At 68.4% G+C, this 228300-nt stretch carries 221 protein-coding genes, 1 tRNA gene and 1 other RNA gene (2 of these 223 only partly in view); 85 read left to right on the forward strand and 138 right to left on the reverse strand.

Annotation, left to right across the window (positions count from 1 at the left end; all coding sequences use genetic code 11):
- The 6 genes from EV138_RS08405 to EV138_RS08430 all read left to right on the forward strand — a co-directional run.
- Positions 1–961, forward strand: partial view of an ABC transporter substrate-binding protein gene (locus EV138_RS08405; protein ID WP_133977836.1) — the 3' portion only. It extends 830 nt beyond the left edge of the window; only the last 961 of its 1791 coding nucleotides appear in the window; its start codon lies off the left edge, out of view; its stop codon occupies positions 959–961.
- A 3-nt stretch (positions 962–964) separates the two neighbouring features.
- Positions 965–1957 carry an ABC transporter ATP-binding protein gene (locus EV138_RS08410; RefSeq protein ID WP_133977837.1) on the forward strand — a complete coding sequence of 331 codons (993 nt, stop codon included), beginning with the start codon at positions 965–967 and terminating at the stop codon, positions 1955–1957.
- Positions 1954–2967, forward strand: coding sequence for an ABC transporter ATP-binding protein (locus EV138_RS08415; RefSeq protein ID WP_133977838.1), 1014 nt, complete (start codon positions 1954–1956; stop codon positions 2965–2967). The genes EV138_RS08410 and EV138_RS08415 overlap by 4 nt, the downstream gene beginning before the upstream one ends.
- The gene (locus tag EV138_RS08420; protein ID WP_133977839.1) at positions 2964–3890 is read left to right on the forward strand and encodes an ABC transporter permease; all 927 of its coding nucleotides are present in this window, start codon (positions 2964–2966) and stop codon (positions 3888–3890) included. Before EV138_RS08415 ends, EV138_RS08420 begins: the two co-directional genes overlap by 4 nt.
- A gap of 12 nt (positions 3891–3902) precedes the next feature.
- On the forward strand, positions 3903–4862 hold the full coding sequence (locus tag EV138_RS08425; RefSeq protein WP_133977840.1) for an ABC transporter permease: 960 nt from the start codon (positions 3903–3905) through the stop codon (positions 4860–4862).
- Positions 4863–5011: 149 nt separating this feature from the next.
- A complete protein-coding gene (locus EV138_RS08430; RefSeq protein WP_202866674.1) occupies positions 5012–6013 on the forward strand; it encodes a 2-dehydropantoate 2-reductase in 1002 nt (333 codons plus the stop codon).
- Positions 6014–6015: 2 nt separating this feature from the next.
- Here EV138_RS08430 and EV138_RS08435 read toward each other — a convergent pair whose 3' ends face one another.
- Together EV138_RS08435 and idi are read right to left on the reverse strand one after the other, a co-directional pair.
- Entirely contained in the window at positions 6016–6918 is a 903-nt protein-coding gene (locus tag EV138_RS08435; RefSeq protein ID WP_133977842.1) for a GNAT family N-acetyltransferase, read from the reverse strand.
- 10 nt (positions 6919–6928) lie between these two features.
- The gene (gene idi / locus EV138_RS08440) at positions 6929–7516 is read right to left on the reverse strand and encodes an isopentenyl-diphosphate Delta-isomerase (protein ID WP_133977843.1); all 588 of its coding nucleotides are present in this window, start codon (positions 7514–7516) and stop codon (positions 6929–6931) included.
- Between the two features lie 261 nt (positions 7517–7777).
- On the opposite strand from idi, the gene tyrS reads away from it, so the two are divergent.
- Both tyrS and EV138_RS08450 read left to right on the forward strand, forming a co-directional pair.
- A complete protein-coding gene (gene tyrS, locus EV138_RS08445) occupies positions 7778–8983 on the forward strand; it encodes a tyrosine--tRNA ligase (RefSeq protein WP_133977844.1) in 1206 nt (401 codons plus the stop codon).
- 56 nt (positions 8984–9039) lie between these two features.
- Positions 9040–9867 (forward strand): SDR family oxidoreductase, encoded by an 828-nt coding sequence (locus EV138_RS08450; protein ID WP_133977845.1) that lies wholly within the window; start codon positions 9040–9042, stop codon positions 9865–9867.
- Positions 9868–9873: 6 nt separating this feature from the next.
- Here EV138_RS08450 and EV138_RS08455 read toward each other — a convergent pair whose 3' ends face one another.
- Both EV138_RS08455 and EV138_RS08460 read right to left on the reverse strand, forming a co-directional pair.
- Entirely contained in the window at positions 9874–10407 is a 534-nt protein-coding gene (locus EV138_RS08455; protein WP_238158016.1) for an isochorismatase family protein, read from the reverse strand.
- 10 nt (positions 10408–10417) lie between these two features.
- Positions 10418–15202, reverse strand: a complete 4785-nt coding sequence (locus EV138_RS08460) for a DUF2961 domain-containing protein (protein ID WP_133977846.1) — start codon at positions 15200–15202, stop codon at positions 10418–10420.
- A 190-nt stretch (positions 15203–15392) separates the two neighbouring features.
- Between EV138_RS08460 and gnd the strand changes: the two genes are divergently transcribed.
- The 3 genes from gnd to EV138_RS08475 all read left to right on the forward strand — a co-directional run bounded on the left by gnd (position 15393) and on the right by EV138_RS08475 (position 18394).
- Positions 15393–16835 (forward strand): NADP-dependent phosphogluconate dehydrogenase, encoded by a 1443-nt coding sequence (gene gnd / locus EV138_RS08465; protein WP_133977847.1) that lies wholly within the window; start codon positions 15393–15395, stop codon positions 16833–16835.
- 114 nt (positions 16836–16949) lie between these two features.
- Positions 16950–17450 (forward strand): DUF6319 family protein, encoded by a 501-nt coding sequence (locus EV138_RS08470; protein ID WP_133977848.1) that lies wholly within the window; start codon positions 16950–16952, stop codon positions 17448–17450.
- A gap of 407 nt (positions 17451–17857) precedes the next feature.
- Positions 17858–18394 (forward strand): DUF6817 domain-containing protein, encoded by a 537-nt coding sequence (locus EV138_RS08475; RefSeq protein ID WP_133977849.1) that lies wholly within the window; start codon positions 17858–17860, stop codon positions 18392–18394.
- A 10-nt stretch (positions 18395–18404) separates the two neighbouring features.
- On the opposite strand, the gene EV138_RS08480 is transcribed toward EV138_RS08475, so the two are convergent.
- From EV138_RS08480 to EV138_RS08530, 11 genes are all read right to left on the reverse strand, one after another.
- Positions 18405–18746: a hypothetical protein gene (locus EV138_RS08480; protein ID WP_166678531.1), complete on the reverse strand. Its 342-nt coding sequence runs from the start codon at positions 18744–18746 to the stop codon at positions 18405–18407.
- 254 nt (positions 18747–19000) lie between these two features.
- Positions 19001–19723, reverse strand: coding sequence for a PIG-L deacetylase family protein (locus EV138_RS08485; protein ID WP_133977851.1), 723 nt, complete (start codon positions 19721–19723; stop codon positions 19001–19003).
- 19 nt (positions 19724–19742) lie between these two features.
- Entirely contained in the window at positions 19743–21044 is a 1302-nt protein-coding gene (locus EV138_RS08490) for a D-arabinono-1,4-lactone oxidase (RefSeq protein WP_133977852.1), read from the reverse strand.
- Entirely contained in the window at positions 21041–22195 is a 1155-nt protein-coding gene (locus tag EV138_RS08495; protein WP_133977853.1) for an amino acid deaminase/aldolase, read from the reverse strand. Before EV138_RS08495 ends, EV138_RS08490 begins: the two co-directional genes overlap by 4 nt.
- A gap of 43 nt (positions 22196–22238) precedes the next feature.
- On the reverse strand, positions 22239–22982 hold the full coding sequence (locus tag EV138_RS08500; RefSeq protein WP_133977854.1) for a hypothetical protein: 744 nt from the start codon (positions 22980–22982) through the stop codon (positions 22239–22241).
- 23 nt (positions 22983–23005) lie between these two features.
- Entirely contained in the window at positions 23006–24382 is a 1377-nt protein-coding gene (locus EV138_RS08505; protein ID WP_238158017.1) for a M15 family metallopeptidase, read from the reverse strand.
- A gap of 83 nt (positions 24383–24465) precedes the next feature.
- On the reverse strand, positions 24466–25584 hold the full coding sequence (gene dapC / locus EV138_RS08510; protein ID WP_133977855.1) for a succinyldiaminopimelate transaminase: 1119 nt from the start codon (positions 25582–25584) through the stop codon (positions 24466–24468).
- 22 nt (positions 25585–25606) lie between these two features.
- Positions 25607–26080 carry a MarR family winged helix-turn-helix transcriptional regulator gene (locus EV138_RS08515; RefSeq protein ID WP_238158018.1) on the reverse strand — a complete coding sequence of 158 codons (474 nt, stop codon included), beginning with the start codon at positions 26078–26080 and terminating at the stop codon, positions 25607–25609.
- Positions 26081–26093: 13 nt separating this feature from the next.
- Positions 26094–26432: a GroES family chaperonin gene (locus EV138_RS08520; protein WP_255513653.1), complete on the reverse strand. Its 339-nt coding sequence runs from the start codon at positions 26430–26432 to the stop codon at positions 26094–26096.
- Positions 26429–26692, reverse strand: a complete 264-nt coding sequence (locus EV138_RS08525) for a DUF3618 domain-containing protein (RefSeq protein WP_133977856.1) — start codon at positions 26690–26692, stop codon at positions 26429–26431. The genes EV138_RS08520 and EV138_RS08525 overlap by 4 nt, the downstream gene beginning before the upstream one ends.
- Positions 26693–26779: 87 nt before the next feature.
- The gene (locus EV138_RS08530) at positions 26780–27823 is read right to left on the reverse strand and encodes a glucose 1-dehydrogenase (protein ID WP_133977857.1); all 1044 of its coding nucleotides are present in this window, start codon (positions 27821–27823) and stop codon (positions 26780–26782) included.
- A 161-nt stretch (positions 27824–27984) separates the two neighbouring features.
- Between EV138_RS08530 and bcp the strand changes: the two genes are divergently transcribed.
- The 3 genes from bcp to EV138_RS08545 all read left to right on the forward strand — a co-directional run bounded on the left by bcp (position 27985) and on the right by EV138_RS08545 (position 30601).
- Positions 27985–28452: a thioredoxin-dependent thiol peroxidase gene (gene bcp / locus EV138_RS08535; RefSeq protein WP_112249141.1), complete on the forward strand. Its 468-nt coding sequence runs from the start codon at positions 27985–27987 to the stop codon at positions 28450–28452.
- A 387-nt stretch (positions 28453–28839) separates the two neighbouring features.
- Entirely contained in the window at positions 28840–30468 is a 1629-nt protein-coding gene (locus EV138_RS08540; RefSeq protein ID WP_238158019.1) for a substrate-binding domain-containing protein, read from the forward strand.
- Positions 30469–30519: 51 nt separating this feature from the next.
- Positions 30520–30601: transfer RNA gene (locus EV138_RS08545), tRNA-Leu, on the forward strand.
- Between the two features lie 641 nt (positions 30602–31242).
- Here EV138_RS08545 and EV138_RS08555 read toward each other — a convergent pair.
- Genes EV138_RS08555 through EV138_RS08570 form a run of 4 tightly spaced genes read right to left on the reverse strand, consistent with a single transcriptional unit; the run spans position 31243 to position 33982 of the window.
- A complete protein-coding gene (locus tag EV138_RS08555) occupies positions 31243–31827 on the reverse strand; it encodes a hypothetical protein (protein WP_133977859.1) in 585 nt (194 codons plus the stop codon).
- A 1-nt stretch (position 31828) separates the two neighbouring features.
- Positions 31829–32434: an RdgB/HAM1 family non-canonical purine NTP pyrophosphatase gene (gene rdgB, locus EV138_RS08560; RefSeq protein ID WP_133977860.1), complete on the reverse strand. Its 606-nt coding sequence runs from the start codon at positions 32432–32434 to the stop codon at positions 31829–31831.
- Positions 32431–33147 (reverse strand): ribonuclease PH, encoded by a 717-nt coding sequence (gene rph / locus EV138_RS08565; RefSeq protein ID WP_112249137.1) that lies wholly within the window; start codon positions 33145–33147, stop codon positions 32431–32433. Before rph ends, rdgB begins: the two co-directional genes overlap by 4 nt.
- A gap of 10 nt (positions 33148–33157) precedes the next feature.
- A complete protein-coding gene (locus EV138_RS08570; protein ID WP_133977861.1) occupies positions 33158–33982 on the reverse strand; it encodes an SGNH/GDSL hydrolase family protein in 825 nt (274 codons plus the stop codon).
- Positions 33983–34129: 147 nt separating this feature from the next.
- On the opposite strand from EV138_RS08570, the gene EV138_RS08575 reads away from it, so the two are divergent.
- Positions 34130–35305, forward strand: a complete 1176-nt coding sequence (locus EV138_RS08575; protein ID WP_133977862.1) for a Gfo/Idh/MocA family protein — start codon at positions 34130–34132, stop codon at positions 35303–35305.
- Here the strand turns inward: EV138_RS08575 and EV138_RS08580 are convergent.
- From EV138_RS08580 to murI, 3 genes are all read right to left on the reverse strand, one after another.
- Complete coding sequence (locus tag EV138_RS08580) at positions 35302–36132, reverse strand: alpha/beta fold hydrolase (RefSeq protein ID WP_133977863.1); 831 nt, start codon at positions 36130–36132, stop codon at positions 35302–35304. The two genes, EV138_RS08575 and EV138_RS08580, sit on opposite strands and share 4 nt — an antisense overlap.
- Positions 36132–36878, reverse strand: a complete 747-nt coding sequence (locus tag EV138_RS08585; RefSeq protein WP_133977864.1) for an MBL fold metallo-hydrolase — start codon at positions 36876–36878, stop codon at positions 36132–36134. Before EV138_RS08585 ends, EV138_RS08580 begins: the two co-directional genes overlap by 1 nt.
- Before the next feature lie 118 nt (positions 36879–36996).
- Positions 36997–37800 (reverse strand): glutamate racemase, encoded by an 804-nt coding sequence (gene murI, locus EV138_RS08590; protein WP_133977865.1) that lies wholly within the window; start codon positions 37798–37800, stop codon positions 36997–36999.
- 180 nt (positions 37801–37980) lie between these two features.
- On the opposite strand from murI, the gene EV138_RS08595 reads away from it, so the two are divergent.
- On the forward strand, positions 37981–38352 hold the full coding sequence (locus EV138_RS08595; RefSeq protein ID WP_133977866.1) for a J domain-containing protein: 372 nt from the start codon (positions 37981–37983) through the stop codon (positions 38350–38352).
- Positions 38353–38438: 86 nt separating this feature from the next.
- Complete coding sequence (locus tag EV138_RS08600) at positions 38439–40667, forward strand: ATP-binding cassette domain-containing protein (protein ID WP_133977867.1); 2229 nt, start codon at positions 38439–38441, stop codon at positions 40665–40667.
- A gap of 2 nt (positions 40668–40669) precedes the next feature.
- Here EV138_RS08600 and EV138_RS08605 read toward each other — a convergent pair whose 3' ends face one another.
- The 4 genes from EV138_RS08605 to EV138_RS08620 form a co-directional block, all read right to left on the reverse strand.
- Positions 40670–41617, reverse strand: coding sequence for a PLP-dependent cysteine synthase family protein (locus tag EV138_RS08605; protein WP_133977868.1), 948 nt, complete (start codon positions 41615–41617; stop codon positions 40670–40672).
- Between the two features lie 2 nt (positions 41618–41619).
- On the reverse strand, positions 41620–41898 hold the full coding sequence (locus tag EV138_RS08610; protein ID WP_133977869.1) for a MoaD/ThiS family protein: 279 nt from the start codon (positions 41896–41898) through the stop codon (positions 41620–41622).
- A gap of 1 nt (position 41899) precedes the next feature.
- On the reverse strand, positions 41900–42349 hold the full coding sequence (locus EV138_RS08615) for a M67 family metallopeptidase (RefSeq protein WP_133977870.1): 450 nt from the start codon (positions 42347–42349) through the stop codon (positions 41900–41902).
- Between the two features lie 67 nt (positions 42350–42416).
- Positions 42417–43394 carry an aldo/keto reductase gene (locus tag EV138_RS08620; protein WP_133977871.1) on the reverse strand — a complete coding sequence of 326 codons (978 nt, stop codon included), beginning with the start codon at positions 43392–43394 and terminating at the stop codon, positions 42417–42419.
- A 107-nt stretch (positions 43395–43501) separates the two neighbouring features.
- On the opposite strand from EV138_RS08620, the gene EV138_RS08625 reads away from it, so the two are divergent.
- The gene (locus EV138_RS08625; RefSeq protein ID WP_133977872.1) at positions 43502–44437 is read left to right on the forward strand and encodes a hypothetical protein; all 936 of its coding nucleotides are present in this window, start codon (positions 43502–43504) and stop codon (positions 44435–44437) included.
- Here the strand turns inward: EV138_RS08625 and EV138_RS08630 are convergent, their stop codons facing one another.
- Both EV138_RS08630 and clpS read right to left on the reverse strand, forming a co-directional pair.
- Positions 44438–44989, reverse strand: coding sequence for a DUF2017 domain-containing protein (locus EV138_RS08630; RefSeq protein ID WP_133977873.1), 552 nt, complete (start codon positions 44987–44989; stop codon positions 44438–44440).
- Positions 44986–45273 carry an ATP-dependent Clp protease adapter ClpS gene (gene clpS / locus EV138_RS08635; protein ID WP_133977874.1) on the reverse strand — a complete coding sequence of 96 codons (288 nt, stop codon included), beginning with the start codon at positions 45271–45273 and terminating at the stop codon, positions 44986–44988. The genes EV138_RS08630 and clpS overlap by 4 nt, the downstream gene beginning before the upstream one ends.
- 106 nt (positions 45274–45379) lie before the next feature.
- Between clpS and EV138_RS08640 the strand changes: the two genes are divergently transcribed.
- Complete coding sequence (locus tag EV138_RS08640; RefSeq protein WP_238158409.1) at positions 45380–46669, forward strand: nicotinate phosphoribosyltransferase; 1290 nt, start codon at positions 45380–45382, stop codon at positions 46667–46669.
- Between the two features lie 4 nt (positions 46670–46673).
- On the opposite strand, the gene EV138_RS08645 is transcribed toward EV138_RS08640, so the two are convergent.
- Complete coding sequence (locus tag EV138_RS08645; protein ID WP_133977876.1) at positions 46674–47912, reverse strand: D-arabinono-1,4-lactone oxidase; 1239 nt, start codon at positions 47910–47912, stop codon at positions 46674–46676.
- A 78-nt stretch (positions 47913–47990) separates the two neighbouring features.
- On the opposite strand from EV138_RS08645, the gene EV138_RS08650 reads away from it, so the two are divergent.
- Complete coding sequence (locus EV138_RS08650) at positions 47991–48806, forward strand: inositol monophosphatase family protein (RefSeq protein ID WP_133977877.1); 816 nt, start codon at positions 47991–47993, stop codon at positions 48804–48806.
- Between the two features lie 34 nt (positions 48807–48840).
- Positions 48841–49833, forward strand: coding sequence for a hypothetical protein (locus EV138_RS08655; protein ID WP_133977878.1), 993 nt, complete (start codon positions 48841–48843; stop codon positions 49831–49833).
- Between the two features lie 49 nt (positions 49834–49882).
- On the opposite strand, the gene EV138_RS08660 is transcribed toward EV138_RS08655, so the two are convergent.
- Positions 49883–53452, reverse strand: a complete 3570-nt coding sequence (locus tag EV138_RS08660; protein ID WP_166678532.1) for a glycoside hydrolase domain-containing protein — start codon at positions 53450–53452, stop codon at positions 49883–49885.
- A 156-nt stretch (positions 53453–53608) separates the two neighbouring features.
- Here EV138_RS08660 and EV138_RS08665 point away from each other — a divergent pair, with 156 nt between their 5' ends.
- Complete coding sequence (locus EV138_RS08665; RefSeq protein WP_133977880.1) at positions 53609–54655, forward strand: hypothetical protein; 1047 nt, start codon at positions 53609–53611, stop codon at positions 54653–54655.
- Here EV138_RS08665 and EV138_RS08670 read toward each other — a convergent pair.
- The 3 genes from EV138_RS08670 to EV138_RS08680 form a co-directional block, all read right to left on the reverse strand.
- A complete protein-coding gene (locus EV138_RS08670; RefSeq protein WP_133977881.1) occupies positions 54652–55713 on the reverse strand; it encodes an epoxide hydrolase family protein in 1062 nt (353 codons plus the stop codon). The genes EV138_RS08665 and EV138_RS08670 overlap by 4 nt on opposite strands.
- Before the next feature lie 76 nt (positions 55714–55789).
- Positions 55790–56638 carry an SAM-dependent methyltransferase gene (locus EV138_RS08675; protein ID WP_166678533.1) on the reverse strand — a complete coding sequence of 283 codons (849 nt, stop codon included), beginning with the start codon at positions 56636–56638 and terminating at the stop codon, positions 55790–55792.
- Positions 56639–56766: 128 nt separating this feature from the next.
- Positions 56767–57309, reverse strand: coding sequence for an ester cyclase (locus EV138_RS08680; protein WP_133977883.1), 543 nt, complete (start codon positions 57307–57309; stop codon positions 56767–56769).
- 51 nt (positions 57310–57360) lie between these two features.
- Here EV138_RS08680 and EV138_RS08685 point away from each other — a divergent pair, with 51 nt between their 5' ends.
- Positions 57361–58002: a TetR/AcrR family transcriptional regulator gene (locus EV138_RS08685; RefSeq protein WP_238158020.1), complete on the forward strand. Its 642-nt coding sequence runs from the start codon at positions 57361–57363 to the stop codon at positions 58000–58002.
- Here the strand turns inward: EV138_RS08685 and EV138_RS08690 are convergent, their stop codons facing one another.
- Positions 58003–58764 (reverse strand): sulfite exporter TauE/SafE family protein, encoded by a 762-nt coding sequence (locus tag EV138_RS08690; protein ID WP_238158021.1) that lies wholly within the window; start codon positions 58762–58764, stop codon positions 58003–58005.
- Between the two features lie 65 nt (positions 58765–58829).
- Between EV138_RS08690 and EV138_RS08695 the strand changes: the two genes are divergently transcribed.
- From EV138_RS08695 to EV138_RS08705, 3 genes are all read left to right on the forward strand, one after another.
- A complete protein-coding gene (locus tag EV138_RS08695; protein WP_133977885.1) occupies positions 58830–59408 on the forward strand; it encodes an isochorismatase family protein in 579 nt (192 codons plus the stop codon).
- Positions 59409–59558: 150 nt separating this feature from the next.
- Positions 59559–60431 (forward strand): helix-turn-helix transcriptional regulator, encoded by an 873-nt coding sequence (locus EV138_RS08700; protein WP_133977886.1) that lies wholly within the window; start codon positions 59559–59561, stop codon positions 60429–60431.
- 234 nt (positions 60432–60665) lie between these two features.
- Positions 60666–62132, forward strand: coding sequence for an MFS transporter (locus EV138_RS08705; protein ID WP_133977887.1), 1467 nt, complete (start codon positions 60666–60668; stop codon positions 62130–62132).
- A 22-nt stretch (positions 62133–62154) separates the two neighbouring features.
- Here EV138_RS08705 and EV138_RS08710 read toward each other — a convergent pair whose 3' ends face one another.
- Positions 62155–64017, reverse strand: coding sequence for a bifunctional metallophosphatase/5'-nucleotidase (locus EV138_RS08710; RefSeq protein ID WP_238158022.1), 1863 nt, complete (start codon positions 64015–64017; stop codon positions 62155–62157).
- 81 nt (positions 64018–64098) lie between these two features.
- Between EV138_RS08710 and EV138_RS08715 the strand changes: the two genes are divergently transcribed.
- The gene (locus EV138_RS08715; protein ID WP_133977888.1) at positions 64099–64857 is read left to right on the forward strand and encodes a polysaccharide deacetylase family protein; all 759 of its coding nucleotides are present in this window, start codon (positions 64099–64101) and stop codon (positions 64855–64857) included.
- On the opposite strand, the gene EV138_RS08720 is transcribed toward EV138_RS08715, so the two are convergent.
- The 4 genes from EV138_RS08720 to EV138_RS08735 form a co-directional block, all read right to left on the reverse strand.
- Positions 64846–65466: a hypothetical protein gene (locus EV138_RS08720; RefSeq protein WP_133977889.1), complete on the reverse strand. Its 621-nt coding sequence runs from the start codon at positions 65464–65466 to the stop codon at positions 64846–64848. The two genes, EV138_RS08715 and EV138_RS08720, sit on opposite strands and share 12 nt — an antisense overlap.
- A gap of 33 nt (positions 65467–65499) precedes the next feature.
- Positions 65500–66393, reverse strand: a complete 894-nt coding sequence (locus EV138_RS08725) for a hypothetical protein (protein WP_133977890.1) — start codon at positions 66391–66393, stop codon at positions 65500–65502.
- 29 nt (positions 66394–66422) lie between these two features.
- Positions 66423–67208, reverse strand: a complete 786-nt coding sequence (locus tag EV138_RS08730) for a L,D-transpeptidase (protein ID WP_133977891.1) — start codon at positions 67206–67208, stop codon at positions 66423–66425.
- Positions 67209–67349: 141 nt separating this feature from the next.
- Positions 67350–68546: a homogentisate 1,2-dioxygenase gene (locus EV138_RS08735; RefSeq protein ID WP_133977892.1), complete on the reverse strand. Its 1197-nt coding sequence runs from the start codon at positions 68544–68546 to the stop codon at positions 67350–67352.
- 73 nt (positions 68547–68619) lie between these two features.
- Between EV138_RS08735 and EV138_RS08740 the strand changes: the two genes are divergently transcribed.
- The 3 genes from EV138_RS08740 to EV138_RS08750 all read left to right on the forward strand — a co-directional run bounded on the left by EV138_RS08740 (position 68620) and on the right by EV138_RS08750 (position 74619).
- Entirely contained in the window at positions 68620–69471 is an 852-nt protein-coding gene (locus EV138_RS08740; RefSeq protein ID WP_133977893.1) for a hypothetical protein, read from the forward strand.
- Complete coding sequence (gene fahA / locus EV138_RS08745; RefSeq protein WP_202866676.1) at positions 69468–70667, forward strand: fumarylacetoacetase; 1200 nt, start codon at positions 69468–69470, stop codon at positions 70665–70667. Before EV138_RS08740 ends, fahA begins: the two co-directional genes overlap by 4 nt.
- A gap of 160 nt (positions 70668–70827) precedes the next feature.
- Positions 70828–74619 (forward strand): endo-alpha-N-acetylgalactosaminidase family protein, encoded by a 3792-nt coding sequence (locus EV138_RS08750; RefSeq protein WP_238158023.1) that lies wholly within the window; start codon positions 70828–70830, stop codon positions 74617–74619.
- A 101-nt stretch (positions 74620–74720) separates the two neighbouring features.
- On the opposite strand, the gene EV138_RS08755 is transcribed toward EV138_RS08750, so the two are convergent.
- The 7 genes from EV138_RS08755 to hppD all read right to left on the reverse strand — a co-directional run bounded on the left by EV138_RS08755 (position 74721) and on the right by hppD (position 81185).
- The gene (locus tag EV138_RS08755; protein ID WP_133977896.1) at positions 74721–75146 is read right to left on the reverse strand and encodes a hypothetical protein; all 426 of its coding nucleotides are present in this window, start codon (positions 75144–75146) and stop codon (positions 74721–74723) included.
- A gap of 81 nt (positions 75147–75227) precedes the next feature.
- The gene (locus EV138_RS08760; protein ID WP_133977897.1) at positions 75228–76472 is read right to left on the reverse strand and encodes a HAMP domain-containing sensor histidine kinase; all 1245 of its coding nucleotides are present in this window, start codon (positions 76470–76472) and stop codon (positions 75228–75230) included.
- A gap of 1 nt (position 76473) precedes the next feature.
- The gene (gene cseB, locus EV138_RS08765; RefSeq protein WP_133977898.1) at positions 76474–77172 is read right to left on the reverse strand and encodes a two-component system response regulator CseB; all 699 of its coding nucleotides are present in this window, start codon (positions 77170–77172) and stop codon (positions 76474–76476) included.
- A 6-nt stretch (positions 77173–77178) separates the two neighbouring features.
- Positions 77179–77775: a hypothetical protein gene (locus tag EV138_RS08770; RefSeq protein WP_112247075.1), complete on the reverse strand. Its 597-nt coding sequence runs from the start codon at positions 77773–77775 to the stop codon at positions 77179–77181.
- A 133-nt stretch (positions 77776–77908) separates the two neighbouring features.
- Entirely contained in the window at positions 77909–79294 is a 1386-nt protein-coding gene (locus tag EV138_RS08775; protein ID WP_133977899.1) for an FAD-binding oxidoreductase, read from the reverse strand.
- Positions 79295–79337: 43 nt separating this feature from the next.
- Complete coding sequence (locus EV138_RS08780) at positions 79338–79808, reverse strand: DUF2690 domain-containing protein (RefSeq protein ID WP_112247071.1); 471 nt, start codon at positions 79806–79808, stop codon at positions 79338–79340.
- Between the two features lie 174 nt (positions 79809–79982).
- Complete coding sequence (gene hppD, locus EV138_RS08785) at positions 79983–81185, reverse strand: 4-hydroxyphenylpyruvate dioxygenase (RefSeq protein ID WP_133977900.1); 1203 nt, start codon at positions 81183–81185, stop codon at positions 79983–79985.
- Positions 81186–81333: 148 nt separating this feature from the next.
- Between hppD and EV138_RS08790 the strand changes: the two genes are divergently transcribed.
- Positions 81334–81822 carry an Lrp/AsnC family transcriptional regulator gene (locus EV138_RS08790; protein ID WP_133977901.1) on the forward strand — a complete coding sequence of 163 codons (489 nt, stop codon included), beginning with the start codon at positions 81334–81336 and terminating at the stop codon, positions 81820–81822.
- Positions 81823–81888: 66 nt separating this feature from the next.
- Here EV138_RS08790 and EV138_RS08795 read toward each other — a convergent pair whose 3' ends face one another.
- On the reverse strand, positions 81889–82533 hold the full coding sequence (locus EV138_RS08795) for an IclR family transcriptional regulator (protein WP_133977902.1): 645 nt from the start codon (positions 82531–82533) through the stop codon (positions 81889–81891).
- A gap of 55 nt (positions 82534–82588) precedes the next feature.
- On the opposite strand from EV138_RS08795, the gene EV138_RS08800 reads away from it, so the two are divergent.
- Positions 82589–83329, forward strand: coding sequence for a hypothetical protein (locus EV138_RS08800; protein WP_238158024.1), 741 nt, complete (start codon positions 82589–82591; stop codon positions 83327–83329).
- Between the two features lie 3 nt (positions 83330–83332).
- Here the strand turns inward: EV138_RS08800 and EV138_RS08805 are convergent, their stop codons facing one another.
- Complete coding sequence (locus tag EV138_RS08805; protein WP_202866677.1) at positions 83333–84568, reverse strand: MFS transporter; 1236 nt, start codon at positions 84566–84568, stop codon at positions 83333–83335.
- A gap of 95 nt (positions 84569–84663) precedes the next feature.
- Here EV138_RS08805 and EV138_RS08810 point away from each other — a divergent pair, with 95 nt between their 5' ends.
- The gene (locus EV138_RS08810) at positions 84664–84852 is read left to right on the forward strand and encodes a hypothetical protein (protein ID WP_133977905.1); all 189 of its coding nucleotides are present in this window, start codon (positions 84664–84666) and stop codon (positions 84850–84852) included.
- A gap of 15 nt (positions 84853–84867) precedes the next feature.
- On the opposite strand, the gene EV138_RS08815 is transcribed toward EV138_RS08810, so the two are convergent.
- Positions 84868–85593, reverse strand: a complete 726-nt coding sequence (locus EV138_RS08815) for an SDR family oxidoreductase (protein WP_133977906.1) — start codon at positions 85591–85593, stop codon at positions 84868–84870.
- A 101-nt stretch (positions 85594–85694) separates the two neighbouring features.
- Here EV138_RS08815 and EV138_RS08820 point away from each other — a divergent pair, with 101 nt between their 5' ends.
- Positions 85695–86531 (forward strand): helix-turn-helix transcriptional regulator, encoded by an 837-nt coding sequence (locus EV138_RS08820; RefSeq protein WP_133977907.1) that lies wholly within the window; start codon positions 85695–85697, stop codon positions 86529–86531.
- Between the two features lie 46 nt (positions 86532–86577).
- On the opposite strand, the gene EV138_RS08825 is transcribed toward EV138_RS08820, so the two are convergent.
- A complete protein-coding gene (locus EV138_RS08825) occupies positions 86578–88377 on the reverse strand; it encodes a DEAD/DEAH box helicase (RefSeq protein ID WP_133977908.1) in 1800 nt (599 codons plus the stop codon).
- Between the two features lie 59 nt (positions 88378–88436).
- A complete protein-coding gene (locus tag EV138_RS08830) occupies positions 88437–90266 on the reverse strand; it encodes a right-handed parallel beta-helix repeat-containing protein (protein WP_202866678.1) in 1830 nt (609 codons plus the stop codon).
- 130 nt (positions 90267–90396) lie between these two features.
- Here EV138_RS08830 and EV138_RS08835 point away from each other — a divergent pair, with 130 nt between their 5' ends.
- The 3 genes from EV138_RS08835 (at position 90397) to EV138_RS08845 (ending at position 92521) form a co-directional block, all read left to right on the forward strand.
- Positions 90397–91515 carry a sensor histidine kinase gene (locus tag EV138_RS08835; RefSeq protein ID WP_166678534.1) on the forward strand — a complete coding sequence of 373 codons (1119 nt, stop codon included), beginning with the start codon at positions 90397–90399 and terminating at the stop codon, positions 91513–91515.
- Complete coding sequence (locus EV138_RS08840) at positions 91512–92153, forward strand: response regulator (protein WP_133977910.1); 642 nt, start codon at positions 91512–91514, stop codon at positions 92151–92153. Before EV138_RS08835 ends, EV138_RS08840 begins: the two co-directional genes overlap by 4 nt.
- Positions 92154–92248: 95 nt before the next feature.
- Positions 92249–92521, forward strand: a complete 273-nt coding sequence (locus EV138_RS08845) for a DUF3039 domain-containing protein (protein WP_112247051.1) — start codon at positions 92249–92251, stop codon at positions 92519–92521.
- A gap of 26 nt (positions 92522–92547) precedes the next feature.
- Here the strand turns inward: EV138_RS08845 and EV138_RS08850 are convergent, their stop codons facing one another.
- Genes EV138_RS08850 through EV138_RS08860 form a run of 3 tightly spaced genes read right to left on the reverse strand, consistent with a single transcriptional unit; the run spans position 92548 to position 94912 of the window.
- Positions 92548–93105 (reverse strand): YqgE/AlgH family protein, encoded by a 558-nt coding sequence (locus tag EV138_RS08850; protein ID WP_133977911.1) that lies wholly within the window; start codon positions 93103–93105, stop codon positions 92548–92550.
- Complete coding sequence (locus EV138_RS08855) at positions 93102–93476, reverse strand: VanZ family protein (protein ID WP_238158025.1); 375 nt, start codon at positions 93474–93476, stop codon at positions 93102–93104. The genes EV138_RS08850 and EV138_RS08855 overlap by 4 nt, the downstream gene beginning before the upstream one ends.
- A 5-nt stretch (positions 93477–93481) precedes the next feature.
- On the reverse strand, positions 93482–94912 hold the full coding sequence (locus EV138_RS08860; protein ID WP_133977912.1) for an NAD-dependent malic enzyme: 1431 nt from the start codon (positions 94910–94912) through the stop codon (positions 93482–93484).
- A gap of 119 nt (positions 94913–95031) precedes the next feature.
- On the opposite strand from EV138_RS08860, the gene EV138_RS08865 reads away from it, so the two are divergent.
- On the forward strand, positions 95032–96024 hold the full coding sequence (locus EV138_RS08865; protein WP_133977913.1) for a LacI family DNA-binding transcriptional regulator: 993 nt from the start codon (positions 95032–95034) through the stop codon (positions 96022–96024).
- Between the two features lie 421 nt (positions 96025–96445).
- On the opposite strand, the gene EV138_RS08870 is transcribed toward EV138_RS08865, so the two are convergent.
- The 6 genes from EV138_RS08870 to EV138_RS08895 form a co-directional block, all read right to left on the reverse strand.
- Positions 96446–97453, reverse strand: a complete 1008-nt coding sequence (locus EV138_RS08870) for a substrate-binding domain-containing protein (RefSeq protein ID WP_133977914.1) — start codon at positions 97451–97453, stop codon at positions 96446–96448.
- 10 nt (positions 97454–97463) lie between these two features.
- On the reverse strand, positions 97464–98564 hold the full coding sequence (locus tag EV138_RS08875) for an ABC transporter permease (RefSeq protein WP_238158026.1): 1101 nt from the start codon (positions 98562–98564) through the stop codon (positions 97464–97466).
- The gene (locus tag EV138_RS08880) at positions 98561–100117 is read right to left on the reverse strand and encodes a sugar ABC transporter ATP-binding protein (protein WP_133977915.1); all 1557 of its coding nucleotides are present in this window, start codon (positions 100115–100117) and stop codon (positions 98561–98563) included. The genes EV138_RS08875 and EV138_RS08880 overlap by 4 nt, the downstream gene beginning before the upstream one ends.
- Before the next feature lie 205 nt (positions 100118–100322).
- Complete coding sequence (locus EV138_RS08885; RefSeq protein WP_133977916.1) at positions 100323–101486, reverse strand: CaiB/BaiF CoA transferase family protein; 1164 nt, start codon at positions 101484–101486, stop codon at positions 100323–100325.
- 163 nt (positions 101487–101649) lie between these two features.
- Entirely contained in the window at positions 101650–102777 is a 1128-nt protein-coding gene (locus EV138_RS08890; RefSeq protein WP_166678535.1) for an alpha/beta fold hydrolase, read from the reverse strand.
- Positions 102778–102847: 70 nt separating this feature from the next.
- Positions 102848–104659, reverse strand: coding sequence for a hypothetical protein (locus EV138_RS08895; protein ID WP_133977917.1), 1812 nt, complete (start codon positions 104657–104659; stop codon positions 102848–102850).
- A gap of 103 nt (positions 104660–104762) precedes the next feature.
- Between EV138_RS08895 and EV138_RS08900 the strand changes: the two genes are divergently transcribed.
- Complete coding sequence (locus EV138_RS08900; RefSeq protein ID WP_133977918.1) at positions 104763–105530, forward strand: MerR family transcriptional regulator; 768 nt, start codon at positions 104763–104765, stop codon at positions 105528–105530.
- Here the strand turns inward: EV138_RS08900 and EV138_RS08905 are convergent.
- The 3 genes from EV138_RS08905 to EV138_RS08915 form a co-directional block, all read right to left on the reverse strand.
- Entirely contained in the window at positions 105527–105721 is a 195-nt protein-coding gene (locus EV138_RS08905) for a hypothetical protein (RefSeq protein WP_133977919.1), read from the reverse strand. The genes EV138_RS08900 and EV138_RS08905 overlap by 4 nt on opposite strands.
- Positions 105718–107031: a hypothetical protein gene (locus EV138_RS08910; RefSeq protein WP_133977920.1), complete on the reverse strand. Its 1314-nt coding sequence runs from the start codon at positions 107029–107031 to the stop codon at positions 105718–105720. Before EV138_RS08910 ends, EV138_RS08905 begins: the two co-directional genes overlap by 4 nt.
- A gap of 71 nt (positions 107032–107102) precedes the next feature.
- Complete coding sequence (locus tag EV138_RS08915) at positions 107103–108569, reverse strand: flavin-containing monooxygenase (RefSeq protein ID WP_133977921.1); 1467 nt, start codon at positions 108567–108569, stop codon at positions 107103–107105.
- Between the two features lie 70 nt (positions 108570–108639).
- On the opposite strand from EV138_RS08915, the gene EV138_RS08920 reads away from it, so the two are divergent.
- From EV138_RS08920 to EV138_RS08965, 10 genes are all read left to right on the forward strand, one after another.
- A complete protein-coding gene (locus EV138_RS08920) occupies positions 108640–109287 on the forward strand; it encodes a TetR/AcrR family transcriptional regulator (protein WP_133977922.1) in 648 nt (215 codons plus the stop codon).
- Positions 109288–109490: 203 nt separating this feature from the next.
- Entirely contained in the window at positions 109491–110288 is a 798-nt protein-coding gene (locus EV138_RS08925; protein ID WP_133981796.1) for an inositol monophosphatase family protein, read from the forward strand.
- 69 nt (positions 110289–110357) lie between these two features.
- Positions 110358–111212, forward strand: a complete 855-nt coding sequence (locus tag EV138_RS08930; RefSeq protein ID WP_133977923.1) for an EamA family transporter — start codon at positions 110358–110360, stop codon at positions 111210–111212.
- 177 nt (positions 111213–111389) lie between these two features.
- Positions 111390–112805 carry a glycosyl hydrolase family 18 protein gene (locus EV138_RS08935; RefSeq protein WP_133977924.1) on the forward strand — a complete coding sequence of 472 codons (1416 nt, stop codon included), beginning with the start codon at positions 111390–111392 and terminating at the stop codon, positions 112803–112805.
- A gap of 198 nt (positions 112806–113003) precedes the next feature.
- Complete coding sequence (locus EV138_RS08940; RefSeq protein ID WP_133977925.1) at positions 113004–113906, forward strand: ABC transporter ATP-binding protein; 903 nt, start codon at positions 113004–113006, stop codon at positions 113904–113906.
- On the forward strand, positions 113903–114637 hold the full coding sequence (locus tag EV138_RS08945) for an ABC transporter permease (protein ID WP_133977926.1): 735 nt from the start codon (positions 113903–113905) through the stop codon (positions 114635–114637). The genes EV138_RS08940 and EV138_RS08945 overlap by 4 nt, the downstream gene beginning before the upstream one ends.
- A gap of 30 nt (positions 114638–114667) precedes the next feature.
- Positions 114668–115831: a sensor histidine kinase gene (locus EV138_RS08950; RefSeq protein WP_133977927.1), complete on the forward strand. Its 1164-nt coding sequence runs from the start codon at positions 114668–114670 to the stop codon at positions 115829–115831.
- The gene (locus EV138_RS08955) at positions 115828–116436 is read left to right on the forward strand and encodes a response regulator transcription factor (protein WP_133977928.1); all 609 of its coding nucleotides are present in this window, start codon (positions 115828–115830) and stop codon (positions 116434–116436) included. The genes EV138_RS08950 and EV138_RS08955 overlap by 4 nt, the downstream gene beginning before the upstream one ends.
- A gap of 66 nt (positions 116437–116502) precedes the next feature.
- Positions 116503–117597 (forward strand): sulfite oxidase, encoded by a 1095-nt coding sequence (locus EV138_RS08960; protein WP_133977929.1) that lies wholly within the window; start codon positions 116503–116505, stop codon positions 117595–117597.
- Positions 117598–117692: 95 nt separating this feature from the next.
- A complete protein-coding gene (locus EV138_RS08965; RefSeq protein ID WP_133977930.1) occupies positions 117693–117932 on the forward strand; it encodes a hypothetical protein in 240 nt (79 codons plus the stop codon).
- A 427-nt stretch (positions 117933–118359) separates the two neighbouring features.
- Here the strand turns inward: EV138_RS08965 and EV138_RS08970 are convergent, their stop codons facing one another.
- From EV138_RS08970 to EV138_RS08985, 4 genes are all read right to left on the reverse strand, one after another.
- Entirely contained in the window at positions 118360–119004 is a 645-nt protein-coding gene (locus EV138_RS08970; RefSeq protein ID WP_133977931.1) for a hypothetical protein, read from the reverse strand.
- Positions 119005–119068: 64 nt separating this feature from the next.
- Positions 119069–120505, reverse strand: coding sequence for a multicopper oxidase family protein (locus EV138_RS08975; protein ID WP_238158028.1), 1437 nt, complete (start codon positions 120503–120505; stop codon positions 119069–119071).
- Entirely contained in the window at positions 120498–120908 is a 411-nt protein-coding gene (locus EV138_RS08980) for a hypothetical protein (RefSeq protein WP_133977932.1), read from the reverse strand. Before EV138_RS08980 ends, EV138_RS08975 begins: the two co-directional genes overlap by 8 nt.
- Positions 120905–121483: a DUF1707 SHOCT-like domain-containing protein gene (locus tag EV138_RS08985; RefSeq protein ID WP_133977933.1), complete on the reverse strand. Its 579-nt coding sequence runs from the start codon at positions 121481–121483 to the stop codon at positions 120905–120907. The genes EV138_RS08980 and EV138_RS08985 overlap by 4 nt, the downstream gene beginning before the upstream one ends.
- Before the next feature lie 316 nt (positions 121484–121799).
- On the opposite strand from EV138_RS08985, the gene EV138_RS08990 reads away from it, so the two are divergent.
- Genes EV138_RS08990 through EV138_RS09000 form a run of 3 tightly spaced genes read left to right on the forward strand, consistent with a single transcriptional unit; the run spans position 121800 to position 124185 of the window.
- Positions 121800–122624, forward strand: a complete 825-nt coding sequence (locus EV138_RS08990; protein WP_133977934.1) for an ABC transporter ATP-binding protein — start codon at positions 121800–121802, stop codon at positions 122622–122624.
- Positions 122621–123409 carry an ABC transporter permease gene (locus tag EV138_RS08995; RefSeq protein ID WP_133977935.1) on the forward strand — a complete coding sequence of 263 codons (789 nt, stop codon included), beginning with the start codon at positions 122621–122623 and terminating at the stop codon, positions 123407–123409. The genes EV138_RS08990 and EV138_RS08995 overlap by 4 nt, the downstream gene beginning before the upstream one ends.
- Complete coding sequence (locus tag EV138_RS09000; protein WP_133977936.1) at positions 123406–124185, forward strand: ABC transporter permease; 780 nt, start codon at positions 123406–123408, stop codon at positions 124183–124185. The genes EV138_RS08995 and EV138_RS09000 overlap by 4 nt, the downstream gene beginning before the upstream one ends.
- On the opposite strand, the gene EV138_RS09005 is transcribed toward EV138_RS09000, so the two are convergent.
- The 6 genes from EV138_RS09005 to EV138_RS09030 form a co-directional block, all read right to left on the reverse strand.
- Entirely contained in the window at positions 124182–125537 is a 1356-nt protein-coding gene (locus EV138_RS09005; protein WP_133977937.1) for an ABC transporter substrate-binding protein, read from the reverse strand. The two genes, EV138_RS09000 and EV138_RS09005, sit on opposite strands and share 4 nt — an antisense overlap.
- Positions 125538–125546: 9 nt before the next feature.
- Positions 125547–126428 carry a carbohydrate ABC transporter permease gene (locus tag EV138_RS09010; RefSeq protein WP_133977938.1) on the reverse strand — a complete coding sequence of 294 codons (882 nt, stop codon included), beginning with the start codon at positions 126426–126428 and terminating at the stop codon, positions 125547–125549.
- Positions 126425–127327: a carbohydrate ABC transporter permease gene (locus EV138_RS09015; protein WP_133977939.1), complete on the reverse strand. Its 903-nt coding sequence runs from the start codon at positions 127325–127327 to the stop codon at positions 126425–126427. Before EV138_RS09015 ends, EV138_RS09010 begins: the two co-directional genes overlap by 4 nt.
- A gap of 13 nt (positions 127328–127340) precedes the next feature.
- Positions 127341–129461, reverse strand: a complete 2121-nt coding sequence (locus EV138_RS09020; RefSeq protein ID WP_133977940.1) for an alpha-galactosidase — start codon at positions 129459–129461, stop codon at positions 127341–127343.
- Positions 129462–129595: 134 nt separating this feature from the next.
- Positions 129596–130357 (reverse strand): nucleotidyltransferase domain-containing protein, encoded by a 762-nt coding sequence (locus EV138_RS09025; protein WP_238158029.1) that lies wholly within the window; start codon positions 130355–130357, stop codon positions 129596–129598.
- Positions 130347–131264 carry a nucleotidyltransferase domain-containing protein gene (locus EV138_RS09030; RefSeq protein WP_133977941.1) on the reverse strand — a complete coding sequence of 306 codons (918 nt, stop codon included), beginning with the start codon at positions 131262–131264 and terminating at the stop codon, positions 130347–130349. Before EV138_RS09030 ends, EV138_RS09025 begins: the two co-directional genes overlap by 11 nt.
- Positions 131265–131451: 187 nt before the next feature.
- Here EV138_RS09030 and EV138_RS09035 point away from each other — a divergent pair, with 187 nt between their 5' ends.
- Positions 131452–132651, forward strand: a complete 1200-nt coding sequence (locus EV138_RS09035; RefSeq protein WP_238158030.1) for an SGNH/GDSL hydrolase family protein — start codon at positions 131452–131454, stop codon at positions 132649–132651.
- Between the two features lie 71 nt (positions 132652–132722).
- Here the strand turns inward: EV138_RS09035 and EV138_RS09040 are convergent, their stop codons facing one another.
- Positions 132723–135029: a M4 family metallopeptidase gene (locus EV138_RS09040; RefSeq protein ID WP_133977942.1), complete on the reverse strand. Its 2307-nt coding sequence runs from the start codon at positions 135027–135029 to the stop codon at positions 132723–132725.
- 410 nt (positions 135030–135439) lie between these two features.
- Between EV138_RS09040 and EV138_RS09045 the strand changes: the two genes are divergently transcribed.
- Together EV138_RS09045 and EV138_RS09050 are read left to right on the forward strand one after the other, a co-directional pair.
- Positions 135440–135766: a PadR family transcriptional regulator gene (locus EV138_RS09045; protein WP_133977943.1), complete on the forward strand. Its 327-nt coding sequence runs from the start codon at positions 135440–135442 to the stop codon at positions 135764–135766.
- Positions 135767–136141: 375 nt separating this feature from the next.
- Positions 136142–136846 (forward strand): GAF and ANTAR domain-containing protein, encoded by a 705-nt coding sequence (locus EV138_RS09050; protein ID WP_133977944.1) that lies wholly within the window; start codon positions 136142–136144, stop codon positions 136844–136846.
- 249 nt (positions 136847–137095) lie between these two features.
- Here the strand turns inward: EV138_RS09050 and EV138_RS09055 are convergent, their stop codons facing one another.
- From EV138_RS09055 to EV138_RS09090, 9 genes are all read right to left on the reverse strand, one after another.
- Positions 137096–137488: an ACT domain-containing protein gene (locus EV138_RS09055; RefSeq protein WP_133977945.1), complete on the reverse strand. Its 393-nt coding sequence runs from the start codon at positions 137486–137488 to the stop codon at positions 137096–137098.
- Between the two features lie 127 nt (positions 137489–137615).
- Positions 137616–137992, reverse strand: a transfer-messenger RNA (tmRNA) gene (ssrA, locus tag EV138_RS09060).
- A gap of 86 nt (positions 137993–138078) precedes the next feature.
- On the reverse strand, positions 138079–138639 hold the full coding sequence (locus EV138_RS09065; protein ID WP_112246975.1) for a DUF1707 and DUF4870 domain-containing protein: 561 nt from the start codon (positions 138637–138639) through the stop codon (positions 138079–138081).
- A 203-nt stretch (positions 138640–138842) separates the two neighbouring features.
- Positions 138843–139313, reverse strand: coding sequence for an SsrA-binding protein SmpB (gene smpB / locus EV138_RS09070; RefSeq protein WP_133977946.1), 471 nt, complete (start codon positions 139311–139313; stop codon positions 138843–138845).
- Positions 139314–139334: 21 nt separating this feature from the next.
- Positions 139335–140777, reverse strand: coding sequence for a M23 family metallopeptidase (locus EV138_RS09075; protein ID WP_133977947.1), 1443 nt, complete (start codon positions 140775–140777; stop codon positions 139335–139337).
- 60 nt (positions 140778–140837) lie between these two features.
- Positions 140838–141749 carry a permease-like cell division protein FtsX gene (gene ftsX / locus EV138_RS09080; protein WP_112246969.1) on the reverse strand — a complete coding sequence of 304 codons (912 nt, stop codon included), beginning with the start codon at positions 141747–141749 and terminating at the stop codon, positions 140838–140840.
- A 52-nt stretch (positions 141750–141801) separates the two neighbouring features.
- On the reverse strand, positions 141802–142491 hold the full coding sequence (ftsE, locus tag EV138_RS09085; protein ID WP_112246967.1) for a cell division ATP-binding protein FtsE: 690 nt from the start codon (positions 142489–142491) through the stop codon (positions 141802–141804).
- Positions 142492–142677: 186 nt separating this feature from the next.
- Complete coding sequence (locus EV138_RS37235; RefSeq protein ID WP_157979835.1) at positions 142678–142824, reverse strand: hypothetical protein; 147 nt, start codon at positions 142822–142824, stop codon at positions 142678–142680.
- Positions 142817–143194 carry a hypothetical protein gene (locus EV138_RS09090; protein WP_133977948.1) on the reverse strand — a complete coding sequence of 126 codons (378 nt, stop codon included), beginning with the start codon at positions 143192–143194 and terminating at the stop codon, positions 142817–142819. The genes EV138_RS37235 and EV138_RS09090 overlap by 8 nt, the downstream gene beginning before the upstream one ends.
- A gap of 108 nt (positions 143195–143302) precedes the next feature.
- Between EV138_RS09090 and EV138_RS09095 the strand changes: the two genes are divergently transcribed.
- From EV138_RS09095 to EV138_RS09120, 6 genes are all read left to right on the forward strand, one after another.
- Positions 143303–144352 carry a carbohydrate kinase family protein gene (locus tag EV138_RS09095; RefSeq protein ID WP_238158031.1) on the forward strand — a complete coding sequence of 350 codons (1050 nt, stop codon included), beginning with the start codon at positions 143303–143305 and terminating at the stop codon, positions 144350–144352.
- Between the two features lie 150 nt (positions 144353–144502).
- Positions 144503–144886: an SH3 domain-containing protein gene (locus EV138_RS09100; protein ID WP_133977949.1), complete on the forward strand. Its 384-nt coding sequence runs from the start codon at positions 144503–144505 to the stop codon at positions 144884–144886.
- A gap of 187 nt (positions 144887–145073) precedes the next feature.
- Complete coding sequence (locus EV138_RS09105; protein ID WP_133977950.1) at positions 145074–146360, forward strand: ABC transporter substrate-binding protein; 1287 nt, start codon at positions 145074–145076, stop codon at positions 146358–146360.
- Positions 146360–147301: a carbohydrate ABC transporter permease gene (locus EV138_RS09110; RefSeq protein ID WP_202866679.1), complete on the forward strand. Its 942-nt coding sequence runs from the start codon at positions 146360–146362 to the stop codon at positions 147299–147301. Before EV138_RS09105 ends, EV138_RS09110 begins: the two co-directional genes overlap by 1 nt.
- Position 147302: 1 nt before the next feature.
- On the forward strand, positions 147303–148151 hold the full coding sequence (locus EV138_RS09115) for a carbohydrate ABC transporter permease (protein ID WP_133977951.1): 849 nt from the start codon (positions 147303–147305) through the stop codon (positions 148149–148151).
- A gap of 24 nt (positions 148152–148175) precedes the next feature.
- The gene (locus EV138_RS09120) at positions 148176–149525 is read left to right on the forward strand and encodes an FAD-binding oxidoreductase (protein ID WP_133977952.1); all 1350 of its coding nucleotides are present in this window, start codon (positions 148176–148178) and stop codon (positions 149523–149525) included.
- Here the strand turns inward: EV138_RS09120 and EV138_RS09125 are convergent.
- The 5 genes from EV138_RS09125 to EV138_RS09145 all read right to left on the reverse strand — a co-directional run bounded on the left by EV138_RS09125 (position 149516) and on the right by EV138_RS09145 (position 153771).
- The gene (locus EV138_RS09125) at positions 149516–150514 is read right to left on the reverse strand and encodes a TIGR03842 family LLM class F420-dependent oxidoreductase (RefSeq protein WP_133977953.1); all 999 of its coding nucleotides are present in this window, start codon (positions 150512–150514) and stop codon (positions 149516–149518) included. The genes EV138_RS09120 and EV138_RS09125 overlap by 10 nt on opposite strands.
- A gap of 15 nt (positions 150515–150529) precedes the next feature.
- Positions 150530–151936, reverse strand: a complete 1407-nt coding sequence (gene hydA / locus EV138_RS09130) for a dihydropyrimidinase (protein WP_133977954.1) — start codon at positions 151934–151936, stop codon at positions 150530–150532.
- Positions 151937–151990: 54 nt separating this feature from the next.
- Complete coding sequence (locus tag EV138_RS09135) at positions 151991–152833, reverse strand: nitrilase-related carbon-nitrogen hydrolase (RefSeq protein WP_133977955.1); 843 nt, start codon at positions 152831–152833, stop codon at positions 151991–151993.
- Between the two features lie 65 nt (positions 152834–152898).
- Positions 152899–153576, reverse strand: a complete 678-nt coding sequence (locus tag EV138_RS09140; protein WP_133977956.1) for a PhzF family phenazine biosynthesis protein — start codon at positions 153574–153576, stop codon at positions 152899–152901.
- Positions 153577–153585: 9 nt separating this feature from the next.
- Positions 153586–153771: a hypothetical protein gene (locus EV138_RS09145; protein ID WP_112246956.1), complete on the reverse strand. Its 186-nt coding sequence runs from the start codon at positions 153769–153771 to the stop codon at positions 153586–153588.
- 139 nt (positions 153772–153910) lie between these two features.
- On the opposite strand from EV138_RS09145, the gene EV138_RS09150 reads away from it, so the two are divergent.
- Both EV138_RS09150 and EV138_RS09155 read left to right on the forward strand, forming a co-directional pair.
- Complete coding sequence (locus EV138_RS09150) at positions 153911–154330, forward strand: SRPBCC family protein (RefSeq protein WP_133977957.1); 420 nt, start codon at positions 153911–153913, stop codon at positions 154328–154330.
- Positions 154327–154866 (forward strand): TetR/AcrR family transcriptional regulator, encoded by a 540-nt coding sequence (locus EV138_RS09155; RefSeq protein WP_133977958.1) that lies wholly within the window; start codon positions 154327–154329, stop codon positions 154864–154866. Before EV138_RS09150 ends, EV138_RS09155 begins: the two co-directional genes overlap by 4 nt.
- Here EV138_RS09155 and EV138_RS09160 read toward each other — a convergent pair.
- Positions 154863–156041 carry a serpin family protein gene (locus tag EV138_RS09160; RefSeq protein WP_133977959.1) on the reverse strand — a complete coding sequence of 393 codons (1179 nt, stop codon included), beginning with the start codon at positions 156039–156041 and terminating at the stop codon, positions 154863–154865. The genes EV138_RS09155 and EV138_RS09160 overlap by 4 nt on opposite strands.
- A gap of 82 nt (positions 156042–156123) precedes the next feature.
- Positions 156124–157035, reverse strand: a complete 912-nt coding sequence (locus tag EV138_RS09165) for an EamA family transporter (protein WP_133977960.1) — start codon at positions 157033–157035, stop codon at positions 156124–156126.
- A 75-nt stretch (positions 157036–157110) separates the two neighbouring features.
- Here EV138_RS09165 and EV138_RS09170 point away from each other — a divergent pair, with 75 nt between their 5' ends.
- Positions 157111–158019: a LysR family transcriptional regulator gene (locus EV138_RS09170; RefSeq protein WP_133977961.1), complete on the forward strand. Its 909-nt coding sequence runs from the start codon at positions 157111–157113 to the stop codon at positions 158017–158019.
- 220 nt (positions 158020–158239) lie between these two features.
- Entirely contained in the window at positions 158240–159190 is a 951-nt protein-coding gene (locus EV138_RS09175) for a right-handed parallel beta-helix repeat-containing protein (protein WP_133977962.1), read from the forward strand.
- Between the two features lie 125 nt (positions 159191–159315).
- Here EV138_RS09175 and EV138_RS09180 read toward each other — a convergent pair whose 3' ends face one another.
- A complete protein-coding gene (locus EV138_RS09180) occupies positions 159316–160323 on the reverse strand; it encodes a helix-turn-helix transcriptional regulator (RefSeq protein WP_238158032.1) in 1008 nt (335 codons plus the stop codon).
- Between the two features lie 113 nt (positions 160324–160436).
- Here EV138_RS09180 and EV138_RS09185 point away from each other — a divergent pair, with 113 nt between their 5' ends.
- Positions 160437–161855: an MFS transporter gene (locus EV138_RS09185; RefSeq protein ID WP_133977963.1), complete on the forward strand. Its 1419-nt coding sequence runs from the start codon at positions 160437–160439 to the stop codon at positions 161853–161855.
- Here the strand turns inward: EV138_RS09185 and EV138_RS09190 are convergent.
- The 3 genes from EV138_RS09190 to EV138_RS09200 all read right to left on the reverse strand — a co-directional run bounded on the left by EV138_RS09190 (position 161852) and on the right by EV138_RS09200 (position 164133).
- Entirely contained in the window at positions 161852–162631 is a 780-nt protein-coding gene (locus EV138_RS09190) for a pentapeptide repeat-containing protein (protein WP_238158033.1), read from the reverse strand. The genes EV138_RS09185 and EV138_RS09190 overlap by 4 nt on opposite strands.
- A gap of 5 nt (positions 162632–162636) precedes the next feature.
- A complete protein-coding gene (gene prfB, locus EV138_RS09195) occupies positions 162637–163758 on the reverse strand; it encodes a peptide chain release factor 2 (RefSeq protein ID WP_112246941.1) in 1122 nt (373 codons plus the stop codon).
- 81 nt (positions 163759–163839) lie between these two features.
- Positions 163840–164133, reverse strand: coding sequence for a helix-turn-helix domain-containing protein (locus tag EV138_RS09200; protein ID WP_133977964.1), 294 nt, complete (start codon positions 164131–164133; stop codon positions 163840–163842).
- Between the two features lie 85 nt (positions 164134–164218).
- Between EV138_RS09200 and map the strand changes: the two genes are divergently transcribed.
- On the forward strand, positions 164219–164998 hold the full coding sequence (gene map / locus EV138_RS09205) for a type I methionyl aminopeptidase (RefSeq protein ID WP_133977965.1): 780 nt from the start codon (positions 164219–164221) through the stop codon (positions 164996–164998).
- Positions 164999–165014: 16 nt separating this feature from the next.
- On the opposite strand, the gene EV138_RS09210 is transcribed toward map, so the two are convergent.
- The 7 genes from EV138_RS09210 to EV138_RS09240 form a co-directional block, all read right to left on the reverse strand.
- Positions 165015–165413 carry a pilus assembly protein TadG-related protein gene (locus EV138_RS09210; RefSeq protein ID WP_133977966.1) on the reverse strand — a complete coding sequence of 133 codons (399 nt, stop codon included), beginning with the start codon at positions 165411–165413 and terminating at the stop codon, positions 165015–165017.
- Between the two features lie 98 nt (positions 165414–165511).
- Complete coding sequence (locus EV138_RS09215; protein ID WP_238158034.1) at positions 165512–166033, reverse strand: hypothetical protein; 522 nt, start codon at positions 166031–166033, stop codon at positions 165512–165514.
- Positions 166030–166383 carry a TadE family protein gene (locus tag EV138_RS09220; protein ID WP_238158035.1) on the reverse strand — a complete coding sequence of 118 codons (354 nt, stop codon included), beginning with the start codon at positions 166381–166383 and terminating at the stop codon, positions 166030–166032. The genes EV138_RS09215 and EV138_RS09220 overlap by 4 nt, the downstream gene beginning before the upstream one ends.
- A gap of 74 nt (positions 166384–166457) precedes the next feature.
- Positions 166458–166655: a hypothetical protein gene (locus EV138_RS09225; RefSeq protein ID WP_133977967.1), complete on the reverse strand. Its 198-nt coding sequence runs from the start codon at positions 166653–166655 to the stop codon at positions 166458–166460.
- 14 nt (positions 166656–166669) lie between these two features.
- Positions 166670–167608 (reverse strand): type II secretion system F family protein, encoded by a 939-nt coding sequence (locus EV138_RS09230; RefSeq protein WP_166678536.1) that lies wholly within the window; start codon positions 167606–167608, stop codon positions 166670–166672.
- Positions 167605–168465 (reverse strand): type II secretion system F family protein, encoded by an 861-nt coding sequence (locus EV138_RS09235; RefSeq protein WP_133977968.1) that lies wholly within the window; start codon positions 168463–168465, stop codon positions 167605–167607. Before EV138_RS09235 ends, EV138_RS09230 begins: the two co-directional genes overlap by 4 nt.
- Positions 168465–169742, reverse strand: a complete 1278-nt coding sequence (locus tag EV138_RS09240; RefSeq protein WP_112246929.1) for a TadA family conjugal transfer-associated ATPase — start codon at positions 169740–169742, stop codon at positions 168465–168467. Before EV138_RS09240 ends, EV138_RS09235 begins: the two co-directional genes overlap by 1 nt.
- 338 nt (positions 169743–170080) lie before the next feature.
- Between EV138_RS09240 and EV138_RS09245 the strand changes: the two genes are divergently transcribed.
- Together EV138_RS09245 and EV138_RS09250 are read left to right on the forward strand one after the other, a co-directional pair.
- The gene (locus tag EV138_RS09245; RefSeq protein WP_133977969.1) at positions 170081–170581 is read left to right on the forward strand and encodes a SigE family RNA polymerase sigma factor; all 501 of its coding nucleotides are present in this window, start codon (positions 170081–170083) and stop codon (positions 170579–170581) included.
- 21 nt (positions 170582–170602) lie between these two features.
- Positions 170603–171862 carry a hypothetical protein gene (locus EV138_RS09250; protein ID WP_133977970.1) on the forward strand — a complete coding sequence of 420 codons (1260 nt, stop codon included), beginning with the start codon at positions 170603–170605 and terminating at the stop codon, positions 171860–171862.
- A 39-nt stretch (positions 171863–171901) separates the two neighbouring features.
- Here the strand turns inward: EV138_RS09250 and EV138_RS09255 are convergent, their stop codons facing one another.
- Both EV138_RS09255 and EV138_RS09260 read right to left on the reverse strand, forming a co-directional pair.
- Entirely contained in the window at positions 171902–172645 is a 744-nt protein-coding gene (locus EV138_RS09255; RefSeq protein WP_133977971.1) for a GntR family transcriptional regulator, read from the reverse strand.
- A gap of 117 nt (positions 172646–172762) precedes the next feature.
- Positions 172763–173800, reverse strand: a complete 1038-nt coding sequence (locus EV138_RS09260; protein ID WP_133977972.1) for a Gfo/Idh/MocA family oxidoreductase — start codon at positions 173798–173800, stop codon at positions 172763–172765.
- A gap of 314 nt (positions 173801–174114) precedes the next feature.
- Here EV138_RS09260 and EV138_RS09265 point away from each other — a divergent pair, with 314 nt between their 5' ends.
- Positions 174115–175116 (forward strand): Gfo/Idh/MocA family protein, encoded by a 1002-nt coding sequence (locus EV138_RS09265; RefSeq protein ID WP_133977973.1) that lies wholly within the window; start codon positions 174115–174117, stop codon positions 175114–175116.
- A gap of 332 nt (positions 175117–175448) precedes the next feature.
- Here EV138_RS09265 and EV138_RS09270 read toward each other — a convergent pair whose 3' ends face one another.
- The gene (locus EV138_RS09270; RefSeq protein WP_133977974.1) at positions 175449–176159 is read right to left on the reverse strand and encodes a CTP synthase C-terminal region-related (seleno)protein; all 711 of its coding nucleotides are present in this window, start codon (positions 176157–176159) and stop codon (positions 175449–175451) included.
- 76 nt (positions 176160–176235) lie between these two features.
- Here EV138_RS09270 and EV138_RS09275 point away from each other — a divergent pair, with 76 nt between their 5' ends.
- Positions 176236–177117: a LysR family transcriptional regulator gene (locus EV138_RS09275; RefSeq protein WP_133977975.1), complete on the forward strand. Its 882-nt coding sequence runs from the start codon at positions 176236–176238 to the stop codon at positions 177115–177117.
- A gap of 21 nt (positions 177118–177138) precedes the next feature.
- On the opposite strand, the gene EV138_RS09280 is transcribed toward EV138_RS09275, so the two are convergent.
- From EV138_RS09280 to EV138_RS09335, 12 genes are all read right to left on the reverse strand, one after another.
- A complete protein-coding gene (locus EV138_RS09280) occupies positions 177139–178635 on the reverse strand; it encodes a CoA-acylating methylmalonate-semialdehyde dehydrogenase (protein WP_133977976.1) in 1497 nt (498 codons plus the stop codon).
- A 55-nt stretch (positions 178636–178690) separates the two neighbouring features.
- Positions 178691–179698: a Gfo/Idh/MocA family protein gene (locus EV138_RS09285; RefSeq protein WP_133977977.1), complete on the reverse strand. Its 1008-nt coding sequence runs from the start codon at positions 179696–179698 to the stop codon at positions 178691–178693.
- Entirely contained in the window at positions 179695–180570 is an 876-nt protein-coding gene (locus EV138_RS09290) for an ATP-binding cassette domain-containing protein (protein WP_133977978.1), read from the reverse strand. The genes EV138_RS09285 and EV138_RS09290 overlap by 4 nt, the downstream gene beginning before the upstream one ends.
- Positions 180567–181613 carry an ABC transporter permease gene (locus tag EV138_RS09295; protein WP_133977979.1) on the reverse strand — a complete coding sequence of 349 codons (1047 nt, stop codon included), beginning with the start codon at positions 181611–181613 and terminating at the stop codon, positions 180567–180569. The genes EV138_RS09290 and EV138_RS09295 overlap by 4 nt, the downstream gene beginning before the upstream one ends.
- A gap of 10 nt (positions 181614–181623) precedes the next feature.
- On the reverse strand, positions 181624–182619 hold the full coding sequence (locus EV138_RS09300) for a sugar ABC transporter substrate-binding protein (protein ID WP_112246905.1): 996 nt from the start codon (positions 182617–182619) through the stop codon (positions 181624–181626).
- An 82-nt stretch (positions 182620–182701) separates the two neighbouring features.
- Positions 182702–183595 carry a TIM barrel protein gene (locus EV138_RS09305; protein WP_133977980.1) on the reverse strand — a complete coding sequence of 298 codons (894 nt, stop codon included), beginning with the start codon at positions 183593–183595 and terminating at the stop codon, positions 182702–182704.
- A 25-nt stretch (positions 183596–183620) separates the two neighbouring features.
- Positions 183621–185534 (reverse strand): 3D-(3,5/4)-trihydroxycyclohexane-1,2-dione acylhydrolase (decyclizing), encoded by a 1914-nt coding sequence (iolD, locus tag EV138_RS09310; RefSeq protein WP_133977981.1) that lies wholly within the window; start codon positions 185532–185534, stop codon positions 183621–183623.
- A 109-nt stretch (positions 185535–185643) separates the two neighbouring features.
- Positions 185644–186534, reverse strand: coding sequence for a 5-deoxy-glucuronate isomerase (gene iolB / locus EV138_RS09315; protein ID WP_133977982.1), 891 nt, complete (start codon positions 186532–186534; stop codon positions 185644–185646).
- 43 nt (positions 186535–186577) lie between these two features.
- A complete protein-coding gene (locus EV138_RS09320) occupies positions 186578–187486 on the reverse strand; it encodes a Cgl0159 family (beta/alpha)8-fold protein (protein WP_166678537.1) in 909 nt (302 codons plus the stop codon).
- A 352-nt stretch (positions 187487–187838) separates the two neighbouring features.
- On the reverse strand, positions 187839–188780 hold the full coding sequence (iolC, locus tag EV138_RS09325) for a 5-dehydro-2-deoxygluconokinase (RefSeq protein WP_133977983.1): 942 nt from the start codon (positions 188778–188780) through the stop codon (positions 187839–187841).
- Positions 188780–189661, reverse strand: coding sequence for a sugar phosphate isomerase/epimerase family protein (locus tag EV138_RS09330; RefSeq protein ID WP_133977984.1), 882 nt, complete (start codon positions 189659–189661; stop codon positions 188780–188782). The genes iolC and EV138_RS09330 overlap by 1 nt, the downstream gene beginning before the upstream one ends.
- Positions 189658–190659, reverse strand: coding sequence for a Gfo/Idh/MocA family protein (locus EV138_RS09335; protein ID WP_133977985.1), 1002 nt, complete (start codon positions 190657–190659; stop codon positions 189658–189660). The genes EV138_RS09330 and EV138_RS09335 overlap by 4 nt, the downstream gene beginning before the upstream one ends.
- Positions 190660–190842: 183 nt before the next feature.
- Between EV138_RS09335 and EV138_RS09340 the strand changes: the two genes are divergently transcribed.
- Positions 190843–191580, forward strand: a complete 738-nt coding sequence (locus EV138_RS09340; protein ID WP_133977986.1) for a GntR family transcriptional regulator — start codon at positions 190843–190845, stop codon at positions 191578–191580.
- 4 nt (positions 191581–191584) lie between these two features.
- Here the strand turns inward: EV138_RS09340 and EV138_RS09345 are convergent, their stop codons facing one another.
- The 8 genes from EV138_RS09345 to EV138_RS09380 form a co-directional block, all read right to left on the reverse strand.
- Positions 191585–192268, reverse strand: a complete 684-nt coding sequence (locus EV138_RS09345) for an IMP cyclohydrolase (protein WP_133977987.1) — start codon at positions 192266–192268, stop codon at positions 191585–191587.
- Between the two features lie 110 nt (positions 192269–192378).
- Entirely contained in the window at positions 192379–197244 is a 4866-nt protein-coding gene (locus EV138_RS09350) for an NAD-glutamate dehydrogenase (RefSeq protein ID WP_133977988.1), read from the reverse strand.
- Positions 197245–197382: 138 nt separating this feature from the next.
- Complete coding sequence (locus EV138_RS37610) at positions 197383–197580, reverse strand: ferredoxin (RefSeq protein WP_133977989.1); 198 nt, start codon at positions 197578–197580, stop codon at positions 197383–197385.
- A complete protein-coding gene (locus EV138_RS09360) occupies positions 197577–198803 on the reverse strand; it encodes an NADH-ubiquinone oxidoreductase-F iron-sulfur binding region domain-containing protein (protein ID WP_133977990.1) in 1227 nt (408 codons plus the stop codon). Before EV138_RS09360 ends, EV138_RS37610 begins: the two co-directional genes overlap by 4 nt.
- A complete protein-coding gene (locus EV138_RS09365) occupies positions 198800–199372 on the reverse strand; it encodes a ferric reductase-like transmembrane domain-containing protein (protein WP_133977991.1) in 573 nt (190 codons plus the stop codon). Before EV138_RS09365 ends, EV138_RS09360 begins: the two co-directional genes overlap by 4 nt.
- Positions 199372–200313, reverse strand: a complete 942-nt coding sequence (locus EV138_RS09370) for an FAD:protein FMN transferase (RefSeq protein ID WP_133977992.1) — start codon at positions 200311–200313, stop codon at positions 199372–199374. The genes EV138_RS09365 and EV138_RS09370 overlap by 1 nt, the downstream gene beginning before the upstream one ends.
- The gene (locus EV138_RS09375) at positions 200310–200591 is read right to left on the reverse strand and encodes a hypothetical protein (protein ID WP_133977993.1); all 282 of its coding nucleotides are present in this window, start codon (positions 200589–200591) and stop codon (positions 200310–200312) included. Before EV138_RS09375 ends, EV138_RS09370 begins: the two co-directional genes overlap by 4 nt.
- A gap of 104 nt (positions 200592–200695) precedes the next feature.
- Positions 200696–201184 carry a MarR family winged helix-turn-helix transcriptional regulator gene (locus EV138_RS09380; RefSeq protein ID WP_133977994.1) on the reverse strand — a complete coding sequence of 163 codons (489 nt, stop codon included), beginning with the start codon at positions 201182–201184 and terminating at the stop codon, positions 200696–200698.
- 97 nt (positions 201185–201281) lie between these two features.
- Here EV138_RS09380 and EV138_RS09385 point away from each other — a divergent pair, with 97 nt between their 5' ends.
- Positions 201282–202262 (forward strand): NmrA/HSCARG family protein, encoded by a 981-nt coding sequence (locus EV138_RS09385; protein WP_133977995.1) that lies wholly within the window; start codon positions 201282–201284, stop codon positions 202260–202262.
- A 105-nt stretch (positions 202263–202367) separates the two neighbouring features.
- Here EV138_RS09385 and EV138_RS09395 read toward each other — a convergent pair whose 3' ends face one another.
- The 3 genes from EV138_RS09395 to EV138_RS09405 all read right to left on the reverse strand — a co-directional run bounded on the left by EV138_RS09395 (position 202368) and on the right by EV138_RS09405 (position 205485).
- Entirely contained in the window at positions 202368–203111 is a 744-nt protein-coding gene (locus EV138_RS09395) for a DUF4097 family beta strand repeat-containing protein (protein ID WP_238158036.1), read from the reverse strand.
- 257 nt (positions 203112–203368) lie between these two features.
- Positions 203369–204592, reverse strand: coding sequence for an SGNH/GDSL hydrolase family protein (locus tag EV138_RS09400; RefSeq protein WP_133977996.1), 1224 nt, complete (start codon positions 204590–204592; stop codon positions 203369–203371).
- Positions 204589–205485 (reverse strand): alpha/beta fold hydrolase, encoded by an 897-nt coding sequence (locus EV138_RS09405; protein ID WP_133977997.1) that lies wholly within the window; start codon positions 205483–205485, stop codon positions 204589–204591. Before EV138_RS09405 ends, EV138_RS09400 begins: the two co-directional genes overlap by 4 nt.
- A 66-nt stretch (positions 205486–205551) precedes the next feature.
- On the opposite strand from EV138_RS09405, the gene EV138_RS09410 reads away from it, so the two are divergent.
- Positions 205552–206151 carry a PadR family transcriptional regulator gene (locus EV138_RS09410; RefSeq protein WP_133977998.1) on the forward strand — a complete coding sequence of 200 codons (600 nt, stop codon included), beginning with the start codon at positions 205552–205554 and terminating at the stop codon, positions 206149–206151.
- An 88-nt stretch (positions 206152–206239) separates the two neighbouring features.
- Here the strand turns inward: EV138_RS09410 and EV138_RS09415 are convergent, their stop codons facing one another.
- Together EV138_RS09415 and EV138_RS09420 are read right to left on the reverse strand one after the other, a co-directional pair.
- Positions 206240–206917 (reverse strand): VOC family protein, encoded by a 678-nt coding sequence (locus EV138_RS09415; protein ID WP_133977999.1) that lies wholly within the window; start codon positions 206915–206917, stop codon positions 206240–206242.
- An 82-nt stretch (positions 206918–206999) separates the two neighbouring features.
- On the reverse strand, positions 207000–208364 hold the full coding sequence (locus EV138_RS09420; protein ID WP_133978000.1) for a dihydrolipoyl dehydrogenase family protein: 1365 nt from the start codon (positions 208362–208364) through the stop codon (positions 207000–207002).
- 139 nt (positions 208365–208503) lie between these two features.
- Here EV138_RS09420 and EV138_RS09425 point away from each other — a divergent pair, with 139 nt between their 5' ends.
- Both EV138_RS09425 and EV138_RS09430 read left to right on the forward strand, forming a co-directional pair.
- Complete coding sequence (locus EV138_RS09425; protein ID WP_166678538.1) at positions 208504–210009, forward strand: MFS transporter; 1506 nt, start codon at positions 208504–208506, stop codon at positions 210007–210009.
- Positions 210006–210767: an SDR family oxidoreductase gene (locus tag EV138_RS09430; protein WP_133978002.1), complete on the forward strand. Its 762-nt coding sequence runs from the start codon at positions 210006–210008 to the stop codon at positions 210765–210767. Before EV138_RS09425 ends, EV138_RS09430 begins: the two co-directional genes overlap by 4 nt.
- On the opposite strand, the gene EV138_RS09435 is transcribed toward EV138_RS09430, so the two are convergent.
- Positions 210764–213544: an ATP-binding protein gene (locus EV138_RS09435; RefSeq protein WP_133978003.1), complete on the reverse strand. Its 2781-nt coding sequence runs from the start codon at positions 213542–213544 to the stop codon at positions 210764–210766. The two genes, EV138_RS09430 and EV138_RS09435, sit on opposite strands and share 4 nt — an antisense overlap.
- A 281-nt stretch (positions 213545–213825) precedes the next feature.
- Here EV138_RS09435 and EV138_RS09440 point away from each other — a divergent pair, with 281 nt between their 5' ends.
- Positions 213826–214683 carry a S1 family peptidase gene (locus EV138_RS09440; protein ID WP_166678539.1) on the forward strand — a complete coding sequence of 286 codons (858 nt, stop codon included), beginning with the start codon at positions 213826–213828 and terminating at the stop codon, positions 214681–214683.
- Positions 214684–214744: 61 nt separating this feature from the next.
- On the opposite strand, the gene EV138_RS09445 is transcribed toward EV138_RS09440, so the two are convergent.
- From EV138_RS09445 to EV138_RS09455, 3 genes are read right to left on the reverse strand one after another with little or no spacing between them, the layout of a single operon-like run.
- On the reverse strand, positions 214745–216148 hold the full coding sequence (locus EV138_RS09445) for a serine/threonine-protein kinase (protein WP_133978004.1): 1404 nt from the start codon (positions 216146–216148) through the stop codon (positions 214745–214747).
- A 33-nt stretch (positions 216149–216181) separates the two neighbouring features.
- On the reverse strand, positions 216182–216577 hold the full coding sequence (locus EV138_RS09450) for a (R)-mandelonitrile lyase (RefSeq protein ID WP_133978005.1): 396 nt from the start codon (positions 216575–216577) through the stop codon (positions 216182–216184).
- A 7-nt stretch (positions 216578–216584) separates the two neighbouring features.
- Positions 216585–217460: a helix-turn-helix transcriptional regulator gene (locus EV138_RS09455; RefSeq protein ID WP_133978006.1), complete on the reverse strand. Its 876-nt coding sequence runs from the start codon at positions 217458–217460 to the stop codon at positions 216585–216587.
- Between the two features lie 160 nt (positions 217461–217620).
- Here EV138_RS09455 and EV138_RS09460 point away from each other — a divergent pair, with 160 nt between their 5' ends.
- The 3 genes from EV138_RS09460 (at position 217621) to EV138_RS09470 (ending at position 220625) form a co-directional block, all read left to right on the forward strand.
- Positions 217621–218640, forward strand: coding sequence for a zinc-dependent alcohol dehydrogenase family protein (locus EV138_RS09460; RefSeq protein WP_133978007.1), 1020 nt, complete (start codon positions 217621–217623; stop codon positions 218638–218640).
- Positions 218641–218656: 16 nt separating this feature from the next.
- Positions 218657–219877: a multidrug effflux MFS transporter gene (locus EV138_RS09465; RefSeq protein WP_238158038.1), complete on the forward strand. Its 1221-nt coding sequence runs from the start codon at positions 218657–218659 to the stop codon at positions 219875–219877.
- A 163-nt stretch (positions 219878–220040) separates the two neighbouring features.
- Entirely contained in the window at positions 220041–220625 is a 585-nt protein-coding gene (locus tag EV138_RS09470) for a hypothetical protein (protein ID WP_133978008.1), read from the forward strand.
- A gap of 58 nt (positions 220626–220683) precedes the next feature.
- Here EV138_RS09470 and EV138_RS09475 read toward each other — a convergent pair whose 3' ends face one another.
- Positions 220684–221568 carry a helix-turn-helix domain-containing protein gene (locus EV138_RS09475; RefSeq protein ID WP_133978009.1) on the reverse strand — a complete coding sequence of 295 codons (885 nt, stop codon included), beginning with the start codon at positions 221566–221568 and terminating at the stop codon, positions 220684–220686.
- 64 nt (positions 221569–221632) lie between these two features.
- On the opposite strand from EV138_RS09475, the gene EV138_RS09480 reads away from it, so the two are divergent.
- The 5 genes from EV138_RS09480 to EV138_RS09500 all read left to right on the forward strand — a co-directional run bounded on the left by EV138_RS09480 (position 221633) and on the right by EV138_RS09500 (position 225083).
- On the forward strand, positions 221633–222439 hold the full coding sequence (locus tag EV138_RS09480; protein WP_133978010.1) for an MBL fold metallo-hydrolase: 807 nt from the start codon (positions 221633–221635) through the stop codon (positions 222437–222439).
- The gene (locus EV138_RS09485) at positions 222430–222834 is read left to right on the forward strand and encodes a nuclear transport factor 2 family protein (protein WP_133978011.1); all 405 of its coding nucleotides are present in this window, start codon (positions 222430–222432) and stop codon (positions 222832–222834) included. The genes EV138_RS09480 and EV138_RS09485 overlap by 10 nt, the downstream gene beginning before the upstream one ends.
- A gap of 116 nt (positions 222835–222950) precedes the next feature.
- On the forward strand, positions 222951–223370 hold the full coding sequence (locus tag EV138_RS09490) for a hypothetical protein (protein ID WP_133978012.1): 420 nt from the start codon (positions 222951–222953) through the stop codon (positions 223368–223370).
- A 16-nt stretch (positions 223371–223386) separates the two neighbouring features.
- Positions 223387–224238, forward strand: a complete 852-nt coding sequence (locus EV138_RS09495; protein ID WP_133978013.1) for an NmrA family NAD(P)-binding protein — start codon at positions 223387–223389, stop codon at positions 224236–224238.
- A gap of 146 nt (positions 224239–224384) precedes the next feature.
- On the forward strand, positions 224385–225083 hold the full coding sequence (locus EV138_RS09500; RefSeq protein ID WP_133978014.1) for an HNH endonuclease family protein: 699 nt from the start codon (positions 224385–224387) through the stop codon (positions 225081–225083).
- Positions 225084–225085: 2 nt separating this feature from the next.
- Here EV138_RS09500 and EV138_RS09505 read toward each other — a convergent pair whose 3' ends face one another.
- The 4 genes from EV138_RS09505 to EV138_RS09520 form a co-directional block, all read right to left on the reverse strand.
- The gene (locus tag EV138_RS09505) at positions 225086–226408 is read right to left on the reverse strand and encodes a sensor histidine kinase (RefSeq protein WP_133978015.1); all 1323 of its coding nucleotides are present in this window, start codon (positions 226406–226408) and stop codon (positions 225086–225088) included.
- Positions 226409–226410: 2 nt separating this feature from the next.
- Entirely contained in the window at positions 226411–227091 is a 681-nt protein-coding gene (locus EV138_RS09510) for a response regulator transcription factor (protein ID WP_133978016.1), read from the reverse strand.
- 32 nt (positions 227092–227123) lie between these two features.
- Positions 227124–227753 (reverse strand): hypothetical protein, encoded by a 630-nt coding sequence (locus EV138_RS09515; protein ID WP_133978017.1) that lies wholly within the window; start codon positions 227751–227753, stop codon positions 227124–227126.
- An 81-nt stretch (positions 227754–227834) separates the two neighbouring features.
- Positions 227835–228300: the end of a hypothetical protein gene (locus EV138_RS09520; protein WP_133978018.1), read on the reverse strand. It continues 479 nt past the right edge of the window; 466 of the gene's 945 nt are visible here — the last part of the coding sequence; its start codon lies off the right edge, out of view; the stop codon is at positions 227835–227837.

Genomic DNA, 228300 nt, shown 5'->3' on the forward strand with positions numbered 1-228300 from the left:
CTACGTGGACAAGATCGTGGTGAACGAGACGGTCAGCCAGGACTCCGTCCAGCAGCAACTGCAGACCGGTACGCCGAACGCCGACCTCGGCTGGGACCTGGCGCCGCCGCCCTCGCAGCTGCCCGCGCTGATCGCCAAGAAGGACAAGCTGCTGAACATCGGCGACACCTCGTCGACCAACCCGTACATCATCTACAACACGGTGTCGCCGAACAACAACAAGGCGCTGGAGAACCCACAGGTCCGGCAGGCGCTGAGCTACGCGATCAACCGCGACCACATCATCCAGGTCCTCGGCGGACCGACGATCAACCCGCCGCTGACCCACGTCCTGCCCGATGTCATCACCGGCTCGAAGCAGATCGACCCGTACCCGTACAACCCGGACAAGGCCAAGCAGTTGCTGGCCGCCGCGGGACACCCGAACCTGACCCTGAAGTTCCTCTACCGCAACGCCTCCGAGGGCAGCAGCAAGACCTTCCAGACGGTCCAGCAGGACCTGAGCAAGGTCGGGATCACGGTGGTCGGCGTACCGTCGCCGAACGCGGACTTCTACGTGAAGTACCTGCAGGTGCCGACGGTCGCGAAGCGCGGGGTGTGGGACCTGTCCCTGGCCAGCTGGGGATCGGACTGGTACGGCAACGCCGCGCTGACCTTCTTCAAGCCGCTGTTCTCCGGTGAGTCCTCGTTCCCGCCGATCGGCAGCAACTTCGGGCTGTTCAACGACGCACAGACCAACGCGCTGACCCAGCAGGCGCTCGCCGCGCCGACCACCGACGCCGCCGCGGCGATCTGGGCCAAGGCCGACGCCCGGGTGATGGACCAGGCCGCGTTCTACCCGGTCAGCAACCCCAAGCAGGCGAACTACCACGCCGAGCAGGTGAACAACGCGGTCTACGTCCCGTCGCTGCAGATGTTCGATCCGACGAACGTCTGGCTGGCCAAGGGCAAGCAGGGCTGACGCGTGGCTCAGACACGGGCCCTGCTCGAGGTCCGGGACCTCCGGGTCTCGTTCGACACCCCGGACGGCATCGTCCGCGCCGTCCGGGGGCTGTCGTTCAGCGTCGAACGCGGCCGGACGCTGGCCGTGGTGGGCGAGTCCGGCTCCGGCAAGAGCGTCGCCACCCAGACCATCACCGGGCTGACCCGCGGCGCGACGATCACCGGTTCGGCGTACTTCGAGGGCACGGACCTGATCACCGCGGATGCCGCCACCTTGCGGCGGCTCCGCGGGGCCGAGATCGCGATGATCTTCCAGGATCCGCTGTCCAGCCTGCATCCGCACTACCGGATCGGCTGGCAGATCGTGGAGATGATCCAGGCGCACGACCGGCAGATCTCCAAGCAGGCGGCCCGCCGCCGGGCGGCCGACCTGCTCACGCTGGTCGGGATCCCGCGGGCCGCCGAGCGGCTGGACGACTACCCGCACCAGTTCTCCGGCGGGATGCGGCAACGGGTGATGATCGCGATGGCGATGGCACTCGATCCGGCGCTGCTGATCGCGGACGAGCCGACCACCGCCTTGGACGTGACCGTACAGGCGCAGGTGCTGACGGTGATGCGCCGGCTCCAGGAGGAGTTCGGTACGGCGATCATCCTGATCACCCACGATCTCGGGGTGGTCGCCGAGATGGCCGACGAGGTGATCGTGATGTACGCCGGGGCGGCGATGGAGAAGGCGCCCCGGCGCGACATCTTCTATCGCAACCATCACCCTTACACACAAGGCCTGCTGGCCTCGCTGCCGGCGCAGAACAGCAAGCGGCTGACCCCGATCCCGGGGACGCCGCCGAGTCTGATCAGCCTGGCCGAGGGTTGTCCGTTCGCCGCCCGGTGCCCGCACGTCTTCGACCGCTGCCGGGTCGAGACGCCACCGTTGACCGACGTCTTCGGTGATCCGCGGCACCAGTCGGCCTGCTGGCTGGACCACGACGTGACCGAGGCGGTGGCTTCATGACAGAAACGCTGCTGAAGGTGCAGGACCTCCGCAAGGAGTTCCCGACCCAGCGCAAGGAGGTCCTCCGGGCCGTCGACGGCGTCTCGCTGGAGGTGCGGCGCGGCGAGACGCTCGGCCTGGTCGGCGAAACCGGCTGCGGCAAGTCGACCCTGGCCCGCTGCATGGCACACCTGTACGACGTGACGTCGGGCTCGGTCTGGTTCAACGGGACCGACCTGACCCGGTTGTCCAGGCGCGAGATGCGGCCGTTGCGCCGCGAGGTCCAGATGATCTTCCAGGACCCGTACGGCTCGCTCAACCCGCGCCGCCGGGTCGGCTCGATCATCGGCGACCCGTTCGCGATCCACGGCATCTCGTCGGGGCTCGAGCGGAAACGGAAGGTCCAGGAACTGATGGAGCTGGTCGGGCTGAATCCTGAGCACTACAACAGGTTCCCGGCCGAGTTCTCCGGTGGCCAGCGGCAACGGATCGGCGTCGCCCGGGCGCTGGCGCTGCGGCCGAAGCTGGTGATCTGCGACGAACCGGTCTCCGCGCTGGACGTCTCGATCCAGGCGCAGATCATCAACCTGCTGGCCGATCTGCAGCAGGAGTTCGACCTCACCTACGTGTTCATCTCGCACGACCTGTCCGTCGTCCGGCACGTCAGCGACCGGATCGCGGTGATGTACCTGGGCAAGATCGTCGAGGTCTCGCCGACCGAGGAGCTGTTCGAGCAGACCCGGCATCCCTACACCCGGGCGCTACTGTCGGCGCTGCCGGTGAGCGACCCGGACACCGCGGACAGCCGGGAGCGGATCATCTTGATGGGCGACATCCCGTCCGCGACCAATCCGCCCAGTGGTTGCCGGTTCCACACCCGGTGCCCGAAGGCCAGGACCGAGTGCACGGTCACCGAGCCGCCGCTGGAACCGGTCGCGGCCGAGCATCCCGAGCACGAGACCGCGTGCTTGTTCCCGTTGCGGCTGGGCGAGGACCTGTCCACCGCGGTACCGGATCTGAAGGCGTCATGACCGCCGCGGTGGAGGTTCTCGACGCCGCGCCGGCCAAGGCGATCGAGGGGCGCAGCCCGTTCGTCCTCGCGATCCGGCGGCTGCGGCGGGACACGGTCGCGATGATCTCGCTCGGCGTGATCCTGCTGATCGTCCTGATGGCGATCTTCGCGCCCGTGTTCGCCGCGGTCACCGGGCATCCGCCCAACGAGCAGTTCCGCGACATCGGACTGACCCCGGACGGATTGCCACGCGGGCCGAACGGCACGTTCTGGCTCGGCACCGACGATCTGGGCCGCGACGTCCTGGTCCGGATCGCGTACGGCGCCCGCGTCTCGTTGCTGGTCGGGGTGATCGCGACCGCCATCACCGTGGCCATCGGCGTCGTCCTCGGTCTGGCCGCGGGTTTCCTCGGCGGCATCGTCGACACCGTGCTGGCCCGGCTGATCGACGTCGTGCTGTCCGTACCGTTCCTGCTCGTCGCGATCGCGCTGGTGTCCGTCACCGGGCCGAGCCTGACCGTCACGGTGATGGTGATCGGGTTCTTCAGCTGGGCGTCGGTGGCCCGGATCGTCCGCGGCCAGGTGCTGTCGCTGCGCGAACGCGAGTTCGTCGAGGCGGCCCGGTCGCTGGGCGCGGGCGACACCCGGATCATGTTCGTCGACGTACTGCCGAACGTGCTGGCGCCGGTGATCGTCTACACCACGTTGCTGATCCCGGTCGTGATCGTCACCCAGGCGACGTTGTCGTTCCTCGGGCTCGGACTGCCCCCACCGACGGCCGACTGGGGCGGGATGATCAGTTCCTCGCAGAACTACTACACGACCTCGTGGTGGTTCATCCTCTTCCCCGGCATCGCGCTGCTGATCACCACGCTCGCCTTCAACCTGTTCGGCGACGGCGTCCGGGACGCCTTCGACCCACGGGCCGACCGACTGCGCTGAGGAAGGTGTCCCATGGCTGTGTTCCTGCTCCGCCGCCTCGGCCACGGCATTCTGGTGCTCTGGCTGATCACGCTGGCCGTCTTCGGGCTGTTCTTCGTTGCTCCTAGCAACGTCGCGCAGACCCTGGCCGGCCGGCAGGCGACCCCGGAGACGATCGCGCTGATCAAGCACCGGCTCGGGCTCGACCTGCCGATCTGGAAGCAGTACCTGCACTTCGTCGAGAACGCGGTGCAGGGCAACCTCGGCTACGACTACTACCACCAGGTCGCGGTGACGACGATCATCGGGCAGGCGCTGCCGGTGACGGTGTCGCTCGCGATCGGCGCCTCGGTGCTGTGGTTGCTGCTCGGGGTGTTCAACGGGGTGATCTCCGCGGTCCATCCGCGCTCGCTGGCCGATCGCGGACTCACCCTGTTCGCCTTGTTCTTCTACTCGTTCCCGTCGTTCCTGCTCGGCCTGCTGCTGCTGTACTTCCTGTACTTCCGGCTCACGCTGGCCGGCTACACCTGGTTCCCGGCCGGCGGCTACAGCCCCTTCTCCCAGGGCCCGGTGACGTGGCTGCAGCACATGGTGCTCCCGTGGCTGGCGCTCGCTTTGTTGCTCGCGGCAACATATACCCGGCTGACCCGCGGCTCGATGCTGGACGTGCTCGGCGAGGACTACATCCGGACGGCGAGGTCGAAAGGGATCCGCGAACGCCGGGTGATCGTGCGGCACGGGCTGCGCAGCGCACTGACGCCGGTGGTCACCCAGTTCGGGATCGACCTCGGCCAGCTGATCGGTGGCGTGGTCGTCACCGAGACCGTGTTCAGCCTGCCAGGGCTGGGCAAGACCGCGGTGACCGCGATCAACCAGCAGGACCTGCCGGTGATCATCGGGATCGTCCTGTTCGCGTCGGCGGCCGTGGTGGTCGCGAACATCCTGGTCGACGTCGTGTACGCCGTACTGGATCCGCGGGTCCGGCTGCACTGATGTCCGGCGGACCGGCCGGCGCCACCACGGCGGCCGGTCCGTCGGCGCGGCCGGGAGTCCATCGACGGGAGGGGGACCGATGGGCTCCCGGCATCCGGCCGCCGCTGACGTACTGTCGGACAGACTTTCCGAGCGAGGAGGATGTCCGGGTGAGCATCGCGGTGTACGGCGCCGGTGGGATCGGCTGCTATCTCGGCGGACGGCTGGCTGCCACCGGTACGCCGGTGACGTTGGTCGGGCGGCAGCGGATGGCTGACGAACTCGCCGAGCACGGGTTGCACCTCACCGACTACCTGGGGGCCGATCTCAGGGTCCAGGATGTCCCGTTCGAGACCGAGCCGACCGCGGTGGCGGATGCGGAACTCGTGCTGGTGACGGTCAAGTCGGCGGCCACGGCGACGGCCGCCGACGAACTGGCCGCAGTACTGAAGCCGGGTGCGATCGTGGTGAGCTTCCAGAACGGCATCCGCAACGGTGACGTGCTGCGGGAGCGACTGCGCGAGCAGGTGGTGTTGTCCGGGATGGTCCCGTTCAACGTGCTCAACCGGGGTGGCGGCGCGTTCCATCAGGGCACCTCGGGCGGGCTCGACGTCCAGGCGCATCCAGCGCTCACGCCGTACGCCGAGGCGTTCGCGACCGCCGGCCTGCCGCTCACCCAGCACGTCGACATCCTGCCGGTGCAGTGGGCGAAGCTGTTGCTGAACTTGAACAATCCCATCAATGCGCTGGCCGACGTGCCGCTGAAGGAAGAGCTTTCCCAGCGGTCGTTCCGGCGCTGCCTTGCCGCGGCGCAGGCCGAGACCCTCGGCCTGCTCGACGCCGCGGGGATCAAGCCCGCGCAGTTGATGGCGATCCCACCCCATCGCTTCCCGGCTCTGCTCCGGCTCCCCGACTTCATCTACAAACGCCTGGCCAGTAAGACGCTGGCCATCGATCCCCTCGCGCGCACCTCGATGTGGGAGGACCTGCAAGCGGGCCGCCGCACCGAGATCGACTACATCAACGGCGAGGTCGTCCGGCTGGCCGAGTCCCTCGCTCGGCCGGCGCCGATCAACACCCGCCTGGTCGGACTGATCCGTGCAGCCGAGCAGGGTCCGCGCAAGGCGTGGACCGGACCCGACCTGCTCGCCGAACTGACTTCGGCCCGCTGACTTCAGGCGTTGGCAGTCAGGGGAAGGCGCGCGCGGACGTCGATGCTGGTGATGCCGTAGGTGAAGCCGAGGTGTTCGTTGAGGCGGCGCATGTTCGCGTTGCCCTGTTGGGTCCAGGTGTAGATCTCGGTGATCCCGTGCTCGGCTGCCCAGGCCATGCTCATCCGCTTCAAGGTGGAGGCGACCGACTGGCCGCGCCACTCACGGCGTACGCCGGTGTAGGCGACCTCTGCGCGTTCGGGTTTGTCCGGGTCCAGCAGCAGGCCCGCGACACCGATCACCTCCTCGCCGGCGACGGCGACGAACATCGCTTCCGGGTCTGTCATCCACTCGGTCGCCCAGTCGTGCTCGGAGACGTTCAGGAGGCTGGGGACGTCCATGTCCGGGAAGGTCGGGAGAGCGACCTGGTGATAGGCGAGCGGCCACAGCTCCGGCCGCTCGGCCACGGTGACCACCTCGTACCCGGTGGGCTGTGCCGGCCAGGGCTCGGCCCCGATCCGGCGGACCTGCTCGACCTGGCGGCTCTCTTCGGCGAAACCGAACTTCTCGGCGAAGCGCACCGAGCCGGGATCGTCCACCGTGCAGCCGGCCCGATCGTAGCCCTGGGCAACGGCATGGTCGGCCAGCGCCAGCAGCAACGCCGTACCGACACCTTGCCGGCGTGCGTCCGGGCGGACCCGCGGGATGACGGCCGCGCGGCCGGTCTCGTTCGACTGGTCGGACATCCCGTTGCCGACGACCTTCCCGTCCCGCTCGGCGAGCAGCATCAACCGCCCCGGTTTGTCGAGGCCGCGCAGTTCGGCCACGCTCGGGCACCGCTCGTACGGAAGGACCGCGATCCGGACCTCACGCCATTGCTCGTAGTCCGCATCCGTCACGGCCTCGCGGATCGATAGCTCGCCCATGTCCCCTGCCCTACTGTGCCGAGGGTGGCAGCGAAGCCCGATCGGCCACCGCCCACTCCCCCGGCACCTCGCCCAGTCGCTTCAGTTCCTGCAGTTGCAGCACGCACCACGGCGACAACTCCGCCCCGACCGCTGCTTCGAGCCCAGCTTGTACGTCGTCTCGCGGCCAGTCCACCCATTTGTACGCCGCGACCTCGGCCGGATCGGGTTCGGGATCACCGACGCAGTCGACCCGGAACACCGGACAGAGCTCGTTCTCGACCACTCCGTCCGGCATCTCGGCCCGGTAGCGGAAAGCAGGCAGGACCAGCTCGACGGTTGCCGGAACCAGCCCGAGCTCGTCGGCCAGCCGACGGCGTACGGCGTCTTCCACCGGCTCGCCGGGGAGGGGGTGACCGCAACAACTGTTGGTCCAGACACCCGGCCACGCCTTCTTGGTGACGGCCCGCTGGGTCAGCAGCAGGCGGCCTCGATCGTCGAAGACGTAGCTGGAGAACGCCAGGTGCAGCGGCGTCGCGGCGTGGTGAACCGTCGCCTTGTCCTCGGTCCCGATCGCGCGTCCGGCGTCGTCCACCAGGACCACCTGCTCCGTCGTCATCTGACTGAGCGTAGTCGCAGCAGCCTGCTCGTCGGCCAGGTAACCCGGTGCCCGCCGCGATCGGGTGGTGTTAGCCTGGGCGGGTGATCGAGCGAGCAGTGCAGCTGTATCGACCGGCTCTGGGAGGAGCCGGCGTTTCGTAGTACCCGCTCGTCACTCCACACCCAGAGCCTCCGAGGCAGGAACCAGTCCGGTTCCTGCCTCTTTCCGTTGCCGGAGGCACCTCCTGGGATGCCTCCTTCGATCGAGGAGATCCCTGCCATGACTGACGTTTCCGCCGTGATCGGGCGATTGCGGCGTACCACCGACAGCATCGTCGGCGAGGCCGACCTGCGCGAGCGACTGGCCTCCGGGCGGCCGTTGCGGATCAAGTACGGCGTCGACTGCACCGCGCCGTTCCTGCATCTCGGCCACGCGGTGAACCTGTGGATGATGCGGCAACTCCAGGACCTCGGCCATCAGGTCGTCTTCCTGCTCGGCGACCTGACCACCCGGATCGGCGATCCGACCGGCCGTTCCGAGACCCGCCCGGTGCTCACGCCGGCCGAGATCGAGGCCAACGCGGCCGCCTTCACCGAGCAGGTCGGCCTGGTGCTGCGAACCTCGCCCGATGTCTTCGAGGTCCGCCGCAACTCGGAGTGGTTCGGCGCGATGGACACCGCGGCGCTGCTCGAACTGTTCAGCCAGGTGACGCACGCACAACTGATGGCCCGCGACATGTTCCGCACCCGCGTCGCCGAAGGCCGCGAGATCGCGCTGCACGAGCTGGTCTACCCGGTCCTGCAGGGCTACGACAGCTTCGCGATCGGCAGCGACCTCACCATCGTGGGCACCGATCAGCTGTTCAACGAGCAGATGGGGCGGCATTTCCAGCAGCGCCTGGGCGCGCCGCCGCAGGTGGTGATCACCAGCACGATCACCCCCGGCCTCGACGGCGGCCCCAAACAGTCGAAGTCGCTGAACAACTTCATCGGGCTGACCGACACTCCACGGGACAAGTTCGGCAAGGTGATGAGCCTGCCCGATGCGCTGGTCGAGACCTACGCCCGCGTCTACACCGAGCTCCCGCTGGACACGGTCGCTGCACTGGGTGACGCCGCGGAACTCGGCGGCCCACCGGCCCGGGACGCCAAACTCCGGCTGGCTTCGGCGATCGTCACGCGGTACCACGGTGCCGGCGCGGCGCGGACCGAACAGGACGCCTTCACCAGCACCTTCAGCCAGCGTGAGGAGCCGGCCGACATCCCGTCGGTTCCGATCGACGCGACCCCGGCCACCCTGCTCCACCTCCTGAAGGCAGCCCGGCCGACAGCCAGCAACTCCGAGCTCCGCCGTTTGGTCAACCAGGGCGCGGTCTTGCTCGACGGCACGAAGAGGACGAACCCCGACGAGCTCCTCACCCTCACCGCTCCCACCACCCTCCGTACCGGCCCCCGAACCTGGCATCGCCTGACCCCACCAACCTGACGCGAGGCCGGACCTTTCGTCTGACAGTGTTTGCTGAAACCAGGGAGGAGATCGAGATGACGGTTCTGGTGACGGGTGCGAGTGGGAACGCGGGGAGCGCGGTGGTCGCGTCGCTGGCGGCGGCGGGACTTCCGGGGCGGGCGCTGGTGCGTAAAGCCGTGGAGCTGCCGGACGGTATCGAGCCGGTGTCCGGCGATCTGAATCAACCCGACAGTTTCGCCGACTCGCTGGCCGGCGTCTCGGGGATCTTCCTGCTGAGTGGTTACGACCGGGTGGAAGAGCTCCTGGCCAAGGCGGCCGAGGCCGGCGTACGGCGGGTCGCTCTGTTGTCGAGCAGTTCGGTGGTCGGCAAGTCGACCGACAACGCCGTCGCGGCCTACCACCTCGCCGCCGAGAAGGCGGTGACCGCTTCCGGGCTCGAGTGGACGTTCCTGCGGCCGAACAGTTTCATGTCGAACACCCTGCGCTGGCTGGATCAGCTGCGCGCCGGCGACGAGGTCAGGGTCCAGTTCCCCGACGTGCCGATCTCGACGATCCACCCGCGCGACATCGGGGACGTCGCCGTCCGGGCGCTGACCGACGACGGGCACGCGAGTACGGCGTACCGGCTGACCGGGCCGGTCGCGCTACGGCCTGCCGAGCAGGTGGAGATTCTCGGCCGGGCCCTCGGCCGCAATCTGACGGCGCGCGAGCTGAGCCGGGCCGAGACCCATGCGGAGCTGTTCGCCTCGATGCCGGCGCAGTACGCGAGTGCGATCGAAGGATTCTTTGCCGAGGGCAACGTCGACGAGACCACCGTGACCGACACCGTCGCAACGGTCACCGGCCACGCTCCGCGGACCCTGGAGCAGTGGACGCAGGAGAACGCCGCGCTCTTCCGCTGAGGGCGGTTAGCGCCGGCCCAGAGCGGCCACGTACTCCGTGCCGGTGCAGGTCTCGCCGAAGCGCGGGAAGATGTAGGACACCGCGAAATCGTGGGCATGCGCGTCGAGCCCGGTCATCGCGTCGGTGACGTAGATCGTGCGGTAACCGTGCTCGTCCGCCACCCGGCCGGTGGACTCGACCCCGAAGTTGGTCGCGATCCCGCCGAGAACAACGGTCTCGATCTCGTGCGAGCGCAGGACGTCGTCGAGGCCGGTCCGGTGGAACGCACCGACCGTGTGCTTGATGATCTCGACGTCGCCCGGCTGCGGGTCCAGTTCGGGCGCGAGTTCGCTGCCGGCGGGCTGGACGGTCACGTTCGGGCGTTCGACCCGGACGTGCACGACCAGCCCACCGACGGCCCGCGTCGCCTCGGCCAGCGCGACGCAGCGCTTGAGCACGGCCGGCCCGGACAGCGGAGCCGTGTCCAGCGCGACGATGCGCGGCATCAGATCGATCAGGATCAAGGCGGTACGACGAGGATCCAAGGTCGGAATGGTCACGCTGCCGAGCCTAGTTGAGACCTCCCGACAACTGGCCGGCGAGGGTTGTGTCCTTCTCGGTGGCGGAGAAGCCGACCCGCCAGGTGCCACCGGCGTACGAGCCGGGCGGGAGGGCGCGACCGCCCGGTTGCCACAGGGGTTGCCAGGCGACGGTGCCGGTGGGCGCGTCGTACCAGTGGTTGTCCTCTGCCCAGGCCGAGCCGTGTTTGTAGGCGGTGACGACACTGAGCCCCGGGCCTGTTGCCATCGACCAGTCGGGGAAGCCGGGGATGTCGCCGTTGCGCTCGAAGCCACCGGGATCGCCCTGGTCGGCCAGCGCCGAGTCGACGTTGAACGCGACCTCCCAGACCGGAGCGTTGGTCGGACCCGTGACGTTCCAGCGCAGGCTGGTGTCGAACGTCTTCGCGCCGAAGTCGAACGTCCAGTCGGCGGTCACCGGCTCGTCCCCGAACGGGATGCCCGCCAGCTCCAGCCGGCCGTCTTTGCCTTCGACCCGGGCCGCAGCTCCCGCGACATCGGTGTTGCCGAACGTGCCGACGCCCAGGTACGGCGTGGTTCCGCGGGAGGAGTGATCGAGTGCGGGGCGATAGTTGCCCTGGCCGCTCGGATCCACCTCTAGCGCAGTCAGCACGGTCTTCGGAGCCGTCTGCACAGTGGCCCGGTAGTACTTGTTACTGATCACGTGGCCCTTCGTCACCTGCCGGGCGTCGAAGTCGAGCGGAGCGATGAACAGCCCGCCCTTCCCCCAGCCCGCGCCGGTGACGAACCACTGGTCGCCGTCCTGAACGACCTCGGCCGCGTGCGCCTGGATGGTCCCGACCAGCTGATCGATGCCGAAGTGCAACGGATCCTTGCTCTTGTAGACCTTCGTCGACTCGTAGCCGCCGTCGCAGCAGACGAACAGATACCAGTCCTTGCCCCGCTGCACCACGAACGGCGACTCGGTCGGCCCACCGAAAGTGCCGGTCTCCGGATGCTGGAACGCCGTACGCCGCTCGCTCCAGTGCAGCAGGTCGGTGCTGGTCCGGTAGGCGACGATGTGATTGCCGCCGCTCGGGGTGGAGTTGGCGGTGTAGTACATCACCCATTGCTTGCCGACCTTGTGCACCATCGGGTCGCGCCCGTCGAATCCGTCGGTGAACAAGGGGTTCGCCGTACTGCGGGTCCAGTGCACGAGGTCGGTCGACGTGGCCAACTGCATCCGGTACGCCGTGTGGTCGGGCGTCCCGCCGGCGTAGAACATGTAGTACGTGCCCGCGTCGTATAGCACGTACGGCGCCCAGATGTGGCTCTCCCCCGCGGCCGGATCGGCAACCAGCGCAGGCGGCTGCTTGGTCCACGGGCCGTTCGGTGTAGGCGCAGTGGCGTGCCCGAAGCTCTTCTCGTCGAGCGGGTCGGCCGGCTCGGCGTGCGTGATCGCGAAGACGTGCCAGGTGCCCGTCTTCCGATCCTGGACCATCGTGTGGTCGTTGTAGTACCACGGACCGGACTCGCCGACGCTCGGGTCGTAGACCTTCGTGAACTTGCCGGCAGCAACCACCTTGTCGACCTGCTGGAAGGGGACATCGTGGATCATCGTCAGCTCCAGCTCGAGGACGTCGACTCCGACCAGGTAGCCGGTGGCGGCCGGGTTCTTGCCGGTCAGGGTGATGCTCAACTGGTGCTTGCCCGCCGTCAGCACCTGGCTCCCGAGGTCCACGGTCTGGGTGGTCACCCCGGCTGCGACGTAGCCGTCGAACGACACCGGCGCCTTGCCGTCCACAGCAAGCTCCGCGATGCCGTAGTCCGCCGCTTTGGTGAGCACGGTCGACAACTGGTAGGTGCCGGTGGTCGGCACTGCGAACTCCAGCACGACCTTGTCGCCTGCCTTGGTTCCATGGATCCACAGCTGGCTACCGCCGGACCAACTGACCCCACAGCAGTTCCCCTGCGGGTCGACCGGCACAGTCGCGGAGACGGCCGGCAGGAGCGACTCTGCCTCTACCCGCAGTCTGCTGCCCGAGGTGCCCTCCGCCGTCGGCGATTTGCTGCTCTCACGTCCGGCAAGGTCGACTGCAGAAACCCTGTACTTCCAGGTCTCCTCCAAGCCGAGCCCTTGGTGAACGAAGCCGGGAACAGTGCTGCCGCCGATCAGCTTCTCGGTCGTGCCGGCCTTGGCCGCATAGACGTTGTACCGAGCGATGCCGGTGTCGTCGGCAGAGTCGGACCAGCTCAGTGCGATCGCGTTGTCGGTGCGCCCCTTCGCGGTGAGGTCTGCTGGTGGCGCAGGCGCCTGCCGGTCGGCGTACGGGATGACGAGGGACTGTACGACGTACGCGGAGGCGGTCCAGGCGGGTCCGGTCGGCTGGAGCTCGATGGTGAGCTTCGTCCGGCCGGAGGTGAGCGACGCGGGTAGCTGGTAGTTGTCGTCGAGCCAGCGTTGTTTCGCGTTGCCCAGCGGTTGCAACCAGGTTCCCGCATCCTTGCCGTCGACAACGACCTTGGCGGACTGTCCTGCGACGTTCTGATCGCCTGTACGGCGGAGCGTCACGCCACCGTTGATCGGATCGACCTTCACGGTGAACCGCACCGGCGTACTGGTCGACCGGACCTGGTCGGTGAGGGCCGTGTCGTCGTGGTCGCCTTCGTAGACGCTGGTCAGCTCTGTCTGAGTGGCTGCCGCACCGTCGGCGTACGCGTGCTGCTGGCGGCTCGCGACCGAGCCGGTGTCGATCCGATCGGTCTCGCGTGCACCGAACCGCCCGGCGGAGTACAGGAAAGCGGTGGTGCCGTAGACGGCCGGGTGATCGTTCTGCTGGCCGTGTTCGATCCCGAACGTGAGCTGGTTCTGGAAGTCCACCGCGTCGGTGATGTGCAGGCGGTACGCGCTGTCGCACTCGTTCTTGCACTCGCCCGCGGCGACCTCGTGGCCGGAGTTGCCGTGGAAGGGTGAGGAGTACGTGCCCTGGTTGAAGTACCAGCCGGACTCGAAGTAATCCTCGGTCCCGGTGCCGTGGATCGCCGGAGTGCGCTCGCCATCGACGTACACCCGCTCGTCGCCCTCGAGGTAACCACGGGTGTTCCCGTCCGGTTGCAGCCCCTCCATCGTCTGCGAGACACCGACGAATTTGCCGCGCCCTGTGGTCTCCGCGATCTTCCAGTCGCTGCCGAAGGTCGCTTGACCGCGGGTAGAGAGTGCAGTGAAGTAGCCGGACCTACCTGTCACCAGATCACCAGCAACCTGCGCGCTACGAGCAGCGGTGACCTCTGCCTGCCCGGACAGCTTGTACTGCGTGGTGTTGACCAGAGTGACTGTTGCTCTCGCCAGGTAGGGCATCGGCCACCATGCGGAGTACCAGCCGTTGGGGTCCATCGCGAAGAACAGCGAGCGCACCTCGTTCTCACCGAGCCCGGAACCGAAGAACTCGCCGAGCGGAGCGTCCACCCGCTTCTTCCCGTCGACAGTGACCTGCACCCGTACTCCGGCCAGGAGTGCATCGGACGACTTCACCCGCGCCGCGTCGTCGGCAGTCGCCGCGTACGGCATCGAGTGTGAGCCGCTCCAGTTCTGCTTGGTGATCGAGTAGGCGTGGGCCTGCTCGTCGGCCACGTGGTCCGGCCCGACGTCGAGCGTATCGGTGCGCTTGACCGACCCACCGACGATCGAGTCGGCCCAGTAGGTGAACTCGTTGAAGTCGAGGTCCGAGGAGACGAACTCGTTGCGGATCACCAGGTGCGACTTGCCCGCGGTCACCGAGGCGGGCAACTGGACCACCTGGTCGGCCCATTGCGCGCCCTTCGCCGGCAGCGGCGCCCACTCACCGGCCTGGACGCCGTCGACGAAGATCTTCGCGCGCTGGTTGCCGATCCGCAGGTCCATCCGGCGGATCAGCTTCACCCCGGTGTTGGCCGGGTCGACGGTCATCGTGAACTGGCTGCCGCCCAGGAACGCCCGGCCGTCGTCGGTGAGGCTCTTCAGGTCGAGGCCGACGATCTGCGGCAGCTTCAGGCGCAACGCGCTCAGCTCGCCAGGGCCGGAGCTGTCGGCAAGCGTGACTTGCTTGCCTGGGGCAAGGTTCACCGCCTTCGCGGTGGTCCGCGCGCCAGGCACTGCCGGCTTCGGGTCCTTGGTGCCGAAGCTCTGCAGCAGCGCTACGACGTCTTCCGCTTTGTCGCTCGGGTCGAAGGTGCTCACCCCGGTCGCGTCGGGGAACTCGCGATAGTCGACGTGATAGAAGAGCGGGTTGTTCTGCACGGTGACGCGCATCGACTTCTGGTACGGCATCGGCACGCGGACGTAGACCCCACCCGAGGTCTGCAGCGCGTTCGCGACCAGTGGATAGACGAAGGGCGCGCCGAGCTTGCCGTCCACGAGGTCCTGCAGCTGCGCGTCGACAACCGTCCTGCCGTCGACCTCGACGGTGATCTTGCCGGTCTTGCGGACGTCGCCCTCGTCGCGGGTGAACCAGATCGAGGCGATCTCTCCGGCGCCTTGCGCTTCGGCGATGACGCAGCCGGCGGCCGTCGTCCGCAGGCAGGAGTAGGTGCCGTCGAAACCGTCGTTGTTGGTGCCGTCGCGGCCGAAGCTGGAGAACTGCTTCGTCCGTACTCCGCTCTGCAACTCCGGCAGGCGGTCGAGGTGGCGGTAGACGTCCCAGCCAACCGGTCCGTTGCCCGCACCGTGGGCAACTGCGCCCGCCACCGCGTACGGCGTACCGGTGGCTGAGGCTGGTGTTCGGGCTGTGGCTGCGGACACAGGAAAGGCCAGGAGCGCACCTAGCAGCAGGGCTGTGGCGCGACGCGGGAAGGCGGTCATGGGCGGACCCTCACGTTGCCGGGAAATCGATTTCTCAGATGTCTACCACCGTTGCCGGACGCTGGCAATCCCTCGGCACCGGAAGGGCAAACGTGTTCCAGCACGTGGTCACCCGCTGGAGGGCGGGGTTGCCCGAGGCGACAGACTGGTTCCGCACGCAGCTTCCAGCACTCACTCCGCAGGAGATTCCATGAGTTCAGCTCCAGCCCAGATCGCTGTCACCGGTCTCGCGGTGATGGGCCGCAACCTGGCCCGGAACCTGGCCCGCAACGGCTTCCGGGTCGCCGTCCACAACCGGTCGAAGGCCCGCACGGACGCGCTGATCGAGCAGTTCGGGCACGAAGGCGAGTTCACCGCGGCGGACGACCTGCCCGCGCTCGTCGCGGCGCTGGAGCAGCCGCGCAAGATCATCATCATGGTGAAGGCCGGCGAGCCGACCGACGCCGTGATCGAGGAACTGGTGCCGCTGCTGGACGAGGGCGACATCGTCGTCGACGCCGGCAACGCGCACTTCGCCGACACCCGGCGGCGCGAGGACGCCCTGAAGGCCAAGGGCCTGCACTTCGTCGGCGCGGGCGTCTCCGGTGGCGAGGAAGGCGCGCTGAACGGCCCGAGCATCATGCCCGGCGGTTCCACCTTCGCCTACTCCGCACTGGAGCCGATGCTGACGAAGATCTCCGCGCACGTCGGCGGCGAGCCGTGTTGCGTGCACGTCGGTCCCGATGGCGCCGGGCACTTCGTGAAGATGCTGCACAACGGCATCGAGTACGCCGACATGCAGCTGATCGCCGAGGCGTACGACCTGCTCCGGCACGTACTCGGCCTGAGCGCGCCCGAGATCGCCGACGTGTTCCGCGAGTGGAACTCCGGCGACCTGGAGTCGTTCCTGATCGAGATCACCGCCGAGGTGCTCAGCCAGGTCGACGAGTCCACCGGGCAGCCGTTCGTCGACGTCGTCCTGGACCAGGCGGAGCAGAAGGGCACCGGCCGCTGGACCGTGCAGGTCGCACTCGACCTGGGCATCCCCGTCAGCGGTATGGCAGAGGCCGTGTTCGCTCGCTCGCTGTCCGGCGACGTCGTACGCCGGCAGGCGGCGGCCGGCGTACTAGCCGGGCCGTCGTCGGACGCCAAGCTGGACGTCGACCGGGACGCGTTCATCGAGGACGTCCGGCACGCGCTCTACTCGTCCAAGCTGGTCGCCTACGCGCAGGGCTTCGACGCGATCCGAGCTGCTTCGGACCAGTACGGCTGGGACATCGACCTGGGCGCGATGGCGAAGATCTGGCGCGGCGGCTGCATCATCCGGGCCCGCTTCCTGGACCGGATCAAGGAGGCGTACGACCGCGACGCCAACCTCCCGTCGTTGCTGGTGGACGACTACTTCAAGGACGCGGTCGTGAGCGGTCAGGACGCCTGGCGCCGCGTGGTCGCGGCCGCCGCCACGGCCGGCGTACCGGCTCCTGGCTTCTCCGCGGCACTTTCGTACTACGACGGCCTGCGCGCCGAGCGGCTCCCGGCTGCGCTGATCCAGGGGCTGCGCGATCTCTTCGGGGCGCACACCTATCACCGGATCGACCGTGAGGGCGCGTTCCACCTGGACTGGTCGGGCGATCGCAAGGAGCAGCCCGCCTGACCTTCCCGGTTGCGGCGAGGCGATTGGCGCTGGGGGTCGAACGTGTGTTCTAATACACTCTCAGCGCCAGCCCGCTCCGGCGGGGACATGTTACTCAGGGAGATCGCCGCAACGATGACTGTAGACACCTTCGCAGCAGAAGCTCAGACCGACGTCGTCGACACTCCCGACGCGGTGATCGATACTCCGGCCGAGACGGCGGAAGCTGTCCCGTCAGCTGCTGACACGGCAACGGAAACCGACTCCGCGCCGGCCGCCGACGCTGCCGACGCCGAGGTCGAGCCGGCCGCCCCGGTGGCCGAGAAGCCGAAGCGCGCGCCGGCCAAGAAGGCCGCGCCGAAGAAGACCAAGACCCTCGAGCTCACCCTGACCGTCACCGGCACCGCCGACGGCGAGTGGAAGGCCGAGCTCAAGCAGGGCAACAGCTACATCGCGAAGAACCTGCTGGTCGCCGCCGCGGCCGTCTCGCGCGCGGCCAAGGAGCTGCACGAGGACCTGTCCGGCCCGATCGACGAGGTCATCGACGCAGCCCGCGAGCAGCAGGCCGCGAAGGTCGCCGCCCTCGAAGCCGAGCTAGAAGCAGCCCGCAAGGCCCTCGCCGAACTCGACGACTGAAACCGCCAGCCAGTCGCACGTCGTCCGCGGGGTGCGATTGGTCGACCGCAAAACAGCCGCTCGCCCTTCCCGGGGGGCGGCTCATAGACCCTCACCTGCAGTGCGCCATCTGGTGTCGGCGTTGGCGGACCAGTGCTTCCCTCACTCGTCCGCCGGACGTGCCGCATGGGGTGGTGTGTGCTCGTGGGTTTCCCGAGGTTGGTGTCAGAGGCGTCCGGCATCGAGGGCCTCGGGAGAGGTGAATGAGGAGGTGCCGGATCGGTGACTTGTAGGTGCCCGTTGGGTGACCGCAGTGTGACCGATCCGGCACGCCGCATCACTGGGCGGCGGTGCACAGCAGGCCGTACCTTGGGTGCCTGGGCCGGTCCAGTCAGGGCCCTGACCACTCCGAAGCCAGAAGGGGTCAGATGAGCACCTTCCAAGACCTTGGATCGATGTTGCTGGTCCGCGGTGCGGACGAGCTGGACCACGCGGGCGGCACGCTCTACGTGCATCTGCACCGGGTCGCGAAGCGGCTCACCTCGCTCGGCGCCTCCGACACCTTGGCACTCGCGGGGCTCGCGCACGCGGCGTACGGGACGGACGGGTTCCCGACGCATCTGTTCGACTGGCAGACCGAGCGCTCGGTACTGGAGGCGGTGATCGGCCCCGAGGCGGAGCTGCTCGTCTACCGGTACGGTTCCTGCGACCGGGAGTCGAGCTGGCGTGATCTCGCCGAGCACCGCACGGTCACGGACCGCTTCACCGGTACGGCGGAAGAGCTGACCGACGACGAGCTGCGGGACTTCGTCGACCTGACCATCGTCAACGAGCTCGACGTGCTCGACCACGCGCCGGACCTGGAGACCAAGCTCCGCCCGTATCTGCAGGAACAGGTTCTCCGCTGGCAGTCGCTGGCGTCCCAGGCAGTCCTCGCCGACGCCAAGCGAGCCCTCGAGCTCTGACAGAACCGCTTCAGTGGTGGGCGAAGCCGCGCATCGCGCCCAGCATCAGGCCGAGGAACGCGACACCGAGGCCGGCGGCGCCGCAGACCCACAAGGGGACATCGGTGAGGACGGCCGTGCCCGCGAAAGCCAACGGGCCGAGGTAGGCACCGTCGAGACGGCGATGCCGGCGAACCCACCGCAGTACGGCGGGAATCGGCATCCCGACCGGGGCGAGCAGAACGAAGGCGACGAGACCGACCAGAGGGCTGCGCTGACTGAGAACCAGCGCCGAGAGCAACAGCCAGCACAGCGGGCCGAAGACGAGCAGCCACCAAGGTGGCTGCCAGGTCTCAGCAGCCTCGACTTCCATCGCGGCCGGCTTCCCGGCTTCGCGGTGAGCCCTCCAATGCGCCGTCCGCGACCGGTCGGTTCGGTCGACGCCTCCAGACCACTCGGGCAGGGGTCGGAGCAGCCGCACGGAGGCGCCGGAGTCGTCTGATCTCATCGCCCGTCCGATCCTCGAGAGTCCTGGAAGCTGCGCTGTCACCTACCTCCGAGTCTGCCAGGTTCGCAGCTCGCTCCCGGAGAACACCAGGTGGACAACACATGATCGGTCGGTGCGGATCAGACGGTGAACACCTCGAACGGCGCCGCGTAGGTGGCGCCGAGTCGGGTGCCGGTACTGCGGGAGATGCCTTCGAGGAACTCCGCCGGGTCGAAGTCCGGCCAGTTGAGACCCTCGATGTAGGCCTTGTGCGCCTTCAGCGACTCGACCCCGAGGTCGAAGGTCTCGGTGGTGTCGACCGCGTGCTTGCTGTTCGGTGAGCCGCCCGCCCAGACCTGACGGACGCCGTTCCAGCGCTGGCCGTCGTCGGGGAAGATCCACCGGTTGGCGGCGTCGCGCACCGCGTCCAGGGTGGCGCGGCCGGTGTTCATGTGGTCGGCCTGGTTCAGCAGGGCGTCGCCGTCCCAGGTGTCGCGGAAGTTGTTGGTGATGACGATCTCGGGCTGGTGCCGCCGGATCGCCTGCGTGATCAGCCGGCGCAGCGGTACGCCGTACTCGATCGTGCCGTCGGGCTGGCCGAGGAACTCGACCGTGTCGACGCCGACGATCCGGGCGGACTCGATCTGCTCCGCTTCGCGCAACGGGCCGCATTCGGCCGGCGCGATGCCGTCGATGCCGGCCTCCCCGGAGGTGAGCAGGCAGTAGACGATCTCCTTGCCCTGGGCGGTCCAGCGCGCGATCGCGGCGGCGGCGCCGAATTCCAGGTCGTCGGGATGCGCGACAACGGCGAGGGCCTTGGTCCAGTCCTCGGTCAACGGCTCGAGCGGCTCAGGTGCGGTCATAGCACGAGGCTATGCCCGGCTAGGGGCCGAACACCTGCCGGGTGTAGGGGTTGCTGAACGTACGCCGCGGGTCGAGGCGATCCCGAACGGCGAGGAAGTCGTCGAAGCGCGGATACCGCTCGCGGAACTGGTCCGCGCCGAGCGTGTGCAACTTGCCCCAGTGCGGCCGCCCGCCGAAGGCACCGGCGATCTGCTCGAACGCGTCGAAGTACCTGTCGTGCGCCAGCCGGTGGTACTGGTGGATCGCGACGTACGCCGTGTCGCGGCCGTAGGCGGTCGACAGCCAGATGTCGTCCGCCGCCGCGACCCGGACCTCGATCGGGAAGGGGATCCGCTCCCCCGACCCGTCGATCCAGGCCCGCAACTGCTGGACCACCTCGACGACATGCTCCCGCGGTACGGCGTACTCCGACTCCCGGAACACCACGTTCCGCTCCGAACAGAACACCTTGTACGACGCGTCGACGTACTCGCGGGCGGACAGCGCGCGCGACGCCAACTGGTTGATCCGCGGCACCAACGCGGGCCGGCGGACCGCCAGCCGGTTGGTGAGTTCGAAGACCCGGTTGGACAGCAGTTCGTCGTCGATCCAGCCGCGCAGCCGGCCGACCGGCGCCGGACCGACACCGGCGGCGACCCGGTTGTTGCGTTTGGTCAGCGCCAGGTCGGTGTGCGGGAACCAGTAGAACTCGAAGTGATCGTTGCCGTCGGCAAGTTCATTGAAGCCGTCGAGCACCTCGCCGAGCGGCAGCGGCATCTCCTGGGCGCGGAGCAGGAAGGCCGGAACGCACTGCAGCGTGACGGAGGTGATGACACCGAGCGCGCCGACCGAGACGCGCGCCGCGGCGAAGACGTCGGGGTTCTCCTCCGCCGAGCAGTGCAGGACCGAGCCGTCCGCGGTGACCAGTTCGAGCCCGACGACCTGGGTCGCAAGGCCGCCGAGCTTGGCGCCGGTGCCGTGCGTGCCGGTGGAGATCGCGCCCGAGATGGTCTGCTTGTCGATGTCGCCGAGGTTCGCCATCGCCAGGTCGAAGGACGCCAGCCCGGCGTTGAGTTTGGCCAGCCCGGTGCCCGCGCCGAGAGTGACCCGGCCGCTCGCGCGATCGGCCGTGGTGATCGAGGCGAGTCCGTCCAGCCGGATCATCACCTGCTCCGGCACCGAGCAGCCGGTGAAGGAGTGGCCGGAGCCGACCGCCTTGAGCAACTTGTTCTGCTCGGCGGCCGCCTTCACCACCGCGGCCACCTCGTCGGTGGACGCCGGCCGCAGCACCTCCACGCCGGTCGCCGTCTCGGTGCCGGACCAGTTGCGCCAGGTACTCATCCGAAGTTCTTCCCCTCGCCCCGATACGTCACGAGCTCCGTCAGCTCGGTGCCGTCGATCGCGTACAGCCGGTCGAATCGTTCCAGCAACTCGCCTGCCTTGGCATAGCGCATCCAGACCCGGTCGCCGATCCGCAGGCCTCGCGCCGATTCTCCCTGTACAGGGGTCTGTACCTCCCCCGCCCCCTCGGTGCCGAGCAGGCCGAGCCCGGCCGGCCAGGTCGGGGACGGCTGCCGCGACTTCTTCGCTGGGCCGGACGCGATGTAGCCGCCGCCGAACAGGGTCGCGATCCGCGGGGCCGGCCGGCGGACGACCCCGAGCGCGTAGGCGACCGCGTGCTCGGGCTGGAAGACGTCGTACTTGTCGAACAGCGTGGGGCCGTAGAGCCCCGAGCCCGCGGTCACCTCGGTGACGGCCGGGTCGGCGCTGCTGATCTCGAGGCTGCCGGTGCCGCCACTGTTCACCAGCCGCAGCGGTGCGACCTGCTTCACCGCGTCGACAACCAGCCCACGCCGCTCGGACAGCTCGGCGGCGGACCGGCGCTTGACCCAGCGAACTGCGGGTGACGTGTCCGGCAGGCCGGCGATCTGCGCCTCGTAGAACATCACCCCGACCAACTCGAACGCGTCATCGGCCGCCACGGTGTGCGCCAGCGTGAGCACCTGCTCCGGGGTACGCAATGGCGAGCGCCGTACGCCGAGGTGCTGGCCGAAGATCCGCAGTGAGGCGTCGACGTCGAGGCAGACCTGGATCCGCTCGCCACCGCCGGTGGTCGCCTTGATGAACTCGAGGTGCTGGACGTCGTCGATCATCAGAGTGATCCGCGCGGCCGCTTCGGCATCGGCGGCCAGTTCGCGCAGCGCCGCGCGATGCACGGTCGGGTAGCCCATCAGGATGTCGTCCACGCCGTTGCGGGCCAGCCAGAGCGCCTCGGGCAGCGAGTACGCCATCACGCCGTGGAAACCGGGCCGCTGCAGCGCCTCGGTGATCAGCGCACGGCAGCGCACCGACTTGGAGGCCACCCGGATCGGCGTACCGGCGGCGCGGCGGACCAGATCGTCCGCGTTCCGGCGGAAGGCGGCCAGGTCGACCACCGCGTACGGCGGTTCGAGGTCGGCCGTCAGTCGCCCATAGCTGTCGAAGTCGCCCATGTCAGGAGTTTACGACGGCAAAATACTGAAAGGTAGTGCATCTTTAGCGCAGATCGATCACAGCTTCCAACTCGGGTACCACGGAGTGCGACCAGTCGGCCTGCTCGTCGGGCTTGGCGGTCTGCTGCGCCAGCAGGGCAACCGTCGAGCCCTGCACGAGGGAAACCTCGACGAACGCGTCAGCCCCGACATACCGCCGTACGGCGCCTGCCGCGGTGTCCGTCGACCACAAGGGCTGGACTGTCAGGCCACCGCCGTCACCGCAGCCCTTCATCCGGGCCTGGTAGCCGGTGAAGTACGCCTTGGCCTTGGTCGCGTCCGCGAACCGTAGGACCAAAGCATTGGCCGGCTGGTTCGCGCCGGTTCGATATGAACCCTGCAGGGCGTGCAGAGGGATCGGCAGCGAGCCCTTCGGCGGCGGATTTGCGCACCCGACGGGCAGGGCCTCGTAGGCGGCCTGGTGTCCGTCACGACGCCTGGTCCACGTGTCGTTCCCCAGGAAGCCCTGCTCCGAGCCGCCCGGATCGGTGTAGGTCTTCCAGCCTTGGCCGAGCTTCTCCGGTGCGGGAAGGTTCTTCGCGGACACGGGACCTGCAGAGGCAGGCGGTGGTGCCGTGGCTTGCTCCGGCAACTGCGGTGGCTTGGCAGCATCGGTCGGGTCCGTAGTACCGAGAGTGCTCGTCGGCACCGGCACTGTGCCGCCGACCGTGCTGGGGATCGGTGTGGTCGGTGGTGGCGGCTCTCCCGAGGCCGCGCTGTTGCTGCACCCCACCAACAGTCCCAGCACGGCTACGGAGGCTAGGAGCGGCTTCACTTCGGTTCGAAGTGCTGGTAGTCGGGCTTGCTCCAGTTGGCTCCCCAGAAGTAGCCCTGGCCGATCAGCGACCTGGTGGTCGTGCTGCTGGAGAAGAGCATGCCCGGGCGGACCGCACTGCGATTGCGGTAGCTGAGGCCGTTGGACGGGTACCAGACGTTGTTGGCCGCGAGGTACGGGTTCTCGACGGTGTTGATGTCTATGGCGAAGCCGTACGAGTGCGGCGAGAGCGAATACGGATCGCCGGTCACCTGACGGCAGTTGAAGGCCGAGGTGTTGTCGGCGGCCATCGAGGTGACGTCGTTGCCGCCGAACACGTCGACGCGCTGCATCCGGCGGATCGGGAAGTGCGCGTTGAAGCTGGCGGACCAGACGCTGATCATCTTCTGCACGGCCGCGTCGCGCAGGATCAGCTCACCCTTGTGGACGAGCCCGTCGAAGCCCCAGTAGTTCAGGATCAGCAGCCGCAGCGACGACGGAGCGACCGGGCAGCCGGAGCGATAGGTCTTCGGCACCATGCTGGCGGCGACGGCGAAGACCTTCGGGTTCAGGGCCGCCTTGATGACGAAGCGGGCCGAGGCCGACACCTCGACCGCGGTGGCCGCAACCCCGCGGCTGACCACCCGCACCGTCCGGGTGTGCGGGAAGTTGTCCGGGATCGGCAGGTGGAAGTAGCCGTTGGCATCGACCTTCGTACTGGTCAGCCAGCGCCAGGTGCCGTTCCCGAGCAGGTCCTGGAGGACGACTTCGAGCCCCGGCTCAGCGGGTGTGGTGTGCCCATAGGCGGCGACGCCGGTGAGTGTGATGTACGACGGCGACGGGGCGTTGAGCACGATCTTGCGATCCTGCGCGGTGCCGATGCGGGCCGGCGAGATGGCCGGCGCCCCGTAGAACTTGGGCCCGATCACCGCGCGGAAGGTCGTGTGGATCGGCGTGGTCGGCGTGTAGGTCATCCGGTACGCGCCGCCCGTGGTGGTCTTCGTCGAACTGCGCAGCGTCCAGCCGCTGGGCAGCGCCTGCCAGAGCGAGATGTACCAGCCGACTGCTCCGCTGCTGACCTTGCCGGTGAACGTCATCGGCCGGTCCTCCCAGGAGGTGGCCGGCTGGTCGAGCAAGATCGACAGCGGCTCGGCGGCCGCCGTACGGGGTGGTGTCGACGGAGCCACCGTCGGCGTTGTCGTAGGCATGGTCGGCGGTGTCGAGGTCACCGTGGCCGGAGGTTCTGAGGCCGGCGTGATCGGTGGCGTGGCCGTTTCCGTCGGCGTACTGGCGACCGGTGTCGACGGACTCGGGTCAGCTTGGGCAGCCGCCGGGAACAATCCGGTCAGCAGAGCCGCCGTGACCGCGGCAACCCCCAGCGTGCGCAGGTTCATGGCCGTCCTCCCCCTCAGAAGAAGCCCGGGTAGCTCCCACTACCTACCTAGATGCTTCTACCGGGGAGGACGTCACACTTTCGTCAAAGGTTCGCCTGTTCCTGCAGTCTCTTCACCGCCGCGTCGATCCGCTCGTCGGTCCCGGTCAGCGCCACCCGGATGTGGCGTTCCCCTGCTGTGCCGTAGAAGGCACCCGGCGCCACGAGGATGCCGCGGTCCGCCAACGCGGCGACGGATTCGTACGAGTCGTACTCCGGATGCTCGGCCCACAAGTAGAGGCCGCCCTGCGACAAGCTGATGGTCCAGCCGGCGTCGGTGAGCGCCTGCCGCAGTACGGTCCGGCGACGGAGGTACCGGGCGCGCTGCTCCTCCACGTGAGCGTCGTCGGCCAGTGCCGCCGCCATCGCCGCCTGGATCGGTGCGGGCACCATCAGGCCCGCGTGCTTGCGAACCGCGAGCAGTTCGGCAACGACGGCCTCGTCGCCGGCGACGAAACCGGCGCGGTACCCGGCGAGGTTCGACCGCTTCGACAGCGAGTGCACCGCGAGCAGGTTGTCGAACGAGCCACCGCAGACCTCGGGATGAAGCACCGACACAGGCTGCGCGTCCCAGCCGAGCTCGATGTAGCACTCGTCGCTCACCAGGAGCACGTTGTTCGCACGGGCCCACTCGACCGCAGTACGGAGGTCTGCTGCTGAAGTGATCTCACCTGACGGGTTCCGCGGCGAGTTGAGGTACGCGACCCGCACCGGACCGTCGTACGTCGTGGGGTCGGCGACCGGCACGCTCGTAGCCCGGGCCAGCGCAGCGCCCGCTTCGTACGTCGGGTAGGCGAGGTCGGGGATGAGCACGGTGTCGCCGGAGCCGATGCCGAGCAGCGTCGGCAGCAGCATGATCAGTTCCTTCGTGCCGATCACCGGCAGTACCGCGGTCTGCGGATCCACTCCCGGCACTCCCAGGCGACGGGCCATCCAGTCGACCGCGGCCTGCCGCGCGGACGTAGTACCGAGTGTCGTCGGGTACGCCGGTGCGTCGGCCGCTGCAGCGAGTGCCTGCTTCACCAGGTCGGGCACCGGGTCGACCGGGCTGCCGATCGACAGGTCGACGATGCCGTCGGGGTGCGCCGCCGCCTTCTGCTTGTAGGGGGCGAGCTTGTCCCAAGGGAAGTCGGGCAGGCGGCTGGAAGTGGGTGCGAAGGTCACCCTGGCATTCTCCCCCGCCGGGTCAGCAGCCGCGGCCGGGGTCCACCTTCTGCAGGATCTGATCCCCGATGGTTTTCAACTGGCCGAGCTGCTCCGGGGTCAGTGCGTCGATGACGTACTGACGGACCGTCGCGACGTGACCGGGTGCGGCCGCGACCAGCTGCTCGTAGCCGGTGTCGGTCAGGGTCGCGACCGTGATCCGGCCGTCCGCGGCCGACGGGCAGCGGTGCACGAAGCCCCGCTGCTCGAGTCGCTTCACCACGTGCGAGAGCCGCGACAGCGAGCCGTTCGCGAAGCCGGCCAGGTCGCTCATCGGACGGGACCGCCCTGGCGACTCGGACAGCCCGGCCAGTACCAGGTACTCGAAGTGGCTCAGACCCGAGTCGCGCTGCAACTGGACGTCCAGCGCGGCGGGCAGCTTGAACATCAACCCGGCCAGCGTCATCCAGGCCTGCAACTCGTCCGGCTGCAGCCAGCGCACCTCGTCGTCCCCCACGGGACCATCGTATCTACAGGTACAGCCCGGTCTGGCCGTCCTCGAGGCGGCCGGCCGCGACCGCGTGCAGGTCGCGCTCGCGCAGCAGGACGTAGTCGTCGCCGCGGACCTCGACCTCGGCGCGGTCCTCCGGGTCGAACAGCACCCGGTCGCCGACCTCGACGGTCCTGACGTTGGCGCCGACGGCGACCACCTTCGCCCAGGCGAGCCGGCGGCCCATCTGCGCCGTGGCCGGGATCAGGATGCCGGCCGAGGACTTGCGTTCGCCCTCGGTCTCGAGGGCGACCAGCACCCGGTCGTGCAGCATCCGGATCGGCAGTTTGTCGTCGTCGACCCGCTTGCGAGGAGTCACCGGCGACCCACCAGCCGGCGGATCAGCAGCAGGACGGCGATGACTCCGACGGCCGCGCCACCGACCGCCACCAGCTTCTGGGTGCGCAGCTGACCGCGCTCGTCGAACACCTGCGCCTTGGCCTGCTCGACCTGCCGCCTGGCGACGTTCTTCGGGTGCGCCCGGTCGACCAACTCGTCCACGGTCGAGGCGAGTCGCGCGCGGGTGGCGGCGATGTCCGCCTCGATCTGCTCGGCGGTCCGAGCCTTCGTGTCCGACACCTGTCCGACGCTCCCTTCGACTGTTGCGGCCTTGCGGGCCTTCGCCGGGATGGCCCGGGAAGACCGTTCTGTTCACATCCTTGCAGGTCAGGCCTGCAGGTCCACGACCACCTTGATGTCGTCGGGCTCGCGGATCAGCGCGGACGGCCAGTCCGACAGCGGAACGGTCCGGGTGACCAGGCGTTCGAGCCAGTCCGGATCCGCCGCCCGCAGGACGTCCACCGCGTCGGCACAGTGTCGTTTGGCCGCGTTCACCGATCCGACCAGGACCGCGTTGCGGACCACCAACTGCCGGATCAACGCATCCATCCGTACGTCGATCGACGACGGCCCGGGCGAGATGCCGGTGAGGCACATGACTCCGGCCGGTGGCAGCAGGTTGGCGCAGTCCACCACCAACTGTCCCGCGCCGGTCGCCTCGATCACCACATCGGGAGTGACGTCCAGCTCTGCCAGATCGGTCAGATACTGCCCACCCAGGTCCCGCACCAACTGCGGCTTCGGCCCATCGGTCGCCCGGTCGAGTACATGGACGGTATGGCCGCGCTGGGCAGCGATCAGCGCAGCCAGCAGGCCGATCGGTCCGGCCCCGGTGACGAGCACGTGTTCGGGCCCAAACCACGAGCGGTCGCCGACCTGGTCGATCTGGTCCCATGCCTTGGTCAGGATGCTGGCCGGCTCCACGAGTACGCCGAGCAGGCCTAGCTCCGCGGGCACCGGCACCGCGTAGTACGGGTCGATGCGCCAGCGTTCCGCACCGTACCCGTCCATCTCCTTGATGCCGCGTTCGGTGTAGCGGCCGTTGCGGCAGAAGTCCCACTCGCCGCGTGCACAGGCCGGGCACGGGGCCGGATCGGGGCGGCGGACGATTCCCATCACCAGATCGCCGGCGCTGACGCCGGCACCCGGCGGCGCCTCCAGGACGCGGCCGAGCGACTCGTGGCCGATCACGAGCCGGTCCGCGCCGGGTCGGCCGGTACCGAACTCGCCGGCGACCATCTCGTGGTCGGTGCCGCAGATCCCGGCCAGCACACCCTCGACCAGGATCGAGCCGTCGCTGAGCGGCGGTTCGGAGACCTCTCCGAGAGAAGCAGAGTTCGCCTTGCCCGGTACGACCGTCATTGCCCGCATGCCGTCCACTCCACCCCGCGCGGAATGCTTCACGCAAGTTGCCCCGCCGCCCGCCGGGTTGTGACGCGAGCGGCTGGTGGGGCCGCTGAGACCGCCTGCGGGCGGCGGACCGGCGTACGGCAGAATGTCGGACAATCAACCGCGAGCGATGGGGGAACCCGATGTCCGAGCGTCTGACCGTCGGCGACACCGCACCCGACTTCACCCTCCCCGACGCCGACGGCAACGACGTCTCGCTGGCCGGCCTGCGCGGCAAGAACGTGATCGTCTACTTCTACCCAGCCGCGATGACGCCCGGGTGCACGAAGCAGGCCTGCGACTTCCGCGACTCGCTCGACTCCCTCGCGGCGCACGGGTACACCGTGCTCGGGATCTCCCCGGACAAGCCCGCCAAGCTGGCCAAGTTCCGCGAGCGCGACGGCGTCACCTTCCCGTTGCTGAGCGACCCGGACAAGACCGTGCTGACGGCGTACGGCGCCTTCGGCGAGAAGACCATGTACGGCAAGAAGGTGACCGGCGTGATCCGGTCGACCTTCGTGGTCGACCCGGACGGCAAGATCGCGGTCGCGCAGTACAACGTGAAGGCCACCGGCCACGTCGCCAAACTCCGTCGCGATCTCGGGCTCTGACGACCGGTTCCGAAAAGCCAACCTTTTCCCGAGCGGCCGCGTCCGTAGTACCGATCCTGTTTGTCAGGACATCGAGCGAAGGGAAACCCTCGACCGTTTCATGGGCCTGGTCCATGGAACGGTCGTTTGAGCGAACCGATTGATGTGATTTGGATCACACTCCGATCTCACCTGATCGGAGCGGCGAGGCTACCCTCCGTGAGCTTTTCGGGCTCCGCAGGGACGAGTAGTACTGCATCCCCATCCGGCGTTCAGTTGCAACCCTGCGTCCATGCCGTGAAGCCGGCCCGTGATCTTCGCCCTGACCAGTGCAAAGCGGGTAATCTGCGCCCGCAGTCTGCCTCTGGGAGGGAGGGACCTGCCGCGATGGGAAAACACTCCTCTGCGGTGACGAAAAGTAACAACAACCGTCGTCCGGTTTATCTGACCGCCGTCGGCCTACTGGTGCTGTCTTTGGGCGCCGTGTTTGTGGTCCGCTCCTTCGGATCGGAATCGGGTGCCGACGGGTTCCTGGGCGGTGGGTCGTGCGACGACCCGACCCAGATCCAGTTGCACACCACGCCCGAGATCCAGCCCCAACTGGAGGCAGCGGCCAAGTCGCTGGCCGCCAAGAAGGACAAGGACGCGCCCTGTCTGCAGTTCACGATCAGCCCGGTCAAGTCTTCGGTCGATGCGCGGACCATCGCCAACAAGGGTGACAGCACGCCCGACCTGTGGGTACCGGACTCGTCCGCATGGATCCCCCAGGCCGACGACGGCGACTCCATCCCGACCATCGTGGTCCCGTCCATCGCCACCTCACCTCTGGTCCTGGTCGGACGGAACGAGAACTTCGCCAACATCTCGTCCTGGCTGGGCGCCTTCGGGACCACCAAGCCGGCCCTGCTCGACCCGGGCAGTGAGTCGGCCGGCCTGCTCGCCTTGCTGGCAGTCGGTTCCGAACGGTCCAAGACGTCGGCCACCGACAGTCTGGTGTCCTCCGTGATGGTCCCGCTCGCCCAGCGGCTGGGTTCGATGGCCAAACCGTTCACCGACGTCGACGGCGTGTTCGGCCGGGCTGCCGCGGAGAACAGCCAGGTCGTCGTACCGGCCTCGGAGCAGGCGTTCGTCAAGTACCAGGATGAGCACCCGGACGCCGAACTGAAGGCCGTCGTACCGCAGACCGGGACGCTGGTGTTCGACTACCCGATCGCGGTGACCAGCAAGGCCGACAACAACCAGGTCATCACCGAGGCGGCCAAGTCGCTCGCCGCGGAGATGCTGACGGATGCGGCCGACCAGGCCCGGGACGACGCCGGCTTCCGTGACGGGCTGCTCAGCCCGCTCACCGGCGGCCGGGGTGTCGGCGACATCATCCAGCTCACCAAGCCGACGCCCAGCGCGGTCGACAAGGCACTGCTGGACTGGACCCGGCTGTCGCTGACGGCGCACTCGCTGGCCGTGATCGACGTGTCCGGCTCGATGAACGAGAAGGTCGGCGACAAGACCCGGATGCAGCTCACCATCGCTGCCGCCCAACAGGGTCTCGGGCTGTTCCCGGACAACGCGGCGCTCGGGTTGTGGACGTTCTCGACCAACATCGGCCCGTCGCATGCCGCCTATCGGCAACTGGTCCCGATCCGGAAGCTGAACAAGGCGCAACGGAACACGATCATCGCCACCCTGCAGCAGCAGAAGGCGATTCCCAACGGTGGCACCGGACTGTACGAGACGGCGATCGCCGCGGTCCGCGCCGTGAAGGAGAACTTCGACTCCAGTGCCGTCAACGCCGTCATGATCTTCACCGACGGCAAGAACGACGATCCGAACGGACTGACCCTGACCCAGGCGATCCGCCAACTGGAGAGCCTGCGCGACCCGGCCCGCCCGGTCCGGATCATCGCGCTCGGCATGGGGCCTGACGTGGACGGCAACGAGCTCGGCCAGCTGGCCGCGGCCACCGGCGGTCTCAGCTACGTTGCCCGCAACCCCGGCGACCTGCAAGGCGTGTTCATCAACGCGCTGCAGAGTCGCTGAGCGATCTCGCAGACCTGCTCCCTAAGATGTCTTGGGGAGCAGGTCTCCCGAGCCAGAGTGGTGGAATGGCAGACACGCCGGCTTTAGGTGCCGGTGCCCTTTGGGTGTGAGGGTTCGAGTCCCTCCTCTGGCACCTTCGTCGTACTGCGGGGAGATTTCCCCACGCGGGCTCCTCCGTCGCCCGCTCCCGCCCACCCCTGGTCGCGGCTCCTCCGTCGCCGCTCGAAAGCACTTCGACAGACGGCTCCTGGTCCTGAGCAACCAAGGACACCCACGCAACTCCTGCGTCGTTGCTCCCGCCCACCCGTGGTCGCCGGCTCCTCCGTCGCCTGCTTGAAGCGCTCGGCGTCGAGGTCTGCACAGCATCTGACAACTCTTTGCGCGGAGTCCTCATCGCAGATGCCCTCTGCACACAGCAGTTCGGTCACAGTCACCACCGCTTGAGCACTGGGCGCCGCCTTCGAAGGCGCACCTACATCTCCGCGACGAAAGAGCCGCGACCACGCGCACGTGAGAGCAGCGGCGAACGAGCCGCGCGGCGCGCAACAGTCGCGGCGATCGGGTGTTCGGCACCGGCTGCTCGACGACCTTGCCCTCGATCAGGCGGCCGACGCGGACCACTTCGCCGCTCCGGGAAGCCAGTGAGTTGGCGCGGTTGCTCGCGCTCGGATACGAGCCGGATGAGACGGCGCGCCTACACCTGAGCGGCGACGAAGGAGCCGCGACCAGGGGCGGGCGGGAGCGGCGACGGAGGAGCCGCGTGGGGATGTCCGATCAGAGGGTCTCGAGGTACGCCGTACCGCGCGGGCTCAGTTCGTAGCCGACTTCGAGGCTGTAGGTCAGGCCCAGGTTCTTGAGTTTGCGGACGTCGAGTTTGAAGCCTGCTGTGTCGCGGCCTACCTCGGCGGCGAGGTCGCCGGCGCGGATGTGGGGTTTGGCCTGGATCTGGCGGAGGGTCGCGGTGGTCCAGGCGCCGTGGCGGCTGAGTTCGTCGAGCTTGGCCAGCCGGGCGCGGAGGTCCTCGAGATCGGACGGCGAGAGATCCGCTGAGGCGGCCAGTTCTTCGCGCGGGTCCGGGCCTTCGACGAGGTGGAAGCGGATCAGGAAGGTCGGCCAGTCCTCGTTGCCACGGAGCCGGCGGCGGACGTCCTTGGCGTTGCCGCGGTCGGCGGCGATCACGTCGGGGTCGTTGTCGGCGAGCAGGTCGGGGTTGATCTGGCTGACGCTGTCGATCTCGATCCGGCCGGCGTTGGTCCGGTACACGCGGCCGGCCACCACCCGCGGCTCGGCCCAGCGCCGGTACGCCGAGGTGATGCGTCCCTCGGCGACTCCGTCTCGATCCGGTCCGGCGAACAACATCTCAGGCTCCCAGTGCTTTGGCGACGATCGGGGCCAGCGCCCGCAGCGCCTTGCCCCGGTGACTGATGGCGTCCTTCTCCTCGATCGACAGCTCGGCCGTGGTCCGGTCGTAGCCCTCGGCCTGGAACAGCACGTCGTACCCGAAACCGCCGGTACCGCGCAGTTCGCGGATCACCGAGCCGCGCATCTCGCCGCGAACGATCTCGTCCTCGGCACCCGGCCGGCAGAACGCGATGGCCGCGACGAAGGAGGCGCCGCGGCGTTCGTCCGGGACATCTTCCAGCTGCCCGAGGAGCAGGAGGTTGTTCGCGTGGTTGTCCTTCAACGGACCGGACCAGCGGGCCGACAGTACGCCGGGCATCCCGTTCAGCGCGTCGACGCAGATTCCGCTGTCGTCGGCGATCGACGGCAGCCCGGTCGCAGCGAGTGCGGCGTGCGCCTTGAGCAGAGCGTTGCCCTCGAACGTCGGCTCCGTCTCGGGCGGTTCCTCGTACGGCGTGACGTCGGCGAGCCCGAGCACCTCGATGCCGGGCACGATCGGGGTGAGGATGCGGCGCAACTCCTCGAGCTTCTTCTGGTTGTTCGATGCCAGTAGCACCTTGCTCACGCGAGCGCCTCCTGCTGCAGCTTGGTGAGCTCGGCGCACCCGGCCGAACCGAGCTCGAGCAACGCGTCGAGTTCGGCGCGATCGAACGGCGCGCCTTCGGCCGTACCCTGCACCTCGATGAACTTGCCGTCGCCGGTGAGCACCAGGTTCATGTCGGTCTCGGCCCGGACGTCCTCTTCGTAGCAGAGGTCGAGCATCGGGGCGCCGTCGATGATCCCGACGGACACCGCGGAGACCGAGCCCGTCAACGGTTCGCCCTTCAGCGCCTTGCGGTCGCGCAGGAACGACACGGCGTCCGCGAGCGCGACGTACGCGCCGGTGATCGCCGCCGTCCGGGTGCCGCCGTCGGCCTGCAGTACGTCGCAGTCGAGCAGGATCGTGTTCTCACCGAGCGCCTTGTAGTCGATCACGGCGCGCAGGGACCGGCCGATCAGCCGGGAGATCTCGTGCGTACGGCCGCCGATCCGGCCCTTCACCGACTCACGGTCCGAGCGGGTGTTGGTCGACCGCGGCAGCATCGCGTACTCCGCGCTCACCCAGCCCAGCCCCGAACCCTTGCGCCAGCGCGGTACACCCTCGGTGACGCTGGCCGCACACAGCACCCGGGTCTTGCCGAACTCGACCAGCACCGACCCCTCGGCATGGTCGAGCCACTTCCGGGTCAGGGTCACCGGCCGGAGCTGATCAGGTGTACGTCCATCGATACGAGCCATGCCCGAAACCCTAAGCCTGAACCTCCTGTACCTCCGCATCGGCGGCGGGACGGACGTGGGTGAGGGCCATGTGGGCGGCCCAGGGGGCCAGATCTCGGGCGCGGCGAGCCAGCCAAGGGGTGCCTTCTCGGAGCATCCACAGGGTGTCTGCCCACTTGGACGGCGTATCCCCGGCGCAGTCCAGGGCGGGCGGCACAGCGATCCGTACGCCGTGGCGCTGCAACTCATCGGCGAAGGCACGTGCCAGTCGCCGGTGCCCGCGTTCGCCGGGATGCAGGCGATCAACGCTCCAGAAGTCGCGCCGGTAGACCTCGGGGTAGCCGGCCATGTCGATCCGAATCCCGCCGAACCGGGCGAAGAGTTCGTCGTACGCCAGATTCACCTGCTCGATCCGCTGCCACAACGGCCGCCGCAGCCACGAAGGCAGGCCGAACACCTGACCGTGATCGTGGAAGCGGACCGTCAGCAGCAGCGCACCGCGCGTCGTCAACTGCTCCCCGCAGTACTGCAGGCAGTCGCGGATCTCACGGGCATCGAAGGTCGAGCGGAGCGTGTCGTTGATCCCGACGATCACTGAGGCAACGTCGATCGGACCGGAGCCGCTCGCTGGGAGTTGCTCCGCGGCGACCATCGGTGCGGTGGCACCGCTGGTGGCGAAGTTGGCGAACGTCACACGGTGGGAGCTGCCCAGGGAGTCGGCGAGCAGCGAGGCCCAGCCTCGCCACCCCTCCCCCGGGCGCGCGCCGGCACCGGAAAGATCGGTCGTACTGCCGTTCATCGGGTCTCCGACGCCCACGGTCGTCGAGTCGCCCAGTGCCACATAGTGGAGGCTCACGTTCCGCCATGGTGACGGGCCAGAACAAGGGATGGGCGCAGCTCAGATGGCCGGTTGGTGGACGCCACCTGATGAGCCGGGTGTTGAAGAGCGCAACTGTCCAGACATAGGCTTAAACAAACACCTACGTGCAGGAGTTGCCTGATTATGACTGATCTTCGGTTCGGCGTGGTGGGACTCGGTGCCCGCAGCGGGATCGCCCGGCATGCGCACCAGCCCGGCCAGGGCTCGGCGATCGTCGCCGTCTGCGACCCGGTCGGCGCCCAGCAGCAGGCCGCCCTCGACAGCTACCCCGAGGCGAAGGCGTACGGCGACCACAAGGAACTGCTCGACCTCAACCTCGACGGCGTCTTCCTGACCACGCCCGACGACCTCCACGAGGATCCAGCGATCGACTTCCTCCAGGCCGGCGTCGCCGTGTTCGTGGAGAAGCCGTTGGCGATCACCACGGCCGGGTGCGACCGGGTGCTGCAGGCGGCGTACGACAGCGGCTCGCGCCTGTACGTCGGGCACAACATGCGCCACATGCCCGTCGTACAGACGATGCGGGAGCTGATCCAGTCGGGCGCGATCGGTGAGGTGAAGACGATCTGGTGCCGGCACTTCGTCGGGCACGGCGGCGACTTCTACTTCAAGGACTGGCACGCCGACCGGCGCCGGACCACCAGCCTGCTGTTGCAGAAGGGTGCCCACGACATCGATGTGATGCACTGGCTGGCCGATGGTTACACGACCAGGGCGAACGCGCTCGGCGGACTGGTCCTGTACGGCGGGATCGAGGACCGCCAGGATCGCTCGGGCCAGCGGTTCGCCGACTTCGTCTCCGAGGACAACTGGCCACCCTTGGAGCAGAAGGGTCTCGCGCCGGTGCTGGACGTCGAGGACCTGTCGATGGCGAATCTCCAACTGGACAACGGGGTTTTCCTCACCTACCAGCAGTGCCACTTCACCCCGGACTACTGGCGCAACTACACGGTGATCGGCACGGCCGGGCGGCTGGAGAACTTCGGCGACGGTCCGGGCGGTGTCGTGAAGGTGTGGAACAGCCGACGGTCCGGTTACCGCGAGGACGCCGACATCGTGGTCGAGATCCCGAGCGCGGACGGCGGGCACGCGGGCGCGGATCCTCGCCTGGTGGCGGAATTCGTCAACTTCGTTCGCGACGGCGGCACGACCATCACCTCGCCGATCGCGGCCCGCGCGGCCGTTGCCGCCGGCCACGCCGCCACCACGTCCCTGCGCTCCAACGGCGCTCCGGTCGACATCCCGGCACTGGACCCGGCACTGATCGAGTACTTCGACCGTGGCCAGTCCCGGCCCTAGCTGATCAGCTCGGTAAGGACTGCTCGTACGGCGTCCGGTCGCTCGCGGTAGAGCGAGTGGCCGGCGCCTTCGATCAGCCGGAACTCGTGCTGGGCAACGTGCCCGGCCAGTTCCCGTACTGCGCTTGCCGGGCGCGGGTCGCCGTCGCCGTGCACGAACCACACCGGCGCGGTGACGGCAGCCGCAGTACGAGCGCGGTCTTCGTCGGACCAGGCGTTGGTCTCGGCGTTGATCGCGCGATTGGCCGCGAAGTTGATCGGATACGGAGCGGCCGCATCCTCCAGGGCCCATCCCCAGGCACGCTCACGATCGGCGTGATCGGTGAACCAGGACAGCGCGCGGAACTCCGTTTCCTCTTCCTGCGTTCGCTTTCTGCCGACCAGTTGCTCGAGCCGCGCGGCCTGTGAGGGCGTCATCCGGCGCAGTTGCTCCGCCTCGGCCTGAGCCAGCCAGTCACCCGCCCCGGCGCCGCCGAGGTAGCCGACCCGCAGAACGCTGTCCGGGTACGCCGCCGCGTAGGTCAGCGCCAGCGTGGCGCCGAACGAGTGGCCGATGACAACGATCTTCTCGTGACCCCAATGCAGCCGCAGTTCCTCGATGTCGTCCTGCAGCCGCCGCATCGACTGATCGTCCGACGGGCCGGAACCACCGCAGCCCCGCTGATCGAACCGATGCACGACTGTCCGGTCGTCGATCAACCTCGCGATCGGCTCCAGGTAGTCCCACAGGCCGGGGCCGCCGTGCAGAAGAACGACAGGCGGCGCGGCGGACGGCGTACCGGTTGTCATTGTGCGCAGGCGTACGCCGTCCGACAGCTCGACGTCCATCAGATCTCGAAGACGGCGTTCGGCGTCGCGACCAGGACCTCGCCCGGGAAGGTGCGGCGAGCACCTTCCGCCTGGACCAAGCGGTTGAACCAGGGTGGGACATGGGTGATGACGAGCCGCTTCACTCCCGCGCGCTTGGCGTGCTCGCCGGCGTCGGCGGGAGTGAGGTGGAGGTCGACCGGATTGTTCGGGTCGTCGTCCTTGAGGGCAGCCTCCGACAGCAGCAGATCGGCACCGCGGGCGAACTCGATCAGTGCGTCGTTCGGCCCGGTGTCGCCGGTGAAGACGAGGGCTTTGTTGCCGTGTTCAACCCTGATCGAGTACGCCGGCACCGGGTGGACCGCCGATATCGTGCGGACGGTGAAGGGGCCGATCTGCTGGATCTCCTGCCAGACGTGGAATTCCAGCTCCTCCTCCATCCCCGGATCCTCGGGAAGGTCGTAGGCAAGCGCCATCCGGGCGGCCGTGCCGGGCGGGCCGAAGACCGGGATGCGGGGGAACGGCGAGGCAGGCGAGTACTTCGCCGAGACGTAGAGCCCGCACAGATCCATGCAGTGGTCGGGATGCAGGTGGGACAGGCCGATCGCGCCGATCTCGGGCACGCTCAGATGCCGTTGCAGTGCGCCCAATGCGCCGCTGCCCAGGTCGAGCACGAGCTGGAATCCGTCCGCACTGACCAGATAGCTCGAGGCGGGCGAGTCCGGTCCGGGGACTGACCCGGAGCAGCCGAGCACGGTGAGCTTCATACCTTGAACATTACCGGCGGGTTGACCGCTTCGCAGACGACATCAGGGCGTACCGGTGCCGTGGACAACAGAACGGGCAGCCGCCGATGCGAGCTGCATCACACCCACCTCCGCGTGTCTACCGAACCCAGGCGAACTGGTCGACCCCGGACAGCACCGGACCGAGGAACCGCGAGCCGATCGCCGCGAACTCGGCCGGATTGCCGGTGGTCACGAACCGGTGCTGCGGGGCGGGCAACGTGCCGTCCCGTAACAGCCCGCTCTTCGTGAGGACGCCGTACACGTCCTTCGCGCACTCCTCGGCGCTGCTCACCAGGCTGACCTCGTCGCCCATCACGTACGAGATGACGCCGGTCAGCAACGGGTAGTGGGTGCAACCGAGGATGAGTGTGTCGACGCCGGCCTCGACCAGCGGATCGAGATACTCGTGGGCCGCCGCGAGCAGCTCCGGGCCGGAGGTCACCCCGGCCTCGACGAAGTCCACGAAACTCGGGCACGCCTGGGTGAGCAGGTCCACCTGCGGCGCGGCCGCGAACGCATCCTCGTAAGCGAGTGAGGACGCCGTGGCACGGGTGCAGATCACGCCGACGTGATTGTTGCGGGTGGCAGCGACCGCGCGACGGGCCGCCGGCAGGATCACCTCCACCACCGGTACGTCGTACCGCTCGCGGGCGTCGCGGAGCATCGCGGCGCTGGCCGAGTTGCAGGCGATCACGAGCATCTTCACGCCGCCCTCGACCAGGTGGTCCAGGCACTCCAGCGCGTACTCCCGGACCTCGGCGATCGGCTTCGGACCGTACGGCTGGCGGGCCGTGTCGCCCAGGTAGAGGATCGGCTCGTGCGGCAACTGGTCGAGCACCGCGCGTGCCACGGTCAGCCCGCCGAAGCCGGAGTCGAAGATGCCGATCGGTGCGTCTGCCACAGCTCGAACCCTAGCCGGGACCGCCGACAGGTCCGGCAGCGGGCAACCGAGTTGGTGAGGCTAACCTGAGAACGGAAACGACACGCCGGAGTTGTCCACATCTTTACTCCCAGGAATTGCATTGTGACGTGACCCAGGCCACTCTTAACGGATGTGTTTCCAACCGCCCCTTGCGATGCCATGAATTTGGCAGTCCAGTTCGCGGTGGCTTTGAGTTCCACCGCCGCACCGAATCCGCAACCGAGCACCAACGCCGCGGCCGCAGGGCACGCCGCCGGCCAGGCCGCGGAAACGACCTCGGGCAGTACCGCGGCAGACATCGGCTCGGCCCTCGGGCCGACCGGGATGCTGCTCCTGCTCGCGATCGCCGTCTTTGCCGTCTACGTCATCTCGCTCTCGCTGCACCCGAACGCCAAGTGCGGGCGCTGCAACGGGGCCGGACGGCACAAAGGCACCATCTTCACCTACGCCCAACGCCCCTGCAGCAGCTGCAAGGGCCGCGGCACTCATCCCCGGCTAGGACGAAAGCTGCTGTTCAAACAGTCCACCTGACCCGGTAGCAGTTCCGGCAGGCGCCCCGCCCGGCGCCCGCTCCGGCGCGCCGAATTCTGTCGGCGGCCCTGGGTACGTTGACGGTCATGGGCGTGATCCGGATTGTGCGGGCCAGGGAGAACAACCTCCGCGACGTCTCGATCGAGCTGCCGAAGCAGCAGCTGATCGTGGTCACCGGCGTGTCCGGCTCCGGCAAGTCCTCGCTGGTCTTCGACACGATCGCCGCCGAGGCGCAACGCCAGCTGAACGAGACGTTCACGACCTTCATCCGCAACCGCCTGCCGCAGTACGGCGAGCCCGACGCCGACGCGATCGAGAACCTCTCGCCGGCGATCGTGGTGGCCCAGCGCCGCCTCGGTGGCAACGCGCGGTCCACCGTGGGCACCGTCACCGACATCCACCCGCTGCTCCGGCTGCTCTTCTCCCGGCACGGCGAGCCGCACGTCGGCTATTCGAACCGGTTCTCCTTCAACGATCCGGCCGGGATGTGCCTGACCTGCCAGGGCACCGGCGTGAGCGCCACCCTGGACGAGGACGCCTTCCTCGATCGCGACAGGTCCCTCGACGAAGGCGCCTTCCGGCACCCGAGCTTCGCCGTCGGCCGCTGGTACTGGAAGTACTACGCCGAGTCCGGCCTCTTCGACACCGGCAAGCCGCTCGGCAAGTACTCCGCGCGCGAGTGGGAGACGCTGCGCCGCGGTGCCCGGGCCGACGATCCGCTGCCCGATACCCCGAGCGACTTCGAGGGTGTCATCGACAGGTTCCACCGGTTGTTCCTGCGCAAGGACGTCACGAAGATGTCCGCGGCGAACCGGGCGGTGTTCGAGCGGCTGGTCAGCTCGGGCACCTGTCCGACCTGCCACGGCGGACGGCTGAACGCCGAGGCGCTCGGCTGCCGGATCGACGGCCGCAACATCGCCGAGTTCGCCGCCCTCGACGCCGACGAACTGCTCGAGGTGATCGCGCCGATCGACAGCCCGGTGGCCGCGAGCCTGCGGGACCGGCTCGGCAACCTGGTGACCATCGGGCTCGGCTACCTCAGCCTCGATCGGCAGACCACCACCCTGTCCGGCGGCGAGTCCCAGCGGATCAAGATGGTCCGGCACCTCGGCAGCAGCCTCGGCGACATGCTCTACATCTTCGACGAGCCGACCGCGGGCCTGCATCCCGGCGACGTCGAGCGGTTCGCGGCGCTGCTGCGCAAACTGCGGGACAAGGGCAACACGGTGCTGGTCGTCGAGCACGACCGCGACGTGATCGAGATCGCCGACCATGTCGTGGACGTCGGCCCCGGCGCGGGTCCGTCGGGCGGCGAGATCGTCTACCAGGGCGAGGTTGCCGGACTGCGTACTGCGGACACGGCGACCGGACGGTGCCTGGGCGAGCCCACGAAGCTGAACCGTACGCCGCGGCGGCCGACGGGGGCGCTGACGATCACCGATGCGAGCGCGCACAACCTGCGCGACCTCACCGTGGACATCCCGACCGGCGTGCTGACCGTGGTGACCGGCGTGGCCGGTTCGGGCAAGAGCAGCTTGGTGAACGACGAGTTGACCAAGCAGCATCCGGGTGCGGTGGCGATCGACCAGAGCCAACTGTCCGGCAACCGCCGGTCCACGCCTGCGACGTACACGGGGATCATGGACGAGCTCCGGCGGCTCTTCGCCGAGGCGAACGCCGTCAGCGCGGCGCTGTTCAGCTCCAACTCCGAGGGCGCCTGCCCCAACTGCCGCGGGCTCGGCTTCGTCTACACCGAGCTCGCGTTCATGGACGATCTGAAGTCGCTGTGCGAGGTGTGCGGCGGCAAGCGCTATACACCCGAGGTGCTCGGCTACGAGCTCGACGGCCGGACCATCACCGATGCGCTGGAGCTGACCGTCGGTGAAGCACCCGGCGTGTTCCCGAGCGAGACCGTGGAGCGCGTGCTTGGCGCACTGAACGACGTCGGCCTCGGCTACCTCAAGCTGGGCCAGCCACTGAACACGTTGTCCGGCGGCGAATCCCAGCGGGTGAAGCTGGCCACCGAGCTGCGGACGCCGGCGAAGGTGTACGTGATGGACGAGCCGACGACCGGGCTGCACATGGCCGACGTCGCCCAGCTGCTCGGCATCATCGACCGGCTGGTCGACGACGGCAGCACGGTGATCGCGATCGAGCACAACCTGGACGTGATCGCGAGCGCCGACTGGATCATCGACCTCGGCCCGGGCGCGGGCCACGCCGGCGGCCGTCTCCTGTTCGAAGGCACTCCGGCCGAGCTACTCGACCACGCCGACTCCCGCACCGCCGAACACCTCCGGCGCGCGGTCGCCTGAGCTCAGGCCCAGAGCTGGCCCTCGAGGCGGTCCTCGGCCTCGTCGATGGTGCCTTCGTAGGCGCCGGTGGACAGGTACTTCCAGCCGCCGTCGGCGACGACGAACGCGATGTCCGCGATCTGCCCGTCCCGGACGCACTTGGCCGCCTGGCCGAGGGCGGCGTGCAGGATCGCCCCGGTCGAGATGCCGGCGAAGATGCCCTCGTTGTCGAGCAGCTCGCGGACCCGGCGTACGGCGTCCCGCGGGCCGACCGAGAACCTGGCGTCGATCAGCGACGCGTCGTACAGCTCGGGGACGAAGCCCTCGTCGAGGTTGCGCAGGCCGTAGACGAGCTCGCCGTACCGCGGTTCGGCGGCGACGATCCGGACCCCTGGCTTGTGCTCACGGAAGAACCGGCCGGCGCCCATCAGCGTGCCGGTGGTGCCCAGCCCGGCGACGAAGTGCGTCACCGACGGCAGGTCGGCGAGGATCTCGCGGGCCGTGCCGTCGTAGTGCGCGGCCGCGTTAGAGGGGTTGCCGTACTGGTAGAGCATCACCCAGTCCGGGTGGTCCTCGGCGACCTGCTTGGCCACCCGGACCGCTTCGTTCGACCCGCCCGCGGCCGGCGAGGAGATGATCTCGACGCCCCACATCCGCAGGATCTGCCGGCGTTCCTCGGAAGTGTTCTCCGGCATCACGCAGACCATCCGGTAGCCGCGCAGCTTGGCCGCCATCGCCAGCGAGATCCCGGTGTTGCCGGAGGTGGGCTCGAGGATCGTGTTGCCGGGCCGGAGCCGGCCGTCCTTCTCGGCGTCCAGCAGCATCCGCAGCGCGGCCCGGTCCTTGATCGAGCCGGTCGGGTTGTGGTCCTCCAGCTTGGCCCACAACCGGACGTCGGCCGACGGGGACAGCTTGGGCAGCCCGACCAGCGGCGTACCTCCGACCGAGTCGAGCAGGCTGTCGAAGCGCATACTCAGCCGCCGGCGACAGCCGGCAGTACGACGACCACGTCGCCGTCCTTGACCTCGGTCTTCAGGCCGCCGGTGAAGCGCACGTCCTCGTCGTTGACGTACACGTTGACGAACCGGCGCAACTCCTCCGGCTCACCCTCGACGATGCGCTCCTTCAGCCCAGGGTGGTGGGCGTTCACGTCGTCGATGAACTCGGCCAGCGTGCTGCCGTCGCCGCTGACCGCCTTCTCACCACCGGTGTAGGTGCGCAGAATCGTCGGTACGCGCAACTCGATCGCCATCTCAGATTTCTCCTGTGTTGTAGTCCGCCACGACCTGGATCTCTTCCTCGGTCACTTCGCCGTCGACGATCCGGTAGGACCGGAATTCGACCGGGCCGTCGAACGACGGCTGGTCCGCACCGTCCCTGGTGGAGACCAGGACGTAGTGCGCGTTCGGCTCCTGCGCCAGGTTGATGTCGGTGCGCGAAGGGTAGGCCTCGGTGGCCGTGTGCGAGTGGTAGATCACCACCGGCTCCTCGTCCCGGGAGTCCATCTCCTTGTACAGGCGGAACAGATCGCCGGAGTCGAACTCGTAGAACGTCGGTGACATCGCCGCGTTCAGCATCGGGATGAACCGGGCCGGCCGATCGCTTCCCGCCGGCCCGGCGACCACGCCACACGCCTCGTCCGGGTGGTCCCGGCGGGCATGAGCCACGATCGCGTCGTACGTCGCGGTGTCGATGATGAGCACACCTCAACGGTACGGCGGCCGCCGGACCGACCCGGCCAACGCCGAAGTCGGTCCAGCATGTGGACAACTACCAGCGGTCGTGCACCTGCGGGCGGATCAACTCGTCGTACACAGCCCGTACTGCGGCCAGCTGGTCGCCGGTCAGCGGGGTGAGTTCCGCCGCTCCGACGTTGCCGGCCACCTGCTCGGGGTTGCGGGCGCCGGGGATGACGACGGAGACGCCCGGCTGGTCGATGATCCAGCGCAGGGCGAACTGGGCCATCGTCGCGCCTTCGGGCACCAGCGGCCGGAGCCGGCGGACCGCTTCGAGGCCGGTCTCGAAGTCGACGCCCGAGAAGGTCTCGCCGACGTCGAACGCCTCGCCCTTGCGGTTGTAGTTGCGGTGGTCGTCGGCGCCGAAGGTGGTGTTCTCGTCGTACTTGCCGGACAGCAGCCCGCTGGCCAGCGGGACCCGGGCAATGATGCCGACCCCGGCCTCGGCGGCGGCCGGGAGCACCTCGTCGAGCGGCTTCAACCGGAACGCGTTGAGGATGATCTGGACGCTGGCCACGTTCGGCCGGGCGATCGCGGTGAGCGCCTCCGCGCAGGTCTCCACGCTCACGCCGTACGCCGCGATGCGCTTCTCCTGCACGAGAGTGTCGAGCGCGTCGAAGACGGCGTCGGTGGAGTACACCTCGGTCGGCGGGCAGTGCAGCTGGACCAGGTCGATGGTGTCGACGCCGAGGTTCTCGCGGGACCGGTCGTTCCAGGCGCGGAAGTTGTCCAGGGTGTAGTTCTCGGGCTTCTGCTCCACCCGGCGGCCCATCTTGGACGCGACAGTGAGCCCTTGGTGCTCCTTCAGCAGCTTCCCGACGATCCGCTCACTCCGGCCGTCGCCGTACACGTCCGCGGTGTCGATGAAGGTGACGCCACCGTCCACGGCAGACCGCAGTACGGCGAGTGCCTCGTCCTCCCCCACCTCGCCCCAGTCGGCTCCGAGCTGCCAGGCCCCCAGCCCGACCACGCCGACTTCCCGCCCAGTACGCCCAAGAATCCGCTTCTCCATGGACCACAGACTATGCGCCCGGACGAGCCGTGGATCGGGACGTTCGGCGGCCCGCCTCGGGGCCTAGGGCCCTGAGAAGGTCCTGATCCGGAATCCACCGTGAAAGTATGAGCACTTCGTCGAGTAGCCGGCACGAGCCGCCACGCGGACGCCGTCACCTCGCAGTCGTCGTCGCCGCCGTCGTCACGATCCTCATCGTCATCGGCGGCACCGCCCTGCTGGTCCTGCGGAACCACGATTCCGCACCGGCCGGCCCCGGCACCACGGCGTCACCGACGAGTACGGCACCGTCCGTCTCACCCAGTACGACGCCGCCGACGGTCACCCCGTCGACGCCAACTCCTGACACCACCACGCCGAGCACCACGCCGAGCACGCCGAGCGAACGAGCGAGCGCGCTTCGAGCCCTCACGCCCTTCCTGACAGCCGCGGCGAAGCTCGACCGTCAACTCCAGGAGGCGGCAGCCGCCATCAACGGCGCCGGACCGCCGTGGACCACGATCACGCCGGCCGTCGCGGCCAAGGTCCGGGCCGCCGACCTCAAGCCGGTGGCTCGCCGGATCCCGGCCGGCCTCCCGCCGAGCCTCCAGCAGGCCGTCGTGCTCGTCTACAGCGACCTGTCGTCGCGGCGGCACGCCATCAGCTCGTTCGAGATCGTCGGTCCGTTCCAGCCACCGCTGTCAGCGGGCGAGACGCCGACCCAGGTCGGCCTGCAGCAGATCCGCAACGGGCACGCCGCCGCGGTCCGCTTCGACGGTGATCTCGCCGCGGCCCGGTCGCTCGCGGCGGCGACCCCATCGATCGGCAAATACCCGGCGAGTTCCCGCAAGCACGCCGAAGTCTTGCTGCTCGTGCGGTACGCCGAACTCGCGAACGGCGGATGCGACACCCACGGCGGGGCTGTGCTGACCAGGCTGCCCGTCATCAAGTGGCTGGAGGTCCCGTCGGTAGGAACCTACTGGACCACGAACGGCACGATCAACGGCCTCGAGTTCACCGCGAAGTTCACCGGCAGCTGGCACATCGAGCTACTGGCCTGCTGATCAGCGCATGTTGTGCAGCATGGCCGACTGGAGATAGCCGAGCCAGTCGTACAGGTCGTAGGTCAGGCGGCGCGGGTCGTCCTCGGGGAGTTTTTCCCAGACGGCGTAGTCGTCTTCCTTGATGTCCAGGCGGGTGCCGATCGCCAGCCGGAGGTCGTTGAGGGCGCGGAGCCAGGAGAGCTGGTCTTCGCCTTCGAGGGTGATGCCGTCGTCGGCCGTAGACGACTCCAGGGCCGCGAGCACGCGCTTGGCGTCGCCCGCCTTCGTGTCGCGCAGCCCGCGCTCGGTGAACCGGCGGAACTCGGCCGACGCGTTGTCGTCCGAGGAGTACGCGTCCGGCAGCAGCCGCTGCAGTACGACGTCCTCCGGCGGCGAGGTCGGCCCGTCGTTGTCGAGCAGGGCCGCCAGCGGGTCGCTGGACTCGGTCGCGCGCGGCGGCATCCCGTCGTACAGGAGTTCGACCAGGTTGCGCAGCAGGTTGGCCAGGATGTCGGCCTCGTGCTCGGCGAAGGTGACGATCACGGTCTTCTTGCGCTTACGGAACCTCGTCACGACTTCTCGCAGGTGGCCCACAGGCCGTAGGTGTGCATGGCTTCGACGTCGCGCTCCATCGCCTCGCGGTTGCCGTTCGAGACCACCGACTTGCCCTCCTCGTGCACCTGCATCATCAGCTTCTCCGCCTTGGCCTTGGAGTAGCCGAAGTAGGTCTGGAACACGAACGTGACGTAGTCCATCAGGTTGACCGGGTCGTTCCAGACGATGGTCACCCACGGAGGGCTCAACTCGATCGCCTCGTCGACTTCGGGGCTGTCGAGTTCGCTCGGTGCGGTGGTCACTTACCCATTCTCTCCATCATCGGATCCCGGCTCGCAATAGGCTGCACTTGTGACTAGCACAGGGGACGCGTCCACGGCGCTACTGACGGACCATTACGAGCTGACCATGCTCCAGGCCAGCCTTGCCGACGGTACGGCACATCGCCGCTCGGTCTTCGAGCTGTTCGCGCGCCGCCTGCCGGACGGCCGCCGGTACGGCGTGGTGGCCGGCGTGAACCGGCTGCTGGACGCCCTGGAGCGGTTCCGGTTCGACGAGCAGGCGATCGCGTTCCTGCACGACCGGGCCGTCGTCGACCAGGCTACCTGCGACTGGCTGGCCTCCTACCGGTTCAGCGGCGACATCAGCGGGTACGCCGACGGCGAGATCTTTTTCCCCGGCTCACCGGTGCTGGTGGTGGAGTCCAGCTTCGCCGAGGCGGTGCTGCTGGAGACCGTGTTCCTGTCGATCCTGAACCACGACTCCGCGGTCGCCTCGGCCGCGTCCCGGATGACCTGGTGGGCCGGCGGCCGGCCGTGTATCGAGATGGGTTCGCGCCGCACCCACGAGGAAGCGGCCGTCGCCGCCGCGCTGGCGGCGTACATCGCGGGCTTCGCCACCACCTCCAACCTGGAGGCCGCCCGGCGGTTCGGCATCCCGAGCGCCGGTACGGCGGCGCACTCGTTCACCCTGCTGCACGACTCCGAGCGGGACGCCTTCGTCTCCCAGGTCGATGCCCTCGGCAAGGGAACGACGCTGCTGATCGACACCTTCGACCTGACCGAGGCCGTCAAGACCGCGATCGACATCACCGGGCCCGAGCTCGGGGCGGTCCGGCTCGACTCCGGCGACCTGCCTTCGCTGGCCGGGCAGGTCCGCGAGCAGCTCGACGCGCTCGGCGCGACGAAGACCAGGATCATCGTGACCAGCGACCTGGACGAGTTCCAGATCGCCGCGCTGGCGCCGGCCGCGGTCGACGGGTACGGCGTCGGCACGTCGCTGGTGACCGGCAGCGGCTACCCGACCTGTGGTTTCGTCTACAAACTGGTGGCGCGCGAGGACGCGAGCGGCGAGCTGACCCCGGTGGCGAAGAAGAGCCCGGACAAGATCTCCATCGGCGGCCGCAAGTACGCGTTGCGCCGCCGGTCCGACGCCGGTGTCGCCGAGCTGGAGCTGATCGGCGTCGGGCAGCCCCCGGTCGACGACGGCGACGACCGGGAGCTGCTGAAACCGCTGGTCGAGGGCGGCAAGATCATCGGCCGGACGACGCCGGCCGAGTCGCAGGCGCACCACCTGAAGGTCCGCGACGAACTCCCGCGCAGCGCCAGCCAGCTCAGCCGTGGCGAACCGGCCATCCCGACGGAGTACAGCGGCGACCTGGTCGCCCACAACCCCTTCGCGCCCCGGATCATCAGGTAGCCGGCTAGCGCGGCAGGTAGGTCTCCAGGTAGGCGTTGCGGAACTTGCCGGCCGGGTCGTACTTCGCCGTCAGCGCGGTGAAGTCGGGGACCTTGGGGTAGCAGTCCCGCAGTACGCCGGCGTCGGCGGTGAACACCTTGCCCCAGTGTGGGCGTGCGCCGAGCGGCAGCAGCTTCTCCTCAATCCGTTCGAGGACCGGGCGGACGGCCTGCTCGTCGCGGATCCAGGTGAAGTGCAGGGCGACCGTGTCCCTGCCCTGACTCGGGCTCAGCCAGAGCTCGTCGGCGGCGATCGTGCGGACCTCGGAGACCTGCAGCAGGCCGGCCATCTGGTTGCCCAGGGCCCGCAGTTCGGTGAACGCCTCGGCGGCGCGCTCCCGCGGTACGAAGTACTCCGACTGCAGCTCCTCGCCGTTGCTCGGGGTGAACTCCAGCCGGAAATGCGGCAGCCGCTCGTTCCACGGACCGCGGACACCGCCCTGCTCGGTGGCGAAGTCGGCCGGCATGCCCTTGATCGGGTGCCGCGCCCCGTCGGCGATCCGCGCCCCCAGCCACTCGGGCTCGAAGCTGGTGTCCTTCGACTTCCGCCACACCATCACGCCGGGGTCGACCCAGTCGGTGAACGCGCTCACCGAGTACGCCGTACCGAACACCTCGTCGAGATCCGTGCTCAACCGCTCGACCGGCAGGTCGTCGTAGACCACCTGGCTGATCTCGTACGCCGGTTCGAGGTCGAGCGTCATCCGCACCATCACCCCGAGCGCGCCGAGCGAGATCACCGCGCCGGCGAAGTCCGGATCGTCACGCTTCAGCTCGGCCAGTTCGCCATCGGCCCCGACGAAAACCATCCCGGAGACCGCGGCGGCCAGGGGTTTGTTGGTGTCGCCGGACCCGTGCGTCCCGGTCGCGCACGCACCGGCGACCGAGATGTGCGGGAGCGAGCCGAGGTTGTGCAGTGCGAACCCCTGAGCCTGGACGGCGGCCGTCACCTCGCCGTACCGCAGGCCGGCCGAGATGGTGACCGTCCTGGCCTCTTCGTCGATCTCCAGCACCTGGGGCAGATCGGCGACCGACACCAGCCGCCCCGGGCTGTCGGCGATCCGGTTGAACGAGTGCCCGCTGCCGAGCACCCGGACCTTGTCGTTCGCCGCGACGAGCTCCTGCAGTTCCTGCACCGACTCGGGTACGTCCAGCGTCTTCGCGCCGAACTCGATGTTGCCCGCCCAGTTGCGCAATCCAGTCATCCCGGCCGCCTCCCTGACTTGATCCTGACATGGTGACCCTAGGGTGTTGGTGACAACGCCCACACTCCAGGGAGCCCGATGCCCTCCTCCGATGCGGACCTCACGAGCTATTCGGCCGAGCTGTGCAGCGCTGCGGCCGAGGCGGCCCGGCTTGTCGCCGACGACCTGCGCGCGGCCTTCCGCGGCACGATGACCGTCGAGTTCAAGCGCGACCAGCACGACCCGGTGACCGAGCACGACCGTCGCGCCGAGGAAGCCATCACGAAGTCGCTCACCGCCCGCATCCCGGACAGCGGTGTCGTCGGCGAGGAGGACGGCGCCCAGCCGGGGACCGGGGGCGTCACCTGGTACGTCGACCCGATCGACGGTACGGCGAACTTCGCTCGCGGCCTGGCGTTCTGGTGTACGTCGATCGGAGCCGTCGTCGACGACCGGATCGTGGCCGGCGCGATCCTCGACCCGATGACCGGGGACCTGTTCACCGCCGACCTGTCCGGCGCCTGGCTGAACGGCGAGCCGATGCGGTCCACCGGCCACCGCGCCGAAGCCGAGGCGCTGCTGATCACCGGCTACCCGAGCGCGCGCGACGTGGCCACCGACGGCCCGGACGGACTGGCCCGCTTCGGCGACCTCGTCACGGCGTACGGGACCTTGCGCCGGTCGGGCAGTGCGGCGCTCAGCCTGGCGCACGTCGCGGCGGGCTGGATCGACGCGGCCATGGGCACCTCGGTGAACGCCTGGGACATCTGCGCCGGCCGCCTCATCGTCGAACAGTCCGGCGGTGTCTACCGCGGCTTCGGCGCCGACGGCTGGAACCAGCCCGGCTACGCCGCGTACACCGCGGACCTGGACCCGGTCGCACTGAACCGCTTCGTTGCCACCCTCACCGAATAAGGTCGGGCCGTCCGACGTTCTTCGAGAGGAACACATGAACATGCTTTCCCGTCGCCGGATGGCGATCGCGCTCGGTCTGGCCGGCGTACTGGCCACCGGAACGGCTGTCACGGTCGCGCTCACCGGTGGGTCCGGTGCGTCGCAGGCCGCCACGCAGAGCACGGCTGCCCTCCAGGCGATCAGTTGCAGCACGGCGACGGGAGGGAAGCCCTTCTACGACGGGCCGTCGGCCTCGAAGGTGTACGACGCCCGCTTCAGCAACAGCGCCGCGGTCCCGAACCTGTCGACCCACACCCCGCAGGGCATCGGCACCTGGTGGAACTGGGACGGCTCCAAGGACCTGCTGCTGGTCGCGGCCTACCGCACCGGCTCGAACTCGCAGATCATCGGCATCGACCCGGCCACCAACAAGACCGTCGGTGTGGTCGCGATCGCGCCGACGCACGGCGGCGGCATCACCACCAGCAACGGCTGGGCGTTCGTGCAGGGCGGCACCAACACGATCCGCAAGTACCGGCTGTCGGACCTCAAGGCCGGCCTGAAGAAAGCCGGTACGCCGTACGTCAAGGCCGTCGGCGCCGACCGGAAGGTGTACGGCGCGTCGTTCCTGACCAGCTATGGCGGCTACGTCTGGTCCGGCAAGTTCAACGACAAGGGCCGCGACAAGATGTACCAGTACAAGATCAACAGCAACGGCTCGCTGACCACGATCAACAAGGCGTGGGAGGTGCCGACCAAGACCCAGGGTCTGATGGTCACCGGCACCCACTTCGTCTTCAGCACCTCGTACGGCCGGACCAACCGCAGCAACCTGTACGTCGTCCGTCGCGGGCAGCCCGACCTCGACAAGGCGAAGCTGAGCTGCTTCCGCGCGCCGAGCATGTCCGAGGGCATCACCGAGTACGGCGGCCGCGCCTACCTGGTGTTCGAGTCCGGCTCGCACACCTACCGCTCGGACCCGAAGACCCTGAACGTCATCACGCACTTGCACAAGGCAACGATCTCCTCGCTCACCGGCCTGGCCTGATCGGTGCGGCCGGTCCTGACCACGGTCAGGACCGGCCGCGGCTCGTGAGCTACTTGTAGTCGACGCTGCCGCCCCAGTCGTTCTGGTGCCAGCCGTCCTCCGGCGTCCACCACCAGTGGTACAAGGTGTTCTTCGCGGATTCGGCGAACAGCTGGGTCTGGCCCTGGAAGACATAGGCGATCGGGTCGGAGTACGCCTGGCCGCCCTTGTCCTCCCACTTCACCAGGCCGGTCGCCTGGTCCCACCACCAGTGGTAGAGGGTGTTTCCGGGGCCGCGGGCAACCACATGTTGCTGCGCGCCCTGTTTGAAGGCGGCCGGTGCACCGACGAACCTGCCCGGTGCGCCGTTCCATTTCACCTGATGCAGGCCGTCGCCCGCGTCCCAGTACCAGTGGTAGAGCTGACCGTCGGCCGCCTGGGTGAAGATGTGCTGCTGGCCGTTCCAGGTGAACGCCGACGGCTCGGAGTACGCCTCACCACCCCAGTCGGCGAAGTGCGGTTCGTACTCGTCCGCGATCCACCACCAGTGGTAGAGGTGGTTGTTCGCGCCCCTGGCGACGACGTGCAACTGGTCGTTCCACGTGTAGACAGCCGGTCGGCCGACGATGGGCCCCGGTGCTCCCGACCAGGTGTCCAGCCGGAGCTTGCCGTCCGCCGGGTCCCACCACCAGTGCGACAGGGCCCCCGCGCTCGAAGCCGCGAAGATGTGCTGCTGTCCGCCCCAGGCCGTGGCCACCGGATCCGACGCGGCGTCGCCGGCCCAGTTCGCCAGGTGGGGCTGGCTCTCGCCGTTGATCCACCACCAGTGCAGCAGGTCGCCGTTCGCGTTCCGCGCCACCGCGTGCTGCTGGTCGTTCCAGGCATAGCCGGACGGCCTGCCGACGATCGGGCCGCCACCCCAGTCGGTGCTGACGGTTCCCTGGCCGCTGGACCAGTTCCACCGCCGCATCGTCTGCGTCGTCGACGGCGCGAACACCAGCTCCTGACCACTCCACTCGTAGCCGGCCGAGCCCGGGATGTCATCGGTCGCCAAGACGCTGCCGGTGCCGTAGACCTCCACGTCGTCGATGAACGTCTGGGTGCCGTCGGCCGTGCGGGTCTTGGTGAAGGTGAACCTGACGTACCGCGCCCTGGCCGGTGCGAAGTCGACGTCGTACCACCTCTTCCACATGCCGTTCACCGCCGACACCTGGCCGCGCCTGGTGAAGTTGACCCCGTCACCGCTGGTCGACACCGCCATCGCGTCGGCCTGCAACGCCGGATTGTCCTCGTAGGCGTGGATCCGGCCTCGCGCGACGGTCTGTACGACGCCGAGGTCGACCGTCACGTCGTACGAGTGTGCCGCGCCGTCGGCCGGTACGTCGTAGCCGAAGCTGCGCTTGTCCGCCTTGTCATGGGCGAGGACGCCGTCGGTCGCCTCCCGGCCGGCATCGCCGTAAGCACTGGCCGGCGCGACGGAGCGGGTATAACTCTTGCCTCCGGCAAGGTTCTGCTGGAGGTACCGGTCGGCGGTGACCTCGATCGAGGTGAGGCTCACCGCCGGAGCTCCCGCCGGTACGACGACCCGCAGGTATCTCGCCTTGCCGTTGATCCCGGCGAAGTACTCCGGATCGGTGGCGGTGGCCGTGGCGGCATCACTCCAGGTGGCGCCGTCGTAGGACAGTTGCACGCGGTAGTTCGCGGGCGCCGTACCGGACCAGGTCAGGTGCGCACCGGTGACCTTGGCCTGGCCGCCGAGGTCGACCTGGAGCCACTCGTCCTTGGTGTTACCGGCCGGCTGCCAACCCGTCGTACCGTCTCCGTCCACTGCCTTCGCCGGTTCCGATCCGGCGAGCTGGCTGGAGGCGGTCGCCGGACGGCCCGCTGCGGCGTCATCGGCGACCAGTGGTTTCCCGGCCGCGGCGTCGAGCATCATCGCGCGGATCCGCTGCATGTAGGCCGTGTCGAAGGTGTACTTGTCGCTGCGCTCGGCCAGGCTGCGGGCCAGCTCCTTGGCGACACCCGGCTTGGTCTTGCCCAGCAGGTTCATCACCTCCCAGTCCTCGATCCCGTCGCGCAACGACTCGTAGCGAGTGGTCACCTCGAGGGTGTTGCGGGCGACGTCGGGCTGCGTGATCCAGCCGTCCCCCTTCGGCTCCTGGTCGTCGAGCTTGTACTGCCAGTTGTTGTAGGCCCAGTGCAGGTACCCGGTCGCGCCCTTGGCGTAGGCGAGCCACATCGTCAGCCGCTGGTTCCACTGCGCCTGGTCGATGAACCTGTTCAGGTGCCCGCCGACCGGGATGTTGCAGTTGTAGAACCAGAGTTCCTTGCCCTTGGCAAGCTCCGCGTCGAACGGGGCCGGGTTGTTGGTGTAGGTGTGCAGATTCGGGATGACGATGTCCTCGTACTTCGCGATCGTCGGCGCCGACGCGTTGACCACGGCGTCGGCGATCCTGACACCCGGCCAGAGCGAGCGGATCTTGGCCGCGACGGCGATCCACTGCTGTTCGGACTCGCTGCCCTGCGGCTCGTCGGCGACGTGGTAGAACCACCGGTCGGACCAGCCCTTCGCCGCAACGTGGTCGCGCAACGCCGGGATGTACTGGTTCAGCCAGTTCTGGCCGGCCGCGGAGTCCCAGTCGACGTACACCTGACGAGCACCCGCCGTGGTCGACAAGGTCGCCGGCCTGTACTTCGGCGAGCCGCCCATCGGGTCGAAGCCCTCGATCCGCTTCACGGCGCCGTTGGTCTGGAAGTGCTCGATCACCTGGTCGAGCAGCGTCCAGTTGAAGGTGTACTTGCCGGTCGCGGCGTCGAGCGTGCTGCCGGCGTCGCGCAACAGGCCGATCACGGGCACCTGCACGCTGTTCCCGCGGTACCGCTTGGTGATCGCCGCCTGGTTGTCGAGCAACTGCCACCACTTCGCCGAGTACGGCTCGTACTTGTAGATCTCCCGGATCGTGTCCTTGATCGTCGCGTCCGGATGGACGATCGGGATCGTGCTCTGCCACATCACATTGGTGAAGGCGCCGTCTGCGGAGGGCGGGATCGTCACCGCGCGGGCGTTCACGCTCAGCTGCACCGGAATGTCGCCGGCGCTGGTGCGGACCGTCACCGTGCCGCGGTACGCGCCGCCCGCGGCTTCGGCCGGAACGTAGACGCGGATCCAGATCGACTGGGTCGTGTTGGCGGGAACCGACCGGCTGGTGTCGTTGAGCAACCGGTCCGGAAAATCGCCCGGGGCGTTGCGGATCGTCTGGGTCACCCGCTGCACGCCGTCGAAGGTCGAGTTGTGGTTCAGGTACTGGTACCCGACGAAGTTGTACGACAGGTTGGCCGCGGCGATCGCGTCCGACGGGCCGGCGAGGTCGGAGAACGTGACGCTGTTGACGGTGAACGCATCCGGACTCCGCAGGACGACCTGTCCCCCTTCGTAGTCGTTCCGTGCGGTGTCCAGGCGGATGACCTGGCCCGCGTCCGGCGAGGGTCCGCTGTCTTTGAAGACCGACGTGTACGCCGACTCTGTCCAGCTGTTCGGTGGCGCCGCGGCCAGCGCGACGGCACCGGCTCCAGACGGCACCACCAGGGCAGCGGCGGTCACCACCATCGCGGCCGCCAGAACGGTTCGTATCCAGCGCATCAGGCGCCTCCAAAGCTCGGCGGCACCGTCCTGTGGTCTCGAACGGCCACCGCAGCAGCCAGTCTCAGTTCCGGTCCAGAGGGGAACAATCCTTCCCATCAGGATCGAATCCGGCCGGCGAACTAGGGTTGAGGGGTCCACGTCCTAGGAGGAGCGTTGAGTTTTTCGAGGCCTGGCCCGAAGCGGGACGACGCGCTGTCGGCCGTGGTGGGCGGCAAGGGGCTGGAGTCCCGGCCCGGGCTGGTGGTGCCGGACGACTCCGGAACGCCGCTGATGGGTGCGGACGCGCAGACGAGTTCGGCTGGGCCGCCTGGGCGGGAACGTCTGCTGCAGCATGAGCAGAGCCGGTTGGCCGCGCTCAGTGCGGGTGACAAGAAGCTGGCCGATCACGCCTTGCGTGCGGTGATCGGCGATCTGGATGCTCTGCTCGCCTCCGCCGCGGCCGAACTGCGTGCTTCCGGTGGCGGCCGGCGGACCAAAAAGCAGGTGAAGAAGGCCGTTCCGCGCTTGGTCGCGATCGACGAACTCGGCTACCTGCCGCTGACCGACGTCGCCGACCTGCTGGAGCTCTCGCGAGCCGACGTCGACGACGTACTGGCTTCCCTGGCAGCGCGCGGCGAACTCAGTTCCGCCGACCGCGACCAGGCGCTGGCGCAACTGGCGAACCTGCGGACCAAGCTCCAGGAGATCGAGGTCAGCCGGGACCACTCGCTGCTCACCGACCTGATCGCGTTCATCGTCAAGATCGCCTTGCTGGTCTCGATTGCCGTCGCTTCGACCCCACTCGGCGCCCTCGCCGTCGGGGATTCGGTGCTCGCCGAGGCCGTCAAGACCGGCATCATCGCGCTCGTCGCCCTCGCCCTGCAGCAGGTCGTCGACGGCGCCCGCGAGCGGCGCGCCGCCGATGACCCGTACGCCGTCGCCCGGCGCGCCCGCGAGGAGCTCCTCGAAGAACTCACGCTGGCCAGGAATCTCACGAAAACCCCTGCCTACGAAGGCGAACACGTCATCCTGCGGTTCCGGCTGCAGGTCCGCTGCGCGAGCGCCCGGGTCTCCTCCCTCCCGCTGGAATGGCCCGACAAGGAGCAGTACTGGCTGATCCTCGACCAGATCGCGCTCGCACTCGACCACGACTCACCCAAGTCGCTGATCCTGATCCGCCGCAAACTCGAGGCCACTCCCGTTCCCGAGCGGGCGGACTAGAGCTTGCCGAAGAAGGCGCTCAGGTCACCGATCAGGTCGTCGGGTGCCGAGTGGGCGGCGAAATGGTTGCCGGTGGCAAATTCTGTCCAGCGGGTCAGGCCCGGGTGATCGCGCTCGGCCAGTGACCGGATCGTCCGGTAGTCGTTGGCGAACTGGGCAACCGCGAGGGGGACGTCGCCGGTCCTGAGGCGTCGGCCGGTGCGGGACGCTTCGTAGTACAGGCGCATCGACGAGGCGACCGTGCCGGTCAGCCAGTACGCCATCACGTTCGTGAGTACGAAGTCCAGGTCGTTCCAGCCGCGGTAGACGACGTTCATCCAGCCGAGCAGCCCGGCCGGCGAGTCGGCCAGCGCGTGCGCGAGAGTCTGTGGTTGCTGGGACTGCAGTACGTCGTACGCGCTCATGTTCTCGTGGTACCACTTGCGGTCCGCGACGACGCCCGGGTCGTCGAACTGTTCACCGGGTTCCGGTTCGGCGAAGACCTGGGTGACGTGCATGCCGATCACGTCGGCCGGGAAGCGCCGACCGAGTGCGAGGGTGACACTCGAGCCCCAGTCGTTGCCCACAGCACCGAACCGCTCGTACCCGAGTCGCTGCATCAGCGTGTGCCAGGCGCCGGCGATCCGGTCCAGATCCCAGCCGCGCTCCCGGGTCGGACCAGAAAAGGTGAACCCGGGCAGGGACGGTACGACGAGATGGAACCCCAGCTCGGTCAGCGGCTCGATCAGGTCCAGGAACTCGAACACCGACCCCGGCCATCCGTGCGTCAGGATCAACGGCATCGCACCCGGCCGCGGCGACCGCACATGCAGGAAGTGCACCCGCTGCCCGCCGATCTCCGTGCCGTACTGCGGGAAGGCGTTCAGCCGCGACTCCCACCGACGCCAGTCGTAGTGCTCCCGCCAATAGGCAACCTGCTCACGAACCAGCCCGACCGGTACGCCGTACTCCCAGTCGGTGCCGGGAATCTCGTCCGCCCACCGCACCCGCGCCAGCCGCTCCTGCACCTCGTCGAGCAACTCCTGCGCCACCGCCACCCGCTCCACCTCGACACTCATCCCGGTCTCCGATCGTTCGCTGCACCTTGTGCGAGCAACGTCGGAGCGCCGATCCGGGACCTGACATTTCGGCGGATCAGGGTTTGCGGGCTACTCCGCAGACGAGGAAGCGGCTGGCGGCGTCGCGGTAGTGGTCCGCGGGGGTGTCGTCGACCTCGATGCCCGGGCCGTGCCAGTCGAAGAGGCGGACCAGGCCGGGGTCGACCAGTTCGAGGTCGCCGAACAGGGTGGCGATCTCGGCCGGCGTCCGGAACCGCAGCGAGGGGAAGTGCGGCTGGAACTTCTCCTCGAAGGTCGCGGCCAGCGTCGCCGCCTCGCTCCCGTCCCGCGGGTTGCAGGCGTGGCTGATCGCGACACACGACCCGGACGGGAGGCGGTCCAGATACTCGGCCTGGTAGGCGACGACCTCGTCCAGGTCGCTGATGTGGTGCAGGACCAGCGCCTGGATCAGCCCGACCGGCCGGCTGAAGTCCAGCGTCTCCTTCACCGCCGGATCGGCGAGCACCTCGGCCGGCCTGGTGAAGTCGGCGGCGGCGAAGTCGGTGCGCTCGTTGTCCATCAGCAGCGCCCTGCCGTGCGCGATCACCGACGGGTCGTTGTCGACGTAGACCACCCTGGCCGCCGGGTTCTCGCTCTGGGCGATCTGATGGGTGTTCTGCGCCGTCGGCAGGCCGGCGCCGAGGTCGAGGTACTGGTCGATCCGCTGCTCGCGGGCCATCCACCCCACGGCCCGCTGGAGCCAGCGCCGGTTCTCCTTCGCCCACTCCGGGACCTCGGGCAGGATCTCCATGATCTGCCGGTAGACGACCCGGTCGCTCTCGTAGTTGTCCTTGCCGCCCAGAGCGAGGTCGTAGACGCGCGCCACGCTGGGCTTGGTGACGTCGATGACGGCGGACACATCGCGTCCCGCGGGGTTCGTCGTCACGCGCAGTTCCCCTCGATCGACGGTCGGTAGCAGTCCCCCAGAAGATTACCGTCCTGGAGTTCCACAAAACCCCCGACGCCTCCCACCCCCGCCAGGTTCTGAACGTAGTTCGAACATTCCCGCCCGTACTACGCGCCGGCGCGAGCCGCCCGCTTCGCCTTCGCCTTCGCTCGCGCCATCCGGGCCAGGTAGACCGGCGTCGGTGGGATCCAGCCGAGTTGGAGGGCGTGGCCCATGTCGTCACGGTTCGCCCAGTGCTCGATCACCTTGCCGTCCGCGACCCGGAACCAGTGCGACTGGGTCGTCGCGAAGGTCCGGCCGGTCGGCGGGAACACGGTGTCGATCTCCCCCTCGGCGGTGTACATCACCCAGGGCGCCATGTGCCGACCGTTCATCGTGGAATTGACCGCCACCAGATCCCCGTCGGCGATCGCATGGTGGATGTCGTAGTGGAGCCCGGCGAAGGCGGCCCGCAACCACAACGCGGTCGAGTAGAAGCACGCCGGCCCGGCCACGCGCGACGAGGGCGGCTGGATCTTGTTCTCGCGGTCGCGGGCCTCGGGGTGCACCACTTCCTCGAAGTCGGCGAACTCGCCGTCCGCCATGATCAGCACGCTGCGGACCGCGACGGACACCGGGTCGCTCGACACGACCGCAGGGTTGGTTCCCATGGCCCCTCCAATTGAGTACAGTTTAACTGTCTCCAATTAGTGTTGGATCGGATGATGACAGAAGTCAAGAGGACCTACGACGCGACGAACCGGCAGCAGCGCGCCCGGGAACGGCGGCGCGCCGTCGTCGCGGCCGCGCAGGAGTTGTTCGAGCGGGAAGGCTTCCGGGCGACGACGATCGCGGCGGTGGCCCGGGCGGCCGGCGTCTCGGCCGAGAGCATCTACAAGGGCTTCGGCACCAAGGCCGCATTGGCCAAGGCCGTCTTCGACTTCGTCGTCGCCGGCGACGACGAGCCCGTCCCGATGGCCGAGCGCCCCGAGGTCCAGGCGGTCCGCGCCGAGCCGGACCCCCGCCGGAAGCTCGCCCTGTACGCCGAAGGTCTCGCTCGCCGCCAGCATCGCTCGGCCAAGGTCCAACTCCTGATCCGCGACGGCCGGCACGTCGACGACACCCTCGAAGGGGTCTGGCAGAAACTGCTCGCCGAACGCCTGCACGGCATGACACTGCTGGCCGCCGACCTCCACGCCACCGGCCGGCTCCGGCCCGGCCTCGACGCGGACGAGGTGCGCGACCTCCTGTGGACCTACATCTCCGTCGAGCTCTACGAACTCCTCGTCCTCAACCGCGGCTGGCCCCTCCGCCGCTACACCACCTGGCTGACCAACGCCCTCGCCGCCGCCCTCTGCCCTTGATCAGAGCATGGTGACGGCTGTGGTCAGGCCTGCGGTGATGATGAGGATCCGCAGGAGGGTGGGTGGGAGGCGGCGGCCGAGATGGGCGCCGGCGTAGCCGCCGATGAGGGCGCCGGTCGCGAGGAGACCGGCGACGGCGAAGTCGACGTCGGCGACCAGGGCGAAGATCAGGCCGGCGACGACGTTCGCGACCAGCAGGGCGAGCGTCTTGAGCGCGTTCACGACCCGGAGGTCCAGGTCGAGGCCGAGACTGAGCACGGCCATCATCATCACGCCCGCCCCCGCCCCGAAGTACCCGCCGTAGACGCCGGTGAGCGCGGCGAACACGATCGTCCCGGGCGACAGCGCCGTACGCCGGCCGCCCGGCTCGTCGTTGCGGCGGAGCCATCGGCCGAGCCACGGCTGGACCCCGACGGTCAGGCAGGCGAGCACGATCAGCCACGGTACGGCGGCCTCGAACACCCCGGACGGCAAACACAGCAACAAGACAGCGCCGACCACCGCCCCCGACGTACAGGTGATCACCACGAACCACGCCAATCGCGGTCTCACCATCAGTTCACGGCGGTAGCCGAAAGATCCGCTCAGGCTGCCCGCGATCAGGCCGATCGTGTTCGACACGTTCGCGACCACGGGAGGCAGCCCGAGCGCGAGCAACACGGGGAAGCTCAGCAGCGACGCCACGCCGACCGTGGAGGTCAGCACGCCCGCTCCGAACCCGGCCGCGACGACCGCAAACTGCTGCATCCCCGTGAGCTCCACTTCACCCAGCCTAGGGAGTCGGGCTTGTACCGTGAGGGGCAGGACACCGGCGAAGGAGCGTTGCGATGGCTCGGGCGTTGATTGTGGTGGATGTGCAGAACGACTTCTGCGAAGGCGGCAGCCTGGCGGTCGGCGGCGGGGCGGATGTGGCTTTCAGGATCGGCACCCTGCTGCACGAGTGGCACGAGGCCGAGCCGGGCGAGCACAAGTACTCTTACGTCGTGGCCACCCGGGATCACCACGTCGACCCGGGCGACCACTTCTCGGCGACGCCCGACTTCGTGAACTCCTGGCCGCGGCACTGCGTCGCCGGCACCGACGGCGTCGGCTTCCACCCGAATCTCGACCCGCAGCCGTTCGACGCGATCTTCGACAAGGGCGAGTATGCCGCGGCGTACTCCGGCTTCGAAGGCAAGTCCCAGGAGGGCGCCGGCCTGGCCGCCTGGTTGCGGGACAAGGGCGTCACCGAGGTGGACGTCTGCGGTATCGCCACCGACTACTGCGTCCGCGCCACCGCCCTCGACGCCAACAACGAAGGCTTCCGTACGACGGTGCTGGCCGGCCTCACCGCCGGGGTCGCCCCGGCCAGCACCCAACAAGCCCTCCTCGACCTCCGCGCCGCCGGCGTCACGGTCACCACCTGAGACAACTTGCCTGCGGCAACCGGCGACGGCGACCGTGGTCACGACCGTCCACAGGGACCTGGTCGGTAGGGCGTGCTGGGGTTGTCCGAGCGTTTGCCTTGTACTGGCAGGGTCAGGCTGGGGCCGCCGCGCCCGGGCATACTGGCCGTTATGGAGAGACCTGCTGAATTGGGCGAATTCCTCCGCACGCGGCGCGCACGGCTGCAGCCGTCAGCCGTCGGCCTGACCTCCTACGGCGCGCGCCGGGTCCCCGGTCTGCGCCGGGAGGAACTGGCCCAGCTGGCCGGCGTCAGCGTCGCCTACTACACCCGGCTCGAGCAGGGCCAGAGCCAGAACGCCTCCGACGACGTCCTCGACGCCATCGCCCGCGCCCTGCAACTCAGCGACGACGAGACGACACACCTGCGCAATCTCGCCCGGCCGACCCGCCGCCAACGCCGTACGCCGGGCAGGCCCGAGACCGCGCGACCGGCGACCAGGCAGCTGATCGAGGCCATCGACGGGATCGCGGCCGTGGTGATGGACCGGCGCAGCGACGTGCTGGCCTGGAACGACCTGGGCCACCAACTGCTGGCGGGCCACTACGAGGCCGACAGCCCGTACTCCGCGGAGACCCGGCCCAATCTGACCAGGATGCTGTTCCTCGACCCGCACACGCGGGAGCTCTACGCGCGCTGGGACGAGGAGGCGAAGCGATCGGTCGCGTCGTTGCGACTGATCGCGGGCCGGCATCCGAACGACCTGCACCTGGCCGAGCTGATCGGTGAGCTCTCGATGAAGAGCAGCGAGTTCACCGAACTCTGGTCGCGGCACCCGGTGGTCAACTGCACCTTCGGCACGAAGCAGTTCCAGCACCCGGCCGTCGGTCGGCTCGAGCTCTCCTTCGAAGTCGCCCAGCTCCCCGACGACTCGGCGCACCGCATCCTGATGTACAGCGCCCAGCCCGGTACGCCGTCCGATGCCGCGCTGCGGTTGCTCCCGGCAGGCAGGCATGAGGTGGACTCCTCCCCCAGGCGGCCCTGATCAGGCCAGTTCGTTGGACCGCTTGTGGCGGGAGTAGTCGGTTGTGCCGGCTGTCGGCCATGTCGTTGTCCGGGTAGTCGGGGCAGCGCGCGTCCGCGCCCGTGACTCCAGAACGTCTGGCTGTCCCTAGGAGTGGTACGCAAGCCGGTGGTGGGCAGGACAGGGGCCTGGTTGGTCGGTGCCGGGGCCGGGATCGTGCAGGTAGGAGCAAGTCCGACAGAGAGGATCACCTGCATGTCCACCGTTGAAGAAGGCACCCCGCCCGACCTCGACACCGTGAGCGTTCCCGGCGCCCAACTGACGGGCCGGCAGCGGCTGGCGCTGGTGTTGTTGCTGACGGCGAGTTTCACCCTCGCCGTCGACTTCTCGATCCTGAACGTCACGCTGCCTACGATCGGCGCCGACGTCGGCTTCACCCTGCAGAACCTGCAGTGGATCGCCACGGCGTTCGCCCTCTGCGCCGCGGGCTTCACCCTGTTGTTCGGCCGGGTCGCCGATCTCTTCGGCCGCCGCCGGCTGTTCCTGACCGGGATGGCGCTGCTCGGCGTTGCCTCACTCGTCGGCGGGATCTCCACCTCGCCGGCGATGTTGCTCTCGGCCCGGGTCGCTCAGGGCCTGGCGACCGCCGCGGTCACTCCGGCCGCGCTGTCGTTGCTGACCACTTCCTTCCCGGAGGGCAGGCTGCGGGAGAAGGCGCTCGGCCTGAACGGCGCGCTGATGGCGGCGGGCTTCACCACCGGCGCGATCCTCGGTGGTGTGCTCACCGACCTGCTGAGCTGGCGCTGGGCCTTCTTCATCAACGTCCCGGTCGCCGTCGGCGTCCTGGTGCTCGCCCCGATGGCGCTGTCGGAGAGCCGCCCGGCCGAGCGGCCGAAGCTCGACGTACCGGGTGCGGTCTCGGTGACGCTGGGGCTGCTCGCGGTCGTGTTCGGCCTGACCAGGGCCGGCGAGACGTCCTGGACCGATTCGGCCGCCCTCGGCTCGCTGGTCGCCGGCGTCGTCCTGCTGGCCGTCTTCTGGGTCGTCGAGCAGAAGGTCGCGGCGCCGCTGGTACCGGTCGCGATCCTGCGCCGGGCGAACGTCGGCTGGGGCAACTTCGCCGGCCTGCTGGCCTTCGTCACCGAGACCTCGCTGGTCTTCCTGCTCACCCTGTACCTGCAGAAGACACTCGGCTTCACCCCGCTCGCGGCGGGACTGTCCTTCGCCGTCCTCGGAGCGGGCACCGTGATCGGCGGCATGATCGCGCCTCGCGTGATCGGCCGCGCCGGCGCGAAGAGCGCGATCGTGATCGGATTCCTGCTCCAGGCCATCGCCACCCTTTCGCTGGTGCTGCTGGGCCAGGACCCGGCCTGGATGACGTTACTGCTGGTCGCGACCTTCGTCGGCGGTGTCGCCAACCTGATCGCGATCGTCGGCTTCATGGTCACCGCGACCACCGGCCTGCCGGACGCCGAGCAGGGCCTGGCGACAGGCCTGGCCACGATGAGCCAGCAGGTCGGTATCACGATGGGCATCCCGATCATGAGTGCGATCGCCACCGCCCGGGTCAACTCGCTCGGCGGCGAGAACCCGGCCACGGTCCTCAGCGGCATCACCACCGCGATCTGGGTCAACACCGGGCTCTGCCTGATCGCTGCCGCGCTGGTCGCCGTGTTCCTGCGGCGAGGCAGGTCCACCAGCGCGGCCGCGACAATCCACTGAGCGTGGCGGCCTACTGACTTGCTCAGGCGGTGACCACGATCGGGGCGCCGTTGGAGGTGAGGGACCAGTCGGTGGTGTGGAAGGTGGACGGGTTGACCTCGCCGGTGGCGGTGACGTAGTCGATCATCAACTGGCGGATCTCCACCTGGCGGTTGTAGACGACCGGGGCTGTCTTGACGTGCGGGAAGTTGCCGCCGCCGGACTGGCGGTAGTTGTTCACCGCGACGACGAACTGCTGATCGGCCGTCACCGGCGCACCGCCGTACGTCAGACCGGTGATCCTTGATCCGGCCGGCTTGGCGATGTCGATGGTGTAGGCGAGCGGCTTGGTGAGGCCGCCCATGATGTCGTAGTTGTAGTCGGGCGTGCCGTTCGGCGCCGTCGGCGTCACCGCGTTCGTCACCTGGTCGGCCTGGAACGGGCCGGGACCACTGACCTGCTTGAAGTACGACGCGGAGAACTCCAGGTAGTCGGTGATCTGAGCGCCCGTCATCGTCACCGCGAGGAGGGTGTTGTCGAAGATGTACAGCCCCGCCACGTCGCGCACGGAGACGTCACCGGCCGGGATCGCCGCCGCACGGTTGAACGGTGCCGCGATGGCCAGCACAGGCAGCGCGGCCTGCGGCGTACCGGCGAGTGCCTTGCTGACGGCGTCGGCCTGGATGAAGTTGACGAAGTCGAGCGCCGCGGTGTCCTCCCAGGGCGCGGTCGCCGCGGACATCGCCTCGGTACAGGTACCGATCTTCGCGTTCACATAGCCGATGACCTTGTCGTGATCGGCCTGCAGCAGGCTGATGACGTGCGGGTCGGCCTCGACGGTGTTGGCGTTCAGCACCTGGCTGTGCCGGCCGACGACCTTCCAGCAACCGTGCTGCTTCTGCAGGTCGAGGTCGATCAGCGACAGCCGCATACCCCACTTGAGCGGCTCGGTCAGCACGACCTGCTGCCCGGTGACCTTGTTGGTGACGAGCCGCTCCGGAATCTCCAGGTGCGCGTGCCCGACCAGTACGGCGTCGATGCCAGGGACCGTCTCCGCCATCAGCACCGAGGCGTTCTCCGGCACCGGCAACGCGTCGCCGTACGACGAGGAGAGGTCCATCCCCGAGTGCGCCGCCACGATCACCACGTCCGCACCGGCCGCGCGGACCCGCGGCACCCACAGCTTGGCCAGCTCGACGATCCCGCCGAACTTGATCTTGTTCTCGACGTTCGCCTTGTCCCAGATCGCGATGCCGGGGTTGGTCAGACCGAGGATGCCGACCGTGATCGGCCGCTCGCCCGGCACGTGCACACGCTTCAGCACGTACGGCGGGAAGACCGGCAACCCGGTGCTCCAGTCCTGCGCGTTCGCACCGAGCAGCGGGAACTTCAGCTGCTGCTGGAACTTCCGCAGGATGTCGAGCCCGTAGTTGAACTCGTGGTTGCCGAGCGCGGCGGCGTCGTACCCGATCGCGTTCATCGCGGCCGCCATCGGGTGGACGTGACCGCCGGTGATCGGCTGGATCTTGGCGAAGTAGTAGGCGAGCGGGGTGCCCTGGATGGTGTCACCGGCGTCGAGCATCAACGGGGCCGGCGTACGGCGCTCGGCCGCGATCCGCTCGCGGACCGCCTTGACCAGGGTGGAGATCTTGGCCAGCCCGATGTCGTTGTGCGCGGTGTCGTCGTACTCGGCGTTCTTGAAGTAGTCCCAGTTGAAGACGTTGCCGTGCAGGTCGGTGGTGCCCATCACGCTCAGCCGGATCGTTTTCGGCTGGTGGCCGGGCGTACCGGCGTACGCGGGGACTGCCTGGAAGCCGGCCGCGGCGAGTGCCGTCGCGGCGGCGCCCCCGATCACCGTGCGCCTGCCGATCGTCGAAGAGTCACCGTTGTCCATGTTCTGCCTCACGCGTCGTTGGGTTGTGGCTTCCAGCACGATACGGCCCGGCTGATTTTCCGATGGCCCTGCCCACGGGAGAGGATGCAATCCATGACCTTGCCGCCCGGCAAACTCCTGTTCGCCGCCGTTCTCCTCTTCTCCGCCGTCCTCTCCCAGGCCGCGCGACCGGCCGAGCACCCGTCCGTACAGGCCGCCCCGTCCGTCCGCCCCGTCGCCCACGCCTCACTCACGCTCCCGGTCGACCAGCGAGTGAAGCCAGCGACCCGCAAGAACCAGCGCGTCAGCCAGCCCGGCTGGGACCTGAGCACGCACGGCGCGAAGGCCCTCTACCTGACCTTCGACGACGGACCGCACCCGATCTACACGCCGCAGGTGCTGAGCGTCCTGGCCAGGCACCACGCCCTGGCCACCTTCTTCGTGCTCGGCCGCGAGGTCGCCGCGCACCCGCAACTGGTCGAGACGACCCGGGCCGCGGGGCACCACATCGGCAACCACACCTGGGACCACCCGATGCTCACCCACCTGACCGAGGCCCGGATCCGGCAGGAGATCTCCAGCGGGGTGAAGTCGCGCTGCTTCCGGCCGCCCTACCGGGACACGAACAAGGTGGTGGCGGCGATCGCCGCGTCGTACCACTTCCACCAGATCCTCTGGGACGTCGACACCAACGACTGGAAGAAGCCCGGCGCTGCCGCGATCGAACGCGCGATCCTGCGCGGAGCCCGCCCCGGCGCGATCATCTTGATGCACGACGGCGGCGGCAACCGCACGCAGACCGTCGCCGCCCTCGACCGAGCGCTGACGAAGCTGTCCGCCCAGGGCTACTCGTTCCGCCCCTTACCCTGTTGAGACGCCTGCCTTGCCGTCGGAGAAGTGCTTCAGGGCTTGGTCGATGACGTGCAGCGGCTGATCCAGGGCCTTGACCAGATACAGCCCGGTCGGCTTCAGTAACGGGCTCGGCTTGACCAGCGCCCTGACCGCCGGCTGATCCAGCCCGCGTACTCCGGCCGTGGTGGCCGCGATCCCCGGCGCCAGCTCCAGTTGCAGCACGAACTGCCCGAACACCTTCTCCTGCTTGAATCCGCGAATGGTGGCCCAAGGCAACGACACCGGGTACGGCGCGCCGTCGCACGCCAGCTCCAGGCCCTTCGCCGACATCCGGAACGCCACCGGCGGCAGTTCGTACTGGGCATTCCAGCGCCGCCGCTCAGCGTCCAGCCGCAGCGCCTGCGCCGTACTGGCCACCAGCGGCAGCATGCTCGCCATCAGCAGCAACGCGAACGGCCACAGCCCCGAGCCGCGGAACGCGAGCAGCGCGTACACCGCCACAACGATGCCCACGGCACCGATCCCGACGGTGATCCAGGCGCCGCGCCGAAGCCCTCGCCGCACCACCTCCCGCCGCGCGAGCACCGCGTCCCGATCGATGCCCACGACGAACGCCTGCTCCGCTTCCATCCCCCAAGCCTCTCAGCCGACAGGGGCGCGCGATCAGCCGGTGACGGCGTGGTGGGTCTTGACCGGCTTCGGCACCGGGGCCGGCGGAACGTTGCCCGGCTCGGTCGGCTGCGGGATCGTCGGCTGGTGCGTCGGCTTCGGCGTGGGCTTCGCGGCCGGCTTGGCGCAGGTCGCGGAGGCGAGCTTGATCACTTCGGCGCCGTTTCCGAGGTCGATCGTCAACGCGGTGATCGTGAACGAGCCGTCCGAACCCTTCGTCTGCTCGTTCACCGTGATCTTGGCCAGCGGTGCCGCCGGGATCACCACGCTCTGCTTCGTGCTCGGAACGGCGATCTTCTGCCCGAGCAGCGTCAGCGAACCGATGTCGACCGCACCCGAATCACCCGTGCAGTAGACATTCACGCTGTCGATCGCCAGCAACGAACTCGGCGGCGTCAGCAGCAGGTTGCACAGGTCCGGCAGGTTCTTGACCGGCAGATCCTTCGTACTCAGCTTCGGCAGCGGCAACCCGAGATCCGGCAACGGCAACTCCGGGATCGGCAGATCGCCCGCGCCGGTCGCCGGCAACGTGGCGCACTTCTGTTTGAGCTCCGGCGGGATCTTGATCTGCTTGAGCAGGTCCGGCCCGACGGTGAGGTCGAAGAGTTCGACCGAGGCCGAGTCGTTTCCAGCGGAGACGTTCCCGGCCCGTAGCGCGATCAACGGGTTCTGCGGCAACTCGAGCGCCGCCGAGGTGTGCCGCTTCCCGTCCGGCGACTCGACGTACGGGGTCTTCGCCACCGGGACCTGTCCGGTCGCGGTGATCCCGTACGCCGACGAGGGCGTGCTGGCCGCAGTACCGGCTGGAGCGCTGGCAACCAGGCTGAACGTCACCACGCCGGCCACCGCCGCGATGGTCAGGACGGTCGGTCCGAAGTGTCGTCGCATCTGCGCGTTCCTCACGTTGTCACCTGCTGTCACTTGCTATCGATCAGGACGAGGGTGCCGAGCGGCACCCGCTGAAGCTTGGCGAGCGCCGTACGAGGTACTCGCACGCAGCCGGCGCTGATGGCTGCCCCGAACACGTCCGGCCGCGGCCAGCCGTGGATCGCCACGGTGCCCGGCCCGCCGCCGAAGGTGTCCAGGGTGGGACTGTGCGCGCCCAGCGGGAGCACCACCGGGGAGGCGGAGCGCGTCTTGTCGATGATGGAGCCGAGCAGGAAGGTCCGCCCGGGCGGCGTCGGGGTCGCCTTCGCGCCCACCCCGGCCTTCCATTCGCCGAGCCGCTTGCCTTGCTCGAACAACTCGATGGTCCGCGAACCGGTGTGCACGCGGATCTGGTACGCCGACGCCGCGCGATCCAGGTCCTCGTCCTGCAACCAGCCGGTCGACCGGTTCGGCCGCGACGGCAGCAGCACCCGCACCCACCCGTCAGCCTTCTCCACCACCGGCAGCCAGGTCGCCCCGAACTGATTCGGGGCGATCTTCGCGAACGCCTCCGCATCGGGCGCGGTGTAGAGCGCGGCCTCGGCCCGCGGATGGACGACGAGACCGTCGGTCCCCGCGTAAGGCTCCGGATCCAGCGGCGCGGACGCGATCGTCGTCTGCGTCGAGGACGCAGTCAGCGTGCTCAGGTCAACCGGCGGCAGCTCGTCGTGCTTGTTCCCCAGCACTCCAGCAACCGCCACCCCACCGAGCAACACGAGCACAGCCAGGGCCCCGATCGACCCACCACCCCGCTCACTCACCCGCGACCTACGCATCCGCCATGCTCCCCGTGACCTCACCACATGCCTGTCCGACGACGACAATAAGCCGTTCCGGACTAGCACGCCATGGCTAGTGACCCATGAGTAGTATTTTCTTCACCACTCCGAGTGACAACGCGCTGCCTTGGCTGGAAGTCAGAGGCGTCGACCCGCCCAGGTCCAGGCGTAGATGCCGTCGTCGACCGTGGTGCCGCCTTCGCCTAGTTCCAGGGGGCGGAAGGTGTCGACCATGACGGCCAGTTCTTCGAAGCGGTCGGCGCCCAGGGAGGCTTCGATGGCTGCGGGTTGGGGGCCGTGGGCGTAGCCGCCGGGGTGGAGGGAGATGGAGCCGAGGCCGATACCCGATCCCTTGCGCGCCTCGTAGTCGCCGCCGCAGTAGAACATGACCTCGTCGGAGTCCACGTTCGAGTGGTAGTACGGCACCGGCACCGACAGCGGGTGGTAGTCCACCTTGCGCGGCACGAAGTTGCAGATGACGAAGTTGTTGCCCTCGAACACCTGGTGCACGGGCGGCGGCTGGTGGATGCGGCCCGTGATCGGTTCGAAGTTGCTCACATTGAACGTGTACGGATACAGGCACCCGTCCCAGCCGACCACATCGAAGGGATGCGTCGCATACGTCATCCGGCTGCCGACGATCCCGGCCGCGCCGTGGCCGCGATGCTTCACCAGCACCTCGACATCGTTGCCCTCGACAACGAAGACCGACGCGGGCGTGACCAGATCGCGTTCGCAGTACGGCGAATGTTCGAGGAACTGCCCGTAGCGGCTGAGGTACCGCTTCGGTGGCGCGATGTGGCTGTTGGCCTCGATGCAGTACGCCGAAACCCCGTCCGGCCCGGGCAGCCATCGATGCGTCGTCGCGCGCGGGATCAGCACGTAGTCGCCCTCGGCGGCCTCGAGTACGCCGAAGACCGTCTCGACCGTCGCCGAACCCTTCTCGACGTACACACACTCGTCGCCGATCGCGTTCCGATAGTACGGCGACGGCTGACCGGCCACGACGTACGAGATCCGGACGTCGCCGTTGCCCAGCACGAGCCGCCGTTGCTCGACCACGTTGGCCGCGGCGGCCGCCTCGGGGGCGAACAGGTCGTGCAGTTTGAGGTGCCGCGGCGTCAGCGGGTGGTTCGGCGTCGTGGCCAGGTCGGGCAGGTCCCACACCTGGGAGTCGACGATCGCCGATGGCACCCCGGAGTGGTAGAGCAGTGACGAGTCCGACGAGAACCCCTCCTCGCCCATCAGTTCCTCGTAGTACAGCCCGCCGTCCGGTTTGCGGAACTGGGTGTGCCGCTTCGGCGGAACCTGCCCGACCTGCCGGTAGAACACCATGACCCCATCCAGTCTAGTACGTTTATCGGACATGTGTGTCCGCTTACCGAAAGCATCCGTTAGGCTCGGAGCCATGTCAACCATCCCTGCCCTGTTCCGGCACCTGGTCGACGACGCTGCGATGTTCCCGCCCGGGGAGTTGCCCCTGGCCGCAGCGGTGGCCGCGCACCGGGAGCACCGCCAGGCGGAGTACGCCGACCTGGTCGGCCCCTTCGTCTGCACCGACGAGGACCTGATGAAGGTCGCCGCCGAGGCCCGCGCGAGCGGCGGGCCACTCGAGGTCTCCGTCGTGATCACGGGCGGAGCCGGCGGCATCGAGCCCGCCGTCCGGTACGGCGATCGCTCGGCCGACCTGGTCGTCAAGGCGATCGAGGTCCGCCTGCGCGCCGAGGACGACCTGTCCCGCAACGCGCTCCGGGTAGTCCGCGCCTGCGACGACTGCCTGGACGAGGAGAACGCCTTCGTCGAGATCGGGCTGGACGGCGCCTGGGAGCGAGCGCTCGACGTCGTCGCCGACGCCGGGTACGCCGCGAAACTGCGGACCGGCGGGCTGGACCCCTCGCTGTTCCCGACGGCCGAACAGGTTGCAGCCTTCATCACGGCCTGCCTGGATCGCGAGGTCGCCTTCAAGTGCACGGCCGGCCTGCACAACGCAGTACGCCACACGGCGGCCGACACCGGATTCGAGCATCACGGGTTCTTGAATGTGCTGCTTGCTACCCGGGCGTCGCTGGACGGTTCGAGCCAGGACGAGTTGGCCGCGCTGCTGGAGACGCGCGACGGTGGAACCCTTGCCGCCAAGGCGCTCGAGTTGTCCGAGGAGCAGGCCGTGAGTACGCGGCGATGGTTCACCTCGTTCGGTTCCTGCAGCATCGACGAACCCCGCCACGACCTGACCGCACTAGGCCTGCTGGAGGCGAAGTGACCTGGATCGACATCGCAGCGAACTCACCGTTCGGGCCCGCGAACCTGCCGCTCGGCATCTTCCGGACCGGCGACGAGGCACCAAGAGTGGGCGCAGCGATCGGCGATCAGCTCATCGACCTGGCACCGCTCGCCGCCGAGCGGCTACCGGACGTCGCGCCGGCATTCACCGGGCAGTCGCTCAACGCGTTCCTCGCTCTCGGCCGCCCGGCCTGGCAGGCGACCCGCGAGTGGCTACTGGACCTGGTCGGCGACGAAGCCAACAGGACAGCCGTCGAGCCGCACCTGATCCGGTTGGATGCGGTGACGATGCTACTGCCGTTCGAGGTCGCCGACTATGTCGACTTCTACGCCTCGGAGCACCACGCGTCCAACGTGGGCAGGCTGTTCCGGCCCGACGCGGAACCCCTGCTGCCGAACTGGAAACACCTCCCGGTGGGCTACCACGGCAGGGCCGGCACAGTAGTTGCCAGCGGCACCGACATCGTCCGGCCGAGCGGCCAGCGCAAGGCGCCCGCGGACGAAGCACCGACGTACGGGCCGTCGCAGCGCCTCGACATCGAGGTCGAACTCGGGTACGTCGTCGGTACGCCGTCCGCCCTCGGCAGCCGCGTCTCCGTGGACGATTTCAAGGACCACGTGTACGGCGTGGTACTCGTCAACGACTGGTCGGCAAGGGACATCCAGGCGTGGGAGTACGTCCCGCTCGGTCCCTTCCTCGGCAAGTCGTTCGCCACCTCGATCTCGCCCTGGGTGGTCTCACTGGATGCGCTCGAAGCCGCCGAGGTGCCGCTCGGCAAGCAGGAACCGGCCGTGCTGCCGTATCTCGCCGGTGAACTGACGAACCTGAACATCACCTTCGAGGTGCGCTGGAACGGCCAACTGGTCAGCAGCCCGCCGTACCAGGAGATGTACTGGTCCCCCGCCCAGATGCTCGCGCACCTGTCGGTCAACGGCGCCTCCGTGCGGACCGGCGACCTGTTCGCCTCCGGCACGGTCAGCGGCGCCGAGAAGAACCAGCGCGGCTCGTTCCTCGAACTCAGCTGGGGCGGCCGCGAGCCGGTCACGGTCAACGGCGAGCAGCGCACCTTCCTCGAAGACGGCGACGAGGTCACCATCACCGGCTGGGCCGCCACCCCCGACGGCACCCGCATCGGCCTCGGCGACGTGACGGGCAGGATCCTCCCCGCCGCCTGATCCCCACCAGCCGCCTGCGTCCACCGATCAGGACGCAGGCGGCTTCGTGCTGGCTAAACGTTCACTAAAGATGTTCATAGCTGTTCGTTTCTCTTGACTCATGCTCGCTCCTGCGCACAGAATCCGACATCGCCCCTTCCGTCCACCGAGGAGTGCGCTCGTGATTCCCCTCCGCCCAGCGGCCCTGACCGCCGCTCTCGCCCTGACCGGCGGCCTGTTACTGGCACCGTCGGCCACGGCTTCCCAAACCGCGCCGACCACGGCCGCAGCAGCGCCGCTGACCTTGCATTCGGCCAGCCTGACCGTGACCGTCGGCAGCGACTTCCCGCGCGTCATCGGGTACGCCGACAACGCGTCCGGCAAGACGCTCGGCGGTCAGCCCGACGCCATCTCCACCGTCACCATCAACGGGACGCCCCGAACCGCTCGGCTCACCGCGCCACCGACCGTCAGCGCCGACGGCGGCCGAGCCGACTACAAGCTCGCCTTCGACGCCCTGCCCGGGGTCGAACTGGACGCCAGCCTCGCGCTCGCCGGCCGGATCACCACCTTCAAGATCGACGCTGTCCGAGACACCGAGTCGAGCCGGGTGAACACGATCGACATCCCGGACCACGACCTGATCTCAGTGGCCAGCACCGACGCCGGTGCGACCACCGCGTTCACCACGCTGGATCCGGACTCCACCCGCACGGCCGACAAGATCACTCCCGTGACCGCCGCCACCGCAGCCGAGGCCGCGCCCACCGGAGCGACGTACGCGTTCGTGAACACGAGCGGACTCGCGGCCGGGATCGAGACGAATTCGACGTACGACAAGCCTGCTGGGCAGTCGGTCGACGACGGGGCCCGGTTCTGGCATCGCGCGCGGAAGGCTGCCGACGGGACCAGCCGGGTCGGGGTCTGGAGTGGTCAATGGACCTACCGCGCCGACACCTCGCCCTACACCGAGCCGTTGCCGTGGGCAAAGGTCGTCGTCACTCCCGACGCCAACGGTGACCGGACGGTCGACTGGCAGGACGGCGCGATCGCGTTCCGCTCGATCATGGTGGAGCCGAAGGGCGGCGACCTGGTCAAGGACCGGGTGGTCACCCACATCCCGTTCAACTTCGCCAGCCAGGCGACCCACCCGTTCCTGCGCACGCTCGACGACGTCAAGCGGATCTCGCTCGCCACCGACGGGCTGGGCCAACTCGCGCTGCTGAAGGGATACGGGTCGGAGGGCCACGACTCCGCGCATCCCGACTACGGCGGCAACTACAACGTGCGTGCCGGCGGTCTGACCGACCTGAACACGCTGCTGAAGAAGGGCAAGGGCTGGAACGCCGCGTTCGGCGTGCATGTGAACGCGACCGAGTCCTACCCCGAGGCGAACGCCTTCAGCGAGGACCTGGTCGACAAATCCGCCAAGGGCTGGAACTGGCTGAACCAGAGCTACTACATCAAGCAGCGGCCGGACCTTGCCTCAGGCAACATCGTCAAGCGGTTCCAGCAGTTGCGCGACGAGACGGACCAGAACCTGCAGGAACTCTACATCGACGTGTACTACCAGTCCGGCTGGCTGGCCGACGGCCTGACCCGGCAACTCGCCGACCAGGGCTGGCAGATCGCCACCGAGTGGGCCGACCGGCACGAGCGCACGTCGCTGTGGTCGCACTGGGCGAACGACCTGGACTACGGCGGTCCCACCAACAAAGGGCTGAACAGCAAGATCATCCGGTTCGCTCGCAACCACGAGAAGGACGTCTGGAACGCCGACCGGATCCTCGGCCAGGCCTCGATCGTCGAGTTCGAGGGCTGGACCGGCGAGACCGACTGGAACAAGTTCTACGCCAACATCTGGCAGCGCAACCTGCCGGCCAAGTTCCTGCAGCAGCAGAAGATCCTCGACTGGAACGAGAACGACATCGCCTTCACCGGCGGTATCCGCGGCACCGTCGAGAACGGCAGGCGGACCCTGTACGCCGGTACCGCCAAGGTGCTCGACGGCGACAAGTACCTGCTGCCGTGGGACAACAACAAGAAGCTCTACCACTACAACCCCGAAGGTGGCCTCACTGCTTGGCGCGTACCGGCCGCGCTAGCCGCGACGACCAAGTTCACCGTCTACAAGCTGACCGACACGGGCCGGGTCAAGGTGACCACCGCACCCGTCAAGAAGGGTGTCGTCACCCTCGACGCCGACCCCGGCCAGCCGTACGTGCTGTACCCCGACGTCGCGCCGAAGCAGCCTGCCGCCCAGTGGGGTGAGGGCAGCCTGGTCAAGGATCCCGGTTTCAACGCGGGCAACCTGAACGCGTGGAAGCCGACCGGCTTCGCGAAGATCGACACCCTGGCCAACGGTCAGCACGTCGCCGCCTTCGGTCCGGGAACGGCGTCGCTGCAGCAGCAGCTCACCGGCCTGACCGCCGGCCACACCTACAGCGCCTCGGCCTGGATCGAGGTCGAGCCGGGCAAGTCGCGGCCGACCACCATCGACGTCAACGGCACCAAGGTGACCGTCACCAGGTCGACCGCGCAGAACAAGGTCGCATCCGACGACAAGCAGGATGCCTACTACCAGCGGGCCCGGGTCCTCTTCGATGCCAAGGGCACCAATGCGACGCTGAAGATCAGTGCGGCCGACGGTACTGCGCGGGTCCGCGTCGACGATGTCCGGGTCGTCGAGACGACTCGGCCGGCGGCCGGCCTGGTGGACGACTTCGAGCACACCGACCAAGGCTGGGGACCGTTCGTCAAGGGCGACGCCGGCGGCACCACGGACCCTCGGACCGTGCTGGCTCACAAGCATGCGCCGTACACGCAGGCAGGCTGGAACGGGAAGCTCGTCGACGACGTCCTCGACGGCGACTGGTCACTGAAGTCGCACGAGGAGAACGAGGGCCTGGTCTACCGGACTGCGCCGTGGACGGTCGACTTCAAGCCGGGCCACAAGTACAAGGTCGGCTTCGACTACGAGAACGGCCGGGCCGGGCAGTACACCTGGGTACAGGGAGTCGACCGGCCCGACTCGGTCGAGGTGCACTCGACACCGATCGGCGAGCAGCGAACGAAGACGGCGTTCTCACAGGAGTTCGTGGCCGGCTGCGGCGGCGACTACTGGGTCGGCCTGCGCAAACTCTCCTCCGGGGGCGACCAAGCGGACTTCGTGATCGACAACTTCGCCGTCACCGACCTCGGCCAGTCCGACGAGAAGGCGGACTGTACGTCGATCAGCCTGTCGGGTGCGGGCCTCAACGGCATGGTCTCCGGTGAGGCGAACACCGTGGTCACCACGTTCACCAACAACGACGTCGTCGCCGCCGACGACATCACGATGACGCTCCAGGCCCCGGCCGGCTGGACCGTCGAGGCGACGACTCCCGCAACTCACGCCACGGTTGCCGCCGGCACCAGCGTGACCACCTCCTGGTCGGTCACCCCGCCCGCCGGAACACCGGAAGGTAAATACGGGCTCACGGCAACAGGTGGCACAGCGAGTACGTCGGCCGAGGCGACCCTGCTGCCGCCGGGGATCGTTCCGCAGTCCCGGATCACCGTTGCCGACGTGAGCAGTGAAGACGTGGCCACAGGCGGCGCGGCCGTGGGCGCGTTGGACGGCGACCCCAGCACGCTGTGGCACTCGGCCTGGTCCGAGGTTCCGACCCCGGCCGGTTTCCCGCACCACATCACGCTGGATCTCGGTACGACGTACCAGGTGGACGGATTCAGCTACCTGCCCCGGCAGAGCGGGACGAACGGGATGTTCAAGGGATACGAGATCTACGTCAGCACCGACGGCCAGACCTGGGGTTCGCCGGTGCAGACCGGTGAGTTCCCGAACTCGCGGGACACCCAGCGGGTCGACTTCACCGCGAAGGCCGGCCGGTACGTGAAGTTCGTCGGCACCAGTTCGCTGAACGGAGCGGTCTTCGGGTCGGCGGCCGAACTGAACGTCTACGGCACGCACTGACAGTACGAAGAGAACAGCGGCGCCACACCCCGCCCCGGGAGTGGCGCCGCTGTTCTGTCCCAGTGTGCACGACGGAATCAAATCCCCCGCACACCGGTGGCTCACTTGGTGATCGTGACCGAAACGGCGGCGCTGGCGGCCTTCCCCGCGACGACGCGGAACTTGTTCACGCCGACCCGGCCGCTCTTCACCCAGACCGAGTACGTCGACGCGGACGTCACCTTGGTGGTGGCCGGGAAGTTGACCCACTTGCCGCTCTCCAGCCGCTGCACCTGAACGGTGGTGTTCCGGGCGAGGCCGGCGGTCTTGCCGGTCAGCGAGACCTTCGTCCACGCCTTGGCGGTGGTGTGGTCCGACTTGATGCTGATCGTCGGAGCCGCGGCGACCGAACCGGCGCCGGCCGCCGTGATCCGGGTGGTGTCCGGCGTGGCGCCGGCCTGCAGCGCACCGGCGACACCGATCGCACCGACGGCCAGGGCGACACCGGCGACGGCGGCGGCAGAACGACGAACAAGCTGAATACGCATGATCCTTGGTTTCCCCTCGTATGTAAGGGTTCTTGTGAACCCGACGTACGAAGAGACGCCGGCCCGCGGCGAGAAGTTGTGTTACAGCTCCGTCTCGGGTGTGGGCGGAAGCACCAACCTGGCCAGGGCTCCGCCCGACAGCGCGGAGCCGAAGGTGAGTTCGGCACCGAGCACTTTCGCGTGCCCCGCGGCGATGGTGAGGCCGAGGCCGTGCCCGACGCCGCGCTCGGCCATCCCGGACCGGAACCGACGGGGGCCCTCGGCAATCAATTCCTCCGGGTAGCCGCTGCCGTGGTCGACCACCTCGATCACCCGGCCGTTCACGGTCACCTCGATCGGCGGCTTGCCGTGCCGCAGGCCGTTGACGATCAGGTTGGCCAGGATCCGCTCGATCCGGCGGGAGTCGGTCGACACGGTCTCCTCCGGGCCGACCCGGTGGACCACGACGCTGTCCGGCGCGAGCGACTGCTGCATCCGCAACCGGCCGACCGCCGAGCCGACGAACGCGCCGAGTCCGACGTTCTCCAGGTCGGCCTGCTCGACGCCGGAGTCGAACCGGGCGATCTCCAGCAGGTCCTCGACCAGGCGCCGCAGCACCTTCGCGCGGTCGCGGACGAGCTCGCTGGGACGTCCCGGGGGCAAGAGTTCCGCGGCCGTCAGCAGGCCGGTGACGGGGGTCCGCAGGTCGTGCGCGACGTCGGCGGTGAACCGGCGCTCGGCCTCCAACTGGCCGCGCAACGAACTGGCCATCGTGTCGAGCGCCAGAGCCAGCGACTGCACCTCGTCCTTGCCCTTGCCCGCGGCCTCCGCCGCCGACGCGTCGAGCTCACCGGCGGCGATCCGACGCGCCGTACTGGCCACCGCGACGATCCGGCGGGACAGGCTGCCCGCCAGTACGACGCTCGCCAGGGCAACCAGCGCAACGGTGCCGATACCGCCGAGGATCAAGGCGCGGCGGAGCGCGTTCATCGACGGGTCGTTGACGTCGTAGTCCTGCACGATCGACAGGATCCGGCCGTCCTTGACCGCGACCGCGGCCCACATCTTCGCGTTCGGCGAACCGGTCTTGAAGGTGGCCCGCTTCCCGTTCTTGACGGCGTCCCGCAGTTGCGGCGGCAGGTCCGGGTCGTCCAGCCGCGATCCGAACAGCGGGACGTCGTTGCGGTCGTAGCTCTCCGCCGCGAGCTGGATCCGCTCGTCGGCGAAACTCCGCGTCCGGTCCAGCCGCGACGACTGGGCCTGCGTGTAGACCGCCACGCAGAGCACCAGGATCGCGAGCGAGGAGACCAGCAGGAAGATCAGGCCGAGCTTGCTGCGCAGCCCCATCTCAGGCTCGGAGCTTGTATCCGAATCCGCGGACGGTCTCGATGCGATCGGCCCCGATCTTCGTCCGCAGCCGCTGGAGGTGGACGTCGACCAGCCGGCCGTCGCCGCCCCACTCGTAGTCCCAGACGCGCTGCAGCAGGGTCGACCTGCTGAGCACCACGCCCGGGTTGTTGGCGAACTCGATCAGCAGCTTGAGCTCGGTCGGGGTCAGCTGCACAGTGCTGCCGCCCCGCCGGACCTCCAGCGCCTCCCGGTCCAGCTCCAGGTCACCGAACGACTCCACGGTCGACCCGGTCGCCGGCGCCGGCCGCTCGGGGTCGGCCACCGCGCGCCGCAGTACGGCTCGCAGCCGGGCGACCAGCACCTGGGTGTCGAACGGCTTGGTGACGTAGTCGTCGGCCCCGGCCTCCAGGCCCAGTACGACGTCCAGCGCGTCGCCGCGGGCGGACACCATCACGATCGGCACCGTGCTGGTCTCGCGGATCCGGCGGCACACCGAGATGCCGTCCAGCCCGGGCAGCATGATGTCCAGCATCACCGCGTCCGGGTGGATCTTCTCGAAACTCTCGATCGCCTCCAGCCCGTCCTCGGCTGTGGTGACGTCGTACCCGTGCCGCTCGAGGGTCAACTGGGTTGCCTCACGGATCACCGCGTCGTCCTCGACCATCAGGATGCGCGCTGCCGGTTCTTCCGGTACCACCGAAACTCAGTCTCCCTTTTGGTCCTGCGAACTCACCCTGATCATCTGTTGACCTGTCCAACGGTAGACCTCGACCCGAGTTACAGATGGGCAGCAAGGCTTGTCGTCCACGGCGAAGATTTCCGACTCCACCACCAGGTCACCCTGCCGGCTGGCACTGATCTTCAACTGATCGGCCTTCAAACTCCAAACCCGGCGCGGACCGCCCGGTTCGACCGCGATCAGGAACGCACCGAAGGTGAAGTTGTCCACGGTGTGGATCAGTACGACGAGTTGCGGCTGCGCGCTCCGCATCACGTTCACGGTCGCGCCACGGGTGAGGCAACGCTCGACTATCAGGCATCCCCGCAGCACGGTCCGGGAGTACTGGTCCAGGCTCGGGTCGGCAAGCAACGTCTGCCGCACCTGCGACAGGCTCACGGTGACCGGCGTGCGGTCGGTCTTGCCGAACCCCTGCGGGGTCTTCGTCGAAGGGGCGGCCGGGGTGGTCGTCGAGGGCGCCTCGGCACCCTCGACCCGCAGACCGCCGCCGTTGGCGCAGCCGGTGAAGGTCAGCAGGGCGAGCAGCATCACGGCAGCAGGCAACACCCGCTTGGCTCGCATGGCTCGCCTCCTACCGTGCCTCATCCACAATCCCCCGGGCGGTTTCAGTCAACTGCCTTCCATAGTGCGGCCAGGACGTCACATTCGACGGCCACCGACGTCCTGTGGCCCCGGCAGTTCCGTTGCGGTTGAGTCACAGGCTTCCCACTGCGACGACCTTGCCCGGATTCAGGATGTTCTGCGGGTCGAGGGCGGCCTTGATCGCGCGGTGGACGTCGACCGCGACCGGGCCGATCTCCTGCGCCAGCCAGTCGCGTTTGAGCACCCCGACGCCGTGCTCGCCGGTGATGGTGCCGCCCAGTTCGAGGCCGACCTCCATGATCCGGTCGAACGCCACCTGGGCCCGCCGGGCCTGCTCGGGATCGGTGGCGTCGAAGACGACGGTCGGATGCATGTTGCCGTCACCGGCGTGCCCGAGCACCCCGACGGTGATGTCGACCTCCGTCGCGATCCCCTCGACCGCGCCGATGAAGTCGGCCAGCCTGGACCGCGGTACGCAGACGTCGTCGATCATGGTCGTGCCGAGGTGCTCCAGCGCGACCAGAGCCGCGCGGCGCGCCTCCAGCAGCAGTTCGCCCTCGGCCGGATCGTCGGCCTCGATGCACTCGATCGCGCCGTACTGGCGGCAGAGCTTCGCGACCATCGCCACGTCCGCCGCGCCGGCCTCGCCACCGGCGTCCGACTGGGCGATCAGCATCGCGGCCGCCTCGGTCGGCAGGTCCATCCGCTTGAAGTCGTTCACGGCCTTGATCGTGGTCCGGTCCATGATCTCCAGCAGGCTCAGCGACACGCCGCTACGGATGATCTCGACGATCGCCTCGCCCGCGGCCACGCCACTGTCGAACAGGGCGGCCATCGTCCGTGGCCGCGCCGCGGCGGGCCGAAGCGCCAGGGTCGCCTCGGTGATGATGCCGAGCGTCCCCTCGCTGCCGACGATCAACTTGGTCAGGTCGTAGCCCGCGACGCCCTTGACGGTCTTCCGGCCGGTGCGCAGTACCCGCCCGTCGGCGAGCACGACCTCGAGCCCGAGCACGTAGTCGGTCGTCACGCCGTACTTCACGCAGCACAGGCCGCCCGAGTTCGTGGACAGGTTGCCGCCGATCGAGCAGAACTCCCAGCTGGACGGGTCCGGTGGGTAGAACAGCCCCTGCTCGGCGACCGCGCGCGACAGCACCGCGTTGAACACGCCGGGCTGCGTCACGACGTACCGGTCGACCGGTTCGATCGCCAGGATCCGGTCCATCTTCTCCAGCGACACCACGATGCAGCCGTCCAGCGCGTTCGCGGCACCGGACAGCCCGGACCGGGCACCCTGCGGTACGACGGGCACGCCGGCCTCGGCCGCGATCCGGACCGCGGCCTGGACGTGCGCGGTCTCGCGGGCCAGCACCACCGCCAGCGGCTCACCGGCCGGGCAGAACATCGCCCGGTCGTACCGATAGCTCTGGATCCGGTCCGGGTCGGTGACCAGGGCCTCCGGCGGCAGAACCTGTCGCAGCCGCTCGACAACCTCACTCATACCTGGTGAGCCTAATCGTGTGCCTCAGCCGCGTCAGGAGGAGTCAGCGGGTCCGGGACGTTCTGTTCTCGGAGATCTGCTGGAAGCCGCCGCCGTAGTCGTGGAACTCCCGCGCGACCGCGACGAAGGTGGTGCTGGTGTCCAGCGATCTCACCTTGGGCGTCCGGCAGGTCCGCTGCCCGGCGACCACGGCTCCGGTCCCACCGCTGCTGTCGCACGACAGGGTGCGGCCGTTGTTGGAGCCGCCGTACTGCACCAGGTACGCGCTGGTCAGCGCGTGCGCGGGCAGCCGGGAGTCCATCGTGACCTCGGCCCAGTACTGCGAACAGCTGTCGCGGACGAGTCTGACGTCGCCCCAGCCCGGTGGTTTGTGGTCGCGGAAAAGCTGCGCTGACGAGATGGTTCTGGCACCCGGGCAGTTGGCGAGTTCGACCGCCTGTGCTGGTTGGGCCAAAGCGATAGCGCCCGCTCCGGCCAAGCCCGCGGTGCTGAGCAGAATGCCCAGTGTCTTCATCGGAAAACCCTTCCTGAATGCACGCCCCGACGCGCACTCATCAGGCACAGTAGTCCAACCGCCCCTGACCTGACAGTCAATCCGGTAATCGGACGCAAAGGTTTCACCACCGTCGGCGTGTCGCCGACCCGGACGCCGGCCCGCCACCGCGAGGCGGGCCGGCGCCGAGGGGGATCAGAGGTTGCCGCGGCGCTCCTGCTCGCGCTCGATCGCCTCGAACAGTGCCTTGAAGTTGCCCTTGCCGAAGCCGAGCGAGCCGTGCCGCTCGATCAGTTCGTAGAACACCGTCGGCCGGTCGCCGATCGGCTTGGTGAAGATCTGCAGCAGGTAGCCGTCCTCGTCGCGGTCGACCAGGATCTTGCGCTTCTGCAGTTCCTCGATCGGCGCGCGGACGTTGCCGATCCGCTCGCGCAGTTCGGGGTCCTCGTAGTACGAGTCGGGCGTGTCCAGGAACTCCACGCCGTTGGCGCGCATGATGTCGACGGTCCGCAGGATGTCGTTGGTGGCGAGCGCGATGTGCTGCGCGCCGGCGCCGTCGTAGAACTCCAGGAACTCGTCGATCTGCGACTTCTTCTTCGCGATGGCCGGCTCGTTCAGCGGGAACTTGACCCGGTGGTTGCCGTTGGCCACCACCTTGCTCATCAGTGCGGAGTAGTCGGTGGCGATGTCGTCGCCGATGAACTCCGCCATGTTCACGAAACCCATCACCTTGTTGTAGAAGCCGACCCACTCGTCCATCAGGCCCAGCTCCACGTTGCCGACCACGTGGTCGACCGCCTGGAACAGCCGCTTGGGGTGACCCGCGGGCCGGGTGACGGCGGTCTTGGCCTCGACGAAGCCGGGCAGGTACGGACCGTCGTACCGGCTGCGGTCGATCAGCGAGTGACGGGTGTCGCCGTACGCCGCGATGGCGGCGCGGCGGACCGTGCCGTGCTCGTCGGTGACGTCGAACGGCTCCTCCAGCACGATCGCACCCTGCTCGCGGGCGTGCTTGATGCACTTGTCCACGTCCGGGACCTCGAGCGCGATGTCCGAGACGCCGTCGCCGTGCTTGCGGTGGTGGTCGTTGAGCGAGCTGTTCGGGTGCACGCCGCCGGTGATGACGAAGCGCGCGGAGCCCGCCTTCAGCACGAAGGCCTTGCTGTCCTTGTTGCCGGTCTCCGGGCCGGAGTACGCGACCAGGTCCATCCCGAAGGCGAGCTGGTAGTACTTCGCGGTCTGGGTGGCGTTGCCGACCACGAAGACGACGGCGTCCATCGCCGTCACCGGGAACGGGTCGGTGCTCTCGTCGTAGGGCACCAGTCCGACGAGCTGCTTCAGCTGCTCGAGGTCGAGATCGGCGTCGAGCTCTGCGGGGGTGAGGTCGGTGCTGGTCATCGGTCTCCTCCAGGGATCGGCTTGTGGTGAGCCTCGCCGGGTGAGGACAGGTTGCGCAACACTTTGAAATTTCACTGGACAGGTTGTGCAGTATTCTCAGGGTTCTGTTGGACTATTCGGTCATTCTTACTACTCCCAGGGAGCAGCCATGGCAGCCGTCGACGCTTTGGACGCCCGGATCCTCGACCTGTTCGCGGCCGAACCGCGGGTCGGCGTACTGGAGGCCTCGCGTCGGCTCGGCGTTGCCCGCGGGACGATCCAGGCGCGACTCGACCGGCTGCAGCGCGACGGCGTGGTCCGCGGCTGGGGGCCCGATGTGGACACCACGGCGATCGGCTATCCGGTGACAGCGTTCGCGACCTTGCAGATCGAGCAGGGCTCGGGCCATACGACGGTGGCCGAAGCGCTGGCGAAGATCCCGGAGGTGCTGGAGGTCCACACCATCACCGGCGCCGAGGATCTGTGGTGCCGGATCGTGGCGCGCTCCAATGCCGACCTGCAGCGGGTCATCGACCAGGTCGTCATCGTCCGCGGCATCCAGCGCGCCTCCACGGTGATCGCCCTCGCCGAGCAGATCCCACACCGCGTGCTTCCGCTACTCCACGCCGCGACTTCCCGTACGTCCAACACTCAGTAACCCCCCAAGCGCTCGACGCGTGCATCCCGCCCCTGCGGGGCAGGCGACGAGTCGGGCGTTGCGGCGTCAGGCGAGGCGCTTGGCGACCTCTACTGCGGCTCGGGCTACTCGCGGGCCGACGAAGTCCCGGTCGAGTTTGCCGAGGACGACCACGCCGATGGACGCCTCGACGCCCGGCACGCCCAGCACCGGCGACGACACACCTTGGGCTCCGGCTTGGAGTTCACCCGCGGTGATGACGAAGGGGCGACCGGCCGGATCAGGCTTGCGTCGGCCGGCCAGGATCGCCTTCCCCGCCGCACCCTGGTCGAGCGCGTGGCGCGAGCCCATCCGGTACGAGACGTGGAAGTCGGTCCAGCTCGGCTCGATCACAGCGATCGCGAGGGCCTCTTCGCCGTCGGCCACCGTCAGGTGGGCCGTCGCACCGGTGTCCTCGGCGAGCGACCGTAGTACCGGCAGGGCCGCGTCGCGGAGAGTCGGCTGCACGCGGCGGCTGTAGTGGAGCACCGCGAGGCCGAGCCGGGCACGACCTTCGCTGTCACGCCGGACCAGGCGATGCAGCTCCAAAGTGTTCACCAGGCGGTAGACGACGGTCCGGCTGACTCCGAGCGACGCGGCGAGTTCCGTGATCGACAGGCCGTCCGGGGCGTCCGCCAGCAACTCGAGAACCGTCAGTCCTCTGTCGAGCGTCTGGGACGTCTCTGCTGGCACAGCCGAAGCGTAACCGTTTTTCGGTCGCGGCCCGATGGCCCCGTATCTTGCTGCCGTGCGAAATTACTGGACGCTCCTCCCCGCCATCGCGGTCTGTGTCGTCCTGATTGCGATTTATGCCATTCCGACGCTGATCAACCCGCAGTGGACGAGCAACGTGCTGGGGTTGTTCAGGCAGCAGCCCGCCGGCGACGGCGGCACGGTCGAGGAGCCGGCCCGGCTCGGCCGGCAACAGCTCCAATCCCGGCGGATGCTCGCCGGTGCCCTGATCCTCGGCGCGCTCGCGCTGATCGGGTTCAACGTCTCGCTGAACCGCGAGGCGAACGGCTGCTACCTCGCGGCGAAGGCCTGGGGCGCCTTCGACGACAAGACCCAGACCGCCGACCCGTGTATCGACATGATCTACGGCAACTTCATCGGGGACGGCACGGGCAAGGTGCTGGAGAAGACGCAGCAGCCGCTCCCGGCGTACCAGTTGGTCCACGGCAAGAAGCCGAAGTACCTGAAGTGGATCCAGAACAGGCCCTCGTACGACGAGACCGATCTGCTCATCGGTGTGCCCGGCAGCTGCGGGTCGGACGTGAACGTGGCCCAGGAGGACACCAAGATCGTCGTCCTGCTCGACTCGGTGGAACCGTGCCCGGCCGAGAACGACATCTCGCTGCTGAACATCAAGCTGAAGAAGCCGCTCGGCGACCGCAAGATCGTCACCATCGACGACAAGCCGATGCGCGAGATCAACCCGGACATGGACTCCTGGTGGACCGTCGTCAAGAAGCTGGCCACCGGCGGCTGACGGTCAGCGCAGCGCCCGCACCTGGGAGTCGTAGTCGCGGAAGGGCTTGTTCCAGGCGAGCAGGACGAACAGCCCCGTGATGCAGACGCCCGCCCCGGCCAGCAACGCGACGGTGGGAGTGGTGAGCGACGCGGTCGTGCCGGCGACGAAGTCCCCGAGTCTCGGCCCGCCCGCGACCACCACGATGAACACGCCCTGCAACCGCCCGCGCATCGCATCCGGCGCTGCCGACTGCAAAACGGTGTTCCGGTACGCCGAACTGACCATGTCGGCCGCACCCGACATCGCCAGCAGCGCCACTCCGAGCCAGACCGTCCGGGACAACCCGAAGAGGCCGACCGCCGCGGCGTACACGGTGATCGCGGCCACGATCGCCACTCCCTGCCGACGAACCCGGCTGACCCAGCCCGAGAACAGCACTCCCACCAGCGCGCCCAGTGCCGGGGATGCCTGCAGCAGCCCGACTGTCCGTACTCCGCCGGCGAAGAACCCACCTGCCACAGCCGGGAAGAGCGCCCGGGGTTGGGCGAACACCATGGCCAGGATGTCCGCCACGAAGGTGGCCAGCAGGGCCGGGGCCGCCCTCAGGAAGGTGAAGCCTTCCAGTACGGAGCGCAGGCCGGCCCGGCGTACTTCGCCGGTCGGTGGCACGGAGGGGAGGCGGAACAGCGCGTACAGCGCAGCGGTGAAGGTGATCACGTCGACCAGGTAGGCGGCACCGAATCCCTGCCAGGCGATCACGACCGCACCGAGCAGAGGGCCGGCTGTGAAGCCCAGATTGAAGGCCGCCTGGCTCAGCGTGTTGGCGGCCGGGAGCAGCTCGGGCCGGATCAGGCGCGGGATGATCGCGGAGCGCGCCGGGTTGTTCACCGCGAAGCAAGCGGATTGCGCGGCGACCACGGCGTACAGGACGCCGACGTGGTTCCAGTGCAGCGCCGACTGCACCACCAGCAGCATCGAGAGCAACCAGAGCCCACTGGACGAGACGAGGGCCAGCGTACGGCGGTCGACGGCGTCGGCCATCGCGCCGCCGTACAGGCCGAAGACGATCAGCGGGACCAGCGAGCAGAGCCCGACCAGGCCGACCGCGAAGGTCGAGTGCGACAGGGCGTACACCTGGATCGACACGGTCACCGCGGTCATCTGCTGCCCGAGCTGCGACACCGTCGACCCGATCCACAACCTGCGGAAGTCTGCCGACTCCCGCAACGGACGAACATCGGTCAACAGACGAGCCACACCCAGAACCTATGTCACAACTTGACCCTGCCCGCCGAGGGGCACCGAATCAGCCTTTGCTGCGTCAGTACCACCGAGACCGAGGAGGAAGCCCGATGACGAACCAACCTGCACCGCCGCCGCTCGTCTGCCCGCTGTGTCGTTGTCCGCAGTTCCAGCAGGAGGAGGCTCGCAGTGACTCCCGCTGGGGCTTCACGTCCCACCGGATGACCCTGCTGATCTGCATGAACTGCCGGTACATCCTGCACTTCTACGACAAGAACTCCGTCTTCGACTTCGACTGAGTTACCCGGTAGGCGTCACCAGGGCAGGCGGCCGGCTTCGTTGTGGAGTTCGCCGGTGGGGCCGTCCGCGGGCAGGGTGGCGAGGCGGACCGCGACGGCGGCGCCCTGGGCCGGCGTCCGCGGGGTGTCCAGGCCGCCCATCTCGGTGGCGCACTTGCCGGGATCGGCGGCGTTGACCAGGATGCCGGTGCCGCGGAGTTCGTTGGCGAGCATGACCGTCACCATGTTCACAGCGACCTTCGACGAGTTGTAGCCGAGCATGCGGACCGTGGAAGCTCGCTCGGCAGGATCCCCGACGAGAGTCAGCGAAGACAGCTCGGTGGAGAGGTTCACGATCCTGGCCCCGTCCGCCTTGCGCAGCAGCGGCAGCATCGCCTGGGTGGTCGCGACCAGGCCGACGACGTTGGTCTCGTAGCCGCGCCGCAGGACGTCGAGGCCGATCTCGGCAGCGGCCGTGTCGCCCTCGGCGATGATCGCCGCGTTGTTCACCAGGACGTCGAGTCGCCCGGAGGTTCGCTCGATCTCCTCGGCGGCCGCGCGGATCGACCGCTCGTCGGTGACCTCCAGCTGGACCACGGCCGCATCGATGCCCTCGGCAACCAGTTCCTTGACGGTCGCCTGGCCGCGCGCGAGATCTCGCGATCCGACCAGCACGGTGTAGCCGCGTTCGCCCAGCTGCTGGACGATCTGCCGGCCGATTCCTTTGGTGGCGCCCGTGACGAGCGCGATCTTGTTGTTCATGTGCTCCAGGTTTGCCGCGATCAGGTGCCGCTGGCAGAGCGGGCCGATCCAGGGACCGGGAGTCCCTGGTTGCGGTCCGGGCCGGCTGAGATCCTGAAGACATGGACCGACCTCGACTCGCGGAATTCCTGCGCACCCGGCGGGACCGGTTGCGCCCGGAGGACGTCGGGTTGCCCGCGGGACTGCGCCGCCGTACGCCGGGACTGCGCCGCGAGGAGGTGGCGAGTCTGGCGACGATGTCCACCGACTACTACACGCGGCTCGAGCAAGGCCGCGGCCCGCGACCGTCCCGGCCGGTGCTGAGCGGACTCGCCCGGGCGTTGCGGCTGTCCGACGACGAGCGCGACCACCTCTTCCGGCTGGCCGGTGAGCAACCCGGTCCCCCGCCCGGCCCGCCCGCCGACGTACGGACCGGCGTACTGCGGATGTTGGCGCGCCTCGATGTCCCCGGGCTGGTCCTCGACGCGAAGTACGACGTGCTCGCGTGGAACCCGTTGGCGGCCGCGCTCATCACCGACTTCAGCGCCCTTCGGCCTCGCGAGCGGAATCTGCTCCGGCTGCGGTTCCTCGGCGCGACGACGCAGCGGTTCGGGGCGGCGGCGACCGAGCAGTTCGCCCGGGAAGCGGCGGCCGACCTCCGCGCGGCGACCGCGAAGTACCCCGCGGACCGGTCGATGGGGGCGCTGGTCCAGGACCTGCTCGCCGGGAGCGAGGAGTTCGCCGAACTGTGGGCGCGGCACGAGGTCGGCACGCAGCAGCGGATGTGCCAGACGATCCACCACCCGGTCGTCGGCCGGATCGACGTGACCTGCGAGATCCTCGTGATCCCGGAGCGCGATCAGCGGGTCGTGCTCTACACCGCCGAACCCGACTCGGCTTCCGACCAGGCTCTGCGCCTGCTGGAAGTCGTCGGCACGCAGGCACTGACGTCGTCCTGAGCCGTCGTCGAGGGGTTGCTCCGGAGTGGTCTCCCCCGTGATGGCGTCAGGCTCTGCGCTGGGTGGCCCAGTCGCGGATGAGTTCGATGCGTTCGCGGAGCTGGGTCGAGGAGGCGTGTGCCGCGGCGGGGCCGCCGAGCTTGCGGCGGAGGTCGTTGTGGATGACGCCGTGCGGCTGGCCGGTGCGGTGATGCCAGGCCGCGACCAGCCCGTTCAGCTCGCGGCGCAGCAGGGAGACCTGCTCGTGGGTCGCGAGCTCGGTCGGGGTCGGGTCGTCGCCGTCCGGGCCACTGGCGCGTTTGGTGCGCTTCTGGGCGGCGAGTGACTTCGCCTGGCGCTTGCGGAGCAGCTCGCGGACCTGGTCCGGCTCGAGCAGCCCGGGCAGGCCGAGGAAGTCGAGCTCCTCGTCCGAGCCCAGATCACCACCGGTGCCGTAGTCGCCACCATCGAACACGACCCGGTCGAAGCTGGCGTCCGACCCGAGCGCCTCGAACTTCGCCTCCAGGTCGTCGCTGGCACCCTCGGCCTGGTTGGCCTGGGCGATCAGGTTGTCCTCGAGGGCGAAGATGTCGCCGTCCTCGTTGCTGTTCTTCCGGCCGAGCACGTGGTCGCGCTCGACCTCCATCTCGGCGGCGAAGCTGAGCAATCGGGTCACCGACGGAACAAACACCGACGCCGTCTCGCCGCGCTTGCGGGCCCGGACGAACCGGCCGACCGCCTGAGCGAAGAACAGCGGCGTCGAGGTGGGCGTCGCGTAGACCCCGACCGCCAGCCGCGGTACGTCGACGCCCTCACTCACCATCCGGACCGCGACCATCCACCGCTGGTTGCCCTCGGAGAACGCGGCGATCTTCTTGCTCGCCGCCTTCTCGTCGGACAGCACGACGGTCGGCGCCTCGCCGGTCAGCTCACGCAGCACCTTCGCGTAGGCGCGAGCGTTGTTCTGGTCACCCGAGATGACCAGCGCGCCGGCGTCCGGCATGTGCCGCCGTACCTCGGTCAACCGCTTGTCCGCGGCCGACAACACCGCAGGCATCCATTCGCCGGTGGGATCGAGGGCGGTCCGCAACGCCTGCGCGGTCAGATCCTTGGTCAGCGGCTCACCCAACCGGGCAGCCACCTCGTCACCGGCCTTGGTCCGCCAGCGCATCTCCCCGGAGTACGACATGAAGATGACCGGCCGTACTACGTGGTCGCGCAGCGCGTGCCCGTAGCCGTAGGTGTAGTCCGCCTTGCTCCGGGCGACTCCGTCGTGACCGTGTTCGTAGGTGACGAACGGGATCGGGTTGTCGTCGCTGCGGAACGGCGTACCGGTCAGGGCCAGCCGGCGGGTGGCCGGCTCGAACGCCTCCCGCACCCCCTCGCCCCAGCTGAGCGCGTCACCGCCGTGGTGCACCTCGTCGAGAATGACCAGCGTGCGGAACTTCTCCGTCCGGACCCGGAAGGCCAGCGGGTTCACCGCGACGCCGGCGTACGTGACCGCGACGCCCTGGAAGTCCTTGTTCGTTCGGCCGCGCCGGCCCGCGAAGGCGGGGTCGATCGCGATCCCGGCGCGGTCGGCCGCGTCCGCCCACTGGACCTTGAGGTGCTCGGTCGGCGTCACCACGGTGATCCGCTCGATCACCCGGCGGTGCAGCAACTCGGCCGCGACCGTCAGCGCGAACGTGGTCTTGCCCGCCCCCGGGGTGGCGACCGCGAGGAAGTCCTTCGGCTGCTTGTCGAGGTAGAGCTTGAGCGCCTCCGCCTGCCACGCCCGCAACTTGCTCGCAGTACCCCAAGCAGCGCGGTCCGGGTAGGCCGGAGGGAGCACGGCTGGTGCTGGCACGTGCGAATCCACGGACGGCATACTCCCCCGATAGTCGACTGTCGGCCGTGCAGGAACGTTACCCGACAACCCCGACAAAATCAGATCGGCCCCGCGGCGGCGACGATCCGGGCGCAGGCGGGAATCAGGGCGCACTCGACAGCGGCGCGGTCCGGTGACAGCAGCCGATTGTGCTCGAAAGTCAGGCCTTGCGGGTCGCCACAGTCGTCGGCAGCGCCGGTCGGCCAGGTGCCCGGGTAGGCACGGCGAGCGATGCCGTCCGGCACGCGGTCGTCCCAGAAGTTGCCGCGGTACCGGATGTCACGCAGGTACGGATCGGCACAGCCGCCGATCGAACCCGGGTACCCGTGGACCACGTTGCGGTCCACCGTGACGTACTCGCTCGTGTCGTCGGTGTAGATCCCGAGGTCGAAGTTCTGTGCGCCCGCATCGGTGACCACGTTCTCGCGGACCAGGGCCCCGTCGGCGTACCCGTCGCCCTGCTTGCCGCGCAGGTAGATCCCGCCGCCGTCCTCGATCACCTGGTTGGTCGCGAAGACCCGGTTGGCCAGGATCCTCGTCCGATGGGACCTGCCGCCGTCCTCCCCGGGTGGCCCGACCAGGATGCCGGTGTACGGGACGTTGTCGACCTGGTTGTGCTCGATGGTCGTGTCGTCGCCGGTGACCAGCCAGATCCCCGATGCGCCGCGGTACTCGACCCCGGTCCGGTGGATCCGGTTGTCCCGCAGGACGACATTCCGGCTGATCCCGGTTCGGTCGGGCAGGACCGCGCCCAGGACCACGCCACCGTCGGAGACATCGGTGAACCGATTGGCCTCGACGAACACGTCCCGTACGCCGCGGGACAGTTCCAGGGCCTGGCCACCGAGCCGCTGGAACCTGTTCCCGGACAGGGTGATGCGCCGGCTGCCGCGGAACGCGACGTTGCCGGGGACCGTCAGCCAGCCGTCGACCGCGGGCCGCCGGTAGTTGCTCCAGGCCGACACGAAGCCGGCCGGTTCACTCGGCGCCAACCAGGTGGCATCGGCGAAAGTCAGGCCGCGGAACGCCACGTCGTGCGTGTGTGCGTCTCCCTCGACCAAGGTCTGCAGGACGGGCGCCACCACCTCGGCCTTCCGCACGTCCTCGCCGGGCAGCGGGTGGTACAGAAGCTTGTCCCGCCGGCGATCGAGGTACCAGGCCCCTGGCTTGGTCAGGAAGCTCGGACTGTTGTCGATCGCGGTCGGAGCAGGCAGCGGTTCCCCGTCCGCTCCGTAGAGCTTGCGGGCCAGAGACCAGCAGGGCTGGTCCATGGTGATCACCGTCTTCCCGCGCATCCGGCGGATCGAGTCCACGCCACACCGCGCGTCGACCCAGAAGGGAAACGTATAGGCGAACTCGATGTCGTCCGGCCGCGACCAAGTGGCCGGGACGGGGCTGGCCAGGACATAGCCGGTCTCCGTCGTTGTCACCTCGCCGGGCAACCCGGCACCGAGCGGCGCCCGGAGTGCGCGGCGCCCATCGACGTACAGCTGTCTGGTCTGGATTCCGCCCGCGGGCGCCTCCCAGATGCCACCGCGGGTCTGGGTCCAGCCGGTGATCACCCGGCCGCCGCTCAGGACGATCTCTTCCTGTCTGAGAGTGCCGTAGCCGAAGGCTTCGTACGTGACGGACGAGGCCGGCTTCAAGGTGTCGCTCAACCGGTACTTGCCGCCCCGCAGGTCGATCACCAACGGCCGGCCGGGTCGAGCTTCCCGCTGCGCGCGCTCGAGGGTCCGGAACGGCCGGGCCGTCGTGCCCGGGTTGCTGTCGTCACCCCAAAGCGCGACGGTGACTCGTCGGGCGGCGGGTGGAGTCGCCGTCGCTGCGGTCACGGGCAGCGCGGCCATCAAGGCCATCGAAATGCCGAGAGTTGCGAGTTGTCGTCTCATGTCCGCCAGCCTCCTGTCGGTGGCGCGAGTCGCCATCGGCCAGAGGAAGACGGACGCCTGCTACTTAAGTGACACTGCGCCCGCCCCGAAGGCCGATCGCGGTCGGCCGTTCCGGGCCTACGCTCGATTCATGGAGACCGAGCCCTGGCACGAGCGGGCGGTGCCCCTCGTCCTGGGGGCTGTGATCGCCGGCTTCGTCGTGGTCGACTACGGCTGGTCCATCGGCATCGGGTTCGCCGCGCTCGTCGCCGGCGTGACCGCTGCCCTGGCCCGCCGGACGGTCTGGCCGCTCCTGGTGGCCGCCGCGGCAGGAACGCTGGTCTTCTCGGTCTGGCCGCTGGTCATGGTCGCTTGCTACTACGTGGCTGTGAGCTCGCCCCGGCCGACCCGGGTGATCGCCACCGGGCTGACCGCGTACGCCGCGCTGGCCGGACTTCCCGTCGTACTCGATGCCTTGGGCAACGACCTGCTGGTCGAGGGGGACCCGGTTCCGGCGTCGCAACTGGTGATCCTCGCGGCTGTGGTCGTCGCGCTGCCGACGATGGCCGGTTTGTGGGTGCGAGCGAGGCGACAGCTTGCGGCGGGTCTGGTGGAGCAGGCGGCTCAGCGGGAGCGGGAGCGGCGGGCCCTGGCCGCACGGGCCAGCTCGGCCGAGCGGGCCGGCCTGGCTCGGGAGATGCATGACGTCGTGGCACACAAGGTCGCGCTGATGGTGGTTCATGCCGGCGCTTTGGAAGTCCAGCCGCCCGACCGTACGACGGCGGAGGCGGCCGCCTTGATCAGGTCCACCGGCCGTGAGGCGCTGGCCGGCCTCCGGGAGGTGGTCGAGGTACTGCGAACTCCGAACGAATCCGCCGCCGTGCTCGGTCCGCCGCCGTCGCTGGTCGACCTGGACTCCCTCCTGGAGTCGTCCCGGGCAACCGGGTTGGTGGTCCGGCGGTACGACCTCGGCGAGCCGGTGCGGGTGTCCGACACATCTCAGCGCGTCCTGTACCGCGTGACCCAGGAGGCGCTGACCAACGTCCACAAACATGCGCCCGGCGCCGAGGTGGAGGTCACCCTCGGCTACTACGGGGACGCCGTCGAGGTCGTCATCTCGAACACGGGCGGTACGTCGACGAGCGTGGCCGCCGGTTCGGGGTACGGCTTGCTGGGGTTGCGGGAACGGGTCGCGCTGGTCGACGGCGTACTGACCGCGGGGCCGGCCGGCGACGGGTTCGTCGTCCGGGCCCGGGTGCCGTTGCGATGATCCGGCTGGTGCTGGCCGATGACGAACACCTGATCCGGTCCGGGCTGCGGCGGATTCTCGAGGCGGCCCCGGACCTCGGTGTCGTCGCGGAGGCCGCCGACGGGGACGAGGCGGTCGCCGCCGTTCGCAGGCACCGTCCGGACGTGATCCTTCTCGACGTCCGGATGCCCCGCCTCGACGGCCTGGCCGCGGCAGCCCGGATCACCGCGGAACCGGATCCGCCCAAGGTGGTCATGCTCACCACGTACGACCTCGACGAATACGTCCACCGTGCGCTGCGCGTGGGCGCGGTCGGCTTCCTGATGAAGGACACCCCGCCGACCGAACTCGCCGCTGCCGTCCGCGTGGTCCACGACGGCCAGGCGATGCTCGCGCCCGCGGTGACCCGCCGGCTGCTGGACGAGTTCGCCGAACGGACCGACTCCGCGCAGGCTCGCCGCCGCCTGACCGTGGTGACCGACCGTGAACTGGAGGTGATGAAAGCGGTCGGCCGCGGCCTGTCCAACGCCGAGATCGGCCGCGAACTCGGCATGCGCGAGACCACCGTCAAGGCGCATGTCAGCCGTGCCCTGGCCAAGCTCGGACTCACCAACCGGGTCCAGGCCGCCCTGCTCGTCCGCGACGCCCGGCTCGGCTGATCGCCGGGCGTCGCTTGTGATGGCCTGTGATCGCCTGTGATCGCCTGGGGAGAAACTTCGGGAGTCGGGCGCGCGGGCCGCCTACACTCGGGGGCATGAGTACTCAGTTGAGCCCCGGCGCGGAGACGGTCGTCGACGAGCGCACCAAGCCGCAGTTGGACGAGGGCGATCACGAGCGGTTCTCGCACTACGTGCCGAAGGACAAGCTGACCGAGGCGATGGTGATGGGCACCCCGGTGGTCGCCCTGTGCGGCAAGGTGTGGGTGCCGAGCCGCGACCCGCAGCGGTTCCCGGTCTGCCCGGAGTGCAAGGAGATCTGGGATTCGCTCAACCCCGACGACGAGGGTGGCGACGGCGGCGAGGAGTAGCCCGACGGACGGCGTACGCGGGCGGCTCAGTTCTGGGTCGGGTCGTCCGGGTACGTCGCGAGGTAGGCCATCTGGTCGCGCTGGCGGTGCAGGACGCGCCGCCACAACCCCTCGGGTTGCAGGCTGAACACGTCGTCGGGCTCGGACGGTACGACGTACCAGGCGCCCTCGGTGATCTCGCCCTCCAGCTGACCGCTGCTCCAGCCCGCGTATCCGGCGAAGATCCGCATCCGCTGGATCGCCCCTTCGAGCAGCGCCGGCGGGACGTCGAGGTCGATCAAGCCGATCCGGCCGAAGCACTCCCGCCAGCCCGGCGGGTCGGCGGACTCGATCACCTCGGCGACCGCGAGCGCGCTGTCGGTACCGACCGGACCGCCCATGAACAGGACGCCCGGCTCGGTCACGGTCGTCGACCAGTCGGACAGCACGCGCTCGACCTCCAGGTCGGCAGCGCGGTTCACCACCACCCCGAGTGCGCCGTCTTCGTCGTGATCCAGCAGCAGGATCACCGAGCGGCGGAAGGGCGGCTCGTCGAGCAGCGGTGTCGCTATCAGCAGCGAACCGGTCAGGGTCGAGGCCGTCATGGTTCCATCATGTCGTGCCCGGCAACCTTTTTGGACCGCAGGACCCGGAAGCCGAGCCAGGCCCCCAGCGCGACGCCGGCCAGATCGGCCACCGAGTCGAGCGGATCGCCACTGCGATCCGGCAGCAGGAAGTGCTGGACGAGCTCGCTGACCACGGCGTTGGCGACCAGTGCTCCGAGCAGCCAGCGAGACGGTACGCCGACGCGCAGGCCGAGGAAGGCGACCGAGCCGAACAGCAACAGATGGGCGAGCTTGTCGGCCTCCGGGAAAGTGACCTGAGGACCGGCCTGCTCCGGCGAGTACACGCCGTACAGGTGGAGCAGGCAGGCCAGCACGAAGCCGACCCGCCACAAGAGTTCTGCCCGGCCCACCCGCATTACAGCGCGGGTGAGTCGTCCGGGAACTGCTCGGCGGCCGGAGCCTTGCCCCCGGCTGCGTCCCGTACGGCGTGGGCCACCATCGTGTGCACCTCGGGGTGGAACACGCTCGGCACGATGTAGTCCGCGTTCAGTTCGTCGTCGGTGACGACGCCGGCCAGCGCCTTGGCCGCCGCCAGCTCCATCTCGATCGAGACCTTGGACGACTGCGCGTCCAGCAGGCCCCGGAAGACACCGGGGAAGACCAGGACGTTGTTGATCTGGTTCGGGAAGTCGCTCCGGCCGGTCGCGACGACGGCCGCGTGCTCGTGCGCGGCGGCCGGGTCGACCTCGGGGTCGGGGTTGGCCAGCGCGAAGACGATCGAGTTCTCGTTCATCGTGGCGATGTCGTCGCCGGTGAGGATGTTCGGCGCGGACACCCCGATGAACACGTCGGCTCCGTTGAGCGCACCCTTCAGGTCTCCGCTGTACTTCGCGATGTTGGTGTTCTCCGCGATCCAGCGCAGCTCCGGCGACAACCCGTCGCGCTCGAGGTGGATGACACCGGCGACGTCGGCCACGATCGTGTCCTTCACCCCGGCCGCGATCAGCAACTTGAGGATCGCCGTACCGGCCGCGCCGGCGCCGGACAGCACGATCCGGACCTCGCTGATGTCCTTGCCGACCACCCGCAACGCGTTGAACAACGCGGCCAGGACGACGATCGCCGTACCGTGCTGGTCGTCGTGGAAGACCGGGATGTCGAGCTCCTCGCGCAGCCGGGCCTCGATCTCGAAGCAGCGCGGCGCGGAGATGTCCTCCAGGTTGATGCCCGCGAAGCCGGGGGCGATCGCCTTCACGATCTGCACGATCGCATCCGGGTCCTGGGTGTCCAGGCACAGCGGCCAGGCGTCGATCCCGGCGAACCGCTTGAACAGCGCGGCCTTGCCCTCCATCACCGGCAGCGCGGCCTTCGGGCCGATGTTGCCCAGACCGAGGACGGCGGAACCGTCGGTGACCACCGCGACGCTGTTGCGCTTGATTGTCAGCCGGCGGGCGTCGTCGGGGTTGGCCGCGATCGCGAGGCAGACCCGGGCCACACCGGGGGTGTAGATCATCGAGAGGTCGTCGCGGTTGCGGATCGGGTGCTTGGCCTCCATCGAGATCTTGCCGCCGAGGTGCATCAGGAAGGTCCGGTCGGAGACCCGGCCGATCTCAACCCCGGGCACCGCGCGCATCGCCTCGACCAGCCGGCCGGCGTGCTCGGTGTCCGCGGCCGCACAGGTCACGTCGATCCGGAGCCGCTCGTGGCCGGACGCGGTCACGTCGAGCGCGGTGACGAGGCCGCCGGCCTGCTCGACCGCGGTCGTCAGTTTGCTCACCGTCGAGCCACCCGCGGGGACCTCGAGGCGGACGGTGATGGAGTAGGAAACACTCGGCAAGGCAGTCACGCCCGCGATCTTCTCACGTCCGCACCGGCGGCCGGAGGTTCCGTACGTTGCGTCCACTCGCACTCACTGGGTAATCCATTACCCGCCCGCTAGGGTGGCCCCAGGCGAAGGGAGGCGCGGTGGCACGGATCAGCGATGTCGCGGCCCGGGCAGGGGTTTCGACGGCCACCGTGTCGCGGGCCCTGAACGGCAAGTCCACGGTCGACCGCGAACTGGTCGCGAGGGTGCAGAAGGCCGCCGACGAACTCGGCTACCAGCCGAACGGCCCGGCCCGGAACCTGCGCCGTCAGGAGGCCGCCGTGGTCGCGCTGATCATCTCCGACGTGGAGAACCCGTTCTTCACCGCGATCGCGCGCGGAGTCGAGGACGTCGCCCACGAGGTCGGCTACTCGGTGGTGCTCTGCAACTCCGACGAGAGCGCGGAGAAGGAGAACCGCTACATCGACATCGCGATCCAGGAGCGGGTCGCCGGCGTCATCCTGTCCCCCACCGCCACGACGTCGTCGGTCGGCAAGCTGGCGGATCGCGGTACGGCGTTCGTCGCCGTCGACCGGCCGCTGCCCTCCCAGGAGAGCGATGTCGTCCTCGTCGACACCCGACTCGCCGCTCGCCAGGCCACCGCGCACCTCGTTGCCCAGGGCTACGAACGCATCGGGTGCATCACGGGCCCTGTCGGAGTCCGTACCGCGGACGACTGGCTCGCGGGGTACCGGGATGCACTGAAATCCGCGAAGCGGCGCAGTACGACGAAGCTGGTGCGGCGTACGGAGTACAAGGCAACCGGCGCCTACCGGGCCGCCGTGGAACTACTGGGTCAGGTTGAGCCGCCGGATGCGTTGCTGATCGCCAACAGCGCGATGGCAGTCGGCGTACTGCGTGCGCTCCAGGAGCACGGGATTCGCCCGGGCCGAGACGTCGGCCTCGTCGCCTTCGACGACGCCCCGTGGGCCGAGCTCGTGGACCCACCTCTGTCGGTCGTCGCCCAACCGGCGTACGAAATCGGCACCGTCGCCGCGAGGTTGCTGTTGGCAAGAATCACCGACAACACCCGCCCACCGTCAACCACCACACTGGGCGCCCGCTTGATAGAACGCGGGAGCTCGCGGAGGTAACCCGCCCACGCGGCTCCTGCGTCGCCGCTCCCCACCCCCAGCTACGGCGCTCCTTCGTCGCACCTCCGCTGCCTTGGTCAGCGACCGTGCGTTGCTGCGAAGCCGGCTTCACGGTCCTCGCCATCGGTTCCGCCTAGCCGAGACCGGGTTGCCTCAGCATCTGCAGCTGGTTGAGCTTCCAGCTCCCGCAAAGGCGTGACCGCCGCCGACTCAGAGCTGTTGCGTCAGAAGATAGGGCAGGCGCTTACGGGTGACCGATCTGAGCAAGAGCAGATTGCTATCCGCGCAGGCGTCCGCCCGCCACGCAGTTCCGGCCGTCGCCCTCCGCTCCGAGCGAGGCAGCGGAGGGCGACGAAGGAGCGCCGTAGCTGGGGGGTGGGGAGCAGCGACGCAGAAGCTGCGTGGGCGGAGTACCAGCTCATCACCCGTTCGGGTTCTCCTCGGCGTAGATCTGGGTTGCGTTGGACTTGTCGATGAGGCGGGTGTGGAGGGTCTGGGTCTTTTCGATGGTCCCGCAATCAACCAGCAGCTTCTTGGCGGCGGCGATGGCTTCCTTGCCGTTGGTCGGGTAGGTGAAGGTGGCGCTCAGCCGGCCCTGCTCGACTGCCTTGATGCCGCCGGACGGGATCGGCAGGGCGTCGATGCCGGTGAACTTCATCTCCTTCTCGCGGCCGACCGCCTTGGCGGCCAGGTAGGCGCCTTCGGCCATCGGGTCGTTGTGGGAGTAGACGACGTCGATCTTCGGGTTGGCCTTCAGGAGCGCGTCCATCTGCGCCTGACCCTTCTCCCGCAGCCAGTCGCCACTCGCGGCCGCGATCACCTTGACCTTCGGGTTCTCCTTGATCCCCGCCAGGAAGCCCTCGTGCCGCTCGGCCTGCGGGGTGGCGCCGGCCAGGCCCTTCAATTCGACCACATTACCGCCGTTCGGCAGCAGCTTCTCGGCGATGTACTTGCCGGCCTGGGTGCCGATCTCGACGTTGTCGCCGCCGATGAAGCCGGTGTACACGTCACCCTCGACCTTGCGGTCCAGCACCAGCACCGGGATGCCCTTGTCGTACGCCTTCTTCACCACCGCGGTCAGCGGCTTGGCCTCGTTCGGGCTGATGATCAGCAGGTCGACCTGTTGGGTGATGTAGTTCTCCACATCGGCCACCTGCTTGGCGTTGTCCTGTGCCGCGTCGGCGAACTTCACCTCGAACTGCGGCACGTCCTTCGCCGCGGCCTTGATGTCGTCGTCCATCCGCTGCCGGTACGGTTCGGCGACGTTCGCCTGGCTCATCCCGATCACATACTTGCCGTCGGCACCTTTGCATTTCTTGGAGCTGGCGGCCTGCGGGTTGTCGGACGTGCGTTCGTTGGTGGTCCCGCAGCCGGCCAGCACGAGGGCGAGGACGGCCGCGGCGGCCAGGGGCAGGTTCAGGTTTCGCATGACGAGCCTTTCAGGAAGTGGGGCGGAGTCGCTGCAGCGCGGCCGCGGCGACGATCACGAGTCCCTTGATCAGCAGCTGGATGTTGGAGTCGATGTTGTTCAGGGCAAGGATGTTGTTCAGTACGCCGAGGAGCAGCGCGCCGGCCACCGTTCCGGCGACGGACCCGCGCCCGCCGGCCAGACTGGTGCCACCGATCACCACCGCGGCGATCGCGTCGAGCTCGTACCCCTGACCGTCGTTCGGGCTGCCCTGGTTGAGCTGGACGGCGTGCACGATGCCGGCCAACGCCGCGAGCAGCCCGCAGATCGCGAAGACGGCGACCTTCACCCGAACCACCGGTACGCCGGACAGCCGGGCCGCCTTCTCATTACCTCCCACGGCATACAGATGACGGGAGAAGGCGCTCACCCGCAGGAACACCACGGCCGCGATCGCGACGACGGCGAAGATCAGTACCGGAATCGGGACCAGCCCGCCGAACGTCCGCTCGCCCAGGACGGCGAAGGAGTCCGGCGCCTCGTGCGGACCGTTGCCATAGGCAATCGCAATGCCCTGCCCGTCGGACCAGATCCGGGCCAGTCCCCTGGCTATCTGCAAGCCGGCCAGCGTCACGATGAACGACTGGATCCCGATCATTGCCGTCGCAATCCCTTGCAGAGCGCCGAAAACCAGGCCGACGGCAAGCACCAGAACGACGGACGGGATGAGACCCCAGTCGCTCTCGACCATCAGCACCGCCGAGCCGACCGCGGCCAGGCCGAGGACCGCGCCGACGGACAGGTCGATCCCGCCGATCAGGATCACGAACGTCATCCCGACCGCGATGATGCCGATCTCCGAGACCGCCCGGACGACGTTCGCCAGGTTGTCCGCGCTGACGAAGAGGATCTCGCCGTCGCGCCGGGGCGAGAAGATGATCGCCGCGACAAACACAGCCAGCAGCCCGAACACACTCTGGAACCGGAACAGCGACGCGACCACGCCACCAGAACTCTCCGCGATCGCCGTCGGCGCGGCCCCGGCTCCGGCTCCGGGCTCAGCCGCCGACCGCTCCCCGACAACCTCGACAGACCGCTCGTCGGTTACCGGCTTGCCTTGTGCGTTTGTCACTGCGACCCTCCGACCTCTTCGAACACAGCGCTCTCTCCCATCGCGGCAGCGAGCAGATCCCCTTCGCCCGAATCCGCGGTACTGAACGACGCCACGTCGCGACCGTCCCGCAGTACGACGACCCGGTCGCAGACGCCGACCAGTTCGGGCAGTTCCGACGATGCGAGCAGTACGCCGATCCCCTGGCCGGCCAGTTCGCCCAGCAGGCGGTAGATCTCGGCCTTCGCGCCGATGTCGACCCCGCGGGTCGGTTCGTCGAGCAGGAGCAGCCTCGGCTCGGTCAGCAACATCCGCCCGAAGACGACCTTCTGCTGGTTCCCGCCCGACAAGGTCCCGACGTCGTCCTGCAGCCGCCCGAACTTCAGCCGCAACCGATCCGCCATCCGCACCGACGCCGCCCGCTCCAGGCGACGCGCGATCACCCCCAACCGCCCGTACGCCGGCAGGCTCGACACCACCGTGTTCGCCAGGATCGAGTGGAAGAGCACCAAGCCCGAAGCTCGCCGGTCCTCGGGGACGAACCCGATCCCGTTGCTCAGAGCGTGCCGTGGTCCGCGAGGCTGGATCTCCTTGCCTTGCAGGACGATCCGCCCCGAACGCACCCCGCCCGGCGCCACGCCGTACAGGGTCTCGAGCAGCTCGGTCCGGCCGGCGCCGAGCAATCCGGCCAGACCGACGATCTCGCCGGCGCGCACCGACAAGGAGATGCCGTCGGGGTCGCGCCGGCCGGGGCGGGGGCGGCGCGGCTTGATCGCGAGGTTCTCGACGCGGAGGAGTTCGTCGCCCGTGGCGGCGTCGGGTGTGGTGAACATGGTCTGCACCGGGCGACCGACCATCGCCTCGACGACCTCGGCGGTGGTCAGCTTGCGCGGGTCGAAGCTGGCGACGAACTGTCCGTTGCGCAGTACGGTCGCGCGATCGGCGACCTGGGCGATCTCCTCCATCCGGTGCGAGATGTAGACGATGCCGACGCCGCCGCGGCGCAGTTCGCGGATCACCACGAAGAGGCGCTCGACCTCGGTGGTGGTGAGTGCCGAGGTCGGCTCGTCCATGATCAGTACTCGCGCGTCGAGCGAGATCGCCTTGGCGATGGTGACGAGTTGCTGTTCGCCGACGCGCAACTCACCGACCGGGCGGCGGGGATCGAGGTGAACGCCGCTGGGTTCGAGCAGCGCGCGCGCTTCGCGTTCCATCCGGCGGCGATCGACCGTCCGCCGGCGGGTGCGGAGCTCGCGGCCGAGGAAGATGTTGTCGGCGACCGACAGGCCGGGGACCAGGTCGAGCTCCTGGTGGATCATCGCGATCCCCCGGGCCTGCGCGTCGGTGGGACCGGCGAAGGTGACCGGTTGGCCGTCGAGCTCGATCCGGCCGTCGTAGTCGGTGACGTCGCCGGACAGGATCTTCATCAGCGTGCTCTTGCCGGCGCCGTTCTCGCCCAGCAACGCGTGCACCTCGCCCGCGCCCAGGCTGAAGTCGATCTCCCGGCAGGCGTGAACGCCGCCGTATCGCTTGCCGATCCCCGACATCCGGACCAGCGCGGCGACCTCGGCCATGACACCTCCGCGATCGGGCGAGTAATCGATTTCCCGGACGCTAGACCTGTGCTCCGCGACCCGTCAACCCCCTGACCCCCACCCGACCCCTTGATCGAGACCAGCCAACCGCTTGCGCAGTCTCGACCCGCACCGAGCCTAGGCGGGGCCACCCGCCTCCCGGCAGCTTTTCGACCACGGTGGAAAGGCTGGACCGCCGGCAGGCTCAGGCGTCTTCGTCCAGCCAGGCCTGGACGGCGGCGGTGTGTTCACCCAGGCGCGGCGGGGGAAGGTTGGTTTCGCGCGCACCGGCGTACGGGTTGTCGTCGAAGCGCAACGGTGGGCCAGGGAGCTGGATCCGGCCGAGGGTCGGATGGTCGACGTCGATGAGCAAGCCTTGCGAGCGCGTTTGTTCCCACTCGTACACCTGCTGGAAATCGCGCACCTTCCCCGCTGGAATCCCGACCGCCGCGAGCCGCTCGAGCCATACATCGGCCGACTCGGCGGCGAACGCGGCCTCGATCGCCGCCGTCAGCTCATCGCGATGCGCCACCCGGGAAGAGTTGACCGCGAACCGCGGATCGGCCGGATCGAGCCCGACCAGCGGCGCGAACGTCCGCCACTGCCCCTCGCTACCGACCGCGACCTGCACGATGTCGTCGCGCGTGCGATACATCCCGTACGGCGCGATCTGCGCGTGGTGGTTCCCCACCCGCTCCGGCAACTCTCCCGCGACCGTCCACTTCGTCCCGTGAAACGCGTGCACTCCCACCACGGACGCCAGCAGACTGGTCCGAACGACTCGGCCTTTGCCGGTGATGTCGCGCTCGTGCAACGCGGCGAGCACCCCGTAGGCGCCGTACATCCCCGCGAGCAGATCCGCGATCGGCACCCCGACCTTGGTCGGTTCGACCGCGCCGGTGATGCTCATCAGCCCGCCTTCACCCTGCGCGATCTGGTCGTACCCGGCCCGCCCACCATCCGGCCCGTCGTGCCCGAACCCGGTGATCGACAAGATCACCAGCGCCGGATTCAGCTCGTGCAACCGCTCGTTGGAGAATCCGAGCCGATCCAGCACCCCCGGCCGGAAGTTCTCCACCAGTACGTCGGCCCGCCGTACCAGCCTGGTCAGGAACTCCTTGCCCTCGACCGACTTCAGATCGGCGGTGACGGACTCCTTGTTCCGGTTCGCCGACAGGAAGTACGTCGACTCCCGCTCGTCCTCCGCCCCGGCGAACGGCGGCCCCCACCCACGACTGTCGTCACCCCCGGCCGGCGTCTCGACCTTGATCACCCGCGCCCCGAGATCCCCCAGCATCATCGCCGCCTGCGGCCCCGCCAACGCCCGGGTGAGATCGACGACCACAAGATCCGAGAGGAGGTTCTGCACCCCGCCAGCCTAGGGGCTCGGCCCCGGATCGTCGGTGGTGCGCATCACGGCGGACCGCCAGGCCATCAGTACTCGCCGCGCTCGCCCGGCGCCCGGCGGGCGAGCGTCGGGGGGAGGCACAGAAACCGGCTTACTGATGGCCTGGGGGTCCGCCCCTACCCAGTCAGAGCTCCCGGGCCTTCCGGGCGAGCGACGCGAGGCGGTGGGTGACGTCTCGGGGGCGTTCCTGCATGAGCATGTGGCCGGCGCCGGGGTACATCCACAGCCGCGCGCTCGGGAGCAGTTCGGCCATCCGGTTCGCGTGCCGTGGCGGAAGCAGGCGGTCGCGGGTGCCGTGCATGATCTCGACCGGGATGTCCGACAGCACGTCCAGCGCGTGCCCGAGGTCGTGCTGAGTGATCGCCTCGAAAAAGCCGCTGTACGAACGGCCAGGCGTCGCCGCCAGATCCGCCAGCAGGATGTCGACCTCGGCCGGATCGACCTTCTTCCCGAACACCAGCCGCCGAACCGCAGGCCGCCGCAACCCCGGCCCGAGCTCCCGCAACAACGCCCGTACTGCGCGCTGCCGCGTCTCCGCCTCCACCGCCGCGGCAGTCTCCGCCGCGGCAGCCTCCACCGCCGCGGCAGCCTCCACCGCCTCGGCAGTCTCCGCTGCGGCAGTCTCCGCCTCGGCGGTCTCCGCTGCGGCGGTCTCCGCTGCGGCGACGCCGGCTTCGGCGACTTCCGCAGCGCCCCGGGCAGTCGCCGTACGCCGTTGCGCGCGACGTTCCATCCGCTCGCCGGCCAACTGCATCGCGCGTGGGGCAACCACGGCCGCGGCGCCGTCGAAGCGGGCCGGCAGTCCGAAGGCCCGGGACGAGATCTGGCCCGACGACGTGCTCACCAGCGCCGCCGCCTTGATCCGCGAGCCGAACAACTCCGGTCGCTGATCGGCCAGCGCCATCAACGTCATCCCACCCATCGAGTGCCCGGCGTAAACCACCGGCCCCTCACCCACGACGGAGTCCAGCACCGCGAGAAAGTCGTCCGCCAGCTGGGAGATCCGCGTCGACCCGACCGGCGCGGCCTCGGACCGTCCATGTCCTCGATGGTCGTAGGCCACCACTCGTACGGCGGACGGCCCCAGCACCTGCGGCAGCCCGCTCAACTGGTGATGCCAACTCCGCACCGAACAAGTCCACCCATGCACCAACACGACCGTCACCGGTGCGTCCGGCGAACCAGTGCTCTCAACATGCAACCGGACCCCGTCGGGCGTGACCACCCGGGTCCGCTCAGCCTGAATCGTCATAACTCCACCACCTTACGAGCAACGGCGGCCGGGACGTCCCCTGCGAGCCCCGAACCGCCGCTGCCCGGTCTCACGCGGTCTCCTTCTCACGCTTGTTGCCTTGCGCAAGCAAATGCGCGGCGCGGAGCCGTCCACCGCGAGCTCCACGACCCACCAGCCAAGCGATCCCGGCGATCTCCAACGACCCGACCACGGCGAGCAGCGCGTAGCCGCCGTTCCACATCCACCGCGGTACGTCGGTCCGCTCCTCGCGCCGCAGCACCTGTTGCTCGCCGATGAAATCGACCTTCTGTCCGTCCGACACCTGCACCGCAGGCTTCTCGATCTTGGCATCCTCGGGCGCGTAGACCCACATCGCCACCAGGTCCCGCGGACCCTGGTGCAACCGCACCATCGACTTCCACTTCCCGTACATCGGCAGCGGACCCGCCGACCGATAGGTGCCCTCGGCAATCTTCTTCATCGGGTGCGTCGTCGACCCGCCGCCCTGCCAGGCCAGCGCCTGGAACCAGCGCGCGCCATCAGCGGCGTCGGCAGGGTCCAGCTTCACCGTCACGTACGCCGTGGGCTCGGCGCCGGTCGCCACTCGCTCCAGCGAGACCGTCGCACTCACCCCCGGATTCGCCGAACGCGGCACACAGAAGAACAGAGTCGCGACGACCATCACCAGCCCGAGCGCGCCGAGTTGGTGCGTACGACGTACCGGAGGTGTCTCGCGGACCTCGCCGGCCACCTCGGCGTACCGGGTGGCGAGCCAGGCACCCAGGAGACCCGCGCCGATCCCCGTGACCACGCCGAACCCGAGGGCCGGCGGAATCATCGAGGCCGGCCAGTGGATCGGCATCCAGACCTGGCTCCACCAGAACTCGACCAGGACGCCGACCGTGCCGATCAGAGCGCCGGCGACGGCGCCGAGCCGGAAGCGGTTCTTGTTGCCCAAGGCAAAGGCGACGAGCTCGACCAGCGTCGCCTCAGCGATCAGCAGTGGGAAGTGGCCGAGGATCTCCCCGAGCGGCTGGTTCACTGCCCAGGCGATCGCGCCGCGGATGACGAGAAACACGGCGAGCGCGGCGTACGCCGTACCGGGGCCGCGCCGGGCGCGCAGCAGCGTGAACGCGAGCGCCGCGCCGAAGACGATCAGGATCGGCTGCAAAATCAGGGGAAACTGCGGGACGCCGTAGTTGAACTCGGTGCTGAACAGGTCCCAGGCGATCAGCAAGGCGCCGACGGCAACGATCTCCTGGATCCGGCGACGCACGTTCAGGCCGGCCAACTGCTCGACCTCGGCGGAGGCGAGCAACCGGGCGAAGATCGAGAACACGACGCCGCCGATCATCAGCAGGTGCGTCGGACCCCACAGCGTGACATCCTCACCGAACAGCCGGTGCCACAGGTCGTCCAAGGGGAACCCGACCAGCGCGAACGTGCCACAGACCGTGACGAGCGCGGCGCTGCACGGGATCCGCCAGCCCTTGGTGAGCTTGATCGTCCGCGCGGGCAGCGGCTTACGGGCGAGTGCGATCGGCAGTACGCCGGAGATGATCACGCCGAGGATGCCGAAGAAGATCGGGTAGTGCGCCGGCGTACCGAACGGGCCGGTGTCGCGGCCCTTGTCGATGTGCACGGCGATGTCCCACCAGACACCGAAGGCGCAGGCCAGCAGCGAGACGGCATGCAGGTACGGCGTCAACGCAGCCCATCGAGGGACTCCGTCCAGTCTCCCCACGGTGTCCGCGAGACGCCCTACCAGCGTGACCCGGCCGGTGCGTTCCCGCCACAGCAGCACGGCGAGTGCCAGGTACATCAGGGACACCAGGCCGGTGACGATCGCGATCTGGCCGAACGTCGCGGTTCCGGTCGAGGCCGCCAGTGGGACGGTCATTCGGCACTCCCTGGGTTCGATCGGCTGCGAATCACCCGCATCGCATATGTCATGAGCGATGTTACATAAGATATGTAACGTGGAGTCTGGAAGACTGTCAAGGGTGGGAGGACAGCAGCCGGCCGAGCCGGCCACCGAAGAGCTCACCATCGACCAGCTCGCCGCGAAGGTGGGCATGACGGTGCGCAACGTCCGCGCGTACGCCGGCCGCGGGCTGATCCCGCCGCCCCGGCTGGCCGGCCGCACCGGGTACTACGGCGCCGACCATGTGGCCAGGCTCACGCTGGTCCGCGAACTGCTCGACAAGGGCTACACCCTGGCCGCGGTCGAACGGATGATGAGCGAACTCCCCGACGGCGCGCTCGCCCTCGGCGTCTTCGAGACGCTGGTCAGCCCGTGGACGCCGACCGAGCCGGAAGTCATCACCGAGCAGCAACTGGCTGAGCGGGCCGGTATCCCGCACAACCCCGAGACCATCGCCAAGCTGGTCGAGCTGGGCATCGCCGAGCGGCAGGACGACGGTCGGCTCCGGATCCCGAACCCGGATCTGCTCCGCACCGGCCTCGAGGTGATCAAGCTCGGCGTCCCGCTGGACGCGATCTTCGAGATGCTGCCGAAACTGCTCGACCACGCGGACGCGGTGGCGAAGATCTACGTCGAACTGTTCCGCAGTACGGTCTGGCGCCAGTTCGCCGACGCCGGCCTGCCGGCCGAGGGATGGCCGGAGATCCAGCGCACTCTCGAAGGCATCATCCCGCTGGCCGGCCAGGCCCTGGTCGCCGCCTTCCGCGAAGCAATGGGCCGCGAAATCGAAGCCGTCGCCTACGAAGAACTCGGCGTCGCCCCCGACACCCTGCCCTCCACCGGCTAAGCGCCGGCGGCCGCAGTGACATCCGTCGCGCCGGGACCGGCGAGGTCGCCGACGTCGCCATCCCAGTCGTCTTCGTCGTCGGTGGACTCGGCTTCGTTGCGGCGGGCGATGCGGACGAAGGCGATGATGAGCAGGATCGGTCCGAGGAACATCGCCGTTTCGGGGATACCGCCCAGGTGCAACGCGATCATGAGGCCGTCACCAGCGCGATCCCGCCGGCGGTGAAGGCGACCATCGCGGCCAGCATCGGGTACTGCGCACGTCGCAGCTGACGACGCCGGAAGAGCTGAGCGGCGCGATCGTGAGCGGCCACCACCCCGACTACGTGGCCGAGCACGATCGCGCCGATCTGCACCGCGGCGATCAGACCGGTTCCCAGGAACGCATAGTCGATCTGCGTCCCCTTGATCCCGAGAAGATCCCAGCCACGGCCGAACGGATCCGACGCCAGCAGGACGCCCGCCTGCCCCTGGAACACCGCGAACGAAAAGTAGTGCGCCACCGCGTACCCGATCGCAATCGGCACCAGCGAGTGCACGAACGCGTCGGGCAGCCCGGCATTGCCGAGCGCGCCCGGCCGCACCGTCGAAGTACCAGTGGATCGCGCCGCCAACAGGAACAGGCCGGACACGACCGCGACAGAGATGACCAGGCCGAAGGTGTAGGCGACGAGATGGCCGGTGTGGCCGAGTTGGCCGGTGCGGCTTGTCCAGGCGGACCATCTGCTGATGCCGTCGAAGGCGGTGGAACCGAGCAACAGGCACAGGAGTGCGACGACGCCCGGCTGCTGCGGGATCGTGGCCAGCCCCGCGAGCGGATTACGCAGTACGAGTTGGCGCTGGTCGTTGCGGCCGAGAGGGCTCAGCTTGGCGAGCACCTCGGCGTACACCTCGAAGCTGTCGCCGATCGCGAACCAGCGCGGGCCAAAGAGGATGCCTGCGACAACGTTCGCCAGAGCGTAGGCGGTCACGAAGATCGCGACGACTCGTGGCTCCGAGCCGTCCGGGTAGACGAGTTCGAGCCAGAGGAACGCGGCCAGCCCAGCGACAGCCGGCCAGTACGCGATGCCTCTTGGCAGCTGCCGGTACGCCGTACGCGGTACCGCCGTCGCCAAGGTGCGGAGCGGGTTGGCGAGTCGCCAGATCGGGCCGAAGAGCAGTGAGAGCGGGATGATGCCGACCCAGCTCCACACGTAGAACCAGGTCGGCGCCGGGTTCAGCGATGGGTCGGTGCTGCCGAACCAAGCGGTCGCGAGCAACAGCGCGAGCGCCACGAGACCGATTGCCTTGAGCAACCACCTGACCGGCCGCGCGTCGACGATCACGGTCAGCCGGGCGAGCGTCGTACCGGCGGGTCGACCGGCCTGCTCGAAGCGTGGGCGGGTCCAGAAGGCAGCAAGGGCGAAGAAGGACACTGCCACGGCCGCGCCCGCCGAGTACACGGCCAGCCACAGCGGGACCGGGAGGTCGCCCCGGCCGCCGATGCCGTGCAGCGGGATCATCGGCGCACCCCTTCGATCAGGTATCTGACCGATCGAATGTAACACGACTGATGTCACATAGCGAGGGTCTGTTACGCGGTCCGGTACTGGCTGCGGTCGAAATGGCTGGTCAGCCGGCGGAAGCGGAAGGTGAAGGACGGCCAGAGAGTGGTGTTGCGGCCCTCGGCGTCGAGGTACCAACTGGTGCAGCCGCCGCGGGTCCAGATCGTGTTGCGCATCGAGGAGCGGACGCCGTCGACGAACTCGCGCTGCACCTCCGGGCGGACCTCGACCTGCTTGATGCCCTCGGCATCCATCGTTTTGATCGCGTCCAGGATGTAGGCGATCTGCGACTCGATCATGAACACCATCGAGCTGTGCCCGAGGCCCGTGTTCGGCCCGATCAGCAGGAAGAAGTTGGGGAAACCGCTGACCGCCGTACCGAGGTGCGCCTCCATGCCGTTGCTCCACGCCTCGCGCAGGGTCAGCCCGTCGCGGCCGTGCAGCATGTCCATCACCGGCAGGTCGGTGACCCGGAATCCGGTGCCGTAGATGATCGTGTCGACCTCGTGCTTCACGCCGTCCGCGGTGACGATGCCCGTGGGCGTGACCTCGTGGATCGTCTCGGTGACGACCTCCACATTGGGCTGCGCGACGGCCGGGTAGTAGTCGTCGGAGATCAGCACCCGCTTACAGCCGAGGGTGAAGTCGGGCGTGAGCTTGGCGCGCAACTCAGGATCGCGGATCTGCTGGGCGAGGTGGCGCTCGGCGATCTTCTGGCCCTGCTTCATGATGCCGGGAAGCTTGGCGAAACCGAGGACGAGCGACTCGCGGGACCAGTAGATCCCGGCGCGAACCGCCTTCTGCACCAGGGGAAACGCCTTGTAGATCCGCTTCTCCGCCGCGGCGATCTTGCGATCCGGCCGCGGCATCACCCAGGGTGGCGTGCGCTGGAACAGGTGAAGCTCCTCGACCTCGGGCTGGATGGCCGGCACGAACTGGATCGCCGATGCGCCCGTCCCGATCACCGCGACCTTGCGGCCGCTCAGATCGAGATCGTGGTTCCACTGCGCGGAGTGGAACACCTCGCCCTCGAAATCCTCGATCCCCTTGAGTTTCGGGTACGACGGCTCGGCCAGCGGGCCCATTCCGGACAGCAGCAGATCGGCGGTGAGATCGCCCTGGCTGGTATGGATCCGCCAATGGCCGTCCTCCCAGTGCGCGTCCTGGACCGCGTGCCCGAAACGGATGTGCGGGCGGACCGCGAAGCCATCGGTGACGTCACGGAGGTACTCCTCGATCTCGGGCTGCGGCGAGAACGTCGACGACCAGTCCGGATTCGGCGCGAAGGAGAACGAGTAGAGGTGCGAGGGGACGTCACACCGGCACCCCGGGTACGTGTTGTCCCGCCAGGTCCCGCCGACGTCCTTGGCCCGCTCCAGTACGACGAAGTCGTCGTACCCGGCCTGCTTCAGCCGCACCGCCATCCCGATCCCGGCGAACCCCGTGCCGATGATCACGATCCGGTGATGCGTCGAGGTGTCCTGCACGGCCGCCATCGGGTACCTCCGAGCGTCGGGGAGCGAACTTACTCCCAGTAAGTTACTCGCAGTCAGTTAGACTCCGCAAGTGACCTCCACCACTGACCACGCAGTACCGCCTGAGCACGCCGAACCGCCGAAGCGGCGGCGCGATCGGGCTGCGCGGGAGCGGGAGATCCTCGACGCGGCCGAGCGGATCTTCGGCGAACGCGGCTACCAGGGCACCTCGATGGACGAGATCGCCGCCGATGTCGGCGTCTCGAAGCCGCTGATCTACCAGTACTACGGTTCCAAGGACGGCCTGTTCCTCGCCTGCCTCTCCCGGCTGCGCGCCCAACTGCTCGACGCCGTCTCCGAAGCAGTCCTGGCCGCCCCGGACGCCGAGCAGGCGATGCGGTCCGGCTTCGTCGAATGGTTCTCGTTCCTCGACGCCCACCCCCGCGCTTGGTCCGTCCTCGTCGACGAAGGCATGCTCGCCGCCGGCCCAGCCGCCCAAGCCGCCGACGAGGTCCGCGCCGACTTCGTCGAGCTGATCGCCACCATGGTCCGGTTCAACCTGCCCACCAACCACACCTTCACCGACGACGAGATCCAGATCGTCGCCCAGTCCATCTCCGGCGCCACCGAACGCCTGGCCATCTGGCGCACCAAACACCCCGCCCCGCCCTCCCCCACCCAAACCGCCACCACCCTGATGACCTTCCTCTGGCAAGGCCTCAACGCCCTACGCGCTTAGCCCGTACGCCGGAGAAAGGCAGCCCGCGTCGCCCCTCCTACGTCGGCGCTCGACCCACCCCCCAACACGCCGCTCCTCCGTCGCGGCCAACAGGCGGGCGGTTCCCGCCGCTGTCGGCTGCAGGGTGAGCTCCCCCGCTCGACTTCCCCATCCCGTGCCCGGGATTGACCAGCTGGCTGGCCAAGAGTGTGTTGGATGGGCGTATGGGTGAGCACAGAGCGTCTGACGTTGAGCTAGCGATCGCGGCTGTTGAGGCTGGGGCTGCCGTGGTGCGGAGTAAGTACGGCACCTCGGTGGCGCGGCATGAGAAGTCGGGGACCGACTTCGCGACGGACGCCGATCTCGCGGCGGAGAAGGCGATTCTCGAGGTGATTCAGCGTGCGCGGCCGGACGATGCGATCGTTGGCGAGGAGTACGGCGCCAGTGGAAATGCGGATGCGAGCAGGCGTTGGTTGGTCGACCCGCTGTGCGGCACGCTCAACTTCGCCGCCGGGACACCGCTGTTCTCGGTCAACGTGGCATTGCAAAGCGACGCGGAGCAAGTCGCCGCGATTGCGGACCCGGTGTCCGGCGAGACCTTCTGGACCGACGGAGAAACCGCGCGCGTACGCCGCGACGGGTCTGACGGAGCACTGACACCGTCTGCCGATTCGCGGCTGGTGGACGTCAACCTCGATCCGATCACCGACGGCGGTTTCCTCGGATCGAAACTGCTGACCGATCACAGGTTCCGGGAGGCGTTCGCACAGCGTGTCTTGTCGACGACGTTGGCAGTCACCTGGGTGGCGGCCGGCAGACGCGCCGCCTACGTGACCGACGGCAATCTCCGCGACAGCGTCCACTTCACGGCTGGGATCGCGCTCTGCCGCGCGGCCGGCTGCATCGTGACCGACCTCTGCGGACTCCCCCTTCACTCAGGCCCGGGCTTGATCGCCGCCGCCGACGCCCGCACCCACGCGGCTCTCGTCGAAATCGTCGCCGCCTACCTCCCTGCCCACTGAGCCCGCCGTGTGCGTCCCAGGAGGTGGGTGGCGGCGAAGTACGTAGTACGGGCGTGATGTGATCGGGCTGTGCGTAAGTTGCAAGTACCGCCGACGGTCATGGTGCTGGGTGGAGTGGTGTCCGTCCAGTTCGGTGGAGCGTTGGCGGCTCAGTTGATCCAGCGCTTGGGGGCCGTCGGCACCGTTTCGCTCCGCTTGGCGTTGGCCGTGCCGATCCTGCTGGTGATCGCACGTCCGCGACTGAGGCAACGGACCAGGCGGGACTTCCTCGCGGTAGTTGCCTTCGGCATCGTGTTGGGTTTGATGAACCTCAGCTTCTATCTTTCCCTGGAACGCCTCCCGCTGGGCGTCGCGGTGACGATCGAATTCATCGGCCCGCTCGGCCTCGCCGCGGCGATGTCACGCAAGCGCCGGGATCTCATCGCCGTCGCCGGAGCCGCGCTCGGCGTCGTACTGGTGAACGGTCATGAACTCAGCGCGGTCAACTGGCTGGGCGTCGGGTTCGCGGGGCTCGCCGGGGTGCTCTGGGCTTGCTACATCCTGCTCAGCGCCGAGACCGGCCGAAGGTTCGCACAGCTCGACGGGTTGGCGCTGGCGATCGTGGTCAGCGCGTTCATCACCGCGCCGCTCGGCATCGCCACCGCGGGCGGCGAACTGCTGCACTGGCATTCGCTGGTGACCGGGCTCGCCATCGCGCTGCTCTCATCCGTTCTGCCGTACTCGCTCGAGACCCTCGCGCTGAGAAAGATGAAGCCGGCCGTGTTCGGCATCCTGATGAGCCTCGAGCCGGCCGTCGGCGCCACCGCCGGATTCCTCATCCTCAGCCAGCGCCTCGCGATCATCCAGCTCGCCGGGATGGCCTGCGTCGTCGCCGCCTCGATCGCGATCACCCGGACGCCACGAACCGAGGCGCCGGACATCTGAGGCCGCCTGGCGGAACCGCGAGTGATCACGTCCCACCGTGCGGAAGGCGCATTCTCAACCACGTCTCATGCCTTGACGCCACGCAGAGTTCCGGGGTTCACTAGCGCTTCCTGATTTCGATCAGATCCTTTTCTATCTCACCTTTCGTTTACCGCCCCCCGAAAGGACACCGCCCCCATGAGGTCTTTCGCGACCCTGAAAAGTCGATGGGCCGTCGCCGCTCTCGCGCTGGCCACCACCGCCGGTGTGACAGCGGCCTTCGCCCCCGCCGACGCCTCCACCAGCTCACAGGACACGGCTGCAGCACCGGCAGCCGTCACCGCGCTCCCCGCCGGCTTCAGGAGCGTCGGCTACCTGCCATCGTGGTCCGGCAGCGTCACGAGCATCCAGTACAGCAAGCTGACCCACATCAACTACGCCTTCGCGCTGCCGAACTCCAACGGCACCCTGCAGGCGATCGAGAACACCTCCAAGCTGTCCCAACTGGTCAGCCTCGGCCACAACAGCGGCGTCAAGGTCTCGCTGGCGATCGGCGGCTGGAACGACGGCAACGACTCGGCCTTCGAGGCGCTCGCCGCCAACTCCGGCGCCCGCACAACCTTCGTCAACACCGTGATGGGCGTCGTCAACCAGTACAACCTGGACGGCATCGACATCGACTGGGAGTACCCGGATCCCGGTGCCTCCGGCAACAACTACGCGGCCCTCATGCAGCAACTGGGCAACGCGTTGCACGGCGCCGGCAAGATCCTCACGGCCGCGGTCGTCTCCGAGGGCGACACGGCGAACGGCGTACAGCCTGCGGTCTTCAACTCTGTCGACTGGCTCAACATCATGGCGTACGACGGCGGCAGCCCGCACGCCAACTACGACTGGTCGATCGCGGCCGCCAACTTCTGGAAGAACCGCGGTCTGCCCAAGGCCAAAACCGTTCTCGGCGTACCGTTCTACAGCCGCCCCGGCTACCTGACCTACGCGCAAATCGTTGCACTGAACCCCAACAACGCGAACGTCGACTGCGTCCAGGCCAACGGCGCTCAGCAGTGCTACAACGGCATCCCGACGATCAAGCGCAAGACCCAGTGGGCGGTCGCGAACGGCGGCGGCATCATGAACTGGGAGCTGTCCCAGGACACCACCGGCTCGACCTCGCTGGTCAGTGCGATCTTCGACGCGGCCGGTGGAACCGGTACTCCGCCGACCGGCGGCAAGACCGGCGCGATCAAGGGCATCGGCGGCAAGTGCGTCGACGTCGCGGGCGCCAACAGCGCGAACGGTACGGCGATCCAGCTCTGGACCTGCAACAGCAGCTCCGCCCAGACCTGGACGGTCGGCACCGACGGGACGATCCGGGCCTTGGGCAAGTGCATGGACATCAGCGCCGCCGGTACCGCGAACGGCACGGTCGTCCAGTTGTACGACTGCAACGGCACCGGCGCCCAGTCGTGGCAGCCGCAGTCGAACGGAACCCTCCGCAACCCGTCCTCCGGCCGCTGCCTCGACGCCACCGGCCAGTCCTCGGCCGACGGCACCCGCTTGCAGATCTGGGACTGCGCCGGCAGTGCGAACCAGGTCTGGTCCCTGCCCGCCTGACCGATCAGCCGGTACTACGTGTCGCCGGCAACCGCAGTACTCGAAGGGCTCCCCGCGGCGCTTGCGGGGAGCCCTACTCCTGGAATCCCTGAGAACGAACCCTGACCAGCCACCCTGAGAAGGCGCTGACGAATGTCATGGGTGGATCATGACGGCCGATCCAGGACCTGGCCCTCGCTCACCGCGAGCATTCTGGGTATGACGACAACGACTGCGGTCACCCTCAGCGGTGTGACCAAGAGGTACGGCGAGGTGCAGGCCGTGGCCGGGGTGGACCTCACGATCCGGTCGGGCGAAGTGGTGGCGATGCTGGGCCCCAACGGCGCCGGCAAGTCCACCACCATCGAGATGCTGCTCGGGCTGGTCCGGCCCGACCAGGGCAGCGTGCAGGTGTACGGCTCGTCGCCGGCCGAGGCGATCGCCACCGGCAAGGTCGGCGCGATGCTGCAGAGCGGCGGCATCATCGAGGACGCCAAGGTCGGCGAGCTGATGAACCTGGTGGCCGGACTGCACAAGGAGCCGATGCCGGTGGCCGAGGCGCTCGACCGGGCCGGCATCGCCGATCTGGTCGGCCGCAAGATCAAGGGCCTGTCCGGCGGGCAGAAGCAGCGGGTGCGGTTCGCCATGGCGATCATCCCGCAGCCCGACCTGATCGTGCTCGACGAGCCGACCACCGGCATGGACGTGGAGTCCCGCCGCGACTTCTGGGCCTCCATGCACGCCGAGACCGCGCGCGGCCGGACCGTCCTGTTCGCGACGCACTACCTGGAAGAAGCCGACGCGTACGCCGACCGCGTGGTGCTGATGCGCAACGGCAAAGTGGTTGCCGACGGCACCGCTGCCCAGATCAAGGCCGGCGTCTCCGGCCGGACCATCCGGGCCACCGTCCCAGGGGCCGACCTGGCCGCCCTCGCCGCGCTTCCCGGCGTACGGAATGTCGAGACGCGCGGCGACGTGGTGCTGCTGCAGTGCGCGAACTCCGACGACACCCTGCGGCACCTGCTCACCAACACCCCCGCACACGACATCGAGGTGACCTCGGCCGACCTCGAGGACGCCGTCCTGGCGATCAGCGACGCTGAAGAGGAGTCCCTGGCATGAACCTCGACTACCTGAAGTTCGACATCCGCCGTACGCTGCGGAACCGGCGGGTGGTGATCTTCGCGATCCTGATGCCGCTGGTGCTGTTCGCCATCTTCGGTCTGACGATCCCGAAGGACGCCAGCCAGAGCGGGATCTCGGCCATCGCCTACGTGATGGTCAGCATGGCGATCTTCGGCTCGATGTCCGCCGCGATGAGCAGCGGTGGCATCATCGCCGCCGAACGCGACGGCGGCTGGAACCGGACGCTGCGACTCACCCCGCTGAAGCCGCAGGCGTACGTCGTCTCGAAGGTGATCCTGTCGCTGCTGCTGGCGATTCCTCCGCTGGTGGTCGTGTTCCTCTTCGGTATGACGGCCGGTCACGTCCACCTGAGCGCTTCGCAGTGGATCTCCGTGGCCCTGGTGTCTTGGCTGGGCGCCCTGCCGTTCGCCGCGATCGGCCTGGTCATCGGGTACGTCGCCAAGCCGGACAGTGTGCAGCCGATCACGGGACTGAGCACCATGCTGATCGCGGCCTTCGGTGGTCTGTGGCTGCCGGTCGACTCGATGCCGTCGGTGATGAAGCACATCGCTCAGCTGACCCCGGCGTACTGGACCGGGCAGAGCTCGCGCAGCGCGCTGTCGCAGAGCGGACTCGACACCCACGCGGTGCTGGTGGTGCTGGGCTGGACCGTGGTGCTGGGCTTCATCGCGCTGCGCCGCTACCGGGCCGACACCGCTCGCGCCTGAGTGCCGGTCCCGAGCAGATAGTTTGAGTTCGTGAGTCACCGCGAACAGCCCAGCATGCCGGGCAATCCGGACCAGTTCGAGGCCGTCGGTGCCGCGCTCGACAGCGTGCGCCGGCGGCCCGGGTTCGGCTGGTTGCTGGCGGGGATCTGGCTGTTCTTCCTGAACAAGCCGCTCGAGGTCATCCTCAAGCATGACAACATGGCCGAGCGAGTGCTCGGGCTGACCGCCCTGGCGCTGTTCGCGATCGCCTACATGGCGTTCTTCGGCTACGCGCGGTACCGGAACATGGCCCGGGTCACGGCGCCGCTGCCGCTGCGGCTCACCTTCATCGTCGTGTTGCTCCTGCTGGGCGCGCTGATGGTGCCCGCCGCCGGCGACACCGCGCTGACGACGCTCGTCTTCGTCGAGGCGCTCGGCATCATGGTGATGTCGCTGCGGGTCGGCGTCGCGCTGGGCGTCGGGCTGCTGGCGGTCGCCGAGATCTCGCTGCGATCCGTCCCCGGTTGGTCCGACGACGGCACCTACAGTCTCTCGATCGTCCTCGGCGGCCTCGCTGTCTTCGGAATGCGGCGGGCCATCCAGCGCAGCATGGAGCTGGCCGTCGCGCGCCAGGACTTCGCCGAACTCGCGGTGCAGGAGGAACGGAACCGGTTCGCGCGGGATCTGCACGACATCCTGGGGCACTCGTTGACGGTCATCACGGTGAAGGCGGAGCTGGCCGGTCGGCTGATGGAGGCGAACCCGGAGCGCGCCGCCGCGGAGGTGGCCGACGTGGAGCACCTGGCGCGGGCGGCGCTTGCCGACGTACGGGCCGCTGTCGCGGGGTACCGGGAGCTGAGTCTTGCGGGCGAACTGGTGTCCGCGCGGGCGGCGCTGCAGGCTGCCGAGATCAAGGCGGATCTGCCGACCGTGGTCGACGAGGTGCCTGAGGAGAACCGCGAGTTGTTCGCCTGGGTGGTGCGCGAGGGCGTGACCAACGTCGTACGGCACTCGGGGGCGAAGCGCTGCACGATCCGGCTCGACGCGCAGCAGATCGAAGTACGGGACGACGGCAAGGGCCCGGCGCCGAGCGGGAGCGGTACCGGGCACGGGCTGATCGGGTTGCGGGAGCGGGCCGACAAGGCGGGCGCGAGCGTCCAGGTGGGCCAGGCACCGGGTGGCGGCTTTCGGCTGGCTGTCAGAGTGGCCTCGTGAACATCCGACTGTTGCTCGCCGATGACCAGGCGCTGGTCCGGGGCGCCCTGGCCGCGCTACTGGATCTGGAGCCCGACCTCGAGGTGGTGTCCGAGGTGGGCCGCGGCGACGAGGTCGTCGACGCTGTGTTGGCGGCCAAGCCCGACGTGGCGTTGCTGGACGTGGAGATGCCCGGGCTGGACGGCATCGAGGCCGCCGCGGCCCTGCGTACCGCCGTACCGTCTGTTCGCGTTCTGATGGTGACGACTTTTGGCCGGCCCGGGTATCTGCGGCGTGCGATGGAGGCGGGTGCGGCCGGTTTCGTCGTGAAGGACACGCCTGCCGCGCAACTGGCCGACGCCGTACGACGTGTGCACCAAGGACTCCGCGTCGTCGACCCTTCACTCGCTGCCGAGACACTCGTCGCGGGGACTAGCCCGTTGACCGCGCGGGAGTCCGACGTACTACGGTCCGCTCGCGAGGGCGGCACCGTCGCAGACATCGCCCGCGAACTCCACCTGTCGGAAGGCACCGTTCGCAACCACCTGTCGGCTGCCATCGGCAAGACCGGCGCCCGAACCCGCGCCGAGGCGGTCCGAATCGCCGTGGGGAACGGCTGGCTCTGAGGTGCGGCCGGTCTAGTGGTGCTCCGGTCTCGTGGCCTAGGCTGACCGTTGGGGGAAGGGGTTGCGATGACCGTCGAGAACTTCAGCACGAAGAGTCGCCTTGCGGACACCGGGGAGGGCATCACCGGTGACGAACTGCAACTGGCCGCGCGGAACCACGGGATTCCACTGGAGGCGCTGCGGTACGACGTGACGCCGCCCGGGCTGCACTACGTCCTGGTGCACTACGACATCCCGGCCGCCAACGCGGCGACCTGGCAACTGGAGATCTCTGGTTGCGTCGAGCAACCGTTGTCGTTCGGGCTGACCGCGCTGCGGGCGATGGGCCGGGAGACTGTTCGGGTCACGCTGGAATGCGCCGGGAACGGCCGGGCCGCGCTGAATCCGCGGCCGATCAGTCAGCCGTGGCTGGCCGAGGCAGTCGGGACGGCCGAGTGGACCGGCGTACCGCTGCCTGATCTGCTCCGAGCGGCCGGGGTGCGCGAGGACGCGATCGATGTCGTGTTCACAGGCGCTGACCATGGGTTTGAGCGGGGGGTTGAGCAGGACTATCAGCGTGGGCTGACGGTGCGCGAGGCGCTGGATTCCGGCGCCATCGTCGCCTGGGAGATGAACGGGCATCCTCTGCCGCCACAGCACGGGTATCCGCTGCGTCTGGTGGTGCCCGGTTGGTACGGCATGGCGAGTGTCAAGTGGTTGCGGTCGATCGAGGTCATCGACCACGAGTTCACCGGGTACCAGAACGCGGTCGCCTATCGCTTCCGGCAGGAGCCGCACGAGCCAGGCGTCGCTGTCACCCGGATCGAACCGCGTGCCCTGCTGATCCCACCCGGGCACCCAGACTTCATGTCGCGCCACCGTTTCGTTGCCGCCGGCCCCGTCGTACTGAGCGGCCGCGCCTGGTCCGGCTGGGCGCCCATCGAACGCGTCGAGGTCTCGGTCGACGCCGGCGTCTCCTGGTCCGACGCGAAACTCGATGCTCCGAGCAACGACCTCTCGTGGCGCCTGTTCACCTACGACTGGGACGCCCGGCCCGGTGAGCACGTGCTGACAGTCCGCGCCTACGACGAAAGCGGCCACGTCCAGCCCATCGAAGCCCCCTGGAACCGCGGCGGCTTCGCCAACAACAGCGCCCAGCGCATCACGGTCCTCGTCACCTGACCCATCCCCGCGTGTCGCGTCACCGAACACCGGTTACGCAGTTCCATCATGGGAACTGTAGGCACGCACGGCACTCTCACCTGGGATGGCGAGCGATGAACGACTTGGGCACCGAAATCCACCTACACGCACGCGTCTTCCGCACCGGCCACGACTGGTACGCCGACCTCGACGACTGGAACGACCCCCAGCCGGACGACCCGTACTGGTACGGCTACTACACAACCCAACGAGCCGCCATAGACGCCGCCTGCGCCCGCCTAGCCGCCTACCACCTCTCCCAAGCCCACCGAATCAGCCACCAACTACTGACCCCAGCAACAACCTCAGCTTAAAGCGCGCCCGCATCGCGGCTCCTCCGTCGCCCGCTCGACCCACCCACCCCAAAAACGCCGCTCCTCCGTCGCGGCTGAGGCCCCGTCGCGCGCACCCACCTTTCCCCGCCCACCCGGATAAGCCGGCCGCCCCGTCCGGCCTCGATCACCCGACCACACCAGACGATCCAGCAACCACACCACGCAGTCGGTCGCCGATCACGCCACCTCACCCACCGATCGCTCAATCCACCGACCGCAGGCAGGACGCAGCTCCTGCTTCGCTTGGAGGTGGACGCACGGTCCAACGCAGCCCAGCCTGCCGCCGCCGACGCCTTCCTCACGCTCGTCGGCGGGCATTGGCCGGATGCTCCTCGGCGGAGCCGGGCCCCGATGGGTCAGGCGAACGCGATGGCCAGGCCGATGGTGAAGGTGAGGGCTGTGAGGATCAACCCCAGGAGGTAGGCCCACCAAGGGGTGGACCAGTCGAGGGTGGCGAGATGATGGTGGTTGGGTCCTTGGGGTCGACCACGACATCCAGGCGGTCGCCCTTGTGCGGTCTCGGGTTCAGGTCGTTGCCGCCCTCGAGTTCGATCGGTTTGCCGTCGCTGGGCCGGGCCACCTTGACGGTCACGTCGTCGTACTTGGACCACTTGTCTTTCTCGACGGAAACCACCACAGCCTGCTGGATCGGGCCGTGCTTGACGAGGTTCTGGTTTTCGCGGTCGGCCGAGATGCCGAGCGGGAGGATCGCGAGCGAACCCAGAGCGATCGGTACGCCGAATACGACCCGCAGCCCCCGCACGAGCTTCGCCCAGCCGCGGCGACCGCGACTCCCTGAAGCGCTCGCCCGGCGGTGCTTGCTTTCAGCACGACGCTGCTCCAGGTTGTTCCACCAGGCGAAGCGCTCGACCAGGAAGCGGGCTGGGTAGCAGGCGGCTCCCGCGATCGCGGCGCACACAAGGGGGTGGTCCGAGAAGAAGTTGGGGCGGGTCAGCCAGCCGATCAGATAGAGGCCGCCGCCGACCGTGAAGAAGAAGACCAGCAAGAGGACCAGCTGCCAACCCTCCAGGTCGTCGTTGTCATCACTCATCGTCTGTTCACACAGAGATAGACGGCGCAGGGCGGCCGGTCGGTTCCGGCGCCGGACGAGGCGGCTACTCGGGTTTGTTCGACGTGGGGCCGCCTATTCTGTATGGGGTGGTGATGTTGGTGTAGGCGAGGTGGGTCATCAAGCCCTCTGCGGCGTGGGGGAGGTTGTGGCAGTGGTCCATCCAGATGCCTGGGTTGTCGGCCAGGAAGGCGATTTCGTAGGTTTCGTTGTCGGCGACCTCGAGGGTGTCGGTCCACCAGGGGGTGCCGGTGGAGGGGGTGCCGTTGCGGGTGAGGACGAGGGCGTGGTGGCCGTGGAGGTGCATGGGGTGGGACTGGCCGCTGGTGTTGGAGATCTTCATGCGGACGATGTCTCCCGAAGAGACCATGAACATCGGGACGTCGGGGTATTTGTGGCCGTTGATCGTCCACCAGAGGCCGGGTTTGCCGTCGAGGAAGCCGATGTGTCGGCCGATGCGGTAGTCGAAGGTGCGGGTGGGACGGGCGCTGGCGAGGTCAACAGGAGAGGGCGTTCCGTAGGTCAGCAAGTCGACGGTGTCGGCAGAAAGAGTGCCTGTCGGGTTGGCGCCGAGCACCAGCGATGCGGAGCCGGCGTCGAGGCGTAGGGCGCCGCTCTCAGGAACGAGAGCTTCGAGATCCACGCGCGCCCCCGCGGCCAATGGGAAGGCGGCCGTCGTCGGAGTAGGTCCGACGAGGTCGCGGCCGTCGACCGCGAGCACCTTGTACGGCGTACCGACCAGGCCCGTGCGAATCAGAGAGTTGTCCGTGTTGATCACTCGCACCCGAACCCGAGTACCGGCAGGCAACGCGATCGATTGTGATCCGGTGCGGCCGTTGATCGTTCGTTTGCCGTCATAGGTGTGGATCGCGGCAACGATCTCCCGAGCTGCACCCGGAGCGCCGATGACGAGCGGACCGAAGAGGCCGTCGCGGACTTCCTTGCTGGACACCTGATGTGAGTGGTACCAGTACGTCCCAGCCTGTGCAGCCCGGAAGCGATAGACGTGCTGACCACCAACCGGTACTGCGTCCTGCGTGACGCCGGCGACTCCGTCCTCGGCATTCGGTACGTCGACCCCGTGCCAATGCAGCGTGACTCCAGAAGACACCGACTCATTCACCAACGTGACCTGCACCAGGTCGCCAAGTCGAGCGCGAATCAAAGGCCCAGGAGACGTCCCGTTCAACGTGAATCCGTCAACGGATTCGCCACTGGCCAACGAAAACTTCTGCTTCCGGGCCACCAGTTTCACCGCCACGGCCGGAGTGCCGGCAGGCCCGGTCAGCGAAGTCACGCTCGTCCCGCCGTGATGCATGTGCTCGGCAGCGGGCCCGCCGCCGAAGTCGGCGTAGCCCATGTCCATCGCGGAATAGTTGCCTGGGACAAGGCTGGTCGCCCAGGAGTAGCCCAGCGGTACGAGTACCGCCAGTGCTACTCCCAAGGCGATCAGCCTGCCCCGCAACGGACGACGCTCAGACACTGGGCGCAGGGGTCGACGACGTAGCCCGACTCGAAGCGGCTCCGGCGACTCCGGCGATCGCCAGCCCGTTGAGGCCGTGCAGAACACCAAGCGCAGGGAGGCCGAACGACACCACCGCGAGCAGGAACTGCAGCACCACCAGTCCGACGATGATCCCTGCCAGCATCCGTCCCCGCGGCACGTCGGTCATGAACGACAGGATCAGTAGCACCAACGCCAGCAGCCCGATCGCCATACCGGCCATGCTGTGGTAGCTCTCGCCGAAGTTGCTGTAGTCGGATCCGATCGTCGTCCCGTCGTCGGCATCCTTGGCGATCGTGAAGCCGGACAGCGCGATCGAAGCGACCTGCAAGGCAACCGCGATCGCGATCAGCATCGCGACGATCCGGTACGCCGCCCTCATGCCCGCCGCTCCTGCCTACGCCGCTTCACGATGAAGATGCCCGCGACAACCAACAGCAACGGCAGGAACGGCGGATGCCCGCCCGCCACCACGCAGCCGATCGAAGCCAGTACGCCGAACACCGCCAACGCGAGCAGCATCGGCAACGGCACCCGCCCGAAGAACCCAGGCCCGTACGCCGCGCGCCCGCCACCCCAAGGACCGCGAGCACCCGGCCCACCCGCGTACGCCGCACGCCCGGGCCCATCAGCCCCGGCCGCTCCCGGCCCAAACGCAGCGGCTCCGGCGTGCTCCGACGGCGCGGTCCACGGCGGACGAGCCCACCCCCATGGCCCGGCCCACCCCTGCTCGTCGCCCGGCCCACCTGCGCCCGGGGTACCGGCGTACCCCTCCCCTGGCAGGTCAGTGAACAGTGCGGCGAGATCTGCGTCGGTTTTCGCCTGCAGGGCCTCGCCGACCCGCTCCTGGTGTTCCTCGGCGCTGAGCCGGCCCGCCTCGTAGTGCGCGCCGAGCCGCGCTACCGCGGCCTCCCGCTCCTGATCGCCGATCCGTATCGGCCCCTCGGTCCCACTCATGACAACTCCTCGATGCTCGCTGGTTTCCAACTGCATCGATCGTGTCGCGCCGGCACCCCGAACCGCGTCGCCTCGGCGGCTACACCTCACCTACTCCACCCGACGCACCCTGCACCCCAGGACGCAGTACGGCGTACTCCCGCTGGCGTACGTCGTACCAGGGGCCGGCCAGGGTCGGACCCCGGAAAATCGGGTGAGCCGCCGGCTCCGATCGGGTTAGGGTCTCACCGGGTCCGCAGCGACCCCGGCAGGCTCCGGCTGATCCACTGAGGCGACTTCCCCAGTCAGCAGGCAGCCCGCGGATTGGACAAGTCTGATGCCCAACAACGAGCCGGCGATCCACACCGAGGCTCTGACCAAGACCTACCGCTACACCGAGCAGCAACCCGGCCTCGCCGGCGCTGTCAAAGGGTTGTTCCGCCCGGACCGCCGCGAACGCACAGCGGTCGACAACTTGCAGCTCACCGTCCCCCGCGGCCAGATCATCGGACTGCTCGGCCCCAATGGCGCCGGCAAGACGACCACGATCAAGATGCTCTGCGGCCTGCTCCGGCCGACCAGTGGTGAGCTCGAGGTCCTCGGCCATCGGCCGGCCAGGCGGGGCTACGAGTTCCTGTCGCGGATCTCGGTCGTGTTCGGCCAGAAGTCGATGCTCTGGTGGGACGTCTCGACGTACGACTCGCTGCTGATCCATCGCGAGATGTACGCGATCCCCAAGGCGCGCTTCGCCACCACCACCAAGGACCTGGCCGAGCGGCTGCAGGTCCAGGACATCCTCAACATCCCGGTCCGGAAGCTCTCGCTGGGGCAACGGATGCGCTGCGAGCTGATCCTGGCGCTCCTGCACGGCCCGGAACTGCTGTTCGCCGACGAGCCGACCGTCGGCCTGGACGTGGTCGCCAAGCTCAGCGTGCGCACGTTCCTCGCCGAGCTGAACCGCGACCTCGGTACGACGATCGTCCTCACCAGCCACGACATGAACGACGTCGCGGCCCTCTGCGAACGGGTCGCCGTGATCAACCACGGCCGGACGATCTTCGACGGCGACCTCGACGCGCTGCGGTCACGGGCGGACGCGGGCGTCGACGCCGACCTCGACCAGGTGATGTCGAAGCTGTTCACCGAGGCCGCGGACGTATGAGACTCGCCCGCGTACTCCGGGTGCTGGTCACCCGTGAGGTCACGATCATGCTCCACTACCGCTGGTGGCTGGCCATGCTCCAGCTCAGCAACATCGTCGCACCGGCGATCTCCCTCCTCGTCTGGCGCGGCGCCATCGCGCAGGGGTCGACCCCGCCGGTCACGGAGACCTTCCTCACGACGTACCTCGTGCTGGTGAGCATCGTCGCGATGCTGACCAGCAGTTGGACGTCCGGCTTCCTGGCCGACAGCATTCGCCTGGGTGGGTTGAGTTCCTGGCTCGTCCGGCCGTGCTCGACCCACCTCAACGGCATCGCCAACAACATCGGCGAGAAGGTGGTGAAGCTCGTCCTGCTCGTACCGCTGGTGGCCGTGCTCGGCATCATCTTCCGCAGCGAGGTCGAACTGCCGCCGGTGGGCGTGCGCTGGTTCGCGTTCGCCGTGTCACTGGTGATGGCCGGCGCGATGACCTTCTCGCTGGACATCGTCATCGGATCCCTGGCGTTCTGGTTCGAGGACGTCACCGCCGTCAACCGGCTGCGTTACCTGCTCGCGCGCATCCTGTCGGGCTCACTGATCCCCCTCGCCCTCTTCCCGGCGGCGGTCATCCCCTTCCTCAACGCCCAGCCGTTCCGGTTCATGGTGTCGTTCCCGCTCGAAGTCCTGCTCGGCCATCCGTCCGGCCAGAGTTTCGCGTTGCAGGTCGGCTGGTTCGCGGCCTTCGTCGGATCCGCGGTCGCCATCTGGCGACTCGGCCTCCGCAGCTATCAAGGAGCGGGCGCATGAGCAGATACGCCCGGCTCTGGTGGAGTTGCCTGCGGCAAGCAATCCGGCGCGACCTGCAGTTCCGCAGCCAGACGCTGATCAACGCCTTCGCTTCCGTCGCCGAACTCGTCCTGGGCCTGATACCGGTCCTGATCCTCACCGGTACTTCGGCGGCCGAGGTCGGCTGGAACGGTCCGCTCACCCTCATCGTGGTGGGGATCTACGGCGCCTGCACCGGCTTGATGGATTGCTTCGTCGCGCCGAATCTTCGCCGCATCGACGGTTACGTCCGCAAGGGCGAGCTGGACCTGATCCTGATCCGGCCGGTGAACGCCCAGCTCTTCGCCACCCTGCGATGGATGGAGCCGGCCGAGCTCGGCCGGGTCGTCACCGGCCTCGGCCTGGCTGTTGCGGGCGCCCACGCCGCGCACCTGCCGTTCGAGGCCGGCCTGGTGATCCGGGCAGCGAGCTGGACCGCGATCGGGTTCGTCGGCTTCAGCGTCCTCTGGGCGAACCTCGTCTACCTCGCGTTCTGGTTCGAGAGCGCGGAGCCCATCAACGAGGTCGCCCTAGAGGTCCGGGAGGCCGGCAGATATCCGCTGACCTACTTCCCCAAGTCCGTCCAGTTCGTCCTGGCGACGGTCGTGCCGGCCGGCCTGATCGCCGCGGTACCGGCCAAGGTTCTGACCGGCACCGTGACCACCTTGACGACGGGTCTGCTGCTGCTGACCGCCGGCGTCGCGCTCACGATCCTGCACTGGCGCTTGGCCAGCCGTCGTTACAGCAGCGCGAGCTAGGTGTTCGCCGCGAGGATCTTGTTGACGTCGTTGTTGGCTTCGGCCAGCGACGACGGGTCCGAGGCGAAGGACATCACGGACTCCATCGCCGGGCTCATCACCGCGGACACGTCGGCGGCGTTCGGGTTCGCCGGGTACGGGAACACGTTGCCCGCCTCGACCGGTTCGAGGAACGGCGTGACGTCCCAGCCGGCCTTCGCGAACGCCGCCTTGGCCGCCGGCATCGAGGCAGTAACGGCCGGGAACACGACTCCTGCCTCGGCGACGATGTCCTGAGCGGTCTGGGAGCCGAGGAACTTCACCCAGGCCCAGGACGCCTCGCGGCGAGTGGTCCCTGCCCAGATGGTGTCCGCGAGCCCGTTCATCATCGACATGCGCTTGCCGTTCGGACCCTGGGTGAGCCGGGCGAGCTTGGTCTTCACGCCCTTCAGACCGGCGTACGTGCCCAGCATCCAGGAGCCGTTCGGGGTCAGCCCGTACTTGCCCGCGCCGAAGCTGGTGGTGATGTCGACGCCGGACTTGGCCTGCGCGTACGTCGGCATGTACCCCTTGGTGATCAGGCCGCGCCACCACCCGATCGTCTCGGTGAACTTCGGGTCGCCGTAGAAGAACTTGGTGCCCCACGGCTGTCCCTCGGAGTACACCCAGCCGTTGGACGCGGCGTACCAGCTCCAGCTGGTCTGGCCGTCGGCGCCGCCCGCGTCGCTGTACCCCAGGCCGTAGACCTTGACGTTGTTCTTGTCGAAACCGGGCTGGTCGCCGCGGCGGCCTTTGGCGTCCACCGTCAGCCGGGCGACGATCTGCTCGAAGGTGCCGCCGTCGGATGGGTTCCAGGTCATCGAGTTCAGCTGCTCGGCGGAGATCCCGGCCGCTTCGGTCAGTGCGCTGTTGTAGAAGTAGACCTCGGTGTCCCAGTCCTTCGGCAAGCCGTAGCGTTTGCCATCGGCACCGACCCAGCGATCCGCCAGACCCTTCTGGTAGATGGTCAGATCGACCTTGTCGGCCGCGACGAAGTCGTCGATCGGCAGCACCTGGCCCTTGTCCGCGAACAGCGGGTACCGCGACGAGTGCGAGGTGAACACGTCCGGCGCCGTACCGGAGATGAAGCCGGTGACGAGCTTGTTCCAGTAGTCGTTCCAGCCGTACTGCTCGATTCTCACCCGGTACTGCGGGTTCTGCTGCTGGAACACCTTCGCGCACTCGGTGTACATCGGCAGCTGGGCGGAATCCCACAGCCAGTAGATCACCTCACCGGCGCCCCGGTCGGCCGCTCCGTTGTTGCACCCGGCAACCGCCGAGGCGGCCAGCCCGGCGATCCCGGCCTTCAGCACTGTGCGTCTCGAGACAGTCATCGCAAGCCCTCACTTGATCCCGGAGAAGCCGATGGAGTTGGTGATCCGGCGGGCGAACGCCACGAACAGGATGATCATCGGCAGCGCCGCGATCAGCGTCGCCGCCATCAGCCCGGCCCAGTCCGGCCCGCCCTGTGGGGTCTGCGAGCGGAAGACACCGAGCGCGACCGTGAGCACCCGGACCTTCTCCTGCTGACCGACCAGCAACGGCCAGAAGTAGTCGTTCCACGAGTTGATGTAGGTGAGGATCGCGAGCGTCGTGATCGGCGCGGCGCTCATCGGGATGATCAGGCCGAAGAAGATCCGCCGGTGGCCGGCGCCGTCGATCATCGCCGCCTCCTCCAGTTCCCGGTTGATGCCGAGGAAGAACTGGCGGAGGAAGAAGATCGCGAACGGGGTCATGAAGGCACCGGGCAGGATGATGCCGGCGAAGCTGTTCAGCAACCCGAGGTTCTTGATCAGCGCGAAGTTCGGCAACGTGGTGAAGATCGGCGGCACCATCAAGGCGGCCAGGAACAGCGCGAACACCTTGTCCCGGCCGGGCCAGCGCAACCGCGCGAACGCGTACGCCGCCATCGCGCTGAAGAACACCTGGCAGACCGTGGTGACGGTCGACACGATCAGCGAGTTGCGCAGGTAGAGCCAGAAGTTCACCGCCGCACCGGACCCGCCCTGTGCCTGCGCCTCGGCGACCGACGACAGGCCGAGGACCCGCTTGAAGGCCCCGAGGGTCGACTCCACCGGGAGCAGCGAACTCGGGTGCCCGGGCAACTGGGTGTTGTCCGAGAACGCGGTACGAAGCATCCAGTAGAAGGGGAACAGCGTCAGCACCATCAGCACGATCAACAGCGCCCAGGCGACGATGCGGCCCACACTCAGTTCACGCCTCATGCCAGATCACTCTCCTTCGCCCGGAGCAACCGCAACTGCAGCAGTGAGATGACGGCGAGGATGGCGAACAGCACCAGCGCCATCGCCGAGGCGTAGCCGAAGTCGAAGCGGGTGAAGGCTCGCTCGTAGATGTAGTAGTAGATGACCCGGGTGGCGTTGATCGGGCCGCCCTGGGTCGTCACGGCGACGGTGTCGAAGATCTGGAACGACCCGATCATGGTGACCACCAGGACCATCACGAGCACGGGCCGCAGCAGCGGCAGGGTGATCCGCCAGAACGTCTTCAGCTCGGTCGAGCCGTCCACCTCGGCGGCTTCGTACACGTACGAAGGAATCGTCTGCAGACCGGCGAACACCAGCAGCGCCGTGTAGCCCATGTGCCGCCAGACGTTGATCAAGGCAACGGTCGGGATCGCCCAGTGCGAGTCGCCGAAGAAGGCGACCGGGTCGATCCCGATCCAGCTCAGCGCCTGGTTCACGATGCCGACCTGGTAGTCGAGCATCCAGTACCAGACCAGCGCGACGACGACGTTCGCCACCAGGTACGGCAGCAGCACCACCGCGCGGACCGTGATCGACTTGGTCAGCCGGTACATCAGCATCGCGATCCCGACCGCGAGCACGGTCTGCACGCCGATGTTGATCAGCACGTACTCGACCGTGACCCCGAGCGCGTTCCAGAAGAAGCTGTCGTGCACCATCCGCTCGTAGTTGTCGAGCCCGTTGAACTTCGGTGCCGACAGCAGGCTGTACTCGGTGAAGCTCAGGTACGCGCCGCGGAGCGTGGGCCAGATGTAGAACACCACGAACCCCAGCGTGGCCGGAGCCAGGAAGATCATCGCGACCTTCAGGTCCCCGAGACTTCGTCGTTGTCGAGGGGGACTCGTCGTCACGGTCACGGGCGATCTCCTTCTAGTCGATGGCCAGAACTTCCAGCAGTACCGCGCTCTCCGGCCACTGGGCCGGTACCTGTACGCCGGCGGCCGCGAGCGCGGCGCCGTTCAGCTCCACGCCGTCGGTCCACCAAGGCGCACTGTTTCTCGGCTCCGCACCAGGCGTGGCCAGCTTCTTCACCCGGTAGACCCGGTCCTTGGTGAGACCCGGCAACCGGACCCGGCCCACTTCGGAGGTGATCGACTGGGCCAGCTGTACGGCGGAGTACACCGCTCGGGACCCGTCCTGCGCGACCACTCCGTGCAGCAGGAAGTCGTCCGAGCCGCGATCGGCGCGGACCACCCGGCCGGTGTGCAGCAGCGGCCGGAGCTCCTTGTGCAGCGCGACCCAGCCTGCCAGCTCCGCGCGTTCTTCGGGCGACGCCGAGCTGATGTCCCACTCGATGCCGAAGTGCCCGAACAAGGCGGTCGTGGCGCGGAACGCGAGGCTCTGCGTGCGGCCGGTGGTGTGCGCCTTCGGCGGGCCGACGTGACAGCCGATCAGCTCGGGCGGCAGCAGCAACTGCGTGTACCGCTGGATCTTCTGCCGCTCCAGGGCGTCGTTGCTGTCGCTGCCCCAGACCCGGTCGGTCCGCTCCAGGATGGCGAGGTCGACGCGCGCGCCACCGGACGAGCAAGACTCGATCTCCAGTCCGGGATGACGCCGCTTCAGCTCGTCCAGCAACCGGTACACCGCGAGCGTCTGCTCGTGGATGCCGGCCGTGCCGGTCAACTGGTTGCCGCCGTCAACGAAGTCGCGGTTGTGGTCCCACTTCAGGTAGCTGATGTCGTACTCGGTCAGCAGGCTGTCGAGCCGCTCGAGCAGGTAGTCGTAGGCGCCCTGGATGCCGAGGTTCAGTCCCTGCTGGTGCCGCGCGGTCGGCGGCATCCGGTGGCCGGTGGCAAGGATCCACTCGGGGTGCTCACGGGCCAGGTCGGAGTTCGGGTTCACCATCTCCGGTTCCACCCAGAGACCGAACTGCAGGCCGAGGCCGGTGACGTGGTCGACCAACGGGTGCAGGCCCTTCGGCCAGATCCCCTCGTCGACGTACCAGTCGCCCAGCCCGGCGTGGTCGTCGCGGCGGCCGCGGAACCAGCCGTCGTCGAGCACGAACCGCTCGGCGCCGACCTCGGCCCCCGCGTCCGCGAGCGACTTCAACTTGTCCAGGTCGAGGTCGAAGTACACGGCCTCCCAGGTGTTCAGTACGACGGGCCGCTCGGTCGACGGGTGGGTCGGCCGGGCCCGCAGGTACTCGTGGAAGCGGGTCGACACCTGGTCGAGGCCCACGCCGTACGAGCCGTAGATCCACGGGGTCGCGTAGCTGCCGCCCGATTCGAGGCGGCCCTCGCCGGGGAGCAACAGCTCGCCACCGCCGATGACGGCGAAACCGCTCATCCCGCGTTCGGCGTACGAGCGGTGGTTGCCGCTCCAGGCGGTGTGCACGCCCCAGATCTCGCCGGTGCCGAAGTCGAAGCCGGGCGTCCCGGCGTACAGGAGCAGCGTGGCGTCGGCACCGGTGCGGCCGCGGCGGTTGTCGCGGACATGCAGGCCCTGGGTGAACGCGCTGCGCTGCGGGTGCCGCTCACCGATGTGCCGGCCGGTCAGGTCGAGCAGCTCGGTCGCCTCGGTCGGTACCGGCAGGGCGAGCACCAGCCCGTCGACCGTGTACGGCGAATCGCCCGTGTTCGTCAGTTCGGCCTTGGTTCGGACCAGCCCCGAGTCGGTCAGCTCGATCACCAGCGCGAGTCCCAGTCCGGCCTGCGGGTCACTCGCGGTGACCTGGACCGTGTTGCCGGTCCGGGCCACCTCGCTGAGCTGGAACGACGCGGAGAAGTCCTGGCCGTCGCGGTGACCGTTCAATCCGGGCAGCCCGAACCAGCCCGACGAGTACTCCGGGATGATCGCGACCGGCTGGTTCTCGTCGAGGCCGTTGCCGACCTGGACCGCTCCCGCGCCACGCCTGAGATCAACCAGAGCGGCATCGCCGAGTTCGCCCAGATCAGCGCCCCAGTGCAGCACGGACGGCAGCCCCGGACCGGAACAGTCGAGCACGAGACTCACGCCCGCGGAGCGCAGCTGCAGCACCTTGATGTTCGACACTGTTGATTCACTCTGCCTTCTGATTGATTTCAGGACGGAACTATTTACCCTACCGGCAGGGATGTCAATAGCTTCACGAGGTTAAGTAAATACTCTAGTGCCCGTGTCCGTGCCTGCCCAGGGGGCAGTGCGCACTAATGCGCAACGAGGCGCGTACGAATCAGCAGATCGTTCAACGCCGGCGCCGCCGAGGGCTCGTCCGGCAACTTCGACCGGAGCTCGGCCTCGTCGAGCACGGCCTGCAACCGCACCACGTCGCGCTCGATCACGTCGACGGACGGCCCGGCCACGGGACCGTGCTCGACCTCCGCCTTGGCCGCCATCAGCTCCGGCAGGTACGACGGTGCGCCGCCGAGCAACTCCCGCAGATCGGCCTGCACCTCACCCGTGCGCATCAAGTGGATGCCGGTCAACAGCACACGGAACGTGTAGAGCAGCGGCTTGAGCTCCCCCGTCTTGCCGAACAACGCCCACTGCGTCTTCCCGAACCCCCGGTAGTGATGCGCATGCCACTTCGTCAGGCACCCGGGCGCCAGCGCGACCAGTTCCTCATGTCCCGCACTGGTCACCACGACCAGGGGCGAAAGCACCTGCTCCAGCACATAGCCGTTGCGGCGCAGCATCAGCCGGAGGAACTTGGCCAGGTCATGGGTGACGAGGTCGACCTCCGCCTCGTTCTGGAACCAGGTCCGATCAAGCGTCTCCGGTCCTCCGCTCAACCCGATGACCTCGGCCACCGGCAGGACGTGAACCCCACGGAGATCGACGTCGGAGTCCTTCGACGGAAAGCCGTAGAGGTGAGCACCGGACACGGTGGCGAAGAGCAGGTCGTACGGCTGGTCGCCGACGATGCCGCGGAGCTCGGCGTAGTCGAGCGTTCGCATGTCACGCGTCACCGATGCTCCTCTTCCGGACCGACCTGAGCCAGGCGTCGACCCTACCGACATCGGGGGTTGCCGGCAGCACGGTTCGCGCCAGCGCCCGGTCGAGTTCCTCGTGCAGGGACAGCCGCCAGCGTTCCACATCGGGCCAGCCGGATTCGCCTCGCTTGATCGCCAGCAGCCGTTCACGATGCTGGCCGACGTCGACAACTAATTTGCCCTCAGCAAGCAATGTGCGGGCCGCGAGCAACAACCTGATCAGGTGCATGACGTGCTTCCATTTCGGCGCGCCGTCGCGCCGGAAGTCCGCCTCGAGTTTCTTGAACTGGCTCAGCACGTAGCCGGAGTACGTCTGGTACGCGAGCTGCGACAGAAACGCCTGTCGCAGTTCCACCAGTTCCTCGCCCAGTGGCGTCTGCCGGACCACCAGCGGCGAGTGGAGCACTTCGAGCAGGTTCGGATTCGCCTTCAGCGCAAGCTCGCAGAACCGCTCGACCTCCCACGAGAACCACTCCGGGTCCGGTCCGTCGACGTGCATCGGCGGCTTCGCGAGCGACCAGAAAACCTCGGTCGGCGCGACGTACACGCCGCGCGTATCGGTGTCGGACGAATCCGTGGCGAGCCCGAACGCACGCGAGCCGACCACCGCGGCGTACACGGTGTACTTCCGCACCAGTTCGTCGCCGTCGACCTGATCCACGGCGACCGCTTCATCCTGGTACGCCGTACGCAGGCTGAGCTGGTCGCGTCCAGCGGTGGCGTCGCGTCCGTCGACCAGGTGCACCAGGTAGCGGCCGTCCGGGGTGACGCCGCTGACCCGGCCGGTCGCACCACGCTGGGCGGTGCCGCCGTCGGAATCGGGTCGGGCGACCCGCAGTACGACCTGCGTGCCGACCGGCAGCTGCGGACCCTCCACTGGCATGCCGCCCATGCTCTCGCACCACGGGTCCGGGCCGCAGCCGGATTGGCATGATCGTGACACTGCGAGAACATGCCAGCACTCTCGGTCTATCCGAACGCGTTACCCGGGAGTAGATTCCCGAGCCAGGTGGCCGGTCACGGGGTCCGACGGTCGCCCTCCGCCCCTTCGTCCGAGATGAGGCCAACCGGTGAAGATCCATCGCAGTTCGTCCGTCGCCAGTGCATTCCTGCTGACAGCCGCCGCCCTGGTTGTCAGCACGTCCACCGCCCACGCCGACGGCCCAGGCGCCGGTACGCCGTACGTCGTGTCGGTCGGCGACTCCTACATCTCGGGCGAGGCCGGCCGCTGGGCCGGCAGCTCGAACAACTCGGAGACGCCGGCCGACGCGCTCGGCGCGCATGCGTACCACGACAACGCCGCCGGCACCGGCGAGACCATCCCCAAATGCCATCGCAGTCGCTCCGCCGAGGCCTATATCGGCAGCGGCGTCGGCGGGATGAATCTCGCCTGCTCCGGCGCGAGCACCGGTACCACCACCGGTGACGCCTTCAAGCCAGGCCTCGACTTCTACGACGACGGCAACGGCCATCTCGGCCAGGCGAAACTCCTGCAGCAGTTCGCCGCCACCCACAACGTCAAACTGGTGGTCGCCTCGATCGGCGGCAACGACTTCAACTTCGCCTCGATCGTCACCTCCTGCGTGACCGACTTCCTCACCTCGCCGACCTGGTTCAAGGACTACTGCAAGGACGACTCGTCGGTGGTCGCGAACTTCACCGCCGCCAACGTCACCGCGGTACGGGCCCGGATCGCCACCTCGTTCCAGAACCTCCGCACGGCGATGCGCAACGCCGGGTACGCCGACACCGCGTGGACCCTGCAGGTGCAGACCTACCCGTCACCGATCCCGGCCGGCAGCGGCTTCCGCTACGGCGAGAGCGGCTACGGCCGGCAGAACACCGGCGGGTGCGGCTTCTGGAACGCCGACGCGGACTGGGCCAACAGCACCGCGCTGGCCACCATCAACAACACCGTCCGCGCGGCCGTCGGCCAGTCGGGTCTGGCCAACGCCCGCATCCTCGAACTCCAGTCCGCCTTCAACGGCCGCCGCCTGTGTGAGTCCGGCGTCGGCCTGTACGAAGAGGCCGGCCTGTCGTCCTGGACCCAGCCGGCCGCCGTCGACAAGACCGAATGGATCAACCAGATCCGCACGGTCACCACGATCGGCTCGAACTACTACATCCAGGAGTCCCTGCACCCCAACTACTGGGCCCAGCTCGCGCTCCGCTCCTGCATCCGCCAGTCCTACACCCTCGATCACGCGGGCACCTGCACCATCGCCGGCCCCGGCCTCCTCAACGGCGAACCGCGGATGTCGTTGAACTGAGCAAGCAAAGCACCGGCCGCCTCACCCTTGGGGGGTGAGGCGGCCGGCTGTTACTGGTCGTGCCCTGTTCGTCAGCTCAGGTTGAGGCCTGTGTCGTCGACGACGAACGAGGTCTGGAGCGAGGAGTCCTCAGTGCCGCTGAAGCTGATCGAGACCGTCTGGCCCGCCAGCGACGACACGTCGAACGACTTCAGCGAGTAGCCCGAAGCCTTGTTGAGGTTGGAGTAGGTCGCCAGCGTGGTCGAGCCCGCCTTCACGGTCAGCTTGTCGTACTGAGTCGTGGTGGTGGTCTCGGCCGAATCGATGTGCAGGTAGAACGAGAGCACCGCGTGGCAACCGGCCGGGATCGCGACCGACTGGCTCAGGGTGTCGGTGTGGGTGGTGCCGTAGCCGTCCATCCACGCCTTCCAGGAGCCGGTGTGCGCGGCCTGGCCGGTCGAGTTGTCGATCACGCCCGACGAGGCCGACCACGGCGACGCCGTACCGGTCTCGAAGCCCGGGTTGCCGAGCTTCTGGCCGGAGCAGGTACCGCCGCCGCCACCGATGGTGATGGTGAAGGTGGTGCTGCCGGACCCACCGGCGCTCGCCGTAGCGGTCGCCGTCACGTTGAAGGTGCCGTTGGCGGTCGGGGTGCCGGAGATCGTGCCCGTGGAGGAACCGATCGTCAGGCCACCCGGCAAGCCGGTGGCGGACCAGGTGTACGGCGCGGTGCCGCCCGAGGCCGACAAGGTGAACGAGGCGATCGGCGTACCGACCGTGCCGGTCTTGTTGCCCGGGTTGGTGACGGTGACGCCACCGCTGGTGCTACACGTCGGGTCGCCGGCCTGAGCCGGAACGCTCACCGCGTCCCACGCCGCCTTGACGGTGTTGAACTCGGTGCAGCTCGGCGAGTACAGGTTCTTGGCCGCGGTCAGCGTCCAGGTGCGGTACTTCAGGTACGAGCTGCTGCTCGTCTTCATCAGCATCGCGTTGTACATGATCCGGATGGCCTTCTGGATGCCGAGGCCGGTCACCGTCGAGCTGTTGCAGGTCGGGACGTTCGGCGAGCCGCCGCTGCCCTGGGAGACCAGCACGAACCAGTGGTCACCAGGTCCGGCCGCGGCGTGCACCTCGGAGCCCGGGATCGAGCTCGAGTAGCAGTTCGGGTCGCCGACCGCCGACGGGTTGTACATGTTGCGGATCGGGCCGCTGCCGACCAGGTTGACCTCTTCGCCGACCAGGAAGTCCGGCGGGTCGTACGAGGCCGACTGGTTGCTGTAGAACTCGGTGGCCGCACCGAAGGTGTCGGCGACGAACTCCTGGGTCCCGGATCCGGAGATCCCACCCGGGGTGTGGTCGTCGATGCCGTGGCCCATCTCGTGGCCCAGCACGTCCATCGAACCGATCCAGGCGCCGGCGGTGTTCTTGCCGACCTGGACCTGGGTGCCGTCGTAGTAGGCGTTCTGGTCGTTCAGACCGACGCGGATCGGCCAGGCGCCGCCGTTGCCGTCGGCACCGTTACGGCCGAGCCAGTCGGCGAGCATGTGCCGCTCGGTCTGGTACGAGAACAGTGCGTCGACGCAGCCGGTCTCCTTGTTGGTGCCGGTGCCGTTGCCCCAGTTGTCGTCCGGGCCGGAGAACGTGGTGTTGGTCGCCGCGTCCTGGCAGGAGGTGTTGGCCGAGTTGGGGTCCTTCATCGAGTACGTGCTGCCGGACAGCGTGGTGTCCAGGTGGACCGGGTTCGGTCCGCTGATGGCCGCCGTACCGTTGCCTGCCATCACGTGCTCTTTGGTGCTGAGCACCTTGCCGGTCTTCGCGTCGACGTAGACCGACAGGCTCGACGGCTCCTTGCCCTTGAAGCCGGTGACGCGCGACTGCCACGCGAGGGTCGGCTTGCTGCCGAGCGCGTAGACGGCCAGCGTCGGCTGGGTGCTGGAGGTGACCTTCTTGAGCTGCTTGGTCGCGGTCGCCTTCGCGGCCGCGGCGGTGATTCCGGCTGTCGTGGACAGGTCCGGGATCGCCACGCTCTGGGCTACCGAGGTGCTCTTGACGGCACCGTGCTCGTCGGTGACGACCACGAAGTCACCGCCGACGACCGGGAGACCCTTGAAGGTGCGCTCGTACGGGACGTACTGCAGACCGGTCTGCTCGGAGATGACCGGCTTGGCGACGAACTTGTCGCTCTTGCCTGCGTGCAGGCCGGCCGGCAGCTGGGACACCAGCGACGACGCAGCCTGGGCCGCGAAGGCCTTCGACTGGGCCTGGGTGGGCCGGGGCGGAGGTGCTGCACTCGGAGCGGCGGTGGACGACGCGGCTCCGAGACCGGCGACGGAAACGACCGTCAGACCGGTGACCGCCAGAAAAGTGGCGGTCTTTCGGGAACGCTGAAACAAGACCATGGGCGTGGCCCCTTCAGGAAATGGTGCTGGGCGGGTTGCGATGCGCCGGGCTGGCAGGCGGGTGCACCTATTCCGCCTGGAACGCTCCGGACACCACCGGGCCTCACTACTTCCTTTACCCCTCTTCCAACGCCGGTGGATCGCGGGGGGACACTATGCCCGTCTCATATCATGGTCAACGCCCATTACTGCCGCTGGCACAAGCGAGACAGTTGACTGCGTTGTCAGCCGAAAAAAGAGCGTTTTCCCGGCATAAAGCGGCTGATTGCTTCAGCCGATCGGTGACCTTTTTCCGCGACCGCACCGGCGACCATCCCCCATGGATCCGGACCGACGGCGACCAGTACTCGGCGGTACCGTGTAGTGGTACTCGGTGTTACCGAGTAGCAGGAGAACCGAAGAGGGCGCCGATGGACGATCTGACCGAGATGCTGAAAGGCACGCTCGAGGGCTGTGTGCTGGAGATCATCGGCAGGGCGGAGACCTACGGGTACGCCATCACGCGTCGGCTGAACGAACTCGGCTTCGCCGACGTCATCGAGGGCACGGTCTACACCATTCTGCTGCGGCTGGAGAAGAAAGGGCTCGTCGAGGTCACGAAACGACCGTCCGAGCAGGGCCCGCCGCGCAAGTTCTATGCGCTCAACGACGCCGGCCGCGATGAATTGGCGGCGTTCTGGGTGAAATGGGAGTACGTCACGGCACGGATCACCAAGCTCAAGGAGAGCGGGAAATGACCTTCTGAGAGACGATCACCGGCAGCGATCTCAGCAGAGAATGGAAGGCGTTCGAGATCCGGGCCGAGGCCTTGCCGAACGACTAACCGGGACAAAGCATTTACCACGTGGTGGGCGACGACATCGCCGGTTTCAGCACGGCACTGGCCAGCGGATTACCAGATCGTTTACCAGGAGATGCAGCGGTATCTCTTCAAGGTCGGACCGGTCGACCTGGTCGGCGGCCGCGAAGGGATTCGCCGGGGCAGTCGATGGCACCGCGAGTGACCCGGCAGGGACTGACGCATAGGTTTCGCACCAGCTTGGCGGGCCGGACGACATAATTGGAGGAGCAGGGGAAGTCGAGATTGTCATGGTTTTGCTGAGGAGTTGCGGATGACTCTGGATCCGTCCGATGACCTGGCCGCGGTGATGACGGCCGCCGCGGCGGCGTTGAAGGCACCGATCGATCTGGGCAAGACGCTCGAGCATCTCTTGGCCAGCGTGGTCGAGACGGTGCCGGGCGTCGATCAGGCGAGTTTGTCGATCACGACCCGGGACGGCCGTATCGAGACACTGGCGCCGACCGACGAGCGGGTGGTGCTGGCCGACAAACTGCAGTACCAGCTGCTCGAAGGCCCCTGCCTGGAAGCGGCACTGTCGGAACCGGTGGTCGAGACACCTGATCTCGCCGCCGACCCCCGCTGGCCGCAGTACGGACCGAAAGCCGCGGCGCTCGGTTTCGGCGCGCAGATCGCTTTCCAGTTCCGCGCCGAGCCGCACGTGCGCGGAGCGCTGAACCTGTACGCCGACCAGCCACACAGCCTCGACTCCGACACCCGCGCTCTTGGCGCGCTGTTCGCGGGGCTGGTCGCCGTCGCGATGGGCTGGTCCCGCCAGGAAGACACCATGAACCAGGCGCTGATCACCCGCAACGCGATCGGCCAGGCAGTCGGAATCGTGATGGAGCGCTACACGCTCAGCCCTGACCGCGCGTTCGCGTTCCTGGTGCGGACCTCCCAGGACAGCAACACCAAGCTCAGGACCGTCGCGGAAAGGATCGTCACCGACGTCATCACCAGAGCCGCGAACCAGAACTGATCACGGCCCGGACAGAGGCAGTCCCGGCGCTGCTTTTCAACGCCGGGACCTGGAGTCACCGAATCCTCGAGTACCCGATGCTCGTGTGGGGTCAGTGCCCCCTGGCGACACGTCGTACACCGACGCGTCGCCTATCCCAACTATCGCTTCGCCCTCGCCGGGCGTTACGGGCGTCGATGTGACACCGCCGTCTTCCACAGACGCGTCGCAGGTCACGAACAGCGCTCCGCCGCCGCCGGCGGATCTCCGTCAGACGGCTACGTGGTGGCCGGCTGCGCGTAGTACGTCGATGGCTTCGTCGAAACGGGCGGCCGGGACGAGTACGAGGTCTCCGTCGTAGCTCGCGGCGGTCCAGACCGGGAGATCGTTGGCGGCGAGCGGGGCGACGATCGCGCTCAGCATCCCCGTCGCTTCCGGATCGTGCGCGTCGTCGCCGTTCCAGAGCGCCACCCAACCGTCCTCGGCCGTGTCGTCGCGCCGCATCGCCGCGCCTCCGTCCGGACCGAGCACGAGCGCGAGCAGACCGGCTCCGGGGACGACCTGCCGTACGTCGGACACCCGCTCGAGCACGAAGCGGCCCTCGAGCACTCGCAGGTTCTGAATTCGAGCCCCGCCGGCTTTGTCGTCACCGTCATGAGCCATTCGCAGATCCTCCGTCCTGGTGCCGATCTGCGCGTCATGCGCATCGGCTGATCGTAAACCGGTCGTGGAACGAGAAAGTGCCTGGTCAAGATTGCTCTGACCAGGCACTTCTCTGTTCGACTCAAAGGGGTGGAGGTGGCGGGAATCGAACCCGCGTCCTTCAGCGTCGACCCAAGACTTCTCCGGGCGCAGTCTGTTAGTCGCTTTTCTCGGCTCCAGCACTCCCACAGACAGGGTTGCTGACGAGCTCAGTCACTGTAAATGTCCCGCGTCAACCCCGTGACCGAGTTGACGAAGCAAGCTTCCTAGCTGAGGCCAGGAACCGGGTCGGAAGCAAACCCGGGCTGACCCACTTCATTGGCTCAGGCCGTCAGGCGGCGAGAGCGAAGTGACTGCGATTTGCATCGGCAGTTATTGGTTTCCAGAGATCGTTTACGAGATAACCCTGGATCCTCGGCCCGCTTCCCTTGGATCGTCCGTCCAAAGTCGAAACCGTTCACCCCCATGTTGAGTTGTCAAACACCTGCGGCCGACCGCAGGTCACCCACACTACCAACTGCAACAAGCGGCCCGCATCTGGGATTCCCCGCTCAGCGGACGAGCCGCAGCGTGAACGGGTAGCGGAAGTCGGAGCCGAGCAGCGCCGCCAGACCGCCGATGCCGGTCAGCACGAACCAGACCAGGCCGACCAACGGGAAGAGGAACCCGGTGAACCCCTGGGTCACCCCGGTCACGACCCCCAGCAGCGCGAAGGCCATCAGGGCGGTCAACTGGAAGTTCAGCGCCTCGACGGCGTGCTTGCGGACGGCCGGATTCTCCTTGCCCGCGGTCGCGACGATCAACGCCGGGCCGACGAAGAAGGTGGGATAGCCGAGCCAGTGCGCGACCATCCCCATCCCCCGGCCCTGGCTGTCGCGTCGCTGCAGCGGTGCGGGCCGGGTGAAGGCGGCCGGTGCGTACGTCGGGACCGGGCGCGAGACCAGGCCGTTGAAGGTGCCGTTCAGCTCGGCCCGGGTCCGCGACTTCAACGCCAGTTCCAGCCTGGTGTCGAACTCGCCGTGATCCAGCCGGCCGTCGGCGTACATCTCTTGCAGAATCTCGACCGCGCGGTCCCGTTGGGCCGGCGTCACCAGCAGGTCTGAAGTGGACATGCATCCACTCTCCCGCCCCGACACCCCTCACCCCATCGGGTGCAGCCCGGACCAGCCCCTGAGCGGACCCCAACTACAGACAAAACCAGAAGGGAAGAAAGGCGCTGTGGTCGAGCGGACCCCAACTACAAACAAAACCAGAAGGGAAGGAAGGCGCTGTGGTCGAGCGGACCCAACCACAAACCCAACAAAGTGAGTAAGGGTCAGCGGCGGGTGCGGTCTGACAGGGCTCGTTGGGCTTCGCGGCTGGCTTGGCGTTCGGCCAGGGCGTGGCGTTTGTCGTAGTCCTTCTTGCCCCGGCCGGTCGCGAGCTCGACCTTCGCGTAGCCGTCCTTGAAGTACAGCGACAGCGGGATCAGCGAGACACCCTGCTGCTCGACCGCCTTGATCAGCTTCTCGAGTTCGTCCTTGTGCAGCAGCAGTTTGCGCGTCCGCCGCGGCTCGTGGTTGGTCCAGGTGCCGTGCGTGTACTCCGGGATGTGCATCCCCTGCAGCCACAGCTCGCGACCGCGGACGGCGGCGAACGCGTCGACGAGGGAGGCCCGGCCCAGCCGCAGGGACTTCACCTCGGTCCCGGTCAGCACGAGTCCGGCCTCCACCACGTCGTCGATGTGGTAGTCGTGTCGCGCCTTACGATTCTGCGCGATCGGTTTGTGGCCGGTCTGTTTCACCATCCGACCAGTATCTCAGAACTCCTACAACCACTTCATCGGGTTAACCACCCGCCCGTCCTGGTAGACCATGAAGTGCAGGTGGCAGCCGGTCGAGTAGCCGGTGGTGCCGACGTACCCGATCACCTGGCCCTTCGAGACGTGCTGGCCGACCCGGACCTTGTAGCGGGACAAGTGGTTGTACACGGTGGTGATCGAGGAACCCCGCATCACCCCGTTGGACAGGAACAACCGGTTGCCGTAGCCACCGTTGTAGTAACGGTCGGTGACCACTCCGCTCGCGGCAGCATGGATCGGCGTACCGCAGCCGGCGCCGAAGTCCGTGCCGTCGTGCAGCTTCCAGACGTGCAGGATCGGGTGGAAGCGCATCCCGTACGGCGAAGTGATGTAGGTGTCGATCGGGAAGCTCAGGCCCGACGAGCTGCCCGGGTCGTCCGGGATGTTCCGCGGCGGCCGGTGCTCCTTCTTCGCCTTCGCCCGTTCGGCCGCCTCGCGCGCCGCCTTCCGCCGGGCTGCCGCGGCCTTCTCGGCGCGGGCGCGGGCGATCAGGATCTGCTCGACCCGGGTCCGTTCACTGACCAGCGCGTTGTACTGCGCGAGCTCGGTGTTCTTCTCTTTCTCGGCGGCCTGTTGCGCGGTCAGCCTGGTGGCCGCGACCTTGGCCGCCTCGGCCTTGTCCGCCGCCACCTGCAGCGTCAGCGCGGTGACCTCCTTGACGGTCCGCGCCGCCTCGGCGCGCTGGGCGGCGACCGCCTGCTCGGCCGCCTGGACCTTGACCCGCTTGTTCGCGAGCTGGGCCTGGGCGTTGTTCAGGTTGGTGATCGCGTTGCCCTGAATGCCGAACACGTTGCGCTGAACCTGCATGCCAGTGGCCAGGTCCGCCGGCGAGGCCCCCCGCAGGACGATGCTCAGCCCGACCAGGCTGTTCTGCTGCTGGTACGCCGAGCGGACCGCACGACCGGCGACCGCTTTCTTTGCGTCGAGCAACTGCTCGCCCGCGGTGACTTCGTCCATCGCCGTCTGGAGCGCCAGTTCGGCAGCCTTGAGCTTGCTGGCGGCAACGAGGTCGGCGGCCTTCGCGGCAGCCAGTTTCCCTTGCGCCGCGGCGTACTTCACCTGCACGGCCTGGTACTGCGCCTCGGCCTGGCTGTACGCGGCAACGGACTTCGCCAGCTGGTCGGATGCCTCGTTCAGCTCGCCGCGCTGGGTCTGGATCTGCGAATCGAGCTGCTTCTTCTTCGCGGCGGGGTCCGGCGGATCTGCCTGGGCAGCCGGGACCGCCGCCAGAACTCCGGCGGACAGGGACAGGACAACGCAGCAAGCGGCGATGACCGTCTGCCGGCCGGGCGGGCCGCCCAGGCGTCGCCTGAGGAACCGTCCGTCCGGTACGACGGTGGCGCCGATGCTGTCGTCTCGCTTGATGCTCCCCCGCTTGCGCGGGTTCGCACCGGGGAAGTGCGGGACCACAGTCGACCCCTTGCTATGGGTGCTGGTGACTTACTTGTCACCGACCATAGGTCACGCGGGTCAGACTTTGAGGTATTTCCGCGTTGTCAGGAATGTCGGGACCACGGCGAGCACCAGGCCGACGACCACCATGATGAGCGTGGCCTGGAAGGTCTCGGAGGCTCCGACCCACTGCCAGACCCGGAACGTCTCCTGGGCCCGCTGCATGACGACGAAGTACACCCCGACCCAGAGGGTGCCGCAGGCAAGGACCGCGCCGATCAGGGCGGCCAGCACCGCCTCCAGCAGGAACGGCAACTGGATGTAGAAGTTCGAGGCGCCCACCAGGCGCATGATGCCGATCTCCCGCCGTCGCGCGTACGCCGCCAGGCGGATCGTGTTCGAGATCTGCATCAGTGCGGCGATCAGCAGCAACCCGGCCGCGATCAGCGCGCCGAACTGCAATCCGTTCAGCGCCTTGAAGAGTGGATCCAGATACTGTCTGAGGTCCTGGACGGTGTCGACGCCGGGGAGACCGGAGACCGCGCTGACCAGGTTCTGATAGCGCTGGGGATCCTTCAGTTTGACCCGGAAGGACTCCTGCATCTGGTCCTCGGTGACCGTGCTGACGATCGGCGAGTCCTTGTACAGCTTCTTGAACTGGTCGAAGGCTTCCTTCTTGGTCTCCCCGAAGACCCCCTCCGGCGCGGTGTCCGGGCTGGACTCGATCACCTGCTTGATCCGGTTCTTCTGCTCCGTGGTGACCTCGGTCCCCGAGCAGCCGCGGCCGCCGGAGTCCTTGGTGCAGAGGAAGACCGAGATCTGGATCTTGTCGTACCAGTTGCCCTTCATCAGGTCGACCTGCTCGCGGGCGAGCAGCGCGCTGCCGAACAGCGACAGCGACACCCAGATGGTGACGACGACCGCGATCGTCATCGACAGGTTCCGCTTCAGCCCGATACCGAGGTCGGCGAGGATGTAGTTCAAGCGCATAACAGTTGAGTCCGTAACGTCGTAGGTCGGGATACCAGGGAATGCAGCTGCCCTAGTGCTGGTAGCCGTAGACGCCGCGCGACTCGTCGCGGACGACATGACCGTTCTCCAGCTCGATCACGCGCTTGCGCATCTGGTCCACGATCGACACGTCGTGGGTGGCCATCACCACGGTGGTGCCGGTCCGGTTGATCCGGTCCAGCAGTTTCATGATGCCGATCGAGGTGCCGGGGTCCAGGTTTCCGGTCGGCTCGTCGGCGATCAGGATCATCGGCCGGTTCACGAACGCGCGGGCGATCGCCACCCGCTGCTGCTCGCCGCCGGACAGCTCGTCCGGCATCCGGTCCTCCTTGCCGTCCAGGCCGACCAGCTCGAGCACCTCGGGCACGGTCTTGCGGATGTGCTGGCGCGGCTTGCCGATCACCTGCAGCGCGAACGCCACGTTCTCGGCGACGGTCTTGTTCGGCAGCAGCCGGAAGTCCTGGAAGACGGTGCCGATCTGCCGGCGCATCTGCGGGATCCGCCAGCTGGCGAGCCGGTTCAGGTCCTTGCCGGCCACCATGATGTGGCCCTTGGAGGTCCGGTGCTCGCGCAGTACGAGGCGCAGGAACGTCGACTTGCCGGACCCCGACGTACCGACCAGGAAGACGAACTCGCCTTTCTCGATCTCGACGTCGACGTTCAGCAGGGCAGCCTTGGACTGACCTTCGTATGTCTTGGAAACATTCTCGAAGCGGATCACGGGATTGTCCGGCCGTGGTCGGGAACAGGGAGCAGCGTAGTGGTCACCACGAGGGCACCGTACGCCACCGGAGCGGCCGTCGATCAGTGTAGGTGCTCCACGGCGTGCCGCCCGACTCGGCGGCGGCGAGCGTACGCAGTACGGACGGGAGGCGGTACGGCGTCCGTGCTGGGCGCTACGGCGTGGTCAGCCGGGGGTCGGCTCGGGGCGGGCGGTGGCGATGCGGGCGAGGCCGGGCTCGGGTTTGCGGCCGGCCTTGCGGGCCGCCTCGACGTGCAGCCGGGCCAGCTCGACGGCCTGCCGGGAGACCTTGACGGTCTTCTTCTCACTCATCGGCGCCTCCCTCGACAATCTCGGTGTTCGCGTCCGCGATTTCAGCGTACGCGGCCGGGCCGACGCGGTCGATCGCTACCGCCGCGGTCAGCGCGGCGACCAGGTCGTAGTCCTCGGGCTGTAACAGTTCCGACCTCATCAGTGAGCGCAGCGTCACCACGCCGGCATCCGTGCCGGCCTCGTCGCCCTCGAGGATCTGCTCGACCGCCCAGCGCACCATCCGCATCGTCTCCTCGCGGTGCCGCCAGGTGTCCAGCTCGCGATCGGACTTGCGGGTCAGGTACGACCCCAGCGCGACGCCACCGAGGGCCAGCACCGGGCTCAACCCGGCCATCACCACACCCACCACCGAGATCCAGGTCGGAATCACAAACACACCCCAGAACTCATTCGTGTTCTCCCAATTCCATGGTGATGACCGGTCGATGATGCTACGAAGGACAGCACATCACCAGCCACCGACAAGGAGCAGCCGACGATGATGGACGAGCCGGACTGCTACGACGTGTTCGTGCAGGGCACGGTGTTTCTCGACATCGTGCTGACCGGTCTGGAGTCCGCCCCGACCACCGGAACCGAGATCTTCGCCGAGGGAATGGGCTCGTGTCCCGGCGGCGTCGCCAACTTCGCCATCGCCGCCAGCCGGCTCGGCCTGCGCAGCGGGCTGGCCGCCGTCTTCGGCGACGACGTGTACGCCGACTTCTGCTGGCGGACGCTGGCCGACCAGGAGGGTGTCGACCTGTCGCACTCCCGGCGGATCGGGCACTGGCACTCCCCGGTCACCGTCTCGATGTCGATCGACCGGGACCGCGCGATGGTCACCCATGCCCATGAAGCGCCGGGCGATCCGAGCAAGCTGGTCGGGCCGGGCCTGCGGACGAAGTCGGCGATCGTGCCGGTCGCCGAGGAACTGCCCAGTTGGACGGCCGAAGCGCGCCAGTCCGGCGCACTGCTGTTCGGTGACGTCGGCTGGGATCCGACCGACGCCTGGTCGCCCGCTGTCCTCGACGTACTGGAAGGCTTCCACGCCTTCACGCCGAACGCGGGCGAGGCGATGGCCTACACCCGGACCGACACCCCGAAGGCGGCGCTGCACAAGCTCGCGGACAGGGTCCCGCTCGCCGTCGTGACGAACGGCGCCGACGGCGTACTGGCGATCGATTCGACGACCGGCGAGGAGGAGCAGGTTCCGGCGTTGCCGGTCCGGTCGTACGACCCGACGGGCGCGGGCGACGTCTTCCTGGCGTCGCTGGTGCTCGGCACCCTTCGCGGCTGGCCACTCGCGCACCGGCTCGCCTTCGGGAACCTGTGCGCGGGCCTGTCGGTCCAGCACTTCGGCGGTTCCCTGGCGGCACCGGGCTGGGGCGACATCATCGACTGGGTCCGCGACCACAGCCGGCACCGCCCCGGCGGCGTCGACCCCGAGATCCTGCGCCACTACACCTTCATCGGCGATGTGCTGCCCGCCGGCCCGGTCCCGATCGTCCGCCGCGCCGGCGCCACCATCGCCCGGCTTTCGGACGCCTGAGAGGCGCTGGAATCCCGGCTCGGGACCATTGTGAAAAGCAATCGTTTGAGCAAAAGATTTGGTGAGAAATCTTCTGCAGAGCCCTGTTCTTCGACCGCTTCTCCCGGCTACTGTCTCGGCGACCGCCCCTCGACTACGGGAGAGAACCGAATGAGTACTCCGAGTAGCATGCGCCGCCTCGTCACCGCAGCAGTCAGTCTGCCGCTGCTGGCCGGTGGCTTCGTCGCCCTGAACGCCACGTCGGCCAGCGCCGACTGCGGCAGCCACCCCGCGTGGCAGAACCTGAGCTCCGGCGCCGGCAGGGTCACCAACTCCTCGCCGATCCGCACCGGTCCGTACCAGTCCTGCGACGTGGTTCCGAACGGCCAGGTCGGTACTTCGAAGGATCTCTTCTACCACTGCTGGGTCCTGAACAGAGAAGGCAACAAGTGGACCCATGTCCGGGTCGCCAACACCACCATCGAAGGCTGGATGTACAACGGCAATCTGAACGACGGCGGCAGCACCGCCCCGTCCAACCAGTGCACGGCCTGAGATAACCCCATCGACGCCCGGTACCAGGAATTGCTCTCCTGGTGCCGGGCGTCAGCAGGTCCTGGCCCCCTCCGTTCCCGGGCCGTTTCCAGGGGATGGAAATGGGGACCGGAGAGCCCTCTTCGGTCGTAGGGTCGGGGAGGGCGCGCGGTGGTCGGGCCGCGCCGGAGGAGTGGAGGTCGGCGAGATGTCGGGTGCTGAGGGCAACGGGTTCGGGCGGCGGCGGTTCCTGGCCGTGGGTGGTGGGCTGGCCGCGCTGGCGGTGACCGGCTGCGGGTCGAACACGGGCCGAGCGTCGTCGGGCAGTTCGAGCGGCGGCAAACCCACGCTCTCACAGTGGTACCACCAGTACGGCGAGCCCGGGACCCAGCAGGCCGTTCAGAAGTACGCCAAGGAGTACCCCGACGCGACCGTGACCGTGCAGTGGTCGCCGGGCGACTACGACAAGAAGACCGCCTCGGCCCTGCTGACCGACGGCGGCCCGGACGTTTTCGAGTACGGCAACGGCCCGAGCATCGACATGATCAAGGGCGGCCAGGTCGTCGATCTGTCCGACCTGCTCGGCGACGCGAAGAGCGACTTCACTCCCTCGCTGATCTCCCGGCTGACCTACCAGGGCAAGCTGTACGGGATCCCGCAGGTCACCGACATGCAACTGCTCGTCTACCGCAAGAGCGTGCTGTCGGCGGCGGGCGTCCAGCCGCCGCAGACGGTCGACGAGTTGCTGGCAGCGGCCAAGAAGCTCACCACCGACAAGATGAAGGGACTGTTCGTCGGCAACGACGGCGGCGTCGGCATCCTCGGCGGTCCGGCGCTGTGGTCGGCAGGGCTCGACTACCTGAAGGACGACAACACCTTCGGGTTCGACGACCCGGCCGCGGTCGAGTCGCTGCGCAAGCTGCGCGAGCTGTTCACGTCGAAGTCCTTGCTGCTCGGCGCACCCACCGACTGGTCGGACCCGTCGGCGTTCACCCAGGGCCTGACCGCGATGCAGTTCACCGGCCTGTGGACGTTCCCGCAGATCCAGAAGGCGCTCGGCGACGACTTCGGCGTACTGCCCTGGCCCAAGCTGAATGCGACCACCGGTGCTCCCAGCGTGCCGGTCGGGGCCTACGCGTCCTCGGTCAGTGCCAAGTCGAAGAACGTCGACGCGGCGAAGAAGTTCGTCAAGTGGCTGTGGGTGGACCAGACCGACAAGCAACTCGACTGGGCCCAGTCGTACGGCTTCCACATCCCGGCCCGCAAGAGCCTGATCGACAAGGCCGACAAGCTGAAGTCCGGTCCGGCCGCCGACGCGGCGAAGTTCGTCAACGAGAACGGGCACGCCCAGACCCCGCTGCTGTGGACCCCGAAGTCCGGTACGGCGTATTCCGACGCGCTCAACCGGATCATCAAGAGTGGCTCCGACCCGGCCACCGAGATCAAGGCCGTGAAGGCGGTCGTCGAGGCCGAGCTCAAGCGCATCGCGGGCTGATGTCGGTCTCCGCGCCGGCCCGGGGATCGATCACCACCAGGTTGCGGGGCCGCTATGACCGCAACCTGTGGTTCGCCGTCTTCGTCGGGCCGTTCGTGCTCGGCCTGCTGGTGTTCGTCTACATCCCGATCGTCTGGTCGGTGGTGCTGAGCTTCTTCGACGCGCACAACACCGTCACGCCGAGCAAGTTCGTTGGCCTGGGCAACTACTTGGACATGATCAGGGACGCGTCGTTCCGGTCCAGCCTGCTCACCTTCATCCTGTTCGCGCTGTTCATCGTGCCGACCACCTTCGTGGTGTCGCTCGGGCTGGCGCTGCTGGTGAACCGGGCCCGGTTCGCCCGGACCTTCTTCCGCTCGGTCTACTTCCTGCCGACCGCCTGCTCGTACGTCGTGGCGTCGTTGGTGTGGAAGTTGTCGATCTTCTCCGGCGTCCGCTTCGGCCTGATGAACACCGTGCTCGGCTGGTTCGGGATCGAGCCGATCGCGTGGCTCTCGGTCACCCAGCCGCCGTGGTACTGGCTGGTGATCGTGACGGCGCGGATGTGGTTGCAGGCCGGGTTCTACATGATCTTGTTCCTGGCCGGCCTGCAACGGATCTCGCCGTCGCTGTACGAAGCCGCCGCGATCGACGGCGCCGGCGGCTGGAAGGTGCTCCGCTTCATCACGCTCCCCCAGCTGCGAGCCACCTCCACCGCAGTACTGCTGCTGTTGTTGATCAACGCGTTCCAGGCCTTCGACGAGTTCTACAACCTGCTGTCGAGCTCCGGCCAGTACCCGCCGTACGCGCGACCACCGCTGGTCTACCTGTACTACGCGGCGCTCGGGCAAGGCCAGGACTTCGGGCACGGCAGTGCGGGCGCCGTGGTCCTGACCCTGCTGATCGCCCTCATCGCGCTCGGCCAGAACCGCGTTCTCGGACTCGGCCGGAGGGAGGACTGAGATGGCGAACATCCAGCGCTCGGGATCCGACAAGGCCGGCTCGGTGATCCGGTACGTCGTGCTCGGCGTCGGCGCGGTCTTTTTTTTGCTGCCGTTCTACCTGCTGCTGCGCAACGGGTTGTCGACCGAGGCGGACATCACCTCGCCGACGTGGAAGCTGTTCCCGTCGACGTTGCACTGGAGCAACATCAGCGATCTGTTCAGCGACCCGGCCGTGCCGATGGCGCGGAGCCTGGTCAACTCGCTGGTGATCGCCGTGGTGCAGACCGTCGGCGTACTCGTCATCTCCGGGCTCGCGGGCTACGGGCTGGCCCGGATCCCTTTCAGGTATGCGAATGCGGTGTTCTACTTCATCGTCGCCACCTTGCTGATCCCGGCGGCCGTGACGTTCGTCCCGAGCTTCGTGCTGGTGTCCTCACTCGGCTGGGTGAGCACCTTGCGCGGCCTGATCGTGCCGGGGTTGTTCCAGGCTTTCGCGACGTTCCTGTTCCGTCAGTACTTCCTCAACTTCCCCCGAGAGCTGGAAGAGGCCGCCCAGCTCGACGGGACGGCGTACTGGGGAACGTTCTGGCGGATCGTGGTGCCGAACTCGGCCGGCTTCATCGCCGCGATCGGCACGATCACCTTCATCGGCTCGTGGAACGCCTTCCTCTGGCCGCTGGTGATCGCGCCGGACCAGAACTCCTGGACCGTGCAGATCGCTCTGTCCACCTTCCTCACCGCGCAGACGATCAACCTCCCCCAGTTGTTCATCGCGGCCAGCATCGCGATCCTGCCGCTCGTCGTGATGTTCGTCTTCCTGCAACGCTGGATCGTCGAAGGGGTGGAGCGCTCCGGCATCAGCGAATGACCCCATGCCTGGACAGACTGAGGCATGATCGACGAACTCCGTTCCACCATTACCGGTCCGGTCCTGACGCGCGGTGACGAAGGCTTCACAGAAGAGGTTGCCGCGCACAACACGATCGCCGTCCACACCCCCGAGGTCGCCGTCGGCGCCGGCTCGGAGAGCGACGTCGCCGCGGCCGTCCGGGTCGCCGCGAAACACGCAGTACCGGTGCGCGTCCTTGCCACCGGCCACGGCACCACCGCTTCGACAGCGGTCACCGACGGCATCCTCGTCACCACCTCCCGTCTCAACGACCTCACGATCGACCCCGAGACCCGGATCGCGCACATCGGCGCCGGCTGCGCCTGGGCCCCGGTCATCGCGGCCGCGGCCGAGCACGGTCTGGCCCCGATCACCGGCGCCTCCGACACCGTCGGAACCATCGGCTACACCCTCGGCGGCGGCCTCGGCCCGCTTGCCCGGACCTACGGCTTCTCCTCCGACTGGGCGCGCGGCTTCCGGCTCGTCACAGCTTCCGGCGAGGTGATCTCGGCGAACGCGACCGAGAACCCGGACCTGTTCTGGGCCTTGCGCGGCGGCAAGGGCGGCTTCGGTGTCGTCACCTCGATGGACTTCGAACTCGTCCCGCTCACCACCCTGTACGGCGGTTCGCTGTTCTACGACGCCGAGTACATCGCCCCCGTCCTGAACGCGTGGGTCGACTGGACCAAGACGGCACCCGAGTCGGCTTCGAGCTCGGTGGCGATCCTGCGACTGCCACCGCTCGAATTCATCCCCGAGCCGTTGCGCGGCAAGACGCTGCTCAACCTGCGCTATGCCTTCGTCGGCGACTCCGCCGAGGGTGAGCGGCTGCTCCAGCCACTCCGCGACCTGGCACCGCGGCTGATCGACGGGGTCGCCGAGATGCCCGCGGCGAACATCGCCCAGATCCACAACGACCCGCGCGACCCGGGCCCGGGTTGGGTGCGCGCGCTGCTGTTGGACGAGCTCGACGGCGACTTCACCAAGACTCTGCTCGGTGCGGTCGGGCCTGAGCAGCAGGTGCCGATCATCGTGACCGAGCTGCGGCATCTCGGCGGAGCGACGGCACGCGATGTCCCGGAGGGAAGCGCGGTCGGCGGCCGGACGGCGGCGTACAGCCTGTCCTTCGTCGGCGTACCGGACCCGAACCTGTTCACCACGGTCCTGCCGCCGCTCGTCGACGGCATCATCGCCCAGCTCGCGCCCTGGGTCTCGACCGACAACAACATCAACTTCGCCGGCGGCCTCGAACTCCAAGGCTCCTACGAGACCAGCTGGCCGGCCGAGACCTCCGCCCGACTGGCCGAAGTCCGCGCCACCTACGACCCGAACAGTTTGTTCGTCTACCCCTGAAGCACCGGGATGACACCCTTGCCGTACGCGGTGAGGGTGTCGTCCTTGGCATCGTGCTGGAGGTAGAGGGCGAACTGGTCGACGCCGATCGACTTGAGTTCTTCCAGGCGGGCCAGGTGGTTCTCGACCGGGCCGAGGATGCAGAAGCGGTCGACGACGTCGTCGGGGACGAAGTCGGTGTGGGTGTTGCCGGCGCGCCCGTGTTCGGCGTAGTCGTAGCCCTTACGGCCCGCGATGTAGTCGGTCAGCGCCGTCGGCACGTGACCGGAGGCGCCGTACCGCTCGACGATGTCGGCGACATGGTTCCCGACCATGCCGCCGAACCAGCGGGTCTGGTCGCGTTGGTGGGCGAGATCGTCACCCACGTACGCCGGTGCCGCCACGCAGAAGGTGATGGCTTCGGGATCGCGGCCGGCCTGCTCGGCAGAGCGTCGTACGGCGGCGATCATCCACGCCGCGATGTCGGGGTCGGCCAACTGCAGGATGTAGCCGTCGCCGACCTCACCGGTCGCCGCCAGCGCCTTCGGTCCGTACGCCGCCACCCAGACCTCGAGCCGGCCGTTCTCCACCCAGGCGAACTTCAACTGCTGCCCGCGGTACGTCACCGTCTCGCCGCGCGCCAGCGAACGGACGACCTCGACGCACTGCTTCATCTCCTCGACGGTCCCCGGCTGCGCGCCGAGGGTCCGCAACGCCGAGTCGCCGCGGCCGATCCCGCAGACCGTGCGGTTGCCGAACATCTCGTTCAGCGTCGCGAACTGGGACGCGATCACGGTCCAGTCGCGGGTGCCGGGATTGGTCACCATCGGTCCGACCACGACCCGCTCGGTGGCGGCCAGGATCTGGCTGTAGATGACGAACGGCTCCTGCCAGAGCAGATGCGAGTCGAACGTCCAGACGTGGCTGAAACCGGCCTCCTCCGCCTTGACCGCGAGCTCCACCACCGCCGACGCGGGCGGATCGCACTGGAACACCACTCCGAAGTCCACCGGCTTGTCCCCTCGTCAGACCAGGTACGACGACAGCCCGCGGCGCAGGTACCGTCCGTGCCCCTTGCGGCCATGGTAGTTGCCATCGGCCACGATCACGCTGCCGCGCGAGATCACCTTGTCCACCCGGCCGGCGATCTCGAACCCTTCGTACGCCGAATGGTCCATGTTCATGTGATGCGTCTCCGCACTGATCCGGGTCGTGCCGTTCGGGTCGTAGACCACCAGGTCGGCGTCCGAACCCGGCTGGATCACGCCCTTCTGCGGATAGAGCCCGAACATCCGCGCCGGCGTCGTCGCGATCGTCTCGACCCAGCGCTCGAGCGAGAGTTGTCCGTCCACGACACCTTGGTAGAGCAGGTCGACCCGGTGCTCGACGCCGCCGATCCCGTTCGGGATCTTGGAGAAGTCGCCGCGGCCGAGCTCCTTCTGGTCCTTCATGCAGAACGGGCAGTGGTCGGTCGACACGATCGCCAGGTCGTTGCTCCGCAACCCTTTCCACAGATCCTTCGCATGCGGCTCGTGCTTGCTCCGCAACGGCGTCGAGCAGACCCACTTCGCGCCCTCGAAACCAGGCGCGCCGAGCTGGTCCTCCAAGGTCAGATACAGGTACTGCGGGCAGGTCTCCGCGAACACGTTGCGCCCGTTGTCCCGAGCGGCAGCGACATGCTCCAGCGCCTGACTCGCCGACAGGTGAACGATGTACAGCGGGCAGTCGCGCGCCACCTCGGCGAGCGAGATCGCGCGGTTGGTCGCCTCGGCCTCCAGCGCGGCCGGCCGGGTGATCCCGTGGTAGATCGGATCCGTCTCGCCCCGCGCGAGCGCCTGCTGCACGAGAACGTCGATCGCGATCCCGTTCTCCGCGTGCATCATGATCATCGCGCCGTTCTCCCGCGCGGTCTGCATCGCGCGCAGGATCTGGCCGTCGTCGGAGTAGAACACCCCGGGATAGGCCATGAACAGCTTGAAACTGGTGATGCCCTCGTCGGCGACCAACTGGTCCATCGCCTTCAGCGCGTCGTCGTCCACGCCGCCGAGGATCATATGGAACGCGTAGTCGATGTGACAGTTGCCGTCCGCCTTCGCGTGCCAGGCGGCCAGTCCGTCCTGCACCACCTCGCCGGTCCGCTGGACGGCGAAGTCGATGATCGTGGTCGTGCCGCCCCACGCGGCCGCCCGCGTGCCGGTCTCGAACGTGTCGCTGGCCGCCGTACCGCCGAAGGGCAGCTCCATGTGGGTGTGCGCGTCGATGCCGCCCGGGATCACATACTTGCCGGCGGCATCGATCACCTCGTCCGCCTGCACCGTCTGGCTGAACGCCGGATCGAGGACGGCGACGATCTTCTCGCCCTCGACCAGGACGTCGGCCGGCTGCGTCCCGGTCGGCCCGACGACGGTTCCACCTTTGACCAGCAACGACATCCTTGGCGCTCCTAGCATCGATTCGGTTGTCAGTACGGCGTACCGGCGTACCGGCTACGGCTTGGTGAGGTCGCCGTAGGCGTCGGGGCGGCGGTCGCGGTAGAACTGCCAGCGGTCCCGGACGGTGTCGAGCAGGCCGAGATCGAGGTCGCGGACGATCAGCTCGGGATCGTGGTCGTGCCCGACGTCACCGACGAACTTGCCTTCGGGGTCGACGAAGTACGACGTACCGTAGAAGTCGTTGTCGCCGAACTCGTCCTCGATGCCGACCCGGTTGATCGCGCCGATGAAGTACTCGTTGGCGACGGCCGAGGCGGGCTGCTCGAGCTTCCACAGGTACGAGCTCAGGCCGCGGCTGGTGGCGGACGGGTTGAAGACGATCTTGGCGCCGGCGAGTCCGAGGGCGCGCCAGCCTTCGGGGAAGTGCCGGTCGTAGCAGATGTAGACGCCGATCCGGCCGACCGCGGTGTCGAAGACGGGATAGCCGAGGTTGCCCGGCCGGAAGTAGAACTTCTCCCAGAAGCCGTTCACCTGCGGGATGTGGTTCTTCCGGTACTTGCCGAGGTACTTGCCGTCGGCATCGATCACCGCGGCGGTGTTGTAGAGCACGCCGGGCTGCTCCTGCTCGTACACCGGGAGCACCATCACCAGGCCGAGCTCGCCGGCCAGCGCCTGGAACCGCTCGGTCGTCGGCCCGGGCACGGACTCGGCGTACTCGTAGAACTTAGGGTCTTGGAGTTGGCAGAAGTACGGTCCGTAGAACAACTCCTGGAAGCAGATCACCTTCGCGCCGGCCGCCGCGGCCTGGCGCGCGTAGTCCTCGTGCGCCTTCGTCATGGACTCCTGATCGCCGGTCCACTTCGTCTGCACCAGCGCCGCCCGCACAACCTCCGCCACAGCAACCTCCCACGTAGCCGAGCCCCCATGCTCTATCCGCAGACCTCAGCAGTCAACGTCCTTGATCAGACAGAGATGGAGCGCGAGGGTGCGGCGACCACCCGGCCGCCTACGGTGACGGCCGTGGGCGTGAGAACTGTCGTGAGGAGTTCGGAGCCGGCGCCCTGGGTGATGTGGAGAGGACGGCCGAGGCGGGCGGTCAGTTGGGTGGCGGCGGAGCCGGTGGCCTCGTCTTCCGGGACGCCCATGGCGGGGGCGAACATCCGCGAGCGGACGGTGCCGTCATCTTCGGAGATCCAGGACCACAGGTAGGTGTGGCCGTCCGAGTAGTCACCTGGGTCAGCCGCAAGCACCGCATCCGGGGTGGGCAGTTCGTACCAGGTGAAGGTGCTGCCCCACGAAGGGTCGGCCTGGACCGAGGTGATGTCGCCGGCACGAGAGACGGGTACCTCGCCGACGGGCACCCGTAGTACGGGCGTGTCGTAGCCCTGGGAGTGCAGCCACCAGGCAACGCCGACGGTGGGATGACCGGCGAACGGCATCTCCGCGGTGGCGCTGAAGATCTGCAGCCGGCCGGTCGCTGGATCGTCGACGAACACGGTCTCGCTGTAGCCCAGCGTCGCGGCCACCCCGAGGCGGGCCTCAGCGCGAACCTGGGTGCCGTCGACGATGCCGAGCGGGTTGCCGAAGTCGCCGGAAGGGTCGACGAAGACCCGTACGACGTGAACGTCGACGGTGGTCACCGCAGGGAATCAGAGAACGAGGATCGCGGCGATGACAGCGATCAGGACGACCACGCCGCCGACGATCGCCAGCGTGCGGCCGTTGAGCTTGGGCTCCTCGGTCGCCTCGGTCGTTCCCTCGTTCACGAAGGCGCGGAACATCTGCGTGCTCGCACCCGGGTCCTGCTCGTTCTCTGTGAGGTTCTGGTCAGCCATGCCGCAGACCCTACCTGGGCCGCCGGACCGCCAGCACCGACCAACGCTCGTTCTGACCGGACTCTTACGCTCCGTCCGACTACCGTTCACGCTCCGCTGGACCTTGGACAGCATCCGATCTGTGTGTACCATTTGGTACATGCGCTTCGATCACTCCATCACCGTCCAAGCCCCCGCGGAACGCGTCTGGGAGGTGTTCAGCGACGTCGCCCGGTGGCCCGAGTGGACCCCGACGGTCGAGCAGGTCGAGCGGCTCGACGAGGGCCGCATCCACGTCGGCGCCCGGACCCGGATCCGCCAGCCGAAGCTGCCGGTCGCGATCTGGGAGGTGACCGAGCTGGCCGAGGGCGAGTACTTCGAATGGGTCTCCCGCGCGCCGGGGATCAAGACCACCGGCGGCCATCGGGTGGTCAGTACGCCGGAAGGCACCGTGGCGACGGCGACGATCATCCAGGAAGGGCCGCTCGGCTGGCTGTTCGGCAAGCTGTACGCCGGCCTGACCAAGCGGTACATCGCGATCGAGACCGAGAACCTCAAGAAGGTCAGCGAGCGGGAGTGAGCCGCGAGAGCCTGCTCACCGACGCGGTCGAACACTTCGCCCGCAACGGCATCGGCGATGCGAGCCTGCGGGCGATCGCGACCGCGATCGGCACCAGTCACCGGATGCTGATCTACCACTTCGGTTCGCGGGAGGGCCTGCTCGCGGAGGTGGTCCGTACGGTCGAACAACAGCAGCGGGACCTGCTGGCGTCACTCGATCAAGGGACCGTCGCCGAGCAGGCCGAGGAGTTCTGGCGCCGCGTCACGGAGGCCGCGTTGATCTACGGGCCGCTGTTCTTCGAATTGTCCGCGCACGCTATGCAGGATCAGCCGCACACCGAGGCACTCAAGGCGGACCTGATCAACGTCTGGCTGCCTCCGTTGACCGACCTCTGCATCCGCGCCGGCATCGCCCCGGACCAGGCCCCGGCGTACGCCCGGCTGGGTCTCGCGGCGTCTCGGGGACTGCTGTTCGACCTGCTCCTCACCGGCGATCGCACGGGTGTCGACGAAGCCTCGGCTCTGCTCAACCGGTTGTTCGCGCTGCCGACCTAGGCAGGCTCGGTGGGTTGCTCGATCCAGCCGGTCACGATGGGGAGGCGGCTCCCCCGTAGTACGGCGGTGAAGGCGAAGGGGCGGGCGAGTTCGACGTCGAGGCGGCGGGCCTGATTGGTGGGCATCGACGTTCGCATCAGGCCCATCGCGGTGACGGCGGCGGCCTCGAAGCCGGTGGCGAAGAACCGGGCGAGGACGGTCTGCTTCGCCGAGCCGACCACCAACTGGTCAGGGCTGATGCCGCTGAAGTGGCCGTTGCCGGCCGGCGGGCCGGTCACGGTGGTCAGGCCGAAGATCTCGCGCAGCGCCAGCAGGTCGTGCTCGACCTCGACGTTGAACGACGGCAGGGACAACTTCACGTCCGGCACGGAGGTCGTGGTCAGGCCGATCTTGACGCCAGGCGCGACCTCCTGCCCGGGTTCCCCTTGCTCCACCAGAGCGCTGCCCAGTTGCCCCTCGGCGGGCTTGGCGGACGCCGCGAGAAGACCTGCCAGTACGTCGGTTCGTTGGGCGTCGCCGATTCCGAGCAGGATGTCGACGTCGGCGTCGCCCTCCACCGTGATCACGGTCAACGGGCCGGCCGGCGAGTCGGCGTACCGGCGTACGGAATCGAGGTCGCCATCGGTGCGCTCGAGCCAATGCCACGAACTGCCCGCCCATGGACCGTCGTACAGGCGCTTGAGCTGCTCCTTGAACGGCTTGGTCCAGGTGGTCTTGAGGGACAACGCCGAGGCGAGTACGACGGCGAGGTCGGGCGTCACCTCGATCGGCATCTTGCGGATCATCCCATCGGTGTGCTCGGCAGCCCACGCATCGAGCTTCGCCTTGTCAGCAAGGGAGTCACCGGTGAGCGTGCCGGCTAACGCAGCCGGTACGACGTCGTCGAACGACTCGCTCAGCTTCAGCTGCTCGTGAACCCAGATCGCCATCGCGGCGTGCAGATCGGCCGATCGCTCAATGGTCTCGACCAACTCGACGGCTCTCCCGGCTGCACTGTCAGCATCGACGCCCGCAGCCGCGGCCAACTCACCCCGCCCCGGCTCATCCGCCGCCGTCGCCAACAACGCAACCAACGGCCACACCCCCAGCCCGGACACCACGCTGTTACCAGCCGGCAACTCCCGAACCCACCGCCCGGTCAGCTTCCCCACAGCACCCACCACGTCGCGATCCATACCCTCCACCCTGCCACGCAGGTGGGCAGAACACCGGTGGGAGGCGCGCTGCGAATGCCTGACCGCGTTCGTCCGGCCGGCTTCACCCCACCGGCGAACCAGTACGAGTGAGCACCTCCGCCATTGGCGCGCTTGCGCGGGTGGGGCGGCGGAGGACGGTGCAGGCCATGCCGCCGATGATGAGGGTGGCGGCGACTGCTTGTTGGGGGCCGATGGATTCGCCGCGGAAGGTCCAGGCTGCGGCCATGCCGACTACGGGGACCAGGAGGGAGAAGGGCGCGACTGTGCTGGCGTCGTACGTGCGGAGGAGGAAACCCCAGGCGCCGAAGCCGAAGAGGGTGGCTACGAAGGAGAGGTAGGCGATGGCGCCGACGCCGGTGAGGTCGATCGATCGCAGGGCTCGAGCATCTGCGTGAGCTCCCTCGGTCGCCAGGGACAGCAGGACCAGCGGTACTACGGCGACGGCGCTGACCCAGATCATGAAGCGCAGGGTGTCTTGGGGTTTCGCGTGCCGGGTGACGATGTTGGACACACCCCAGCAGGCGGCGGCAGCGACCACGAGGACGAGGGCACCCAACGGCGCGGTCAACCCGTGGTCCAGCGCGATCACGACCATGCCCACGCAGGCGATCGCGATTCCCAGCAACTGAGTCTTGCGAGGGCGCTCACGCAGGACCAGTACTGCGAACAGCAGCGTGAAGATCACCTGGCTCTGCAACACGAGCGAGGACAGTCCGGCCGGAGCGCCGTGCGACATCCCCACGAACAGCAGGCCGAACTTCGCGACTCCGAGCACCAAGCCGACGGCGATGACGTAACGCCAGGCGACTCTGGGCTTTCCGAGGATGAAGACGGCCGGCACAGCGGCGAAGAAGAAACGCAGTGCGGAGAACAGCAGCGGCGGAAAGTCCTGCAGGCCGACCTCGATGACGACGAAGTTGATCCCCCAAACGATGGCGACCGTGACGGCGAGGAGAACGTGGCGAGGGCTCATGGTCACTCAGTCTGGGCCCCAGCTACTGTTAAGGACCAGCGAATCCTGCTATGCCTCTTACTGTAGGAGTGCTAAATGATCGATCTCGGCAGACTGCGAGCCCTGCACGCCGTCGCGGTCTACGGATCCGTCGGCAGTGCCGCCGACGCGCTCGGCTACACCCCGTCGGCGATCTCGCAGCAATTGGCGAAACTGGAGCGCGAGACGCGAACGGCGCTGCTGGAGAAGCGTGGTCGCGGGATCGTGCTCACCGACGCCGCGCAGCAGCTCGCGGCAACGGCGGGTCAAGTGCTCCAGTTGGTCGAGGAGGCCGAGCTGACCCTGGAGGAGCAGCGCGGCCAGGCGATCGGCACCTTGGTGCTTGCGGCTTTCCCGACCGCGGCACGAGGGTTGCTGCCCGCCGTACTCCCGACGTTGATCGACGAGCACCCGGCTCTCGACGTACGGGTGTCCGAAACGGATCCGTACGAGGCCGTCGCAGCGGTCGGTCGCGGCGAGATCCACGTCGCGATCGTGCACGACTGGCACAACACCCCGTTGACCCTGCCGGAGGACCTCTCCCGGGTGAAGCTGGGCACCGACCCCGCCGACATCCTGGTCCCGGCCTCGCATCGCCTGGCCGGCAAGGAATCCGTCCGCGCCGACGACCTGGTGGGTGAGCGCTGGATCTGTCAGCCGGTCGGTTCGATCTGCCACGACTGGCTGATCCGCACGATGCGCAAGGCCGGCGTCGAGCCGGAGGTGGTGTACTCGGTCGCGGAGTACCAGACCCAGCTCGCGATGCTTGCCCAAGGCATCGGAATCGGCCTGCTGCCGCGACTCGGCCGCGGCCCACTGCCGCCCGGCGTCGTCGCAGTACCGCTGCAGCCGGCACCCAGCCGCCGCCTGTACGCCGTATGGCGCACCGCCACGACGCGTCGCCCCGCCATCGCCGCCACCCTCGCCGCTCTCAAAGCCGGCTGGAAATCCCGCGACACGGCTTGATCCGGCAGTCCCGTTCCGGTCGGCGGGAATTTCTCTGATCACCCTTCGCGACCGATTGACAGCGCTGTGCAGCACCGCTAGGTTCCGGTGAACTATTAGGAAACTTTCCTAATCATGGAGATTCCTTCCGGGCCGGCGCACCGCCCCGTCGCCGGCCCGGGGGCGCATCCCCTGTGTACGACGCAACGCCCCTTCCGTCGTCCACCGAAAGGTCGCTGTCATGAGACTGTTCCGCACCGCAGCACTGTCCGCCCTCCTCCTCGCAACCGCCGTCCCCGCCCTCCCGGCGCAGGCGGCAACCCTGAACGTCAGCACCGCCGCGCAACTCAAGACGGCGCTGACCAATGCCAAGGCCGGTGACACCATCAAACTTGCCGACGGCACCTATTCCGGCAACTTCAAGACCACCGTGTCCGGCAGTTCGTCGGCGCCTATCACGTTGACCGGCAGCTCCAAGGCCGTTCTCACCGCGAGCGGTGGCTACGGCCTGCACCTCAACGGTGCCAGCTACTGGCAAGTGCAGGGCATCACCGTCACCGGCGGCCAGAAGGGCATCATGATCGACTCCGCGACCCGGGTGACGATCGACGGTGTCACCGTGCACGGCCTGGACATGGAAGGCGTGCATTTCCGCAACAGCAGCAGCTACGGAACGATCCGGAACTCGACCATCTACGACACCGGCAACGACGGCCGCGGGATGGGCGAGGGCGTGTACGTCGGCAGCGCGGGCGGCACCTCGGACAAGTCCGACCACGTGCAGATCCTCGACAACACGATCGGGCCGGACGTCGGCGGTGAGGCCGTCGACCTGAAGGAAGGCACCACCGGCGGCCGGGTCGCGGGCAACAGCTTCGACGGCCGCGGACTGACCGGTGCCAACTACGACGACAGCTGGGTCGATGTCAAAGGCAACAACTATGTGATCGAGAACAACACCGGCAAGAACACCACGAACAACGGCTACGAGACGCACACCCAGCAGAGCGGCTGGGGTTGTGGCACGGTGTTCCGCAACAACCACTCCGACCTGACCGACGCGACCGGCCCCGGGCGGTACGCGTTCAACATCACCAACTACAACGCGTCCTCGTGCAAGGTGACGATCGACAGCTCCAACACGATCACCGGCGGCCGCAGCCTGACCAACCCCGGCATCCCGGTCGGCTGAGAGCGGCCGGCTGAGGCTGGTCGGCTGAGAGCGGCCGGCTGAGGTTGGTTGACTGAGGCTGGTCGGCTGAGGCTGGTTGCCGGGGGTACCTTGGATGCTCCCGGCAACCGTTCAGCCGGCAAGTCTCACGCGCCGACCAGCTGGCGGAGCTTCTCTTCGGTGGCCTCGTCGACCGCGGTGTAGACCGTGGCCCGGAACTGGCCCAGCTGGGTCAGCCAGAAGTTCGCCGGCTCGATCCGGAGCAGTCCGACCCGCTCGTTGTCCAGCAGCTTGACCTTGTTACTCGGCCCGGCCACGTCGTACCGCTCCCACAGCTGGGCGAATTCCGCCGAATTGGCGAGCAACCGGCCGGTCAGATCCTGCCACTCGGGTTCGCCGAGATGGTCGGCCAGCGCGGCCCGGTACGCGGCCACCATGTGGAGCTTCATCGACTCCGCGTCCAGGAACGAGCACCGCCACTCCGGCGAGACGAAGTTCAGCCAGAGCAGGTTGCGCTCCTCCACCGGGACGGCGGCCATGTCGAGCACGACCTTGCAATAGGCGTCGTTGAACGCCAGTACGTCGTACCGGGTGTTGAGCACCAGCGCCGGATAGGGCGAGACCTTGTCGAGCATTCGCTGGACCGACTGGGGCAGTGCGGTGCACTCGGCCGGAGCGGGGCCCAGCGAGACACCGGCCAGTGTGTAGAGATGGTTCCGCTCCGAGCGGTCCAGCCGGAGCGTTCGCGAGATCGCCTCCAGCACCTGAGCGGACACGTTGATGTCGCGGCCCTGCTCGAGCCAGGTGTACCAAGTGACGCCGACCCCCGCGAGCTGAGCGACTTCCTCCCGCCGCAGCCCCGGCGTACGGCGTCGGCCGCCGGGGGCGAAGCCGACCTCGTCCGGGCGGATCCGTTCCCGCCGGCTGCGCAGGAACGCCGCCAGCTCCCGCCGCCGCTCCCCCTTGCCGCTGCTGCCGGTCCGCAGCGGCTCGACCCCACTGCCGGTCCGCACCGAGTCCACCCCGTTGCCGCTCCCCACCGGCTCGACCCCATTGCCGGTCCTCACCGGGTCCACCTCGTTGCCGCTCTGTGCCGGGTCGCCGGGGCGTGCGGTTTTGTCGGTGGCAGACGGCATGCTGGTCAGGAGACTCACCTCTCCATCGTGCAGGGCGGCAGCGGCGATTCCCAGCCTGGTTCCGGGTGCTGCCAATACCAGGATAACCAGGCTCTCACCACCAGGCTCGATGCGGCCGCAGGCTGGATCCCATGACAGACCAGGTTCTCTCCGTCCGCGGCACCGAGTCGCGCGCCGTGTCACCGCTGCGCCCGGTGGCGCTGACCACGCTGCTCTTCGGCGCCTTCCTGCCGATGCTCTCCTTCTTCATCATCAACGTCGCCCTGCCCGCGATCGGGTCCGACCTGCACGCGACCTCCGGCGAACTCCAGTTGGTCGTCGGCAGTTACGGCATCGCCAACGCCACCCTGCTCGTCGTCGGCGGCCGCCTCGGCGACGGCTTCGGTCGCAAGCGGCTGTTCATGATCGGCCTGACCGGCTTCACCGTGCTGTCGCTGATCTGCGCGATCGCGCCGACCATCGGCGTACTGCTTGCTGCCCGTGTCGTCCAGGGAGCCGCCGCTGCGGCGATGACTCCGCAGGTGCTGGCATCGATCAGCAGCCTGCTCACCGGCGAACACCGCGCTCGCGCGATGGCCATGTTCGGCGTAGCCGGTGGCGCTGCCGCTGCACTCGGCCAGATCCTGGGCGGCGTACTGATCGAGGCCAACGTCTTCGACCTCGGCTGGCGGTCCGTGTTCCTCGTCAACGTGCCGGTCGGCCTGCTCGCGTTGGCTGCGGCGGTCAAACTGCTTCCCGAGACGCGTGCGGCCAAGGCGCAACGGGTTGACCTGGTCGGCGCCGGCCTGCTCGCTCTCACCCTCGTACTGCTACTGCTGCCGCTCACTGAGGGCCGCCCGCTCGGCTGGCCGCTCTGGACCTGGGTGTCGCTCGCAGCGACGATCCCTGCTGTAGCAGTGCTCGGTGTGCACCAGCACAAGTCCGAGAAGGCCGGCCTCGCACCGTTGATCCCGCCGACCGTACTGCGGTTGCGCCCGATGCGGATCGGCCTGCTACTGGCCGTCGGGTTCTTCACCACCTTCGGCGGGTTCATGTTCGTGTTCGCGCTGGCCACTCAGGGCGAAGCCGGCATGTCTCCCCTGGAAGGCGGAATGAGCCTGCTGCCGATGGCAGTCGGGTTCCTGATCACCTCGATCTACGGCCCTCGCCTGCAGCAGCGGTACGGCGCTGGACTCATCCTGCGCGGCTGGATCGTGCAGTCGGTCGGGTACGCCGTACTGGCGGTCGTAGCGCTCACTGTCTGGCCCGACGTCACTCCGTGGACACTGGCGATCCCCATGCTGATCGCAGGGTTCGGCAGCGGCCTGGTGATGGTCCCGCTGATCGGAGTAGTCGTCGGCCAGGTGCCGCCGGCACAAGCAGGACTCGGCAGCGGCATCCTCCTCACCAGCCAGCAGACCTGTCTCGCACTAGGAGCAGCAACAGTCGGTACGGCGTACCTGTCGCTCGCCGGGACGTCCTGGGGCCAGGGCGGCGCACTCGCCGCGGTAGCCCTGGCCATCACCGCGATCTCTCTGCTGATGACGCCAGTGACCCACAAACTCCGCTAACCCCAGTGGCTTGGTCGTAGTACTGCAGGAGGGAGTTTGGTCGCGGCATCGCCACGGGCCGCGTTGACCTGGGACTGGGTGAGGAAGAGGGCGTCGGTGAGGTCGGCACCGCACAGGTCGGCGTCGCGGAGGTCGGCGCCGATCAGGTCGGCCTGGCGCAGATCGGCCTCCCGCAGGTCGGCCGCGATCAGGTAGGCACCCCGCAGGTTGGCAGCTCGCAGGTCCGCGCCGCGGAGTTTTGCCCCGAACAGGTCAGCTCCGCGGCGTTCCTTCTTCTTCGGCTGCTTGCCCCGGACGAGCTTGCTGGTCTCCAGCAGCACTTCGTTGACCTTCTGCCGCTCGGCCCCGAGGTCGACTGTCGCCAGATCCTGCAGCGTGAGCTCCTCGACGTGGTCTCGAAGTTGCTGCAGCACTGGGTGAAGCTGCCGCGTCTGCTCCAACTGCAACGCCTCGGTCAGATACCAGAGCAGCTCGTGCAACTGCCGCATGATCGGCAACGCCTCGAACATCTTCTGCCCCGGCTGCTCGCGCCAACTAGGCCCTGCCAGCCGCGACACCTTCTGGCCGGCACCGAAACAGTCGTACACCGTGCAGCCCTGGAAGCCCTTCGACCGCAGCTTCTCGTGGATCCCACAGCGGAAGTCCTGCTCGAGATTCGGGCACGGCTCGCCCGCATCCTTGTCGATCGCGAAATCCGCCGACTTCGCGAAGGTCAACGCGACACAACAAAGACCGTGGCAGTTGGCGCAGTCCGCGCGCAGGTCCGCCAGTTGCACTTGGATCAGTTCTGGTCGGCGGCCTGCTGGCCGGTACGGCGCCAGCGGATCCCCGCCTCGATGAACTCGTCGATCTCACCGTCGAACACGCCACTGGTGTTCCCGGACTCGTACAGCGTCCGCAGGTCCTTGACCATCTGGTACGGGTGCAGCACGTACGAGCGCATCTGGTCGCCCCACGAGCCCTGCACGTCGCCGCGCAGCGCGTCGATCTGGGCGCGCTCCTCGGCCTTCTTCAGCGCCAGCAGCTTCGCCTTCAGGATCACCATCGCGCTGGCCTTGTTCTGCAGCTGCGACTTCTCGTTCTGGCAGGAGACCACGGTGCCGGTCGGGATGTGGGTGATCCGGACGGCCGAGTCGGTCGTGTTGACGCTCTGCCCACCCGGCCCGGACGACCGGTACACGTCGATCCGCAGCTCTTCTTCCGGTACGTCGATCTCGTCGGTCTGCTCCAGCACCGGGACCACCTCGACCGCGGCGAACGAGGTCTGCCGGCGGCCCTGGTTGTCGAACGGCGAGATCCGGACCAGCCGGTGCGTGCCGGACTCGATGCTCAGCGTGCCGTACGCGTACGGCGCCTTGACGCCGAAGGTGGTCGACTTGAGCCCGGCCTCTTCGGCGTACGACGTGTCGTAGACCTCGGTCGGGTAGCCGTGCCGCTCGGCCCAGCGCAGGTACATCCGCTGCAGCATCTCGGCGAAGTCCGCCGCGTCGACGCCACCGGCGCCGGAGCGGATGGTGACGAGCGCCTCGCGTTCGTCGTACTCGCCGGACAGCAGGGTGCGGACCTCGAGCGACTGGATCGACTTGGTCAGCGAGGCGATCTCGCGCTCGGCCTCGGCCAGCGCGTCGCTGTCGTTCTCGTCGCGGGCCAGCTCGATCATGATGCCGAGGTCGTCGACCCGGCTCCGCAGACCGGTCAGCCGCTCGAGGTCGGCCTCCAGCCGGGACAGCCGGGACGTCACCTTCTGCGCGTTGGCCTGGTCGTTCCACAGGTCCGGCGCCGCGACCTGCTCGCCGAGGTCGGCGATGTCGCGCTTCATCGCCGGGACGTCGAGAACTTTCTCGATGGACGTCAGGGTCGCGTCGAGTGCCTTCAGGTCAGCGTCGAAATCAGGTCCAGCCACAACCAAGCAGCGTACCCGTTGAACCGGCCCGGCCGGGAATCAGCGCTTCGCGAGACTCCTCGGCGTACGGATGAGCGTGGGTTAGGAGGCCAGTCGGGCCCGGGTACGGCCGGTTGGTTCGGCGCCGGGCTCGGGCCGGTTGATCTCGGCCCACACGTCGTCGAGGGACAGGCCGAGGACGTCGGCGATCGCGGCGATCGTCGGGAAGGCCGGCGTCGCCACGCGGCCCGTCTCGATCTTGCGGAGGGTCTCCGGGGAGACGCGGGCGTCGAGAGCGGTCTCCAGCATCGAGCGCTCGCCCCTGGCGCGGCGCAGCAGTGCACCGAGGCGCTGTCCGCGCTCGACGTCCGCGGGAGTGAGCGGCAATCTGACCATGGAGCCCATTCTAGTACCGGCATAGTATGGCCGGTATAGTTATTGGCACCGCGTGAAGAACCCGAGAAGGGCTGAGAAGGCAAGCATGATCGAGATCCTGAACCCTGCCGAACTGGCCCGAGCAAAAGTGACCGGCGCTCTGGTCGCCGACATCCTGCAGACGCTGAGAAACCGCTGCACGGTCGGCACCAACCTGCTGGACATCGACCGCTGGACCCAGACCATGATCGCCGAGGCCGGCGCCGAGTCCTGCTACGTCGACTACGAGCCGTCGTTCGGCCGTGGGCCGTTCGGACACTACATCTGCACAGCCGTCAACGACGCCGTGCTCCACGGGCTGCCGTCCGACTACGCACTGGCCGACGGCGATCTGCTGACGCTCGACCTCGCCGTACTGAAAGGCGGAGTTGCCGCTGACTCGGCGATCAGCTTCATCGTGGGCGACTCCAAGCCCGCGGAGAGCATCGCGCTGATCGACGCGACCGAGCGTGCCCTGCGTGCAGGGATCGCGGCTGCCGGTCCCGGAGCGCGCATCGGGGACATCTCCCACGCCATCGGCTCGGTCCTCAGCGCGGCGGGCTATTCCATCAACACCGAGTTCGGCGGCCATGGGATCGGCTCGACGATGCACCAGGACCCGCACGTCGCGAACACCGGTCAGCCGGGCCGCGGGTACAAACTCCGTCCTGGGCTGCTGCTCGCGCTGGAGCCGTGGGTGATGGAGGACACCGCCAAGCTCGTCACCGATGCCGACGGCTGGACGCTCCGCAGCGCGACCGGCTGCCGCACAGCCCACAGCGAACACACGATCGCCATCACCGACGACGGCGCCGAGATCCTCACGCTGCCCACGCGAGCGGCCTGACGGATCGTTGCCGGTATCAACGAATCGGTACGACGGCTGCCGCGTCCGAGCCGATGTCGGCGGTCCCTTGCCAGCCGGGTGGCGCGAACGGCAGGTCCACCGCCGAGGAGAGGTGAACGGTCACCGTCGTACCGGTGACATCGGCCGTCCAGTCGAGACCGTCGAATCGGTTGCTCGCGCCGACAGAATCCAGGTACTCCGCGGTCAGCCGGCGTGCTTCGTCGGGGTCGAGCTGCGCGTTCTCTCCGGAACCGTCCTGTGCGTAGATCGCCGCCAGCCCGTTCGCCGCCGCGAGGACCGCACCATCCGCCGTCGCATCCAGATCGCGCCGGACCAGGAACACCTTGGAGATGTCGGTCACCACCACGATCATCATCAACACCACGGCCGCGAACCCGATGATCAACACCGTCATCTGCCCGCGCTCATCTTTTCCGCGGCCGCTCGGCCCGAGTTCGCGACGGTCGCGGTTGCGGTTGCGGATGCGGTGGTGGCGGTGGCGGTTGCGGGGAATCATCGGGTGCCCTTGGCTTCGCGGTAGTCGCCGTAGGGCTCGGTGTGGACGGAGCTGATGCGGACCGCGGGTCGCTCGCCGCCGAGCGCGTCGGGGATCAGCGGGAGCGGCATCTCGGTGTCGAGCTCGACGGTGACCGTCGAACCCGGCTCGAGGCAGGCCGGAGTGCAGGTGATCCGCAGCTGATCGGAACTCAGCTCGATGCCCTGATCCTTCATCGCCAGCCGTGCCGCCTCGAACGCCCGCGAACGAGCCTCGTCCTCGGACAGTCCCGCCGGAACGATGATGAACGCCCGTGCGGCCGCGCGGGTAGCAGCAGTCGCCCCGTACGACGCCCGCTGGACATCGAAGACCCCGAGCATCAGATAAACCAACGGCACCATCAACAACAACGCCAACCACGAAAACTCCACCACAGCACTACCCCGCTCTCCCCGCCGCCCGCGACGCACCTCCGCGATCCGGCCCGGCGGGCCCTCCCCACTCACTCCGCCCCGCGCCTCGAGGTTGGCATTGTTCATTGGCCGGTTTCCTTGATGGCGTGGCCTTCGACGTGGAAGCTGATGCCGGGTCCCCACAGACCAAGGGGTGGCATGTGGGCCTCGACGACAACGACCACTCCGGGCTGACCGTCCACGTCGACGGCTTCGGCCGTGACCGAGTCGATCAGCTCGTTCCGTACGACGCCGTCCACCAGTTCGCGGGTGCGGGCTTCACCGTCGACGGGTTCGCGATTCAGGACTGCCGCATAGTGGGCGCCCTCGGAAGCCGCGGCGGTCACCGTGTTCCGCACGTACAGGAACAGTCCGACCTGCAGGATCCCCAGGAACAGCGGGACCACGAGCGTCGACACCATCACGAAGTCGACCACTGCCGAGCCACGCTCGTCCCGCCGGCCCCGGGCCGCTGAGCCACAGGCGCGGCCGATCGGTGAGCGCGAGGGGATCACTTGTTGGTGACGGAGTTCAGAGCCTTTTCGAGGATGGCTTGGAGCTGTTCGGCCGCGAAGGCCCAGATCGCGACGACCAGGCCGGCCGTCATCACGGTGATCAGCACCCAGCCCGGTACGTCGCCGCGCTCCCGGGCGGCCGGTCTCGGCTTCATCGCCCAGGTCAGCAACAGTCTGGTCAGCAGTAGGGACATCAGTTCTCCTCAATTCATCCGGCGATCAGCCGGATGCCGACAGCGCCTGGATAGAAGGCGAAAGCGATGGTCACCGGGAGCACGAGAAACACCACCGGGATCATCATGGCCACTTCGCGACGTGCGCCCGACTCGATCAGCTCACGTCGGTTCGCCTCACGGATATCGCCCGCCTGCGCACGCAGTACGTCGGCCAACGGGGTGCCTCGTTCGAGGGCGACCGCGAGACCGTCGGCGAATCGGGACAGCGCGACCAGACCGGTCCGGTCGGCCAGGCCGTCGAGCGCGCGGACCAGTGGCTCACCGGCGCGGGTCTCGGCGAGCACCCGCTGCAGCTCGATGGACAGCTCGCCACGACACGACCGTGCCACCCGGTCGAGCGCTGCGGCCGGCCCCTCTCCGGCGGCCACCGACAACGCCAGAAGCTCTGCCACCGTTGGCAATTCGGCGAGCAACCGCCGCTCGCGGCGCCGCACCTGCGTGGTGAGGTAGGTGTCCCGGGCAAGCACACCGATCACGGCAAGGAAGCCGGAGAGCACGAGAAGTCCGACCGGATTGCCGATGCCGAGCGACAGCGAGACCAGGGCGACGACGAGCCCGACGCCGAACCCGGCCGCGCCCCAGAGCACCTGCTCGATCCGGAACTCCTCGACAGTCCGGTCGATGGCGGCTCGGGACAGCCGGCGCCGGACGGAGCTCGCCCCACCGAGCAGCCGCTCCAGCCGGTTCGCCCCGGCCCGCAGCGACGGCCCGAACAACCGCAGGATCGCGTAGAACGGCGAACTCGAGTCGACCACACCGGAGAACACCTCCGAGCCGCCGATATCGCGCAGATACGGCCCGATCCGGTCGTCGACCGAAGGCCGTCGCAGGAACGGCAGCCGCCGCACCACCAGCAGCAGGCCGGCTCCGAACAGCCCGCCGACGAACGCGCCCAGCAGCATCGGGCTCATCGCAGCACCCGCTCGGGCTCGGGCAGCCGGCCGATCCGCAGCATCAATCGGTACGCGATCACACAGACCACCGCGCCGACGCCGATGATCAAGGCGCCCACCGGCGAGTTGTAGCGCTGGATCACGTCGCCCTGGAACGACAGCATGCCGAGCACGAGCCAGGGCGCGGCCACCGCCACCCGGGCGCCGTTCACCGACCAGGACTGCCGCGCCTCCAGCTCGGATCTCGTCCGCGCGTCGTCGCGCAGGAAGCTCGACAACGAACGCAACAACCGGCCCAGGTCGCCGCCGCCCACCTCGCGAGCGATCCGGAGCGCCTCGATCACCCGGTCGCCGACCGGATCAGCCAGCCGCGCCTTCAGCCGGTCCAGCGAATCGGCGAACCGCCCGGTCGAGGCATAGTCCGCACCGAACCGCCGGAACGGATCCCGCAACGGCAGCGGCCCACGCTCCCCGACCTGAGCCAGCGCCTCCGACAACGACAACCCGGCCCGGACGGCGGAAGCGATGTTGTCGACCACGTCGGGCCAGAGCTCGCGGAACTCGGCCAGCCGCTTCCGCGCCCGGCTCTTCAACAGCGCAACGGGAACACCGCCCGCCATCACGCCGAACACCAGCCCGATCGGCAGCGCGGCCGACACCACGAACATCAGGATGAAGGCCACCAGACCCGTCAGCACGCACGCGCCGATGAAGGCGGCCGGAGTCACGCCCTCGACCCCAGCACTGGCCAGCAACTCGCGGCTTCGCCTGAGCAACCGGCCTTCGCCGCGCGGCGAGGCGTCCTGTGGCGACAGGAACGACCAGGCAACCAGCAACAAGCCGATCCCGAAGACCAATCCGAGCAGAAGTCCCATCAGTTCACCCCCCGCGGCAACTCGGTCAGCAACCCGGCCGGCGAGTACCCGGCCTGCTGAAAGCGCTCCGGATGCGGCAGTTGTCCCTCGGCCCGCCGCAACTGCCCGTCGAGAGTCGCGAACAGCGTCTCGGTTTCGATCGTCTGGTCCTCGATCCGGCCACTCACCGACACGATCTCGCGCACGCGCCGCTGCCCGTCGGACGCGATGCCGAGATGGACCACCAGATCCACGCACCCGGCGACGGTCGGCAGCACGAACCGGGATCCGATGTTCTCGCCCGCGAGCAGTGGCAGCGTGCACATCTTGGTCAGCGCCTCGCGCGCGGAGTTCGCATGGATCGTGCACATGCCGGGGAGCCCACTGTTCAAGGCGAGCAGCAGATCGAGGCACTCCTCGCCGCGGACCTCGCCGACGATGATTCGCGACGGCCGCATCCGCAGGGACTCCTTGACCAGGTCGCGCAACCGGACCTCGCCGGTGCCCTCCAGCCCGGCCTGCCGGGTCTGCATCGACACCCAGTCGGGGATCGGCAGCTTGATCTCGAAGACCTCTTCACAACTGATCACCCGCTCGCTGCCCGGGATGGACCCGGCCAGCGCGTTCAGCATCGTCGTCTTGCCTGCCTGCGTGCCGCCCGAGACGAGGATGTTGAGGCCGGAGGCAACGGCCGCGTCGAGAACGGCTGCCCCGTGCGGCGTGATCGAACCGAGCGAGACCAGATCCGCCAGCCGGGTGGCCCGGACGGTGAACTTGCGGATGTTGATCGCCGCATACCGCTGGGTGATGCCGCCGAGCACGATGTGCACCCGGCTGCCGTCCGGAAGCCGCGCGTCCGTGAACGGCTGGGAGACGTCGATTCGCCGCCCGGTGGTCTTCAGCATCCGCTCGACCAGATCGGCGACCTCTTCCTCGGTGAGCACCGTGGTGGTCAGCTCGTGCCGCCCCTCGCGGGCGATGAACACCCGGCTGGGCTCGTTGATCCAGATCTCCTCGACCGCGGGATCGTCCAGATACCGCTGCAGCGGGCCGAAGCCGGCCACCCGGTCGTGTACCTCGCGACTGACCGCCTCCAGGTCGCCGATCGGCGGGACGATCCCGGTCAGGCTGCGCTCGTCGTACTCCTTCACGACCGTCGCGACGATCGTGTTCACCGCGGCCGGGTTGCGGAGCGGGTCGATCCCCTCGCGCCGGACCACGTCGCGGACCTGGGCGTCGATCAGCTCGACCGCGCCGTTCCAGCCGGACCGGCGCGCGGCAAGTCTGTCGGCTGTCATCGTCTCCCCAGTTGGCGTCTCGTCCGGCAACCCGCTGATCACCCTGCGCGATCATTCTTCCAAGCCGGAGCCCACCCGCGCCAACCCGCTGCCGGGTCCTGTGGATAACCCTCACACAGGCACAGGTTCACTGACCGTATCCACCCACTCACTCGGCCGACCAGCCTTTTGCATCTTCCTGCAAACACCCCGTACTACGGGACGCCGGCCGGCACAGGCGGTCGAGGCGCGGCACCCCGCCCAGCCCGCAACTGCCTGGCGTACCGCAGTACGGGCGGTGTAACGCGGTCGGTGGCCCATGGCGTCGTAGAGAGTGAGACCACGACGGAGAGGCTGCGATGAGACCGAACGCGGAGGACTTCGAGGAGTTCGCCCGAGCGCGAACACCTCACTTGTACCGGACGGCCTGGTTGCTGGCCGGCGATCGGCATCATGCCGAGGACCTGGTCCAGGAGACGCTGGCCAAGATGTTCCGGGCCTGGCGCGGACTCCAGCGGATCGACAACCCACCGGCGTACGCGCAGACGGTGCTGGTGCGGACGTTCATCTCGCAACGGCGGCGACGGAGCTGGACCGAGCAGCCGACCTCGGACCTGCCGGACCGCGCCGAACGACCGGGTGACCACGCGCTGCGGCTGTCGCTGCAGAACGCCCTGGCCGAACTGGCTCCGCTCGATCGCGCCGTTCTGGTGCTGCGGTTCTTCGAAGATCGCAGCGTCGAACAGGTCGCGCTCGATCTCGGCAAGAACGCCGGTGCGATCAGGACCAGGACCTCCCGGGCGCTGGATCGCCTGCGGATCGTCCTCGGCGACGACGCCGTCCACCTGATCGCCCTCTGACCTGACGTACCAGGAGCCCTGATGACCAACCTGAACGATTCCCTGCCCGACCTGATGCGCCGGGCCACCGAACACCTCGAACCCGAGTCCACCGACCTGGTCGAACGCGGCATGCAACGCGGTGCCGTACTACGCCGCCGCCGCACCGCCTTGCTCAGCGTCAGCGCTGTCGGCGCCGTCCTGGCCACCGCCGGCATCGTCGTCGGCGGCACCCAACTCTTCGGCAGCCCGGACCAGAAACAGGCCCCCGTCGCCGGTGCGCCGACCAAGGCAGTCACCATCCCGACCAAGGCTGTCCCGCCGGCGACGGGAAAGGACACCCTGGCCACGCTGCGGAAGCTGATCCCCGCTGGTCTCCAGGTCTCGAAGCCGACGTCGATGGACGGCGGACTGGGAGGCCAGAACTCCGCCTCGGTGGTGGTCAACGACGGCAAGGGCGCGTCGTGGCTGATGGTCACCACGGGATACGCCTACCTCAACCCGACAGACTGCTCCAACAGTCTGCCGAACACCTGCACGATCCAGCCGGACGGAAGCGCCTTGGAGGCAGTCGCACGAGAAGCGATCAGCCGGAACGGCAACCTCAAGGAGGCGTCGTCCAACTCCGTCATGCTCACTCGGCCCAACGGTACCCAGGTGGCGTTGACGAGCATGAGCGCCGCTGGAGAGGGAAGCCCGGTCACCAGGAAGCAGCCGTTGTTCTCGCTGGCTGAACTGGCGAAACTCGCCGCCAGCAAGAGTTGGGGCTTCCCGCCCAAGATGACGGTCCAAGAACCGGCCCCTCCCACCCCCAAGCCACCAGTCGTACCCGTGCAGGCAACGCTGGCGACCCTGAAAAAGGTGATTCCCGGTCACCCGCAGCTGAGCGGGCCCACCACGCGGGGCGGCGGCACGAACGGCTACAACGGCGCTTCCTACCTCACCAACGACGGCAAGGGCGCTTCGCTGCTGGATGTCATGCTGACGACCGGTGCTCCGGTCAAGAAGTGCCAGGACGAAAGAGGTCTCGCCCACTGCAAGGTCCGATCCGACGGCTCGGTGCTTCTCTGGGAGAAGAATATTCCGTCCTACGGCGACTCCCGTCAGCAGAGGTACGGGATCCTCGGGAACTCCGTCACGCTGTACTACCCCGACGGGCGCACCATCAGCCTCTGGAGCTTCAACGGCTTGGGTGAGAAGGCCCAGGTCAAGCACACCCGGGCAACTCCGGCGTACACGACCGAGCAGTTGACGACGATGGCGGACAGCAAGCTCTGGGTCTTCCCCGGCGGCACCAAGTAGGTCTCGCCCTCGTCCGCCGTCTGCCGTCTGAGGGGTCGGTCAGCGGTGGACGAGGGTGTGCTCGAAGGCGTAGCGGGACGCACGGAACAGGTGTGAGCCGTACTCGACGGCGCGCCCGTGGTCGTCGTACGTGATCCGCGTCGTCGCAAGCAGCGGACAGCCCGGTTCCTCGGTGAGGAGCCGGGCTTGTTCGGGTGTGGCCGGGATGGCCGAGATCGTCTGGTGTGCCACCTTCAGGCGGACGCCCTCGGCTCTGAGTAACTCGTAGAGGCCGCGCTCGGCCAGGGTCGCCGGATCCGTGTCCAGCATCTCCGGCGGCAACCAGTTGCGCATCAGGGCGAGTGGCTCGCCATCTGCTCGCCGGAGCCGTTCCAGCCGCAGTACGCGATCTCCCAGCTCGCACTGCAGAGCAGTGGCGACCTCTGCGCTGGCTGGGACGACACCGAAGCGCAGTACCTCGGTCTCAGGCTTGCGATGTGCGGCCGACAGGTCGTCGTACAGGCTGGTGAGTTCCAGCGAGCGGCGGACCTGGCCCGAGTTGCCGACCACCTGAGTACCGACGCCGCGCTTGCGCACGAGCAGGCCCTGGTCGACCAGCCGCGCGATGGCCTGCCGCACGGTCGGGCGGCTCAGCCCGTAGGCCTCCGCGAGGTCGACCTCGTTGCTGAGCCTGGATCCGACCGGCAGCTCGCCACCCTGGATCGCTGCTTCGAGCTGCTGGGCAAGCTGGACGTGAAGCGGGGTGCGGCTGTTGCGATCGACGCTGACCTGGACGGTACTCATGGGCACATCTTGGGGCGTCAACGGCCCACCGTCGAGTCGAAGGACGGATTTGATCAGATCTCTTCATTTCCTGATCCCGTCCCGGCCGCACCCTCGCCGGATATCGGCCGGCCGGCGTCAGGCGATCTCTTCGGGCTTCACCGGCCGGTGTTCCTCATGGGATTTCATCGCCGCCAAGGCAAGTCGCAACGCGCGCCGAGCGTCGGCACCGGTCACGGGCGGCGTGCCGTTCGTACGGATCGCGTCGGTGAAGTCGCAGACCTCCTGGACATAGGCGTCCGCGAACATCTCCTCGTCGCTGCGCAACGTCCGCTGCTGAATCCCGTCCTCGGAGTAGTGCAGCATCGGCGTGCTGCCATGGCGCCCGGCCGTCACCATTCCCTTCGAGCCGAACACCTCGCCACGGACGTCGTACCCGTACAGCGCGGAGAAGTTCGCCTCGGCGGTCGCGATCGCCCCGTTGTCGAACGTCACCATCACGACCGCCGTGTCGATCAGCCCGTCTTCCTTGTACTGCGGGGCGACCAGCGTGTCCGCTCTGGTGTAGACCTCGATCGGCTCGGCTCCTTCGTTCAGCCACAGCAGCGTGTCGAAGTCGTGGATCAGCGTCTCCCGGAAGATCGTCCAGGGCTTCACATTCGCCGCGCGGACCACACCGTCCGCCCGGCCGGGATCACGGGTGATCGACCGCATCAACTGCGGTGTGCCGATCCCACCTTCGCGAATCGTCCGGTACGCCGCGGCGAAGTCCCGCGCGAAGCGGCGGTTGAAGCCGACCTGGAACGGTACGCCGGCCCGCTCGGTGACCGCGATCGCGCGGTCGATCTCGGCCATCGTCAGACCGGCAGGCTTCTCGCAGAAGACCGCCTTGCCCGCCTCGGCCGCCTTCTCGATCAGCTCGGCGTGCGCCGCCGCGATCGAGGTGATCGCCACCGCGTGGATGTCGGGATCCTTGAACACGTCGTCGACATCCGCGGTCGCGGTCGCGCCGTACAAGCCTGCGACCTGCTGGGCTGCGTCCAGCCGCGGATCGGCAACAGTTCTGAGCTCCGCCGCCGGCACCCGGCGCGCGATGTTGCCCGCGTGCATCGTCCCGATCCTGCCCGCCCCGATCAACGCGATCCGGACGACTTCCAGCCCATGGTCGGTTTGCATCTGGTCGATCTCCTTGATTCAGGCACCCCGTTGCGACCAGCGCCGATGACTACGAGCGCTCCAGTCAGAAGCTAATGAACACCGCTTCGACAACACCGTCAAGGGTTCTCGAAACCTGTTGCCGCAGGCACCGAGCGTGATCGCCGGGACGCTCACCGGGGTCCGGATGGCGGTCAGCATCTATCGGTACCGCAGAACCTCCGGCAGGATGGCGCCTTCCCCCGCGACGGTCCCACCCGGACCCAGGTCACGGGTCGTCTGCAGACCGCCCTCGACGAGTACTTCCGTACGGACGAGTAGCTGAAGGAGAAGGCATGGAACCGCTGCGTATCGGAATCCTCGGCGCCGCCCGGATCGCGGGCCGCGCGATCGCCGAACCGGCCCGGCTGACCGGTGCCCGGCTGGTCGCGGTCGCCGCGCGGGACACCGAGCGGGCGGCCGCGTTCGCCGCGGAGCACGGGGTCGAACGGGTGCACGCGTCGTACCAGGACGTGATCGACGACCCGGACGTCGAGGTGGTCTACAACCCGTTGGCGAACGGGCTGCACGGGCCGTGGAATCTGCGGGCCATTGCCGCAGGCAAGCATGTGCTGACCGAGAAGCCGTCGGCCAGCAACGCGATCGAGGCCGCGCAGGTTCGCGATGCGGCGCGCGAAGCAGGCGTCGTACTGATGGAAGGGTTCCACTACCACTTCCACCCCGTCACCCGGCGGCTGCACGAGTTGCTGGCCAAAGGTGAGCTGGGCGAACTGCAGCACGTCGAGGCAACGATGGTGATGCCACCACCGGACGACGATGACCCACGCTGGTCGCTGGCGCTGGCAGGCGGTGCCGTGATGGACGTCGGTTGCTATGCCTTGCACGCGACGCGGATGCTCGCTCCTTGGGGTGGCGGTACGCCGACCCTGGCGAGCGCGCGCGCCGGAGAGCGCAGGCGGCTGCCGGGGGTCGACGAGTGGCTCAATGCCGATCTGGCGTTCCCCAACGGCGCAACGGCCGCGGTGCGGACCAGCATGGCGGCCGAGGAGCTCGACTTCAGCCTGCGGATCACCGGCACTCGCGGCGAGGCGTTCGCGCCGAGCTTCGTCCTGCCCCAGCTGGACGACCGGGTGATGGTGAAGACCAAGGAGGACACCTGGGTCGAGCAGCTCGGCCGCAAGTCGTCGTACGCGTATCAGCTGGAAGCGTTCACCGCTCACCTGCGCGACGGCGCCGAGCTGCCGATCGACGCCGACGACGCGGTCGCGACGATGGAGCTGATCGACGCCTGCTACCGCGACGCGGGACTCCAGCCGAGGCCGGTCAGCCGGCTTTAGCCGGTACTGCGGGCGCGGGCTGAGGCCGGCGCGACCGCGGGCGGATACTGCGGACCCGGTCGTTCTGCTACCGCAGGCGACCGGGCTCCCGCCTGCCCGGCCGACTACCGCCGGGCCGTCTGTCTGGCTACTTCCGCCCGTGCTTGGTCGGGGGCACGATCAGGCTGTCGTTCGGGTTGGCTTTCGCCTGTTTAGGTTGTTTCGGCTTGCGGACTTCGCGTCCGCCCTTGTTCTTGGCCATCGAAGACACTCCAGGGCTGGGTAGGGCTGAATCGGCTCAACGAGCCTCGTTCGCCGCGGTACTCCTGATGCCCCGGGGGTTGCTTTCGACGTTACACCCTGGCGGCGGCCTGCGCGGCTGCTGCGCGGGCGAACCCACGGATCAGCGCGTGCGGCCTGGACCCGTCCCCGGCCAGTTCCGGCTGGAACAGAGTGGCCAGGAAGAACGGATGCGACGGGAGTTCGGCGATCCGGACGTCACCGGAGTCGTCGAAACCGCTGAAGACCAGGCCGTGTTCGCGCAGCAGGTCCAGCCGGCTGGAATCCAGGCCGTACGAGCAGTGGTAGCGCTCGACCGACCGCTCCACGCCGAGCAGTTCGGCGGCGAGTGTTCCCGGCCGCACCTGGATCGGTCCCTCGTGCCCGTCGAGCGAGCACTCCAGCGCCACGATCAGCTGGTCCTCGGCATCCGGGTTGTTCTCGCCGTGCTGGACCTGCGCGGCACCGCAGACGTTGCGGGCGAACTCGAGCATCGCGTGCTGGAAGCCACCACAGGTACCGAGGAACGGCGTACCGCTCTCCCTCGCTGCCTGGACAGCGGCGATCGCTCCGCTTTCGCTCTGATACGGGCTCCCCGGCAGCAGCCAGATCCCGTCGAATCCGGCCAGGGCGCCGACCTCGGCGGTGGGAATCCAGTACACGTCGAGGTCGAGCTGGTCGCGTTCCCGCAGGCTGTCCAGCAGGCCCGGCACTCGCTGGTGGGAGCGGACGTGAGGTGAACGATCGCCGATCAGTGCGATCCGGCCGGAGTATGCGTGAGTCATGACCTCATCGTGCCGCCGAGACCTGGATCAGCGCCAACGATGATCTGTACAGGTCACATAAGCAATACTGATCCGCGTGGATCCGCATCTCTTGCGCACCTTCGTGACCGTCGCCGAGTGCGGGTCGTTCTCGGCCGCCGCGAGCCGGCTCGGCTACACCCAGTCCGCGGTCTCCCAGCACATCGCAGCCTTGGAGAACGACCTCGGTACGCCGTTGCTGCTGCGGCGCCCGGTGGTTCCGACGGGCCCAGGCGAGCGGTTGCTCGAGCATGCCGGGCCGATCATGCTGCGGCTGGAGGCTGCCCGGGCGGACGTGCAGCGGGCGATCGGCGACCCGCCCGGATCGCTCGTTCTCGGCGCCTCGCCGCTGGCCGCCTCGGCGCATCTGGCTGACGCGCTGAGCGAGTTGCGCCGGACTCATCCCGGGCTCGAGGTAACGGTGGAAGTCACCGGGCGCGAGGCCGTCGCGAAGGGGGTGGCGGCCGGTCGGTTCCATCTCGGGTTGACGGACGGGATCGCCGCGCCGAGTGATCCGCTGCGATTGTTCGATCTCGGGGCGCTGGCGACCACCGCGGTCGCCCATGAGCCGCTGGTGGTTGCCCTTCCTGTGCAGCATCCGTTGGCCGGTCGGCAGCGGCTCACCCTCGACGAACTCGTGGACGCGCGATGGATCGATGCACCCGACACCGCCGCAGCCTTGAGCGAGTTGCGCAGCGCGACCGAGTCCGACGGCATCCGGTCCTCGATCGGCTACGCAGGAACAGACGTGCTGACCTTGCTGTCGTTGGTTGCCGCCGGCCACGGCCTCGCAGTACTGCCTGCCTCGGTTCCGCACATTGTCGACGCGGTCGTCACGGTGGCGCTGAGCAGGCCTCGCCTCGTACACCGCGTCGAACTCCTGCACGGCCACGCGGACCTGCCTACAGCGACAGCCCTGGCGACAGTACTGCGTGGGTAGTGCCGCCGGGCCGGGGCTGTGTCAGTCGTGGGTCGGGAAGCCCAGGTTCAGGCCGCCGTGCGACGGGTCGAGCCAGCGTGAGGTGACCACCTTGCCGCGGGTGAAGAAGTGGACGCCTTCGGCGCCGTGCGCATGGGTGTCACCGAACAGTGAGTTCTTCCAGCCGCCGAAGGAGTAGTACGCCATCGGCACCGGGATCGGGACGTTGACGCCGACCATGCCGACCTCGACCTCGGTCTGGTACCGCCGGGCAGCGCCGCCGTCGTTGGTGAAAATGGCCGTGCCGTTGCCGTACGGGTTGGAGTTCACCAGGTTCAACGCCTCGTCGTACGACGGGACGCGGACCACCGAGAGCACCGGGCCGAAGATCTCGTCGGTGTAGATCGACATGTCCGGGGTGACCTTGTCGAACAGGGTCGGGCCGAGCCAGAAGCCGTCGTCGCCGCCGTCGAACGGACCCTCGCGACCGTCGACCGCGAGCTCCGCGCCGGCGGACACCCCGGCTTCGACGTACCCGACGACCTTGTCGCGGTGCTCGCCGGTCACCAGCGGGCCCATGTCGCAGCCGCGGGTGCCGTCGCCGGTCTTCAGCGTCGCCATCCGCTCGCGGATCTTGGCGATCAGGTCGTCGGCGACCGGCTCGACGGCGATCAGCGCGGAGATCGCCATACAGCGCTCCCCGGCCGAGCCGAAGCCGGCGTTCACCGCGGCGTCGGCGGCGAGGTCGAGATCGGCGTCGGGCAGCACGACCATGTGGTTCTTGGCGCCGCCGAGTGCCTGCACCCGCTTGCCGTTCGCGGTGCCCTTCTCGTACACGTACCGGGCGATCGGGGTCGAGCCGACGAACGAGACGGCCTTGATGTCCGGGTGCTCGAGGAGCCGGTCGACGGCCTCCTTGTCACCGTGCACGACGTTCATCACCCCGTCGGGCAGGCCGGCCTCCTTCCACAGCGCGGCGACCGCGTTGACCGCGGACGGGTCCTTCTCCGACGGCTTGATCACCACGCTGTTGCCGCAGGCGACCGCGATCGGGACGAACCACAACGGCACCATCGCCGGGAAGTTGAACGGCGAGATGACCGCGACCGCACCGAGCGGCTGGCGGATCGAGTACACGTCGACGTTGGTCGACACGTTCTCGCTGAAGCCGCCCTTCATCAGGTGCGGGATGCCGCAGGCGAACTCGACCACCTCCAGACCGCGGGTCACCTCGCCGAGCGCGTCGGACAGCACCTTGCCGTGTTCGGCGGTGATCAGCGCGGCGATGTCCTCCTTGCGCTCGTTCAGCAACTGGCGGAAGGCGAACAGCACCTGCGCGCGCTTGGTGAGCGACGTCCGGCCCCAGGCCTTCGAGGCGTCGTGGGCGACCTTCACCACCTCGTCGACGGTCGCGGCGGAGGCCAGGTCCAGCTCGCCGGTCACCTCGCCGGTGGCGGGGTTGTAGACCTTGCTGGTGCGCTCGGAGACGCCCGTCCAGGGGGTTCCGCCGATCAGATGGGTGATTCGCTCTGTGCTCACAGCTGCATCCCTTGCTTCATCGGTCTTTCGGTGATGTTCGGTCCGGTTCGAGGTTTCAGCCGAGGACCTCGCTGCGGCGGGCCAGTTCGACCTCCACCGGGCGGCCTTCGGTCAGCGACTGCACACCCGCCGTACAGACCGCGGCGGCGGCGTACCCGTCCCAGGCCGTCGGGCCGTCGATCCCGCCCGACGCCGCGGCGTTCACCCAGCGCTGGACCTCGATGTCGTAGGCCGGCCCGAAGCGGACCCGGAAGTCGTCCGGCACCGCCCCTCCCCAGTGTCCGGCTTGTCTGGTGAGTACGTCGACCCCGAGGCCGATGGTGGCGCTGCCCTTCTCCGCCACGGCCTCGCAGCGCACTTCGTACCCGACCTGGAAGTTGACGAACACCTCCACGTCGGCGATCGCCCCGCCGGCCATCTCGAAGATCGCGAGCTGTGGGTCGAGCACGCCCTCGCCGACCAGACTGGTGGGTTTCGGCGCGTGCACGGTGATCCGGGCGATCTCGTCGTCGAACAGCCAGCGCGCCACATCGACTTCGTGCACGAGGGAATCGCGCACGATCATCTCGCTGCGGAACGTCTCCGCAACGGTCTTGTTCCGGTGCACGTTGTGCAGCAGCAGCGTCCGGCCGAGGTCGCCGGAGTCGAGCAACTGCTTCAAAGCCGCGTACTCCGGGTCGAAGCGGCGCATGAAGCCGACCTGGATCAAGGAGCGGCCCGTCTTGTGCTCCGCCTCGACCACCCGCAACGCGGACTCGGCGTCCATTGTCAGCGGCTTCTCGCAGAGCACCGGCTTGCCGTGCTCCAGGCAGGCCATCAACTGCTCGGCGTGCGCGAACCCGGGCGACGCGATGATCACCGCGTCGACCTCGGCGATCAGCTGCAACGGATCCCCGATCACCTGGACGCCGTCGAGCGCTGTGGCCAGGGCGGTAGCCCGGGCCGCATCGGGATCGGACACCGCGACCAGTCGTGCACCGGAGGTCCGCCGCGCGACCCGCTCGGCGTGATCGGCACCCATCGCCCCGACGCCGATGATGCCGATTCTGAGGTCGGAGGTCATGTGCTCTCCAGTGGGGACTGGATCTGCGCCGGGCGGCCCGATGGGCGCACCACGGCGCCCGCGTCGATGTCGCGGAGCTCGTGGCTCAGCGCCTCCAGCTCCGAACCGCCGGCCATCTCGTTGGTCAGCTGTTCCAGCGTGATGTCGGCGCGATGGGTGTCGAGCGCGACCCTGCCCAGCTTGAGTACGACGAAGTGGTTGCCGACGAGGTAGGCGTGGTGCGGGTTGTGGGTGATGAAGACGACGCCGAGTCCTGCGTCGCGCGCCTTCACGATGTACTTGAGGACGACGCCGGACTGCTTCACGCCGAGCGCGGCCGTCGGCTCGTCCAGGATCAGCACCTTGGCGCCGAAGTGGATCGCCCGGGCGATCGCGATGCACTGGCGCTGACCGCCGGACAACATCCCGACCGGTTGCTCCAGGTTGGGGATCGAGATCCCCATCTTGGTCAGCTCCTCGGTGGCGATCCGCTTCATCTTCGTCGCGTCCAGCGTGCCGAACCGGCCGGTGAGCTCGTTGCCGAGGAAGAAGTTCCGCCAGACCGACATCAGTGGGGCCAGCGCCAGGTCCTGGTAGACCGTGGCGATGCCGCTGTCCAGCGACTCGCGTGGTGACTTGAAGCGGCGTTCCTCGCCGTTCACGGTCAGTACGCCGTCGCTGTGCTCGTGCAAGCCGGCGATGACCTTGATCAACGTCGACTTGCCGGCGCCGTTGTCGCCGAGTACACAGGTGATCTCGCCCTGGCGCACCGACAAGGAGACGCCGCGGAGTGCCTGCACGTTGCCGTAGCTCTTGCCGACGTCGTCGAGCTGGACGACCGGCATGGTCGGGCTGCTCGCCGCTTCGTTGTCGAAGCTGGTCGTGGTGGTCATCGCGCTTCCGCCTTCTTCTTGACGACGAGGTTCACGATCGTGGCCAGCAGCAACATCACGCCCAGGAAGGCCTTGAACCAGTCCGGGTTCCATCCGGCGTACACGACGCCGAGTTGCACCATGCCGAAGATGAGCGCGCCGACCGCGGCACCGACGACCGAGCCGTAGCCGCCGGTGAGCAGGCAGCCGCCGACCACCGCCGCGATGATGTAGAGGAACTCCTTGCCGACACCTTCACCGGACTGCACGACGCCGTTCTGTGCGAACAGCAGGTGCATGCCGGTGAACCAGGCGAAGAAGCCGACGGTCATGAACAGGCCGATCTTGACCTTCTTGACCGGTACGCCGACCGCCCGGGCCGCCGCGGCGTCGCCACCGACGGCGAAGATCCAGTTGCCGACCTTGGTCCGCAGCAGGAACCAGGCGGCGACCGCGACGAAGACGATCCACCAGACGATGATGATCTTCACGGTGATGCCGCCGAGCTTGAACTGCGAGGCGAACACCGCGTGGGCCGAGGAGAACCCGTCCATGTCGCCGACCGAGTTCGACGCGACCGCTCCGGACGTCAGCCGGGTCACCGCGATGTTCAGACCCTGCAGGATGAAGAAGGTGCCGAGGGTCACCAGGAAGCTCGGCAGCCCGGTCCGCATCAGCAGCCAGCCGTTGAAGGCGCCGACCGCCAGCGCGACGGCCAGCGAGACCACCATTCCGAGCCAGACGTTGACGCTGAACTGGTAGGCGAAGATGCCGGCGGTCAGGCCGGCCGTCGTCACGGCGACGCCGGCCGACAGGTCGAACTCCCCGCCGATCATCAGCAAGGCGACCGGGACGGCCATGACACCGATCAGGGCGGCCCCGTAGAGGATCGTCCCGACGTTGTTGATGTCGCGGAAGGGCGCGGCGGTGGCCGCGAAGAAGAGCAGGATCACCGCCGCGCCGACCAGCGATCCGATCTCGGGACGGCTCAGCAGACGCACGCCGACCGACCGGGTGGAGACCCGGTCGTCGACGGTGTCCGGGGTCGTGATCGTCGATGCCATGGCCGTGACCTCAGCGCGTTCCGGCCGTGGCGTACTTCTCGACGGCCTCGATGTTCGTCTTGTCGATGAACGCCGGGCCGGTGAGCGTGGCCTCGCCACCACCGATCGTGTCGCCGTTGGTCTTGTTCAGCCAGATCGCGTCGACGGCCAGGTAACCCTGCAGGTACGGCTGCTGGTCGACGGCGAAGTCGACCGTTCCGTCCTTGACCGCCTTGGCCATCTCCTTGCTCATGTCGAAGCTGCCGATCTTGGCCGACGACCCGGCGTCCTTGGCCGCCTGAACCGCGGTCAGGGCGACGCCGGCGTTCAGCGCGACGACGTAGTCGGCGGTCTTGTCCTGCTGCAGCTTCGACGTGATCGTCGCCTGCGTCCCGGGCTGGTCGGCGCCGTCGACGTTCAGGTTCTCGACGGCGCCGAACTTGTCCTTGATGCCCTGGCAGCGGGCCTCGAGGCTCACGTTGCCCTGCTCGTGGATGACGCAGATGACCTTCTTGGCACCGAGAGCCTTGAGCTTCTCACCGGTCGCCTGCCCGGCGATCCGCTCGTCCTGGCCGAAGTATCCGATCGCGCCGGAGGTCTTCCAGGTGTCCAGGCCACCGTTGAGGACGGTCACCGGGATCCCGGCCGCGACAGCCTTCTTGACGTTCGGGATCACCGCGTCCGGCTTGTTCAGGGTGACCGCGATGCCGTCGACCTTGGAGTCGATCGCCGTCTGCACCAGGTTGGCCTGCCCGGCGCCGTCCGGGTCGGAGGAGTACTGCAGCTCGATGTTGTCCTTCTGCGCGGCGGCTTCGGCACCGCGGCGGACGATGTCCCAGAAGGTGTCACCCGGCTTGGAGTGGGTGATCAACGCGACCTTCATCCGCGGCGTGTTCGCGACGTTGCCGCCCGAACCGCCCGCCTTCTCCTCGTCCTTCTTGCCGCCGGAGGAACTGCAGGCACCCAGCGCCGCGACCAGCACGAGGGCCGCCCCCGCGGCCACCGCCTTCTTCTGCCACCGAACCATGACTACAACCAGCCTTTCAGACGTTCCCGCGGTAACGCCGCGGCGTTCGGGTGTGACCAGGAAGGCATACCCTGCCCGGTCGTCAAACGGAAACACCACCCCCGTGCGTCCGCAGATACGCCAAGGTGCGTTCCGCGATCGGCAGCGGCACTTCCGGCGGGCACGGGTACATGTCCTGCTCCACGATCGCGAACAGGTCGACATCCAGCGCGGCCAGCGCGTCCAGCAGCGGCGGCAACTCCGGTACGCCGTTGGGCGGTTCACACATCACCCCGCGCCGCACCGCCTCGTCGAAACCGACGCCGGCCGCTTCCACCTCCGCCAACACCTTGGGGTCGACCTGCTTGAGGTGCACATACCCGATCCGGTCGGGGTAGTCCTGGATCAGCTTCAGGTTGTCGCCACCGCAGTAGCTGATGTGCCCCGTGTCCAGACAGAGGTTCACGTACTCCCCGTCGGTCTCGTCGAGGAACCGCTCCACGGTCTCCTGACTGTCCACGTGCCCGTCCGCGTGCGGGTGGTACTGCGTCTTCAGCCCGTACTCCGCGGCGATCCGGCGACCCAGCTCGGTCACCTGCTTGCCGTGTCGTGCCTGACCCTCGTGGTCCAGTCGCGGCTCGACGACCTCGCCGTTGTCGCCACGCCACATCGAGGGCATCACCACGAGGTGCTTGGCCCCCATGGCGGCAGCAAGCTCGGCGGTCGCCGAGATGTCCTTCCAGGTCGAGTCCCACGAGTCCGGCCGGTGCAGGTGCTCGAAGCTCGTGCCGGCCGTGACCGCGAGGCCACGCTTGTCCAGCTCGTCCTTCAGCCGGGCCGGATCGGTCGGGAGATAGCCGTACGGGCCGAGCTCGATCCGCCGGTACCCCGCGGCCGCGACCTCGTCGAGGAATCGCTCCCAAGGCGTCTGCTGCTCGTCATCGGCGAACCACACACCCCAGGAGTCCGGCGCGCTGCCGATCGTCACCCGGCCCATCAGCTCTCCCCCTCCACCGGCCGCATCAGCTCTTCCCCTCCACCGGCGTCAAGTACGGCCGCTGGTCCTGCTTGGACTTCTCGTACGCCGCGGACGCGGTCTGCGTCGACTCCAGCGTCGACACCTGGCTGACCGGGACGTCCCACCAGGAGTCGCTGTCGGGCGAACCGATCAACGGGTCCGTCTTCACATGGATCGCGATCGGGCCGCTCGCCGCCTTCGCCGTACCGATCGCCTTCTCCAGCTCCGCGCGGCTGTTCACCTCGAGCACCTCGACCCCGAGGCTGCGCACGTTCGCCGCGAGATCGACCGGCAGGTAGTCGCCGTCCAGCCGCCCGTCGCCGCTACGCCGCCGGTACGCCGTACCGAAGCGCTGTGAGCCAAGGGATTCCGAGAGGGCGCCGATCGAGGCGAAGCCGTGGTTCTGGACCAGGACGACGATGATCTTCACGTTCTCCTGGACCGCGGTGACCAGCTCGGACGACATCATCAGGTACGACCCGTCGCCGACCAGGACGAAGACGTCCCGGTCCGGTGCGCCGAGGCGGACGCCGAGACCGCCGGCGATCTCGTAACCCATGCAGGAGTAGCCATATTCGACGTGGTATCCCTTCGGGTCGCGTGTCCGCCACAGTTTGTGCAGGTCGCCCGGCATCGAACCGGCTGCGCAAACCACCACATCACGCGGCTCCGACAATTCGTTGACGGCACCGAGCACCTGGCCCTGGGTCAGCAGGCCCTCGGCCAGGTTGTCCACAACCTCCGCAGGCGGGTTGTACGCCTGGGAGACGGTCTCGTCCCAAACTCGTGCGAGTTCGGCGGTCAGATCCTTGTACTTTTCCTGTACAGACCAATCACCGACCGCGGAACGCAGGGAAACAAGGGCTTCCCGGGCATCCGCGACCACCGGGAGGCCGGCATGTTTGCCACCGTCGAAGCGCGCCACGTTGATGTTGACGAACCGCACGTCCGGGTTCTGGAAGGCCGTCCGGGAGGCGGTCGTGAAGTCGCCGTACCGGGTGCCGATGCCGATCACCAGGTCGGCGTCACGCGCCAGGGCATTGGCCGCCGTGGTGCCCGTGGAACCGACGGCGCCGACCGACTGCGGGTGGTCGTAGCGCAGGGATCCCTTGCCTGCTTGGCTTTCCGCCACCGGGATCCCGGTCGCCTCGGCGAACTCGCGGAGCGCGTCCTGCGCGCGCGAGTAGGCCACGCCGCCACCGGCGACGATCAGCGGCCGCTGCGAGGCCCGTAGGAGATCTACCGCTTTGTCGACAATGGATGCTTCCGGCAACGGTCGCGCGATGTACCAGGTGCGCTCGGCGAAGAGCTCCTCCGGCCAGTCGTGCGCCTCCGCCTGGACGTCCTGCGGCAGGGCAAGGGTCACCGCGCCGGTCTCGACCGGATCGGTCAGGACGCGCATCGCGTTCATCAGGGCCGAGGGCAACTGCTCGGGACGCCAGATCCGGTCGAAGTACTTCGACACGGGCCGGAAGGTGTCGTTCACGGAGACGTCGCCGGCGGAGAAGGTCTCCAACTCCTGCAGCACGGGGGTCGCCACCCGGGTTGCGAAGACATCGGAAGGAAGGAGCAGCACGGGGAGTCTGTTGACGGTGGCGAGTGCCGCACCGGTGACCATGTTGGTCGAGCCGGGGCCGATGCTCGCAGTACAGGCGTAGGTCTGCAGGCGGTCGCGGGTGCGGGCGAAGGCAGCAGCGCTGTGCACCATGGCTTGTTCGTTGCGGGCCAGGATGTACGGCAACGCTTCGGGGTCCTCGAGTTCGGACTGCAACAGCGCCTGGCCGAGGCCGGCCACGTTGCCGTGGCCGAAGATGCCGAAGCACCCTGCGAACAGCTTCTGCCGCTCGCCGTCGCGCTCCGAGTACTGGACGCTCAGGAATCGCACCACCGCCTGCGCGACCGTGAGTCGAACCGTCATCTGCGATCTCCTCCGAACCAACTCGTCATGTCTACTCCGCACTTACCGTTCATGCCTTCACCCACAGCCGGTCGCCCGGCTCGGTCGGCTACCACCGCTGGAGGAGGTGTCATTGCCCGGATCCGAAAGGTAGGCGGGGGTCCACCTGCTGGGTCGGCCACAGTTCGCGGACCCAGCCGTGCTGGGGGTCGTCGCTGATCAGCCACTCGCGTTCGGTGCCGGGGCCGGCCATCACGTTCAGGTAGTACATGTCGTAGCCAGGAGGCGCCATCGCAGGACCATGCCAACCATGGGGCACCAGCACCAGATCCCCACTCCGGACTTCCGCGAGGACGTCGATGGGGCGGTCCTGCGTGCCGTAGACCCGCTGGTAACCGATCGGGTCGTTGCCCTTGACACCTTCCGGGGCATCGTCGGACAGCTGCAGCTCGAAGTAGTAGATCTCCTCGAGCTCACTTTCCTTACCAGGCTTGTGCTCGTCGTGCTTGTGCGGCGGGTACGACGACCAGTTCCCGGCCGGGGTGAGAACCTCGCACGCGATGATCGAGTCGGCCTCGAGAACCGCTGGCGTGCCGAAGTTCCGGACCTGGCGGGAGGCGACACCGGCACCGCGGAGTTCGGTCTCGACCTGCTCCACGCCGATCCGCCGGAACGGGTAGTCGGAGGCGGCCTTCGCGTGTGGGAAGGCGATCCGGGCGCCACCCGCGCTGGTGACTGCGACGATCGCGCCACGGGGTACGTAGGCGAGATCGGTCGGGCCGGCGAACACGTCGGCGCGGCCGCCGAGCGGGACGGTCTCCCCGTCGACGATCACCTCGGCCGATCCGCTCAGCGGGAGGACGAGGTATTCACAGTCGCCCGTCTCGAACTCGACGGACTGCCCAGGGCGAAGCGTCGCGACGTACAGGCCGGTGTGGTGCCAGTCGGGCTCCCCCGGACTGACGGCCAACTCGAATCCGTCGCGTGCAGTAGATCCAGCAGGCCGGTACCAAGCAGTCACGAACAGCCTCCCTCAGCCGCAGAACAGTCAGAGTTGCCGGAGATCATGCGGTGCCTCCGTGGACCAGGGTGCTTGCCTGGTCGACGGCGGAGGCGACGTCGCCGTCGGGTGGGAAGAGGAGGGCGCGGCCGACGACGAGGCCGCGGACCGAGGGGAGGCTGAGCGCCTTGCCCCACGAGGCGTAGGTTTCCTCGGGAGCGACGGTCGGGTCGCCGCCCAGCAGGAGCGTCGGCAGAGTGGTTGCCTCCATCACGCGTTCGAGGTCGTCCACCACTGGGAGCTTGAGCCAGGTATAGGCGCTGCTCGCGCCGAGACCGGCGGCGATGTGGACCGACTTGATCACCGAGTCCGGGTCGAGCAGGTTCACCACCCGTCCCTCGCGGCGGACCGACCAGAACGGCTCGACCATCGCCAGCAGTTTGCAGTCGGCCAGTTCGGTGACGGCTCGCGCGCTGCTCTCCAGCGTCGCGACCGTGCCGGGGTCTTCGAGGCAGATCCGGGTCAGCATCTTGCCGCCGTCCAGTCTGCGCGCGACCAGGTCGTCGGCCGTTCCGTAGGCCGTGAACCGGTCGTCCAGTTCGAACGACGCGCCTTGCAGTCCGCCCCGGTTCATCGACCCGATGACGACCTTGCCTTCCAACGCGCCCAGCAACAGCAGGTCTTCCAGTACGTCGGGCGTCGCCAGTACGCCGTCGACGCCCGGGCGCTCCAGCGCGGTCACCAGCCGGTCGATCAGCCCCGGCCGGCTCGCCATCGCCATCGCGTCGCCCCGTACGCCGAGCGCACCCCGCGCCGGGTGATCAGCCGCCACGATCAGCAGCCGCCCGTCCTCGCCGACAACCTCCCGCCGCCTCCGCTGCTGCCACGCCTCCGCAATCCGCTCCGGATGCCGCACCCGCAATTCCGTCAGATCCACCCCGCTCGCCCGCACCCCCACCTCAGCCCCACTCATGCGCGACCACCCACCAGTCCCAGCACCGCGCCTCCAGTCCGCCCACCACTCACCCGATGGCGGCTCATCACCTCTAGCCCCATCGCCCGGCCCACCTCGCCACCGGACCGCCCAGCGAACAAACGCCCACTCCCGACGCCGACGACAACCCCGCGGCCGCTCACGGACTCTTGATCCATCGACGCGAGCACCTCGTCATCGGACGGCGCAACGGGCCAACGCCGACTCCCGAAGGTGCCCATAACCTCGCGGCGCCTCATGGACTCTTGACTCATCGACGCGAGTACCTCGTCGGCGGACGGTGCAGCGGACGACCGCTGACTCCTTAGGGCGAGGGCGAGTCTGCGGGTGCTCATGCGTCGTCGCCCATCAAGGCGAGGACCTCGGCTTCGGAAGGCATGGCGGTGGAGCATTCGAGGCGGGAGGCGACGATGGCGCCGGCGGTGTTGGCGAAGCGGATGATCTTTTCGAGGGGCCAGCCGGCGAGGAGGCCGTGGCAGAGGGCGCCGCCGAAGCCGTCGCCGGCGCCGAGGCCGTTGACCACCTCGACCGGGTACGGCGGAACCTCCACCCGCTCGTCCCGGGTGCGCGCCAGCGTCCCCTTCGGACCCTGCTTCACCACTGCCAGATCGAGCCCGCGGTCGAGCAAAGCCTGCGCGGCCTTGTCCGGGTCGGTCTCACCGACCGCGACCTCGCACTCCTCACGGTTGCCCACGGCAACAGTGCAGTGCTCCAGCGCCCGGCTGACCTGCTCGTGCGCTTCGGACGGATCCGCCCAGAACATCGGCCGGTAGTCCAGGTCCAGCACGGTGATCGCCCGCCGTTCCCGCGCCTCCCAGGCCGCGAAGTGCGCCGACCGGCTCGGCTCGGCCGAGAGACCGGTGACGGTCGACCAGTAGATCCGCGCGTCCTTGATCGCCTGCAGGTCCAGCTCGGACGGGTTGATCACCAGGTCCGGCGCCTTCGGAAACCGGTAGAAGTACAGCGGGAAGTTGTCCGGCGGGAAGATCTCGCAGAACGTGATCGGCGTCGGCAGTCCCTCGACCGCGGTGACGAACCGGTCGTCGACCCCGAGTTCGCCCAGCGTCCGGTGGATGAAGGTGCCGAACGGATCGTTCCCCGTCCGGCTGATCACCGCCGACCGCCGACCGTGCCGGGCAGCGGCCACCGCAACGTTGGTCGCGCTGCCCCCGAGGAACTTCCCGAAGCTCTCGACGTCCTCCAGATGCGTGCCCGTCTGCAACGGGTACAGGTCGACCCCGATCCGCCCGATGGTCAGTACGTCGTCCGCCATCAGACCGCCTCGGCGATGTGCCGCAGATGCTCGATACTCGCCCGTACGTCGGTCACCGGACCGTCGTCGACCGGCCGACCGGGAAGAATCGTGTCCTGCTCGAGCACGTACCAGCCGTCGTACCCGGCCTTCTCCAGCGCGACGACGATCGCGCGCAGGTCGATGTCGCCCTGACCGAGCGGCCGGTACATCCCCTGCCGGACCGCGTCGGTGTAGCTCACCTCGCCGCTCTGCACCTTCGCGGCCCACGAGGCGTCCACGTCTTTGAGGTGCGTGTGCCGGATCCGGTCGGTGTGCTCCAAGGCCAGCGCGACCGGGTCGACTCCGCCGATCAGCAGGTGCCCGGTGTCGAGCGTCAGCCCGATCGAGGAGCCGCCGAGCACCCGGCGTACGTCGTCCGCGTTCTCCACCATCGTGCCGACGTGCGGGTGGATCGTAGCCCGGATCCCTGCTGCTGCGGCGATTCCGGCGAGCCGGTCGAGGTTGGCGAGCATCGTGGCCCAGCCGGCGTCGTCCAGCACCGGGCGGTCGTCGTACCCGTCCTGGCCGGTCGCGGCCGCCAGTACCAGCGTGCTCGCGCCCGCGGCGACGAATCCCTCCAGCGCCTGCGCGACCTCCGCAGCCGGATCGTGCGAAGGATCGTGCAGTACGACGGGGACGAATCCCCCGACCGCACGCAGTCCCCGGTCGGCCAGTGTCTTCGCCTTCTCGGCCGGGTCGTCCGGCAGGAACCCGTCCGGCCCGAACTCGGTCGCGGCAATCCCGACCTCGCGCATCTGCGCCAGCACGGTCTCGGCGTCGTACTGGTAGCCCCAGCCGGGCACCTCGCAGACTCCCCAGGAGATCGGGGCTCCCGCGATCCGGTCAGCAAGGGCGGTCATGCGCCGATCTCCTCCAGCAGGACGACGCGCTGCTCGCGTCGGGACAGTTCGCAGGCGTCGGCGATCCGGAAGGCCTGCAGGGCATCGCGGACCGTGCACGGGACCGCGCGAGTGCCGGCGACCACCTCGGTGAAGGCGGTCAGTTCGGCGACGTAGGCCGGCCGGAACCGGTCCATGAACGTGGTGTGCGGTTCGCCGCCCGGGAAGGTGACACCGGCCTCGGCCGACTTCAGCGCGGTGTGCTCATCCAGACCGACCGCGATCGAGCCGAGCGAACCGAGCACCTCCATCCGGACGTCGTGCCCGGCGGCGTTGTAGCGGGTCCCACTGACGGCGGCGAAGGTGCTGTCGTCGAGCGTGAGCAATGCGGCGGCCGCGTCGACATCGCCGTACTCGCCGAAGAACGGCTCGCCACGGTTCGCGCCGGTCGCGAAGACGCTGACCACCTCGCGGCCGGTGACGAACCGGAGGATGTCGAAGTCGTGCACCGTGCAGTCCCGGAAGAAGCCGCCACTGGTCGCGATGTACTCCGCGGGCGGCGGGAACGCGTCGTTCGTGTTCGCCCGGATGTGGTGGATGAACCCGAGCGCGCCGCTGGCCACCTGGTCCCGCGCCGCCTGGTAGCCGAGGTCGAAGCGGCGCTGGAAGCCGATGTGGACCGGCACATCCGACTTCTCGACCAGCGCGACCACCCGCTGGGTCTCGGCCAGGTCGAGTGCCACCGGCTTCTCGCAGAAGGTCGGGATCCCGGCCGCGACCGCCTTGCCGATCAACTCCGCATGCGCCGAGGTCGCCGCGGCGATCACGAAAGCGTCGATGCCGCCGGCCAGCACCTGATCCACCCCCGGCGCGAACTGCAGCCCGAGGTCCTTCGCGACCACCTCCGCCCGGCTCGCGTCGGCGTCCGCCACCACGACCTGGTCCACCGCCGCCAGCCCATTGAGAGTCGCGGCGTGGAACGCCCCGATCCGCCCGGCTCCGACCAACCCGATTCGCATCTGTGCCCTCTCGTCAAGGCTTGTGAGTTTCACCGTTCGGCACCGCCCCGCGCCCACCGCAGTACCACCAGTGGCGGTGCTGGTTCGCCTCGCTAGCTTTGCCCGCTCGCCGGAGGGTGTCAATAGTTTGTAAGCACATTTTCATGTCGAGACATACAAAGCCCGTTCAGGTAACATCCCGGCATGGCCGCCCTCCCGATCCAGATCGATCGGGCGAGCCCGGTGCCGCTCTACCACCAGCTCGCCGAGCAGCTGATCGCCGCGATCAGCGACGGCACCCTGCGCCCCGGCGACCCGTTCGAGAACGAGCAGGCGATGTCGGACCGGCTGAGCCTGTCCCGGCCGACCGTCCGGCGCGCGATCTCCGAACTGGTGAACAAGGGCCTGCTGGTCCGCCGCCGCGGTATCGGCACCACTGTCGCCAACCAGATGGTGCACCGCAAGGCCGAGCTCACCAGCCTGTACGACGACCTCGAGCGCGAGGGCCGGACACCGCGCACCGACGTCCTCTCCTTGAACTGCGAGGCCCACGACGACCGCGCCGCCGAGGCGCTCGGCCTGCCGCCGGGCACCCCCGTCGTCGCGATCGTCCGGCTCCGGTACGCCGGTGAGGTCCCGCTCGCGATCATGCGCAACTGGTTGCCGCCAGCAATGAATGACCTGACCGCCGAGGCACTCCACACCGAAGGCCTGTACGCGCTGCTCAGGGCGCGCGGCATCCGCCCAAGCGTCGCCCGACAGCGGATCGGCGCCCGCAACGCGACCGCCGAGGAACGCCGTACGCTCCAGCTCACCAAGGCCGAGCCGCTGGTCACGATGACCCGCAGCGCGTACGACGCCGACGGCATCGCCGTCGAGTTCGGCGACCACTGCTACCGCGCCGACCAGTACTCCGTCGAAGTGGTCGTCTCCGACCGCTGAGACCTCAGCGGGCCCGGAGGATCGAGTCTTCCAAGCTCTCCGTGTGCAACGGGATGACGGCGAGGGCTACGCGCAGGGACGGGTCGAGACGGTTCCAGAGGAGGTCGGGCAGCGACTCCCACTCGACGTCGACCGAGGTGACGACCGGGTAGCCGTCGGTGACCACCTGAGCCGCCGTACCGGAGTACGTCGTGACGACGCCGGCCGTGGCCTCCTCCGAGCGACGGAGGAACAGGGACGGGTGCTGCACCTGGTCCGCGGAGTACGACCGGGCAGATCCGACGACGACGTCCAGCAACTCCGGGCCCTCGACGACGGCGCCGGCGAAGATGCGCGGCGTACGGATGGGCGGGTCCGGTTCGTAGTCGAGGTTCCGCAGCGCTACCTGGAGATCCACGCAGTCGGCGTGCGTACCCGCGAGCTCGGAGACGTGGTTGCCGTTGCCGACGATGAACCAGTCCTCGTCGCGGATCGCGGCCGTGTAATGACGCAACTCGTCGGTCGCGGCACCAGCGAGATCCTGTACGACGATCTCGCGCTCGGAGATCACCAGTTCGCGCTGCTGGGAGGCCGGGCTGCGGCCGGTCAGCCAGTACGCCGCGAACGGCCGCCCGTCGCTGTCCCGCCCGATCGCCACCCCTCGGCCCGGATACTCACAACCACCCACCACATCCACAAGGGTCGCCACCGCCGAAGCCTAACCTCCTCGACCCCGGCGAGCGCCTCGCCCGCCGGTCGGCGGACCTCGTAGGTGCAGCACCGGCGACGATCAACCGCCGGTGCTACGGATCAGAAAGGTCAGGCGTGACTGCCGAGCAGGGTGCGGACCAGGCGCAACCCGACCGACAGGTGGGCCAGTTCCGGCCCCTCGGTCTCGACGATCTCTTCCATCATGGTCGCGGCGCGGGACAGCGCGGTCGAGTTCATGTCCTGCCAGTCCCTGACCCGGGCCTCGGGATCGGCGGCCGCGTCCGTCACGCTGAGCACCTGCCGGGTCAGCCGTGCGTGGACGGCGTGCAGGTCGTCGCGCAGCGCCGCGCGCGCCATCGTCTGCCAGCGGTCCGTCCGCGGCAGCCCGACGATGCGTTCGAGGAAGAGGCCGAGGTGCAGCCGTTCGCCGAGCGCGAAGTGGACCTTGGCGACCTCGAGCAGATCCAGATCGTCCGCCTCGGCCGTCTCCACGATGCCGAGCCCGGCGTACGCCGGTGGCAGCACCGCGATCCGGGTGGCGAAGTCCTCGGCCACCCCGGCCGACAGCAGCGCCTCCCGGCGGTGCTCGAACAACGCCAGCTCGCGACCCCGTAGTACGTCGGGGAGTGCGGCCGTGAGCTTCGCGATCCCGGGCGAGAAGAAGTCGACCAGCTCGGCGATGTCGACCGGAGGCCGCCGGTTCGACACCAGCCACCGCGTCGCCCGCTCGACCAGCGTGCGGGTCTCCAGTCGCATCGCGGTCTGGGTGTCGGCGTGGATCACGTTGTCCAGCTCGGCGTTGCGGGCCAGCAACTCCGGCTGCGCGAAGATCCGTGACGCCGCCAGATTGGCCCGTACGACGTCCTCGATCGAGCCGCCGGTCTCCAGCGAGAGCCGGTGGTAGGCGGTGATCCCGGACGAGTTGATGAACTCGTTGACGACCTGGGTGGTGATGATCTCGCGACGCAACTGGTGCGACTTCATCGGCTCGGCGAACCGCTCCTGGATCGCGACCGGGAAGTACGACGCGAGCTTGGACTCCAGGTACTCGTCATCGGGCAGAGTTGTCTTCAGCAACTCCGCCTCGAGGACGATCTTCGTGTAAGCGATCAGCACCGACAGCTCCGGCGGAGTCAGCCCGCGCCCTTCGGCCTTGCGCTTCTTGAACTCCGCGACGCTCGGCAGGAACTCCAGCTCGCGGTCCAGCAGACCTTGCTTCTCCAGCCGCCGGACCCAGTCGGCGTGGACGTGCAGCAACGCCGCGGCCTGGGCCGTCGCGTTGGCGAGCCCGATGTTCTGCCGGTAGTTGCTCTTCAGCACCAGCGCCGCGACCTCGTCGGTCATCGACGCGATCACGTCGTTGCGCTGCTTCTCGGTCAGGTCGCCGTCGGCGACCACCTTGTCCAGCAGGATCTTGATGTTCACCTCGTGGTCGGAGGTGTCCACGCCGGCGACGTTGTCGATGAAGTCGGTGTTGATCCGGCCGCCCTTGGCGGCGTACTCGATCCGGCCGAGCTGGGTGAAGCCGAGGTTGCCGCCCTCGCCGACCGCCTTCGCGCGCAGGTCCGCGCCGTTGATCCGGATCGCGTCGTTGGCCTTGTCGCCGACGTCGGCGTGCGACTCCGACGCCGCCTTCACATACGTCCCGATGCCGCCGTTCCAGAACAGGTCGACCGGCGCCGTCAGGATCGCCTGCATCAACTCCGCCGGCGTCAGCTTCGTCGGGTTGCCCTCCAGCCCGAGTGCCTCGCGGACCTCGGCCGAGATCGGGATCGCCTTGTCGGTCCGCGGGTAGATGCCGCCGCCGGCCGAGATCAGGGCAGGATCGTAGTCGGCCCACGACGACCGCGGCAGCTCGAACAGCCGCTTGCGCTCGACGAACGAGGTCGCGGCGTCGGGAGCGGGGTCGAGGAAGATGTGCCGGTGGTCGAACGCCGCGACCAGCCGGATGTGCTCCGACAGCAGCATCCCGTTGCCGAACACGTCACCCGACATGTCGCCCACCCCGACGACGGTGAAGTCGGTGTTCTGGCAGTCGTGACCCATCTCGCGGAAGTGTCGCTTGACCGACTCCCAGGCGCCCCGCGCGGTGATGCCCATCGCCTTGTGGTCGTAGCCGACCGAACCACCCGAGGCGAACGCGTCGCCGAGCCAGAACCCGTACTCCTTCGCCACCCCGTTCGCGATGTCGGAGAACGTGGCGGTGCCCTTGTCGGCCGCGACCACCAGATACGCGTCGTCCCCGTCGTACCGCACCACCGACGACGGCGGAACGATGCCGCCGGCAACGATGTTGTCGGTGATGTCCAACAGGCCGGAAATGAAGGTCTTGTACGACGCGATGCCCTCGGCGAGCCAGGCGTCGCGGTCCACCGACGGATCAGGCAACTGCTTGGCGTAGAAGCCGCCCTTCGCCCCGACCGGCACGATGACGGAGTTCTTCACCATCTGCGCCTTGACCAGACCCAGCACCTCGGTCCGGAAGTCCTCCCGCCGGTCCGACCAGCGCAACCCACCGCGGGCCACCGCGCCGAACCGCAGATGCACACCTTCCACCCGCGGCGAGTACACGAAGATCTCGTACGCCGGCCGCGGCTGCGGCAGCTCCGGGATCGCCTTCGGCTCCAGCTTGAACGAGATGTAGTCGCGCGGCTTCCCGTCCGGTCCCGGCTGGAAGTAGTTCGTCCGCAGCGTCGCCTTGATCACCGTCAGGTAGGACCGCAGGATCCGGTCCTCGTCCAGACTCTGCACGGTGTCCAGCGCCGCGACGATCTCCTTCTCCAGTTGCTCGACCGCACTCTGCCGGTTGGGGTCGTCGGCCGCACCCTGCGCCGGGTCGAAGCTGGTCTCGAACAACCGGACCAGCAGCCCGGCCACGTCGACGTGGTTGAGGAACGTGTTCTCGATGTAGTCCTGGCTGAACGGCGTACCGCCCTGGCGGATGTACTTCTGGTAGGCGCGCAGGATCGACACCTGCCGCCAGCTCAGGCTCCCCCGCAGCACCAGCGCGTTCAGCTTGTCCGACTCGGCCCGCCCGGACCAGACCGCCTGGAAGGTGTCCGAGAAGAGCGTGCGGTTCTCCTCCCGCTCCTCGACGTTGCGAGGTGCCCGCAGCCCGAAGTCATAGATGTACGCCGTACCGTCGGGCCGGCGGATCTCGTACGGCCGCTCGTCGATCACCTCGACGCCCATGTGGGTCAGGTGCGGCAGCACCTGGGACAGCGACAACGCCGTACCGGTCCGGTAGACCTTGAAGCGGCGCTCGCCCTCCCACTGCTCGTCGATCGGGCTGTAGAGCGACATCGCCAGACCGTCGTCGGCCGGCAGGCCGTCCAGGATCATCGCGTCCTTGACCGCGACCCGGGCGTCGAAGTCCTCCTTGTACGCCTCCGGGAAGGCACCCGCGTACTGGCTGCTCAGCCTGGTGACCGCGCCGTCACCACCGTGGGCGTGCAGCGCGACGGTGAAGTCGTCCTGCCAGGCCCTGGTCGCCTCGATGACCCGCTGCTCGAGCAGATCGGCGTCGTAGTCCCCTACGGTCTCGCCCTGCTTCATCCGGACCACGAAGTGCACCCGGGCGAGCACGGACTCGGTCACGTAGGCGGCGTAGTCCACCGAGTCGGCACCGATCGCGTCCTTGAGGATCTGCTGCATCTTGAGCCGGACCGCGGTCGTGTAGCGGTCGCGCGGCAGATAGACGAGGCAGGACAGGTACCGGTTGTAGACGTCGCGGCGGACGAACAGCTTGACCGCGCGGCGCTCCTGCAGGTGCAGCACCGACTGCACGATCGGCAGCAGGTCCTCCACGGGTGCCTGCAGCAACTCGTCGCGCGGGTAGGTCTCCAGCACGTCCAGCAGACCCTTGCCGCTGTGGCTGTTCGGGTCGAAGCCGGTCTGCCTGAACAGCTCGATCGCCTTGCGCCGCAGTACCGGGACCTGCATGACGCTCTCGGTGTAGGCGGTGGACGAGAGCAGGCCGATGAACCGCCGCTCCGCGACCGGCTCGCCGTTCTCGTCGAACTGCTTGATGCCGACGTAGTCCAGGTACGACGAGCGGTGCACCGTCGACCGCGAGTTCGCCTTGGTCAGGATCAGCAGCTTCTTCTCGCGCGCCTTGGCGCTCACCTCGGGCGGCAGCAGGCCGGCGTTCTCGTCCTGGTTCGGGTCCTTGCGCAGGATGCCGAGGCCGGTGCCCGGGACGCCGCGCAGGACGCCCTGGTCACCGCGCATGGAGAACGCGTACTCGCGGTAGCCCAGGAAGGTGAAGTGCTCGTCGGCGAGCCAGGCCAGCAGCTCCCGGGCGTCCTCGACCTCGCCGGCACTGACCGGCAACTCGGCCGGATCCAGGTCGGCGGCGATGCTGACCGCCTTCTCGTGCATCTTCGGCCAGTCCTCGACCGCCTCGCGGACGTCGTTCAGGACCAGCTGCAGCGCCTTCTCCAGCTCGCGGTGCTCGGCGGGGTCGGCGATCCGCTCGACCTCCAGGTGCATCCAGCTCTCCCGGACCAGGTCGTGCTCGTCCGCGGCGGCATCGTCGGCGAGGACCTCCTGCAGGTTGCCGGCGATGTCGCGCCGGACGACGAACTGCGGGTGCACCAGCAGTTGCAGCTCGAGGCCGTGCTCGGTGATCACCATCGAGGCGCTGTCGACCAGGAACGGCATGTCGTCGACGACGATCTCCACGACCGTCCGGCCGTTCGCGGACCAGCCGTGCTCTTCGACGGTCGGGGTGAAGACGTGCACCTTGGCCGTGCCCTGCGGCCGGACCGAGGCGGACTTGTAGTGGTGTCGCGCAGCGCCCAGACAGTCCGTCGGCTGCCGCTCGGCGACATCCTCGGCCGCGACATAGCGGTAGTACCGCTCGAGGAAGCTTCGCAGCTTCCCGGCATCGACCGACTGGTCCTTGCCGTGCGTTCCAGCGAATACCGCTTTGGCGAGAACATCCGCCTTCTGGACGTCCAGCTTGCTCTGCATTCCCCACCGTCTCCACGTGGCGTCGACGCTTCCTTGCGCCGGGCCGCACGCCCTTGTGCGCCCCCCTCAGAGATTAGTCCACTTCTGTCACTGGTGTGATCCCGGGACGCTCCTTTCCGGTGCCTGACAGATCACTTTTCACACGTCGCCGAGACGCAGGGCCAAGGCCGGGCAGGCGAGTACTGCGCGGCGCGCGTTCGTCATTTCACCAGCGGTGACCGGGCGCCCGCTGAGCACCGGGAAGCCCCACTCGTCGAGCACGACGTCGTCGCCCAGCAGGGTCGCGCAGAGCCCATGACCGTCGCAGCGGGTCCAGTCGATCTCCAGCTTCTTCACCACGTACCTCCAGGCACAGGTAGAACCCCCAGTACTGCGCGGCCGCACCCGCCGGCCAGGTGAGCCCGGACGTCGTCACCGAAGACCTCGAGAGCCGACGCGAGAAACCGCACTGACCCATCTGGATGCGCGCACGCGCCTCTCCCAGGGACCAGGCCGAGGTGGCGGTGGGCGTCGTGCCAGCCGGCCGGATCGCCGTACAGCAGGCGGCCGAAGTCGTCGACGAGCGCGGCCGTTCCGAACACGCAGGGCCCGCATTGGCCTGCCGACTGGCTCGCCAGCCACTGTGCGACTCGATAGACCTCACCGAGCGGACAGGTGTCCGGGCCGAGTGCTACGACGATCCCAGCACCCAGAGCGACCTCCGGGCGACTCAGCTTGATGCCGTCCGGCCTCGGCAACCACTGCCCGTGGTACCCGCCGATCAGGACCGGCCCGGTGACCGGCGCCCCGGCGTACTGGAGAACGGTCTCCAGCGGTACGCCGGTGGGCGTCTCGATGACACCTGGGCGCTGCACTGCGCCGGCGACGGTCAGCAGTTGGGTGCCCGGCTCACTGCTCAGGCCCGTGCTGCTGAACTCACGGGAGCCGAGCCTTGCCAGTACGGCGAGCTGGGCGAAGGTCTCCACGTTCGACAGGAACGTCGGGCGCTGGCGGTAGCCCTTCCTGGTCGGTAGCACCCGGCGTCCAGGCGGCACGGCCGGACCGCCTTCGAGGATGCTCAGCACCGCACGGGCCTCCCCCGCGACGAACCTGCCCGGGGTGTCGCTCACCTGGATCGGGACTGCGTCCTGCCGTTCCTCGATCGCCGCCCTGATCGAGGCAGCCGCAGTAGCGTCGTGGACGGCTACCAGCACCTCCCGGGCTTGGAGTGCTTGAGCGAGCCCCGTGGCCCCGTCCAGTACAAGGTGCGGGGCCAGTGTGAGCAGCAGGCGGTCCTTGCGGCTCAGCGGCTCGCTCTCGGAGCCGTTGACGACCACGGCCTCGATCCCCTTCGCAGGTAAGTCGGCCAGCTTGAGCGCGACCGGGAAACCCGCTCCACCTCGACCTCGGAGCCCCACTGCGGCCGCTAGCTCGCTGTAGGCCTCTCTACTGAGCTGTGGTTGCCTGCCATGTGTCCAGAGGTGGTGTCGAAGATCTGCCCGGCCCTCCTTGAGTCCCGCGAGCAGCCGTGGCTGACCGATGGACCGCAGCAGCGGTGGGTTCTCCTGCACAAGGGTCATCGGAATCTCCCTGCTCGAGCGAGACTGAGCGGCGTACTGGCTTGTACTGCGCGGCTTCGGGCGCGGACGGCCGCTGAGGCGACGACTGCGACGAGACAGCTGGTGGTGATGGCGAGCATCCACGGCGTACTGCGGTCGGTGCCTGCCAAAAGGCCGTGGCCGACCGACAGGAGCCAGCCGACGGACGCTGCGATGTGAAGGGAACGCCAGCGTTTGGTGAAGGCCTGTGAGCTTGCCAACCGTCCTCTGGCGGCACCAACCAGTGCTGCAAACACCAGGCCGTACATGGCCAGCACTCCGAGCGTCACTGCGAAGGGCCGATAGCCGGCGCCGAAGGGCCAGACCAGGACGGACGGGCTGATGGCTACGTAGCTGTCGGCGATGACAGCGGTGACGTGTGCGGCCAGCAGAAGCAGACCGGTCACAGCAGCCGAGCGGTGAACGTACTGGAGCCAGAACCGCTGCTCAGGCTTGCGGCTGCCTGCACCGATCGCTCCGAGCGAAGCAGCGATGGTGAAGAGGACCATCGCCATCACGCCGCTTGCACGAGCCAGGTACCAAAGCGTCATCAGGCGGCCCTGCTCGACGACGGCCAGCCCGCCAGCTCGGTGATCTCACCGTCGTCGGCCACCAGTCGAGCAGGGTGACCGGCCAGCGTCACCCGACCGAGAGCCGCTTCCCCGGTCGCGACCAGCGCAGTACTGAAGGTGTTCGCCCGTACGGCGGTAGGCGCCCAGACCGACGCAGTACGCCAGGGACCTTCAGCCGGTGCGCCGGTGCGAGGGTCGATCACGTGGTGCGCCTCGCCCTTGTGCGTGGCCCACCTGCGCGCAGTACGGGTCGAAGTCGTGAGGCCACCGTGGGACAAGGTCACCTTGGCGACCGGGTCACCCTCGCGCTCGGCAACACCGATCACCCACGGCTCGGCTGGCGTACCGGCGGCTCGCAGGTCACCACCGATCTCCACCAGTACTGCGCAGCCGTGGCGCCTACTGAGCACAAGAGCGGCCCTGTCGGCGGTCCACGCCTTGGCTGTGGCGCCCAGATCGAGCAGAGTGCCCTTCGGCACGCCGACCATCGCGAGCTTGCGATTGAGCTGGACGTTCTGCCAGCCGGAAGCCGGCACCGGACTCGCCGCGGCCTGCGGACGGCGATTGCGTACGGCAACGATGTCCTGGTCGTAGCCTGCGGCAACTACTGCGGCTCCGACCGTGGGATCGACCGCGCCGCCGCTGATCGACGCGGCGACCAGGCTGACGTCCACGAGGTCGACCAGCAGCCGCGACACGGGCACCATCGAGCCGGCTCGCCTGTTGACCGCGGCAAGCTCCGAGTCCGGACGGAACCTGCTGGCGGCCTTGTCGACGCGGTCCATCAACGCCTTGAGCGCACCACACGCGGCCCCCAGTACTGCGGGGTCGTCGACCGTCAGCCGCACAGTGCAGCTCCAGGCCGACCAGGTCCGCGAAACACTCATCGGGCGCGTCTCGCGCTCGCCGAGCGTGGTCATGAGCCGTTGCTCCCGCCTTGCGTCGGCGAGCCCTGGTGCGTGGAGCCGAGACCACTGCCGCTACTGCTACTGCTGCCCTGGTCGTCGGAGCTGGACTTGTTGCTGTCGGAGTCGTCGGAGCTGGCCGTAGTACCGGTGCTGCCGTCGGGTTGCTGTGTGGACAGGACGGCTACGACGAGGCCGGTACCGCCGACGCCGAGCACCGCGGTGGCTATGGCAGCGGCACCGGCCCGGCGTAACCAGCGGGACCGCTCTGGAGGGGGTTCTTGGGTGACCATGCCTGAAGCCTCGCGCCGACCGCCTCAGGCGCACGCCAAGGCAACCTCAAGCGGCGATCAAGTTCTGCTGAAACTCCCCTGAGAAGAGTTCTCAGCAAACGGTGTCAGCAGTCGGTGACGCCGGGCGGGCAGGTGGAGCGCTTGTGGCCGTCGATGGCGGCGAGCACGTCCTCGGCCGCGCCGCCGAGAGTTGTCAGCCGCTCGGCGCCGAGGACGTCGACGAACAGTTCACGGACCCGGCCGGCGTGCGCGGGCGCGCAGGCCTCGATCGCCGCCCGGCCGGCCTCGGTCAGCGCGATCTCCGGGTAGCGCGCGTCGCACGCCTCCTTGCGGATCAGGCCGCGCTTCTCCATCCGGCTGAGGTGGTGCGACATCCGGCTCTTCTCCCACTGGGTCGCCTCCCCCAGCTCGAAGGCGCGCATCCGGCCGGTCTCGGACTCCGACAGGTTGACCAGGATCTCGAAGTCCGACCCGGACAGGCCGAACTCACGCTGCAGGTGCCGCTCGAGGTGTGACTCCAGCGTCCTGCGCATCAGCAGATAGCTGCGCCAGGCCTTCTGCTCGTCGTCGTCGAGCCACGGTTCGTCCGCCACATCCCCATCGTAGCGGATGGGGTTGACACATCAACCCAGCGCGCTATGCTCGAGGTGAGTTGACACATCAACCAACCTTTTCGAGCAGGAGTTTCTGATGACTGAGAAGTTGCTCATCGCCGTAGTCGGGGCCACCGGTTCGCAGGGCGGCGGGCTGGTCCGGGCGATCCTGAACGACCCGGACGCGACGTACGCCGTACGGGCTCTGACCCGGAACGCGGAGTCGAACAGCGCCAAGGCCCTGGCCGCGGCCGGTGCCGAGGTCGTCGAGGCGGACCTCGACGACGAGACGAGCCTGCGCAAGGCGTTCGAGGGCGCGCACGGTGCCTACGTGGTGACGAACTACTGGGTGCAGCGGACGCCGGAGGAGGAAGCTGCGCGATCCCGCGGGCAGATGGAGTTGGAGCAGGCCGCGAACGCTGCCCGGGCGGCCAAGGACGCCGGTGTCGCCCACGTCGTCTGGTCCACCCTCGAGGACACCCGGCTGCACTTCGGTGACAACGAGCAGGTGCCGAGCCTGGACGACGGGCGCTACAAGGTGCCGCACTTCGACGCCAAGGGCGAGGCGAACGAGCTGTTCACGCAGTACGGCGTACCGACCACGTTCCTGCAGACCACCTTCTACTTCGAGGCGATGCTGCAAGGCATGGGTCCGGTCCGCGACGAGGGCGGCAAGCTGATCCTCACGATGCCGATGGCCGACCAGCCGTTGTCCGGCATCGCCGCCGTCGACATCGGGCGGACCGTGCTCGGGGTCTTCAAGCGCGGCAGCGAGTTCATCGGCAAGACCGTGAGCATCGCCGGCGACCACCTGACCGGCAAGGAGTACGCGGCCGCCCTGACCGAAGCCCTCGGCGAAGAGGTCACCTACCAGCCCTACACCTGGGACGAGTTCCGCGCCCTCCCCTTCCCGATGGCCGTGGAGTTCGCCAACATGTTCCAGTTCTACGCAGAGGACTCGGAGCGCTTCACCGGCGACCGCGACCTGAAGTTGGTGCGTGAGCTGAACCCAGACCTCCAGTCCTTCAAGACCTGGCTCGCAGAACACAAGGACGAGGTCAAAGCCACGATCAGCTGACTCGTAGACCTACGGCCGGCGGTTCGGCCCGTGACCCCGAACCGCCGACCGGCCGCCCCCTGGAGCGGCCGGCAGAACATCCACCTGCGGCAGCCGGTGTGTTTCTCAGAGGCTGCGGGCAACGATGTCGCCGTGCGCGGTGGTCGCCTGGATAGCCAGATCGGCAACACCGTCCGCGTTCTTCAGCGAGTTGGCGATCCGGCCGAGCGTCGTACCGGCGTCCAGCGAGGCCGAGACCCCGTGGGCGGCGTCGATCGACACGTCACCGGACTGAGTGCGCAGTACGACGGCCCCCTGGTGGGCCTCCGCGATCCGGATGTCGCCCTTGCTGGTGGTGATCTCCGCGGGCCCGTGGAGGCGGTTGACCGAGACGTCGCCGGCGACTGCGGTGAGGTGGACGCTCGCGGCCTCGTCGACCTCGATCGTGCCGTACGCACCGTTGAAGGCGACAGCGCCGAAGCGGCCCACGGCCCGGAACTCGGCGGCGGCCGCCTTTCCCTCGATCGTGGAGTCAGCGGGCAGTTGGACGCTGACGTCGATGGACCCCGAGCTGCGGAAGTACTGGTTCTTGGCCGAGGCCAAGATCCGCAGTACGCCGTCGGCGTACTCGACCGTGGTCTGCTCCGCGGCCTTCACGTCGCGGCCCTTCGAAGCGTCGGCGGGAAGGACCTCGACGGTGACGTCGTCCCGATCGGCGGCGACGAACCGGACACGACCGGCCGGGATGTCCAGTACGGCGGAGATCGGGGCGGCGGTGGCGAAGGTCTGCATGGTGTTCTCCTGAAGGTTCATCCGGGCGCCTGCGCTGATGGAGACGCCTCCGGTGGATGCGACCGGTGTGCCGGTCACGAGAACAACAATCGCCCGCCGCACTGACACCACCCGGCCAGCGGCCTGACACACCCCTGACACCACGGCAGGGCTCAGAACAGCCTGGCCGGGCATGGGCATTCACGAGCCAGTGTTCGAACACACCTCTGCGCACGGTCCGCCCGGCGCCGGACGCTCTGACCGACGCAATGAACCGGCGCCGACCCGCGCCGGGTGTGGTGGTCAGGGCGACCATCAACTGAAGTCTGCGCTGGTGGAAGGCAACCCTTGTGTGCTCAGAGGTTTGCCAGGTCGACGGCGGCTGCCATGGCGCGGTAGCCGGCGTCGTTGGGGTGGAGGCTGTCGCCGGAGTTGTAGGCGGGGTCGAGCCGCTGGGGGTCGGCCGAATCGGCGACCGCGTGGGCGAAGTCGGCCACGCCGTCGTACTGACCACAGGTGCGGATCCAGGTGTTCGCCTGCCGGCGGATCGCTTCCGCGCGTTCGAAGTCGGCGGGAGGTATGTAGTCGGCTTTGAACGGCGTGATCGTTCCGCCGATCACCCGGACGCCGCGGGCATGCGCGGCGCGGATCAGGCTGCGGTAACCACGGATGAGGTCTTCGGCTGTCACCCGTCGGGTGATGCCGCAGCCGAAGTCGCCCTCGCTGTCCCAGATGTCGTTGATGCCCTCGGCAACGATGACGGTCCGCACGCCGGGCTGGTCGAGGGCGTCCCGCCGGAACCGCGTGATTCCGGACTCGCCGAAACACGGCAGCTCGCTGAGCAGGAGGTTGCCCGAGATTCCGGCGTTCACTACCGGGCGGCCGGTCCTGATGAGACGCTCGGCCAGGGCGTCGGAGTACCGGCGGTCGGCACCGACGGTGGAGTTGTGGCCATTGGTCAGCGAGTCGCCGAACGCGACGACGGTTCCTCGGCGACCGGTCACGTCCACCCCGGCCAGGTAGAAGATCGAATGGCTGGTCGTGCCCGTGAATGCCGCTCCCGCGACGTCGGAGGAGTGGTCACCGTCGGCGAGATAGGTCGTGGTCAGACCGTCCTCGTGGAAGGTGGCGGGTCCCGTCACCTTGGCGAGATAGAGCGTGATCGTCAGCTGCTCCAACGGACCGGCGGACAGGATCGTGGGATCCGAAGCGGCCAGCCCGCCGGCCGGGATCGTGGTGGATCGCGCCCCGTGGAAAGCCAGTTCGCGCAGGCTTCCTGGCCGGACCGAAGCGCCGACGCCGGTCCTGGCGATGGTGGCGCGAGCGACCCGCAGCGGCGTGGTGCCGTACTGGTTGGACAGGCGGATTCGCCACCGGGTGCCACCGGCACTGAGGCGCACCACCTGCCGGACCGTCTGGTCGTCGAAACCCGCCGAGCTGCTGGTCGGTGGTTGCATCGCCGAAGTCCAATCGGCCGACCACGGCGGCCCTGGGTGCGGAGAGGCGGTGGCCGCGACGGGAGAGGCGGTGGCGAAGGCGCAGATCAGGGCGACTGTGGCGGCCGTCGTACGAAGGTTCACTGGGGCGCTCCGAAGAATGAGCGGATCTCGGTCGCGATCTTGGTGACCGAGGCGGCGCTGCCGGTCGAGTTGATCGGGCTGGGGTCGCTGGAGGAACCGTGGTCGAGGCCGTCGAACTCGATCCGGCGGTTGCGCGGCAGGACCTGGGCGAGGCCGGCCCGGCTGGGCTCGAGGAACGGCAGGCCTTTGCTGCCACCAAGGAGCAGTACGTCGATCCGCACCTCGCGGAACTCCTCGATCCGCCCGGCCAGCTCGACGATCAGCGCGCCCTCGTGGTGCACGGTCGGCGCAAGCTTTCGCAGCGTGATGTCGTCCGGACCGGCCTTGCGGTCCTCCTTCTGCATGGCCTTCTCGGTGACGGCGGCCAGCAGCCGGCGAGGCATCACCTTGAAGATCGCCGGCGCGAGCTCCAGGCCGTACATGCTGGTGATCATGGCCGCCGCCAGGTTGCCCTGGGCAACTTCTCTGTCGAACCGGGCCAGCCAGGCCGCGTGCGGTGCGCCGTCGGCGACCAGGGCCGGTTCGTAAACGGCGATCTTCTGCAGGCCCGGCCGCGTCCGGGCTGCCTCGAGCACGATCGCACCGCTCGCACTCACTCCGAAGGCCAGCGTGGCGCCGGCGGCCCGCAGTACGGCGTCGAGGTCCTCGACCTCGGTCCGGACGCTGTGGTCGGGGCGGTGCGGCCCGGACAGTCCGCGGCCGCGCCGATCCGGCAGGTAGACGGTGAAGTCGCCGGCCAGCGCCCGAGCCAGGAGCGTGTGGCTACGCGCCGACTCCATGCTGCCGTGCAGGAGGACGATCGCCGGGCCGTGGCCGATCTTCCAGTAGCCGATTCGGGTGCCGTCCTGCGACGTCACCGATCCCTGGGTCAGTTCTTCAAGGTCTGTCGTCATGCCGAAATAGTCACACACGATCTAGTTACATTGCAACTAGTTACCTTGACCGACTAGACTGGCGTCATGACTCAGCTCTTCCGGCGCTCGCCGCTGGCGCTCGCGATCCTCGGCCTGCTGGAGAACGGACCGATGCACCCGTACGGGATCCAGCGGCTGATCAAGCAATGGGGCAAGGACCAGGTGGTCAACGTCGGCCAGCGCACGAGCCTGTACCGGATGATCGTGAGACTGGAAGATGCGGGGCTGATCAGCGTCGGCGAAACTGCCCGCGACGAGCGGTATCCCGAGCGGACGACGTACCAGCTGACGGATGCGGGCCGGGCCGCCTCCCGGAAGTGGCTGGGGGAGATCGTCGCAACGCCGCGCAACGAGTTCCCGGAGTTCCCGGCTGCTTTGTCGTTCCTGATGCTGCTGCCGCCGGAGGAAGCACGAGGTCTCTTCGAGGAGCGACGCGACCACCTGGCCAAGCGGCTCACCGAACTCGACGCCGAACTCGCCTCGCAGTACGAAGGTGCACCGCTCCCCCGGGTCGTGCTGCTCGAGACCGAATACCTCCGAGCTGTCACCCACGCCGAAGTCAGCTGGATCGCCGGCATCCTCGACGACCTCCAGACCGGCTCCCTCACCTGGGAGCCCGCCCCCACCGCCGCGCCACCGCGATGATCGGCTGGAGAGGAACCGGTGCGGATCGCACCGGATGCCTTGCCCGGCGGCTCGCTGAATCGGCCCGAGCCGCCGGTGGCGGCGTTCTTTACTGAGGGAGTTCAGTGCCGGTGCGTTCGGCGACCATGTACGCGGCGTACCAGGCGGGCCAGTTCTCGTCGGCCTGGCCGGTGCGGGCCTCGTGCTCGCCGTGGGCGGCCGCGGCGCGCTTCAGGGCTCCCTCGAGGTCGTCGGTCGAGCTGTACGTCGTTTCCGCGGGGTCGACCCGGCCAGGGAGTCGAGTCGTGACCTCCTGCAGTAGCCAGGTATTGCCGTCGGGGTCGCTGAAGGTGGCGAAGGAGCTGTAACTGGACCGCTCGTCAGCGGGACCGGACACGCGCCCGCTGATGTCGCCGGCCTCGAACTGAGCACCCGGTGCTCCGGGGTGGAAGACCTCGCTGACGGTCGCACCGTGCTCGACCAGGTCGGCCCGCGCGGCCTCGACATCGGAGACGACCAGGTAGAGACCCTGCGCCGTACCGGGATCGGCCGACGTGATGTTGGTACCGAACTGGACCGACGCGGGCGAGCCCGGCGGCGTCAACTGCACGACGCGGAAGCCGTTGTCGAACGCGAAGTCGGCGTCGAGCCGCCAGCCGAGGCCGGTGTAGAACTCCTTCGACCGGTCGACGTCCGCGACCGGGATGACGGCGGCCTCGAACTTCAGGTCGACAGAACCCGGGGACACCGCGCCCGACTCGTCACTGCGTACTTCGGTGGTGCTCATGACTTCCTCCAGAGATGGATCTTGTTCGTTGACAACCACTCTGCCGTCGCGCGGACGGCGTGACGCCAGGGAGAATCCCTGGTCAGCTCACCGATGCACCCGTGTGTAGCTGCGCGTCCAGGTCCCGCAGTACATGGAGGAACGCCTCGGAGAACGTCGGGAACGGCTGGATCACATCGAGCAGCAGCTCTACCGGCACCTTCGCGCGGATCGCCAGGGTCGCCTGCTGGAGCCACTCGCCGGCCTCGGGACCGACCGCGTAGGCCCCGGTGACCACCGTCCCGTCCGACACGATCGTGAGGAACCCGGGCCGGGTGTCGTACGAGCGCAGGTACGTCGCTGTCCGCGCCACCCCGGACAGCTGGACGGTACTCACGAACCGCCCCTCCGCCGCGCCGACCGACGCGGCCTGCGGGTCGCAGTACACGACCCGCGGCACCGCCTCGTAGTCCGCTGTCCGCGGTCGCCCGAGGATGTTGCTCGCCGCGATCCTGCCTTGGTACTCGCCGACATGCGTGAGCTGCCAGAGCCCGGTGACGTCGCCGATCGCCCACAGGTCCGGGCCGGCCGCCAGTCTGGCGTCGACCTCGATGCCCCGTGGATTCGCGCTGATTCCGACGGTCTCCAGGCCGATCCCGTCGACGCGCGGCCGTCGGCCGGTCGCGACCAGCAGGCGGTCACCCCGTACGTCGGTTCCGTCGCTGAGGCCGACCACGTACGACGAATCCACCAGCCGTACGTTTTCCGCGCCCACACCGACCCGCACGTCCACGTTGTCCGCACTGAGCGCCGCCGCGACCGCCTCGCCCACCGCTCGCGGATCACGGGGCAGCAGATGCTCACTGCGCTCGATCAGCGTCACCGCCGCGCCCATCCGCGCCAGCGCCTGGCTCATCTCGACCCCGGTCGCCCCGCCGCCGAGCACGATCAGCCGATCGGGTACCTCGACCAGCCCGGTGACGTCACGATTGGTCCAGATCCCCGGCAGCGACTGGAGGCCGGGCACCGGTGGGATCACCGGATCCGCACCGGTCGCGATGACGATGTGGTGCGCGGTGTAGGTCCGGTCATCCACCGCGACCGTGTGCGGACCCGCCAGCCGGCCGTGGCCACGCAGTACCTCGAGACCGGCGCTCTTCGCCCACGAGACCTGACTCGAGTCGTCGTAGCCGGAGACCATGAAGTCGCGCCAGCTCATGACGCCGTGGGGATCGAGGGTGCCGGTCACGGCCTCGCGCGCACCGGGAGCGTCGAGTGCGGCGGCCAGTGCCTCGCCGGGACGGAGCAGCGTCTTCGACGGGATGCAGGCCCAGTACGAACACTCGCCGCCGAGAAGCTCGCGTTCGACGACGGCGACGCGCGCGCCGCCCTTGGCCAGCGCGGCGGCACAGTGCTCTCCGGGCGCACCTGCTCCGAGCACGATGACGTCGTACTCCGTCCTGTCCATCGGGCGCTCCCCTCGAAGAGAATCAACACCGCGAGTCTGGCCCGCCGGCGCCCCGATTGAGCCCGGGACAATCCCTGGTCCGCGTGACCAGGGACTTTCCCGGGGGCGGATCCGGGACAGTTCGCCGGACCCTGGCAGCATGACTGCGAAACAGGTGCGGACCACGTCGTACGACCTGGCCGGACCGGTCGAGTTGCGGAGCAGAGCCGGTGGCGCTCTGATCGCGGCGACGGTGCTCGCGTCGATGGTCGGCTTCATCGACGCCTACATGGTCAACGTCGCCGTACCGGCGATCAGCCACGACCTGCACGCCGGTGTGAGCGAGCTGCAGTGGGTGCTGACCGGCTATCTGATCACCGTCGCGGCTCTGCTGCTGCTCGCCGGAGCGCTGGCCGACCATTTCGGCTGGCGGCGCATCCTGGTTGCCGGGCTCCTGGTCATGCTCGTCGCCTCTTTGGGCTGCGCCGCCGCGCCGAATGTCGGCACCCTGATCGCGGCGCGCATGGTCCAGGGCGCCGGCGGAGCGCTGGTCGTGCCGAGCAGTCTGGCTTTGCTCAACGGGACATTGCTGCCGGTGGACCGCGCCCGCGGGATCGGCGTCTGGGCAGGCGTGTCGACCCTTGGTACGACGCTTGGTCCGTACGCCGGCGGGTGGCTCGTCGACCACGGCTCCTGGCGGTACGTGTTCCTGCTGAACTTTCCGCTGATCATTGCCGCGGTCTGGATTCTGCGCTCTGTGCCCGAGGCCGACCGTGCGCGACGGCCGCTGTCTGTCGACCTCGTTGGCTCGGTGCTGGCCGTGCTCGGACTGGGCGGACTGATCTACGCGCTGACCGAAGGACCGTCCTCCGGCTGGGGAAGCGCGCAGGTTCTGCTCTCTGCGGCTGTCGGTGTGGGCTGTCTGGCAGTACTGGTTCCCGTGGAGCAGCGTCGGTCCGCGCCGATGCTGCGGACGGCCCTGTTCCGGATCCGGCAGTTCGTCGCGATCAACGCGGCGACGCTCCTCTTCTACGGCGCACTGTCGGCAGCCGGCTACCTGGTCGTACTGCAATGTCAGCTGCAGCTGGGCTACAGCGCCACCGCGGCGGGCGCGGCCCTGATTCCGGAGTCGGCCGTCTTCCTGATCGTCTCGCCGCTGGTCGGCGGCCTGGTGGCACGGGTCGGCACCCGCTGGCCGATGACCATCGGCATCCTGATCGTGGCCGGTGGTTTCGCATGGCTGTCCGCGGCGCAGCCCGGCGACAGTTACGTCCGGGCGATCCTCCCCGGCGCGGTGCTCTGGGGTCTCGGCATCGGACTGACCGTCGCGCCGCTCACAGCGGGCGTCCTCGCAGCCGTCGACGACGCAGACCTCGGTGAGGCATCGGCGATCAACGACGCCGCGTCGCGCATCGGCGGAGTGGTGCTGATCGCGCTCGTCCCCGCTCTGCTCGGCGTAGGCAGTTCGGACGACCTAGCCCAGCCACTCGCGAACAGGTACCGGACGGCGATGCTGGTGATGGCAGCGGTGAGCGTCGTATCGGCCGTGATCACGATGCTGTTCGTAGCGCGCGGTCGCCCACCGAGGACGCGGGTGCCGGCGACCCCACGCGTGCACGGCTGCGCAGTACCGGTATCACCCGCAACCAACAGGAGAGCAGCATGACCGAATCAACCACTCTGACCACGGCGCGATCGGACGGCAGCCTGACCGGGCAGGTCGTCGTCGTGCTCGGCGGTAGCTCAGGGATCGGGCTGGAGACCGCCCGGCAGGCCGGAGCGGCCGGCGCTCGGATCGTCATCACCGGGCGCGATCGCGAAAAGCTCGACGCGGCCGCTGGGGAGGTCGGGGCGGAGACCGTGGCCACAGTGGACCTCGGCGATTCCGCCGGCGTCGAAGGGTTCTTCGCCGGCCTGCCCGAGCAGATCGATCATGTACTGGTGAGTGGCGGCGGACCGTTCTACGCGCCGATCACCGAGCTGGACTTCGACGAGGCGCGAGATTTCGTGGACGAGCATCTGGTCGGGTCGCTCCGGATCGCCCGGCTGTGCATCGGGCGGGTCCGCCCGGGCGGCTCGCTGACCTTCATCGGCGGTACCGGTGCTCGGCGTCCCGGAGTCGGACTGAGCATTGCCGCGATCGCTACGGCCGGGCTGTCCGCGATCGCCGCGAATGCCGCGCTCGAACTCGCCCCGGTCCGGGTCAACGCCGTTGCGGCCGGGTTCGTCGACACGCCGCTGTCCGCGCGTTTGCTGGGTGATCAGCTCGAGGAACGCCGCGCCGGGCTTCGGGCCACGCTGCCGATCCGGCGGGTGGTCGGCCCGGAGGATGTGGCCGCGCTCGTCGTCCACTTGATGACCAACGGTGCTCTGACAGGCGCGACGTACGACGTGGACGGCGGTCAGCAACTGCTGCCGGGCTAGCTCCTTGCGGCCTCGGCTTCGGGCAGCGCGTCCCGCAGTTGCCGGCGTGAGCTGATGGACAACTTGTCGAAGATCTTTCGCAGATGCCATTCCACTGTGCGGGGGCTGAGGAACAGCCGCGCGCCCACCTCGGGGTTGGAGAGGCCGTCCCGGACCAGGACGGCGATCTGGCGTTCCTGAGGTGTCAGTACCTCGCCCGCGGACGAGGAGGCGGTTCGCCTGCGGATGGTCTCTCCGGTCGCCTGCAACTCTCGCCGGGCGCGCTCGGCGAACGCCTCCATGCCGATCGAGGTGAACACGTCGTACGCAGTACGCAGTTGGGTCCGGGCGTCACGCCTGCGGCTCTCCCGGCGAAGCCATTCGCCGTACAGCAGATGGGCGCGCGCCAGGTCCGGGCGCAACCGGGTGCCCGTGAGCAACTCGATCGCTTCGCGATAGGCACATTCGGCGTCGGCATCGCGCTGCACGAGCGCCCGCGCCCGCGCCTCGAGGCCGAGGCCCCAGCGCTCGTCGGTGACCGCGGTCGTTTCCCGAAGGCGCGCCCACGCGGCGGTGGCCTCGCGATGCCGTCCGCTCCGCACTGCGGCCTCGACCTGTTCGCTCAACGCCCACGAGGACACGAAGAGCTCCGGCGTGTCGTCAGCAGCCAAAGTTGCCCAGAGCAACGCTTCGTCGTGACGCCCCAACGCGTTCAGGATCACCGACTTCGTCCAGCGCGCGTACTGCGCCGCCGTGCCCTGCCCTTCGGCCGTCGCTCTCGCGATCGTGTCCTCGATCAACCCGAAGGCCTCGTCGGGCCGTCCGCGGAGTGCGGACAGCACCAGTGCGCCGTACTGCAGGACGTGCGTGCCGGTGGCTTCCCGTACTGCGTCGGCCTCGGCTCGCAGCGCCACCGCCTCGGCGAAGTCTCCCGCCATGGCGACCACCTGGCCGAGGACGTTCACCCCCACGGCGAGTACGGCGAGCGCGCCGGCGCCGCGAGCCGTCTCCACCTGCCGGGTGGCGGTGGTCAGACAGGATTCGAAGTCCCACGCCGTGGCGGCCGCGGCGGTAGCGAGCCAGCCCCAGCGCAGTACCTCCTCGGCGGTGACTTCCGGTCCGCCGAACGCTGTCGCGGCTTGTTTGAGCAACGGGACCGCTGCATCCCGTCCTTCGGCGAAGACGAGTGCCAGTCCGTCGAGGAGTACGTCGGAACTTCGGGGCGCCGCGTCCGGTCGCGGTGCCGTCGTGGCCGCCAGCGAAACCTCGCGGAGCCCGACCGTTCCACCAAGGCGTCCCGCGAAGAGAGCGGCGCTCCAGGCATCGAGGTAGGTGTCCCTGGCGAGTCGCGCGTCGAGCGATTCGAAGGTCTGCGCCGCACGTAACAACAGACCGGGCGCTTCGCGGCCGCGCTGCTGTGCGAACGCGGCCTCCGCGCGGAGCAGATCGACCTGGGCATGCCCGAGGTCGTCCAACGGCCCCGCCTCGGCCGTCGCGAGCAGCGACCAGGCGGTCCGGAAGGCGCCTGCCTGGAGGCTGGCGTGCGCTCCGGCCAAGGCTCGGCCGCTCCGTCGAGCCGGGTCGTCGGTCAGGGAGACCGCGCGCTGCCAGAAGGCCGCGGCCGCTGCGAAACCGCCCCTGGCCTGGGCACGGTCCGCCGACCGCTCGAGCTCGACGGCTACCTCCTCGTCCGGCCCATCCGCGGCGGCGGCGAGATGCCATGCGCGCCGGTCGGGGTCGGAAGTGGAATCCGTCGCTTCGGCCAGCGCCAGGTGTACTGCGCGCCGCTCCGCCGCGGAAGCCGATCCGTACAAGGCCGACCGGACGAGCGGGTGCCGGAAGGTGACGCGCTGCCCCAGACTCAGCAGCCCGTCGATCTCCGCGAACGCCGCCGCGATCCCGAGCTGGTCGGCCGCACGCCGTACCAGCACCGGATCGCCGACCGGCTCGGCCGCCGCGACGAGCAGCAGCTGCCTGGTCGGAGCCGGCAACGCGTCGGCCTGGCGCAGGAAGCTCTGCTCGATCCGTCCGGACAGGGCCTGGCCACCGTGCAGACCGAACCCGCCGGCGAGCTGGGTGGCGGTGAGGCCGCGGGGAAGCTCCAGCAGGGCCAGCGGATTCCCGCGGGTCTCGGCGACCAGCCGTTCGCGGATCGGCTCGTCGAGCAGGAACTCGACCGCCGATCCGAGCAGGGCACGCGCCTCGTCGTCCAGCAACCCGCCGACCTCGAGCTCGGGCAGTCCTTTCAGCTCGATGCCGACCTCGCGGGCACCGAACAGCAGACCGACCGCGTCGGCACCGAGCCTGCGGGCGACGAAGCCCAGGGTCTGAGCGGTCGCGGTGTCCAGCCACTGTGCGTCGTCGACCACCACGAGCGCCGGCTCCTTCTCGGCGAAGTCCGAGATCAGGCTGAGCACGGCGAGGCCGACCATGAAGCGATCGGGAGCCGGACCGGGCGCGAGCCCGAAGACCGTCGCGAGCGCCCGGCGTTGCGGCTCCGGAATCTTGTCCATCCGATCCAGCAGCGGCACGCACAACTGGTGCAGGGCTGCGAACGCCAGCTCCATCTCGGACTCGACGCCGACCGCGCGCAGGGTGCGCAGCTCCGATCCGGACTCGGTCGCGTAGTCCAGCAGCGCGCTCTTCCCGACTCCTGCCTCGCCGCGGACGACCAGCACACGGCTGGCGCCGCCGCGGACGGCGGCCAGTAGGGCATCGAGGACCGCGCATTCCGATCGGCGGCCGAGCAGCCGCGTCCGTGCCGCCGTCCGCTCGCGGAACCCGTCTCTATCCGCCACCGTCCGCCTCTCCCAGCGGTCACTACCGCGTGCAGTCCGGTCGAACCACCCCTCCAGTCGATCTGCCTCAGCCTAGAACGGCCCCCGCCCTTTGACCACCGACCCGACCGGTGGCCCGACCGACCCTGATCGACACGACGGGCCGCTGCGCGGTTGCCTATGGCACCGGACAGGCAAATACTCCGAAATGTCAGGCAGTGGTGGAACGGCTACCTGCCGCCGCCGGCCTGATGGTTCGAGGGACCCCGTCCACAGGTCCCGTTCACTCCTCGGGAGGAACAGTGAGGATCGAACGCACGTCAATTTCCGGCCGCCTGCGTCGGAGCGCCCAACTCTTGGCCGCGGTCAGCGCGATCGCGGCGTCCCTGTACGCCGTACCGGCAGCCGGAGCCGCTCCTTCGGCGGCCGCTCGGCTGTCCGCCGCCAATGCCGCGGTGGATCGCTCAGGGGTCAAGGGCATCGCGTGGTACACCGATGCCGCCTCCGGCAAGGTGGTCGTCACCGCGGACAGCACGGTGTCCGCGGCGCAGGTCGCCGCGCTGAAACACGATGCGGTCCAGGTCAATCGCACCAGCGGGGTCTTCACGCCACTGCTGTCGGCGGGTGACGCGATCTACGGCGGGCAGTACCGCTGTTCCCTCGGCTTCAACGTGGTGAAGGGCGGCACGTACTACTTCCTCACCGCAGGCCACTGCGGGAAGGTGGCGACGACCTGGTACACCAACTCCAGCCACTCCACGCTGATCGGCCCGACCATCGGCTACAGCTTCCCTGGCAACGACTACGCGCTGGTCCGGTACGACAACGCGTCGCTGAGCCACCCGGGTGGATTCACCGCTGCCAACGCGTTCGTCGGCGAGACCGTCACCCGTAAGGGCTCGACCACCGGCGTCCACAGCGGCAAGGTGACCGCACTCAACGTCACCGTGCGGTACTCCGGCTCAGGCGGCGGCAGGGTCGGCGGCCTGATTCAGACGACCGTCTGCGCGGAGCCCGGCGACTCCGGTGGTCCCCTGTACGACGGTACGAAGGCGCTCGGCATCACCTCCGGCGGCAGTGGCGACTGCACCAGCGGCGGTACGACGTTCTTCCAGCCCGTGACCGAAGCCGCGAGCGTGTACGGCGTCACCGTCTACTGATCCGACTCGCCCTACTGATCCGACTCGCCGGCGGCCCGGGCGCACCCGGGCCGCCGGCGCTCTAGGACTTCGGGTTCGGTGTCCCGGCGTTCTGGGTGCCCGGGGTCGGTGTTCCGGCCGGCGGCGTGGCGGTGGGATCGGGCGTGCTCGACTCGGAGGTCGTGGGCGAGGGCGTGCTCTTGGTCGGCGTACTCGCGGTGGGGCTGTCGGAGGGCTTGCTCGGCGACGGTGTGTTCGGCGACTGCGTGTTGGTCGACGGCGTCGGACTTTGCGAGGTGGGCGAGCCCGTCGGGGAGGTGCTCGGCGACGGCTGCGTCGAGGTGCTCTGGGTGGGCTGGTTCGCCCCACCGGACTGGGTCGGGCCGGAGGTCGGCTCGTCGGTCGACTTGGCCCCCGGCGTACCGGAAGTGACGCTCGGCTTGGGGCCTACGTCGGTTGTCGCGGGCAGGTTCGGGCCGTTGTTGTTGAGCAGGATCGCGGTCACTGCCGCGGCCACGGCGACGGCGGCGATCGCACCAGCCATCAGTACCTGACGACGGTCCCGTCGAGGTGGGGCTGCGACGACCGGAACCGCTGCAGGCGTGATGGGCGCGGTCTGGTCGACAACGGCTCCACCGACGAGCGGAGCAGCGGGCACCAGGGGCGCGGTGCTGACCTCGCCTAGTGGTGCGCGCAGAGCGCCGCCGGCGATGTCGGCCGCGGTCGGGCGTTCTGTGGGGTCCTTGGCCAGCATCTGGAGCAGGACGGCCTCGAAGCTGCCGGCGAGCTCGGGACGGATCGTGCTCGGCGGCGTCGGCGGGGTGTCGACGTGCTGGTAGAGAATCGCCGTCGGGTGTTCGCCGGTGAACGGCGGTTGGCCGGTGACGAGCTCATAGAGCACGCAGCCCAGCGAGTACACGTCCGAGGCCTTGACCGCCCGGCCGCCCTGCGCCCGTTCCGGCGCGAGGTAGCGAGTGCTGCCGATGATCTGGCCGGTGCCGGTCAGCGTGGTCGCGCCGTCACCCGGCAGGTGGGCGATCCCGAAGTCGGCGACCTTCACGGTGCCGGTCGGCGTCAGCAGGAGGTTGCCGGGTTTCACATCCCGGTGGACGACGTCCAGCTCGTGCGCCGCGGCGAGACCCGCGGCGCTCTGCTCGACGATGTCGATCGCCCGGTCCTTCGGCAGCGGGCCGTGCTCGGCCAGCTCGGCAGCGACCGTGCTTCCTTCGACCAGTTCCATCACGAGGAAGGACTGATCGCCGTGCCGGCCGAAGTCGTAGACCGCGACCAGATGCGGATCGCTCAGCCTGGCGGCGGCCCGCGCCTCGCGGCGGAACCGCTCGGCCGAGGTGAGATCACCGGCGGTCGGCAACATCAACTTCAGCGCGACCGGACGCTGCAGTTGCTCGTCCACGGCATGGAAGACCTCTCCCATCCCACCGCGCCCCAACGAGCGACCGACCTTGTACCTCTCAGCTACCAGCACTCAGACAGCTGTACCCCACGGCCACTACCCCAATCAAGCCAGGTACTCCTCGTCGGTCACGGGGTCCAACCAGTGGACGAGTTCGTGGTCGTCATCGGCCTCGTTGATCGCCAGGTGAACCATCAGCCGATCAGGCGCGGCCCCGTGCCAGTGCTCCTCATCGGCTTCGAAGAGAACCCGGTCGCCGGGACGGATGACCTCGACGGGACCGCCCCGGCGCTGGCACAACCCGACGCCTTCGGTGACGAAAACGGTCTGGCTCAGCGGATGGCGGTGCCAATGGGTCCGGGCGCCCGGCATGAAGTGCACCAGGTTGGCCGCGATCCGCGACGGCGCCGGGGCCGCCGCGACGGCGTCGATGTAGACGTCGCCGGTGAACCAGTCGGCCGGGCCCTTGACGGTGTTGATGGAGCTGCGGGTGATCTGCATAGGTCCTCTAACTGTTGGTTGTCGGGGTTTCGACCGGTGCTGTCCAGGAAGCCAGCAGCTGGAGTCGTTCGGCCGACGGCGAGCCGGGTTCTGCGGTGTAGACGAGGAGGACCAGCCCGGGTTCGGCGGTGATCGCGAGCTCTTCGTACGCGAGTGTCAGTTCGCCGACGACGGGGTGGTTGAACCGCTTGGTGCCGGTGCCATGGGTCCGGACGTTGTGGTCGGCCCACAGCCGCCGGAAGACCTCGCTGCGGGTGGAGAGTTCACCGACGAGGTCTTGCAGGCCGCGGTCGTGCGGGTCGCGGCCGGCCTCGGCGCGCATGATGCCGACACACATCTGAGCGAACAGGTCCCAGTCGGGGTAGAAGTCCCGCGAGACGGGGTCGAGGAACTGGAACCTGGCCAGGTTCGGCGTACGGCCGCTGTCGCCGATGACCGGTGAGTAGAAGGCGCGGCCCAGCGCGTTCGTGGCGAGCAGGTTCTGATGTGAGTCGCGCACGAAGGCGACGCCGTCCTTGATCGCGTCCAGCGCCCACTGCAGGCTGAGTCGCGAAGCGGCCTTGCCCGCCGTACGCCGGCGCGAGCGGCCCGATGTCGGGATGCCGTCGGCGGCCCGGGCGAGATCGAAGAGATGGGCTCGTTCGGTGTCGTCGAGTTGCAGCGCTCGCGCGAGCGCTTCGAGCACGCTGCTGGAGGCACCGGCGATCTGGCCCCGCTCGAGCCTGGCGTAGTACTCGACGCTGAGTCCGGCGATGGTCGCCACCTCGCTGCGCCTCAGTCCTGGGACTCGACGGGCGCCGGTGGTGGGGAGCCCTGCCTGGTCCGGAGTGATGCGGGCGCGGCGAGTTGTGAGGAACTCGCGTACCTCCTGACGGTTGTCCACGACTACGACAGTAGACCGCCAGGAACGGGTGACAGAGCAACAAAGGGTGCCCTGTCAGTACACCCATCGACAGTGACTTCTCCGGCGCCGCGGCACCGCGTTGACTCGTCAAGTGGCTCAGTTGCTGAGGTCACACAGTCGATCCGAGGAGGAGCGCGCGATGCGCCAGGTAGTGATGCACGGACCCGGGAACGTCCGGGTGGAGGACCGCGAGGACCCGAAGATCATCGAACCGACCGACGCGATCATCCGGCTGTCCGCGACCTGCATCTGCGGCAGCGACCTGTGGCCGTACCGGGGCGCCGAGCCCGTCGATCACCAGGTGATGGGTCACGAGTACGTCGGCGTGGTCGAGGAGATCGGGTCGGACGTCCGCACCGTGAAGGTCGGCGATTTCGTCGTCGGCTCGTTCTGGGCCTCGGACAACACCTGCGAGATCTGCCAGGCCGGCTACCAGGCGTACTGCGTGCACCGGGTCCTGATGGGCACGCTCGGCACCCAGTCGGAGCTCGCGCGCATCCCGCTCGCCGACGGCACTCTGGTCGCCACTCCCGGGATGCCTGATCCCGAGCTGATCCCGTCGCTGATGGCTGCCTCGGATGTACTGGGTACGGGATGGTTCGCAGCCGTCGCGGCCGAGGCCGGTCCGGGCAAGACGGTTGCTGTCGTGGGTGACGGCGCCGTCGGGCTGCTGGGGATCCTGGCCGCCAGGCAACTCGGTGCCGAGCGGATCATCGCCTTCAGCCGGCACGCCGATCGGCAGGCGCTGGCCAAGGAGTTCGGCGCCACCGACATCGTGGAAGAGCGCGGTGACGAAGGGGTGGCCCGGGTGAAGGAACTCACCGGCGGCCTCGGAGCTCACTCGGTGATCGAGGCGGTCGGTACTCAGGAAGCCATGATGCAAGCGATTCGCTCGACCAGGCCCGGTGGCCATGTCGGGTTCGTGGGTGTCTCGCACGACGTCGCGATTCCCGGCGACGAGCTGTTCATGGCCGGCGTCCACATCCACGGCGGGCCGGCTCCGGTACGGCAGTACCTGCCCGAACTCGTGCAGCTGATCTGGGATCGCAAGATCGACCCCGGCAAGGTCTTCGACCTCACACTGCCCCTGGACCGGGCGGCCGAGGGCTACCAGGCCATGGACGAACGCACCGCCATCAAGGTCCTGCTCACCGTCTGAGCGAGAGGTGTCAACCTTGTCCACGCTGATGGTTCCGACGTCCCGCCCGCGGCTGGGCGTTGGGGTGGTGGCGTCTGTGGTGTTCCTGACCGCGATCGCTCCGCTGGCAACGGACATGTACGTCCCTGCGTTTCCGCAGGTAGCCCGTGAGCTGTCGACCTCTGCGACGCAGGTGCAGCTCACGTTGACGACCTTCTTCGTCGGGATGGCGCTCGGCCAACTGGTCGGCGGGCCGGTGTCGGACCAGCGCGGCCGACGCCTTCCGTTGCTGGCGGCGCTGCTGGTCGTGGCCGCGGCGTCGATCGTCTGCGCGCTCGCCCCGACGATCGCGGTGATGACCGTGGCCCGCCTCGTCCAGGGCTTCGCCGGTGGCTGGGCGATGGTGATCGGACGGGCGATCATCGTCGACCTGGCCAGCGGCGCCCGGCTGGTCCGGGTCCTGAACGTCATCGCCGCGGTCGGCGGCATCGCTCCGATCGCCGGCCCACTGATCGGCGGACTGATCCTGCAGTTGTCCGGGTGGCGGGTCTCGTTCTGGCTCGTCGCCGCACTGGGACTCGCGATGACCTTGGCCGTCGCGGTGACCGTGCCCGAATCACTCCCGCGCGACAGCCGCCACCCAGGCGGCCTGCGAACCTTCCTCACGGCCGGGCGGGGCGTGCTCGCCAACCGTGAGTACGTCGGCTATCTGCTCGTCGCGGGTGCCGCCATGGGCGCCCTGTTCGCGTACGTCGCCACCTCCGCCTTCGTTCTACAAACCATGAACGGACTCTCACCGATCGCGTACTCCGTCGACTTCGCAGTCAACGCCGCCGGTATGACGATGGCCGCCCTCGTCGCCGCCCGCCTCGCCGGACGCGTCTCCACTCGCAAGGTCATCCTGGCCGGCCAGCTCGCCGCTCTCTCAGCAGGCGCCGCCCTGCTGATCGGAGCCCTGTGGTTCGACACTCCACTGAGCTTGGCGATCGGCTGCTTCTTCGTACTGATGACGGCCCAGGGCCTGATCATTCCCAACGGCGGCGCGCTCGCGTCGACCGCCGTACCCGATCACCCTGGTACCGGTTCGGCAGTGCAGGGCTTCGTCCAATGGGTCGCCGCCGGCACGATCGCGCCGATCGCAGGCCTCGGAGGCGCGGCAACAGCTGTACCGATGGCTCTCCTGATCACCATCGGCGCCACAGCCTCCCTGCTCGGCCTACTCATCGCCAGCCGCAACAAGCGGCTCCCTGCACGTTGATCGCCGGGTGGATCGAGGCGAGCCCGCCGGGACTATTGGGGGCTTTCTGCCTTCGGGTCAGGGTCGTTCGGTCCATAGCCGCCAGGGGTGTCGCGGCCGAAGACTCTGAGCAACATCGTTCAACACTCTGCCGCCGCTTCTGGCGGCGCGAAAGGAACCGATCATGCGCCGCAAGACGTTCGACGCGCTGCTCACCTCCGCCGGTCTCGTCCTCGCGATCGTGCTGGTCGCGGCGGGCGGTCTGTTGCTGTGGGCCCACAACTTCGTCGACAACCAGGTCCACAGCCAGCTCGCCGCCCAGAAGATCTTCTTCCCCAAGGCGGGCAGTGAGTCCCTCGAGGACCCGGCGGTCAAGCCGTACCTGTCCCAGTACGCCGGCCAGCAACTGGTGACCGGCGCGCAGGCCGAGGCCTACGCCAACCACTTCATCGCCGTGCACATCCAGGAGATGGCCGGCGGCAAGACGTACTCGCAGCTGTCCCAGGAGTCGCAGGCCAACCCCACCGACACCAAGCTGGCCGGACAGGTCCAGACGGTCTTCCGTGGTGAGACACTCCGCGGCCTCCTGCTCAACGCCTACGCGTTCGGCAAGATGGGCCAGATCGCCCTGATCGCAGCGATCACAGCGTTCGCCGCCGCCGGGCTCCTGCTGGTCATGTCCGCACTCGGCTACGCCCACCTGCGCCGCGTTCCGGTCGAGGCCGAGGTCATGCCGAAGCTGACCGGCGCGGTCCCGCACACCGCCTGATCCCGCACCGACGCGATCGTCGGCCCGTCCCAGGGCCGGCGATCTCGTCTATCCGGCTCTATCCGGCCGAACGTCCGGCGCGGGTCCGGCTCCGGAAGGCGCCCGGTGTCAGCCGGGTCTGGCGACGGAAGTACGACGAGAAGTTCGACGCGTCGTCGAAGCCGAGGTCCTTGGCGATCTCGGCGACGGCGGCGTCACCGTGGGCGAGCCGGCGCTTGGCTTCGAGGACGATGCGTTCGTCGATCAACTCCTTGGCGGACAGGCCGGTGTACTGCCGGGCGAGCCGGTTGAGGGTCCGGGCGGAGTACCCCAGCCGGTCGGCGTACTCGCTGACCTTGTGCCACTGCTGGAAGTGCTCTTCGAGATGGTCGCGGAACCAGCCGTAGGCCTCGTGGGTCAGCCGCATCGCCGGCCCGCCACCGGGCGGTTCGATCAGAGCCAACTGAACAAGGAGCGCGGCGAGGCTGTGCGCCAGGGCAGCCTGGCGCAGGTCGCTCCGCTCGGTCGCGCGCCGGCCGGCGCTGATGGTGAGCAGTTCGAGTGCTTGCGCGACCGGCGAGCCGTCCAGCTCCGAAGCGGGCCAATGACTTCGCGGGCGGACCAGATACGACCGGATGAGGTTGCTGGTGTGGTCGTCGACCGTATGCGGGCCGAACAGCACGACGGCTCCCTCGATGTCGTCGATCGCACCCCACTGATGGACCTGGCCGGCTCGGATCCACAGGATGTCTCCCGGCCGCAACGAGTAGTCGGTGAAGTCGACGGTGTGTACTGCGGCCCCGCGCTCGAGGTGGGCGAGCAGATCGAAGTCGAGTCGCTGCGGGGTGAGGAATTCGGCCGGGCCGCCGCGGTCACGGATGCCCTTCAGCGTGTTCACCTCGATGTCGCCGACGCCCTGGGCCGGCGGCTGGAAGCGGACGCGCCGAATCGCCGATTGTCCCATTTTTACCATCCGCCTACCCGTCCCGACCGTGAGAATCGGCTCCAGCAGCCCTAGCGTTACCAGCATGACGAATCTTACGTACACCATCATCGACGCGGCCGACACATCGTTGAACAAGACCAGCGTGCTGATCACCGGCGAGACCGAGGCGGTCGTGGTCGATGCGGCCTTCACCCGCGCCGACGGCCACCGGATCGTGGCGGCCGTGCTCGACTCGGGCAAGCGGCTCACGACCGTCGCGATCACCGCCGGCGACCCGGACTTCTACTTCGGTGCCGAGGTCATCGCCGATGCCTTCCCCGAGGCCGTCTTCGTGGCTCCGGCCGACGTCATCGAGCACATCCAGCACAGCTACCAGGCCAAGCTCCAGGCCTGGGCGCACCTCGGCCAAAACCTCCCGACCCGCTTGGTCGACATCGCCCCGCTCACAGAGCCGACCATCACCGTGGACGAGACGACGATCGAGGTACGCCGTGCCAGCAACCTGCTCGGCGACCGGGCCTGGTACCTGTTCGACCCGACCTCGCGCTCGCTGGTCGGTGGCGTCCTGCTCTTCGAGGGTCTGCACGTCTGGACCGCCGACAGCGCCACACCAGAACTTCGAGCCGAGTGGATCCGGGTGCTCAACGACCTGGAGGCGCTCGCTCCGGCGTACGTCGTCGCAGGCCACCGCGTCGCCGATGCGCCGACCGACCTGACCGCCATCGTTCACACGCGGGAGTACCTCGAGTTCTTCGAGAAGGCGATCGAGTCCGCCGCGGACGCGGCCGAGGCCGAGGCCTCCTTGCTGACCGCTTACCCGGAGGCCGGCCTGAAGATCGCGGCCGGTCTCGGCACGAAGGTCGCCAAGGGCGAGATGACATGGGGCTGACCGCCGACCTCATCCCCGCGGACGTCGTACGGAGGCAGTACCTCGCCTCGGCGGCCGGCGATCTCGAGGCGCTGCGGGCAACGCTGGCTCCCGATGTGGAGTGGACCGAGATGGCCGGCTTCCCGTTGGCGGGTACCTACCGCACGCCCGACGGAGTGACGGCGAACGTGATGGAGAAGCTCGCCGCCGAGTGGGACGACTGGACCGCCCACGACGACACGTACGTCGTCGATGGGGAGAACGTCGTCGTACTGGCTCGCTACACCGCACAGCATCGGTCGACGGGCAAACCGCTGGCTGTTCGGGTGGCGCATCACTTCGTCGTGCGTGGCGGACTGATCGTGAGATTCGAGCAGTTCGTCGACACCGCGCTCGTTCGCGACGCCGCAGCCTGAGGACGCGGAGAACCCGGTAGTGCGGCGCTGGGGACCAATGGCCCTGTTCGATCGATTGCGGCCGGCCCACGCTGGTGCTCGGAAGCTCAGCATCCGCACCGCCGCCGGAGGCCACGATGAAAGGCAAGAACAGGACCCTGCTCGGGTTGCTGCTGTTCAACGGTGTCACCGCTATGGGTGGCGGTCTCGCGCTGATGACCGGGTGGATCCCACAACAGCCTTCCTGGGTGCGGGAGACCGACTTCACCAGCAACTACTTCCCGGGCGTGATCCTGCTGGCCGTGGTGGGTGGCAGCTCGCTGATCGCGGCCGTCGCCCTGCTGAAAGGCGCCGACGGTTGGCAACTGACCAGCATCGTCGCCGGGATCGTCATGGTGTTCTGGATCGTCGGCGAGGTGGCTTCGATCCGTGGATTCCACTTCCTGCAGGTGATCTACGGGCTGTCCGGTGCCCTGGTGGTGTGGTGGACTCCGACCCGCCGCGCATCGAGCGAGACTCTCCGCAAACGACCTGATCCCGCGCTCGACCGACGATGACCTTGGAAGGACGGATATGAGCGTTCTCGTGACCGGGGCGAGCGGTCGGGTGGGGCAGCATGTCCTCGCCGAACTGACCCGGTCGGGGGTCGCTGTGCGGGCTGCCTCCCACGGCGCTCCGCCGCCGGGATGTGACAGCGTCCCGTTCTCCTTCACCGACTCCGCCACCTGGGACGGGGCAACGCGCGGAGCGACGGCCATGTTTGTCATCCGGCCTCCGCAGATCGGCAACGTGAAGCGGGACATGCTTCCTGCCTTGGCCGCCGCGCGCCGCAACGGAGTGCGGCGGATGGTCTTGTTGTCGCTCCAGGGCGCCGAGCACAACCGCGCGGTCCCGCACTATGCCTTGGAACAGTGGCTACGGGCTTCCGGTCTGGAGTGGACGTTCGTGCGCGCCGGATTCTTCATGCAGAACCTGTCGACCACCCACGCCGCAGAGATCCGGGACCTGGGCAGGATCATCGTTCCGGCCGGCCGTGGCCGTACGTCGTTCGTGGACGCACGGGACGTCGCCTCGGTCGCCGTGTCTGCTCTGACCGGCGGCGATCTTGTCGATCGCGCGGTGACGCCCACCGGCCCGGAGGCACTCACGTACCACCAGGTCGCCGACATCCTCAGTGCGGAACTCGGGCGTCCCGTGCGCTACGCGAATCCTGGCCCTGTCGCCTTCTGGCGACATCGCCGTTCCTGCGGTACGCCGCGCACCGAAGCGGCGGTCATGCTCGCTCTCTACAGTGCCTGCCGGTTCAACCTGGCAGGAACGACGACTGGCGACGTCGCTGCCGTCCTGGGCCGTCCACCCATCACCTTCGCCGAATTCGCCCATCACGAGCGCAACGCCTGGCAGTCCTGCGAAAGCAAGCTCTGACTGCCGATCTGGCTCCGGAAGTTCACCGGTGGGTGGACGTCGGGGATGTTGCCGTCGGCTACTTCGTGAGGCCGTGATAGAACTCGCCAGCGACGAAGCTGACGAGTCGCCTCCGCCGATCAACGAAGTGAGTGCCGCACCCACCGATGACGCCTGCCTGCCGCCCTCTTGCCCTCGTCCTCTGCCTGGTTCTGTTCACCACCGCTTGTACTGCGATCGAGCCACAACCCGCCGAACCCGCCGGTACTTCGGCCAGCTCGATCAGCGCCGAACTCGCGAAAGTCAAAGTGGTTGCCGCCCGCCCGAAAGTGAAGGGCTACGGTCGCGAGTGCGGTAAGGACGGCGCGTGCTCCTTCGGCCCGGCGTGGTCCGACAACCACGCGGGGCCAGGCGGTCATGACGGCTGCGACACCCGCGACAACGTGCTGGCCAAGCAACTGACCGAGGTGACCTACAAGCCCGGCACGCGGCAGTGCGTGGTGATGTCCGGCAAACTGCTGGATCCCTACACCGGCCGGACGATCGAGTTCCGCAAGGCGGCGGCCGGCAAGGTGCAGATCGACCACCTTTACCCGCTGGCCCGTGCCTGGGACCTCGGTGCCTCGACCTGGCCGGCGCAACGCCGGGTGGACTTCGCGAACGACCAGGCCGACAACCTGCTGGCCGTCGACGGTGCCACCAACGCCAGCAAGTCCGACCAGGGCCCGGGCGAATGGCTACCGCTCAACAAGTCCTTCCGCTGCACGTATGTGGCTCGCTACCTGCACGTCGCGGCGAAGTACAAGCTGCCGATCACGCGCGACGACCAGAAGGCGGCGCAACTCCTCGCCCCGACCTGCCACTAGCGTCAGGGCGCGCCGAGGGTGAGGTGAACCGAGGAACCGGCCGGCAGGTTGGGACGGATGGTGAGCCGTCCGCCGGCCGCTTCGGCACAGCGGCGCGCGATGTCCAGACCGAGCCCGGTCGAGCCCCGGTCGCTGCGGCCGCGCTCGCCTGCCCCGAGCGGGATGCCGGGGCCTTCGTCCGCGACGACGATCAGTACGCCGCCGGCCGCCTGGCGGGTCAGGATGATCCGGGCCGGTGTGCCGTCGGGAGTATGGGCGACGACGTTCTCGACCAGCGCGTCCAGGGCGGCGGCCAGATCCTCGGCCGACGACCGTACTTCGGCCGGTGGGGTCGGCAGGTCGAGGGTGAGTTCCCGGCCCTGGTCCTCGAACAGCGGCTCCCAGAAGGCCGCCCGTTCCCGGGTCACCGCCACGGCGTCGCAGTGCGGGACCCTGCCCTCGCGCTGCGGCCTTCGGGCCGCGCTGATCACTGCCGTGAGGGTGCGTTCGAGGCTGTTGACCTGGACGTTGAGTTCCTCGGCACGATCCCGGTCCGGGAGCGCCTCGACCTGGAGGCGGAGCGCGGTCAACGGCGTACGGAGTCGGTGGGACAGGTCGGCGACGGCCTCGCGTTCGACCGCGATCACTTCGTCGATGCGGTCGGCCAGGCCGTTGAGCGCGGCACCGACCTTGGCGACTTCGGCGGGCCCGGTCGTGGGCGCCCTGGCATCGACGTCGCCCTTGGCGAGGCGTTCCGCGGTACGGGCGGTTTCTTCCAGTGGACGGGCGAGGCGGCGGGAGACGACTTCCGCGCCGACGACGCTCAGGATCAGGACGCCGAGGCTGGCCGCGAGCAGGATCAGCAGCTGCGGAACGAGTCCCTGGTAGACCTCGTCCACGGTCAGGAACAGGCAGACCGAAGCCGGCCCCGCCTGCGCGTCGACCGAGACGTCGGTCGACACCCCGCCGTCGACCTTGCGGAACGACGCGTCCGAGATCTTCGGCGGCCCCTTGTCGTCGCCGTCCCCTTCGTCCGGCCCGCCGGGCAGGTACTTGGGAGTCGGTACGCCGCCCGGCGGCGGGTCGCCCAGCGTCGTACCGTCGGCCAGCCGGACCGAGATCCGGCCGGGGCCCTGGCTGCTGATGCCCGCGATGTAGGTCTTGATCTCGTCGGGGGTGTGGTTCTTCTCGCCGACGTAGTACGCGACGGCCTCGGCCCGGTAGCGGGCGTTCTTCAGGGACTCGTCGGAGGCGGCGCCGCGCATCAGCAACGTCAGCGGGATCGCGAACGCGAGCACCACCAAGGTGGTCATCCCGACCGAAAGGAACATGATCCGGCGGCGCATGCTCAGGCCTCCGCGAGCTTGACGCCGACGCCGCGCACGCTGTGCAGGAAGCGCGGTTCCGCGGCCGTCTCGCCGAGCTTGCGCCGCAACCAGGACAGGTGGACGTCGACCGTCCGGTCGCCGCCGCCCCACGGCAGCCCCCACACCTCGGCCAGCAGTTCGCGTTTGGTGACGACGGCACCCGGCCGGCGGGCGAGCGCGACGAGGAGGTCGAACTCCTTGCGGGTCAGGTCGACCGGGTTGCCGTCGACGGTGACCTCGCGGCTGCGCGGATCGATCGACAACCCGCCGAGGGTCAGCGCGACATCCTCCTGCTGGTCGGCGCCGCCGCGTCGCAGTACGGCCCGGATCCGCGCGTCGAGCTGGGCCGAGCTGAACGGTTTGATGACGTAGTCGTCGGCGCCCGCATCGAGCAGCCGGACCACGCTGGCGTCGTCGTCCCGGGCGGTCGCCACGATGACCGGTACGTCGCTGACCGCGCGGATCATGGCGAGCACGTCGCGACCGTCGAGATCGGGCAGGCCGAGGTCGAGCAGCACGACATCGGGCCGGTCCCTGGCGACCGCGGCGACGCCGTCCGCGCCGGCGGCCAGCGCCGTGACGACATGACCGGCCGCGGCCAGGGACTTGCCCAACGAGGTCCGGATCGCGTCGTCATCCTCTACCAGCAGTACCCGCGCCATACGGTGAGCGTAGACGGCAGGTGGCTGGCGGTTCAGCTCTCCAAGGCGGGTTTCGGCAATCGCAGGCCGGTGGTGCGCAGTTCGAGGTCGGCGAGCTGGGTGATCACCGCGGCGTCGCCTTCGCGCCAGGCCGTGACCGGGTCGGCGGAGATCTTGGCGAGCTTGTGCATCGGCTGGTTCGCCATCGCCCGGAGCGCGAACAGGTCGAGGTCGGCCGCGTTGTCGATGAACTTGCGCGCCGCGGTCGCCCGGCGGGAGAACCGGATCCGGCGCGGCAGCCAGATCAGCAACGCGAACAACACCGGCAACCCGATCGTGACGCCGGCCAGCAGATAGGCCAGCTGCTCGACCGCGTGTGCCTGGTCTCGCCCCGCCTCGGCCAGCTTCGTCGCCGCGCCCGCGGCCCCGTCGATCGGCGACCGCAACTGGTCCCCGACCAGTGGCACCTTGCCGACGGGCCCCGACATGTTGTGCAGATCGCCGGCCAGCCCGTCCCCCGCCTCGGCGGCCTTCCGGCCCGGATATCCCAGCGCGTTGGTGATCTTGAAGACCGTCAGCCCCAGCGCCGTACAGAACGCGATCCAGCCCAGCAGCATCAGGTCCCCGAACACCTGCCCGAACCGCTGCGTCCCCACATCCGAGTAGAGCTTCACGTCCGCCATCCCCTCAATCGTTCGGGCCAGACCTCACTCATGCCCAACTCCGACCCGCGCGACACTACTGACCGGCGCGGCACGGAGGAGCTACTTCCGGCGTGTTTTGCTCCGCGGGATGGCTGGCGCCTGATCGCCGGCAGTCCAGCGACCTGAACCCCACGCAGACATCAACCTCAGGCCGAATTCATGGACCTCGGCCCAGTAGCTGTCCGGCTGCTGGAACCGCGGGCGTCCCTCGACCTGAAGAACGTCCAACTGATCATCAAGCTGCTGGGCGGTTCGGTGGGCCTCGACGAGCAGTGCCTTCGGGTGGGCCGATCCGGCGAACGACTCCAGCGCGACCAGACTTGAAGTCACCTTCAACAAAGCGGACCAGTCAGGTCTTATCGGAGCCATTTCACCAACAAGATCGCGAAGACTGGTTTCTCGCCGGAGCGAGTACGAGAAGCGATTGCCGACTTGTCTGCGCTTGAGCAGGCCGGCCATCTCGAGTACTTCGCATTCGTCGGCCACATTGCGTTTGGCGTAACCGATACTGTTCGCGATGACCGAG

The sequence above is a fragment of the Kribbella voronezhensis genome (assembly GCF_004365175.1).
Lineage (GTDB): Bacteria > Actinomycetota > Actinomycetes > Propionibacteriales > Kribbellaceae > Kribbella > Kribbella voronezhensis.

Coding starts and splice junctions, on each gene's coding strand:
- EV138_RS08415 (WP_133977838.1), top strand. CDS start 1,954: ATGACAGAAACGCTGCTGAAGGTGCAGGACCTCCGCAAGGAGTTCCCG.
- EV138_RS08420 (WP_133977839.1), top strand. CDS start 2,964: ATGACCGCCGCGGTGGAGGTTCTCGACGCCGCGCCGGCCAAGGCGATC.
- EV138_RS08425 (WP_133977840.1), top strand. CDS start 3,903: ATGGCTGTGTTCCTGCTCCGCCGCCTCGGCCACGGCATTCTGGTGCTC.
- EV138_RS08435 (WP_133977842.1), bottom strand. CDS start 6,918: ATGGGCGAGCTATCGATCCGCGAGGCCGTGACGGATGCGGACTACGAG.
- idi (WP_133977843.1), bottom strand. CDS start 7,516: ATGACGACGGAGCAGGTGGTCCTGGTGGACGACGCCGGACGCGCGATC.
- tyrS (WP_133977844.1), top strand. CDS start 7,778: ATGACTGACGTTTCCGCCGTGATCGGGCGATTGCGGCGTACCACCGAC.
- EV138_RS08450 (WP_133977845.1), top strand. CDS start 9,040: ATGACGGTTCTGGTGACGGGTGCGAGTGGGAACGCGGGGAGCGCGGTG.
- EV138_RS08460 (WP_133977846.1), bottom strand. CDS start 15,202: ATGACCGCCTTCCCGCGTCGCGCCACAGCCCTGCTGCTAGGTGCGCTC.
- gnd (WP_133977847.1), top strand. CDS start 15,393: ATGAGTTCAGCTCCAGCCCAGATCGCTGTCACCGGTCTCGCGGTGATG.
- EV138_RS08470 (WP_133977848.1), top strand. CDS start 16,950: ATGACTGTAGACACCTTCGCAGCAGAAGCTCAGACCGACGTCGTCGAC.
- EV138_RS08475 (WP_133977849.1), top strand. CDS start 17,858: ATGAGCACCTTCCAAGACCTTGGATCGATGTTGCTGGTCCGCGGTGCG.
- EV138_RS08480 (WP_166678531.1), bottom strand. CDS start 18,746: ATGGAAGTCGAGGCTGCTGAGACCTGGCAGCCACCTTGGTGGCTGCTC.
- EV138_RS08485 (WP_133977851.1), bottom strand. CDS start 19,723: ATGACCGCACCTGAGCCGCTCGAGCCGTTGACCGAGGACTGGACCAAG.
- EV138_RS08490 (WP_133977852.1), bottom strand. CDS start 21,044: ATGAGTACCTGGCGCAACTGGTCCGGCACCGAGACGGCGACCGGCGTG.
- EV138_RS08495 (WP_133977853.1), bottom strand. CDS start 22,195: ATGGGCGACTTCGACAGCTATGGGCGACTGACGGCCGACCTCGAACCG.
- EV138_RS08505 (WP_238158017.1), bottom strand. CDS start 24,382: ATGAACCTGCGCACGCTGGGGGTTGCCGCGGTCACGGCGGCTCTGCTG.
- EV138_RS08530 (WP_133977857.1), bottom strand. CDS start 27,823: ATGCGGGCAATGACGGTCGTACCGGGCAAGGCGAACTCTGCTTCTCTC.
- bcp (WP_112249141.1), top strand. CDS start 27,985: ATGTCCGAGCGTCTGACCGTCGGCGACACCGCACCCGACTTCACCCTC.
- EV138_RS08555 (WP_133977859.1), bottom strand. CDS start 31,827: ATGTTGTTCGCCGGACCGGATCGAGACGGAGTCGCCGAGGGACGCATC.
- rph (WP_112249137.1), bottom strand. CDS start 33,147: ATGGCTCGTATCGATGGACGTACACCTGATCAGCTCCGGCCGGTGACC.
- EV138_RS08575 (WP_133977862.1), top strand. CDS start 34,130: ATGACTGATCTTCGGTTCGGCGTGGTGGGACTCGGTGCCCGCAGCGGG.
- EV138_RS08580 (WP_133977863.1), bottom strand. CDS start 36,132: ATGGACGTCGAGCTGTCGGACGGCGTACGCCTGCGCACAATGACAACC.
- EV138_RS08585 (WP_133977864.1), bottom strand. CDS start 36,878: ATGAAGCTCACCGTGCTCGGCTGCTCCGGGTCAGTCCCCGGACCGGAC.
- EV138_RS08595 (WP_133977866.1), top strand. CDS start 37,981: ATGAATTTGGCAGTCCAGTTCGCGGTGGCTTTGAGTTCCACCGCCGCA.
- EV138_RS08600 (WP_133977867.1), top strand. CDS start 38,439: ATGGGCGTGATCCGGATTGTGCGGGCCAGGGAGAACAACCTCCGCGAC.
- EV138_RS08605 (WP_133977868.1), bottom strand. CDS start 41,617: ATGCGCTTCGACAGCCTGCTCGACTCGGTCGGAGGTACGCCGCTGGTC.
- EV138_RS08610 (WP_133977869.1), bottom strand. CDS start 41,898: ATGGCGATCGAGTTGCGCGTACCGACGATTCTGCGCACCTACACCGGT.
- EV138_RS08620 (WP_133977871.1), bottom strand. CDS start 43,394: ATGGAGAAGCGGATTCTTGGGCGTACTGGGCGGGAAGTCGGCGTGGTC.
- EV138_RS08625 (WP_133977872.1), top strand. CDS start 43,502: ATGAGCACTTCGTCGAGTAGCCGGCACGAGCCGCCACGCGGACGCCGT.
- EV138_RS08640 (WP_238158409.1), top strand. CDS start 45,380: ATGCTCCAGGCCAGCCTTGCCGACGGTACGGCACATCGCCGCTCGGTC.
- EV138_RS08645 (WP_133977876.1), bottom strand. CDS start 47,912: ATGACTGGATTGCGCAACTGGGCGGGCAACATCGAGTTCGGCGCGAAG.
- EV138_RS08650 (WP_133977877.1), top strand. CDS start 47,991: ATGCCCTCCTCCGATGCGGACCTCACGAGCTATTCGGCCGAGCTGTGC.
- EV138_RS08655 (WP_133977878.1), top strand. CDS start 48,841: ATGAACATGCTTTCCCGTCGCCGGATGGCGATCGCGCTCGGTCTGGCC.
- EV138_RS08660 (WP_166678532.1), bottom strand. CDS start 53,452: ATGCGCTGGATACGAACCGTTCTGGCGGCCGCGATGGTGGTGACCGCC.
- EV138_RS08670 (WP_133977881.1), bottom strand. CDS start 55,713: ATGAGTGTCGAGGTGGAGCGGGTGGCGGTGGCGCAGGAGTTGCTCGAC.
- EV138_RS08680 (WP_133977883.1), bottom strand. CDS start 57,309: ATGGGAACCAACCCTGCGGTCGTGTCGAGCGACCCGGTGTCCGTCGCG.
- EV138_RS08685 (WP_238158020.1), top strand. CDS start 57,361: ATGATGACAGAAGTCAAGAGGACCTACGACGCGACGAACCGGCAGCAG.
- EV138_RS08695 (WP_133977885.1), top strand. CDS start 58,830: ATGGCTCGGGCGTTGATTGTGGTGGATGTGCAGAACGACTTCTGCGAA.
- EV138_RS08700 (WP_133977886.1), top strand. CDS start 59,559: ATGGAGAGACCTGCTGAATTGGGCGAATTCCTCCGCACGCGGCGCGCA.
- EV138_RS08705 (WP_133977887.1), top strand. CDS start 60,666: ATGTCCACCGTTGAAGAAGGCACCCCGCCCGACCTCGACACCGTGAGC.
- EV138_RS08715 (WP_133977888.1), top strand. CDS start 64,099: ATGACCTTGCCGCCCGGCAAACTCCTGTTCGCCGCCGTTCTCCTCTTC.
- EV138_RS08720 (WP_133977889.1), bottom strand. CDS start 65,466: ATGGAAGCGGAGCAGGCGTTCGTCGTGGGCATCGATCGGGACGCGGTG.
- EV138_RS08725 (WP_133977890.1), bottom strand. CDS start 66,393: ATGCGACGACACTTCGGACCGACCGTCCTGACCATCGCGGCGGTGGCC.
- EV138_RS08730 (WP_133977891.1), bottom strand. CDS start 67,208: ATGCGTAGGTCGCGGGTGAGTGAGCGGGGTGGTGGGTCGATCGGGGCC.
- EV138_RS08735 (WP_133977892.1), bottom strand. CDS start 68,546: ATGGTGTTCTACCGGCAGGTCGGGCAGGTTCCGCCGAAGCGGCACACC.
- EV138_RS08740 (WP_133977893.1), top strand. CDS start 68,620: ATGTCAACCATCCCTGCCCTGTTCCGGCACCTGGTCGACGACGCTGCG.
- EV138_RS08755 (WP_133977896.1), bottom strand. CDS start 75,146: ATGCGTATTCAGCTTGTTCGTCGTTCTGCCGCCGCCGTCGCCGGTGTC.
- EV138_RS08760 (WP_133977897.1), bottom strand. CDS start 76,472: ATGGGGCTGCGCAGCAAGCTCGGCCTGATCTTCCTGCTGGTCTCCTCG.
- EV138_RS08770 (WP_112247075.1), bottom strand. CDS start 77,775: ATGCGAGCCAAGCGGGTGTTGCCTGCTGCCGTGATGCTGCTCGCCCTG.
- EV138_RS08775 (WP_133977899.1), bottom strand. CDS start 79,294: ATGAGTGAGGTTGTCGAGCGGCTGCGACAGGTTCTGCCGCCGGAGGCC.
- EV138_RS08780 (WP_112247071.1), bottom strand. CDS start 79,808: ATGAAGACACTGGGCATTCTGCTCAGCACCGCGGGCTTGGCCGGAGCG.
- hppD (WP_133977900.1), bottom strand. CDS start 81,185: ATGACCAGCACCGACCTCACCCCCGCAGAGCTCGACGCCGATCTCGAC.
- EV138_RS08790 (WP_133977901.1), top strand. CDS start 81,334: ATGGCAGCCGTCGACGCTTTGGACGCCCGGATCCTCGACCTGTTCGCG.
- EV138_RS08810 (WP_133977905.1), top strand. CDS start 84,664: ATGACGAACCAACCTGCACCGCCGCCGCTCGTCTGCCCGCTGTGTCGT.
- EV138_RS08815 (WP_133977906.1), bottom strand. CDS start 85,593: ATGAACAACAAGATCGCGCTCGTCACGGGCGCCACCAAAGGAATCGGC.
- EV138_RS08820 (WP_133977907.1), top strand. CDS start 85,695: ATGGACCGACCTCGACTCGCGGAATTCCTGCGCACCCGGCGGGACCGG.
- EV138_RS08825 (WP_133977908.1), bottom strand. CDS start 88,377: ATGCCGTCCGTGGATTCGCACGTGCCAGCACCAGCCGTGCTCCCTCCG.
- EV138_RS08830 (WP_202866678.1), bottom strand. CDS start 90,266: ATGAGACGACAACTCGCAACTCTCGGCATTTCGATGGCCTTGATGGCC.
- EV138_RS08835 (WP_166678534.1), top strand. CDS start 90,397: ATGGAGACCGAGCCCTGGCACGAGCGGGCGGTGCCCCTCGTCCTGGGG.
- EV138_RS08840 (WP_133977910.1), top strand. CDS start 91,512: ATGATCCGGCTGGTGCTGGCCGATGACGAACACCTGATCCGGTCCGGG.
- EV138_RS08845 (WP_112247051.1), top strand. CDS start 92,249: ATGAGTACTCAGTTGAGCCCCGGCGCGGAGACGGTCGTCGACGAGCGC.
- EV138_RS08850 (WP_133977911.1), bottom strand. CDS start 93,105: ATGACGGCCTCGACCCTGACCGGTTCGCTGCTGATAGCGACACCGCTG.
- EV138_RS08870 (WP_133977914.1), bottom strand. CDS start 97,453: ATGCGAAACCTGAACCTGCCCCTGGCCGCCGCGGCCGTCCTCGCCCTC.
- EV138_RS08880 (WP_133977915.1), bottom strand. CDS start 100,117: ATGGCCGAGGTCGCCGCGCTGGTCCGGATGTCGGGGATCGGCAAGCGA.
- EV138_RS08890 (WP_166678535.1), bottom strand. CDS start 102,777: ATGACGATTCAGGCTGAGCGGACCCGGGTGGTCACGCCCGACGGGGTC.
- EV138_RS08895 (WP_133977917.1), bottom strand. CDS start 104,659: ATGACCGTCCCACTGGCGGCCTCGACCGGAACCGCGACGTTCGGCCAG.
- EV138_RS08905 (WP_133977919.1), bottom strand. CDS start 105,721: ATGATCGCGTTGCACCTGGGCGGTATCCCCGAAACGGCGATGTTCCTC.
- EV138_RS08910 (WP_133977920.1), bottom strand. CDS start 107,031: ATGATCCCGCTGCACGGCATCGGCGGCCGGGGCGACCTCCCGGTCCCG.
- EV138_RS08915 (WP_133977921.1), bottom strand. CDS start 108,569: ATGGCGGCCGTGCAGGACACCTCGACGCATCACCGGATCGTGATCATC.
- EV138_RS08925 (WP_133981796.1), top strand. CDS start 109,491: ATGGGTGAGCACAGAGCGTCTGACGTTGAGCTAGCGATCGCGGCTGTT.
- EV138_RS08935 (WP_133977924.1), top strand. CDS start 111,390: ATGAGGTCTTTCGCGACCCTGAAAAGTCGATGGGCCGTCGCCGCTCTC.
- EV138_RS08940 (WP_133977925.1), top strand. CDS start 113,004: ATGACGACAACGACTGCGGTCACCCTCAGCGGTGTGACCAAGAGGTAC.
- EV138_RS08945 (WP_133977926.1), top strand. CDS start 113,903: ATGAACCTCGACTACCTGAAGTTCGACATCCGCCGTACGCTGCGGAAC.
- EV138_RS08960 (WP_133977929.1), top strand. CDS start 116,503: ATGACCGTCGAGAACTTCAGCACGAAGAGTCGCCTTGCGGACACCGGG.
- EV138_RS08965 (WP_133977930.1), top strand. CDS start 117,693: ATGAACGACTTGGGCACCGAAATCCACCTACACGCACGCGTCTTCCGC.
- EV138_RS08970 (WP_133977931.1), bottom strand. CDS start 119,004: ATGAGTGATGACAACGACGACCTGGAGGGTTGGCAGCTGGTCCTCTTG.
- EV138_RS08980 (WP_133977932.1), bottom strand. CDS start 120,908: ATGAGGGCGGCGTACCGGATCGTCGCGATGCTGATCGCGATCGCGGTT.
- EV138_RS08985 (WP_133977933.1), bottom strand. CDS start 121,483: ATGAGTGGGACCGAGGGGCCGATACGGATCGGCGATCAGGAGCGGGAG.
- EV138_RS08990 (WP_133977934.1), top strand. CDS start 121,800: ATGCCCAACAACGAGCCGGCGATCCACACCGAGGCTCTGACCAAGACC.
- EV138_RS08995 (WP_133977935.1), top strand. CDS start 122,621: ATGAGACTCGCCCGCGTACTCCGGGTGCTGGTCACCCGTGAGGTCACG.
- EV138_RS09000 (WP_133977936.1), top strand. CDS start 123,406: ATGAGCAGATACGCCCGGCTCTGGTGGAGTTGCCTGCGGCAAGCAATC.
- EV138_RS09005 (WP_133977937.1), bottom strand. CDS start 125,537: ATGACTGTCTCGAGACGCACAGTGCTGAAGGCCGGGATCGCCGGGCTG.
- EV138_RS09010 (WP_133977938.1), bottom strand. CDS start 126,428: ATGAGGCGTGAACTGAGTGTGGGCCGCATCGTCGCCTGGGCGCTGTTG.
- EV138_RS09030 (WP_133977941.1), bottom strand. CDS start 131,264: ATGCCAGTGGAGGGTCCGCAGCTGCCGGTCGGCACGCAGGTCGTACTG.
- EV138_RS09040 (WP_133977942.1), bottom strand. CDS start 135,029: ATGGTCTTGTTTCAGCGTTCCCGAAAGACCGCCACTTTTCTGGCGGTC.
- EV138_RS09045 (WP_133977943.1), top strand. CDS start 135,440: ATGGACGATCTGACCGAGATGCTGAAAGGCACGCTCGAGGGCTGTGTG.
- EV138_RS09050 (WP_133977944.1), top strand. CDS start 136,142: ATGACTCTGGATCCGTCCGATGACCTGGCCGCGGTGATGACGGCCGCC.
- EV138_RS09055 (WP_133977945.1), bottom strand. CDS start 137,488: ATGGCTCATGACGGTGACGACAAAGCCGGCGGGGCTCGAATTCAGAAC.
- EV138_RS09065 (WP_112246975.1), bottom strand. CDS start 138,639: ATGTCCACTTCAGACCTGCTGGTGACGCCGGCCCAACGGGACCGCGCG.
- smpB (WP_133977946.1), bottom strand. CDS start 139,313: ATGGTGAAACAGACCGGCCACAAACCGATCGCGCAGAATCGTAAGGCG.
- ftsX (WP_112246969.1), bottom strand. CDS start 141,749: ATGCGCTTGAACTACATCCTCGCCGACCTCGGTATCGGGCTGAAGCGG.
- EV138_RS37235 (WP_157979835.1), bottom strand. CDS start 142,824: ATGAGTGAGAAGAAGACCGTCAAGGTCTCCCGGCAGGCCGTCGAGCTG.
- EV138_RS09095 (WP_238158031.1), top strand. CDS start 143,303: ATGATGGACGAGCCGGACTGCTACGACGTGTTCGTGCAGGGCACGGTG.
- EV138_RS09100 (WP_133977949.1), top strand. CDS start 144,503: ATGAGTACTCCGAGTAGCATGCGCCGCCTCGTCACCGCAGCAGTCAGT.
- EV138_RS09105 (WP_133977950.1), top strand. CDS start 145,074: ATGTCGGGTGCTGAGGGCAACGGGTTCGGGCGGCGGCGGTTCCTGGCC.
- EV138_RS09110 (WP_202866679.1), top strand. CDS start 146,360: ATGTCGGTCTCCGCGCCGGCCCGGGGATCGATCACCACCAGGTTGCGG.
- EV138_RS09115 (WP_133977951.1), top strand. CDS start 147,303: ATGGCGAACATCCAGCGCTCGGGATCCGACAAGGCCGGCTCGGTGATC.
- EV138_RS09120 (WP_133977952.1), top strand. CDS start 148,176: ATGATCGACGAACTCCGTTCCACCATTACCGGTCCGGTCCTGACGCGC.
- hydA (WP_133977954.1), bottom strand. CDS start 151,936: ATGTCGTTGCTGGTCAAAGGTGGAACCGTCGTCGGGCCGACCGGGACG.
- EV138_RS09145 (WP_112246956.1), bottom strand. CDS start 153,771: ATGGCTGACCAGAACCTCACAGAGAACGAGCAGGACCCGGGTGCGAGC.
- EV138_RS09150 (WP_133977957.1), top strand. CDS start 153,911: ATGCGCTTCGATCACTCCATCACCGTCCAAGCCCCCGCGGAACGCGTC.
- EV138_RS09160 (WP_133977959.1), bottom strand. CDS start 156,041: ATGGATCGCGACGTGGTGGGTGCTGTGGGGAAGCTGACCGGGCGGTGG.
- EV138_RS09165 (WP_133977960.1), bottom strand. CDS start 157,035: ATGAGCCCTCGCCACGTTCTCCTCGCCGTCACGGTCGCCATCGTTTGG.
- EV138_RS09170 (WP_133977961.1), top strand. CDS start 157,111: ATGATCGATCTCGGCAGACTGCGAGCCCTGCACGCCGTCGCGGTCTAC.
- EV138_RS09175 (WP_133977962.1), top strand. CDS start 158,240: ATGAGACTGTTCCGCACCGCAGCACTGTCCGCCCTCCTCCTCGCAACC.
- EV138_RS09185 (WP_133977963.1), top strand. CDS start 160,437: ATGACAGACCAGGTTCTCTCCGTCCGCGGCACCGAGTCGCGCGCCGTG.
- EV138_RS09200 (WP_133977964.1), bottom strand. CDS start 164,133: ATGGTCAGATTGCCGCTCACTCCCGCGGACGTCGAGCGCGGACAGCGC.
- map (WP_133977965.1), top strand. CDS start 164,219: ATGATCGAGATCCTGAACCCTGCCGAACTGGCCCGAGCAAAAGTGACC.
- EV138_RS09210 (WP_133977966.1), bottom strand. CDS start 165,413: ATGACGGTGTTGATCATCGGGTTCGCGGCCGTGGTGTTGATGATGATC.
- EV138_RS09215 (WP_238158034.1), bottom strand. CDS start 166,033: ATGAACAATGCCAACCTCGAGGCGCGGGGCGGAGTGAGTGGGGAGGGC.
- EV138_RS09225 (WP_133977967.1), bottom strand. CDS start 166,655: ATGTCCCTACTGCTGACCAGACTGTTGCTGACCTGGGCGATGAAGCCG.
- EV138_RS09230 (WP_166678536.1), bottom strand. CDS start 167,608: ATGAGCCCGATGCTGCTGGGCGCGTTCGTCGGCGGGCTGTTCGGAGCC.
- EV138_RS09235 (WP_133977968.1), bottom strand. CDS start 168,465: ATGGGACTTCTGCTCGGATTGGTCTTCGGGATCGGCTTGTTGCTGGTT.
- EV138_RS09240 (WP_112246929.1), bottom strand. CDS start 169,742: ATGACAGCCGACAGACTTGCCGCGCGCCGGTCCGGCTGGAACGGCGCG.
- EV138_RS09245 (WP_133977969.1), top strand. CDS start 170,081: ATGAGACCGAACGCGGAGGACTTCGAGGAGTTCGCCCGAGCGCGAACA.
- EV138_RS09250 (WP_133977970.1), top strand. CDS start 170,603: ATGACCAACCTGAACGATTCCCTGCCCGACCTGATGCGCCGGGCCACC.
- EV138_RS09255 (WP_133977971.1), bottom strand. CDS start 172,645: ATGAGTACCGTCCAGGTCAGCGTCGATCGCAACAGCCGCACCCCGCTT.
- EV138_RS09260 (WP_133977972.1), bottom strand. CDS start 173,800: ATGCAAACCGACCATGGGCTGGAAGTCGTCCGGATCGCGTTGATCGGG.
- EV138_RS09265 (WP_133977973.1), top strand. CDS start 174,115: ATGGAACCGCTGCGTATCGGAATCCTCGGCGCCGCCCGGATCGCGGGC.
- EV138_RS09270 (WP_133977974.1), bottom strand. CDS start 176,159: ATGACTCACGCATACTCCGGCCGGATCGCACTGATCGGCGATCGTTCA.
- EV138_RS09285 (WP_133977977.1), bottom strand. CDS start 179,698: ATGACCTCCGACCTCAGAATCGGCATCATCGGCGTCGGGGCGATGGGT.
- EV138_RS09290 (WP_133977978.1), bottom strand. CDS start 180,570: ATGACCACCACGACCAGCTTCGACAACGAAGCGGCGAGCAGCCCGACC.
- EV138_RS09295 (WP_133977979.1), bottom strand. CDS start 181,613: ATGGCATCGACGATCACGACCCCGGACACCGTCGACGACCGGGTCTCC.
- EV138_RS09300 (WP_112246905.1), bottom strand. CDS start 182,619: ATGGTTCGGTGGCAGAAGAAGGCGGTGGCCGCGGGGGCGGCCCTCGTG.
- EV138_RS09305 (WP_133977980.1), bottom strand. CDS start 183,595: ATGGGCCGGGTGACGATCGGCAGCGCGCCGGACTCCTGGGGTGTGTGG.
- iolD (WP_133977981.1), bottom strand. CDS start 185,534: ATGACGGTTCGACTCACGGTCGCGCAGGCGGTGGTGCGATTCCTGAGC.
- EV138_RS09320 (WP_166678537.1), bottom strand. CDS start 187,486: ATGAGTGGGGCTGAGGTGGGGGTGCGGGCGAGCGGGGTGGATCTGACG.
- iolC (WP_133977983.1), bottom strand. CDS start 188,780: ATGGCGGACGACGTACTGACCATCGGGCGGATCGGGGTCGACCTGTAC.
- EV138_RS09330 (WP_133977984.1), bottom strand. CDS start 189,661: ATGACCGCCCTTGCTGACCGGATCGCGGGAGCCCCGATCTCCTGGGGA.
- EV138_RS09335 (WP_133977985.1), bottom strand. CDS start 190,659: ATGCGAATCGGGTTGGTCGGAGCCGGGCGGATCGGGGCGTTCCACGCC.
- EV138_RS09340 (WP_133977986.1), top strand. CDS start 190,843: ATGGCCGCCCTCCCGATCCAGATCGATCGGGCGAGCCCGGTGCCGCTC.
- EV138_RS09350 (WP_133977988.1), bottom strand. CDS start 197,244: ATGCAGAGCAAGCTGGACGTCCAGAAGGCGGATGTTCTCGCCAAAGCG.
- EV138_RS09360 (WP_133977990.1), bottom strand. CDS start 198,803: ATGACCCTTGTGCAGGAGAACCCACCGCTGCTGCGGTCCATCGGTCAG.
- EV138_RS09365 (WP_133977991.1), bottom strand. CDS start 199,372: ATGACGCTTTGGTACCTGGCTCGTGCAAGCGGCGTGATGGCGATGGTC.
- EV138_RS09370 (WP_133977992.1), bottom strand. CDS start 200,313: ATGACCACGCTCGGCGAGCGCGAGACGCGCCCGATGAGTGTTTCGCGG.
- EV138_RS09375 (WP_133977993.1), bottom strand. CDS start 200,591: ATGGTCACCCAAGAACCCCCTCCAGAGCGGTCCCGCTGGTTACGCCGG.
- EV138_RS09385 (WP_133977995.1), top strand. CDS start 201,282: ATGACTGAGAAGTTGCTCATCGCCGTAGTCGGGGCCACCGGTTCGCAG.
- EV138_RS09405 (WP_133977997.1), bottom strand. CDS start 205,485: ATGACGACAGACCTTGAAGAACTGACCCAGGGATCGGTGACGTCGCAG.
- EV138_RS09410 (WP_133977998.1), top strand. CDS start 205,552: ATGACTCAGCTCTTCCGGCGCTCGCCGCTGGCGCTCGCGATCCTCGGC.
- EV138_RS09415 (WP_133977999.1), bottom strand. CDS start 206,917: ATGAGCACCACCGAAGTACGCAGTGACGAGTCGGGCGCGGTGTCCCCG.
- EV138_RS09420 (WP_133978000.1), bottom strand. CDS start 208,364: ATGGACAGGACGGAGTACGACGTCATCGTGCTCGGAGCAGGTGCGCCC.
- EV138_RS09425 (WP_166678538.1), top strand. CDS start 208,504: ATGACTGCGAAACAGGTGCGGACCACGTCGTACGACCTGGCCGGACCG.
- EV138_RS09430 (WP_133978002.1), top strand. CDS start 210,006: ATGACCGAATCAACCACTCTGACCACGGCGCGATCGGACGGCAGCCTG.
- EV138_RS09450 (WP_133978005.1), bottom strand. CDS start 216,577: ATGCAGATCACCCGCAGCTCCATCAACACCGTCAAGGGCCCGGCCGAC.
- EV138_RS09460 (WP_133978007.1), top strand. CDS start 217,621: ATGCGCCAGGTAGTGATGCACGGACCCGGGAACGTCCGGGTGGAGGAC.
- EV138_RS09470 (WP_133978008.1), top strand. CDS start 220,041: ATGCGCCGCAAGACGTTCGACGCGCTGCTCACCTCCGCCGGTCTCGTC.
- EV138_RS09475 (WP_133978009.1), bottom strand. CDS start 221,568: ATGGGACAATCGGCGATTCGGCGCGTCCGCTTCCAGCCGCCGGCCCAG.
- EV138_RS09480 (WP_133978010.1), top strand. CDS start 221,633: ATGACGAATCTTACGTACACCATCATCGACGCGGCCGACACATCGTTG.
- EV138_RS09485 (WP_133978011.1), top strand. CDS start 222,430: ATGGGGCTGACCGCCGACCTCATCCCCGCGGACGTCGTACGGAGGCAG.
- EV138_RS09490 (WP_133978012.1), top strand. CDS start 222,951: ATGAAAGGCAAGAACAGGACCCTGCTCGGGTTGCTGCTGTTCAACGGT.
- EV138_RS09495 (WP_133978013.1), top strand. CDS start 223,387: ATGAGCGTTCTCGTGACCGGGGCGAGCGGTCGGGTGGGGCAGCATGTC.
- EV138_RS09500 (WP_133978014.1), top strand. CDS start 224,385: ATGACGCCTGCCTGCCGCCCTCTTGCCCTCGTCCTCTGCCTGGTTCTG.
- EV138_RS09505 (WP_133978015.1), bottom strand. CDS start 226,408: ATGCGCCGCCGGATCATGTTCCTTTCGGTCGGGATGACCACCTTGGTG.
- EV138_RS09510 (WP_133978016.1), bottom strand. CDS start 227,091: ATGGCGCGGGTACTGCTGGTAGAGGATGACGACGCGATCCGGACCTCG.
- EV138_RS09515 (WP_133978017.1), bottom strand. CDS start 227,753: ATGGCGGACGTGAAGCTCTACTCGGATGTGGGGACGCAGCGGTTCGGG.